A 228007-nucleotide genomic window follows, 5' to 3' on the forward strand; every position below is an offset into this window, starting at 1 on the left:
TGTCGGCAAGACCGTCGAGAACATCTGCCCGAGCGCGCCGGGCGCCAAGGATTGGCAACCGACGGCGTGGTCACCGCGCACAAAACTTCTCTACGTGCCCCATCAGCATCTCTGCATGAGCTTCAAGGCCTCTCAGGTCGGCTACATCGCCGGGACGCCCTATGTCGGCGCAGACGTCGATATGTATGCCGGCCCCGGCGGCTATCGCGGCGAGTTCATGGCGTGGGATCCAATCGCGCGCAGGAAGGTCTGGGAGATCCACGAGAAGCTGCCGGTCTGGAGCGGCGCGCTGGTCACAGCAGGTGATGTCGCATTCTACGGCACCATGGATCGGCTTTTCAAAGTCGTGGATGCCAAGGATGGACATGTGCTGTGGCAATTCCGCGCCGGATCCGGGTTCATCGGCCAACCGATCTCCTATCGCGGCTCCGACGGACAGCAATACGTCGCGATCCTGTCGGGCGTCGGCGGCTGGCCGGGTGTGGTGGCCAATGCCGAGGTCGATCCGCGGGGGCGCAACGGTGCGCTGGGGTTCACCGGCGCGACGCAGGATCTGCCGTTCTACACCGCCGGCGGGAGCGAACTGCTGGTCTTCAAGCTCGGCGGCGCAAACGGTGAGGATACCAGCCATGCGCCTTCGAAATAGTTGTCCTGGCATCACCCTTGGTTTTCTGGTCGGGCTCGCAACCACGGCGGCGGCAGCGTCGGATCGCGAGCTTCGCGTCTGTGCCGATCCCAACAATCTGCCGTTCTCGAACAAAGCCGAAGCAGGATTCGAGAACAGGCTCGCGACGATGGTGGCCGAGCATTTCGGCCAGCAGGTCACCTACACCTGGTGGGCGCAGCGCCGCGGCTTCATCCGCAACACACTGAAAGCCGGCAGATGCGACGTCGTGATGGGCGTACCGTCCGGCTATGATCTCGTCGAGACGACCAAGCCCTATTATCGCTCGAGCTATGTGTTCGTCACGCGGCAGGACCGGCACCTCGACCTTTCGTCCCTACTCGACCCGCGCTTGCATCACCTCGTGATCGGCGTGCATCTGATCGGCGACGACGGCAACAATCCACCGCCTGCGCAGGCGCTCGGCGACCAAGGCATCGTCGATAACGTCCGCGGCTACTCCATCTACGGCGATTATCGCCAGGCCGATCCGCCGGCACGCCTGATCGAAGCCGTCGAAAGCGGCAGCCTCGATGTCGCCGCAGCTTGGGGCCCCCTCGGCGGATATTTCGCCCAGCACTCTCCCGTCCCGCTGACGGTCACGCCGATCCGGGATTACGAACGCTTTGCACCTCAGCAGTTCCAGTTCGCCATCGCGATGGGCGTGCGCAAAGGCGACGACGCCTTGCGCGACCGGCTGAACGAGTTCATCGACGAGCATTGGTCCGAGATCACCTCGCTGCTGCGCAGTTACGGCGTTCCGCTGGTGGACCAACCCGTCACGGTATCGGGAGGACATGAGTGATGTCTGCTCCAGCAATGCGCGCGAGCGCCCTGTGGTTGCTGCTGGCGGTCTTGCCGAATGGTGCGGGGCTGGCCCAGCAGACCTTGCCGCAGTCGCAGGAGGCGCAGATGCCGACGCTGTCTCCGCGCCCGAATTTCGGTGGCAGCGTCGGCAATGGCAGCCCCGGCGTCTTCATGCAGGTCCCGGTCAGTCACCTCCATCCCGGCGCGCAGCCGGACCCGCCCCAAATCAAGAATCCCGTGCAAGGTGATCCCAACGCGCAGCAGCGCGGGATGACCTACTATGTCAACTTCAACTGCGTCGGCTGCCACGCGCCGAATGGCGGCGGCGGCATGGGGCCGGCGCTGAGCAACAACATCTTTACTTACGGAGCGCAGCCCGAGAACATCTTTCTCTCGATCTACCAGGGGCGGCCGAACGGAATGCCGGCTTGGGGCGGCGTGCTGCCCGACAGCGTGATCTGGGACCTCGTCACCTATATCGGCAGGATCAGCAACGAGCCCAGCCACCAATGGGGCCGCACCTTTTCGGCGAATCTGCCGTCGCCCGAGGTCGAGCAAGTCCCGAGCGAGCAGGTCTCCACGACCGATCCCTGGTCAGCCACCAAGTCCTTCAACTTCGGCCAGAAGCCCTGATCGGCCGAGCGGAGCAGCGATGGTAAATCCGATCGCGAAATTGCTAGTCACTGCACTCCTGGCTACCGCTACCGCCGCCTGCGAGGCTGCGGGCCCGGACAATTTCATCGGCGACGCGCGTCGTGGCGCCGACCTCGTCAAGCAGTACCAGTGCGGCGGCTGTCACGATATTCCCGGCATTGCCGGCGCCGAAGGCAATGTCGGCCCACCCTTGCATCGGATCGGTACGCGGACCTACATCGCTGGCTACATCCACAATTCGCCGGACAACATGGCTGACTGGATCGAGGATCCACAGCGGGCGTTGCCGGGCAATGCGATGCCGAGAATGGGTATCCCGCAGAAGGACGCGCGGGACATCGCGGCGTTTCTCTATACGCTCAAGTGACCATCATGACTCCGACACATCGTTCAACGAATTGGTTCCGTGACGCGCCATTGCTGGCCGTCACCGTCGTGGTTGTCGCCATCATGGGACTGGGCCTCCTGGCTGGCGGTGCCTGGCTCGCAGCCCTCGGTGGCTCCGTCTACTACCTGATCGCGGGGATCATGCTTCTGCTCACGAGCTGGCTGCTCGCGCGCCGTCGCGCCGAGGCGCTCTGGATTTATGCCACGCTGCTGGCCGGAACGATGGCTTGGGCGATCTGGGAGGCCGGCCTCGATTTCTGGTCGCTGGCGCCGCGCGGCGACGTGCTCGTTCCGCTTGGCCTATGGCTGATGCTGCCCTTCATTGCCTCTCGCCTCGCGCCTCGCTTGCGCGCGGCGCGATGGGCGCTCGGCCTTGTGTTGGTCGCCGCAGCCATCGTCGTCGGCATGTCCCTGACGAGCGATCGCCGCGATCTAGCCGGCACGATACCTGAGGGCGAAACAACGGGGGCCATTGCGTCTCCCGAACCGGACCAACCCGCTGCCGGCCAGAACTGGACGGCCTACGGCGGCAGCGGCTTTGGTACGCGCTTCTCGTCGCTGAGCCAGATCACCAAGGACAACGTCAAGGACCTCAAGCTCGCTTGGGAATTCCGCACCGGTGACCACAAGGGCCCTGATGACCCCGACGAGATCACCAACCAGGCAACGCCGCTCAAGGTGGGGGATCTCCTCTACACCTGCTCGCCGCACCAGATCGTGTTCGCGCTCGAAACTGCGACCGGACAACTGCGCTGGAAATTCGATCCGCAAGTCCAGCACAACAAGGCGTTCCAGCACATGACCTGCCGCGGCGTGTCCTATCACGCGACCAGGCCCGGCGCCGTGACTGCCGACGGCGCGCCGGCCCCGAACGATTGTGCGGGACGCATTTTCGTACCAACCAACGACGGGCGGATGTTCGCGCTCGATGCCCAGAGCGGTGTGCCTTGCCAGAGTTTTGGCAACCAGGGACAGATCGACCTCAAGCAAGGCAGCGAGATCCAGACACTCGGCTTCTACGAGGGCACCTCGCCGCCCGTCGTCACGGACAAGGTTCTGATCGTCGGCGGAGCGGTGATCGACAACTATTCCGATCGCGTCCCGTCGGGCGTGATCCGCGGCTTCGATATCTATTCGGGACGGTTGCTCTGGGCGTTCGATGCCGGCAATTCCGATCCGAACGAAATGCCTTCGGCCTCGCATCATTTTACAGCCGGCTCACCCAATTCGTGGAGCATTTCGGCGGTCGACGAGAAGCTCGGACTCATCTACGTGCCGCTCGGCTCGAGTTCTCCGGATATCTGGGGCGGCGGCCGTTCGCCCGAAAACGAGCGCTACGATTCGGCATTGATTGCGCTCGATGTCTTGACCGGAAAACTGCGTTGGTCGTTCCAGAACGTGCACCACGATCTCTGGGACATGGATATGCCGTCGCAGCCCAGTCTGGTCGATTTGCGCTCTAACGGCGGCGTGACGCCGGCGATCTACATCCCGGCAAAGACTGGCGACATCTTCGTGCTCGACCGGCGCGACGGGCGTCAGTTGGTGCCCGCACCGGAGAAGCCGGTGCCTCAGGGCGCCGCGAATGGAGACCGGCTGTCGCCAACCCAGCCATTTTCGGAATTGAGCTTCCGCCCCTCCGGCAAACTTACGGACGCCCAGATGTGGGGCAGCACGATGTTCGACCAGCTCGCTTGCCGGATCAAGTTCAAGCGCCTGCGCTATGAGGGACCGTTCACGCCGCCGTCTGAACAAGGCACGCTGGTGTTTCCCGGAGACTTCGGCATGTTCGAATGGGGCGGCATTGCCGTCGATCCGCAGCGCCAGATCGCGATCGCGAATCCCCAATCGATTCCCTTCATCTCTCGCCTGGTGCCGCGCGGAAAGGACAATCCGGCCGCGCCGAATGCGGCGCATCCACCAGGAACCGAGCTGGGCGTGCAGCCGATGTACGGCGCCCCCTACGGCGTTGATCTCGGCATTTTCCTCTCACCGCTCGGCATTCCCTGTCTTGCTCCGCCGTGGGGCAACATCGCAGCGATCGATCTTAGGACGCACAAGGTGGTCTGGCAGCATCGGATCGGCACGATACGCGATCAGGCCCCGCTGCCGCTGCCATTCAAGCTCGGCGTTCCCATGCTGGGCGGTCCGATCGTCACCGCGGGCGGCGTCATCTTCATCACGGGAACGATGGATGACTACATCCGCGCGTTTGACGTTCGCGATGGCAGACAGCTTTGGCAGGACCGCCTTCCTGCCGGCGGCCAGTCGACGCCGATGACCTATGAGGCTGGCGGCAAGCAATATGTCGTGACGGTCGACGGCGGCCACGGGTCATTCGGAACTAAACTCGGCGATTACGTGCGAGCCTACGCGCTGCCGTGATCTGCCTCGGCAGGACTTTCTTGTACTTGCCCACGCCTTGTCCCGATCTGCCGGCGCGACGCGCAACTGCTGACGCCAGGAGAGCTACGCCCGCAGCTATTCCCAGCGCCGCGAGCCCCTGACTGATCACCCCGGCAGGCGGAAGTTGCTTGCGTGACAGCCAACCGCCATCGATCGACGTGCCCTGCGGACCAGCTTCGATCATGGTGCCCTCGCTGCTCTTCGCCGGGCGCGCGCGCGACAGCAGATAGCGGAAGGCAGCTCCCACGATGTTCTCGGTAATCTGCGGAGCCATCGCGTAGGCAAATTGGCCTGCACGAGCCGGCCAGCCCACGGCGACTTCGTCTCGGGGCGCGCGGACGAGGCTCACGAACGTCTCGGCAACGTCCTCCGCCTGATACAGCAGCGGACCGGGATCAAGCGTCCGGCCGGACATGTTGGCGCCGTGGACGAAGCCCGGCGTGTCGACCATGGCCGGGAAGACGCCGCAGACATGGATGTTGCGGCGAGCACTGAGCTCTTGACGCAGGCTAGCGGTGAAGCCCCGAAGGCCGAATTTGCTCGCGGTATAGGCCGCAGCAAAAGGCGTCGGCGCCCAGCCGCCGAGCGAGATGTTGTTGATCAGGATGCCGCGGTTCTGGCGGAGGAAGATCGGAAGCACCGCGAAAGCGCCATGCATCGTGCCGAGGAGATTGACCTCGATCGTTCGGCGATGAAGCGCGATATCCGCGTCCTGATAGGCCCCGAAAACGCCGGTGCCGGCGTTGTTGATCCAGACGTCGATGCCACCGAACGCGTCTTCGGCCTCTCGGGCCAGCCGCTGCACCGCCTCGGCATCGGTGACATCGGTCGGGATCGCCAATGCGCGGCCTCCGAGCGCCTCGCATTCTGCGGCGAGGCTCGTCAGGACTTCAGCACGGCGTGCCGCCAAGACCACGCTTGCGCCCTTGCCCGCGAAGGCCAGCGCCGCAGCACGCCCGATTCCGCTCGAGGCACCGGTGATGACGACGCGCGTGCCGGTCATTTGCCGCGGCTCAGATCCGGAGCGGGCCGCCGGAAGCAGCCAGTACAGGGATCGCCGGAGGCGCTCAGTTCCCTCCGCTTCAAACCAGTCGCCATGCGCGAAGATCACCCGCTCCGGAGACAGCCGTATAAGCCGCTCGGCTGCGGACCGCACGGAACCGCCGCCGAGGCGCAGCAGAAGCCGTAGATAGACCGGCGCCATTCCGTTTGGCTTGGAAATGCCCAGGAGGTTTGCCGCCGCCTCATTTGGCGCACTGAGATCGTTGGGATCGAGATTTTGCACGAGATCCGTCAGGATCAGTGTCCGGCTGCGCTTGTCGAACAGCTCGATCTCGGAAAACATCGGAGCGTTCACCGAGACGGCTTCGAGGTCGGCCCTCCATTCCTCGGGCGTCGCCCCTCCAAGCTCGCGGTCGATGCGGATACGTGCCGCTCGAACTTGCCTGCGTGCCGCAAGGCCGCGCGCCGCGAAAGTCGTCGCCGGCGGCAGCTCTCTCTGCCAGTCGGACAGGAACATCCAGTGCGCGATATTCGGCGCGAGCAAGTACCTTATCATCCCAAGCCGCTCCAGCTCACCGCGGAGAGCCGGCGAATATCTTACCGGCGAATGCAGCACGAGATCGCCGTTCGAGAGCCGAATGACGGTCATACGCACCGGAAGTTTTAGACCGGCGGCGCTGATCGGGGCGTCGTCCACGACCCAGATATCGTCCGTCACGCGCGACAGACGGGCGGTCGACAAGGTGGCGTCGGAACTTTGCATGAGCATCTTCCATCACGGGGCGTTAGCTCAAGCTTTGGGAGTGACGCTCGTTCCTTGCTAGGACGCCCGAGCCTGCTGGCCAGCGTTGCGTCGGCGACGGCGCGCTGCAAGTCGGCCTCGCCCCCTCTCCGCCGGAAAGTGCCGCGTGATCGCCGGTACGCACTCCGGCTCTGAGGGAGGTTGTTCGCAGGCAATCGGCGCATGGTCCGGACGAGCTTCCATCAGATCAAGCACGGCGCGGCCCTTGGCCGTGATGCGCCACCCGCCATTTGTCCGGTCGATCAGCCTTTGCGAAAAGATGTCCAGCCCCGGCACCCGCCCGGCGAGCCGCCGGGTGCGCTCGGTCCAGTCGCGACCGCTGGTCGCCAGAATGGCCATATCCCGCTTGAGATCCTCCAGGGCAGCGAACCCATCCGGGTAGCTCACCAGGATCTTGAGGACCGTCACGTGGAAATTCACCCCCGCCCCCACATGGCCATCGTCACATCGTCGGGACTTCTGAGAGAGCATTGCGGGCCGCTTGTTTGAGGCGATCCGCAGAGACGTCGCCCCTGCTTGCAGTCTCCAGAAGCTTCGAGGCCACGTGGGTCCGGGCGCCGATCTCACAGCGTGGAACACCTTCGCACACCTCGTCGAGAACGGTGCGCAACAACGCCTTTGTCGCCGTATCGATCATGGAAAGCCCCAGCGGAAAGGTTCACGGTAGGGCAATCGCTCCGGTCTGTGATTCAACATTGTTAATGATCTGAAAATTTCGCTGGCGTCCATTGCCGGCCGCGCTCACCCAGCCCGAGGGCGGGCGCAATCGCCTTGGGCGCCACGACGTCAAACACCGGCATCTTGGAGGTAGGGGTCTGAGGAGTCCGGCATCACGTCGCGACACCACCGCGAGCCTGGAGAAGCTCGAATATCTATGTCGGAATGACAAGTTTCGAGGTGATTGCGGAGTATACAAGCGCCGTCGCCGGAGAGATAACCGGCCAACGCAGCGACGCAATGTCCGAGCCCGGCAATCCTTTGGTCTTCATCCTTTTTAAGAAGCCAAGGCCGGAGGACGTTCAGCTCTATCCCGAGTAGTTGCCAGACGCCCTCAAGGTTTGTGGCGCTGGAATCGCGCAATGAGGAGCGTGGCCGCCGGAATTTCTGCATCGCCTGCACATTCCTCTATTCCGAAAGTTCGATTGCAATGGGTTGGTGATCGGAGGCATCGGTCGCTTCGTTGACCTGGATGCTGCGAACGTAGCCGGTCAAATCTTCCGTCACGAAAATGAAGTCGCGGCAGTCGGGCCCGTCGGCCCACTGCGCGCGGTCGTAGATTCCGCAAGTCGGCGCACGCGCTCGGTCGCGGCCATCGGCGATCCATGCATCCCGATAGGCCAGACCGGGCCGGCCGGATCGAGCAATCAATGCGTGCTGGGGGTCGGCAACGTCAAAATTGAAATCGCCACACAGCAGGCTCGACGCAGCGACGGTCTGACTTCCATACGGCTCGTCGTGCCGGGAGCTGGCCTGCTTCGGGCTCATCGACGCCTCCTCCTGCAAATCCAGCAGACGGGCGATCTGTGCCTCGCGCTGGCCGGCCGAATGGAATTCGAGATGCGTGTTGACAATGCGGACCGCGCCAAACGAGGCCTGAACCGCCACCTCCAGGGCGTGACGGCGCATGCTGCGCACCGTGGCTGCGTCCGGCCATGGCAGCAGGTGGTTGGCGATCTGCAGCACCGGCAACCGCGACAGCGTCATGTTGCCGAAGCGATGGAGGTTGCCATCACGATCGACAGTTTCGATAGCAGGTCGGAATATTGCGGAGTAGCCGGGCAAGAGGGCTGCCAGCTGTTCGCTCTGATCCGCTCCATCACCAAATCTCGAGAAGTTCGCGCTCACCTCCTGGAAGCAGAACACGTCCGCGTCGAGCGTCTGCCGGGCGACGGCAATGATCCTCGCCAGATCGGTCACGCCGTTGCAGCCTTGGCCGCACTGTATGTTCCAGGTGAGAAGTCTCATTACCGGATGCCTGCACGCATGAACGACTGGACGAACTGACGCTGGAACAGCAGAAACGCGATCAGCAGCGGCGCCATCGTCATCACGGTTGCCGCCGTGATCACTGACCAATCCACACCGGTCTCAGGCGCGCCGAACACGGCAAGCCCCACCGTGAGCGGCCGCGCTTCCACCGAATTCGTGACGATCAACGGCCACAGGAAATTGTTCCAGTGATAGCTGACGGAGACGAGGCCAAAAGCGACGTAGGTCGGGCGAGCCAGCGGGACATAGACCCGCCACAGGATTCCGAGCGGACCCGCTCCCTCGACCCGGGCGGCTTCCACCAACTCCTGGGGCACACCCTTGAAAGTCTGCCGCAGCAGGAAGATGCCGAAGGCGCTCGCGAGATAGGGCAGCGCGATCGCAGGGATCGTATCGAGCAATCCCAGCTTGGCGATCGCGCGGTAGTTCTCGACGATCAGGATGTCGGGCATGATCATCAGCTGGAGCAGAACGAGGGCGAAAGCGATGCCGCTGCCCCTGAACTTGAAGCGCGCAAAGGCATAGGCGGCCAGCGTCGACAGGATGAGCTGGCCGACCAGGATCAGGGTCACCAGTACGACCGTGTTGAGATAGTACCGGGCGAACGGCGCCTGGTTCCAGGCCCGGGCAAAATTCTCCAGCGTCCAGGGCGCGGACAGGCTGAACGACGTGGCGTAAGCGGCCGGATGCAGCGCGCTCCAGAAGGCATAGGCCAATGGGGCGAGCCAGATCAAAGCCAGGAGCCATGCTGCGACGGCTTCAATGGGGCGTGTCCGGCCTTTCATTGATAGTGGATCCTGCGATCGAGATAACCGAACTTGATCAGCGCAACCGAGCTCAGCAGCATCAGAAGCACAACCGTCAGTGTTGCCGCGTAAGAGGAATCCTGGAAGGTGAAGGCAACCTCATAAATGTAGTAGAGCAGCAGCGTGCTGGCGTTGTTCGGACCGCCCTTGGTCATGATGACCAGATGGTCCACCAGCTTGAAGGAGTTGATGACTGCGTTGATCGCCACGAACAGCGTGGTCGGCATCAGCAGCGGGAACGTGATCCGGCGAAACGTGTACCACCGGCTCGCGCCTTCGATGGACGCGGCCTCTTCGAGATCTGGCGAGAGCTGCTGCAACGCCGCCAGGTAGAAGATCATGAAGAAGCCGGCCTCCTTCCAGATCACCATCACGACCAGACAGCTCATCACCGTCGAGGGATCGCCCAGCCAGTTCCAGCCGCCGAGACCGAAAAGGCCGCGCAACTGATCGAGCAGCCCATAGCCCGGCGTGTAGAAGAACAGCCAGATGTTGGCGACGGCGATCATCGGCAGCACGGTTGGCGTGAAGTAGGCCAGTCGCAGAAAGCCGCGGCCGCGCATGTTGCGATTGACCCAGATCGCCATCACCAGAGCCAGGGCGATCGAGGTAGGGATCGTGCCGAGCGCGAACCAGAAATTATTGACCAGCGCCTTCCAGAAGATCGGATCGGCTGCCATGGACCGATAACTGTCAAGCCCGACGAAGGCCTCGGTGCCGTTCCGGCGTGTGACGAATAGCGAATGCCGGATCGTCGCCAGAATCGGAAAGTGCGTGAATGCGATCAGCAGGACGGCCGCCGGCAACAGCAGCAGCCAGGCGTTCACGGTGTTCCACCACGCCTGCGATCGGGCGCGGCGCGGGGCGATTGGCGATGAGGCGACCTCGTCGGACATCTGTGAGCCGGCGGGATGGCGGCGGCGCGCCATCCCGCCTCGTCCCTATTTGTAAGCGCGCAAGACGCGGTCGGACTGCTGCTGCGCGGCAGCCAACGCCTCCTGCGGCTTCTGCGCGCCCGTGATCGCGGCCTGCACGGCATCGCCGACAAACTTGTAGATGCGGCCGTTCTCATGGACGGAGAGCTCCGGCACCGCATGCTCCAGCTGATCGCGCGCAACTGTGGCCTGCGGGAAGCCCTTTGCGTAGGCCTCCATCGTCGGCGTCTTGTAGGCGGCCGGCGACACCGCCACGTAGCCGGTCTTCATGCTCCATTCCGCCGCGCGTTCCGGAGCCGTCATCCATTGAATGAACTTGACGGCCGCCTTCTGCTGGTCGGGAGACGCACTCTTGAAGATGTAGAAATTGCCGCCGCCGGTCGGTGATCCGCGCCGCTCCCCGGCCGGCAGCATGGCCACACCGAACTGGAATTTCGCGGCGTCCTTGACCGCCGTCAGATTGCCGGTGGTGTGCCACATCATCGCCGTCTTGCCTTCGAGGAAATCGTTGCGCAGCGTCGCCCAATCGATGCTGCCGGCGGGGGCGACGTTGTGCTTGCGCGACAGGTCGACCCAGTACTCGAGGGCGGCGACCGTCTTCGGAGCGGTCAGATAGACCTCGTTGCCGGGCTCGTTCATCATCTTCTGGCCGTTCTCGATCGCCAGCGCCTGCAGCATCCAGTAGGCATAACCAGTCGAGGGAATTTCGATGCCCCAGCGTGTCGTGTTGCCGCCATCCTTCTTGACCAGCTTCTTCGACATCTCGACCATTTCGTCCCATGACGCCGGCGCCTTCTCGGGATCGAGGCCCGCCTCCTTGAAGGCGTCCTTGTTCCAGTACAGCACGATGGTCGAACGCTGGAACGGCACGCTCCAGGTCTTGCCGTCGATCTGCCCGTTCGCCATGAACGCCGGATAGAACTCCTTGAACCAGGCCTTGTCGCCGACGAGGCCGTCAAACGGCACGATCGCGTTCTCATCCATCAGCGTGAACACGTCGGTCGACAGCAACACCGACAGTTGCGGCGGCTGCCCGCCCTTCATGGCGGTCATCGCCTTGGTCATCGTATCGGTGTAGTTGCCGGCATAGACCGCCGTCACCTTGATGTCCGGATTGTCCTTCTCGAAGCGCGAGACCATGTCGTCGATGATCTTGGTGACGGGACCGCCGACCGCGACCGGATAGTACATGGTCAGATCCACGGCGGCGGCCGGGCGGGCAGCCATCGAGAGCACAGCGAGTGCCGCTGCTATCAACATCGTTCGTCGCGCAAACATGTGACAATCTCCTTCGTTACCACGTTTGAAACAGCCGCTGCTATCGACCGGTTATCGCCCGCTGGCCCTCTGTGACGATGGTCTCCAAGCGAGCTTCCGAATTCGAATCGAACCGATGCTCGAGCCCGGGTTCCCACGCGATCCGGACATCCTCGCCTGGCCGAACCTTGCTGAAACCTTCGAGCCGCACTGAGATCGGCTGACCATCGACCTAGCACAGAACGATGCTGTCGGCCCCAAGATGCTCGATCGCCTTGACGCGCGCAAAATGATCCCCGCCAGACACGATGCGGATATGCTCCGGCCGGATGCCGATGAGATGATCACCATGGCGCAAAAGATTCATCGGCGGCGTGCCGATGAACCGCGCCGTGAACGCCGTCGCGGGCCGGTTATATAACTCCTCCGGTGTGCCATTCTGCTCGATACGACCATCGCGCATCAGCACGACGCGATCCGCCATCGTCATGGCTTCGGTCTGATCGTGGGTCACGTAGACCATCGTCATTCCGAGCCGCTGTTGCAGAGCGCGGATCTCCGTCCGCATCTCATGCCGCAGCTTGGCGTCCAGATTTGAAAGCGGCTCGTCCATGAGGCAGACCCGCGCTTCCGCAATGATGGCTCGCCCCAGTGCAACCCGCTGGCGCTGGCCGCCGGACAGCTGCGACGGCTTGCGTTCAAGCAGCTGCGCAAGGCCAACGATCTCGGCCACACGCCGGAGCCGTTCGTCTCGTTCGGCGCGCGACACGCGACGCACACGCAGGCCGAAGACGATGTTCTCGGCTACACTCAAATGCGGAAACAGCGCGTACGACTGGAAGACCATGGAGATCTTCCGTTGCGCCGGAGTCAGATGGGTCACGTCGACGCCGCCGATGGCGATCGTGCCGGCGTCAGCATTCTCAAGGCCGGCGATCAGCCGCAGCGTGGTCGACTTGCCGCAGCCGGACGGTCCCAGCAGCACCAGCAGCGAGCCCTCGTCCGCCGTCAGACTGACGTCATCGACGGCGCGCATCGCGCCCCAGAACTTGGAGACATGACTCAGCGTAATCGCTGACATGGCCCGTTCGCTCTCAGCTGCAGGGCTCTGCGCCGCGCGCAGACATAGCTCGGCATGCTCGCAGCATCCTGCTCGCACGGAGCAGCCCAAAGCTGGTCGCCATGAGCAGACAGATCCATGCCGTCCCTCCCGATGGCCACGCAACGTTCACCGGCGCGGCAAGTCATTTTGTTCATATGAACATATTGGAGCGCCATATGAAACAGAAAATTGCGCCTTAGACGTTCGAATGATAGTTTGCTTCGAACGGACAGCCCCATGCTCAAGACAGTCTCGTCACGTCAGGCCTACATACTGGAGATCGTGCGCGACGAAGGCTTCGCCTCGATCGAGCAGCTTGCAACGCGCTTTGACGTCACGCAGCAGACCATTCGCCGCGTCGTGAATGCGCTCTGCGATCAAGGGCTGCTCCGGCGAATGCACGGCGGCGTCAGCCTGCCCGTTCAAAACCAGAATCTCGCTTATGGAAGCAGACAGGGATTGAATGCCGACGCCAAACGGCGCATCGCACACGCGACTGCGAGCTTCATTCCCGACGGGGCGTCGCTTATGATCGGGTTGGGTACAACACCTGAATATGTCGCGCAGGCGCTATCCCGCCGTCAGGATCTGCGCGTGATCACCAACAATCTGAATGTGGCCGCAGCGTTCGCACAAAATCCCGACGTGGAAATCACGATCGCGGGCGGCACGCTCCGTTCGCTCGACCGGGACATCGTGGGCGAAGCGGCGGCCCGCTTTTTCTCGGGCTATCGAGCCGATTACGGGATATTCGGCGTCGGAGGCGTCGATCAGGACGGTGCGCTGCTCGACTTTCACATCGACGAAGTCCTGGCGCGGCAATCCATCGTTGCCAATTCGCGCACCGCCGTCCTGGTCGCCGACACGACAAAATTCGGCCGCAACGCCACGGTGCGCGGCGGACATCTCGCCGATTGTAACCACCTATTCACCGACGGGCCGCTGCCACCGGCCTTTACACCGGTCGGCGCCAAATTTGCCGAGCGCATTCACGCATCCGATGCCGCGCGTGCCGGAGCCACGTAGCCTGCGCGAAATTAACCCGCGCCAGCAGTCGCCAAGGCCGCGGCCCCTACGCCCCCTCAATTATATCGGACGCCGTTTCGGCTGATTTGTAAGCACAATTCTCCACGTGTGACGGACAAATCCCGACGATATACCCACTGCGATTTTTCGGTCTTGAATTCACGGAAAATTCGAGCCGCTCGCAACGCTGGTGGCTCCGGTACCTATCGGGGTCAATCGACTGTCGGCACTGTGTGGGGGCGAAGATTGCCGTGCGCGCACTGGTGCGGTGTAAATTCAAATACCGTCAGAGATCGGAAGGCGCTCGGCCGCTCGCTCGGTCCGCACAGACAAAGGCGTGCTTGCCGAGAAGATCAATATTCTCTTGATGCCGCTGCTGTCGACCTCGCCGTCTATCGGGGTAGCCAGCCGGATCTATTTTCCGCGGAACACCGCCGGGCGACGCTCCACGAAAGACTGGATGCCTTCTTTCATGTCTTCGCTGCTGAAAACGCGGTCCTTGATTTTCAGGATATAGTCGATCGCCGCTCTTTCGCCGGCCTCAATGTACTTCAGCGCGGCCTCTTTGGTTACCTGAATGCCGATCGGAGCGTTCTTGGCGATCAGACCAGCAATTTCCATCGCGCGGGGAATCTGCTGACCAGGAGCGACGACTTCCTGAACAAACCCGATTTTATACGCCCGCGCCGCGCTGAACTCGTCGCACAAGAACAGATGATACATCGCATCCCCCCATCCTGCCCGCGCCACGTACCGGAAATGGGCGCCACCGAGCGGTGCGATCCCGCGCTTGGATTCCATTTGGCAGAACCGGGCGTCGTCGGCGGCCACAACGATGTCGCCGGCCAACATCATTTCGATGCCAATCGTGAAACAGATCCCCTGCACGGCCGTCACGATCGGCTTACGACACCGGCTTTTCAGCGCGAACGCATCGATGTTGCCGGGCTTGATCTCGGTATTTTCGGCCTTGGGTCCGAAGAACTTCGGCATATCAAGGCCTGCCGTGAAGTCCGGGCCGTCGGCGCAGAGCACACCGACCCAATAGTCGTCGGTGCGGTCGAGAAGCGTCATCGCATCCGACATCTGCGCCATCATCTGCGGGCTGAAAGAATTCTTCTTCGCCACGTTGTCGATGACGATCTTGAACACATGCCCATGCACCTCGGTACGGATCTGACCGACTTGCGTCGTCTCGGTCATTTGCTGGTCTCCGAATGCTCCTAGGCAACTGCGCGACGTTGCGCAGAATTAACCTGTCAATTTTGCTCAGCTCAGCGCCGCAAACGCAGTCCGTTCAAAAGCCATCAGTTCTTCTGTCCGTCCGTCGCGTATCTTCAGCAGCCACTGCGGATCCTGAAGCAGCGCCCGCCCCACCGCGACGAGATCGAACTCCTCGCGATCGAGGCGGCGGATCAACTCGTCGAGGTCAGTCACCGCCTCCCGTGCGCCCCGGCTGCACGGCCGATGTACTTGGCTGCGCTCCAACGCTGCTCACCTACCATTTTTCGACCCAAGGCCGCAGCACGACTTCGAACGCCCAGGTCGACCGATGCTGACGATGCAGTTGCAAATAGGCTTTTGCGATATGATCGGGGTCGGCCATATTGTCGTCGACAGTTGTCCCCGCCAGCCGATGCGCGCGAGTGCCGTCTTCCTGGGTCCAGCCGATCGCGGCGTCGATCGGCACATTCGCTATGTGGACGCCCTGCGGCATCAATTCTCTTGCCATGCTCTGCGCGAGTCCGGACTTGGCATGACATGCCATTGCAAATGCGCCACTTGATGGGAAGCCTTTGAGCGCCGCGCTGGCGTTCGTGAAGATGATTGTTCCTCTGGCGCCGTTGGCGTCGGGTTCGTTCCCAAGCATGAGCCGGGCTGCCTGTTGACCGACCAGAAACGCGCTGAACGCCGAGTTGCGAAGTGTTTCGAACGCCATGCCCGGGTCGGCTTCGATGATGCTTTTGCGGAAAATGCCGGGAACCCGGCCATCGATGTTATGCACGACAAGTCGTGGCGTGCCGACGTCCTGAACGACGTTGCCGAACAGCTGTGTCACCGCCGCCGGATCAGTTGCATCGCAGGCATATCGAAGCACACGATGCGTCTTCTCCAAGGCTTCGAGGACCGGCTTTTCGGGATTCCTGGCTGCGACGCAGACACGCATGCCGTTCTCCGCGAACAGCCGGGCGCAACTCGAGCTGATGCCCGGACCGCCCCCCACGATCACCGCAACCTCGTGCACGGAACTTTTGATATCAATCATCTTGACCTTTCCAGTCCTGCGTTGTCGCGCTCTCCATGAAGAGATGACACGGAAACCGCCGTGACCCTGCTTCCCGCTAGCCGGGCGTCACCAGTTTTCGCCGAATGGCCGCAGCTCTGTGAGGAACGACCAAGCCGATCGATTCTGCCCATAGAGATGATAGAGTTCGTCCGCGATGGCAGCAGGCTTGATAAAGAATTCATCTGGCTTGTCGCTCATCCGCGCGCGCATTCTGGGCGTATCAATCACGGCGTCGATGAGAACATAGGCGACGTGCACGCCCAGAGGTCCCACGTCACGTGCGATCGACTCGGCCAAAATGCGCTGCGCCGCCTTTGTCGGCGCGAAGCCGGCGAAGTTGGCCTTGCCCCGGATCGAAGACGTGTTTCCGGTCACCAGGATTGCGCCCTTGCCTCGGTCGATCATGTCAGGAGCCACTTCGCGCGCCAGGTATAACAAGCCCATCACGTTGACCTCGAAATTGCCCTTCAGCATCTTCGGATCGATCTCCCGAAAGCTCCCCCAGCCTCCGCCGACCGCGTTGTGGACGAGAACTTCAGCCGCGCCAAAACGCCGCTTTACATCCGCAACGACGGTCCGCACCTGATTTTCGTCTGAAACGTCGCAGGTCGCCGCGTGGACATCAGGAAGCTCTTGCGCCAGGCGATTGATGAGCTCGGCTGAGCGAGCCAGCGCTATGATACGGAACCCGCCGGCAGAGAAGCGCTTGACGATGGCAGCTCCGGTGCCCGGCCCGACCCCGGTCACGATCGCGACTGGTTTCTCACTCATTTGAACTTTCTCCACGTTATTGTCCGGCCGCTTTCAAATGAATTCGCTCGGACTGCGACTGATAGGCGGCTGCCTCCTGCGCGGACACCAAGGCCAAACGAACCGCAACATTCTTGTGGTAGGGCGTGCCGGCAATGGGATCGCGGTTGCCGCTCTCTGTGAGCAGATTGATACGTGGCCCATTGATCAGTCGCTCTCCGTCCGACGCGGGGTATGCCTGCCCATAGCCGTGCGGCAGCGCCAGCTGGCCGTTTCGCATGGCGTCATCGAGCTTGCAGCGGACGACGAGCCGGCCAATCACGGATTCCACCGCGACCCAGTCACCATCCTCCGCGCCCAGATTTCTCAGATCGCTCGAATTGATCAGCATGGCGCCATCCGGATCCTCGCGACGCCATGCGGGGTCACGGAAGATCTGGTTGGCGTTGAACATGCGGCGGCCGCCGGCTGCCAACATGAACGGAAACTCCTTTGGCGCGCCCGCGGCACGTGGATCGAGCCGCGCGAGCCATTCGAACATCTGCGGGACCACCAGTCGAACCCTGCGGTCCGAATGGCTGATCAATGACCAGACCTCGTCATAGTCGTGCTCGGTAATCGCCGTCCCCTGCCGCGCAGTCACGATCGTGTCGAACAGGAGATCGCCAAGTTGATGGTCCGCCACGTCGTCCGATGCACCAATTGCCCGTCGCACCGCTTGCGGCGACCGCTTCGCGCAAGCCAGTGCCGCGCTCCACATAGGCGCCGCGACCGCGGTACCATCCGGAAGCGTCTGCCCCAGCGTATGGTAGAGCACGAGGGCTGGCACTGCCCCTGGGTTTTCCGCGATGAAAGCACGAAGGGCCGCGGCGAATTCCGGTCGCGAGCGCCGTGCTATTTCGCGCAGCGGCGCCAGCACATTGTCACCTGGTAGAAGCCCCAAGGCGATCGCAAGCCGCGTGTAGATCTCGGGCTCCGGCAGGGTCCCGGCGAGCGGCGCCAAGACACCCGCACGAACGTGGAAATAGTTCGTCGGAAACTCGAAATTGAACAAGGTGAATTCTGTTTTCTCAAACTGCGAAGACGCCGGCAGAACGTAATGTGCGAGCCGTGCGGTTTCGGTCATCGCAACGTCGACCACGACGCATAGGTCGAGCGAGCGCAGCGCGCGTTCTACAGCTTCGGTGTTTGCCGCCGTGTTGGCTGGATTGGAGCTGTCGACCCAAGCGCAGCGCAACCGGTCGGGATGGTCGTTGAGCACCGCCTCGGGAAAGATGTTGGGCGGCAACAAGCCCCCGATAATTGCATCGCCAGTCGGTGCGAAGGTCTGGTTCGGCGAATTGCCCCACAGCGGTTGGAGCCAGCTATGCAGTTGGTTGGTGCCTTTCCGGCCGAAATTTCCGGAAAGCATGATCAGGAGCTTCTCGAGATAGGAGTTGAGCGTCGAGTTGATGCCCTGCTGGATGCCAAGCTCGACCCGCACCACCATGGCCTTCGCGGCTGCGATCATCGCGGCGCACCGCTCCAGGTCCGTGATCGAGATATCGGCGGCTGCAGCCCATTGTTCAATGGGGATATCCAGTAGCGCCTGCCTCACTTCCGAGAAGCCGACGGTGTGCTCCTGAATGAATGCGTCGTCGATCCGATCGGAGCGGACAAGCGTGGCCAGCAGCGCGCCAAGAAGGAACGTGTCGGCACCCGGACGCACTGCGAGATGTAGATCCGCCATTTCGGCGGTTTCGGTGCGCCGGGGATCAATGACGATCAGCTTGCGGGTCGGATCCTTGCGGATTTGGTTGAGATGATCGCGCGCATTGGGGAAGCCGTGCGCGATCCAGGGATTTGCCCCGATGACCAGCAAGAGATCGCAATGATGGACATCCTCGGCTGTGTGACACGTCTGGCTGCCGAACATGTGGCCATTGACCCAGAAGTCGCCGGTCTTCTCCTGCGAAAGAGCGTTGAACACGCTGCGCGAACCCAGCGCGCGCAATAATCCGCTGGCATAGGCGCCGCCGGCGTGGTTGCCCTGCCCGCCACCGCCGTAAAGGGCAATAGTCTTTCCGCCATGCTTGTCCACGATCTCGCGCAGCCGCGCCGCGATTTCCGCGATCGCCACGTCCCACTCGATTTCGTCAAAGCCTCCGTCCGCGCGCCGACGTAGCGGCTTGGTCAGCCGATCCTTGTGATGGGCATAATAGGGAATCCGGGTCGCCTTGTTGCAGAGATAGCCCTGTGATTTCGGGCTCGAACGGTCGCCTCGCACTTTCTCGAGGCGCTCGTTGTTCACAAACACCTCGATCCCGCAATTGATGTAACACAGGTTGCAGGCTGTTTTGAGCCACTTGCCGGCCGTCATGGTGACCTCCCTGGTATTGTTATTTGTCAGCGCATCGTCCTTGTCGCCCGACGCCGAGGCTTTTGAGTCCGGCCACTGGCAGTCATGCGTCCCGCAGCGAGAATTCCGTCGGAAAGCTTCCCAGCACCAACAGCGCGCGACAGCACGATTGATCCAACCAAGGTTGCGATAGCGCCGGTCGCGATTTGGCGGGCCTGTCGAGGTGGCTGATCGGGAAGCAGCTCGACAAAGACGTCGATCATCTTCTCCAGCTTGTCGGCGAACGCCTGCTGCTCGCTGGAGCCCGATCGAGCGATATCGACAGCCAGGGTTGGAAGGGCGCAACCATGTTTGGGATTGTCTCGATGCCGCGGACTCAGATAGTCGGCAATCAAGGTCTCGAAGCGTTCGCCGTTGGCCGTGTCGTCAGTCAGCTTTTTCCAGCGCTCGGTCGTTTGGTCCATTGCAAAGGCGATCGCCTCGCCAACAAGCGCCTCCCGCGACTCGAAATGATTGTAGAAGCCGCCATGCGTCAGACCCGCAAGTTTCATCAAATCGATGACGCTGAGCCCTTTGGCGCCCTTCTGGCGTAAACCGTAAGAGGCATTTTCAACGATCCGACGGTGCGTCCGACGCCTGTGGTTTTCTCCGTAACGCATCACCACCCCGTGCAAGCTCCCTGGAGGACCGGCCGTACAATCGTACTCGTCCCTCGGAACAATTCTCGAACCGCGCTTTCTTGACGGCTGCGGCAAGATTTCATTGCAATGCTTGCCATCTTATATGACTATCATCATATAACAACAGATATCAGCAGGAGAGTTCGCGATGGCCGCCGTTTCCGATCCCATCGTCATTGTTTCCGCCGCTCGCACGCCCCTTGGCCGGTTCATGGGCGAGTTGTCGCCGCTGAGCGCCCACAAGCTCGGCGCTCACATTATCGGTGCGGCACTGGAGCGGGCGAAGCTGGCGCCTGAAAAGATCGACGAGGTGTTCATGGGCAATGTGTTGCCGGCGGGACAGGGGCAGGCACCGGCCCGCCAGGCTGCGCGCGGCGCCAAACTGCCCGACGCGACCGGCGCCACGACCGTTAACAAGGTCTGCGGCTCCGGCATGAAGGCGACTATGCTTGGCCACGATATCATCAAGGCGGGGTCAGCGAAGATCGTGCTGTCCGGCGGAATGGAAAGCATGAGCAATGCACCCTATCTGCTGACGAAAGCGAGGAGTGGATATCGCGCCGGGCACGACCGGATCATTGATCACATGATGATGGACGGGTTGGAAGACGCATATGAAACCGGGCGTTCGATGGGCGATTTCGGCGAGGCCACAGCGGAGGCTTATCAATTCACTCGCAAGGACCAGGACGCCTACGCGATCGAGACGCTGACCCGCGCGCGCAACGCGGTCGAAGGGGGCGCGTTCAGGGCCGAGATCGCGCCGATCACGCTCACAGAAAAGGCCGGATAACGGATCATCGCGAACGACGAGCATCCGCTGAAAGTGGATCCAGCCAAGATTCCCGGATTGAAGGCAGCGTTCCGCGCCAACGGCACTATTACGCCGGCCGCCTCCTCCGCCAATGCCGACGGCGCCGCGGCTCTCATCCTTGCAAAACGCTCTCTCGCCGATCGCGATGGCCTACCCGTGCTGGCAGAGATCAAAGGTCATGCTACCCATAGCCAAGAGCCGCAATGGTTCACCACGGCGCCGATCCCGGCGATCCGCAAGCTGCTCGACAAGGTCGGCTGGAGTGTCGGCGATGTCGACCTGTTCGAGATCAACGAGGCCTTTGCCGTGGTCGCGATGGCGGCACAGAAAGACCTCGGCATTCCCAGGGAGAAGCTGAACGTCAACGGCGGCGCCTGCGCGCTCGGTCATCCCATCGGCGCTACCGGTGCGCGGCTGATCGTCACATTGTTGCATGCCCTCGAGGCCCAAAATCTCAAGCGGGGCGTGGCTGCGCTCTGCATTGGAGGCGGTGAAGCGACCGCAATCGCCATCGAGCGAGTGATACACCGCTAGCACGTCAATCTGCAACCGGACCGTTTTGGTTTCCGGGCGCACCGGCCATGCCGATTGCTGAATCCTGCGCGCCGGGCGCGGCAGATGCGCCCGGTTGAAGCGGTCGAATTGGACGAGGCGAGGATCTCAGCCGCGCGCCTTCAGATGCAGCATCGGGTGATGCTCGTAGTGGCCGGCGCCATTCTTCACGATGGGGTCTTCCGAGGTGATCACCTCGATGTCGAGATCATCCGCGATCTGGTAGAGCGACACGCCATAACCGCCACGCGGGTCCATGACGGGACCGTGCGCGACGATCTGCCCCTTTGCGAGCAGATCATCCAGGAACGCACCGTGCTGCTTCATCAACTATTTCTCATCGGCGTTCATGGTCACCAGGAAATCCGCCCGGGGCGGAAGGTACTTGCAGAGGTAGTACTTCATCGGTCGCTCCTCGGTGAACACGGCTTTCTACCTTGCATGTCGGCCTGGCTGGCGCCCCTCGATTTGAGAAATCAATCGGCGGCGCCCATCTGCTGCTGAATGCGATCGGCGAGTATTGATCCTTGCACTGAAGGTTCTCTCACAAGGTCTTGTCAAGCAACGGCTCGCGTGGCCGCATTGTCGACAGTACCGTCAAGGAAGCCGGTCAGCCGCTGCCGGATGATCTGTTCGGCTTCCGTCATGATGCGATCAATAAGCTCCTTCACCGTCGGGATATCGTGGATCAGTCCGACCACCATGCCGCAGCTCCAGGCGCCGGCGTCCATCTCGCCGTCAACCATCACCCTGGGGTAGACGCCCGCCACCTGCTCGTGGATGTCCTCGATCTTGAGGCTCGCCCCCTTCTCCCGCTCCACTTCGAGCAATTGATCGACGCCCTTGTTCTTCAGCACGCGCTCGGTGTTGCGCAGCGCACGCATCACCAGCACGGTGTCGAGTTCGGTGGCTTTGACCAGAGCCTGCTTGACGTTGGCATGGACGGGCGCTTCCTTGGTGGCGACGAAGCGGGTGCCCATGTTCATGCCAGCGGCGCCCATCGACAGCGCGGCAACAAGGCTGCGTGCGTCCGCCATGCCACCCGAGGCCACGAACGGAATCTTCAGTTCATCCGCCGCGCGCGGCAGCAGGATCATGTTCGGGATATCGTCCTCGCCGGGATGACCGCCGCATTCGAAGCCGTCGACGCTGACGGCGTCGCAACCGATCTTCTCGGCTTTCAGCGAATGCCGCACCGAGGTGCATTTGTGGATCACCTTAATGCCAGCCGCCTTCAGCGCGGGCATGTACGCTTCCGGGCTGCGGCCGGCGGTCTCCACGGCCTTGACGCCGCCCTCCTTGATGGCGGCGATATATTCGGGATACGGCGGCGCAGTGAAGCTCGGCAGGAAGGTCAGGTTTACACCGAACGGCTTGTCGGTCATGTCACGGCAGCGTGCGATTTCCTTCGCCAGCAGCTCCGGCGTCCGCTGTGTGAGGCCGGTGATGATGCCGAGACCGCCGGCGTTCGATACCGCGGCGGCAAGCTCGGCAAAGCCGACATAATGCATGCCGCCTTGGATGATCGGATGCTGGATACCGAACAGTTCGGTGATTGCTGTCTTCACGTGCGCTTCTCCGCTTTCCGATCAGTTGACAATTTCGAACAGGCCGGCTGCGCCCATGCCGCCGCCGATGCACATGGTCACCACGCCGTATTTCGCCTTGCGCCGGCGCCCCTCGATCAGGATGTGACCGACAAGCCGGCTGCCCGTCATGCCGTAGGGATGGCCGATCGCGATCGAACCGCCATTGACGTTCAGTTTGTCCGGATCGATGCCGAGCTTGTCGCGGCAGTAGATCACCTGGACCGCATAGGCTTCGTTCAGCTCCCAGAGATCAATGTCGTCGATCTTCAGGCCGTGCCGCTTGAGAAGGCGCGGGATCGCCGCGACCGGACCGATGCCCATTTCGTCCGGCTCGACACCGGCGGCGACGAAGCCACGGAAGATGCCGAGCGGCTTCAGGCCCTTCTTCGCAGCGATCTTGTCGCTCATGACCACGCACGCCGATGCGCCATCGGAGAGCTGGCTGGCGTTGCCGGCCGTGATGGTCTTGCCTTCGAACACCGGCTTGATCTTCGCCAGTCCTTCCGCCGTGGTCTCGGGGCGCGGACCTTCATCCTTCGACAGCGTCACCTGCTGATAGGTGACCTCCTTGGTGTCCTTGTTGACGACGGCCATCCTGGTCGTGATCGGGACGATCTCGTCATTGAAGCGGCCCGCCTGCACCGCCGCACCGATGCGGCGCTGACATTCGAGGCTGTATTCGTCCTGCCGGTCGCGGCCAATCTTGTAACGCTCGGCGACGATTTCTGCGGTGTCGAGCATCGACATGTACATCTCCGGCTTCATCGCCATCAGCTCGTCGTCGACCGCATGGAATCTGTTCATGTGCTCGTTTTGCACCAGGCTGATCGATTCGATGCCGCCTCCGATTGCGACCTCGACGCCATCAAGCATGATCGAGCGTGCCGCGACCGCGATCGCCTGCAGGCCGGAGGCACACTGCCGATCGATCGTGGTGCCGGCAACGGTGACTGGCAGGCCGGCCCGGATCGCCCCCTTGCGTGCGACGTTCATCACCATGGTGCCCTGCTGCATCGCGCAACCGATCACCACATCTTCGACCTCGCCCGGATCAATGCCCGCGCGCCTCACCGCTTCGGCCATCACATGGCCGGCCATGGTCGGACCTTCGGTGTTGTTCAGCGCACCGCGAAAGGCCTTGCCGACGCCGGTGCGTGCGGTGGAAACGATAACTGCCTCTGTCGTCATGCTTGCCTCTTTTGCTATGCAGCCGCGTCGAGCTGCACGTAACGCAGCAGGTGGTGAGCGGGATCGCCAAACTGGATGTTGATGGAGGAGATTCGCTTGAAGTAATGGCCGACGTTCAATTCGTCGGTCATGCCCATGCCGCCGTGCAGCTGAACCGCCTGGTCGGCGATGAACTTGCCGGCATAGCCGACCTTCGACTTGGCGCCGGAGGCGAGGCGCGAGATACCGCTCTCGCCGGCACCGAGGCTAAGATTGAGATGCTGCATCAGGGAAAGCGCCTCCTGATGGGCAATGAACATGTCGACCATCCGGTGTTGCAGCACCTGGAAGCTGCCAATGGTGACGCCGAACTGCTTTCTCGCCTTGGCGTACTCCAGCGTCGCTGAGTTCAACTCGGCCATGGCGCCGACCGCCTCGGCACAGAGCGCGCCAATGGCCCGGTCCCGGCAGGCTTCCAGCAGGGCGACGCCCTCCCCCTCGCTGCCGAGCAACTCGCCGCGAACATCCCGTAAGGTGATTTCCGCGGCGCGGCGGCCGTCGATGGTCTTGAAGCTGCGCAGATCCAGATTGGCCGTCCTGGCATCGACGACGAACAGGCTGACGCCGGAGCGATCGTCGTGCTTGCCCTTGGTGCGGGCGGAGACGATGAAATAGTCCGCCCATGGCGCGGCGACGACGGCGGTCTTCTCACCAGTGAGCATGTAATCGCTGCCGTTGAGCCGCGCCGTGGTCGCGACATTGGCGAGGTCGAAGCGCGAGGCTTTTTCGGTCCAGGCCAGCGCCCAGATCTTCTGTCCGGCGATGATATCGGGAATCAAAGCCTGCTTCTGCTCATCGGTGCCCGCATGTTCGATCAAGCCGCCGGCTAGCACGACCGTTTCGACGTACGGCTCCACGACGAGGTGACGGCCGAACTCCTGGGCAACGATCATGGTGGAGAGCGGGCCGCCACCAAGGCCGCCGCTCTCCTCGGAGAACGGCGCGGCGAGCAGGCCGAGCTCCGCAAAGGCATCCCACTGCCTGCGGCTCCAGCCGTCGTCGCTGGCGACGGCCTTGCGGCGCGCCTCAAAACTGTACTGGTCGCGCAGCATGCGCTGCACGCTGGAGCGCAGCAGTTCCTGCTCTTCCGTGAACTGGATGTCCATCCGATCCTCTTGTTGCGCTGTTGCTAGAGACCGAGCACCGCTTTGGCGATGATGTTGCGCTGGATTTCGTTCGATCCGCCGTAGATGCTGAGCTTGCGCGCGTTCAGGTACTTTTCCGTCGCGGTGTGGCCGTAATCGGGACCCGGCATGAACTGGTTTGCGCTTAAAGATCGCTCGCGAAGCGCCAGCCCGTAATTTCCGATGGCGCGATGCGTCAGCTCGGTAATGCCCTGAAATATCTCGGTGCCGCGGATCTTGAAGAGCGAAGCCGCAGGACCCGGATCGATGCCGCGCGCCATCTGCGCAACGACCCGCAGCTCGGTGGCCTCGAGCGCAAGCACGTCGAGCTCGATCCGCCCGATTTCCTTGCAAAATTCGAGATGCGCCGGATCATCCGCGGGGATCTCCGCCTTCACGATCTTCTTCAACCGGTCGAGATAGCGCGTCGACCGGCCAATTCCGGCCATGCTGGTGCGCTCATTGCCCAGCAGGAATTTTGCGTAGGTCCAGCCCTTGTTCTCCTCGCCGATCAGGTTCTCGACGGGGACGTGGACGTCCTCGAGAAAGACGTCATTGACCTCGTGCGATCCGTCGATTGTGATAATCGGACGCACGGTGACGCCGGGCGACTTCATGTCGATCAGGAGGAACGAGATTCCGGCCTGAGGCTTTGCGCCCGGATCGGTACGCACCAAGCAGAAGATCCAGTCGGCATGCTGCGCCAACGTCGTCCAGGTCTTGTGGCCGTTGACGATGTAGTGGTCGCCGTCGCGCACGGCCTTAGTCCGGACGGTGGCGAGGTCCGAGCCCGAGCCCGGCTCTGAATAGCCCTGGCACCACCAATCTTCACCCGAAAGAATCCGCGGCAAGAATTTCTGTTTTTGCGCGTCGTTGCCGAAGGTGTAGATGACCGGACCCACCATGGTCACGCTGAACGCCAGCGGCGGCAGCGTCCCGGCCCGGCTGGTTTCCTGCTCGAAGATGAAACGCCGGGTGATCGACCAGCCGGGTCCGCCATATTCTTTGGGCCAGAGCGGCGCGATCCAGCCCTTCTTGTAGAGAATGCAGTGCCAGAGCAACGATTGCTCTTTGGTCAGGTCGGTCTCCGGATTGGGGACCCGCATTTCCTTCGGATAGTTTTCGGAAATGAAAGCGCGCACCTCATCACGGAAGGACGCGTCTTCGGGGGACAGTGCGAGTTCCATCCTGAGCGTCCTACCACTTCTCACCGAAGGGGCGGATTTCCAGCTCGAAGGTCCAAGCGCTCTTCGGCTGCTGGTAGAGCTGCCAGTAGGACGTCGCGACCGAGGCCGGCGGCATCAGCAGATCCGGATCGTCGAGCGCACCGGGCCCGAGCGCTTCCAGGCGCCGCTGACGGACCCACTCGGTGTCGACGCCGGAATCGATAATCAGGTGGGCGACGTGGATATTCTTCGGGCCCAGCTCACGTGCCATCGCCTGCGCCACAGCGCGCAGTCCGAATTTGGCGCTGGCAAAGGCAGCATAGCCGCTGCCGCCGCGCAACGAAGCGGTCGCACCCGTGAAGAAGATGTTGCCCTGGCCGCGCGGCAGCATCAGCCGGGCCGCCTCGCGCCCCGCAAGGAAGCCGGAGTAGCAGGCCATCTCCCAGACCTTGCGGAAAACGCGCTCGGTCGTTTCGAGGATCGGGAAGTTGACGTTGGCGCCAATGTTGAAGATGCAGACTTCCAGGGGCGCGTGCTTGTCGGCGTCGTTCAGGAAGGAGATGATCTCCTCCTCCTTGCGCGCGTCGAGCGAACGTGCGTGAATCTCGCCGCCGGCGGCCTCGATCTCCTTGACCAGCGGCGCCAGCTTGTCGCCGTTGCGGCGGCCGGCGAAGACAGTAAAGCCCTCGGAAGCAAACTTCTTGGCAATCTCGCCGCCGATGAAATCGCCCGCGCCGATCACGGCGACGGTTGCATTTCTCTTTTTCAAGGAACTTCTCCCGGTTAAGTTAGGCGCGCTGTATGCGAAGCCGTTCTATCGGTTCTGGAACGTGGACCACGTTTTTGAGCCAGACCAGAACGATGGGGATTTCGCCGTCGCGCTGATCGAGGCTACCATGGCCGCGGCGCAGTCCTCGAGCGGCCCGATCTGGTCCAGCGCTTTGGCAAAATGGCGACCTGTCGATTGGTCGATGCGGCCAGCAAACCGAAAAGCAATTTGATCGAGACCGAGTGCTTGCGACAGCTTCGCCACGACTAACCGCCTCCCGACTGAAGAACATCGGCGCCTTTTTGAGCATTGCGCCTCGTGGTGAAACATGCGTTCTTTTTTAGAACTCGTCAATCGCTATTTTGTTGTCACAGTCGGATCAAGAAATGGCACGTTCGCTGTCCTATGCAGAGACTATCGAGAACCCCGTTTACAACGCGGCTTCCAGGCGATACCGATAGCGTATCAAATAAGAACTTATAGGAGAAGCGAGCATGGGAGAGAGTCGCGGAGTCGCGATGCTGGTCGGCGCAGGCGATGCCATCGGCGCTGCCGTTGCGCGGCGGTTTGCCAGCGGCGGCTACACCGTTTGCATCTGCAGGCGCGATGCAGCCAAGTCTCAGGCGCTTGTCGATGAACTCAGGGGGAAAGGCCACAGCATTCACGCCTTCAGCGTCGATGCCCGCCAGGAAGCGGAAGTGCAGAAGCTGTTCGCGGACGTCGAACGCGATATCGGCCCGATCGAGATCTGCCTGTTCAATGCCGGTTCGAACGTCAACAAGCCCCTGCTGGAGACTACCGAAAAGCTATTCTTCAAGGCCTGGGAGTTGGCCTGCTACGCCGGCTTCCTGGTGGGGCGCGAAGCTGCGCGCGTCATGCTGTCCCGCGGACGCGGCACCATCTTTTTCACCGGTGCGACCGCAAGCATCCGCGGCAGCAAGGGGTTTGCTGCGTTTGCATCGGCCAAATTCGGTCTCCGCGCGCTGGCCCAGGCCATGGCGCGCGAGCTCGGGCCTGAGAATATTCACGTCGTCCATCTCATCATCGACGCCGGTGTCGATAGCGAAGCCATCCATCAGCGCATGAAGGCGGCCAGGGGGATCGAGGCCAGCGAGATCCCGCCTGACAGCCTGACCAAGACCTCCTCAATTGCGGAAGCGTATTGGTTTGCCCATCAGCAAAGCCGCGATGGCTGGACCCATGAACTCGATCTTCGTCCCGCTGCAGAGAAATGGTGACATGAGCGACAATCCAGACCTCATTTTGTGGGGCGTCGGGACAAGCCGCACCGTTAGGCCGCACTGGGCGATGCACGAGCTCGCTCTGGCTTATACGATCAAACCGATCGGCCCACGGACCGGCGAGACCAAGACCGCCGAATATACCAAGCTCAATGCGCGCCAGAAGATTCCGCTGCTGCAGGACGGCGACTTCCGCATTGGCGAGAGCGCCGCGATCGTCGCTTACCTGTCGCGCATGTACTCTACGCCCGAGCGTGCATTGATCCCTGAATCCACCCGCGACTATGCAGCGTGGCTGGAATGGTGCTTTTTCATCGTCACCGAGCTCGACTCGACCAGCCTGTACGTGATGCGCCGTCACAGCGCCGATGCGCTCGGCCCGATCTACGGCGTCGCGCCGGAGGTCGTAGCTCAAGCCGCCCAATACTTTCGAGCGCAGCTGCGCCATGTCGAGGTCGCGCTGGCCGACGGCCGACATTTTATCATGGGCGAGCGATTCAGCAGCGCCGATATCCTGCTGACGACGTGCCTGGACTGGGCGGTCGCCTACGGTGTCGGCATTTGCGACAATGCGCGGCCCTATCTCGACCGTATGCGAAGCCGGGAGGCTTACCAGCGCGCGGCTGCGGCGAATGCTCCGCGCGCGCCAATTACACCGACGCCTGCCAAGGCCTGAGAACCGTTCGCCGGTCGCGCGAAGCGCTTCGGTCTACATGGCCACGCGCAACGTGCGTGCAGCAACCATATCGTCGATCGCGCCATCATCGTAGCCAAGTTCGCGCAGCACCTCGCGCGAATGCTCCCCGACGCGGGGGGCTGGTCCGCCGATGGCAGCCTGGTTGATCTCGAAGCGGGCCGCGGGCTTAGGCTGGCGCACAAGGCCGACCTTCGGCTGATCGAATTCCGCGATGATCCCGCGCGCCACCACCTGCTCATTGTGGATGATCTCGCCGCGCCGCAGGATCGGCGCGCAAGGGACATCCGCGGCATCCAGACGCTCCAGCCATTCGGCGGTCGTGTGCTGGCCGATATACTCTGCCATCTTGTTGATACGCGCCGTGGCGTTGACCGAACGCGCCGACGGGGTCGCGAACCTTGGATCGTTGGCAAGTTCGGGATCGCCGGACGCCCGGCAGAAGCCCTGCCATTCGGAATCGGAGATGGTGCCGGCTGTGATATAGCCGTCGCTGGTCTTGAACACGAGATCGGGCCGGTCATTCGGATCGGCAGCCGCGGCCTCGGCTCCGACCACCGTGTACTGCATCATGCCTTCCGGCCAGAGGTAGGAAATCATCGCGTCCAGCATTGCGACCTGGATATGATCCCCCTGCCCGGTCTTCTCACGCGCGTAGAGCGCGGCCGCCACCGCCTGCGCGGTGAACACGGCGGTGGTCTTGTCGCACACGATGGTGCGGATCATCTGCGGGCGATTGGTGACCGGCTGCGACTGGATATCGGCAAAGCCCGACAGGCCCTGAATGATTGGATCGTAGACGCGCTTCTTCACATAGGGTCCGGTCTCGCCGACGCCGCTGATCGAGACGTAGATCAGGCGCGGATGACGCCGGCGCAGCTCTTCGACGCCGAGGCCGAGGCGCTCCATGGTGCCGGGCCGGAAGTTCTGCACCAGGACATCGGCCTGCGCGACCAGTTTGGCCAGCACCTCACGCCCGGCCGCGCTCTTGACGTCGATCGAGAGCGAACGCTTGCCGCGGTTTGACGAAATGAACAGCGCGGAGAACTCGCCCTCCTTGTCGATGGTGGCCCGGCTGCGACGGGTGATATCGCCGCCGATCGGCTCGATCTTGAGCACGTCGGCACCCTGATCCGCCAGAAACATCGTCGCAAACGGGCCCGACACCACACCGGTCAGATCGAGGACACGAACGCCGTCAAGCGGACCAGCCATTGCACTCTCCCTGGATTTTTTTCTGCCAACCGGCTGAAGGTAAACTCTTGCTTGGTGTCAGCCCTTCGCCTCAACACGCACGGACCGCAAGTTGATAACTAGCCGGTCTTGGAAACGGGCTGCCGGGTCTGTTCGACGATCGATTCCTCGACGTCCCGGAGTTGATCCTTGCCAAAAAACATCTCCTTGCCGACGAAGAATGTCGGCGAGCCGAAGGCACCGCGGGCGACGGCGTCATTGGTCAAGTCGATCAGCCTCTTCTTGACGTCATCCTGCTGCGCGCGCGCAATCAGCCTGTCGATGTCGATCCCCGAGGAGGCAAATGCGGCCCGGAACACTTCGGGATCATCCATCTTCTTGGGCTCCTCCCACATGTGATGGTAGGCGGCGCGGAAATAGGGTTCGAACACGCCTTCGAACTGGGCCGCGACGGCGCCGCGCATCAACATCAAAGTGTTGACTGGAAAGAAGGAGTTCTGGCGAAACTGTGTGATGTTGTGGCGCCGGATGAACCGCTGGGTCTCGAGCGCCTGGTATTCCGGCTTGTTCTTGATCCCGCGAAGCGAATCGAACGGAGACATGTTGCCGGTCGCCTTGTAGATCCCGCCGAGCAGGACCGGGACGTACTCGAATTTTACGCCGGTCCGCCGCTCGATCCCGGGGATGGCAACCTCCGCCAAATACGCGTTCGGGCTGCCGAAATCGAACTGGAATTCAACCTTGAGGGTCATGACCGCTTTCTCCCGCAGAGCGTATTGGATGGTCAGGGACCGGCGATCCAATCGCATGGCTTGCTTGTTCTCACTTCTATAGTTCTAAAATCGAACTGTCAAATTTGGCGGGAGTTGTGCTGGTTTGACTGGTTCATCGGGTATTGTTTGGAATTCAGTACCTATCTAGAATGCTAGGGAGATGCGGCGGCCCTGGCGGCGAATCGAGCGGGTCTCGCCGGGATGACTGGAGAATACGGATGAAGTGGAAAGAACTGGAGGAAGAGCCGTGTTCGATGGCCCGAACCATCGGCGTGATCGGCGACCGCTGGACGCTTCTGATCCTGCGCGAATGCTTTCTGCGCACACGGCGCTTCGAAGGATTCCAGTCGGCGCTTGGAATTACCCGCCATCTCCTCGCCGAACGGCTGAAGAAGCTGGTTCGGCTGGGCATTCTGCGCCGCATTCCCTACCAGGAAGCGCCCAAGCGACACGAATATATCCTGACCCAGAAGGGCCTCGATCTCTATCCGATCATGATGGCGCTCGTGCATTGGGGCGATACTCACATGCTCGACGAGCGCGGCCGGCCGCTGTTGCACCAGCACCGCAAGTGCGGCAAGGACTTCGACCCGGTCATGGTGTGCTCTGAATGCGGCGAGCCGCTCCTGGCCAGGGAGGTTCATACCCATCCAGGGCCAGGCGCCCAAGGCCCGCGGACGATGGAGGCACCTGGCAAGACGAAGGCAAAGGCCCGCCGCAGCGCGGCTTGAGCCGGCCACCGGCGTCCGGCATTGAACGCATCCTCAGACTCGAATCACGGTTGCGTCAGGTTCGTTGCAGTGAAGACGGTCCGTTTGTTCAGCCCGGTGCTTGAGCACAGCACGTTGATTGACATAGGCCTTGTCGGTGATTTCTCCCGCGGCCAATGAGGGCGGATCCTTCAGCAGGGTGAACGAGCAGATTTTTTCGCTGCTTCCGACAGCCTCATTATATTCCTGCAACCGATGTTTCAGGAATTCGATTACCTTGGAGTCGCAAGTCAAATCCCCAGCCGGCGCGTTCGAAATCCGAGCCGCCTCGGTCGGATTCAGCCAGCACAGCAGCGCGCAGGCTTCACGGTTTTCTCCCGCAACGACGATGTCCAGCAGTACGCCGCGCGTGGCGGCCAGAATGGCGGCACGCATCGCTCCGATCGCAACCCAGGTGCCGTTCGCGAGCTTGAAGTTCTCGGAAATTCTGCCCGTGAAACGCAGACCGAGCTCCGGCTTCTCGGGATCGATAAACGACACGGTGTCGCCGATGCGATAGAACCCCTCCTCGTCGAAGGCCTTCTCGGTGAGATCGGCCCTGCCGAGGTAACCGGGGGTAACGTTGGGGCCTTTCACCCTGGCCTCGTACGTGTCGGAAACAGGGATCAGTTTCAGCTGCACACCCGGCGCCGGAAGACCAATCTCGCCCGGCCGATCCGTTGCCCAATGCGTCGTGCTGATTGTCGGCGCCGTTTCAGTCGTCCCATAGCCCGACATCACCGGAATCCGCCGGCCTGTGATCGATGAGGTCAGCCGATAGAGTTTTTCGAGCGTTCCTTGCGAAATGGCAGCCCCGGCGTAGCTCAATCGATCCAGCCGCTTGAAGATGCTCGCGCCGAGGGCGGCATCGTTCTCGATGGCATCACACAACAGGTTATAGCCGGCGGGCACATTGAACATCGCCGTCGGAGAGATCTCCTTGAGGTTCGCCACCGACTTGTGAAAGAGCTGAGGCAGCGGGCGGCCGTCATCGATGTAGAGCGTCCCGCCGTTCTTGAGAATGCCGTGAAGAATGACGTTGCTGCCCATCGTATGGTGCCACGGCAGCCACTCGACCTGGACCGGCGCCTCCGGAGGCGACACCAGCAGGCTTCCCATTTGCAGGGAGCTCGCCATCATGCGGTGCGTGTTCAGCACACCCTTTGGCAATCCGGTCGAACCGGACGTGAAGAGAATCTTCGCAACGGCGTCGCTGGAGATTGCACCCGACGCACGCGTGAATCCTTCGCAGCCCGTTCGATCCGTCAGTACGCGGAACGGGATCGTATCCGGCGCGCCATCGACGCTGATCCAGGTAGAGTCTGCCAGTTCGGGAACGGAACGGGCGGCGGAAAAGTCGCGTCCACTCTGAACGAAAACGAAGTTCGGACGCAGCACCTGCGCGATGTCCTTGAGGCGCGCAAGGCCGCCGGGCATCAGCGTGTAGTTCGGCGATATCGGCGCCAGAATGACGCCTATCGACATCGCAGCAAAGGAGATCACCGCGTTCTCGATGGAGTTGCCCGAAAGCACGGCCAGCCTGTCAGCCGGCTTTGCGCCCATGTCGATCAGACTCTGGCCGACCGCCTGCACCTGCGACCATGCTTCGCCATAGGTGATCTCGTCCCATCCCCCTTTGGCATTGCGCTGTGCGAGGAATATTCGCTGCGGAGCCGCGGCTGCCCAGCGCGGCAGAAAATCGGTGACGCGCCAGTCGCATGGCCCCAATTCGAGCGGCGACCTCAATATGAGCGTGCCGTCGATCCGGCGCTCGACGGAGAGCTCCCTTGGCGCAAACGTCAATGGCTTCGTCGACATCGAAAACGATCTCCTGAATTACCGCGGATGGATAGAACGGGCTGCGCCAGAGTCACTCGGACCTGGCGTCCAGGACTTCTCCGAAGGCTTGCCACGTTGTGCCGGTCCAGCGCTGCAGCCGCATCTGCGTCCAGATCATGTTCTCGGTCTCGCTGGTGTTGACCTTGATCCCCGGCAGCACGGTCGGAACGACGACGTCTTTCAGGTTCTTCGCCTGCGCCAGAATATTCTTCCGCGACAGATCATCACCGCATTGCTTGAGGATTTGCTCGAGCAGGACGCCTTGCTGATAACCGGTCAGATAGCTGCCGTTGGTGATATCGGCCCCCTGCAGATACTTGTCGAAAAATGCCCGGTAAGCCCGCATGCCCGGATCGTCCTTCCATGTCTCGTCCAGGACATCCTTGTTGGTCGTGCCGACCATCACGCCGACCGATTTGTCGAGCCCGGCCGGTGCAAGCGTGCCTCCGACCGATCCGGACGGGAAATTGATGATCACGGTCGCTTTCCAGCCGATCACTGAAGCCTGCCGGATGGCCTGTGCCGCGAACTTCGGCGTCCCGGCGATCACCAGGGCCTCGGCTCCCGAGCTCTTCAGATTGGTAATCTGCGAATCAATGGTCGGTTCGGTGACCTCGTAGGACGCACTGACGACCTTGCGATCGAAGTCCTTGCCGAGAAACGCCTTGAAGGCAGCGACGTAATCTTTGCCGAGATCGTCGTTCTGATAGAGGATGGCATACTTGGCGTTCGGCAGCGTCTTCGTCAGGTATTTGGCGTAGATTCTTCCCTCCGTGTCGTAGCTGACAAGGCCCGTGGTGATCAGGGGGTAATTGGCGACGTCCGTGAACTTGGATGAGCCACTGACGATCGCGACACTCGGTACCCCCTTGGCCCTCAGGTATTTTGCAGTGGCCGAGATGCCGGGCGTGCCGAGCTGGCCGAACATGAACGACACTTCGTCGCTCTCAACGAGCTTGCGGACGTGCTCCACCGCCTTGGGAGGACTATATCCGTCGTCATAGGCGATGTAGTTGATCTTGCGTCCGTTGACGCCGCCACGGTCGTTCAAGGCCTGGATGTAGGCCATGAGCCCCTTGCCCACGAGACCGATCGATGATGCCGGTCCGCTGAAGGGGAAAACTCCGCCGATCTTGATCTCGGTGGCAGTGATTCCCGGCTCGTCGGCGCCGAATGCGGGGCCGCTCAGGAATAGAGCCAGAGCCGCGACAATCTTCCATCTCACCAGCATTGCGTCCTCCCAAACTTGCACCCCTTTTCGGGTGTGCGGCTTTGTTTTGTTGCGCCTGTGGCGGCTCGTCGCGCCCTTTGCGAAGAGGCATCGCGCAGAACGGGTCCAGCCGTAAATCCGGCACGTCGCGGCCGTTGCGTTCGGCCATCTCGTGCGCAGCCTACAGTTCTTTTTTTGAACTCGTCAAGCGATTAGATGCTCACGTGCCGTGACTTGGACGACGGGCCCCGCTCTCGTACTTGGAAATAGTTTGGTCTAAATCCCGCTTACAAGGGCGCGTTTTCGGCTGTTCCAGGACAGGATCGCTGGCGCATTTCCATGCTGATGTACACATTCTTTTTTTGAACTATAAGGCCGGCGCGAGGCCACGCAGTGCCTGGCCTATCTAACCAGACACCCACGGCGCAGCAGGGATAGATCTCGCCGAGCCCTACTCGGCGGCGATTGCTGTTCGCAATTCTGCATCCTTCGCCGAACGCTCGTAGAGCTCGTCCGGGGCCGGCTTGATGCGAAACCAGGCGACATAAAGCGCAGGAAGGAACAGCAGGATCAGGACCGTGCCGACTGCCGTGCCGCCAATCAGCGTGTAGGCCATCGATCCCCAGAACACGGAATGCGTCAGAGGAATGAAGGCCAGCACGGCGGCAAGTGCGGTCAGGATCACCGGCCTGGTGCGTTGCACGGTGGCTTCGATGACGGCGTGATAGTCATCGAGGCCGGCAGCACGATTCTCCTTGATCTGTTCGGTCAGGATCAGGGTGTTACGCATCAGGATGCCTGCCAGTCCGATCAGGCCAAGAATGGCGTTGAACCCGAACGCAGGATGATGAAGAACAGGGTAACGGCCCGTTCGCGAATGGCGATCGCGGAAGGATTAAGGTTCATCTGCTAACTTACAATTGGCTGGGCGGCAGCTTCCTTGAGGCCAGCTGCCGCTTGCGCGGCAAGCCCGCGCGCGGCTTCCTGTGAATCTTGAAATTCCTCGAGTGCATGGACTCTGCCCCACCGCAGGGTGAACACGTGGAGACCGCGGTTGACGTACGAGCCGTCGCCGTCGAGCAGCGTTGCGGTGCCGTCCCACTCGACAAACACGGTGGTGTTCCAGGGCCAGCCCTTCACCCAGACGTTGTTGACCTTGATTTGGAGCGTGGGCAGGACGCGTCCGAGCCGCTCGAACCAGCGGCGCAGGGCCGCTTTGTCGTGGCGCTCCCCGCCCAACGCGTGATTGCCGGAAACACGGTGATGGATGTGCGGCGCGACCGCCTTCACCGCTTCATCCCAGCGATGGTTGTTGACATGGTCGAAGGTCTTTCGGATCTCCTGCTCGACGATGTAGCTGTACATGTGCTTCTCCAGCGGCTGGCGCGGAACGATTGAGACTCTTCAGTTGCTCCGGCTTTCAGCGGCGGTCCTGACACGAGCGCCCTCCTGCAGGAGGTGAGCGCCGAGCGAAACAATCGCATCACCAGAATTCAAGCCGGAGATCACGGCGGTTTCGTCGGTCACCCGAACAAGCTTGATCGGCCGAAAGCGTACGGTTGAGGTGGCGCTGTCGAGGATCCAAACTCCGGTCTTGCGGCCATCATCGAGCACTGCTCCGAGCGCCACCTGAACTTGCGGCTCGCTCGTCTGGCTCGGCAGCCGAATGGTCACCGTCGCGCCAAGTGGTGCGGCCGCGGCTTCACCGTCCAGGACAGATCGGGCTTCATAGGTTCGGGTCTGGGCATCGGCGGCGTCGGACAATTGCCGCAAACGCGCCGTATAGCGCCACTCTTCGGCTGCTCCGTACACGCTGGCCTCGGCCACGGAGCCGATTGCCGGCCGGATTGTTTCAGGGAGCGCGACCACCGCCTCGCGAGGACCGGCCTTGGCAATCCGAACAACCGTCTGGCCGGCCGAGACGACCTGCCCGGGCTCGCCAAGCGTTTCGACCACCGTTCCGTCCGCGTCCGCGACCAGGATCGAGTACGTCGCCTCGTTCTCGGCAACCCGTGCATCGGCTTCAGCCGCGGCCTTGGCTTGCTCGTAGCGCTGTCGGGAAGCCCAGCCGTTGCTCACCAACTTGGCGTATCGCTGTTCGTCCGCTTCGGTCTGCACGACGGACGCGCGCGCGGCAGCAACGGCGTTGCGCTTCGCCGTGACCGCGAGACGAAGGTCGGTTTCGTCGATCCGCATCAGCGGCTGACCGGCTTTGACCTGCTCACCGGTATTCACAAGCCGCTCCACGATATTGCCGGGAACGCGAAAACCGAGGCTGCTCTGCACCCGCGCCCCGATGATGCCGGTGAAGCCACGCTCCGATCCGGTCACCCGCGCCGCAGCCGCGATCCTGACGATCGGGGCTCCTTGCCTCGGATCGCTCACGGCCGAGGCTGCCGGCGGGCGAAGCGCACCGAATGCGGCCACCGCGCATCCCGCGATCAGGACGCTGCCCAGCACGATCATCGGTCGCTTTTTCATAACATCGCCTCATGCCAGATAGATTGCGTTCGAGCTCTATATCGGATAATAGATGTCGAACGCAATCTAAATGGGGAGACCAATGATGCGAGTGAGTCGCATTCAGGCTGAGGAAAACCGGCAAAACGTCATCAATGTCGCAAGCCGCCTGTTTCGGTCGCGGGGATTTGACGGCATCGGCCTCAAGGACCTGATGGAAGCTGCCGGGCTGACCCAAGGCGCATTCTACAAGCAGTTTGAGTCAAAGGAGGACCTGGCCGCACAGGCGTCGGCGCGCGCGCTGGAGAGCGCCACGCTTCGATGGTCGACCGCCATCGCCGCGAACCCTGAGGATCCCCTTGGGGCGGTGATGGGGTTCTATCTCAGGACGGGCCATCGCGACGAAAAGATGGACGGTTGCCCGATCGTGGCGCTCGGCTCGGATGTGGCCAGACAGAGCAGCGAGGTGAAAGCGTCGTTCGAAGGCGGGATCAAAGCGCATATCGAAATCCTCAGCCGCCTGATTGCCGAAACGAGCGACGAGGAATCCAGGAGCAAAGCCATGGCCATTCTTTCGACGATGGTCGGGGCGTTGACACTCTCACGCGTCGTCAACGATCCCGATCTCGCTCAGGCCTTTCTGGAAACGGCGTCGCGACAGATTCGCGACACTGTCGCCGCTTGAGGATCGGTGCTTGATAACTCACAGGGAGAACGCAAATGCGCAAAGCAGGGATACACAATTTTCCGGCAATCGATCGTGTCGTTTACGGCAAAGCTGCGTCTGACGCCTTGAACGATGAAGCGGTGCGGCTGGATGCCAAGCGCGTCTTCCTGATCGTCAGCCGCACCTTGAACACCAAGACCGACGAGATCGAGAAGATCCGGCGCGCGCTCGGCGAAAGACATGTCGCGACATTCGATGGAATTGCAGAGCACACCACGCGCAAGCAAGCTGCCGACGTTGCCCGTCAAGCCAAAGACGCCGGAGCCGACCTGGTCGCCGCCGTCGGCGGCGGCTCGGCGATCGACCTCGCCAAGATCGTCATCATGGCGATGGAACATGACATCACCGACGAAGCGGGCTTCGATCCCTTCCCGATGGGCCTTGGGGTCACCGTCTCTCCGTTCCGATCGCCAAAGGTCCGACAGATCGCGGTGCCATCCACGCTGAATGGCGGCGAATACAATGCAGCCGCGCTCGTCACCGATGAACGCAACAGGCTGAAGCAGATTTTCTTTCATCCCCGGATGATGCCGGTGGCTATCATTCTCGACCCCGCGCTCACCGTTCATACGCCTTCCAAGCTCTGGATGGGGTCGGGAACGCGCTCGATGGACCACGGCATCGAAGCCTTGTGCTCACCCGCTGGCACGCCGCTCGCCGACGAGGTCGTCCTGGCCGGCATTCGCACCCTGCGTGAGGGAATGCTGCGAACCTTGCAGCAACCTGATGATCTGGAGGCGCGCCGACTGTCTCAATACGGCGCGTGGCTCGCCGCTTTCGGCCTCCAGGCGCGGGTGCCGATGGGAGCCAGCCACGGCATCGGCCATGTGCTTGGCGGTACCTTCGGTGTTCCGCACTACTATTGCACACCAGTCATCATGCCGAGCCTGCTTCGTTACAACAAGCCGTTCACCGAGGATGCGCAACAGCGCCTGGCGACGGCCCTTGGCGAGCCGGGCATGGAAGCCGCCGCCGCCTTCGCGCAATTCACCAAGAAACTTGGATTGCCTGGCCGTCTTGCCGACGTCGGGATCGGCGAAGACAAGTTCGATCAGATCAGCAAGATTGCGATCAATCATCGCTTCGTCCAAGCCAATCCGCGGCCATTCAAGAGCGAAGCCGAGATCGTCGATCTGTTGCGAATGGCCGCCTAGCCGAATTCGCACAGGAAAATCCAGCCGCGACCATCAGCTCCGTTTGCCGAACTGTGGTCCGTAGGAAAGCGACTCGAACCCGACCCGAACAATCTCGTTTTCGTTCTGCAGCAAGCGATATCCTGCGGCGACGGGCAGAACGGATCGTCCGTTTTGCCCGCTCCAGTATCCTATACTACGATGAGCACGTCATCGATCTGTCCATTGGATCCGCGTGCCGAGTCGAATGGGTGACGGTATGGAAACAAGGGAAAGCCAACGGCAAGCTGGCCGCGTCCGCCCACACAAAGAACCTCGCACAAAGCGCACTTTGTTCTGGGCGTTGAAATGAAAAGAACCCGCATCAGCAGGATCTTGAATGGTGGGCGCACCAGGGCTCGAACCTGGGACCCGCTGATTAAGAGTCAGCTGCTCTACCAACTGAGCTATGCGCCCGAAAGGCGGTCAATGCCTTGCGAGGCCGGTCGTTTAGCAAAGCGATCCGGGTCTGGCAAGCGATGGTACGTAAGTTTTCCAAGGGTATGCCCACATCCCCCAAAAAAGCGAAAAGCCGCTGGATTCCAGCGGCTTCGCCAAGGTTGATCGCGGCAACCCTTGCAGCTCAGAGCCGGCCCTCGCGGTCCCGGTCCGGGCCGCCGTCGCGGTCGAAACGGTCACGGTGGAAGTGGTCCATACCGCGCTCCATCATGCGGTCCATGCCACGCTCCATGAAGTGGCGGCGCGGGCCGTCTTCGCCGCCGCCGAACGGGCCGCGGTGGCGGGTCAGCACGGCGAGGCGCCGCTTCTGGCCCTCGTCCAGGGTCTTGTAGAGCGGATCGGCGGCATCGGCGATCTTCTTCAGGACCGCCGACGTCGCCCCCATGTCCTCGGCGCGCTGACGCAGGCGGGCGACCGGATCCTCCGGCCTGTCGGCATCCTTGTTGGCGTCCTTATTCGCGTCCTTGCCGGCATCGCCGGGACCGGCATTCATCCGCGCATTGGCGCGGTCGATGCGCAGCTTGGCGAAGTCACGTACGGCAGCCTCGACCGGCGGCCACAGCTTTTCCTGGTCGGCGTTGAGCTTCAGCCCGGCATGGACGGCGGCGATCCGCGCGTCGACCATGGCGGCGCGGTCTTCCGGGTTCATGCGGATGTGGCGCATGTGCTCGTGCATCCACGGGCGATGATAGTGGGCATAGACCGCGCCCGAGCCGGCGATGCTGAGCACGGCGATGGCGGCGATGGTGAACTTCCTCATGCGAACTCTCCTCTGGAAGGATGTCGTGAGGATGGGCGCAGCGCGGCTTACGCGCAACTTACAACTTGGACAGGGAGCGGGTTCTTTCGAAGATGTAACGCTCCTGAACCTTTATTCAGTCGCAATCGGAAATCATTCGCAACAAAAAGGGGCTTCCGCGCCCGGCACGGAAGCCCCCATTCATCATCCGTTCAAATCAGTTCGTCGTGCTCTTCGCTTCCTTCTGGAATTCGTCGATCAACGGTTGCCCGATACGGCTTGCCGCGTCCTTGTAGACCGGCTCCATGGCCTTGCGCATCGCCTCATCCTGCTCCGGAGTGAGCTTGATGATCTCGCTCTTGCCGCTCTTCCTGATCTCGGCGAGCGCGTCCTCATTTTCTTTCTGCGACTGCGTATTGTTGAAGTCGGTCGCTTCCTTCATCGCTTTGGTCAGCTGGTCGCGAATGTCGGCCGGCAGATCGTCCCAGAACTTCTTGTTCACGATCACGACGTAGCCGATATAGCCGTGGTTGGTCTCGGTGATGTACTTCTGCACCTCATGCATCTTCTGGGTATAGATGTTCGACCATGTGTTCTCTTGCCCGTCGACCACGCCGGTCTGCAGCGCCTGGTAGACTTCCGAGAACGCCATCACCTGCGGCAGCGAGCTGAGCGACTTGAATTGCGCCTGGAGCACGCGCGAGGACTGGATGCGGAACTTGACGCCCTGATAGTCGGCCGGTGTCACCAGCTTCTTGTTGGCGCTCATCTCCTTGAAGCCGTTGTCCCAATAGGCAAGGCCGGTGATACCCTTCGGTTCGAGCAGCTTGAGCAGCCTGGCGCCGAGCGGACCTTCCGTCACCTTCCGCAGCGTCTTCAGATCGGGGAGGATGTAGGGCAGATCAAACACCTCGAACTCGCGGATGCCGAGCGGGCCGAACTTGGAGTTGGACGGCGCCAGCATCTGCACGCTGCCGAGCTGGAGCGCCTCAAGCTCTTCCTTGTCCTTGTAGAGCGTCGAGTTCGGATAGATCTCGACCTTGACCTTGCCGCCGGTGTACTTCTCGGCGAGCTCCTTGAATTTCTCCGACGCCTTGCCCTTCGGCGTGTCGGTGGCCACAACGTGGCTGAACTTGATGATGATGGGCGCTTGGGCCGATGCCGGCCCGGTCAAGCCAAGAGCCAAAACCGCGATGGACGCAGCGATCGCGAAGGTGCGCATAATCTCTCCCTGTTGTTATTTGGGCCACCCGGCGCACGGGTGGCCTATGCCGTTAGCATCAATACAGGTCGACATCACAAGCTGCTATTGGCCGTTAGCAGGGCAGCCATTCATGGTGAACGCCGCAATCACCGCCTCTCCGCTTCCGGAAGAGGCGGTGGTAGCAACCTCAGCTCGCGGCGGCGGTCGTCACGGTGTCGCGCTGGCGCTTCATGACGATTTTGTTGAGCGCGCCGAGATAGGCCTTTGCCGAGGCCACCAGCGTATCCGGATCCGCCGCGCGCGCGGTCATCGCACGTCCCTCATGCGACAGCCGCACCGAGACTTCGGCCTGCGCATCGGTGCCCTGAGTCACTGCGTGGACCTGGTACAGCTCGAGCTTGGCTTCGTGCGGCACCAGGCGCTTGATGCAGTTGAAAACCGCGTCGACCGGACCGTTGCCCTCGGCCTCCTCGATCTTGATCTGGCCGTCGACATCGAGCTTCATGGTCGCGCGCTGCGGGCCATGGGTGCCGGCGATCACGGTCAGCGAGGTCAGCTTGATGCGGTCGTGCGAAGCCGCCATCTCCTCGTCGACCAGCGCCTCGATGTCCTCGTCGTAGATGTCCTTCTTGCGGTCGGCCAGCGCCTTCATCCGCGTGAACGCATCTTCCAGCTGGTTCGGGCCGAGCTTGTAGCCCATCTCCTCCAGCTTGTGCACGAAGGCATGGCGTCCGGAATGCTTGCCCAGCACCAGCGAGGACTGCTTCAGGCCGACCATCTCGGGCCGCATGATCTCGTAGGTGGAAGCGTCCTTCAGCACGCCGTCCTGATGGATGCCGCTCTCATGCGCGAACGCGTTGCGGCCGACGATGGCCTTGTTGTACTGCACCGGGAACGAGGTCGCCGCCGACACCACCTTCGAGGCGCGGGTCAGCTGCGTGGTGTCGATCTTGTTCCAGTAGGGGAATTTGTCGTTGCGCACGTTGATCGCCATCACGATCTCTTCCAGCGCGGCGTTGCCCGCGCGCTCGCCGATGCCGTTGATGGTGCACTCGACCTGGCGCGCGCCGCCGACGACGCCGGCCAGCGAATTCGCCACCGCCATGCCGAGATCGTTATGGCAGTGCACGGAGAACACCGCCTTGTCCGAGTTCGGCACGCGCTCGATCAGCGTCTTCATGAAGTGGGTGTATTCGTCGGGCGTGGTGTAACCGACGGTATCAGGAATGTTCACCGTGGTGGCGCCGGCCTTGATGACGGCTTCGACGATGCGGCACAGATAGTCCATCTCGCTGCGGGTGCCGTCTTCGGCCGACCATTCGACGTCGTCGATCTGGTTGCGGGCGCGCGCGACCATGGCAACCGAGGTCTCGAGCACCTGTTCCGGGGTCTTGTTCAGCTTCACCCGCATATGCAGCGGCGACGTCGCGATCACGGTGTGGACGCGGCCGCGCTTGGCAAATTTCACCGCTTCGGCACAGCGGTCGATGTCGGCCGGATGGGCGCGCGACAGACCGGCGATGACGGCGTTCTTGGAGCGGCGAGCGATCTCGCTGACCGCCTGGAAGTCGCCTTCCGAGGTGATGGGGAAGCCGGCCTCGATGACGTCGACGCCCATATCGTCCAGCATCTCGGCGACCTCGAGCTTCTCCTCGAAGGTCATGGTGGCGCCGGGGCACTGCTCGCCGTCGCGCAGGGTGGTGTCGAAAATGATGACGCGGTCCTTATCGGACTTGTTCACGGGGGCCATTTGAATTTCCTTTTGAGCTTTTGCGCCGTCAGTCTTCTAGGCGCTTGAGGTGTCCGGTGATCTCGACCAACCCCTGAGCGCCCAGGCGCATGGCGCCCAGCCGGCCCTCAGGGGCAAGTAAGAAGAAGCCCGCCAATCAGGAGGGTGGGCAGCAGCGCGGCCGGGATCGTGGCGGCGGCCAGAGCCACCTCCCCCGAAATCCCATCGATTTGGCCGCGAATCAACATTGCCAGACCCTTTGAGCCCTCAATCCTCGGTCAAAACCGTTGACGGTTGGTTGCCGGGAGGCTCGATCTACCGTTTCTAGACGAGAAATGGCAGCAACCGCAACGCCAAAAGATGGACAGAAGGGCTGACATGATCGCAGCGCCGGATGGGTGGAAGGACCCGGTGCCGGGTGTGTGACCGACCGAGCGTCGGCAAGACCGTCGAGTTACGCCGTGCGGCGAGCGCGAGCCCTGCTCTCCCAGCGGTTCAGCATCTGACCGAGCTCGCCGGTGGCAACCGGCGCAGCCTTGCCGGCGATCGCGATCTCGTTGGTATTGGCCGGTGCGTTGGCACTCAGCCAATCCGGCTCGCTGTACTCACGCCAGCGGCGCGCTTCGGCCCGCCTTTTGCGGGACACGTAGTCGCGGGTGAAATAGCCGGCCGCAAATGCAATCCCGAGCAGCAAAACCAGTACGACGACAGCGACCACAGTAAACTCCGACTTACGCCCCCAATGACGTTCTGCCAGCCTCGCGCAGGAGGTCAAGGCTTGACATGCTCCACAGCTTGGCAATGTCCCGAACGCAGTTTCGGTAAACTCCGTCGCGCCGGACGAATTTGTCGTTTCCGTGTTCGATGTTGCAGCGCTTTTGCCGCCCCGATATCTCGCTGAGGATGCGTACCTCCCCCTCGCAACCGTCATCGGACCGGACTAACCTCGCCCTGCTCGGCCGGATCAACCGGCTAGCCGAACATGACCGGGAGGACGCGATGATACGCCAAAAGCAGCGTGACCATGATGCTGCGCTTTCACGACGAACCCTCGTTCAGGGGCTTGCGCTCGGCGCCGCCACTTTTGCTGGCGCCGGCTCCGCGCTGGCCCAGACCGGACCTGCCGCGCCGCCGACGACGATTACCACCCCACCACGCGATTTCGGTCCCAACGGCGCGCCGACCACTTATTTCTGGGACCCCGACGTCATCGCGGTCGATCCGTCCTTTAACGATCTCGCGCAGCCCAACACGGCGATCAAGCGTCTCTATACGGGCGTGCTGTGGGCTGAAGGCCCGGCGTGGAGTGCACAGGGCCGCTATCTGCTATGGAGCGACATTCCCAACAACAGGCAGATGCGCTGGAGCGAAGACGACGGTCGCGTCAGCGTGTTCCGCTCGCCGTCCAACAATTCCAACGGCAACTCGTTCGATTTCCAGGGCCGTCAACTCTCCTGCGAACATTTGACCCGGCGGGTGACGCGTTATGAACATGACGGCACCGCGACCGTGCTTTGCGACAATTACAACGGCAAGAAGCTGAACTCGCCGAACGACGTCGTCGCGCATCCTGACGGCAGCTACTGGTTCACCGATCCGCCCTATGGCGGCCAGCTCTACGAAGGTGAGCCCGACGCCGCGGGCGGTCCGAGCAATTCCAGCGGCAAGCTCAATCCACGGATTGGACAGCCGGCCGGCTTCGCACCGGGCAGGCGCGAGCTGCCGACCAATTGCTATCGCATCGATCCTAGCGGCCGTGTCGACCTCGTCGTCACCGAGGAGCAGGTGCCAGATCCAAACGGGTTGTGCTTCTCGCCGGACTTCAAGAAGCTCTACGTCGTCTCAACCGGCAAGGGACCCGGCGACACCGGGCCCGGCGGCAAGGGCGAGATTTTCGTGTTCGACGTCGGCGGCGACAACAAGCTCACCAACCAGAAGCGGTTCAGCGAGTGCGTGATCGACGGTGTGAAGTGCGGGCCGGACGGTGTGCGCTGCGACGTCAACGGCAATGTCTGGGCCTCCAGCAATGCGGGCCGCGCCGTCGGCTATAGCGGCGTGACGACGTGGTCGCCGGACGGCAAGCTCCTCGGCCGCATCCGGCTGCCCGAAGTGTGCGGCAACATCTGCTTCGGCGGCCCCAAGCGCAACCGCCTGTTCATGGCCGCGAGCCAGTCGCTCTATGCGGTGTACACGGCCACGCAAGGCGCAGGCCCGGGCTAAGCCCGCGCGAGAGACCACAAGCACGGGCGTCGGCATGGACCGCCGGCGCCCTCGGTTCCCTGATCGCAATCAAGCTACGCCCCGGGCAAATCTCCGCCATCAATCCAACGAAGATTGTATCGCGCGGCAGGGCCGCAGCGCGGTGCGAAGGCATGATGCCCTTCGTTCCCGCGCCCGACTTGAACGGGGAGTTGCGCGATGCGCCGTATGCCAAACGACACCATCATCGTCAGCGTTGGGTCCCAGCAATTCGTGACCGAGTTCGGGGACCCGGGCCTGCCGAACGACGGCCGCGGCGGCAGCGACAAGATGATCGCGACCGTCGACGGGGGCAACGCGGTCCTGATATTCGTTGGCGACGACCAGACCCTGCAAGAATATTCTCACGGCGGAAACGACCATCTCGCTGCGACCGTCACCGGCTTCGGCGATTACGTGTTCGTCGACGGCGATGCGCAGGCGATGTCCGGCCACGCCCGTGGCGGCAACGATGTGCTTCATGTCGATGCATCGACATCGATCTACGCGACCCTCGGTGTTTTTGGCGATGCCGAAACCGCCATGTCGGCCGACACGAGCGGCGGCAATGACGTCGTCATTGCATCGATGGGAAACAGATCGTCCGGCGCGTTCAGCGGAGACTCCGGCAGTTCCATGAGCGATCATGCACATGGCGGCAACGATATCCTCAGCGTGACCCAGGTCGGCAGTTACGGCGGCGCTTCGATATCGGGCGACGCCCTCGTGTCCATGAGCGGCGATGCGCGCGGCGGCAACGATATCCTCAGCTACACCGTCGGCGCCACCGCCCGATCGGGAGGCGCGTCTCTGGTTGGAGACGCCGGCTACATGAGCGACGATAGCCGCGGCGGCAACGATATCCTGATCGCGGCTGTCAACGGCAACCCGGACTCCACGTCCATCGTGCTCGTCGGAGATGCCTCGAACATGTCAGGCAACGCGCATGGCGGAGATGATATTCTTCTCGGCAGCAGCCGCGACGATTTGCTGTATGGCGACGCACAGTCCTACGCCCCGTTCACGGCCGGCTCGATCACGGGCGGCAAGGACATGCTGAACGGCGGTGGCGGAAATGACCAACTCTGGGGCGGACCGAACGACGACAGATTCGTCTTCGACAAGGGCTCGGGCCTGGATGTGATCAACGATTTCGACCAGGGCAACAAGGCTGTCGGCAGCACGGCGCGAGAGCATGATTTGATCAATTTGCACGATTACGGCTTCGCAGACTGGGCGGCGCTGAAAAGCCTGATCAGCGATGACAGCACAGGAAACGCGGTGATCCATCTGACGGCGACCGATACGATTACGCTGGAGGGGGTCCATACCGCGGATCTCCATGCAAAGGATTTCATTGTATGAGAGAGCATTCGTGCGCGTTGTGATCTGCGGCGGCGGCGTCATCGGCGCCTGCACCGCCTGGTTTCTCCGCCGGAACGGCATCGATGTCATCGTCGTGGAGCGGACGGACGTCGCGGCCGCAGCGTCAGGTAAGGCGGGCGGCTTCCTCGCGCGCGACTGGTGCGAGGGCTCGCCGCTCGACGCGCTGGCGCGACGGAGCTTTGCGATCCATGCGCAGCTGCCGGACGAGATCGCAGGCGATTGGGGTTATCGCCCGATGAGTGCTTATAGCGGCTCCGTTGCCGCCGACGGCCATCCACGCCGGGATACACCGTCCGCGCTTGGCTGGCTCAGCAACGGCGTCATCATCACGCAGCGCATCGGCACGACGGAGACCACCGCGATCGTTCACCCCAAAAAATTCACCTCGGCCGTGATGAACGCGGCGCTCGCGCAAGGCGCCGAGCTTCGCATCGGCCAGGTGACCGGTATCATGCGCGATGCGGACGGCACGACCGCGACGGGCGTCGAGGTCGACGGCCGCATCGTCGAGGCGGACGCCGTCGTAATCGCGATGGGACCATGGTCGCTGCTCGCCGCGCAATGGATGAGCCTGCCCGCCGTCTACGGCCAGCGCAGCCCAAGCATCGTGTACGACGCCGGCACGGATGCGCCGGCCGATGCGCTGTTTCTGGAGTCTGAAGAGAATGGCAGTGCCGTGTCGATCGAGGTCTTTCCTCGCGCCGACGGCAGCACGCATATCACCGCTCTCTCCGACATCGCGCCGCTTCCGCTCGATCCGGCCGCCGTGACGCCCGACCACGACGCGATCGCGCGCCTGCAAACCATGTCCGAGCGGCTGTCGCCGCAGTTCCGCTCCGAGAGGATCATCGCGCGGCAGGCTTGCTTCCGGCCGGTGACACAGGACGGCCTGCCGCTGATCGGCAAGGTGCCGCGAAGTGAAGGTCTTTATGTTGCGACGGGGCACAATGTGTGGGGCATCCTGAATGCGCCCGCTACAGGCGAGGCCATGGCGCAACTGATCGCGGAGGGTGCGACGCGCAGCGTCGACATCTCGCCATTTGATCCGGCCCGGCTCGCGCCGCTCGAACCATCGCTGCTGCGAGCGCGCTGAGCCGACGCGACGGCATCGCATTCATCGATCGCGTTGCTGTGCGCCCGCGATAGCTGCGCATGCCTACCAACGAAATCTGCATGCCTACGCGTGAAACGGGTCCGACAGCTTTCCTGCCCGCTATTTGCGCAGCGCTAGACTTTAGTCCGTGCCTCACGATCCGGGACGCGGTTTCACTTGCCGAGAATGTCTCCGCCGGTATAGTCGCGGCATAATGGCTCATAAGAGGCCTGTTAAGGGAGAGAACAAGATGAAGAAACCGCTCTCTGTTGCGTTGCGAATAGCACTCGGTACCGCCGCGGCCGCTGTGTTGATGACGTCAGGCGCGGCACTTGCAGCCGATCCGATCAAGATCGGTGTGATCGCGGAAGCGCAGGCGATTGCCGGCGCCTCCATCCCTCAGGCGGCACAGCTCGCCGCCGACGAGATCAACGCCAATGGCGGCGTCGACGGCCGCAAGATCGAGATCGTCTCTTACGACAATCACTCGTCCTCGGCAGATTCGGTGCGCGCATTTCAGCGCGCGGTAAACGAGGACAAGGTCAATGCGGTCATCGCCAGCTACATCAGCGAAGTCGTGCTGGCGCTGGAGCCCTGGGCCTCGCGGCTGAAGACGCCGTTCGTCACGCCCGGTGCCGCGTCCAACGAGATCAGCAAGAGCGTGCATGCCGACTACGAGAAGAACAAGTACACCTTCCACGGCTATCTGACCTCCGCCGCGCTGGCGCTTTCTGTCTGCGACGGCGCCAAGGACCTGCTGGTCGACAAGATGCACATGAAGACCGCCGTCATCATGAGCGAGGACGCCGCCTGGACCAAGCCGCTCGACATCGGCTACGAGGAATGCCTGCCCAAGATCGGGCTGAAGGTGCTCGACCACATCCGCTTCTCGCCTGATACCACCGACTTCACACCGATCTTCAACAAGATCGAGGGCTCCAAGCCCGACGTGATCATCACCGGCATCTCGCACGTCGGCGTGCAACCGACGGTGCAGTGGAAGAACCAGCAGGTGCCGATCCCGATGTTCGGCATCGCCTCGCAGGCCACCAACGAGACTTTTGGCAAGGACACCAATCAGGCGGCGGAAGGCGTGCTCTATCAGGGCGTCTCCGGGCCCGGCGTCGCGGTGACGCCGAAATCGGTGCCGTTCGCGGAAGCCTTCAAGAAGAAGTTCGGCAACTATCCGTCCTATGCCGGCTACACCGCCTATGACGAGGTCTACTACATCGCCGACGCCGTGAAGCGCGCGGGCTCGACCGACGCCGACAAGCTGGTCGCCGCGCTTGAGACGACGGACTGGGAAGGCACGATCGGCCGCGTCCAGTTCTACGGCAAGGACGATCCGTTCACGCACTCGATCAAATACGGCAAGGGCCTGATCACCGGGCTGATGCTGCAATGGCAGGCCGGCAAGCAGAGCGCGGTCTGGCCCAAGGAAGTCGCCAAGGTCGACATCAAGTTCCCGAGCTTCATCAAGCTCTCGAACTAGCAGGACACGCTCCCGGGACCAGCTCCCGGGAGCTTCCACATGCGGCCCCGCAGCACGTTGCTCCAGCAACATCGTCTCTCATAAATCAGATTGCCAACCCTAGATGCGTGCTTTCCAGATTCTGATCGATGGCTTTGCCATCAGCGCTCTCTATGCTCTCGGTGCCACCGGCTTCACGCTGATCTTCGGCGTGTCCGGCGTCCTCAACCTCTCCCACGGGGCCATCATGGTGGCTGCAGCGGTGGCGGCCTGGGCCGCCGCCAGCATCCTGAATGTCGGCACCTATGCCGGCGCGCTGATCGGGGTCGGTGTCGCCCTCCTGACATCCTTTGCGACCTATTTCGCGGTAGTGAAGCCGATCCAGGACTCCCGGCGCATCCCGAATGAAGAGAAGGAGATCTTCGTCCTCACCGGCACGCTGCTGTGGGGGATCATGATCCAGGAGGTGATCGCTTATTTCTTCACCAACAACGCCAAGACCGTGCTTCCGATCGTCGAGGGCGTGGTCGAGATCCTCGGCGTACGCACGCCCAGGAACGAGATCTTTACCGCGATCGTGTGCTGCTTCGTCATCGCGCTGTTGTGGCTCCTGGTGAACCGCACCCGCACCGGCAAGGCGGTGCTGGCCGCCTCGATGAACCCACGTGGCGTCACCCTGCTCGGCCTCGAGCTCACCAACATCTACGTCGTGGTGTGGGCGATCTACGGCATTCTCGCCGGCATCGCCGGCGTCCTGCTCGGAATGTTCCTCGGCGTCAGCTCCTACAGCGTCGGACCGCTGACCGCGAGCGCGTTCTCGATCGTCGTGCTCGGCGGCCTCGGCAGCGTCTCCGGCTCGCTGATCGCCGCCTTCGTGGTCGGCTATCTCGAAACGCTCACGGCCTATCTGGTCTCGCCGGCCTACCGCACCATTCCTGCGCTGCTGCTGCTCGTGTTCGTGATGTACATCCGGCCCCAGGGCCTTCTGGGGAGGCGCTGAGATGGCCAGCTTCTTTACGACCCGCCTGTTCTTCATCTCGCTCGCGCTGGTCGTCATCGCGGCGACGCTGCCGCTCTACGTCTCCGGCTACGTGCTCGGGCTTCTCACCGTCGCCTTCTATTTCGGCGTGTTCGCAATGGCCTGGGACCTGCTGTTCGGCTTCGCCGGCGAGGTCAATTTCGGGCCGACCTTCCTGATCGGCGTGGGCGCCTACACCGCCGGCATCCTCAATGCCCAATTCGGCTGGTCGGTTTACGCTTGCATCGTGCTCGGCGCGCTCGCCTCCGTCATCGCCGGCCTCGTGCTGGCGCTGCCGGCGCTCCGGGTGCGCGGACCGTATTTCGGCCTGACCACGCTGGTCGCGGTGCTGATGCTGCAGAATTTCATCGTGGTGTTTGCCGACCTCACCGGCGGCGAGATCGGCCTGACCATCCCCGACGTCATCACCATCAACGCCGGCGCCAATTACTGGATCGCGCTCGGCTTCATGACGATCTCGGCGGCTATTCTTTATGGCCTGTCGCAGTCGCCGATCGGGCTGGTGCTGCAAGCCAGCGGCCAGGATCCGGTGCAGGCCGGCGCGCTTGGCTTCAACATCGTCAAGCACAAGCTCGCCGCCTTCATCGTCAGCGCGTTCTTCTCGGGGTTATCAGGCGCGCTGCTGGTGTTCTATTTCGGCACCGCCTCGGTCGGCACCGTCGTCGACGTCGCGGTCGGCGTCAACGTGATCGTCTCAGCCGTGCTCGGCGGCCGGCGCACCGTGCTTGGCGCGGCGCTGGGCGCAATCTTCCTGATCGTCGCCGGCGAGTTCCTGCGCCCGACCGGCGAGCTAGCGACCTTCATCGTTTCGGCCGTCGCGCTGCTCGTCGTGCTGTTCTTCCCCGGCGGCTTCCTCGGAGCGGCCCTCTCGCGTGAGGCGCGCTCGTGATGGATATGCGAACTTCAAACAGGGCCGTGCTCGAAGTCCGTGGCCTGACCAAGCGCTTCGGCGGATTGACGGCGGTGAAGAACCTCGGCTTCGAGGTCAATAGCGGCGAGATCTTTGGCCTGATCGGGCCGAACGGCTCGGGCAAGTCGACCGCGATGAAGAGCGTGATGGGCATCGAGCGCCCGACCGCCGGCGAAGTGATCTTCGAGGGCGAGGACGTCGCCGGCCTTCCCGCGCACAAGATCGCGCGCAAAGGCTTTGGCATGGTGTTCCAGCATTCGCGGCCGCTGAACCGGCAGACCGTGCTGGAGAACATCATGGTCGCGCTGCTGCCGGACAGCCTGTTCATGCTGTTTCCCGACAAGGCGCTGGTCGAGCGCGCCAAATGGATTGCCGACCGCGTCGGCCTCGGCAACGTGATGAACCGCCGCCCGCCGACGCTGCCCTTCGCCGACCTGCGCCGGCTCGAGCTGGCCAAGGCGATCGCGCGCGACCCCAAAGTCGTGCTGGTGGACGAGCCCTTTGCCGGGCTGACGCGGGCGGAGGTCGAAATCTTCTCCGACCTGATCCGCAGTTTTCGCGACGAGGGCCGCGCGGTGATGCTGGTCGACCACAACGTCAAGAGCGTCGCGGCGCTGGTCGACCGCGTGCTCGCGATGTATCTCGGCGAGGAGATCGTCACCGGCAAAGCCGAGGACGTCATGAAGAACGAGACGGTGCGGCGGGTCTATCTCGGCGGCGCCATCGAGACCCATGCGCGGCCCGAGACCAGCTTCAAGGACAAGGTGCCGCTGCTCCAGGTCGAGAACGTCAGCGTGTTCTACGGCAAGGCGCAGGCGCTGGAGAACGTCTCGATCCACGTCCACGAGGGCGAGTTCGTCTCCATTGTCGGCCTCAACGGCGCCGGCAAGACCACACTGTTCAACACCATCTCCGGCTTCCTGCCTTATACCGGCGAGATCGTACGCAACGGCGAGAATCTGCGCGGCACGAGCCCAGCGAAAATCGCCCGCAGCGGCCTCGTGCAGTGCCCGGAATCGCGCGAGCTGTTCGGCGAGATGAGCGTGCGCGAAAACCTCGATCTCGGCGGGCAACACCTCGCCGACGACAAGCGCGCGGCACAGCTTGCCTGGCTGTTCGAGCTATTCCCGATCCTGAAAGAGCGCCAGGGCCAGATGGCGCAAACGCTCTCCGGTGGCGAGCAGCAGATGCTTGCGATCGGCCGCGCGCTGATGATGCAGCCGCAGATCCTGATCCTGGACGAGCCGACGCTGGGCCTCGCCCCCGTCATTCTCGAACTCCTGTCCAAGGCCCTAACGAGGCTGCGGCAGACGACGTCGATCACGGTGCTGCTCGGCGAGCAGAACGTGACCTTCGCGCTTCCGCATGCCGACCGCGTCTATGTGCTCGAACATGCAAGGATCGTCTGGGAGGGCGATCCTGGCCGCTTCGCCGCGGAGGCTGGCGCCGATTTTCTCTAGTTCGCGCATATCAACAACAAACAAGCAAAAGGGAAACGACCATGCGACCATCGACGAATTTGAGCGGCAGCTTTCTCCTCGCCTCCGCGCTGGCGCTGTGCCTCGCTGCTCCCGCCTACGCGCAGTCGAACGAGCCCATCAAGATCGGCGTCATCGCCGAAGTGCAGTCGATCGCGGGTGCCGCGACGCCTGGCGGCGCGCAGATCGCCGCCGACGAAATCAACGCCAAGGGCGGCATTCTCGGCCGCAAGATCGAGATCGTGACCTACGACAACAAAAGCTCCTCGGCGGACTCGGTGCGTGCGTTCCAGCGCGCGGTGAGCGAGGACAAGGTCTCCGCCGTGATCGCAAGCTATATCAGCGAGGTCGTCCTCGCGCTCGAACCCTGGGCGGCGCGGCTGAAGATGCCGCTGATCACCCCCGGCGCCGCCTCGAACGAGATCACCAAGGCGATCCATAACGACTACGAGAAGAACAAGTACACCTTCCACGGCTATCTGACTTCGGCCGCGCAAGCGCAGCTCGTCTGCGACGCCGCCAAGGATCTCCTGGTCGACAAGCTCAAGTTCAAGACGGTCGCGATCATGAGCGAGGACGCCGCCTGGACCAAGCCGCTCGACGTCGGCTACGAGGCCTGTCTTCCGAAAGCAGGCCTCAAGGTGGTCGAGCACGTGCGGTTCTCGCCTGACACCACCGACTTCACGCCGATCTTCAACAATATCGAGGGCAAGAAGCCGGACGTGATCGTCACCGGCATCTCGCATGTCGGCGTGCAGCCGACGGTGCAGTGGAAGAACCAGCAGGTACCAATCCCGATGTTCGGCATCAGCGCGCAGGCGCTGAGCCCGACCTTCTGGAAGGACACCAATGGCGCCGCCGACGGCGTCCCGTCGCTGGCGGTCGCAACGCCCGACGTTGCCGTGACCTCCAAGACGAAACCGTTCGCGGCCGCGTTCAAGGCCAAGTTCGGCTCGCCGCCGGCCTATACCGGCTACACCGCGTATGACGAGGTCTACTTCATCACGGAGGCGATCACGCGCGCGGGCTCGACCGATCCCGACAAGATGGTCGCCGAACTCGAAAAGACCGACTACGAGGGCACGATCGGCCGCATCCAATTCTACGGCAAGGACGACGAGTTCACCCACGGCATCAAGTCGGGTCCGACGACCGTATCCGGTCTGGTCTTCCAGTGGCAGGACTCCAAGCAGGTCGTGGTCTGGCCCGAGAAGATCGCGGAAGGCAAGCTGAAGTTTCCGAGCTTCGTGAAGCTGTCGCAGTAATACGCCGGACTGGGCACCAGGCTCGGTCCCGAGCGCCCCATCGCCTTTGCAAGGCCCGTCGCTCCAGCCGCGACGGGCCTTTGTTTTGTGCAGAACGCCACCGGTACGCTGTCATCGGTGGACCCATCCTGCGATCCTGCCGTTAACCTCCCATGCGTGGGCCGGAGCAGCCAAATGGACGACCGACCAAGACGACCCGATGGCCTGATGCAGGACGACGGCTTCGTTCGCGTGCGCGGCGCGCGTGAGCACAATCTCAGGAACGTCGACGTCAGTATTCCGCGCAACGCCCTCGTCGTGTTCACGGGCGTGTCGGGCTCCGGAAAATCCTCGCTCGCCTTCGGGACGATCTACGCCGAGGCGCAGCGGCGATATCTGGAATCGGTGTCGCCTTACGCGCGCCGTCTCTTCCACCAGATGCAGATCCCTGAGGTCGACGACATCGAAGGCCTGCCGCCCGCCGTCGCGCTCCAGCAGCAGCGCGGCGCGCCGACGACGAGGTCGTCCGTCGGCAGCGTGACCACCATCTCGAACCTGCTCAGGATGCTCTATTCCCGTGCCGGCGATTACCCGCGCGGACAGCCAATGCTCTATGCGGAATCGTTCTCGCCGAACACGCCGGAAGGCGCCTGCCCGACCTGCCACGGCATCGGCCGGATGCTCGACGTCACCGAAAAATCCATGGTGCCCGACGACACCCTCACCATTCGCGAGCGCGCCGTCGCGGCCTGGCCGAGTGCCTGGCAGGGACAGAACCTCCGGGACATCCTGACGACGCTAGGCTACGACGTTGACAAGCCCTGGCGTGAGCTGCCCAGGAAGGACCGCGACTGGATCCTGTTCACTGAGGAGCAGCCGACCGTTCCGGTCTATGCCGGTTACACTGCGGCAGAAGTCAAACGAGCCCTCCGCCGCAAGGAGGAGCCGAGCTATCAAGGCACGTTCACCGGCGCCAAGCGCTACGTGATGCAGACCTATGCCAAGTCCGAGAGTGCGATGATGAAGCGCCGCGTCGCGCAATTCATGATCACCCAGGACTGCCCGACCTGCCACGGCACGCGATTGAAGCCCGAGGCGCTCAAGGTCAAGTTCGCCGGTCTTGATATCGCCGAGATGTCTCATCTGCCGCTCAAGAAGCTGCAGGAGGTGATGAAGCCATTCGCGAAGGCTTCGACGGATGGAGCATCGGAGAAGACCATCGTCGCCAGGCGCATCTGCGAGGATCTGTCGGCGCGACTGGCGGTCCTGCTCGATCTCGGGCTTGGCTATCTCGCTTGCGAGCGCAGTACGCCGACGCTGTCGCCGGGCGAGTTGCAGCGGCTGCGGCTTGCGACACAGGTCCGCTCCAACCTGTTCGGCGTCGTCTACGTGCTCGACGAACCGTCGGCAGGTCTGCATCCCGCCGACACCGAGGCGCTGCTGCGGGCGCTGGACAGGCTGAAGCATGCGGGCAATTCGATCTTCGTGGTCGAACACGAGATCGAGGTAATCAGGCATGCCGACTGGCTGGTCGACGTCGGGCCGGACGCCGGCGAAGGCGGCGGGAAAATCCTCTATAGCGGGCCCCCCGCAGGGCTCGGGCAGGTCGCACAATCGCGAACCGCCCATTATCTCGCGCATCCACGAAAGCCACTGCCGACGGTCCGCCGCGAGTCGAAGGGCCACCTGAAGATCCGGGGGGTGACCCGCAACAATCTGCGCGGCCTCGACGTCGATATCCCGCTCGGGATTCTCGCCAGCGTGACCGGCGTGTCGGGCTCGGGCAAATCGAGCCTGATCAGTCAATTCCTCGTCGATGCCGTGGCGGAGCATCTCGGCCATACACGGGCCGCGGACGCGGACGACGACTGCCTGGCAGCACCCACGGTCGAGACATTGGGCGGCAAGATTGTCGCCGGCCTCGACCAGATCGATCGCCTCGTGGTGGTGGATCAGAGGCCGATCGGCCGCACGCCACGATCGAACCTTGCGACCTATACCGGCCTGTTTGACCACGTCCGGCGGCTGTTCGCCGCGACACCGCAGGCAAAATCCCGCCGCTACGATGCCGGGCGCTTCTCTTTCAATGTCGCGAAAGGCCGATGCAGCACCTGCGAAGGCGAGGGATTTGTCTGCGTCGAGCTTCTGTTCCTGCCTAGTGTCTATGCGCCCTGCCCGACCTGCAAGGGCGCGCGCTACAACGACAAGACGCTGGAGGTGAAGGTCCGCGGAAAATCCATCGCGGATGTGCTGATGATGCGCGTCGACGAGGCCTTCGAATTCTTCCGCGAAGATCCAACTCTCAACCGGTCGCTATCGGTCGTCCGCGAGGTCGGGCTCGGCTATATTCGTCTCGGTCAGTCCGCGACCGAACTGTCGGGTGGCGAAGCCCAGCGCATCAAGCTCGCGACCGAGCTCATGCGGCCGCAACGCGGTCACACGCTCTATGTCCTGGACGAGCCGACCACCGGTCTGCATCCCAAGGATGTCGAGCGGCTGATCGCCCAACTCGAGCGCATCGTGGACGCCGGCAACAGCGTGGTCGTGGTCGAACATGACATGGATGTCGTCTCTCACAGCGACTGGATCATCGATCTCGGTCCCGGCGCCGGCGATGAAGGCGGCCGCATTGTTGCGTCAGGGACACCGCGCGAGGTGGCCAAGGCCGGCGGGAAGACCGCCGGCTATCTCGCCCGTCGCTTGAAACAATAGCGCGGGTCTCGTCGCCGCCCCTTTCGCAATTGCGTTCTGCGCCGCGGAGGCGGGACCCCGACTTTCGCCATGTTGACTTTCCACCGCCCCCCTCCCCATACTTCGAAAAAGAATAACAAGACCAAATCATAAGACGATTTTGAGGGAGGATAGGATGCCGACTTCACGCAGGCAGCTGCTGAAGAGCTCGGCGGCTGCCGCCGCCGCACTCAGCCTCGATTGGACACGGGCCCAGGCGCAAGCCGAAAATTTACGCATCGGCCTGATCTACGACCTCACCGGTCCGTTCGCCGCTGGCGGCTCGGTCGCCTCCTCGGTCGGCGCGCAGATCGCCATCGACCTCGTCAACGAAAAGGGCGGCATCGGCGGCAAGACCAAGATCGTGCCGGTCGCGGCGGATTCGCAGAGCAAGGCGGACGTGGCGATCAACGAAGCCGAGCGGCTGATCAGCCAGGAAAAGATCGACATCATCAACGGGGTCTATTCCAGCGCGCATGCGGTGCCGATGGCCGCGAAGGTCGAGCAGCAGAAGAAGATCCTCTGGATCACGACAGCGGTCTCGACCGCCGTGTTCAAGGACAAGAACCTGCAATACGTGTTTCGCGCGCAGATCCATTCCGACCAGTACGGCCAGGCCTTCGCGGGCTTCGTCGCCGAGCACGCGCAAGGCAAGCTCGGCATGGACCCGAAGGACGTCAAGGTTGCGCTGATCCACGAGGACGGGCCTTACGGCGTCGGCGTCGCGGCGGCCGACGAGGCCTATGCCAAGCAGGCGGGCATCCAGGTGGTGATGCGCGAAGGCTATTCGGCGTCCGCGCCCGATCTCTCGGTGCTTGTGACCAAGCTCAAGCGCGCCAAGGTCGATGTGATCTCGCACGCCGGCTACAACCCCGACATCACCCTGTTCCTGCGTCAAGCCCGCGAGAGCGGCCTGCGCTTCAAGATGCTGTTCGGCGCGGGCGCCGGCTACAGCCAGCTCGACAAGCTGCGCGCGACCTTCGGCCCCGACATCGACAATTTCTGCAACATCGATCCGGTGCCGGCGCAACTGCTCGATTCCGCCAAGCTTGCGCCTGGAATCGGCGATCTGACCAAGACCATGGTCACGCGCTACCAGGCCAAGACCGGCGCGACCGACGTGCCGCCGCACTGCTCGATGGGTTTCAACCAGACCTGGATTCTGCTCAACAGCGTGCTGCCGGTCGCCAAGGAAAGGTACGGCAGCTTCGAGCCCGAGGCCATTCGCAAGGCCGCGCTCGACGTCGACATTCCCGCCGGCGGCACCATCCAGGGCTATGGCGTGAAATTCTTCCCGCCGGGCACGCCGCTCTCCGGCCAGAACGAGCGCTCGACCCCGGTCGTGATGCAGAATGCCGGCGAGCACATCTCGGTTGTGTGGCCGACGAACATCAGGACGCAAGACCCGGTGTTTCCGCTACCGAAGGGATCGACCTATGGGACGTGAGGCTACGCGCCGCGACGACGGTGCACCCTCTCCCCTTGCGGGAGAGGGTGGCTCGCCGCGAAGCGGTGAGACGGGTGAGTAGGTCGCACCTCCCCAATTAGGCAATCATTTTACTGTTTGATTGAGGTGACTGTGCCTGTACAGCCAGTCGATGCTCTGAACGTCCCGGTGCCTCGATTGCCCGAAGTAAAGCTGGTACCGGTGACGGTGACCCCATCGTAGATGCCGACCGAGTGGCCGACCCCGTTGGCGTTGATCGTTCCGGTGGCACCCCCGCCACTGACGCTTCCGCCGGAGACGACGACTGTCGACGTGGTGGTGGTACCGCAGCCCACTGCAGTAACGAGCCACACGCCGTCGAACTTGCTAACACCGCTACCACCACCACCGCTTTTCCGGGCGGCTTCGGGCTTGCTGCGTCGTGCGGGCTTCTCAGGCTCCACCGTGCGCGGTGCCTGCCGCAAGCCGGAAAGGGACTTCTCATCATTCGAGATACTCCCGCCTGCACTGCCAGATTGAGCCAACGCAGCGCTCGCCATGCAGGCCCAGATCAGGAGCGAGACGAGTGTATTTCCAAGCGTAGTTTGAGCTGAACTTTCCACAATGATTTAATCCATATCCAAACAGACCGTGCCAATAACGCGACAAAGATTTGCCAGTCATGTCCCCTCGTCAAGCGCTACGATGGGCTGGTGGGGTCCTTGGCACAACGGGGGCGGCTTCAGCCGCGACATCGGCGGCGGCTATCAGGCCCCGCAATCAGTGTCGGACAATGAATTTCGGGGCAAAAGCTTGGTTTTACTGCATCGCCCACTGGTGGCTGAACCGGGACAGGACGGCATCGTCGTCGCAAGCCCGGAGCAAGCCATGCGAAACCCGAAGCCCTTCACAGTCCTTCAGCCGATCCCCGGCCAGAGCCCGAAGCCGCTGTTCACAGTCTGCGCCTATTCGCTCGATGAGGCTCGCGCCCTTGTCGCGGCAAGGTCGCTGGCGAGACCAGGCGACGCACAGCGCTTCTCATTGACGACACTCGGGAGGCGTTGAATACGGACGCACCAGGTTCAGCTAGATCGGCGTTGTCACGCCCTACAACACCACCCGCCGTCCCTCCTCCGCCGCCCAGTATCCCGCATAGTTCACCTTGATCGTCTCATACGCCAGCGCGAGGTCCGACAGCGGCTGCCGTCCCGTCGCGGCGCATTCCATGAAGTCCTGGATCTCCTGGAGATAGCCGCGCGTCCACTCCTCTTCGAGGCAGACATATTGCCAGCCCGTTTTGCGGTCGACCTTCTCGGTGATGTAGACGGAGGCGAGCTTCTCCTCGGAGGTCTGGTAGCTCATCAAATGATTGTTCGGCGTGATGTTGGCGAACAGCGAGCCGCCTGACGTGTAGGTCTCGATCAGATTACGGACGCCGCCCATGATCATGTCGCCGGAGAACACGGTGGCCTTGGTGCCGTCCGAAAACGTCGCGGTCAGCGTACCCCAATCCTCAACGTCAACAGGATTTGCCTTGATGTAGGTACGCTCCTCCGGCTTCAGGACAGCCGTGACGTTGCCGACATCGCCGCTGACGCTGGCGACGCGGATGGTCTCGCCGCGCGCCTTGGCCTCGACCTGCTTGAGATACAGCACGGCGGAGAGCGGATGGCAGCCCATCCGGATCAGCGAGCCGCCGCCGGTCATCGCCCATTGCGCGGCGTGGGCCGCGTGCGAGCCGGAATGGCTCTCCTCGCCCTTCATGAACAGGATTTTGTCTTTCGTCGCCTTGATGATCTCCGCGGTCTTGGTCACCGCGGGCGCGTAGATCCAGTCCTCGGCATACATGAAGAGCTTTCCGGTGCGCTCGATCGCGGCGCGCGTGGCGTCCATCTCCTCCAGCACGCGCTCATACATCAGCGCCTTCGGCACATGCTTGCCGATCGGCTGCCGATCGCCGTCGCGGCCGAAATAGCCGGCGAACGGCTTTTCGCAGATCACGTGCTTGCCGGCCTGCATGGCGGCGACGATCATTTCGGCATGCAGATTGGGCGGCGTGCAGATGTCGATGACGTCAAGCTCGCGGTCCGCAATCAGCTCGGCAAAGCCACGATAGACCCGCGGGATCTGGTGGCGCCCGGCGAATTCGACGACATGGTCGCCGCGCGCAGCGACCGCCGCGACCTCGACATCCACGCCGTAGACGCGCCGGAACGCATACATATGCAGCTCCGACACGAAGCCGCAGCCGACGAGTCCCACCCTGATCCTGGCCATAGCGCCCCCTGACCCATGCTTTGGGCGGCACTATAGCGCGCCGGCGGACCTATTCCACCGAGACCCGCACCACGCCGGCGCTCATCATGCCCAGCGCCTTGGCGGCCGGCACCGAGAGATCGACGATCCGGCCGCGGATGAAGGGGCCGCGATCGTTGACCCGGCATTGAATCGAGCGGCTCCCGTACGACACCCTCAGCACGCTTCCGAAGGGGCGCGTCCGGTGCGCGCAGGTCAGCTCGCCTTTTCCGGCTTTTCCGTATCCGTAATAGGAGGCAAGCCCGCTTTCGGCCTGGGCAAAGGAAACTGCAGAAAGCGAAAAAGTGGCAAGGCAAGAAAATAGCGTGGTCTGCGCTCGCACGGCACCGCTCCCGGTTGGCCCTGCCCCGCGCAGCAACGTTTGTTGGTTCCCGTGGGTTCCTCAGGCGCCGCCGGGTCGCGCCCGGCGGTGCCATCACACATTGTTACTGTTTGTGAAACACGAGCGTCCGAACCTCGATACTTTCGCGCGGTGCCGCATCGGCCGGCGTAGTGGGATCGACGAACGCGGTGTGGGGCCCGAAGCGGGTGCGGCCGTCCGTCGCGGAATCGTAGCACTTGAGCAGCAGCGCTTCGTCCGCCGTCATCTCCGGGAAATAGAACCAGCGATGGTTCGGATTGTATTTCACCGAATAAGTCTCGCCGCGGCGGTTGGGATAGATCAGGTCGGACGCGACGAGATCGTCGGGCGCCACCGTCGTGCCGTCAGCCATCGCGAGCGGTGAGTCGCGCAATGGACCACGGATCGGCCGCCACAGATTGATCACCTGGACGCGGCCTTTCAGCAGCTCCTCGGCCTCATCGGGCAGATGCTCGCGCACGCGGTTGGCGCCCGAGACGCCGGTCTGGTCGACGTGGACGCGTGTTGCCGGCTGACGCGGGCCACCGTCGCGAATATCCGCGGCGCCCTCGACCCGCCTGCGCACGGTATGGTCGAAGATAACGACGCGGTCGGCTTTCAGCGTTGCCCGCAGGAAGGCCTCGACGGCGGGATAGTAGACCGCCCTCACCTCGTCGTCGTTGCTGAAGTCCTTGACCTGGGTTGGATGCCGCACCAGCGCAAAACCTTCGCGGTCGAGCGAGAAATTCTGCGCGATCAGTCGCGCATCGAAGATCGGGACCTGATGCGGCTCCGGCAACGACGTGCTCTTGGGCTCGCCAGGCGGCGGATCGAAGGCATAGGTACGCGGCTTGCCGGAAGCCGGCGCGAGATAGTTGAGTTCGGCGGTGACGAAGGGAAGCGATTCGATTTTTGTTTCTTGCAGGCCCATGGCCGGTCTCCCGATGTGATCGTCGTTATGATTTTTGCCGGGATGGAGCGCGGCGCAAGGGAGGTCGTGCAAATAGCAACGCGGGTGTTGTCATGAGCGCGGAATGCAGAAGGATCGTTTCGAGGAAAGACCAACGCTCGCCGCACTCCTTCTCCCTTGCGGGAGAAGGTGGCGCGAAGCGCCGGATGAGGGGTTCTATCGGCTCACTTCAATGTGAGAGACTACTCGCGGAGAGAACCCCTCACCCGTCTCGCCGCTACGCGGCGAGCCACCCTCTCCCGCAAGGGGAGAGGGGTAAGCGTCGCGTCCGGGACACCCGGGTGCCCTACAGCCCTGCCTTCGCAATCGCATCCGAGAACGAGCGATCTACGACCTCGGCCGCATCAAGCTTCTGCTTGATAAGGCCCCAGCGAAAATAGAGATCGATCGTGCTCTGCTCGTCCGCGACCACGCCGTCATCGATCGGCGCGATCCGGATTTTTGCGCGCGACAGCCAGTTCTGCGGCACGGCGGTCGGGATGTTCATCAGCCTGCCCCAGGTTGCCGCATAGCTGTCGATATCGTTCAGCGACCACGCCCGCGCCGCGGTGAGGCGTCGGATGAAGTCGGTCAGCTCCGCGCGCTTGTCGCGGATCGCATCGGGCCGCGCCACCTGAAAGCTCAGCCCCGGCGTCAGACCCTCCGAGGTGATGACACGGCGCGACTTGAACAACACCTCCTCCTGGCTGACATAAGGCTCCCAGGTCGACCACGCGTCGACGGAGCCTTGCGTGTAGGCGATCTTGGCATCGGACGGCGCCAGGAACGCAATCTGCACGTCAGCCGCAGCCCAACCGTTCTTCTCGAGCGCGGCAAGGATCAACTGGTGCCCGATCGAGCCACGGCCAGTCGCGATCTTCTTGCCGCGCAAATCCGCAAAGCTCTTGATCGGCGAATTCTCGGGCACGAGGATGGCAAGCCCCTCGCGCGTCTGCCGGATCGCGGCGATCGCCTTCACCGGCGCGCCTGAGGCGGCGGCGAAGGTGAAGGGTGCGTCGCCAACGAGCCCGGTCTCGATCGCGCCGGCGCTGAGCGCTTCGAGCAGCGGCGCAGCCGCGGGAAATTCCTTCCACTCGATCTTGTACGGCACGTCCTTGAGCACGCCCGCCGCTTCCATCACGGCCTGCGAATTGCCCTTCTGGTCGCCGACGCGCAAGGTGGTTTGCGCCGCTGCCAGGTCGAACGAGCCGAACAGCAGCGCGCCGGCCAGCATGAGGCGGATCATTCCGCCGCCTCGCCGCGAACGGCCTGCCGCTTGGCGATCACCTCGCGCGTCAGCGGGATCAGCTCGCGGCCGTATTCGATGGCGTCGATCAGGGGGTCGAAGCCGCGGATCAGGAAATGGCTGACGCCGAGGTCGTAATAGTCGCCGAAGACCTCGGCGACCTGCTCGGGCGTGCCGACCAGCGCGGTGGTGTTGCTGTTGGCGCCGGTGAGCTTTGCGATCTCGGTCCACAGCCGCTTGTCGATGCGGCTGCCCTGGTCGGCGAGCGAGAGCAGGCGCCGCGCGCCGGCGGTGGCATGGCCGTCAGCGGGCTTGCGATAGCCGGTCTTGTCCTGGAGCGCGGTGGCGCGCGCAAGAATCTCTTCCGCCTTGTCCCAGGCCTGCTTCTCGGTCGGGGCGATGATCGGCCGCACCGAGAGGCTGAATCGCGGCGTCGGACGGCCCTGCCTGACGGCCGCATTGTGAACGCGCGCGGTGACGTCGCGCACCTGCGCGTAGGATTCGCCCCACAGCGCAAAGGTGTCGGCATGCTTGCCCGCGACGTCGATCGCAGCGTCGGAGCCACCGCCGACGAAGGTGTAGATGCCGGCCTTCTGCAGCGGCTTCACCTGCGAAAAACCATTCTCGACATTGTAGTACTTGCCGCTGTAGTTGAACGGCTTCTCGCTGGTCCATTCCAGCTTCACCACGTCGAGAAACTCGCTGGTGCGGGCGTAACGCTCGTCCTTGTCGTCGAGCGTGTTGCCGTCCTGTCTGAGCTCGGCTGCATTGCCGCCCGTGATGACGTGCAGCGAGACGCGGCCTCCATAGAGCTGGTCAAGCGTCGCCAGCTGCCGCGCGAGCAGCGTCGGCGCGGTAAAGCCCGGCCGCTGCGCGATCATCACTTTTAACGACTTGGTGATGGTCAGCACATGCTGGGCGACCTGGAGCGCATCCGGCGTGGTCGAATGGAACGCCAGCAGCGCGCGGTCGAAACCCGCGAGCTCATGCGCCTTCGCCACGGTCTCGATATAAACCGGATCGAGCACCGGACCCTGACGCACGATGGCCTCGGACGCATTACTGTTGGCGATAAAGCCGATGAACTCGATCGACATGATGTTCTCCCTGAATGTTTGGCGGCAGGCTAGAGGCCCAATGCGGCACGGCCGAGGCCGGTGCGCGTGGAATCGTCCTGCGGCGTGTGCACGCGACCGCACAGGACGTCGCGATAGTGCCGCTCCAGCGGATTGGCGCGGGACAGGCCGTGATTGCCGGTCAGCGACAAGGCCTCCTCGACCGCGGCGACGGCGTTGTTGGTCACGGTCAGCTTGATGACGTTGGACTCGGCCGCCGAAAGCGCGACACCGTCGTCGAAATCACCGGCGAAGGATGCGATCAGCCGTGCATTGACGGCGAGCCGCGCCTCGATCGCGCCAAGAATCTCCTGCGCGCGCGGCAAGGTCGCAAGCGGCGCTCCCAGGCTGGCCGGCACGCGCTGCTTCAGGAACCCGACCAGCCAGTCGCGTGCAGCCCGCGCAACGCCGTCATAGATCGCGGCGACAAAGATCGTGTGGACGGTCGCCTGCGCGACATCAGGGGCGCGCCAGTCGGCCGGCTTGCGCACGTCGATCTCGGCATCGAGAGGAATCACGACGTCGTCGAAGATGACGTCGTGGCTGCCGCTGGCCCGCAGGCCGTGGTGATCCCAGGTCTCGACGATACGCGTGCCCGGCAGGCCCGCTGGCACCAGGAACTGTCCGACACGCGGCTCGGCTTCGTCCGTGCGCGCCCAGACCAGATACCATTTCAGGATCGGCGATCCCGTCGAATAGATCTTGTGCCCCGAGAGCCGCCAGCCGGTCTCGGTCCGGCGTGCAATGGTCGCGGGCAGGCCGCCGCGCGCAGGCGAACCCAGTTCGGGCTCGACGCGGAGTGCGTTGACGAGCGCAAGGTCTTCGACACTCTCGCGCGCGAGCTTGCGCGACAGCCGCGCCGGCCAGGTCGGGCTCCGTGCCATCACGAGATGGTTGATGTAGTGCATCGACAGCACCAGCGCGGTCGACGCATCGGCCTTGCCGATGATGCCGAGGACGCGTGCGGCGTATCGTGCGCCCGCCCCGGCGCCGCCATGGGCGGCAGGCACCGTCAGCGACAGCAGGCCTGCCTCGGACAGCTCGCGAAAATTCTCGAACGGGAAGCTTCCGGTGCGATCGTACTCGGCCGCACGGGCAGCGAAGGCCTCGGCCAGCGCTTCGGCACGTGCGATGTAGTCGGGCTCGTGATGCGCCGCGCGCCCCTTGGCGATCGGAGTTACCATGTGGCGTCCAATCCGAGCAGGCCAAGAATCTGGCGGCGCAAATCGGCCAGATATGGATCACCGCGATGGCGCGGATAGGGCCGGTCGACACGGATATCGGCCTTCACGCGCGCCGGGCGGTCGCTGAACACGATGACGCGGTTGGCGAGCACCAGCGCCTCCTCGGCGTCATGCGTCACCAGCAGCGTGGTAAAGCCCTTGCGCTGCCACAGCGAGACCAGCTCGGCTTGCATGGTGATGCGGGTCAACGAATCGAGCTTGCCCAGCGGCTCGTCGAGGATGAGGATTTTCGGATCGTTGACCAGCGCGCGGGCCAGTGCGACGCGTTGCGCCATGCCGCCCGAGAGCTGGTGCGGATAGGCATTGCGGAAGGACGATAGCCCCACGAGATCGAGGGCGGCATCGACGCGGTGACGCTGGCTCTTCAAGATGCCCTGCGCCTCCAGCCCGAGCGCGACATTGTCCCAGACTGTGCGCCAGGGAAACAAGGTCGGATCCTGGAACACGACAACGCGCGACGGGTGCGGTCTCGTGATGCGCGCCTCGTCCTCGCGCAGCGTTCCGGACCGGGGCTTGTCGAGGCCTGCGACGAGGCGCAGCAGCGTGGACTTGCCGCAGCCGGAGGGACCGAGCAGCGCAACGAACTCGCCCGGCTCGACGGAGATGCTGACGTCGCTGAGCACCGGCAGCTCGGCGCCGTCGATGTCGAAGGCGTGGCTGACCTGCTCGATGTCGAGCGCGGCGCCCGCGGCCGAGTGAGCGTCGATTTCAGCCAGTGCAGTTGCGGCTACCATTTCACGGTCCCCTTCTGCCAGACCAGCAGGCGATCGCGGATCGCAAACAGCAGCGTGATCGCGCCGGAGCAGAGCAATGACATCACGATCAGCGCCGCATACATATTGGCGTAGGCGGCCCAGCCCTGCGCCCATTGCAGGTACCAGCCGAGGCCGGCCTTGACACCGATCATCTCGGCGACGACGAGCACGGCAAAGGACGAGCCGAGCCCCATGAACAGGCCGACGAAAACGTGCGGCAAGGCCGCGGGGATTGCGACCTTCAACACCAGGAAGGACGGCTTTGCCCCCAGCGTCCGCGCGACGTCATAGTAGGCGTTGCTCACGCTCGCGACACCCGACCAGGTCAACACGGTGACCGGGAACCCCGTTGCCAGCGCGATCAGAAAGGTCGACGCGCTCCAGCTTGACGGGAACGTGAAGAAGGCGATCGGCAGCCACGCGGTCGCCGGCAGCGGGCCGATGAAGCGCAGCACCGGGTGCACCCAATAGCCGACCGCGCGCGACCAGCCGATCGAGACGCCGGTCAGGAAGCCGACCGTCGCGCCGATCAGATAACCGCCGAGCTGGAGCTTGACCGAGGCGAACACGCTGTCGAGCAGTTTCGGCAGATCGTCGGTGTAGACCTCGATGATCGACTGCGGCGGCGGGAAGAACGGCAATGGCAGCCAGGCGAATTTCGCCGTCGCGACTTCCCACAGGGTCAGGACGACGCCGAGCACGACGAGCCACGGCGCGCGCTGGCGCAAGGCCCGGCCCGTCGAACCGAGGTAATCGGCGCCGACCGTCCCGAACAGCGCGATCGCTGCGATGACAAGTGCGGCAATGCCGAGCGAATGGGTCCGCGACCAGTCGCCGACGTCCTCCCACCACAGGCAGGACAGCCCGAAGGCAATCCACGCCACGCTGGCGAGAATGCCGACACCGGAGTCCCGGACCCAGCTCGTCAGCCACGGTGCGCGCGAGAGGCGCGGCGCGCCGGAGGCAAGGCCGTCAGACAGCGAATACGTCGACATAGATGCGCTCCGCAAATCTGGCCGTATCCGTGCTCTGCTTGAACACCTGCACGCTCTTGAGATCGTCGGCATAGGCCTTGAGCTCGCGCTTCAGGACTTCGCCGACGGGGTGATGGTGATGGGTGTGGTAGCGCACCATACCCTCGATATCCGTGAGCGACGCCGTCTTCGGCGCGTAAGGCTGGAACGATTTCGCCGTCACCGACGGATTTTGCGCAGTGAACATCGCGGCATCGAGCAGCGCCTGCGTCAGGGCGCGCGCGACCAGCGGCTCCTCGCGTACCAGGCTGCCGCGCAGGCCGAGGATGCAGCAGCTCTTGTCGCGATATTCGCCATCGAGATTGGAGGCGACCTCCTTGTACTGGCTGTCCTTGAGCCAGAGATAACCCAGCGGGTCGGACGACAGGAATGCCTGCACCTCGCCCTTCTCGACGGCGACGTTGAGAAGGTTGCCGGGATATGCGCGCCAGTCGACATCCTTGTTCGGATCGATACCGAGCTTGGCGAGCTGAATGGAGAAGAAATTCTTGTCTGGGCCGCCAAGATCGCCGACCGCGACGATCTTGCCCTTGAGATCGGCGAGCTTGCCCACGCTGGAATCGGCACGGGTCAGGACCCGCATGCAGCCGCCATGGGTGCCGGCGGCGATCTTGACGTCAAAGCCCTGCTCCAGCGGCTTCAGCCAGCGCAACGCCATGCCGAGCCCGGCATCGCTCTTGCCGGTCGCGATGGCCTCGAGCAGCTGGTCGGTCGAACCGGAATAGTTGATGAACTCGACGTCGAGATTGTGCTTCTGGAAGAAACCGTGCTCGATGGCGACCGGCACCGGGGCGAGACAGACCGCGCCGGCGTTCCAGGACAGCTTGAGCTTGCGCGGCGCGCCGGTGAGCGCTGGCACATCCGACGCCGTCCGGCACAGCGGAAACTCCGAGAGATCGACGCCGGGCGCGATGGCCCGCGGCGCAAAGGCCTGTGCCGCACCGAAGGCACCGAGCGGCGCGGCGAAGGCCGCAGCTAACCCCGCCTGGAGCAAATGGCGCCGGTCGGGCCTCGCTTCACCATGCTTGTCGTCGTCGTTCATCCGTCTCCACTCCTGCGCTGGCACGGCTCCGCCATCGGCACAACGGCTTGCGTTGCGCCTGTTCCGTGCGGAGCTGCGTCGAGAGAAAATCTTTTCGCCGGCGCCTGCTCGGTGCCTTGATGCGATGCGCAAATCATGCGGCGCGTTCGCCGTATCGTCAATGAAATGGAATTTCGAATGTGGCGCGAAGCGAAGTCATTCTCTCCATCTGTGCGTGCGAGGACGATGAAAGGATTTCCGCCGCTGCATCGGTTGGCGGAGGCCGCCGCAACTCCTTCTACTGCATCATTTGCGCGCAGCATCAGCGGCGCATACCGCTCGTTCTCGAAATCAGCGCTTCGTTGAAACGTCCTTGCTGATCGCGCGCGCAATACGGTTAGCCATTTCATTGACCGCGCATCGCGCGATCATAGACTTGATCGTCTCGCTGCATCGTTCGCTCACGCGTCGTGGGCAAAGCAACAAGACAGGCCACATGAGCATCAACTCCCTCGATCATTCCATCACGCGCCGGCTTACGGCATCGCTGCTTGCCGCCGCCATCACCCTGTCGACGGCCGCCGCCTCGTTCGCGGCCGACGCAATCGTGCTGCGCGTCGGCGACCAGAAGGGCGGCAACCGTTCGCTGCTCGAGATCTCGGGCTACGCCAGGGATCTGCCCTACAAGATCGAGTGGTCGGAATTCCCCGCGGCAGCGCCGATCCTGGAGGCGCTCAACGCCGGCGCGCTCGACGTCGGCTACACCGGCGACCTTTCGTTCCTGTCGGTCTACGCGGCCGGTGCGCCGATCAAGGCGATCGGCGGCACCAAGTCGGATGCGAAGACGCAAGCCATTCTCGTACGTCAGGATTCGCCGATCAAATCGGCCGCCGACCTCAAGGGAAAACGCCTCGCCGGCACGCGCGGCGGCTGGGGCCAATTCCTGATCGACGCCACGCTGGAGAAGGCCGACATCAAGCTGGAGGACGCGACGTTCGCGCCGCTCGGCCCGGTCGACGCCAAGATCGCGCTGGTCGCGGGCTCGATCGACGCCTGGGCGGTGTGGGAGCCCTACGTCTCTTTCGCGACGCTCAAGGACAAAGCCCGCGTGATCGCCGATGGTGAGGGCCTGACGCCGACCATCACCTTCATCGTCGCCTCCGACAGCGCCATCGCCACCAAGCGTGCGGCGGTGCAGGACCTCGTGCAGCGGCTGAACAAGGCGCGGCTGTGGTCACTGGATCATCTCGGCGAATATGCCAAGAGCACGGCCGAGTTGACCAAGTTACCGGAGGACGTGCTGCTCTCGGCCTATGCCGCGCAGCGCACCAGCCCGATTCCGATCGATGAGAACGTCGTGAAGGAGGTGCAGGAAGCCTCCGACCGCTCGACGCGCTACGGCATCCTGCCGAAGAAGCTCGACGTGAGCAAAGCCGTCGACCGCAGCTTCACCGCTGCGGCCGCGGGATCGAACTAGAGCAGAGTCGGCGGGATGCGCGCGCTTCGTCTCAAGGCGGGCCCGCTGCATCTCGCCGCGATCGTGCTCGCGCATTTGGCCTGCATGGGCCTGATCGTGTGGCTATCGCTTTAGACGCCAGCCAGGGCCGCCGTTCGCCGGCCCGGCCTTAAGGAAAAGATCAGGACAACATAAGGAGCCCATAAGGACTTACGAGACGCCGCTGGCCTAGCATCGACCGTGTGATCGCGTCGGTAACAGGATGCCTCATCCCGCGGCTTGTCAGGCAATCACAACTCGCTCTCGGGTTGCCGATCCCGACTGGACGGGCTTACAGTGATCCGCCCTGCGGCCGTCGACGCTTGCAATGGGAAGGCGACCTTCGGGCTGGAGATCAGCGCCATGTCAGCCGATCAGTATCTTCGTTACGACCCGTCCGTCGAACACATCCGGCCGGAGGAAGCGGCGGCCGTCGAGGCGATCGTTGCTTCGATTTCGCGAACGAGCGATCGCACTTTTCACAAAGACAAGCACGGGACCCGACAGCAGCACGCCAAGGGCGCCGGCTATCTCCGGGGCGAGTTGATCGTCTACGACGATTTGCCGGATCATCTGCGTCAGGGCCTGTTCAGGCAGGCTGGCCACTTCCCGATCATCGTCCGCCTCTCCACCGCATTCAACAGGAGCGATCGCGTACGCTCGCCACGGGGATTTGCCATCAAGGTCCTGGGCGTGACTGGGGCTAAGGCGCTCGGCGACGACGATACGACGAACCAGGATCTCCTGCTCGTCAATCACCCCAGCTATTTTGCAGATGCGATGGCCTATATGCGCGCACAGCAAAAGGTCGAGCACACCCTGTTCCTGCCTGATCTGGCGTACGGACCCATAGGCTTTTTGGCGCGCGTCCTGGTCGCCGCATCGGACAGAACAGGCATTCCGATCCCGATCGTCTTGAAAGCGCTCGGTGATGCCGGCAGCAATATCCTCGGAGAAACCTTTCATACGGAGGGAGCATTGCGGTTTGGCGATTATATCGCAAGGCTTCGCCTGGTACCGATCTCGGCGTCGGTTCGCCAACTCACCGGCCAACCCTGCCACGATGCCGATGATGCCGTGCTGAACAGCGTCGTTGCGTTCTTCAAGGACAATGCGGCCGAGTACGAACTGTTTGCCCAGCTCTGCACCGACCTGGAGCGAACACCGATCGAAGATGCCTCGATCGACTGGCCCGAAGACGTCGCGCCGCCGCAAGCACTCGGCAAGATCACGCTTCCGCGCCAGACCGCCGACAGCCCCACGCGTCGCGTCTATTCCGACGAGGTGCTTTCGTTCGACCCATGGCGATGTCTCGCCGCGCATCAGCCGCTCGGCTCGATCATGCGGTTGCGCAGGGATGCCTACCGTGCCTCCCGCACGCGGCGGCAGCAGCAAAATCAATTCAAGGTCAAGCAACGGCCCGGCGAACCACGGGAGATCGCGGACCTGCCGGATTAAACTGGTCACCGTCCCTCATGATTGGACCCGTTGTCCCGGCCTGCGTCGAAAAATGACGCCGATCGCAGCGGATCGCCGGGATCAAGCGTCTCTGCCAGCGATGCGATCACCTGGCTGGAGCGGTCCCGCCACTTGGCAGCCCTTTGCGCTTGTCCGAGGCTCTCATAGAGCACCGCGGTCGTGCGACAAACCCGCCAGCTGGCATGCGGCAGCCTGGCATGGCGGAGGATCGAAATGGCCGTCGACAAATGCTCGCCGGCGACTTGCGTATCCTGCTTCAGGATCGCAATTCTCGCCATGGCCTCGTAGCACAGCGCGAGAAACGGCCGGTCGGGTGCCGCGCTCGTCACCTCTTGAAACTGGCTGGCCCATGTTTGCGCGCGGTCCAGATCGCCGGTCGCTATCCAATAGTCGCAGCAGGTAAGCAGATAATGCGGAATGACCAGCGACTCCATCGGCACCCGGTCGACCTCCATCCGCCGCTCCATCGCATCGAGATGCTGCCGCGCCCGAGGCAGGTCGCCCATCCGGACATAAGCTCGCGCCAGCAGGTTCCTGCCGACGAAGAAGGTGAACGGATTGGCCTCGATCATCGGGCCGAGCGCATCCTCCGCGCGCCGTGACGCGCTGCCATATTCCTCCGCCTCGGAATACAGCCATCCGATCGTGAGATGACACAGCGCGACGGCCTGCGGATTTGCATTCCGCTCCGAGATAGCCAACGCGGAGACGACGTTTCGTTGCGCCCGTCCCCATTCACCGAGATAAATCTGGGCAAAGGCCTCGACCGATTCATAGAGCACGAACAGATAGACGTCACCGACCAGGCGGGCGAGCTCCTTTCCCCTGGTCGTCGCATCGCAGCAGGCCGGATAATTCGCGCGCAGGAACTCCAGCACCATCTCCATCGAGCAGCGTCGCAGCCGCATGCTCAGATCCTGCTCCCCGGTGATCAGTGCTGACGCACGCTCGGCGAGCTCCGCATTCTCGCGATCCCAGCCGCGGAGCATCAGCTTCAAATTGGCAACGTTGCCCTGGACCAGAGCGCTGAACGCCGCGTCGTCGATCGCCCGGCTCTTGACAAGCGCCTGTTCCGCAACAGGCAGGCTCTGGCGGCGATCGACGTAGAGACAAAATCTGCTTAGATCGACCAGCGCGTTCACCTCTTCGCGCACGTGCCCGTTCTCCGCCGCGTGCGCGACGACTGCGCTGAGATCCTGCAGCGAATTCAGGAAATCTCCACTGGCCCGCCAGGCCCAGGCGCGCTGAAGCAGCAACTTCAGACGTGTCGTCACCCGAAACTCCGGCGGCAGATGCGGCACTAGGTCCAAAGCGCGGGACAGGTAATTGGCGGCCTCGCGCGTGCTGAACCTTCGCGCCGAGCCCTCGGCCGCCGCGCCCAGATAATGCATAGCTTTCGGGAAATCGCGGCCCAGTTCGAAATGGCGCGCGACAACGGCGGCGAGCTCCACAGCCTGCGGCCCGTATCCCTGCTCGATCCCCGCCCCAAGCAGCGCATGGGTTTTCGTGCGGCGCGCCGGCGCGAGCCGCTGGTAGAGGATCTCCTGGTAAAGCGCGTGCTGGAACGCATAGCGACCGGAGACGCCTCCGTTCGGCCACTCGGTCATGCCGGCAACGACGATGACGCGATCAGTCCGCGCCAGGTCCTCGCACATCTGCTCGACATCCAGCACGGGACGGTCCAGCGCACCGGCGATATGGAGCGCGGAAAACTCCGCTCCCGCCGCACTGGCGACCTCGAGCAGGCAGCGCTCGTCCGCGGTGAGGTGATCGATCTGCTGCTTGATCATTCCTTCCAGATCGCGCGGCATGCTGTCCTGCGAGGCCGCGTCTTCACTGACCAGCCGCCAGCCCAATTCGTGCTCGACCAGCGCGCCTTGGGCCACGAGATGATCGAGCAGAGACGACACGAACAGAGGATGCCCGCCGGTCCGCGCGAAGATGCGCTCGACCAGCTCTTTGGCAAAATCGGCCGAGCTGAAGCGCAGGGAAAGATAGCGTTCGACGTCGGTCCCGGTCAGTCGGTCGAGCGCGAGCTCGGTGGCGTGGCCGTGAATGCGCAAGTCCTGGTGAACGGCACGGATAGGATGTCCGCCGACGGCGACTTCCATCGGCCGATACGTGGCGAGCACGAGGATAGAAGCCCTCCGATCCCGGCGCGCAAGCCGGGAGAGCACATCCACGGTGGCAAAGTCGCTCCAATGCAGATCTTCCAGGATGATCACCCATGGTCGCGTGACGGCGAGATGTTCCATGAGATCGGCAAATTCGCGCAGCATGCGCTCCCGGGTTGCGCCGAAGACCTCGTGCTGGAATGCGGCCCGGTCTGCTTCGCCGAGGAAACCGGGCATTTGCGCGAGCCAGGTCGGGGCGTGCTCGCGGATCGAAGTCAGCAGCGATGCTCCATCGGTTCGACGGCAGCACTCGTTCAGCGCGCCGATCAGCGGAAGAAAGGCCTCATGGGTGCCGAACAATTCGTTGCAGCTACAATGCAGCGCGCCCAGTCCCTGCTGGTTCATCCTCTCGAGCGTCATTTGCAAGAGGGTGGTCTTGCCGATCCCGGCCTCGCCGGTGATGAAGACGACCTGACGCTGTCCGGTACGGGCGAGTTGCAACGCCTTGTCCAGCGTATCGAGTGCCCCAGTGCGCCCGACCCTCCAGTGCCGGCGTCGATCGACGGCCTGCTCCGTGGCGGACGCCGCCTCCTGTTCGCGCGCTCGCTCGATCGCAGGCAATTCGACGGTCGCGACCGCCGCAATGAAGCGATAGCCGCGCCGCGTGACTGTCTCGATGTAATTGGGGGACTGCCTGTCGTCGCCGAGCACCGAGCGTAGCGCGTTCACGGCAACGGCGAGGCTCGACTCGCTGACGTGCAGATCGGACCAGACCGCGTCGAGCAACTCTTCCTTGGTGACGAGCTCACCGGGCCGACCGACAAGATGGCAAAGAACCTCGAACGGCTTCGGCGCCAGCGCGATCCGCTCCCCGCCTCGCCACAATAGCGCGTTGGCACGGTCGAGGCGGAATTCACCAAAGGCAAGCGCGTCTGTACGCACGGCTCCGACCCCCGGATGCTCCCCCACCTTAAGGGAAAGCTCAGCCAAATGTAAGGACACGATAAAGACCTGCGCCCTGCGCCGGCACTAGCATTGGCCTGTCCATTTCAGAGACGCCGGCAAGGCGTCGGACGGCCTTTTCATCACGCTGTCATTTCAGTCGACAGGCAGTCGATGCCTGAATTTTGGCAAGGAGTTGGCCATGAGCATTTTAAGACATTTGGCGATCCCGCCTCTCGCTTTTGCCATTCGCCATTACGACCTCAGGGTCATATTGGGCATCACCGTCCTCAGCCGCGTCTTCCTCCTCGCAATCTACCTTGCGTGCGGCGGCCCGGGCCTGTCCGAGTTCGATCTCGCCAACACCATCGCGCTGCCATGAGCTCGGGACCGCTGGAATGGTGCATCGAGATCGCGATCATCGTCGCGATCTGCATCGGGATTGTCGCGGGCGGGCATGGCCGGCTCGTCGTGCCGCATCACCGGGTTCAACGCGCGCAAGCCGATCGGGCCGCTTGCCTGCAGCGGCCCACAAACCTCTTCGGCATCGTGGCGCTGCGGCGAGGCGGTCCGCCCGTTTGATCGATCACCAATATCCGCGGTGATAGGCCCGGTACGGCCGGTAGTAGCCGTAGCGCGGACCGTAATATGGACGATAGGCGCGATAGCCGTAATAGCGGGGACGCGCGTAGTAGCCGCCATAACCGTAACCCGGTCCATAGCCACCATAATAGGCAGGAGCATAGCCGTAAGCCGGCCCCGGGTATCCGTAGCCGCCATAATAAGGCCCGCCGCCATAGTAGCCGTAGCCGTAAGGCGAGCTGCTGGCGATGGCGCTACCGATGATCGCACCGGCTGCGAGGCCGCCAATGCCCCATCCAAAACCTCGGCCGCGCCAATACACCTGCGTGACATCATCGCCGGCCGCGGCCTTCATGGTCGCGACATTCGTGGGCATCGGGCCCGCAGCGGCCGGCTCGATTTGGCCGGCCATGACCGCGCCGGCCAGCGAACAGGCAATTGCCGTTTTCCAGATCCTCATCGTCTTACTCCCTGTCTGACGTTTCGCTTGGACATGGACGCAGCCCATGATCGGGCATCCTGGCGCAAGGTCAAAGCCAGAAATTCGGCCTCGAGTTTGCGTGCACCGCACAAGACGCATGCCTCCATTCTGATCAACCGGTACCCGACGGGCTCGACAACCTCGCCGCGTGTGACACCGGCAGGACGGTGCCTGGGGCCCGATCACCGCGGCAAAGCATTAAGCTTCCGGCGCATTCGCAACCAACAACCACCTTCCCGATTGACTATTCGTGCCGTTACTATCGGTTCCAATGTGCGCGGCCGGGAGGCTTCTCGCGAGCGCCAGAGTTGTGGGAGAATGACATGAGTGCCGCGAGACCCGAGCCGCTTGCCCGTCAGGCCCTGGCGTTCGTCCTGGCCGGCGGACGCGGCAGCCGGCTGCTGGAGCTGACCGACCGGCGCGCCAAGCCCGCGGTCTATTTCGGCGGAAAATCCCGTATCATCGATTTCGCGCTGTCGAACGCGGTGAACTCGGGCATCCGTCGCATCGCGGTCGCCACCCAGTACAAGGCGCACAGCCTGATCCGGCACCTTCAGATGGGCTGGAACTTCTTCCGTCCCGAGCGCAACGAGAGCTTCGACATCCTCCCGGCGAGCCAGCGCGTCTCCGAAAACATGTGGTATGTCGGCACGGCCGATGCAGTCTACCAGAACATCGACATCATCGAATCCCACGCCTGCCGCTTCATCGTGGTTCTCGCCGGCGACCATATCTATAAAATGGATTACGAGGTGATGCTGCGCCAGCATGTCGAGAGCGGCGCCGACGTCACCGTCGGCTGCCTGGAGATGCCGCGGCAGGAATCTTCCGGCTTCGGCATCATGCATATCGACGAGAACGGCTGGATCAAAGAGTTCCTGGAGAAGCCGAAAGATCCGCCGCCGATGCCGGGCAAGCCGGACGTCTCGCTCGCCAGCATGGGCATCTACGTGTTCGACGCGAAATTCCTGTTCGAGGAGCTCAAGCGCGACGCCGAGGATCCGAATTCCAACCACGATTTCGGCAAGGACATCATCCCCTACCTCGTCAAGAACGGCCGCGCCATGGCGCACCAGTACTCGACCTCCTGCGTCCGCTCCGGCAGCGACCCGCGCGCCTATTGGCGCGATGTCGGCACGGTCGACGCCTATTGGGCCGCCAATATCGACCTCACCGACGTGGTCCCCGAGCTCGATTTGTTCGACAGCGCCTGGCCGATCTGGTCCTATTCGGAAATCACGCCGCCGGCAAAATTCGTCCACGACGAGGAGAGCCGGCGCGGCCAGGCCGTGAGCTCGCTGGTCTCGGGCGGTTGCATCATTTCCGGCGCCTCGCTGCGGCGCTCGCTGCTGTTCACCGGCGTGCGCGTCAACTCCTATGCTCAGGTCGAGAACGCCGTGATCATGCCGTACGTGAACATCGGCCGCGGCGCGCGTTTGAAGAACGTCGTGATCGATCGCGGCGTCGAGATCCCGGAAGGGCTCGTCGTCGGCGAGGATCCCGAGTTGGACGCAAGACGCTTCCGCACCACCGAGCAGGGCATTTCGCTCATCACCCAGCCGATGCTCGACAGGCTCAATACATGACGCCTGTTCGCGTCCTCGCGGTCGCCTCTGAAGTCTATCCCATCGTCAAGACCGGCGGCCTCGCCGATGTCGCGGGCGCGCTGCCGATCGCGCTCAAGGCGCATGGCGTCGAGATGCGCACCTTGATGCCGGGTTATCCCGACGTGATGCGGGTGCTGGGGGGAGCCGACGAAATCCGGCACTGGCCGGATTATTTCGGCGGACCCGGTCGTCTGCTCGCCGCCTCGCATGACGGCCTCGATCTGTTCGTGCTCGACGTGCCGCATCTCTACGCACGGCCTGGCAACCCCTACGTGACGGCCGAAGGTGTCGACTGGGCGGACAATGGCATGCGGTTCGCCGCGCTCTCGCGCATCGCGGCCGACATCGGCCACGGCCTCGTTCCCGCCTTCGTGCCCGACGTGGTGCATGCCCATGACTGGCAGGCCGGGCTCGCGCCGGCCTATCTGCACTACGATAACCGGCCGCGGCCCGCCACCGTGATGACCATCCACAACATGGCCTATCAGGGCAAGTTCGCGCCCGAGCTGATCGGTTCGATCGGCCTGCCGTGGCGCGCTTACGGCGTCAACGACCTCGAATATTTCGGCGGCATCAGTTTTTTGAAGGCCGGCCTGCAATTCGCCGATCGCATCACCACGGTCTCGCCGACCTATGCGCAGGAGATCCAGAGCGACGAGGGCGGCATGGGGTTCGGCGGCTTGCTGCGCGCCCGCGCGCACGTGCTGAGCGGAATCCTCAACGGCATCGATGTCTCCGTTTGGAATCCGCAAGAAGATCCGCACATCGCCTACCGCTTCGGCGCGGAGGACCTCACGTTCCGGGCCGCGAACAAGGCGGTGCTGCAGCAACAGTTCAATCTGGATTCCTCGGACGAAGCGCCATTGCTCGGCGTCATCAGCCGCCTGTCCTGGCAGAAGGGGCTCGATCTCCTGCTCGAAGCCATTCCGACGATTTTGCGCGAAGGCATGCAGCTCGCGCTGCTCGGCAGCGGGGACCGCGATCTGCAGGATCGCTATCAGGCCGTTGCGCGCGCGAACCCCGGCCGCATCGGCGTCGTGATCGGCTATGACGAGATCATGGCGCATCTGATCCAGGCCGGCGCGGACGCGCTCATCGTACCATCACGGTTCGAGCCGTGCGGCCTGACCCAGCTCTGCGCGCTGCGCTACGGCGCCGTGCCCATCGTCTCGCGGGTCGGCGGCCTCGAGGATACCATCGTCGATATCGGCGAGGCCGATAAATCGGGTCACGATGCCACCGGCTTCAAGTTCGCACCCGTCACCGCGGATGCCCTCGCCGGCACGCTGCGCAAGGCCAACATCGCCTTTCACGACAAGCTGACCTGGCGCCGCCTGCAACTGAGCGGCCTTGCGACCGACGTGTCCTGGCGCGACCGCGCCGGCGACTATGCCGCGCTCTATCGCAGCCTCATCACCGCGCGCGCCTGAGGCCCGACATCGTCGAATCAATGCTATAGAGCCGCCATGGACCCGTTCTTGATCAAGCTGATCGGCTTTGCCGCCGCGACCTGCACCACCGTGGCCTACGCGCCGCAAGCCATCAAAGTGTGGAAGACCCGCTCCACCGGTGATATTTCGCTCGGCATGTTCCTGGTCATGGTGCTGGGCCTGGCGCTCTGGCTCGTCTACGGCCTGCTGTCGGGCGATGCGCCCCTCGTCGCCGCAAACGCCATCACCATCGTGCTCGCCGGCGGCATCCTGTTCATGAAGCTGAAATACGGGTGAGCCACTCTTCTTCACCTCTCCTCGCTTGCGAGAAGAGGAGAAGATCACCCCCCGAACACATACGAAGCCATCGCGACATTCGCGACCTCGTCGACGAATACGCGCTGGCCCGCGTCGCTGCCGGCGGCGCCGGCGGCCACCATCAGCGGCAGCAGATGATCTTCGCGCGGATGGGCCAGGCGCGCGCTCGGTGCGTTCTCCCAGTCAACCAGCATCGCGTTGCGGCGCGCTGCGTCCTTGTGGCTAATCGCCTCGTTCAGATACGCCTCGAAATCATACGAGACCGGCTTCGACTCCGCGCGGCCGAACCCGCGCATGTTGTGATAGGTGAGCCCGCTGCCGACGATCAGAATGCCTTCGTCCCGCAGCGAGGCAATCGCCTGCCCGACCTTGATGTGCTCGGCCGGATCGTAACTCGATCTCAGCGACAGCAGCACGATGGGCATGTCGGCGTGCGGATACATCAGCCCGAGCGGCACGAAGGTGCCGTGATCGAAGCCCTGGTTGGGATCCTCCCGGCAATCGACGCCCGCGCGAATGAGCAGCGCCTTCACCTCCGCGGCGAGCTCGGGCCGCCCCGGCGCCGGATATTTGAGGTGATAGGTGTGCTCGGGGAAACCGTGATAATCGTACACCATCGGCGGATGCGCCGAGGTCGACACGGTGAAGGCGTCAGCCTCCCAATGTCCTGTGATGACGAGCACGGCCTTGGGCTTCCCCGGCAAGAGCTGCGGCAGCCGGCCGAACGCCTCGGCGGTCTTCGCATATTGCACCCGCCTGTCTTCCATGAACGGCCAGGGACCGCCACCATGTGACAGGAAGAAAGTCGGAAGTCGCACCATGGGCGAAGGCTCGTTTCATTGCCAACATGCGCGTGCGAGCTGCCCGCGCGATCGGCCGCGAGCATAGGCAAACCCGTATGGTTAGCAAGACGTTAACGATTTTCCGCCCAGAATCCGGCGTAGCCGAAGGGGTCGGCCAGCAGCCAGGGACGTGAAATGAAGAAGTTTGCGTTGGGGGACGTCGTCAACAGTGACAAGGGCCGCCGCGGCGTCGTTCGCGCCGCCTACAAGTCGAAGGAAGGCCAGCAGTTCTACGCCGTCGAGAAAGACGGCGCGATGGATTATCTGGAGGAAGACCGGCTGAGCCCGGCGCCGCGTGTCGAGCTCGCGGCTTAAGTCCAACTCAACATGCCCTAACGCCCGAACCGGTCCAGGCGCTCCGACCAGGAGTCGTCTCCGCTCGCGATGCGATCGTTCGTGATCAGCAGCAGGCGATCGCTGCCTGCGGCCGCATCCCAACGCGGCAGGTCCGCACCGTTGGGATCGCCGCTCTTGGCAAAATTGATCCAGTAGGCGCGCATGCGGTGTGCGACCTCGCGATCGCCTCGTGACAGGATACCTGCACCGGGCATGCCTTCCACGCCGAAGATGAACTGCAATTCCCGCCCGTGACCGCCCTCGGGGTTTGCGCGCCGTGCCTCCGGCACATAGGCGAAGCGATAGCGAAAGGTCGGCGCACCGCTGGCGGCATGCAGGCGCGCCAGCAGTCTCACCGGCTCGGAGAAGACCTTGTCGGTGTAGAACCTTGCCGCGCGGCTGGAAGGTTTGGCGAGGTCGGGATAGAGCCTGCGCAGCTCATCGCTGGTGGCGCCTGACGACGCCAGCTCTTCCCGAATATCCAGCTCGCCGTCGAAACCGGTCTCGTCGTCGTTCGAGCCGATGATCAGGGGAATGCGGCTCTCATGTCTGGCCGCGAAGCCCGCGGCGACCTCCTCGCTCACCAGACGTCCATCGATCGTCGGTCCGAAGCTGCGCGGCGATTTTTCCAGCAGATGCTTTTCGACGGCAAGCAGGCGTCGCGGGTCGGCGGTGCGCAAATCGGCCTGTCGCCCCAGCGCCGCCATGAATTGCCGCCCCACAATCTCGGCCTCTTGTGCCGAACGCAGGCGCGCACGGCCGGGAATCGATTGCAGAATGGCTTTCTGAAAGAGATCACGCGATTGCTCAGACAGCATCAGCAGCGCGATCGAGGTCGCGCCTGCGCCACTGCCGAACAAGGTGACGTTGGTGGGATCGCCGCCGAAGGCCGCGATGTTATCATGCACCCAATGCAGCGCCGCGATCTGGTCCATCAGGCCGTATTTGCCGGAACCGTCTTCCGACAGCGCGGGATCGGTGAGCCAGCCGAGCACGCCGAGGCGAAAATTCACGGTCACCACGATGAGACCGGCTTGCGCGAGCCTGGCACCATCGAACAGCGGATCATTCGCAGTGCCGCTGACGAAAGCGCCGTCGTGGATGAACATCATCACCGGCAGCGGGCCATCGACCCCGAACGGACGGAACACGTTCAGCGTGAGGCAATCCTCGCTCGATCCCGGCAGCAACGGCTGAAGACACGGCGCGCCATACGCATAGGCGGTGCGCATCTCCGAACTCTCTGGTGCAGCCTGCGGCGGACGCCAGCGCAGCGGCCCGATCGGCGCGGCCGCATAGGCCAGCCCCTTGAACGAGGCTACCTCGCCTTCGACGGCGCCGAGCATCTGTCCTTCGCGCGTCAGCGCAAACGGAAACTGGCCAACCGGCTGGGCCGCGGCCGAGCCGGCGCAACAGAGGACGAGAGACGTCGCAAAAAGCGCGAACACGGACCGCATCTTCGGAGCATCTCGATGCGCGGAAGGATTTGAGCAGGTTATGTCCGTGGCCCGCTGCGAGGCAAGCGCCGCGGCCGCGCCTAGCTCCGCTTGGCGGCAAGCTCCGCCAGTGCGTGGCGTGCGATGATGCCGAGCTCACCGAGTGTGGTGTGACCGGACCGCGCCGCCTCGATCAGCCGCTCGGCGATGAACCTGCGGCTGTCGTGATCGCCGCCGTGCGGGAGTTGGCGGCACGTCTCCTCCAGGACAACGTCCATGTTCGCTTTGGTCCGCTCACTCAACTCTGTCATGACGCCCGTCGGCACGCGTGGCAAAACAAGAGCATACACAGGTGGATCGACCCTGATTAGCCCGGGAAATCACGGCCATTGTGCATCGCGATGCGTGTGCTGCCGCAACATTCACGCGGCCATGATGACGCCGCAAATGGCTACCGAAGATTGCACATGCCGTGATGACAAGCCGAACCTGCAGCGATAGCCTGCCGGCAAAACAAAACACACGGGAGGAAATGCCATGCCTGATGCAATGGTTGCTGCGCGTGCCTCTGACGCGGGGCGCGGAACCAGCCAGCAGGTCGATGTTGCCGTGGTCGGTGCCGGATTTGCCGGCCTCTATCTTCTCCATCGGCTGCGCAAAGCCGGCCTCACGGCGGTCGGCCTCGAAGAAGCCGGCGACGTCGGCGGCACCTGGTACTGGAACCGATATCCCGGTGCGCGCTGCGATATCCAGACCATCGATTACAGCTACACCTTCGATCCGGACCTCGAGACCGCCTGGACCTGGTCGGAGAAATACGCGACCCAGCCCGAGATCCTGCGCTATCTGGGCTTCGTCGCCGACCGTTACGATCTCAGGCGTGACATTCGCTTCAAGACCAAGGTCACGGAAGCGAAATGGGACGAGGCCACCGGACGCTGGCAGCTCACCACCGACAATGGCGCGCCGGTCTCCTGCCGCCATTACATCATGGCCACCGGCTGCCTCTCGGCGCCGAAGCCGCCGGAGATCGACGGCGTCAAGGACTTCAAGGGCGAGGTTTATTTCACCGGACGCTGGCCGCATGACGGCGTCAATCTCGCCGGAAAACGCGTCGCGGTGATCGGCACGGGATCGTCGGCCATTCAGTCGATCCCGCTGATCGCACAACAGGCCGCACATCTGACCGTGTTCCAGCGTACGCCGAACTTCGCGCTGCCGGCGCATAACGGCCCAGCGCCTTCCGATCGCATGAACCTGCTGCAAGGCGATCGCGCGGCCTATCGCGAGCAGGCGCGCCAGTCGATGGCCGGCGTACCCTATCCGCAGCAGACGGTCGTGAGCTGGCAATTAAGCGATGTCGAGCGTCGTGAGCGGTTCGAACGCGCGTGGGCGGCCGGCGACCTCGTCCACATCCTGACCCAGCTCTGGGCCGACCAGGCGGTGGACATCGACGGCAACAAGATCGTCCAGGACCTGATCCGCGAGAAGATCCGCGCTGCCGTCAAAGACCCCGAGACCGCCGCAGCGCTGATGCCGGACGATCATCCGTTCGGCGCCAAGCGGCCCTGCCTCGATACCAACTATTACGCGACCTACAACCGGCCGAACGTCACGCTGGTCAATCTGCGTCAGGAGCCGATCAAGGCGATCACCGCAAGCGGCATCACGACGGCAAGGCGCAGCGTTGATGTCGACGTGATCGTGTTCGCGACCGGCTTCGACGCCATGACCGGCGCGATCCGCGCCGTGCATCCGATCACCGGACGTGGCGGCAAGTCGCTCACCGATGTCTGGGCGCAGGGGCCGCAGACCTATCTCGGGCTCACCGTCGAAGGCTTTCCGAACTTCTTCATGATCACCGGGCCCGGCAGCCCGTCGGTGCTGTCGAACATGGCGGTGTCGATCGAGCAGCATGTCGACTGGGTCGTCGATCGTCTCGCGGCATTGCGCGACGCCGGCTTCACCACGATCGAGCCGACGGAGTCGGCGCAGGCCGGTTGGAACAGGCACATGGCGGACTGCTCGATGGTGACGCTGCACCGGCTCGCCAACACCTGGTACACGGGCGCCAACGTTCCCGGCAAGGTGCAGGGCCTGATGCCCTATACCGGCGGCGTCGGTCCCTATCGCAGCATCTGCGACGAGGTCGTCAGCCGCGGTATGCTCGGCTTCAAGCTGACCGGTCCCAACGTTGCCGCGCAATGCAATGACGGCGAGGTGGTGCGCCTCCAGCCCGATGTGCGGCTGGTGCTCAACCTGCTGGCGTCGCTCCACCTGCCGCCGATCGAGTCGATGGGCGCGCAAGGCGCCTGCGCCTTCGTCAATGAGTTCAACAAGGGCCGTCCCGCTGGACGGCCGATCGGCGAGATCGCCGACGGCACGCTGCCCGGCGCCGACGGTCCCTTGCCTTATCGGGTCTACAAGCCGGCAACATCAGGGCCGCATCCGGTCGTGGTCTATTTCCACGGCGGCGGCTGGGTGCTCGGCGACGAGCAGTCGGACGAGCCGTTCTGCCGCGACATGGTGCGGCGGACCGGCATGATGCTCGTCAGCGTCGGCTATCGTCATGCGCCCGAGCATCGTTTCCCGACTGCGGCCGAAGACGGCTATGCGGCGACGCGCTGGATCGCCGAGCACGCCGCCGAGCTCGGCGGCAGGCCGGGCCCGGTGCTGGTCGCGGGCTGGAGTGCCGGCGGCAACATCGCCGCCGTCACCTGCCAGCTTGCACGCGATCGCGGCGGGCCGGAGATCGCGGGCCAGCTCCTGATCTGCCCGGTCACCGACTGCACTTTCGACCGCCCCTCCTACAACGACAATGCGACCGGCTATTTCCTGACCCGTTCGCTGATGTACTGGTTCTGGGACCTCTATTGCTCGCCGGCCGACCGCACCGATCCGCGCGCCTCGCCGCTCCGCGGCAAGGTCGCAGGCCTGCCGCCGGCCTTCGTCGTCACCTGCGAATTCGATCCGCTGCGTGACGAAGGCATCGCCTATGCCGAGGCAATGGCGGCCGCCGGTGTCCCGGTCGAGCAACTCAAGGCGAGCGGTCATTTCCACTCGTCCTTCACGATGGTGGACGTGATCATCACCGGCGCGCCGGGCCGGGTGCAGATGGCCGAGGCCTTGCGGCGCTTCGCAGGGTTGCCACCGGAGGTCAGCCGCGGCGACGATCGCAGTCAGGTTCATACCAGCCCGGGGCATAAGATCGCGGCGGCCGCGAGCTGAAAGGAATATCGGCCGGGAACAATTTCTCGGTCATCGCGTTTGGTGCTGTGGCATTGAGATGCAGTAATGGGTGTAGGCCCCCGGTACGCACGATCGTGTGCCGGGGTTCTTTTTGCGTGAGGCGGAACGATGGGGGACGTGGCTGGGGATTCAAAGGTCGATTTTGGTGTCCTTGCGGTGCTGCATAAATGGCCATCGCTTGCGAACCAGCGACGGACGGACAGATCGTCCTACCAGGTGGTCGAGGGCACGCTCGACGAATGCATCTCGGCGTTCATGGCGAAGCCGGCGGCGACCAGGCATCTCTATGAGATCCGCACCATCGCGCAGCCGCCGCTGGTCACGGACATCCTCTCGCCTGAGCACATCACCGAGCTGGCGCGGCTGCGCGAATTTCTCTGATCCTCGCAGAAGCACCGGCTGAGCGCGGGAACCTTCTACCGGTTTTTCCCGTTGATGGTGATCGGAAGCGAAGGCGTGAGTGCCTCAGATGCTTGAAGCCGGCGTGCCAGCCCCTGTCGTGCCCTATGGCGCAGACCAGACCCTGTTCGTGGTGATCGATCGCCTCGACAAGGCGACCGAAATCCGTGTCGAGCGAAGCGATCTCGACGCCACGATTGGCGAGCTCGTCGCCGGCTGCTTCAACGACCCCGTCAAGGTCATCTCGTTCAACACGCTCGAGCACTGGATGAAGGACATCTCGACCGACGTCGCCGGTGAGATCCGGGCGCGCTGCGACATTGATGGCATGACGCTGCCCGACTATCTCAGCGACTTCGTCGAGAGCCACAGCTGAGCGCACGTGGGGTGATGAAAATCAGGCGCGCCGGTACTTGCCGGCGATGACCTCGATCTCGCGGCGGCGTTCGTCCGCGAAGGTCAGAAGCTTTTCGATCGTCAATGTATCCGTGATCCGTTTGGCCAGCCGCTCGGCGCGTGCGGCCTGATCTTCGAGATACTGGATCGTGGTCAAACGCCGCCTCCCAAGAGCTTCAATCTGGAGTCCCGAATGATTGGGTATCCATGGTGGCTGGAGGCGGCTAACAGCCGGTTAAGCACAGCGTTTCGGATCGATGTCACTGCAAATTATTGCACCACGTCGAGCCTGACATTGGTGACGCCCTTGTCGACCATGCCGAGCGCCTCCGCCGCGGAGGGCGAGATGTCAACCACGCGTCCGCGAACATACGGCCCGCGATCGTTGATCCTGACGGTCACGAAGCGACCGGATGAAACGTCAGTGACGCGCAGCTTTGTGCCGAACGGCAGGCTGGGATGGGCCGCGGTCAATTCGTTCTTGTCGAACCGCTCGCCGCTCGCCGTCTCCGTGTCCGAATAGAAGCTGGCGACGCCATGCGAGACGCTTTGCTTTGCGTCGCCGTCGGGGACGCGGGCCCGGCTGGTCGGACGTGGATGCAGCGCCGCCACCCTGTGCGGTCGTTCGACAGCGGCTTGGCGGTGGGTGCCGAGATCGGCCTTCTGGCGGCCGACGGGCGATTGCGCACACGCCGCAAGCGACGCCGCGCCGATGATGGCGAGCAGTATCCGGCACAGGGTTGCCGGCGAAATCCGGGCAGTTTCGGCACGTGCAAATCGAGACATGATGCGCCCTCCGAACGACCCCGAGTTTCGGTGGGCAATGAGGGCAGAACCTTGTCGGAACGAAAGCGCGCCTGCGGCCGCAGCCGTTTCAGGTTTAGCTGTGGCGATTCCACCACACTGGCTTGTCCTGAATCGAGACAGACTCCTGGGATAAGCCCGATACGACGCGCCAGATCGGGCGCGTCTCCGGAGGAACCTCGCCAGGCTCGACGTCGCCCTTCAAGAGCCGTGCGAGTTCGCGCCGATAGAGCCGCCGCCAGCCGGTCCTCAGGCTGGCGAGAAAGTCGAGCTCCCGTTGTGTCAGCGTGCACATCATGAACCCGATCCGGTTGCGAGAGCCCGTCGTCAGCCGACGAGGCCTCCCATCGGCTTGACGTCGGCGCTGCCGGGGAAGACGGCTTCTGCGAGCACCTTCTCCTCGACACGCAGATGATCCCTCAGCAGGCCCTTCAACACTGCGCGCAAATCCGTGGTCGGCTTGAGATCGCGATCCTCGAAGAGTTGCGCCGGCTTCAGACCCGGCCAGTCCGCGATGACGCGGCCACCGGTAAGCCCGCCACCGATCAGGAAGGCGACCGTGCCCGTGCCGTGGTCGGTGCCCTGCGTCCCGTTGATGCGCGCGGTTCGCCCGAACTCGGTGACAACCGCGACGACGGTCTCGCGCCACGCCTCGCCCATGTTGCTCTCGATCGCGGCAAAGGCGCCGTCGAGCGCGCCCAGCAGATTGTAGAGCTGGCCCGAGGCCGCGCCTTCGGCGATGTGCGTGTCCCAGCCGACAAAGCCCATCGCGCCGACGCGCGGACCGTCGAGCTTTGCGAGATAGCGCGCGGCGGTACCGGCGGCTTCGGCGAAATAGGCGCGGACGCGTGCGATGCCGGGCGGCGCCAAGGTTGGATCGTCGGACATCGGATCGCCCGCGCCCGATGCGCCGCCGAGCGACGCGAGCCTCATGCGGGCCTGGAGCACGGTCGCAAGCTTCGGATCGGTGTGCTGGTAGAGATCGAGCAGGCGGCTCTGCGTGTCCTCGCTCGCCGGCAACAATCTCTGCGGCACCCATGTCATCACAGGCGCCGAACCGCGCACCACCAGCGGCGTCACAGAGCCAATGCCGAGCGCGCGGCTGCCGCGCGGGTCGACACGCCCGCCGGATTCCAGCGCGAGCAGCGCGCGGTTGAGCCATCCCGAGCTTGTCATGCCTGGCTTGACGAGCCCGCTCTCCAGCACGTCCTGGCCGTCGAAATGCGAACGCTCGCGATAGGGCGTCGCGGTGGCATGGACGATCGCAGCCTTGCCGCTTTTGTAGAGCCGATGCAGGTTCGGCATCGCCGGATTGAGCGCGAAGAAGGCATCGAGCGGCAGCGCGGGCGGCTTGCCGTCCAGCGCCAGCGCGCGATCGCCGCGCAGGGAGATCCAGTCGGGATCGCCCACCGGCGCAACCGCGCCAAGGCCGTCGAGCGCGCCGCGCAGCACGATGACCAGCAGGCGCGGATCGCGCCCTTCGGCGCGCGCGATCCGCGGCATCTGGCTCCACGCGAATAGCGCGCCGGATCCGACCAGAAGCTCGCGCCGCGTGGGCAAATGATTGACGACGCCCATGCTCACCTCCTCTGAAAATCCGCCGACATGAACAAGAGCGCCAACGCTTGCTGCCGGCTCTCGGCACGGCCGACCGCCTGCTTCACCTCGGGTGATATCTCGGAGGCGAAGACGTCCTCGATGATCACTTGCGGATCGGCCGTGGTCGCGATGCGTTCGGCGAAATTGTTGGCGATGTCGAGCCGCCGGCCAATGCCGTCGATCCAGCTTGCCTCGTCCTCCGGATAACCCTTGGGCGCCGATGGCCGCCACAGCCCTTCACCGAGCAGCTCCTGGCCGCCGGTGAAGCGGACGGGATCGACGGTCGTGATGCCGGTCGCGCGCACCATGCCGACGCCCCACTCGCTCGGACGCTTGAGTTTCGACGGCGGCCCGCGCCACGCCTCGTCCGACGACACCATCGCGATCGCGACCTGCTTGAGATCGCCCTCGGCGTCGCGAAAAATCTTCGCCATCTGCTCGATCAGCACAGGCGGCGGCTCGTCGGCCACGAAATGTCGTGCGAGTTTGGTCGCGACATGGGTCGCGGTCGCCGGATGCGCGGCGAGATCGCGCAGCACCGCGCGGCCCTGCTCAACGTCCTCCTGCTCGTAGCGCTTGCCGAGCACGGTCTGTCCGCCGGGCTCGTGCAGCCGCGGATTGAAGGTGAATTCGCCGCCGTGCTCGGGATTGTCGCCGGGCGGCACCAGCGTCCATCCCGTCAACACATTGGCGAAGCTGATGACGTCGTCTTGCGTGTAGCCGGCGCGCACGCCGAGCGTATGCAGCTCCATGATCTCGCGCGCGATGTTCTCGTTGAGGCCGCGGCTGCGGTTGATGCCGGCGATCGAGTTCGCACCCATCGAGCCGAGATTGTCGAGATAGAACAGCATCGCCGGATGGCCCTCGACGGCCAACAGGAGATCGACGAAGCGGCCGAGCGTATTGGCGCGAACGGCTTCGCGCTCATAGGCGCCGGACATGCTCTGGATCTTGTTGGCTGAGATGCAGAAATGGTTCGACCAGAACCACACCAGCCGCTCGGCAAAGCCGATGTCGGCGGCAAGCGCAGCTTCCGTACGCAGCTTGGCTTCCTGCAAATAGATCGGACGTCCGGGATCCGGAACGGCCTCGGCCGCCTGCTTGGCCGCCATCTCGGCGGCATCCTTGTCCGCTCCTTGGCCTTGCGTCTGGTCTTCCGACATGGTCGGCGTCGCCGCCACCTGCTGCTTTTTAGCTTGCTGCTGGGCCTGCTTGGCGCGCGCGGCGCGCCGCGCATTGGCATCGGCCACGGTGCGATAGGCCTTTGCGCTGGAGGGAAGGCTCGCGGCGGCGTTCAGGACGAGCGGGCGGTCGAGCTCGGCTATCAGCGCGCCGCGCGGGTCGGTTCCGAGAGCCGCAATCGATCCCGGACGCGGCCCCATCCCGAAGCGATGAAGTGCCAGCACGGCCTCGGCCTTTGCAGAACTGCTCATGGCGAATGCCCAATTCTTGCGAGCCTGCCGACGGTGTCGGCGGGAAGTTACGAAGCGTAATGCTACGTAATGTAGCATTCACGACAAAGACCGGCAAGCGGAGATTGAGAGAGCGCCGTCAACAACTCGGGAGCCGCCGGTCCTGCAGATCAGCGGCGGCGATCCTTCTAGAAATTGGGCCCGAGCGCGATCTTCGTGATCGTGCCGTTTCTGACGCCGATGCGCCATTCCGCCGAACCGTTGGCGAACTGGGCGACATAGATGTCGCTGTCGAGCGCGGTGACGCCGCGGAAGGAGACCGCACGCAGCGCACCGAGCCGCGTCAGAATCGCCTGATCGAACGGAAGCTGCGCGCGTGTGATATCGGCGACCTCGGACGTCATGCGCTCGTAGTCCGGCTGCCCCCTGCCGACGCCCTCGATGTAGCGGCGCAGCATCTCCTCGCCATTGGCGATCGGAACGGCGCGCCGCGCTGCGCGAACCGGACGCGCGCCGAGGTTTGAGGCCTCGACATTGTGGAAGCGCGTTTGCCGACCCGGCACCAGGATCTCCATACACCGTCCCGACTTGTCGGCAATCACCCACGGATTGTTCACGGTGGTGGTGGAGGCCCAGGTCATGTTGGGCCTGACGACGCTCTGCGTCCTCCGATTGCCGTCGGCATCGAGATTGAAGACCTGGATGTCGTCGCCCATCTCGTTATAGACCATGATCCTGATCGGCGAGGTGCCGGCGCGACCGCGCACGTTCGCCTCCTCAGAGCAAGGCACGATGCCACCGAGCTCGTCGTTGCCGTCGGCTCTGAAGATGACATCGCCGGCCTTGCCGTCGGGCTCGAGCAGCAGGCGGAATTCGGCCGTACCGTTCTCGAACTTCGCGCCGTAGATGTCGTAGCCGCCGGGTCCGACGCCGCGGAAGAAGATCGATTCCAGCCCGCCGAGCGCAACGAACGTCGCGTGCATTTCATTGAGCTGGCGGTGGAGCTTGGCGGCGAGCGGCGCGCTCATGCGGTCGTAGTTCGGCGTGCCGGCGCGCAGATCCTCGATCCCGCGCACAATCATCTCCTTGCCGCCGACGGCCGGGACCTGCTCCCTGAAGCGATCGGGGACTTCGGCAAGGCGGCGCGCGAAATCCGCTTCGACCGTCTGAGCCACCGCCGCATCGACGCGGGCCGCAAGACGGGCGCCGAAAACCGCACCTTGTAGCAACACGCGCGAGACCCTCGACTGCTTGTCGCGCAGGAAGATGACGAGATGGTCGCCGCGGAAGGAGAAGGCATCAGTGCCCTCGGCAAGGATTTGCGTCGTGCCCTGCCCGGTTTCCTGCAACCAGAGACGGTCGCCATCGCGGCGCACGGTGAGCACGCGGTTCGGCGCAATCCTGTACCAGCCGACATACTGATCGAGCGAGGCAGGTTCAGTCGTCGGCGCCGGCATCTCGGCGACACGCACCGCGCGCACGTCGCGGCCGTTGATCCGCAGCATCAGTTCGGAGGAGCGACGTTCCGCATCGAGCGGGAACGTGATCTCGCTCGACGAAGCCATGTAGGACGCGGTGCCGTCGCTGTCGACCGTCAGGCGCAGCCGGCGCTGCCCGGTGAGCTGGCCGGAGAGATCGTCACCTTCGCGGAAGATGGCGAACACCGACGCCGGACCCATGGCGTAGAAATTGACGAAGGGGCGGTAATGCTGGGCCGGCACCTCGCCGCTATCCGCGGCGAGCGGCGCAGGCTCCGGGGTACGATAGGCGATCATGCCGGCGGACACGATCACGGCCGGGACGATCGCGGCCGCGATCCACGCCCGCTTGCGCCAGCCGACCGCGACCGGCATCGCGGCGGTCGCGATGATGCGCTCGACGCGGGCGCGCACGGTCGAGGCCCGCGCCATCGCGAGCTCGAGCGGCCGCGGGTTTACCGTGCTTGCGAAATCAAGCAGGATTTCCGCATAGGACAGCCGGTCGTCGATCACCTCGATGGCCTCGGCGTCGCTGATGATCTCGGCAAGTTCGGCAAGACGCGCGAGCTGCCACCAGGCGAACGGGCTGAACCAGAACACCGCGCGATTGAGAGAGGCGAGCAGGAGGATATAGAAATCGCGGTTGGCGACATGCGCGCCCTCATGCGCGAGCACCGCGAGCCGCTTCTTGGCGTCCCAGCCGGCAAATTGCGGCGGCACCAGAATGGTCGAGCCAAACGTGACGGGACCGCCGACGTCGCGACTGACGCGCACATCGGCGTCGACCAGGTGCGGACCATTGATCGGCCTTGCCGCGCGCGCGAGGCGCCAGGTCAGATAGAGGCCGATGGCCAGCCGCAGCAGCAACAGGCTGGCGACGGCGACATGGACGATTGTGGCGACAAGCCACCAATTGATCGAGACGCCGCTCTGCGCCGGGGAAGCAATCGCCGCGCCGGGCGCGATCGGCTGCATGGGCTGCGGCATCTCGAACATCGAGATGTCAGCCGGCAGGACATCATCCGGCACCGATACCGGCAATGGCAGCCGGGTGATCGTGACCGTCGGCCAATGCATCACCACGGGCATCGCCAGCGATGCCAGCAGCACGACGACCCACGCTGTCATGTGAGCGTGCGGATTGCGCACGCGAAACAGGTTGAGGCCGAACCAGACGACGCCTCCCAGCACAAGGGAGCGCAGCGCCGCCTCCGCCAGAGTTGCGATCATTCTTTCTTCACTCCCCTCGCCTTCTTCGCCTTGGCGACCTGGTCGGCCAGTGTGCGCAACTGCTGCTGGTCGAGCATTGCATTGTCGACCATGCCGACGAGGACCTCCTCCATCGAGCCGTTGCAGAACCAGTCGACGATGCGCTGCACCGCCTTGGCCGCAACCCGCGCGCGCGCTTCGGCTGCGTGGTAGACATAGGTGCGTCCGTCCACCGTGTGCCGAGCATAGCCCTTTTCTTCCAGCCGGCGCAGCACCGTGCGCACGGTGGATTCCTTCAGCCGACGCGACAGCTTTTCGCGCACAATTTCGGCCGTCACAGGACCATGGGCCCAAACCAGTTGCATGACCTCGTGCTCGAGGTCGCCCAGGTCGGGCAAACGATCGTCCATGGCGGCTTACCTTGGTTTTCGAATTTTCTTGTAGCGCTACAGAGCGTCGCATATACCGCCGCGCCGCGCAACGGGGTTTCTACCTGAAATGGTATCGGATGCTGACCGAACGGGGCTTGCTTTAGGCGGTCGTCATGCCCGGGCTTGTCCCGGGCATGACGATGCGGAGGCTTCAGTACTTCGGCTCGTACATCTGGGACTGAACCAATCCCTTCACGTCGTTGGGCGCGGGTCCGTCCGCGAGTCCGCGCTGATAGGCGACATCGGCGACGGCGGCAGCGATGCGGACCGAGACCTCGCGGATGCGCGGCAGCGCCGGGTAGAGGCTGCCTTGCGCAAGATCGTCCTTGCCGACGCAATCGGCCAGCGTATGGGCGGCCGCCATGAACATCTCGTCCGTCACCAGCCGCGAGCGGCTGGCGATGACGCCGAGGCCGACGCCCGGGAAGATGTAGGAGTTGTTGCCCTGGCGCGGCACGAAGGTGCGGCCGTTCAGCTTCACAGGATCATACGGGCTGCCGCAGGCAAACAGCGCGCGGCCCCCGGTGTAGCGGTAGGCGTCCTCCGCCGAACATTCGGCCTTCGAGGTCGGGTTGGAGAGCGCGAACACGATCGGCTGTTCGTTGAGCTCGGCCATCGCCTTGAGCACCTCGGGCGTGAAGGCGCCGCCGACCGCGGCAACGCCGATGATCGCCGTCGGCTTCAGCGTCCTGATCGCGGTGAGGAAGTCGGCGATCGGCGCCTGGTCGGCATGGGCATAACGGAGCTTGTGACCGGACAGGCCTTCACGGCCGCCAACGACCAGGCCGCGGGAATCCACCAGCCAGTTGCGGCGGAGCGCTTCGGCCTCGGAGGCGCCCTCCGCCATCATGGCGGACGTCACGAGATCGGCGATGCCGGTCGCGGCCTCGCCCGCGCCGAGGAACAGGATGCGCTGATCCTTCAGCTTGCCGCCGTTGACGCGCAAGGCCGAGAACAGGCCGGCGAGCGCAACCGCGGCTGTGCCCTGGATGTCGTCGTTGAAGACGCAGGCCTCATCGCGGTATTTGTGCAGCAGCTTGAACGCCGAGTGGTTGGCGAAATCCTCGAACTGGATCAGCACTCCCGGAAAGGTCTTGCGCGCGGCGACCATGAACTCGTCGACGAAGCTGTCATAGGCCTCGCCCGTGAGCCGCCGCTCGCGCAGGCCGAGATAATATGGGTCTTTCAGGAGCTCTTCGTTGTTGGTGCCGACGTCGAGCACGATCGGCAGACACGTTTCGGGATGCACGCCGGCGCAGGCCGAATAGAGCGAGAGTTTACCGACCGGAATGCCCATGCCGTTGGCGCCGAGATCGCCGAGGCCGAGGATGCGCTCGCCATCGGTGACGACGATCAGCTTGGCCGGATAGGGCCAGTTCTTCAGGATCTCGGCGATCTGGCCGCGATCGCGCGAGGAGATGAACATGCCGCGTGGCCGCTGGAAAATCAGGCCGTATTTCTGGCAGGCGAGCCCGACCGTCGGCGTGTAGATGATCGGCTGGATCTCGTCGATATTGTCGACGACGACGCGGAAGAACAGCGCCTCGTTGCGGTCATGCAACGCATTCAGCGCAACATATTTTTCGAGATCGGTCGGCAGCGTGCGCAGGTTGACGAGCACGCGCTCGACCTGGGTCTCCATCGTCAGCACGCACGGCGGCAGCAGTCCGCGCAGGCCGAGCGCATCGCGCTCCTGCGCGGTGAAGGCGGTGCCCTTGTTGAGCAGGGGATCGCGCAGCAGCGCCATGCCGTGCACGGAATCGGACGATGTCGAATGGGCGCTGACCCGAGCAGGTCTATTCACGAATTCCCCCAGGGAGTTTCTTATTGAAGGGCAGGCATTGTCGGCCAGCGCTCACCTGAGATCAAGGACGCAGAAAACCGCGGCAGGGATTGTGATCCCGCACCGCAGCGAGGTTTTGGTGACAGACCGGTCGTCGTGCGCACGAAAAAGGTTAACGCCGCGAGGCTCTCTCATGGTGAGGAGCGCGGAACGCGCGTCTCCGGACGATGCTTTGCATCGCCGGGCAAATCATGCAGGCCCTGCTCTCCGCGGCGCATCCTTCGAGACGCCCGCTCCGCGGGCTCCTCAGGATGAGTCAGTGGTATGGGCGACAGCGTTACTCAGCCTTGATGTCGGCGGCCTTCACGATCGGCCACCATTTCTCGGTTTCGGCCTTCTGGAAGACTCCAAGCGCTGCGGGTGTTTGCTGATCGGGCGGAGGAATCTCCTGTCCCAATTCGCTAAACCGCTGCTTGACGGAAGCGTCGGCAAGCACGGTGACGATGGTCGCGTTGAGCTTCGTGACGATCTCCTTCGGCGTATTTCTCGGCGCCCAGATGCCGTGCCAGTAGGAGATGTAGAGACCGGGCAGCCCCGCCTCGTCGACCGTCGGGATATCGGGCGCGGAGGCGAGCCGCGTCGGCGACGTCACCGCGAACGCCTTGATCGCACCGTTCTTGTAATGCGGCAGCGAGTTCGAGGCCTGATCGAACATGATGTCGATCTGCCCGGCCACGAGGTCGATCATGGCGGGCCCCGCGCCGCGATAGGGCACGAACTGAAAGTCGGTGCCGGTTCTCTCCTTGAAGAAGACACCGGCGACGTGGGCACCTGTGCCCGCACCGGCCGTGCCGGCAGTCACCTTGCCGGGGTTGGCCTTCAGCCACGCGATCATCTCTTTCAGAGTGTTGGCCTCGAGCGACTTCCGGCCGACGATGAGCTGCGTGCCCATCGCGATCGTCGCGACCGGCTCGAAATCGGCGATCACGTCATAGGGTAGCTTGAAGATCGCGCCGTTGAGCACATGCGTGCCCCAATGGCCGATCGTGATCGTGGTGCCATCAGGCGTTGCGCGCGCGACGCGGGCGCCGGCGATGCTGCCGGAGGCGCCCGCCACGTTTTCAACGACGATTGTCGTGTGCAATTCGGCGGCGATGCGTTCGGACAGGATGCGCGCCAGCGTATCGGTCGGACCGCCCGCCGCGAACGGCACCACGAGGGTGATCGGCCGCGACGGAAACGGCTGCGCGCTCGCAGGAGCGGTCCACGCCGCACTTCCGATCAAGGCGCACACGACCATCACGTGGCCACGCAGTCCAGCCCACCGCCCCTGCATTCCATCCACCCTTTTTTGCCGCCCGCATGTCGTCAGCGGGCTGGGGCGAAGTGAACGCTGCCGGTTCGACCAAGGCAAGCGGTAAGTTTACCGCGCCACTATCCTGCGGCTCGACGCGGCGTCAGATGAGCGGCGTTGTCAGCCGGCGGCGCGATGTGCATCAGGATGGTCTGGGTGGCCGATGCGACCTCGATGCCGTTGTGCTGGAAGCGCTGCTTCATGCGACGGTTGAATTCGCGCTGCACCGGCCAGCGGCCGGCCTCGGTGCAGCGGATCTGGCCGACGATCGACACCATGGCGCCGTCGACCTTGTCGATGCCCCAGAGCTCGAGATCGCCGCGGATCAGGCTGCGGAATTCGACCTCGCGGCGCATCTCGTCGACGATATCTTTGAGGATCTGGCCGGCGCGGTCGGTGTCTTCCTTGTAGGCGACGTTGACGCTGACGGACGCATTGCCGGCGCCACGGCTGGCATTGGTGATGGTGGTGACCGCGCTGAACGGCACGATGTGAACGGCACCGTCGCCGGCCCGCAGCCTGATCGTGCGGATCGAGACGTTCTCGACCACGCCCGATAGCCCGGACACGCTGACGCTGTCGCCGACCTGGACGGTGTTCTCCAGCAGCAGGAACAGCCCGGTGATGAGATCCTGCACCAGCTTCTGCGAGCCGAAGCCGATGGCGATGCCGACGATGCCGGCGCCCGCCAGCAGCGGCGCGACGTTGACGCCGATCTCGCTGAGCGCCGTGAGGCCGACGACGGTCGCGATCACGCACAGCAAGGCCGTGCGCAGCATCGGCCGAAAGGTCCGCAGCCGCGCGGCGCGGGCATAGTGCCCATCGCGCGACAGCGTATTGATCTGGCGGTCCAGCAGCGCGTTGCTGGCTTCCCAAATCGCAGCTGCGATGAACACGGCAAGTCCGATCGTCACCACCGCCGAGATCAGCCGGCTGCCGATCTGGCCGCCATAGAACCAGACGATGGCGTCGACGCCCCAGACTTCGAGCACGGCCACCAGGCCGATGAAGGCGATCACGCCAGATACGATCTTGCGCAGCAGCGGCAGGTAGCGGTTGGCGCGGATCTCGAGGCCCGGAAACCGCTGGAGGATTTCCGGCTTGATGCGGAAGCCGCGGTCGATCAGGCCCAGCGTCAGCATGATGGCAACGCGCGTGATCAGCGCCACCGCGATGGTGCCGACGAAATATTGCAGCAGCAACGAATAGCCATTGCGGATGTTCAGCGCCCACACCGCCCACAGCGCGAGGTCGAGCGCGATGGCGAGATAGTGCCAGCCGCCCGCGATGCGGTTGCGCAGTCGCGCCGCGAGCCCCTGCCGGTCGGCCGGCGCGCGGATGGCTTCGGCGACCTGGCGGCGGCATTGCAGGATGATGACGACGATGAAGAGATGCACGACCAGCATCACCATGCGCAAGAGCGCGGCATAGCCGGCGCGATGCAGGCCGAGCAGCAGCGCCACGTTGGCAAAGGCGATGCCGGAGACGCCGACACCGACGATGCGGCGCGCCCAGATCTCGATATAGGCGGCGGTTTCGGCCTTGACCGGAAACAAGCCGAACGGTCCCGCCAGCACACGGACCACACAGATGAGCCCGCGCGAGAACGCATAGGCGTTGACGACGGCGAGGATCACGAGGCGGACGGTGGTGGGCTCGCCGATCTCGGTGCCGAGCAGCGCCGTGGCGACTCCGACAAAGACCAACACGGGTAGCAGCTCGAGCAGGAAGCGTCCCAGCACGAGCGGCAGCCGCAGCATGATTTGCCAGGCCCGCGCCAGGCTGTGGCGGCGCATGTGCAGTTCGGGCGCCGGGGTGACATCGGCGACGGATGACGGCGGATCGGCAATGGGCAACACCTGCACCGGCAGGCACGCCGTTTGCGGCATGCGCCCTTCCAGGAACGCGACGGGGCGGCGGATCAGACGGAAGATCACCCATTCGGCGCAGAAGGCGCAGCCGAACACCAGCGCGAGCTTCCAACCAATCTCGATCAGGAGATTGTAGGCCGCGGGATCGTTCGCGGTCCGCACGATCCAGTAGTAGAACGCCGGGAAGTGCATGAACGTCCTGGCCATATCGGCGACGTCTCGCGAAATTTCGCCGATCTCCTCGGACACGGTGAGCATGAGCTGCGCACCAAGGCCGTCGGCCGCGAGCGGGATCGGCGATTTTGGCTCGGGCGCGGGCTGCTGTGGACCTGACGCATTCGCGATCACGCGCAGCGTGTCGATGATCTGCGCGCGCTTCTTGTCGTCCTGCAGCGTCTCCAGCGCGCGCCTGGCCTCGTCGGGCGACAACGCGGCAGCGCTAGTGGCCGCCGGTGCGGGCGGCGCGGCGCGGGTGCTGGAGAGAGATGAGATCGCGATCAAGAGCGCGGCGAGAAGCGCGGAGGCAAGCTTATGCGACACGAGGGATTCCCTGGGAAAAATAAATGCGACGGCGACGTCGGGACCGTCACCGCCGAAGCACATGCATCATGTCGGATCGACGCTATTCGCCCGGGCGCTGTGTCGGAAGTTGGCCAATGAGGCGACATTCTCTTGGCATTTGCCGCGGTGCAGGAAACGGGAACCGCGGTCTCAAGCTGGGACGTGCGCCACTGGAATGAGGACGCACAAAACCTCTACCGTCACTCCGGGAGTCGGACCGGAATGACGGCGATGAGGAGGAGAGAAGCAGGATGTCAAAAGCGCGACGGCCGCGTCACGGCCATCCGACATAATTCGGTGTGATGCAATCGATGTGCTGCAGAATACAGCGCCGGGCAGGTAGGGGCTATGCCACACTGATGCAGCCCTCTAAACCTTGGCCCGGCGTGCCGTTCGCGGTTTTCTGCCGCTATGCGATAGTCCGAACGAGCTCCATCGCACTTACCGCGGCTGGATCTGCGGAGGTGGTGTCATAGACCTCCCCTTGCTCTTGATGTGGACGTTGCGCGTCGCTTGTTTGCGACCATTACGATGGTCCTCCCGTGACACAGGACTGTCAAGCAAGATCAACGGCCGCGGTATCACATTTGAGGACGCGTTCCATCTCACTGCGACGGATTCGCTGCAGCGAAATACGGGAAGTAGATGAATTACGAGACTGCCCTTCCTGCAAACGTGAACCGCTTCTGCTACGGGTGGGGCGCCGGTCCCGAGGAATTTGGGATGATGACATCATGCCCCTGTTTTGCCCGACGGGTCAAACGATTTCGTTAAATCCGCAAGCGCTCGCGCAGACCTTCAAGTCATTGATTTCATTATCCCCGTCTACTGTGCATGGGGTTGTTTTCGCGTTTTTTGTTTCTTGTCCGCCTTCTCCTCTTTCTCCAGCGCCTTGCGCACCTCGTCGAACTCGCCCAGCGAGGCCTTGTCGGCGCGGGGGAAGCGCAGATCAAGCTTTTCGAGCGCCGCGACGATGGCCGACCCGATCACGACGCGCGCGAACCATTTGTGGTCGGCCGGCACGACATACCACGGCGCATGAGGCGTTGCCGTGTGCCGGACGATGTCCTGATAGACCGCCTGGTAGCGCGGCCACAGCGCGCGTTCCTTGATGTCGTCCATGGAGAACTTCCACTGCTTGGACGGATCCTCCAGCCGATCGAGGAAGCGCTCGCGCTGCTCGTCCTTGGACAGGTTGAGGAAGAATTTCAGCACCACGGTGCCGTTACGCGAGAGATAGCGCTCCCACGCAGAGATGTCCTCGAATCGCTCTTTCCAGATGTTCTTGGTGAGGAGCTTCTGCGGCAGCTTCTCCTTGGCGAGGATCTCCGGGTGCACGCGCGTCACCAGGCATTCCTCGTAGTGGGAGCGGTTGAAGATGCCGATATGGCCGCGCTCCGGCAGCGCGATCGCGTGGCGCCAGAGGAAATCGTGATCGAGCTCCTTGCTGCTCGGCGCCTTGAAGGCACTGACTGCGCAGCCCTGCGGATTGATGCCCTCGAAGATCGCCTTGATCGCAGAATCCTTGCCGCCGGCGTCCATCGCCTGGAACACGATCAGCACCGACCAGCGGTCCTGGGCGTAGAGCTTCTCCTGAAACGCGATCAGCCGCTTCATGTTGGCATCGAGAATCTCCTGGGCCTTCTCCTTGTCGAGGTCGCCCTTCTCGTTGGTCTTGTGATCCTTGAGATGAAACTTGCCCGAACCATCGTAGCGGAATGGCGTGATGTAGCGGTCAAGTTCCTGGGCGAGCGATTTGGACGACTTCTTGCTCATGAGCGCGGGACACCTTGCGTTGCGGCTTCAATCGATCGAGCAAGCTACCAAGGATGCCCTTCGGAAGGAATATGATGAAAAGCACGAGCAGCACGCCGTAGACGAGATTGTCCCAGCCGACCGCCTTGGTACCGAAGCCGATGCGCAGGGTCTCGGCCAGCATAATCGTGATGACGGCGCCGAAGGTCGGGCCGAGCGAGACGAACAGGCCGCCGACGATGGCCGCGAACACCATCTGGAGCGACACCGCGATGCCGCTGACGGTGTCGGGCGTGATGAACATCTGGTACTGGCAGTAGATCGCGCCGGCGAGCGCCGTCATCAACGCGCTGAGCAGCGTGATCTTCAGCTTCTCCGCGGTGACGTCGACGCCGGCGGCAGCCGCGGCGTCCTCGTCCTCCGAGATCGCCTCCAGCGCATAGCGGGCCATGCTGCGGTCGACCCAGTGCCAGACCACGATGCCGAACAGCCAGACCCCGAGCGCGATCAGGTACCAGGTGATCTTGTCGTCGAATTGCAGCGACCAGAGCTTGTTGCCTGCGGCCCGGTTCGGCGTGTAGCCGAGCGAGCCGCCGGTGTAGTCGCGCGTCGCCGTGATGACCTGGAGCACGATGCCGGAGAGCGCGAGCGTCACCAGCACGAAATAGTGCCCGGTGATGCGGAAGCGGAAACAGGGATAGCCGACGATCAGCGCCAGCGCGCCGGCCGCGACCATGCCGATGGGGATACCGATCCAGGGCGACCATCCCAGGTGATTCCAGAGTAGCGCGGTGACATAGGCGCCTATTCCCATGAACCCGCCATGGCCGAGCGAGACGAGGCCGAACCGCCCCATCATCGACCAGGACGTATAGGCGAACGACCAGATCAGGATCAGCACCAGGATGTGCAGATGATAGGGATCGCGATAGACGAAAGGCAGCGCGACCAGCGCCGCCAATCCCACCGCCCAGGCAGCAAGCCGTCCCCGCCCCATCATCGGCGCCTCGCGAGCAGGCCCGCGGGCCGGATGAACATCATGACGATGAAGAAGGCGAAGGCGAGCACATAGCCCCATTCGAGATCGGAGAACAGGCCGCCGAGCGAGATGATCTCGGCGAACACGAAGGCGGCGATGAAGCCGCCGATGAAATTGCCGAGGCCCCCGAGCACGCAGATCAGGAACGTGATCGGTCCGAACGACAGGCCGACGAAGGGATGCACGTCATATTGCAGCACAAGGAGGCAGGCGGCGAGCCCGGCCAGCCCCCCGCCGATCGCGGAGGTGATGAGATAGATCCGCTTGGTATCGACGCCCATCAGCGCCATGATCTGCCGGTCCTGCGAGATCGCGCGGATCGCGGTGCCGGTGAAGGTCCGCGTCATGAACAGATAGACCGCGACCATGCCGACCAGCGCGGCCAGGAAGGACAGAAGTCGTGCGTAGCTGAAATTCATGTCGCCGAAGGCGAGCACCGGCAGGCGAATACCGAGGTTGCGGAAGTCGATGCCGAAGGCGACGGTGGCAAAGCTCTGCAGCACGAACAGCACCCCGCCGGTCGCCAGCAACTGGTTGATCGGCGGCGCAGTGAGGAGCGGCGCGATCACGAGGTAATGCAGCGCCGCGCCGAGCACCGCGACCAGCAGGATGGTGAGCGGCGCGGCGAGGAAGTAACTGATGCCGTAATACTGCACCAGGAAGTACATGGCGTACATGCCGATCATCACCAGCTCGGCATAGCAGATCCAGGTCACGTCGATGACGCCGAAGATCAAATTGAGCCCGAGCGCGAGCAACGCCAGCACGCCGCCGAGCAGGATGCCGTTGATCACGGCCTCCAGCAGGTAGATGTCGAAAATGTCCAGAAATGCTTGCATGCCCGCATGAACCTCACACCCCGAGATAAGCTTCCTTGACCGTGTCGCTCGCCAGCATCTCGGCCGAGGTGCCTGAGGACCTGATCGTGCCCGCCTCGATCAGATAGGCGCGATCGACCACCTTCAGCACCTGCTGCACATTCTGCTCGACGATCAGCACGGTCAGCCCGCTGGCGCGGATCCGCTTCACCAGCTCGAACACCTGTTGCACCACGACCGGCGCGAGCCCCGCCGACGGCTCGTCGAGCAGCAGCAGCTTTGGATTCGACATCAGCGCGCGGCCGATCGCGCACATCTGCTGCTCGCCGCCGGACATGGTGCCGGCCATCTGGTGGCGGCGCTCCTTCAGGCGCGGAAACAGCTCGAACACCACGTCCAGCCGCTCGGCATAGTGGCCGCGCGCCTCCTGCATGAAGGCACCCATCTTGAGATTGTCGTCGACCGAGAGCTGCGGAAACAGCCGCCGGTTCTCCGGCACATGCGCGATCCCGAGGCTGACAATCTTGTGCGGCGGCGTGGCCACGACGTCGACGGCTTCCATTCTGATCGAGCCACGCGAGGGACGGATCAGCCCGGAGATGACGCGCATCAGCGTGGTCTTGCCGGCCCCATTCGGCCCGATGACGCCGACGGCCTCCCCCGCCTTCACGTCGAGATCGACGCCGAACAGTGCCTGGAAGGTGCCATAGCCGGCATTGACGCCGCGGAGCTCAAGCATCACTGCACCCCCGCGCGGCGGCGCGCTGCGGCGGCCGCGGCCTGCGTGGTCTCGGCATCGGTGCCGAGATAGACCTCGATGACACGGGGATCGCCGGCAACGGCACTTGGCAATCCTTCCGAGATCTTCTCGCCGTGATCGAGCACCATGACGCGATCGACGACGCGCATCAGCACGCCCATGATGTGCTCGACCCAGATGATGGTGATGCCGAGTTCGTCGCGGATGTTGCGCAGCATGTTGGCCGCCTGCCCCATCTCGGCCTCGTCGAGGCCGCCGAGGCTCTCGTCGGCCAGCAGGAGTTTTGGCGCGGTGGCGAGCGCTTTCGCCAGCTCGAGCTTCTTCAGGCCGGCTGCGCCGAGGCCATCGACGCTGGCATGGCGATCGGTCGGCAGGCCGACCATCGCCAGCGATCTTTCGGCCGCCTCCTCGGCCCTGGCACGGCTGTGGCGGCCCTGGCCGTAAAATCCGGCGAGCGCGACGTTCTCGAAGATCGTCAGGCGACGGAATGGCCGCGGGATCTGGAAGGTGCGGCCGATGCCGCTGTTGATGATCCGGTGCGGCGGAAGGCCTGCGATCTCGGAGCCGTCGAACAGGATCGAACCGGACGTCGGCGCCAGCGTGCCCGAGAGCATATTGAAGATCGTGCTCTTGCCCGAGCCGTTGGGGCCGATCAGGCCGAGGATCTCGCCCTGGCCGACCTTGAACGACACATTGTTGACGGCGGTGAAGCCGCCAAACCGCTTCACCAGCCCGCTGACTTCCAGCACCGTCCCGCTCTCCTCTCTGCGCGCATTTGCGCTACTGGTTGCTGTAGGTGGTGCCCTTCGGCAACGGCAGCACGGCCTCGCGCTGCGCCTGGCTCTTGGGCCACACCACCGAGGACTTGTCGTCGATGTACTGGATCACGACCGGAAACGAGCGCTCGTTCTGCCCGGCCATCGGCGTGCCCTCGCCGTAAAACTTGACGCCGAAGCCGAGCATGGTGCCGCCCTCGGGAATATCAGTGTCGAGCGCAGCTTTGCGCAGCGCATCTGGATCGACGCCACCGTACTTCTTGATCGCACGCGGCAGCACGTCATTCATGAACACATAAGTGTTGGACGCACCGATGCCGACATGCGCCGAGCGGATGGCGACGCCGGGCCGGATCTTGTCGAATTCCTCGCCGACCATCTTGATCACAGGCGGGAGCTTGGGATCCATGGTCTTCTGGTTGGCAAGCCAGATCGAGATCGGGTCGGTGTTGAAGATGTAGGTGGCATCGGCCCCCATGCCTTCCTTCAGTTTTTCATAGACCCCGTAACCCGCACCATGCCCCATCAGCGCGCCGAATTTCAGCCCCTGCTCGCGCGCCTGACGCAGCAACAGCGTGATATCGGGGTTGTAGCCGGTGTGGAAAATGACGTCGGGCTTGGCGCGCTTCAACTTGGTCACCAGCGCGGAGAGGTCAGGCGCGGTGGCCGAATAGCCTTCCTTCATCACGACGTTGAAGCCCGCCTTTTTCGCGCCGGCCTCGTTGCCCCTGGACACGTCGACGCCATAGGCGCCGTCCTCGTGAATGATCGCGACGCGCAGATCCTTCGGCTCCTTGTCGAACTTCGCCTTGGCGTTCTGCGCGATGAAATCCATCGTCATCATGCCGAACTGGTCGCCGCTCGCTTGCGGGCGGAAGACGTATTTGTAACCCTTCTCGTTGAACACGGCCGACGAGATGCAGGTCGTCATCCACATGAACTTCTTGAGCTGCTCGACACGGGCCGCGACCGGCACGCATTGCGCCGAGGAGAAGAAGCCGAGCACCATGTCGACCTTTTCCTGCTCGAGCAGGCGAACGGATTCGTTGATCGCGATGTCGGGCTTGCTCTGCGCATCGGCATAGACCGCTTCGATCTTGTAACCCTCGACGCCGGTCCTGGCGAAATGGTCGAGGACGATCTTTGCTCCAATATAGCCGAGTTCAGAGCCGCCGCCGGCGAGAGGCCCTGTCAAATCGAAAACGACGCCGATCTTGATCTTCTTATCTTTGCCTTGATCCTGGGCCTGGGCGGACAGCGCCAAGCCCGTCGCTGATATCGCGACCAACAGCCCACGTACCAAACGGGCAGCCATGCGCACGCGCATCAAAACCTCCCTGGCCGATTGTGCATTGCATTCTTTTTGCTTTTGTATTTTTGCCCATCACATGGGCTGGGCGCAGCGATGTCAAGCCTCGCGCGTCAGCGCAACGCGAACTGCTGCTCGACGAAGGCCGTGACAAATCGCGGCATGGACGGCGTGAGATCGCTCATTCCGCGCACGAGATGGATAGCCGACAGCTCCGGCTCGGCCTCGCGCGCCAGATTGGCTTCGATCCGCGCACGCGCCACATCACCCGGCATGTCCAGGTTGATAATTTGCAACATGGCAATCGTGGGGCCGGTGACGACGCAGTGCCAGTCCGGTTCGACCCGATAGTCGGCCGCGGTGAGGCCGGTCTCTTCCTCGAGTTCGCGGATCACGCTGCCGGGAATGTCCAGCGTGTCGCCCCTGACGTCGTCGAGATCGGGCGTGCCCGATGGGAAATAGATCCGGCCTGCATTGGCGGTATGCTGCGCCATCTCGCCCATCACGAATGCGCCGTCGGAGCTACGCAGCGCGCCCATGCCAAAACCGTTGAACACGGCCTTGTCGGGAAAGCCCAGTCGCGCCAGGCGAGGAAGCTCGCGAAATCGGTCTCGAAATAGGTCGCGGCGAGATGGCCGTCGGTAAACACGGCATCCCGCCCGATCAGGACGCGACCGTTCCAGATCTTTGGCCGCTCGCGCTGCTTCTCGGCGAAATGCGTGGCGATCTCGTCACGCCGCTCCTCCGCGAACGGCCAGACGATCGGCCGGACGGCAAGATCAAGCGTCGTGACCCGATGGATTGTCAGTGACGTCATGACGCTTGGTTACCGAGCCTTGGCGTCAGTTATTTGGCGCTCCCCGTGGTCTTCTTGGCCTGCTCGACATATTTGTTGGTGAAGGTCTTGCTGACGTCGATCTTGGCGTTCGCCACGTCGGGGGAGCCGACGCTGAAAACCGCGAGCACTGCGTCGGCGCCCTTCGGGTCCATCTTGCCGGTTTCGGAGAACATCGGGATCGTGTTCTTCAGCGCCGCGAGATAGAGGTCCTTGTTCTTGCCGACCGTCTCCTCCGGCATCTTCGCCATGATCTCCTCGGGCGAGTGCGAGTGGATCCAGGCGAGCGTGCCCAGGATCGCATTGGTCAGCGCCTGCGTCTCCTTCTCGTGGCCGGCAACCCAGGCAGCGGTCGAGTACAGCGCGCCGCCCGGATATTCGCCCCCGAACGTCTCGAGCGTATCCTTTTGCGTACGGGTGTCCGAGAGGATGCGCAGATCCTTGTGGCTGCCCTGGAGCACGGTCACGGAGGGATCGAGCATTACGGCCGCGTCGATCTGGCCCTGCTCCATGGCGGCGACCGCAGTGGCGCCGAGGCCGACGCCGATCACGGCGGTGCTGGCGGGATCGACGCCATTTTTCTTGAGCATATATTTGAGGAAGAAGTCCGTAGAAGAGCCGGGCGCGCTGACGCCGACCTTCTTGCCGGCGAGGTCCTTGATCGACTTGATCTCGTTGGTGTGCGAGGGCGAAACCACCAGCACGAGGCCGGGATAGCGGTCATAGACGACGAACGCCTGAAGCTCTTGCTTCTTGGCTGCGAGGTTGACGCAATGGTCGAAATAGCCGGAGACCACGTCGGCGCTGCCGCCGAGCACGGCCTTGAGCGCGTCCGAGCCGCCCTTGAGGTCCACGAGTTCGACATTGAGGCCGGCCTTGTCGTATTCGCCAAGCTGTTTTGCCAGCACCGTCGGCAAATAGCACAGGCAGGAGCCGCCGCCGATCGCGATGGTGACCTTGCTTTGCGCCGCGGCAAGACCGGTGGTGAGCGTCAGCGCGATCAACGCGCCCGCGAGCCTGGCTATCGTGTTCTTCATTGGTTTCCTCCGTTCGGCTGGCGGCACCATAGAGCAGCCGGACTGGCTTGAGAAGCAGGACCGAAGGCGCTGGCCATCGGCCTTTCGGCGCAATAGCATGCGCCCATAAGAACAATTCTTGATGGGGAGGATCATCCATGAATCGCCTTGCAATCGGACTGTCGATCGCCACCGCTTTTGCCGCCGGATGCGGCGCAACTCACCTGCTTCTGCCGGCGCTGGCCGCGGAGAACATCACGCCGCAGATCATCCACACCGGCGAGATGGAGGGTGACGCGCTCGGGAACGCGAACGCCGTCGGCTTCCGTTCCAAGATGTTCGCGAGCGCCGACGGCGCCACCATCTCGATCCAGGTCGGCAATGTGCCCAAGCACATGCATCCCAACACCAACGAGATCCAGTACATTTTAGAGGGCACCGGCACGATCTGGTTCGGCGACAAGGAAGTCACGGTGAAGCCGGGCGACCTCGTCATCATCCCGAAGGGGACGCCGCATGGCGGCACCAAGCCGATCAGCGGACAGGTCAAGGCGATCGCGATCAAGACGCCGCCGCAGGCCCCCGACGACACCAAACTGCTGGACTGATCGATCCGGGGCTCGCGCGGTGCGCGGGCCCCTCGCGGCCTAGCCGCGTCCGTCCACGGTCGGGCGCCACACCAGCAGTCTCCGCTCCACCAACGTCACGCCAAAGTCGATCAGGATGACGAAGGCCGACAGCACGAACATGCCGGCGAACACGCCGGCGACGTCGAAGATGCCTTCGGCCTGCTGGATGAGATAGCCGAGCCCCGCCGCCGATCCCAGATATTCGCCGACGACCGCACCGACCACGGCAAAGCCCACCGACGTGTGCAGCGAGGAGAACATCCACGACAGCGCGGAGGGCCAATAGACGTGCTGCATCAGCTGCCGCTCGCTCATACCGAGCATGCGGCCATTGTCGAGCACGGTGCGGCTGACCTCCTTGACGCCCTGATAGACGTTGAAGAACACGATGAAGAACACCAGCGTCACGCCGAGCGCGACCTTGGACCAGATGCCCAGCCCCAGCCACAGCGCGAAGATCGGCGCCAGCACCACACGCGGCAGTGCGTTGACCATCTTCACGTAGGGATCGAACACCGCGGCGACCAGCGGCTGGCGCGCGAACCAGAAGCCGATCAGCACGCCGCCGGCCGATCCGATCACGAAGGCCAGGATCGATTCCATCAGCGTGATGCCGAGATGCTTCCAGATCACGCCGGACGAGAACCATTTGACGATCTGGGCGAAGACATCGACCGGGTTGGAGAAGAAGAACGGCGGCAGCAGGATCTTGCCGAACACGGGTACGGTCGAGAGCAATTGCCACAGCGCGAGGCAGACCACCGCGACCAGCACTTGCAGCGAGAGCAGCGTCACGCGCGACATCACACCGCCTCCGCCGCTTGCGTGGATTGCGCGTAGCCCTTCATGACCTCGTCCTTGAGCACGCTCCAGATCTCGCGATGAAGCGCATGGAATTCCTTGTCCAGCCGCACTTCAAAAATGTCGCGCGGGCGCGGCAGGCTCACGCGCCAGTCGCCGATGATGCGCGAGGACGGCCCCGCCGACATGATCACGACGCGGTCGGCGAGCGCGATCGCCTCCTCCAGATCGTGGGTGACGAACAGCACGGCCTTGCGGTCGGCGTTCCAGAGGTCGAGCAGCAGGTTGCCCATGACCTGCCGGGTCTGTGCATCCAGCGGCCCGAACGGCTCGTCCATCAGCAGGATCTTTGGATCGCGGATCAGCACCTGCGCCAGCGCCACGCGCTTGCGCTGGCCGCCCGAGAGCATGTGCGGATAGCGGTTGGCGAAGGCACCCAGGCCGACCGAGGTCAGCCATGTCTGCGCCCGCGGCAGCGTCTCGCCGCGCGGCGTGCCGCTGACTTCGAGCCCGATCGCGACGTTGTCCAGCGCGGTCTTCCAGGGGAACAGCGCATCGGCCTGGAACAGATAGCCGGCATCCCGATTCAGCCCGGCGAGCGGCTGGTCGAATATCCTGACGCTCCCGGCAGCCGGCTTCAGCAGCCCGGCCGCGACGTTGAGCAGTGTTGATTTCCCGCAGCCGGTCGGGCCGACGATGGCGACGAACTCGCCCTGCGCCACCGTCAGATGCGCCTTCTCCACCGCCGTATAGACCCGCCCGTCCCCCAGCTGGAACGCGACCTTGGCATCTTCCAGCGCCACTGCCGTAGGCGTTATCATGTGTTCCCTCCGAACTTGGCCCGATGCCTTAGCCGCTCGCGCGGCCAAGTTCAATCAAGCCGCCAAGCGTGGTACGCATGGGCCTCGTCATCCCCTGCCCCACGGGCGGGTTAGCGTAGTGAGCCCCGCCCGATGCCATCCAGGCCGATGATTGGCTATGCCCACGTCACCAAGAGCTTCGGCGCGCTCAAGGCCGTGGACGATGTGTCACTCGACATCGCCGAAGGCGAGTTTGTGGCCGTCGTCGGCGGCTCGGGTTCGGGCAAGACGACGCTGCTGCGGCTCGCCAACCGCCTGATCGAGGCGGATGGCGGCACGATCACGGTCGAGGGCGACGACGTGCAGTCTGTCGATCCGGTCGCGCTGCGGCGCCGCATCGGCTACGTCTTCCAGAGCGGCGGGCTGTTCCCGCATCTGAGCGTCGCGGACAACATCGGGATCACGCCAAAACTGCTCGGCGTCCCGGCGGTGGATATCGCAACGCGGGTCGATGAGTTACTCGAGCTCGTGCAGCTCGACCGGGCCGCGCATCGCGAGCGGTTGCCGGATGCGCTCTCGGGCGGCCAGCGCCAGCGCGTCGGCGTGGCGCGGGCGCTTGCGGCACGGCCCCGCATCGTGCTGATGGACGAGCCCTTCGGCGCGCTCGATCCCCTCACCCGCGATGCGCTCGGCGACGATTTTCGCGAGCTGCACCGCAAGCTCGGCCTGACCACCGTGATGATCACCCACGACATGACGGAAGCGATTTTGCTCGCCGACCGCATCGCGGTGATGCGCAGCGGGAAGCTGCTGGCGCAGGGCACGCCAATGGAGCTCTCGAAAAGCAGCGACGCCTACGTGCTGGAGCTGCTACGGACGCCGCGACGCCAGGTCGAGCGATTGAACGCGCTACTGCCACAGAGCGGGGCGGCATGAGCCTTTTCACCGATCCGCGCTGGGGCGAGGCGCTGGGGCATTTGCCCGACTATCTCGGCAACCATGTACGGGTCAGTCTCGCCGCACTTGCGCTCGGCCTGATCGTCAGCCTGCCGCTGGCGATCCTGACGCGCAACCGCCCAACGCCGCGCGCCGTCCTGCTCGCGCTAGCCAGCATCGTGCAGACGGTGCCCGGGCTGGCGCTGCTCGCGCTGTTCTATCCGCTCCTGCTGCTCGCGGCCTCCGTGGCGCTGGCCTGGTTCGGCGTCTCCTTCTCCGCTTTCGGCTTCCTGCCGGCGATGCTGGCGCTGGCGCTCTATTCGATGCTGCCGGTGCTGCGCAATGGCATCACCGGCCTCAACGGCATCGATCCCGCGCTGATCGAGGCTGCCAAAGGCGTCGGAATGACCGCACGGCAGTCGCTGGTGATGGTGGAACTGCCGCTGGCTCTCCCGGTGATGATGGCTGGCATCCGTACCGCCGCCGTGTGGGTGATCGGCACCGCGACGCTGTCGACCCCGATCGGGCAGACCAGCCTCGGCAATTACATCTTTGCCGGGCTGCAGACCCAGAATTGGGTGTTCGTGCTGTTCGGCTGCTTTGCCTCGGCCCTGCTTGCGCTCGCGGTCGATCAACTGCTCGGCCTGATCGAGAGCGGCCTGCGCCGGCGCAGCCGCGCGCGTACAGCGCTTGGCGCGGCCGGGATCGCGGCACTGGTCGCCGCAACATTGGTGCCGACGATAGAGCGCTCACCGAACAGCTATGTCGTCGGCGCCAAGACGTTTGCCGAGCAGTATGTGCTGTCGGCGCTGATGCGCGACCGGCTGCAGGCCTCCGGCCTTTCCGCCGTCGCACGATCCGGTCTCGGCTCGAGCGTGATCTTCGAGGCATTGAAGGCCGGCGATATCGATCTCTATGTCGATTATTCCGGCACGCTCTGGGCCAATCAGCTTCACCGCACGGACATCCAACCGCGGGCGGAGCTGCTGGCGGAGCTGCAGACGACGCTTGCGAAGGAGAACATCACCCTGCTCGGCGAGCTCGGATTCGAGAACGCCTATGCGCTGGTGATCCCTAAGAAACGCGCCGAGGCGCTTGGCATCCGTACCATCGCCGATCTCGCCGCGCATGCTTCGACCCTGTCGATCGCCGGCGACTATGAGTTCTTCTCGCGACCCGAATGGGCGGCGCTGCAAAAGGCCTATGGGCTCTCGTTCCGCGCCGAGCGCCAGATGCAGCCGGACTTCATGTATGCGGCGGTCGCCAGCGGCGAGGTCGATGTCATCGCGGGCTACACCAGCGACGGGCTGATCGCAAAATACGATCTCGTTGCGCTCGACGATCCCAGGCAGGCGATCCCGCCCTACGACGCCATCCTGCTGCTGGCCCCGAAACGGGCCGGCGACGAGCGGCTGCAGGCCGCGCTGAAACCGCTGCTCGGCAAGATCGACATCGCGACCATGCGCGAAGCCAATTTACGCGCCGCCGGCAATGATGCGAATTCGTCGCCGGATGCCGTGGCGAAATGGCTGTGGGAGAAGGTGGGTGGGCGGTAGGCCGGCTACAGCCCCCGGATCAACCCCGCATCGATCAGCAGCCGATTCAGCCGGCGCGCCTCGGCGCCGTCCTTGCAGCCGTAGAAGATGCCCTTGCAGCGGAGCATGATCTCCTTCTGCTCGGCGAAGGACGGATCGAGCGGGATGCCGGCGGCTTCCTGGATGACCAGTGGCAGATACGGACCATCGACCGTGTCCATCACGGCCTCGCTCTTCACCGGCTCGAAATTGACGGCGTCGATCGCGTAATAAGTCGCGTAGAGACGTGGGTCGTAGGCGTCGAGCTTCTTGCCGATTGCACCCTCGTCGAGCCCGGGCTCGAGGATACCGGGCGCGAACTCGGGCTGATGGTCGCCATAGCGCACGATCAGGAAAGGCTCGCCGGGAAAATTCTTCTTCAAGCCCGCGAGGAAAGCCTTGTACTGCTCGGCGCTCATCGCCTGCCGACGCAGATATTCGTCGATGGACGGCACATTGCCCGGTGCGCGCCAGTTCGGCAGCAGATCCGGGCGGAAGCGCGTCTCCCAGGGGAAATGATTGGCGCCGAGATAGATGAAGGTGAACAGCGGCTTGTTCGGCGATCGCTCACCCATCAGCCGGAGCGCCTTGTCGTAGAAGAAGCTATCCGGCTCGACATCCTTGGCGCCGAGATCCTTGGAGTCGAGGAAGCGTTCGATGCCGGTCGTCATCTGAAAGCTGCGCGCGGCCATGAAGCCGCCATTGGCGGGGTAGAGCGACATCGTGTCGTAGCCGCAGCGGCGCAGCGCCAGCGGCAGGCCGCGCTCGACACGGCCTGTTGCAATGCGCGTCACGAAATAGGCGAAGCGGCCGAACGAGCGCGACGACAACCCCGCGAGCACATTGTATTCGGTGAACCAGCTCGGCCCGCCATTGCTCTCGGCCAGAAACGCGCGCTCCTTGCCGTCCCAGGATTTGAAATGGCTACCGTAGCCGGTCGGCACCTTGATGCCCTGCGCGGCGCGGATGTCGAAGCTCGATTCATCATGGACCATGATGATGTTCGGCCGCCGGCCGGCGGGATGGCAGGCATCGACCAGCGGCATGTTGAGCCGTTCGTTGGTCGAAGCGGCCGACTCCATGAAGCCGTATTGCGCGAAGTCGGAGACCGCGCTGACGCCGGAGCGGAAGAACTTCGAGAGATAGCCGTCGTCGTAATAGCCGCGCCAGGCCTCGTCCGGATGATAGAGCGAATAGCCGACCAGCGCGGCGAGGCAGGCGAGCTTGCAGGCGAGTGCCGGTAGCCTACGGATGCGGAACGGGTCGAGCCACCACAGCGCATACATCAGCGGCAGCGTGACGAGGCCGGCCCCGATCACCGACCAGCGCAAATTCGGGAAGATCGTGAACAGGAACGCGACCGTGTCGCGGTCGATCATCATCAGGTCGATGAAGTTGACCGTCATCTGCACGACGTCGTGCTTCAGCCGCGACAGCAGCACCAGCACCACGACCATGGTCAGCGACAGCGCACCCGAGAGCGCCGGCCGCCGCAGCAGCGTGATCCAGAAGAAGTTGAGGATGCCCCAGGCCAGCACGAAGGAGAGCCGTGCGCCGAAATCCGTCTCGGTCTCGTACATCAGCACGAGCGCCGCGAGATGCGGCGCCGCAACCGCGAGCAGCCGCCAGATACCGAGCGCGGCGACGCTCGCCAGCACGGCGGTCGTGGCAGAAGGACCTGGATTGGGCGCGGACGCCATCGACGACACGCAACTGCTGGTCCGGCACGGTGATGCCGAGCCGGCTGACCGGGCCTGCGGCGTTCGGCGCAGCCGGAAGGCCTGCACCGTGTCACAAAACTGTAATTGAACGGTCACGGACAAGCAACGCGTGGCGCGATCCGACCTTCGCTTAATGTTAGCGGAAGCCGATTGGTCTCCGCATCCAATCCGTCCCCAAGGCAAATCCCGCAGTGCAGAACCGACTTGCCGTCTAGTCGAGGCCCTCGACGCTGACCAGGCGGGCAGAACTGCAAGCGTCCCGGACCGCTTTGAGTCCCTGGTAGCTCGCGCCTGCGTAGAACGCCTCCCAGGCTGCGACGGATGGGAATTCCAGCAGAACGATCCTGCGGGGCTGCCAGTCTCCCTCGTGGACCTTGTGGGCGCCCCCTCGCGCCAGATATCTGGCTCCAGCGGCCTCCAGGGCGGGCTTCACGCCCAACATGAAGCTTTGGTACTGCTGCAAATCCCTGATCTCGACGTCGAAAATCACATAAGCCGGCATCTCAAGACGCTCCCACGATCGGAAATCGATCACCTGTCTGGCAATGGTCTCGCCTCGGAGGCTCAGCCCTGCGGCAGAAGCCCAAGCCGCTTGGCGATGATACGGTCGACCACACGCTTGGGCAGCGCGGCCGTCATCAAATGTCGCATCCGGTCCGGCGTGATCTGGTAGCGAACCTTGGGCCTCCCGGCGGTGAGCGCCTCGAAAACGACCTCGGCGATCCGCTCGGCCGGCAGCCCGGTCTCGCCGAGCTTCATCATGAACGCCATGACCTTGTTCAGCGCCGGCAGATAAGGCGAGTTCTGGTAGACCGAGAGATCGATCTGCTCGGCCTTGCTCCAGATCGGCGTCTTCACCGCGCCGGGGGCGACGATGATGACGTCGATGCCGAACAGCATCAACTCGCGGCGCAAGCTCTCCGACAGGCCTTCGATGGCGTGCTTGGAGGTGCTGTAAGGCGCCGACAAGGGATTGCCGTTCTTGCCCGCGACCGAGCTGATCATCACGATCCGGCCCTTCGGCCCCTTCAGTGACGGATCGGCGCCGAGTAGCGGCCCAAAGGCCTGCGTCGCGACGACCGGGCCAATGACGTTGATCTCCATCTGCCGGCGGAAGTCGTCGACCGGCAATTCGAGCACGGGACCGGCGACCGCGACGCCGGCGTTGTTGACGAGACCGGCCAGCGTCTCGCCGCCCAGCGCCTCGCGGACTTTTCGCGCAGCCGCGAGGACCGCCGCCTCGTCGGTGACGTCGAACAGCAGCGGCGTGAAGTTCGCACCGAACTCACCCGTGAGCCGGTCCGCATCGGTCTGCTTGCGGACACTACCGAAAACGCGATAGCCGCGCCCGACCAGAAATTTCGCAATGGCCCAGCCAATGCCGGTGGACGCGCCGGTGACGACGACGGATCGCATGGTCTTTCCCCCGAAGAGCTCCCGAGATCATGCAGTGGAAAGGTGCCGCGGCGCAATGCCGTCCACCGCTCAAGGAAACGCCGCCGATGTCAGTTCTTAAGTTCAAGCGAGGTGCGAACGTCGCGACGTGAGATCGATTGCAACGTGAAGATATGATGAAGAGCCGAATCTTTGACTCTGAAGACGCTCGGCTTTTGAGGATCGCGAGCTTCCGAAAAATTGCGAAAAACAACGCGAGACCAAGAATGTGGTTTAAGCGTCAGTTCTTCGTGCTCAGGGAGCACTTCAGCTCGCGAAGAATTTGAATGAAGCAGCATTGCTTCGCGCGATACGAAAAGAGCGAGACCGCTGGTTGCGATCTCGATCGAATATAGCCGCGAAAGATTTAAGAATTGGTTTGGCGAACGAAGCTTGTGTTTCGCTCGCGTGTCCGGATGCGGCGTAACCGATACGCCGCATCCGAACGGCCGCGACTTAGTTCTTCGACTTATCGACCAGCGCGCCCTTCTTGATCCAGGGCATCATGTCGCGCAGCTTGGCGCCGACTTCCTCGATCGGGTGCTCGGCGAGCTTGGCGCGGGTCGCCTTGAACGAGGTCTGGTTGACCTTGTTCTCGAGCATCCAGTCGCGGGCGAACTTGCCGGACTGGATGTCGTTCAGAACCCGCTTCATCTCCTTCTTGGTCTCGTCGGTGACGATGCGCGGACCGGTGACGTACTCGCCGTACTCGGCGGTGTTGGAGATCGAGTAATTCATGTTGGCGATGCCGCCTTCATAGATCAGGTCGACGATCAGCTTCACCTCGTGCAGGCACTCGAAATAGGCCATCTCCGGGGCGTAGCCGGCTTCGACCAGGGTCTCGTAGCCGCCCTTGATCAGCTCGACCAGGCCGCCGCAGAGCACCACCTGCTCGCCGAACAGGTCGGTCTCGCACTCTTCCTTGAAGGTGGTCTCGATGATGCCGGCACGGCCGCCGCCGACCGCGGAGGCATAGGACAGGCCGAGGTCGTGGGCGTTGCCCGAGACGTCCTTGGCGATCGCGATCAGGCAGGGCACGCCGCCGCCGCGCTGGTATTCCGAACGCACGGTGTGGCCGGGGCCCTTCGGCGCGATCATCAGCACGTCGAGGTCGGCGCGCGGATCGAGCAGGTTGAAGTGGACGTTGAGACCGTGCGCGAAGACGAGGGCGGCGCCCTTCTTCATATTGTCGTGCAGGTGCTCGCGGTAGATGTCGCCCTGGAGCTCGTCCGGGGTCAGCATCATGACGAGGTCGGCCCATTTGGCGGCCTCGGCGACTTCCATCACCTTGAAGCCGGCAGCTTCCGCCTTCTTGGCCGAGGCCGAACCCTTGCGAAGCGCAATCGCCACATCCTTGACGCCGGAATCCTTCAGGTTCAGCGCATGGGCGTGGCCCTGGCTGCCATAGCCGACGATGACGACCTTCTTCCCCTTGATCAGGTTCAGGTCGGCGTCGCGATCATAATAAACACGCATGGTCGTTTCCTCGTTCAGGGGCCGGAATCGGCCGTTGGTCAGGTCTTGTCAGTCAGGTCTCGGACGGTGAAATTTGCGGATTTCGGGGGCTGTCTAGAGCATTTTCGGCCCCCTGGGAAACCCGTTTCTGCATGGAAAACTGGGGCATCATGCATCCATGACGACGGGGTAGAGCGACGCCAGCAGCGGGATGGCCATCAGGATGTTGAAGGCGCGGACCAGCCGCACGGAGGTCAGGACCGGCCGCAGTGCGGTGCCGAAGAAGGCCCAGACGACCGTCGAGACCGTGCCCACGAGCAGGCTGATCAAGGTCTGGATCGCGATGTTAAGCGGGAATTGGGCGATCGCCGCATAGGCGGTGATGGTGCCGATCACGATCACCCAGCCTTTGGCGTTGATCCATTGGAACATGGCGGCGCCCAGGAAAGTCATCGGGCCGCGGCCATCCCCCTCGTCCAGCTTGGCCGGGCCCGAGAAAGCGATCACGGCGGCTAGGTAGAGCAAGTAGGCGGCGCCGGCATATTTCAAAATGGTCTGCAGGATCGGATAGGCCAGGAAGACGGTGCCAAGCCCAAGGCCGACCGCTGCAATCATGAAGGCGAAGCCGATGACCACGCCGGCGATGTGGGGAATCGTGCGCCGGAAGCCATAGGTCAGCCCTGAGGACAGCAACATGATGTTGTTCGGCCCAGGCGTGAAATACATCACGGCCATGAAGGCGAGGAAGGCATACAGCAGCGACTGGGACATGCTCACCTCACGCGGCCTTCGGCTGCGGTTTTCTGGGGTACCGCCTCGGGGCGCTTCGCCAGCACCATCACCGCGATACCGCCGATCACGGTGAGCATGCCGGCGAGGCGCAGCGGGCCGAACCGCTCCCCGAACACGATGCTGGACGCGGCGGAGCCGACGAACGGCACCAGCAGCGCGAACGGCACCACCTGCGCAGGGGGATAGTCACGCAGCAGCCGGCCCCACAGCCAATAGGCGATGCTGGTGGAGATGCCGCCGATCAACAGCAGGCAAATGAGGCCGGTGAGCGACATGTGGATCAGCGACTGCCAGGTCGGCGTCGGTCCGTTGACGATCAGCGTGAGCGCGAACAGCGGGACCGCGGTGGCCAGGCACAACCAGGCGAACAGATCGAACATCGGCACGCCGCGGGCGCCGCGCAGCAGGATATTGCCGACCGCAAAGCTGACCGGCGCGATCATCAGCACGGCGAAGGCACCGATGCTGAAATCATAGCCGACCGTGCCGCAGATCATCAAAAGACCGATTGCTGCGATGACGATGCCCAGCGTCTGCACTGGCGTCGGCCGCTCACCGAATGCGATGGCGGCAAAGCCGATCGTGAACAGCGCCTGGCTCTGCACGACGACGCTGGTCAGCCCCACCGGCACGCCATGGGCGATGCCATAGGCCTGGCTCAGAAACTGGCCGAGAAAGAGCGTGAAGCTGATCGCGATCAGGAGCGACCAAGCGACCTTCGGCTTGCGAATGAACAGGCACGGCACCGCGGCAATGGTGAAGCGCATCGCCGTCATCAGCTCCGGCGAAAATTCGTCGAGCGCGATCCGGCTCGCCACGAAGGCAAGCCCCCAGATGACCGCCACCAGGATGGCGATGAGGATGTCGGCCGGCTTCATTGTCGTTCCCGGTTCTGCCTTGTCGTGCAGCCCTGTTTGTTGTTCTGGTCGAGCCTTGCTCGCCGGCCTTTAAATGGAAGAATTGGGTTTCCGCAGCAGATAAGTGCCGTGCATCGGGGCGTGGTAATCGGCCGAGACCAGCGTGAAGCCGACGTCGGTCAGCATCCGTTCCATGACCCAGCCAAAAGTGGAATATTCGTCGCGCATGTGAGTGACGACGCTTTCACGCGGGACATCGTGGTTCTTGATCTCGAAGTCGGCCCATTGCTCGACGTCGCGCTCGAGCGCATCGGGCATGGACGCGTAGACGATGTCGCGCAAATAGAAAGTGGCACCGGGCTTGAGCGCGCGATAGATCCGCGACATCGCCACCGCTTTCCAGAAATCCGGCAGATGGTGCAGCGTGAACTCGCTGACGATCAGGTCATAGGATTCCGGCCGGTAGGCGAAGCTGAGCAGGCCGGCGGACTGCGTGCGCACGGGCGCCTTGCGGTCGCGCGCGTAGATCTCGGCGAGGGCCAGCATCGCGGGCGAGATGTCGATGGCGTCGACCTCGGCGCCCATCAGCGCGGCCTCGGTCGCGAGCACGCCGTTGCCGCAACCGATGTCGGCGATGCGCCAGCCGCGTTGGACCCCAAGCATTTTCAGCGCCGCGCGCGCCCGTAGATCGGCATCGTCGTGACTGTCGTAGATCGAGGCCACTGCAGGCCCGATCCCCATCCGGTTCCGCTCGTTGTAATACCAGTCGCGCGCCAGCATCGCTCACATTCCTTCAGGCCCGCGACCAATCGCGGCAACACCGGTGCGCGACACTTCGACGAGGCCAAGCGGACGCATCAGGTCAATAAACTGGTTGATCTTGTCGGTGTTGCCTGTGATCTCGAACACAAAGCTCTCGGTGGTGGCGTCGATCACGCGGGCGCGAAACGCGTCCGCCAGCCGCAACGCCTCGACGCGATGCTCGCCCTCTCCGCGAACCTTGACCATTGCAAGCTCGCGCTCGATCGAGCGTTTCGTCAGCGTCATGTCGACGACGCGATACACAGGGATCATGCGGTCGAGCTGATGCTTGATCTGCTCGATCACCATCGGCGTGCCCGTCGTGACGATGGTGATGCGCGAGAGATGCTTCTGGCTCTCGGTCTCCGAGACCGTGAGGCTCTCGATGTTGTAGCCGCGCCCCGAGAACAGGCCGATGACGCGCGCGAGCACGCCGGGCTCGTTCTGCACGAGCACCGAAAGCGTGTGCGTTTCGTTCGGGTCGTGGCGTTCCTCGATGAAATAGGCGGATGCGGGCTGGTTCATTGTCGTCCCCTTCATTCTCGTCGTTACGCCGTCGCCCGACGAGCGACCGGCGCTTCCGTGCCGACCCAACCGCGGAACAGATCGAAATCGATATTGCCGCCGGACAGCACGAGACCGACGCGCTTGCCCTGTAGCTTGGTCTTTTCCTGAAGCGCTGCGGCGAGCGCGGCGGCGCCGGCGCCTTCGGCGAGATTGTGCGTGTCGGTCCAGAGCGCACGGATCGCGAGCGCGATCTCATCGTCCGTCACCTGGACGATACGCGAGGCGCCCTTGAGGATGACCGCGAGCGCTTCAGGATCGGGAATCCGCGTCGCCATGCCGTCCGCGAGCGTATTGCTGGTCTCGGTCGTCACGACATGACCGGCCGCGAACGACAGCGCGTAGGACGGCGCCTCGGTCGATTGCACGCCGACGACCTCGGTCTTCAGGCCGAGCAGATCGCGCGCCATGATACAGCCGCAGATCCCCGAGCCCTGCCCGATCGGCACATAGAGGATGTCGAGATCGGGCGCGGCCCGGAGCAATTCAAGCGCATAGGTCGCCACGCCCAGCACCAGGTCCGTATGGAACGACGGCACCATGTGCAGCCCGGCGAACTGCGCGTGGCGCCCGGCTTCCTCGCGTGCGGCCTGAAAGTCCTCGCCATGCTCAACGAGCTCGGCGCCGAACGCCTTCATCGCGCGGTTCTTCTCGACCGAATTGCCGCGCGGCACATAGATCACGGCAGGCACACCATGGCGGCTCGCCGCAAAGGCGAGGCTCTGACCATGATTGCCGCGCGTCGCCGAGATGATGCCCGGAATGTTCGGCCGTTCGCGCTTCAACCGATCGAGATAGACCAACCCGCCGCGCACCTTGAAGGCGCCCGTCGGCGTATGATTCTCGTGCTTGACCACGATCTGCGTGCCGAGCCGCTGGCTGAGCAGCGGCCAGGCGTGCGCCGGCGTCGGCGGCACCGCCTGCCCCACGATCGCATGCGCGCGTTCGAGCTCGTTCAGGTCGAACATCACATCACACCAGCGCCTTGCCGCCGGCGAACGCCTTTGCGGTGGCTTCGTCGTTCGCCTGCTCCGGCAACAGCATCTCGTTGTGCGCCTTGCCGGAGGGGATCATCGGGAAGCAGTTTTCCAGCGACGCGACGCGGCAGTCGAACAGCACCGGACGCTTGACCGAGATCATCTCCTGGATGGCGCCGTCGAGATCGCCGGGCTTGTGCACCTGGATACCGACGCCGCCATAGGCTTCCGCGAGCTTGACGAAATCCGGCATCGCCTCCGAGTAGGAATGCGACAGGCGGTTGCCATGGAGCAGCTGCTGCCACTGCCGCACCATGCCCATGTACTGGTTGTTCAGGATGAAGATCTTGATCGGCAGCTCGTACTGCACCGCCGTCGACATCTCCTGCATCGTCATCTGCACCGAGGCATCGCCCGCGATGTCGATGACGAGGCTGTCGGGATGGGCAACCTGCACGCCGACCGCGGCCGGCAAGCCGTAGCCCATGGTGCCGAGACCGCCCGAGGTCATCCAGCGATGCGGCTCCTCGAAGCCGTAGAACTGCGCCGCCCACATCTGATGCTGGCCGACCTCGGTGGTGATGTAGGTGTCCCTGCCGCGCGTCGCCTCGAACAGGCTCTGGATCGCATGCTGCGGAAGAATGACGTCGTTGCTCTTCCTGTAGTAGAGCGAGTTGCGGGCGCGCCACTGCGCGATCTGCTGCCACCAGGCCTTGATGTCGGGCTTCTTCGCCTCCGCCTTGAACACTTGAAGAATGTCGCCGAGAATGTTGCCGCAGTCGCCGATGATCGGCACGTCGACGCGGATGTTCTTGTTGATCGAGGACGGGTCGATGTCGATGTGGATCTTCTTCGAGCCCGGCGAGAACGCATCAACGCGGCCGGTGATGCGGTCGTCGAAGCGCGCGCCGACGCACAGCATGACGTCGCAATCATGCATGGTCATGTTTGCTTCGTAGGTGCCGTGCATGCCAAGCATGCCGAGCCAGCTCTTGCCCGACGCGGGATATGCGCCGAGGCCCATCAGCGTGGAGGTGATCGGAAAGCCGGTGACCTCGACCAACTCGCGCAGCAGCCTGGTGGCTTCAGGGCCGGAATTGATCACGCCGCCGCCGCTGTAGATCACCGGGCGCTTGGCGCCTGCGAGCAGCGCCACGGCCTTGCGGATCTGCGTCGCATCGCCCTTCACCCGCGGCGCGTAGGAGCGATGCACGTCGGATTTGCGCGGCGGATGATAGGTGCCGGTCGCGAACTGCACGTCCTTGGGCACGTCGACGAGCACCGGGCCCGGTCGCCCCGTGGTCGCAACGTAGAAGGCCTCGTGCAGCACCTTTGCGAGATCGTTGACGTCGCGCACCAGCCAATTGTGTTTGGTGCAGGGGCGCGTGATGCCGACGGTGTCGCATTCCTGGAACGCGTCATTGCCGATCAGATGCGTCGGCACCTGGCCGGAGATGCAGACCAGCGGGATCGAGTCCATCAGCGCGTCGGTGAGCGGCGTCACCATGTTGGTGGCGCCGGGACCGGAGGTCACCAGTGCAACGCCGGGCCGGCCGGTCGAACGCGCATAACCCTCGGCGGCGTGACCCGCACCCTGCTCGTGGCGGACCAGGATGTGCTGGACTTCGCTCTGCTGGAAAATCTCGTCGTAGATCGGGAGCACCGCGCCGCCGGGGTAGCCGAAAATGTCGGTCACGCCATGATCGATGAGCGCGCGGACGATCATCGCGGCGCCGGTCATCTGGTTCGGATCGTGGCTCTTGTCGCTCATTGGCTTGCTCCGGATGCGCTGTTGTCAGCGGCTTCGTTCGTGTCGGGTTTTCGAAAATAAAAAAGGCCCCGAAGAGGGCCCATGCACACCGCCTGTCATGTGGATGGCAGCTAGCCACCCCCGGCGGTGTGCCTGGGTACGACGGCGATAAGGAGTTTGGTAATAATGTTACGCATGGCAGGTGTCCAGCTTCCCAAAGGTTGCGCGAAACATAGCGGCCGGAGCCCCGATGTCAAGGCAATGTGGCCGTTCCCGCGCGATTTTGGCAGTGTAGCGGTGTTCCCGGGGTTGGGCGAGAGGTAAATTCGGGAGCCGAGGCACAAAAGCGTGTCAGCCTTGGTCCCGTGCCGCGTTCACGATCGCGGGCCAGCCTCGAATCTCCTCCGGCTTCACCCACTCGAATTCGGGCAATTGGTGCCGGAACCAGGTGAACTGCCGCTTGGCGTAGTGGCGGGTGTCGGCGCGGCCGATGGTAGCCGCTTGCTCCAGGCTGAGCTCACCACGCAGATGCCGGACCAGGGCCGGCACGCCATGAGCTTTCATCGCCGGCAGCAGCGGATCGAGGTTTCGGGCGGCGAGACGCTCGACCTCCTCCAGCGCGCCAGCACCCAACATGGCATCGAAGCGGGCGTCGATGCGCGCATAGAGCTCGTCGCGTTCGGGCGCGAGGAACACGGCGCGAAAACTGTCCTTCGGCAGCAGCGGCGGCTGGCCCTCATGGTGCCAGTCCAGCAGCGAACGGCCGGTAGCTTTGACCACTTCGAGCGCGCGCGCAATGCGCGTGCGATCACGCAGGTTCAATCGCTCGGCGGCTCGCGGATCGGAGGCTGCGAGTTCCGCATGCAGCGCCTCGACGCCGTTCCGCTCCAGCCGCGCTCGAACGTCCTCGCGCACCTCGGCGGGGATCGGCGGCACCACGGAAAGGCCCGCCGTCAGCGCCTTGAAGTACAGCCCGGTGCCGCCGATGAAGATCGGCAGGCGGCCTTCGGCTTTCGCCACTTCGAGCGCCTTGGCCGCGTCGCCCACCCAGGCGCCAGCCGAAAAATTCACGGCCGCATCGACATGGCCGTACAGGCGATGAGGCGCCCGCGCCTCGTCGCCATCTGTGGGGCGCGCGGTGATGATGCGGAGGTCGCGATAGACCTGCATGGAATCGGCATTGATCACGACCCCGCCCGCAGCGAGCGCAAGCTCGAGCGCCAGCGCCGACTTGCCGCTGGCGGTCGGGCCTGCGATAAGCACCGCCTTGCCAACATGCCTTCTGCCGGCTTGCCCCTCGCTCACGAAAACCTCAAATGTCCCTCGTCGCCACGCTGATCTGTAACCCGAATAACCCCGCGCTCGACTCGACCATCGTCGACGGCGCCCGCGCCGTGCTGCCACAGGCGGCTCCCGCGCACTGGCTGTTCGAAGGGGTTGCAGTCGACATCCCCTTCGGCGCCGACAGTAACCTCGAAGGCGACCGTCACGCCATCGAGCAGCGGCTCCGCGAGCTTCGCGGCGACCTGCCCATCGACATCGTGGTGCAACCAGTCGGCTTCCGGCGCAAGAAGCTTTTTCTCGCCGACATGGATTCTACCATGATCGGCCAGGAATGCATCGACGAGCTCGCCGATTTCGTCGGGGTGAAGGCCCATGTGGCAGCCATTACCGAACGCGCGATGCGCGGCGAAGTCGAGTTCGAGCCGGCGCTGCGCGAGCGCGTTGCTCTGCTCAAGGACCTCCCCGCCAGTGCCGTCGACGAGGTGCTGGCCAAGCGCATTACGCTGACGCCGGGTGGCCGCGAACTGGTCGCCACCATGCGCGCCCACGGCGCTTACGCCTGTCTCGTCTCCGGCGGCTTCACGCTGTTCACCAGCGCGGTCGCCACCAGGATCGGTTTCCAGGAGAACCGGGCCAATGAGCTCGTCGTCCGCGACGGCAAGTTCACCGGCGAGGTGAAGGAGCCGATTTTGGGGCGCGCGGCAAAGCTCGCGACGCTGGTGGATCTGATGGAGTCGTTCGATCTCGACGACATCGACTCGCTGGCGGTCGGCGACGGCGCCAATGATCTCGCGATGATCCAGGCGGCGGGCCTGGGCGTGGCGTATCACGCCAAGCCGGCGGTGGCTGCTGCCGCAGCGGCGCGGATCGATCATGGCGATCTCACCGCGCTGCTGTACGCGCAGGGGTATCGACGCGAGGAGTTCGTGGAGGCGTAAGTCTTACCGCACGCCCAACTGCTGTAGGGTGGGCAAACGCGCATTTGCGCCGTGCCCACCACTCTTGCAGCAGTGGTGGAAAAGTGGTGGGCACGCTTCGCTTTGCCCACCCTACAGAACTGCGCCGTGCTTACTGCACGCTCAACGCCACGAAGCGCAGCTCACCGTCGGCGTTCGAGACCAGCAGCAGCACCGACTTCTTGCCGTCCTTCTTGAGCTGGTCGATCCGCTTCTGGATGTCGGCGCCGCTGGAGACGCTCTCCTGCGCCACCTCGACGATGACGTCGCCGGCGGAGAGGCGCTTCTCGGCGGCATCCGAATTAGCGTCGACATTGGTGACGACCACGCCCTTGACGCTGTCCTTGATCTTGTAGCGCGTACGCAGATCCTTGCTCAGCGCCGCGAGATCGAGGCCGAGCGCCTTCTGTGTCACGGTCTTTTCAGGTGCGGGCTCGTCGGTCTTCACTGCGGCCTGCACCTTGTCGGGATCCTGCAGCCGGCCGAGCATGACCTTCTTGGTCTCCTCCTGACCCTTGCGGATGATGACGACATCGACCTCCTTGCCGACCGCGGTGTCGGCGACCACGCGAGAGAGATCCTTGGGGTCCTTGACGTCCTTGCCGTCGAACTTGACGACGACGTCGCCGGGCTCGATGCCGGCCGGTTTGGCAGGGCCCTTGTCGTCGACGCCGGCAACCAGCGCGCCCCGCGGCGGCTTGATGTTGAGGCTCTCGGCGATCTCGTCGGTGACGCTCTGGATGCGCACGCCCAGCCAGCCGCGGCGCAATTCGCCGAACTGGCGGAGCTGGTCGACGACACCCGCCACCGTCTTCGACGGCACGGCGAAGCCGATGCCGATCGAGCCCCCGGAAGGCGAGATGATCAGCGTGTTGACGCCGATGACGTCGCCATCGAGGTTGAAAAGCGGACCGCCGGAATTGCCGCGGTTGATGGAGGCGTCGGTCTGAATGTAGCTGTCGTAGGGACCTGAGGAGATGTCACGGTTCTTCGCCGAGACGATACCGGCCGTCACGGTGCCGCCGAGGCTGAAAGGATTGCCGATCGCGACGACCCAATCGCCGAGGCGCAGCTTGTCGGAATCGCCGAACTTCACCGACACCAGCGGTTTCGACGGCTTGAACTTGAGCACGGCAAGATCGGTCTTCTTGTCGACTCCGACCAGCTCGGCCTTGATCTTGGTCCCGTCGTTGAGGATGACGTTGATCTCGTCGGCGTCCGCAATGACGTGGTTGTTGGTGACGACGACGCCTGATGTGTCGATGATGAAGCCACTTCCGAGCGAGTTGGTCTTGCGCGGCGCCGGGCTATTCTCGCCGCCCTTGCTGCCGCCGCCGGGACCCTTGCGATTCTTGAAGAAGTCGTCGAAGAACTCCTCGAAGGGCGAACCGGGCGGCAGTTGCGGCATGGCATTGCCGCCGCCCCCGCCCTTGGCTTCGACGGTCTGCGAGGTCGAGATGTTGACGACCGCGTCGATCACCTTTTCGGCGACGTCGGCGATGCCATCCGGTCCGCGCGCATAGGCCGGTGTGCCGAATGCGCTGAAAACGCCAACGGCGAGCGCGGCCAGCCCTAAGCGCAAACGGGTCGGGGCAATGGTGGCAGCGGTCATTGTGATCTCCAGGAAACAAGGATTCGGCGTCAAGACTGCGCTCGAACGGGGGGACGGCGCAAGCGCGGACCTTAACGGGCCTCAAGACCCGGACAATAAGGCGAAAACCGGTCCCTCGCCTTCACTTTGGCGTTGGTGCGACGGCTAAATTGGACGTCGCATAACCCAGATCAGGACCAAGCCGGCCACGGCCGAACCGATGCCGACCGCCCGCAGGACATTGTCCGGCGTGGCCATCGCGCTTTTCATGGCCTTGCGCATCCAGGCCGGGCTTGCCGCGAACATCAAGCCTTCCAGCACGAACAGGATGCCCAAACCGATGAGGAAGTCGGTGAACGCAATGGACCTCATCGGATTGGAACCTCCCGTTGTGCTGTTCTTGTCTGAACGAAGGGCGGCCAGACCTGCCGCCCTTGTCTCACTTACGGCTTCGCTGGCGTCGTGGTCGCCGTCTTGCCGGACGGGTTACCAAAGAACCGGAAGAAATCCGAGTCCGGGCGCAGTAGGAAGCGGGTGTCGTTCGCGCGCAGCCCGGTTTCATAGGCCGCCATCGAGCGGTAGAAGGCGAAGAAATCCGCGTCCTGGCCGTAGGCTTCGGCGAACAGACGGTTGCGCTCGGCATCGCCGACGCCGCGCGTCTGCTCGGCCAGCGACCTTGCATCCGCCTCGATCACGGTCGCCTCGCGGTCGGCCTTGGAGCGGATCTCCTGTGCTTTCTGGCCGCCCTGCGCGCGGAACTCGGCGGCTTCGCGCTCGCGTTCCGTCTTCATGCGCTGATAGACCGCCTGGCTGTTCTGCTCCGGCAAATCGGCGCGGCGGATCCGGACGTCGACGACCTGGATGCCGTAGCCGTCGGCCTCGTGGTCGAGCTGATCGCGGATGCGCTGCATCAGCTTCTCGCGGTCGTCGCGGACCACGTTGATGAAGGTGACCTCGCCGAGCACGCGGCGTAGCGCCGCGTTCAAGAGCGTGGTGAGCTGGATGTTGGCGGCCTGGATCGAGCCGATGCTCTGATAGAAGCGAAGCGCGTCCTTGATGCGGTAACGCGCGAAGGCGTCGACCACGAGCCGCTTTTGGTCGGACGCGATCGCTTCCTGCGACGGGTTCTCCAGATCGAGGATGCGCTTGTCGATGTTGATCACCGAATTCCACGGCGCCTTGAAGTGCAGGCCGGGAGCGGTGACGACGTCGACGGGCTTGCCGAACTGCAGCACGATGGTCTGCTCGGTCTGCGCCACCGTGAACAGGGACATGTAGCCCACGATCACGACGAGCAGGAGGCCGAGCAGCGTGACGATACCTGTGACCGGAGATCTCATCGGTTGCCTCCGGTCGTCTGCTGGCCGGTTGCAGGTGGCCGCTTGGTCGTCAGTTCGCTGAGCGGCAGATAAGGCACGACGCCCTGGCCCGACTGGCCGCCGTCATAGATGAGCTTTTCCGAGCCGCCGAGCACGCGCTCCATCGTCTCCAGATAAATCCGTTCACGTGTCACGTCGGGCGCCTTCTTGTATTCCTCGTAAACCTTCAGGAAGCGCGAGCTCTGGCCCTTGGCCTCGGCGACCGTCTGCTCCCTGTAGCCTTCGGCGGCCTGCATGATCTGCGCCGCGCGTCCGCGTGCCTGCGGCACGACCTGGTTGGCATAGGTCTGCGCCTCGTTCTGCAGCTGCTCGAGATTGGCGCGCGCCGCCTGGACGTCGCGGAAGGCGTCGATCACCTGCGCCGGCGGGTCGACCTTCTGCATCTGCACCTGGCTGATCTGAATGCCGGCGCCGTAGCTGTCCAGGGTCTTCTGGATCAGTTCCTGCACGCCCTGTTCGGTGACGTTGCGCGCGCCGGTCAGGATCGGTTGGATCTGCGAGCGGCCGATCACCTCGCGCATCGCGCTCTCGGCGACCGCCTTCACGGTGCCTTCGGGATTCTGGATGTTGAAGAGGAAATCGCCGACGCCGTTGGGCTTGATGCGCCAGAGCACGGTGAAGTCGACGTCGACGATGTTCTCGTCGCCGGTCAACATCAGGCTCTCTTCCGGCACGTCACGAATGGAGCGGCCGCGCCGCGCCGGATCGTCGATCAGCGTCATGCCGATCGAGATGGTGGAAACGCGCAAGGCCTTTGGCAGCAGCACGGTCTCGATCGGATAGGGCAGATGGTAGTTCAGGCCGGGCTCTACGGAGCGGACATGCTTGCCGAAGCGCAGCACGACGCCGAGCTCTTCGGACTGCACCCGGAAGAAGCCCGACAACAGCCAGAACGCGACGATGAGCAGCACGATCAGCGTGATGCCGATGCCGGAGAAATAGCCACCCGGCATGATCTGCTGGAGCCGATCCTGGCCGCGCCGCAGAAGGTCTTCCAGATCCGGCGGCCTTGGCCCGACCGGTTGCGGGCCGTTGCCCCATGGTCCCTTCGGACCCGAGCCCCATGGGCCACCGCCCTGATTCTTCCACGGCATTCGACGCTCTCCTCGGCAGGGTGAAATTGCCCCCGCCCGCTTTGTCCGGTCCGGCTTTATAGGGGACAGGCAGGTCCCTTACAACGCAGCCATCGCCGCCCTCCGAGCTAAGCTTGGGGGCAGAAAAGTCAATGTTAACATTGGCAAATGCGGTTAATGGCCCGCCCGCCGACGATATGTCACATAGGAGTAGTCGGCGCTGTCGTGGGGTCCGGCAGGATGACGGATGCGCTCCACCTCATCCCACTCGGCCCTGTCGATGCCGAAATGCGTGTCGCCCTCGGGGCGGGCATGCACTTCCGTGATTTCGAGGCGATCGGCGCGATCGAGCCATTGCCGGAAGATTTCGGCGCCGCCAATCACGGCGATCTCGGTGACCGAACGCCGCAGGGCATCGCCGCGCGCGATGGCGTCTGCCTCATCAGTCGAGGTCGTCACGATGGCGCCGGCGGCGCGATAATCCGCATCGCGCGTGACGACGATGTTGGTGCGGCCGGGAAGCGGCCGGGGCAGGGATTCGAAGGTCCTGCGGCCCATGATCACGGGCTTGCCGATCGTGAGCGCCTTGAAGCGCGCCATGTCGGATTTCATTCGCCACGGCATGGCGTTGCCGGCGCCGATGACGCCGTTCTCCGCGATCGCGACGACGAAGACGATCTCCATCAGGACGCGCTCCCGGTAAGCCGCGTCAACGCAGGCCCGGTGACGCGGCACAGCGTCCAGTCGTCCAGCATGACGGCACCGAGGGATTTATAGAAGGCGATCGACGGCGCGTTCCAGTCGAGCACCGCCCATTGCAGCCGGGACCAGCCGTTTTCGACGCATTCCCTGGCAAGGTGCACGAGCAGAGCCTTGCCGAGGCCCCTACCCCGATGCGACGGCCGCACATACAAATCCTCGAGATAGATGCCGTGGCGGCCGCTGAACGTCGAGAAATTCGCAAACCACACCGCGAAGCCGACCGGCTCGCCGTTCCACTCGGCGAGGGCGCAATGGAGTTGCGGTCGCTCGCCGAACAGGGCGTCGGCGATGTCAGCCTCGGTCGCCTCGACCTCGTGCGAAAGCTTTTCGTACTCGGCGAGCTCGCGGATGAAAGCGAGAACCAGCCCGGCTTCGCCGGGACGCACACGGCGGATATTGAGCGACATCGGCGTCAGACCGCGACCGCGGCCTTGATGTGCGGATGCGGGTCGTAGCCGACGAGCTCAAAGTCCTCGTAACGGAAGGAGAAGATGTCCTTCACGTCGGGGTTGATCCGCATCACCGGCAGCGCGCGCGGCGCGCGCGTGAGCTGGAGCTTCGCCTGCTCCAGATGGTTGGAATAGAGATGGGTGTCACCGAATGAATGCACGAAGTCGCCGGGCTTCAAGCCCGTGACCTGCGCCACCATCATGGTGAGCAGCGCGTAGGAGGCGATGTTGAAGGGCACGCCGAGGAACACGTCAGCCGAGCGCTGATAGAGCTGGCACGACAGCTTGCCGTTTGCGACGTAGAACTGGAACAGGCAGTGGCACGGCGGCAGCGCCATCTTGTCGACCTCGGCCGGATTCCAGGCCGAGACGATCAGGCGGCGCGAGTCCGGATTGCGCTTGATCATGTCGATGACGTTCGCGATCTGATCGATACTGCGTCCGTCCGGCGCGGGCCAGGAGCGCCACTGATGGCCGTAGACGGGGCCAAGATCGCCATTGGCGTCGGCCCACTCGTCCCAGATGGTGACGCCGTTGTCGCGCAGATATTTGATGTTGGTATCGCCCTTCAGGAACCATAACAGCTCATGCACGATCGCCTTCAGCGGCAGGCGCTTGGTGGTCAGCATCGGAAAGCCGGCAGACAGGTTGAAGCGCATCTGATGGCCGAACACCGACAGCGTGCCGGTGCCGGTCCGGTCGGTTTTTTCGGCGCCGTCTGAAAGAATCCGCTCGAGCAGGTCCTGATACTGGTGCATGTGCGTGAGCCTTTGGGGAGGCGGCGAATTTAGCGGCCGCCCCCACGCTGCGACAGCGGCGATTCGCCATCCCTGGGCATTATACCCGGAAAAGTGAGCGTTCCCGGTGCAAACGACAACGGGCGGAACTTAGCGTCCCGCCCCTCGTCTATCAGATTGATCCTGCTGGCCAACTTGCCGGCTTGGGTTCGAGCCACGGCGCGCCGGCAGGCGCGTCGCCCTCAGTTCTCGGATTCTGTGAACACCTCGTCGCGCTTGGCACGCAACGCGGGCAGCACCGTGAGCACCAGGAGGAAGGCCGCGATCGCCAGCAGCACGGCCGACAGCGGACGCGTCAGGAACACGCTCCAATCGCCGCGCGAGATCAGCAGCGCGCGGCGCAGGTTCTCTTCCATCAGCGGTCCGAGCACCATGCCGAGCAACAGCGGCGCCGGCTCGAAATCGTGCTTGATCAGCCAGTAGCCGACCAGACCGAACACGCCTGCGAGGATGACGTCGACCGGCGCGTTGTTCACCGAGTAGATGCCGATCGCGCAGAAGATCACGATCGAGGGGAACATCAGCCGGTAAGGGACGCGCAACAGCCGCACCCAAATTCCGACCAGCGGCAGGTTGATGATGATCAGCATCAGATTGCCGATCCACATCGAGGCAATCATGCCCCAGACCAGTTCCGGCTGCTTCTGCATCACCTGCGGACCCGGCACGATGCCGTGGATGGTCATCGCGCCCACCATCAGCGCCATCACGGCGTTGGGCGGGATGCCGAGTGTCAGCAGCGGGATGAAGGAGGTCTGCGCCGCGGCGTTGTTGGCGCTTTCCGGTGCCGCCACGCCCTCGATCGCGCCACGGCCGAACCGCGACGGGTTCTTGGCGATCTTCTTCTCGAGCGTATAGGACGCAAAGGACGCGATGACAGCGCCACCACCCGGCAGGATGCCGAGGATCGAGCCGAGCACGGTGCCGCGCAGGATCGCAGGCGCCGAGTCGATCAAATCCTTCCTGGTCGGCATCAGGCCGGTGATCTTCTGCTGCACCAGGTCGCGGTTCATCTCGGCGCCGGCATCGAGATTGCGGATGATCTCGGCGAAGCCAAACACGCCCATCGCCACCGTCGCAAAGCCGAGACCATCGGCGAGTTCCGGAATGTTGAACGCCATGCGCGAGGCGCCGGTCTCGATGTCGGAGCCGACCATCGACAGCATCAGGCCGAACACGATCATAGCGATCGCCTTCAGCACCGAGCCCTTGGCCAGCACCACCGCGAAGATCAGGCCGAGCACCATCAGCGAGAAATATTCGGCCGGACCGAACGCCAGCGCGAGCTTGGTCAGAGGCGCGCCGAGCACGGCGATGAGCACTGTCGCGACGCAGCCGGCGAAGAACGAGCCGATCGCCGCGATCGCCAGCGCCGGGCCGGCACGGCCCTGCTTCGCCATCTGATGGCCGTCGATGGCGGTGACGACCGACGTCGCCTCACCGGGAATATTGACCAGGATCGAGGTGGTGGAGCCGCCGTACTGGGCGCCGTAATAGATGCCGGCGAGCATGATCAGCGCGCCGACCGGCGGCAATCCGAACGTGATGGGCAGGAGCATCGCCACGGTTGCGACGGTGCCGATACCGGGCAGCACGCCGACCAGCGTGCCAACCAATGCGCCAATCAGGCACATGAGAATGTTGATCGAGATCGGCAGCGACAGACCGTAGAGCCACCAGGGTGACCACCAGGAGATCTGAAACACCACACCGAAACCGAGGCCCAGATTGTGGAAGAGATCGAACATCACACCCTCACTGAACCAGGAAGCGCGGGAACATCGGCATCGGCAGTCCGAGCACGTAGGGGAAGAGCAGCGCGCAGCCGAGCGTCAGGCAGGCGCCGACGATGACCGCTTCGACCCAGCGCGTCTCATGCGTGCCCATCGCCGCGATCAGGAAGCTCGAGAATGCCGTAACCACCACCCCAAGCGGACGAATCGCCAGCGCGAAGAGGACGATCGAGATCATCACGAAGAGCGGCCCGCGCCAGGCATAGTGCGCCATGCTCGGCCCGTCGGTCAGCAGTCCCGTCAACGCAATGCCCGCGCCAAGTGCGACGAGCAGTCCGCCAAACATCCGCGGCGCCGTGCCGGCGCCAAAGGAGAAGCCGCGCATCCCCTGCAAATCGCTGGAGGCCCACAGTGCGAATAGGGCGAGCGCCATGAGCACGATCCCGCCGACATAATCCTGCGCCGACCTGATCGTCATGAAGAACGTGAGAATAGCCACCGCAAAGATCGGATAGGAATAGATCAGCGCCAGCAGCACGTCGGATGACGCCTTCTTAGTGTCACCGCCGACCGCCCCGAGCAACGCGCCGGGCGCCCCCGCGAGCAGCGCCGTAGCGTGGCTGATCACGACAGCGGCCGGGCCGCGTCCGGCGCCCCAGCCAAAGATCGTCCCGAACGACCAGATGAATTCGAAAATCTGCGGCGCTATGGCCAGCAGACAAAAGCTGATCACCACCGAGGTGTTTCGGTTGGCTGTCGCCGAGTGGCCCATCGTATCGGCCATGCATGTCTCCTCCGCGACCCGTAAGCCACGAGCAATGTTGTTCTAATCGGCTGGAAATCGATGCCCCCGCCCGGATCCCTGCCTAGCCATTTTCATTACACAATGCCAGCAAAACCCAACAAGCCCCCGACCAGCAAAATCCATAGTGGATTGATGCGCGAGACGGATGCGACCACTGCAACCGTCGCGGTCAGGAGCAGCGCAGCAAGCGTGCGATCGGTCGACTCGGCGAGGATCAGGGCGCTCGCCGCCATCAGACCGATCGAGAGCGGAACCAGTGCAGCCTGGATCATCCCGGGCCAGCGCGATTGGCTCGGGCGATTGAGGAGCCGGCTGACATAATAGGCAAGCAGCGCGGTGGGCAGGCACATGGCCAAGGTCGCCGCCAGGGCACCGGGGATGCCGGCGACGGCATAGCCGATCAACGTGACGATAAGGACGTTAGGACCTGGTGAGAGCTGCGCGATCGCATAGGCGTCGGCGAACTGCTTGTCGGTCATCCAGTGATGCACGTCGACCGCGATGCGGTGCATCTCGGGCACCGCCGCCGCGGCGCCGCCGACCGCGAACAGCGACATCAGACCGAAGGTCGAGATCAGCGCCCAGATCGGGTTCTCCGCGTTCATGCTGCTACCTTCCGCCGCATCAGGGAGGTGGCGCCGATACTGACGGGGATTGCGACCAGGAGCACCGCCTGGAGCGGCAGGCGAAGAACGCCGATGGCGAGGAAGACGCCCAGCATCAGGATGAGCGCGACGGCGTCCAGCCGCTTGAGCAGCGGCGTCATCATCCGGAAGACCACCGCGACCAAGAGGCCGACGGCCGCACAGGAGATGCCCGCGAGAATGCGGCGCAGCACCTCCACATCGCCGAACCGGGCGTAGACGATCGCGAGCACCGTCATGATCAGCGTGGGCGGCAGCAACAGCCCCGCGAAGGCGGCAATGCCGCCGGCGATCCCGCGCAGCCGCGCGCCGAACACCATCGACAGATTGACGATGTTGGGCCCAGGCAGGAAATGGCAGAGCGCAAACGTCTCGTTGAACTCGTCCGCCGTCATCCAGCGGTGCTGCTCGACGATGGCCTGCCGGGCGAAGACCAAAACCCCGCCGAAGCCCGCCAGCGACATCCGGGCGAAAGCCAGGAACAGCGCGAGCAAGCCCGGCGGAACGGCGCTGGTGGCGGGACCGTCCAGCTCGCGATCTCGTTTTTGGGCAGCCGGTGCGGAATCCTCGGACATGTCAGGAGCTTAGAACGCCGGCCGGCACGCGGCCAAGCCTGCCGGGAACCTATCCCAAGGGAACCTCGGAATGGTCGCTCGAAACACCTGTTATTTGAAACATTTGCCCCCTATATTGGGAGTGCCGGTTCGCCGGCTATGGAAATAAACGGTCGTCGCAATAAACCATTCGGACCCGGGGGCGGTACCCGGCGCCTCCACCAAAGCCCACGAGCGGCTGGCCCTGAAGCGGGCTTTGGCGGGGGCGAAATAGGATCGACGAGGGCGTAAAGGGCGTTCTTTTTCTCGGTATTGTTCCGCCGTTATCGGGCTATGCAATAGTTGCCAACGACAACTTTGCTCCGGTTGCTCAGGCTGCGTAACGCAGTTTGAAAGACCATTCTGAAGTCCTAACGGGTTAAGCTCCGTTAGGCGGGGTTCGGAGGCACCTGGCAACAGAAGCCTCCACTTACCTCTTATTTCCTACCCCGCGGGGACTCCTGCTGACCCGTCAGGCGCGGTACTATTGCGGCTTGGCGAGTCGGGCCGGCAGGGCCCAGCTCCTGGAATGCAACAGGACCACCATGGCGACCGATCATATCCGATACGATGTGCTGGCCCGCGACGCGCTGCGCGGCGTGTTGCGCAAGGTGCTGACCGACGCCGCGTCCCAGGGACTGCCCGGCGAGCATCATTTCTTCATCACCTTCGTGTCGAAGGCCGAGGGCGTGAAATTGTCGTCGCGGCTGCTGGCCCAATATCCGGAAGAGATGACGATCATCCTGCAGCACCAGTTCTGGGATCTGACCGTGCTCGAGGACCGCTTCGAGGTCGGCCTGTCCTTTGGCGGCATTCCGGAGCGGCTGATCGTGCCGTTCAGCGCCATCAAGAGCTTCCTCGATCCGTCCGTGAAATTCGGCCTCCAGTTCGACACCTCCGATGTCGCCGACGTCTCGGCCGAGACATTGCCGGCCACTCCCGCCCCGTCCGCGGTCGCGGTGCCCCCCGCCACTGAACCTGCAGAAGGAACTGAGGAGCCGGCGGCTCCGAACCAGGGCGGCGCCGAAGTCGTGCGATTGGATCGTTTCCGCAAGAAATGATCTAGATTGGGCTGGAGCCCGTCGCAGGCGGCCAAACTCCCTATATAGAGGCACATGATGAGGCCGCGCGGCATTTCGTGCGGCGGAATGGATGTGCTCATGGCGAAAACCTCCAGCTCGAAGACCTCCCGCGCGAAGACCGACGGCTCCTCGCGCCCCGCGACCCGCACCGAGACCGACAGCTTCGGCCCGATCGAGGTCCTCGCCGATCGCTATTGGGGGGCGCAGACCGAACGCTCACGCCAGAATTTTCGCATCGGCATCGATCGCATGCCGATCTCGCTCGTGCATGCGCTCGGCATCGTCAAGCTCGCCGCGGCGCAATCCAACCAGGAGCTCGGCCTGCTCGACCAGCGCCGCGCCAATGCCATCATCCGCGCCGCGCGCGAGGTGATCGAGGGCAAGCTGGACGATCATTTCCCGCTGGTGGTGTGGCAGACCGGCTCGGGCACGCAGAGCAACATGAATCTCAACGAGGTCATCGCCAATCGCGCCAATGAGCTCCTGGGCGGCGAGCTCGGTGCCAAGAAGCCGGTGCATCCCAACGATCACGTCAACATGAGCCAGTCGTCGAACGACTCGTTCCCGACCGCGATGCATATCGCGGCGGCAAGCCGCATCACCGCCGATCTCGTCCCTGCCCTCGGCGAATTGCTGCGCGCGCTGCGCAAGAAGGAGAAGGAGTTCGCAAAGATCGTCAAGATCGGCCGCACCCACACCCAGGACGCGACGCCGCTGACGCTCGGCCAGGAATTTTCCGGCTATGCCGCACAGGTCGAAAGCGGCATCGCCCGGCTCAAGGTCGCGGTGAAGGAGCTCTATCCGCTGGCGCAGGGCGGCACCGCCGTCGGCACCGGCCTCAATTCGAAGCCGCGCTTTGCAAAACTGTTCGCAAAGCACGTTGCCGGGATTACCAAGCTGCCCTTCACCAGCGCCGCCAACAAATTCGAGGCGCTGGCCTCGAACGACGCCTATGTGCTGGCGCACGGCGCCATCAACTCGGTCGCGACAGGCCTGTTCAAGATCGCCAACGACATTCGCCTGCTCGGATCGGGCCCGCGTTCGGGCCTCGGCGAACTGATGCTGCCGGAGAACGAGCCGGGCTCCTCGATCATGCCGGGCAAGGTCAATCCGACGCAGTGCGAGGCGATGACCATGGTGTGCTGCCAGGTGTTCGGCAATCACACCGCGATCACGGTTGCCGGCAGCCAGGGCCATTTCGAGCTCAACGTTTACAAGCCCGTGCTGGCCTACAACATGCTGCACTCGATCCGGCTGATGGCGGACGCCGCGCGCTCCTTCACCGAGCATTGCGTCAGCGGCATCCGCGCCGACGAGAAGCGCATCAAGGAGCTGATGCAGCGTTCGCTGATGCTGGTGACGGCGCTCGCCCCCAAGATCGGCTACGACAACGCGGCCAAGGTGGCCAAGACGGCGCATGCCAACGGCACCACCCTGAAGGAAGAGGCGCTGCGGCTCGGCTTCGTCTCGGCGGAGGAGTTCGACCGCCTGGTGCGCCCCGAGAAGATGACCAGCCCGGGATAAATTCCGAATTCCGATAGCCATCCGTAATGATACGGAGCCCCAAGCTCCATTAAATGTAGGGCTTAAAGGACGGGATTTGATTACCGTCAATGTCGCGGCGGGATTGCGTGTTACGCAGCCCCTCCGCCCCCACGGGGCGGAATTCATCGTTTGATGGCCCAAGGGTCGATTGACGAGGACAAGCGAATGGCGATCAAGTCTCATTGGGCGCAGTGCGGCGCACAGTTTCTGAATGTTTCATCCTGCCCACGGAGGATCGGATGATGGAGACGCGACATGGGGAACGTCATCAACCTGAATCGTTTCCGGAAGCGCGCCGAGCGGCAAGCCACGGCGAAGCAGGCGGACGCCAACCGAACGAAGTTCGGCCGCACGAAGGCGGAGCGGTCGGCGGAGGAGACGCGCGCGGACCAGGCGAAGGCGCACCTGGACCAGCACCAGATCGATCGCGAGGAGCAGCCATGAAGTCGCCCGTCGTGAAACGGTCGATCGTCGTCGCCGGCCACAAGACCAGCGTCAGCCTGGAAGAGGCGTTCTGGAACGGCATGAAGGAGATCTCGGGCCTGCGCAACATGACGCTGTCCGAGCTGGTCGGCGAGATCGACGGCAACCGCCAGCAGGGCAATCTGTCCTCGGCGATCCGCCTGTTCGTGCTCGACTACTTCAAGAGCCGCGCCATGGCCGCCATCCAGGCGGAAAAGGTCCCGGCCCAGTAGCCGTCTTGACGCTGATCTTGGCGCCGATCCCGGCGCCAATCGCCTCCGTCACGAAGCTGGTACTTTAAAATCACTCTAAGGTGCAGTTTCAGCGACCGAGCGCGCTTGACCTCGATGCCCTGCGTTGAAAATACAGGGCATGACCGACATCCATGATACGCGTCCGCAGATGCCGCTGGGCCTGGCCCAGCGCGGCTATACCGGCGTCATCCAGCACCTTTCCCCCAAGGACGCAGGCTCGGCGCTCTCGGACATCGAGCTCGAGAGCCGGCTGATCGAGCTCGGCTTCGTCGAGGGCGCCCGGGTCGAGGTCTTGCACGAGGGGCTGGTCGGGCGCGACCCGATTGCCGTGCGGGTCGACAGCATCACCATCGCGGTCCGCCGTCGCGAAGCCATGGCCATCATCGTCGCCTGAAGCGACCGGACCCCAACTTCATGGAATTGCCCCTACTTCATCTCGCCCTGGTGGGCACACCAAACAGCGGCAAAACCTCGCTGTTCAATGCGCTGACCGGCAGCCGGCAGAAGGTCGCGAACTATCCCGGCGTCACCGTCGAGCGCAAGGAAGGCTTCTTCGTCACGCCCATGGGCCGCCAGGTCTCCGTGGTCGACCTGCCCGGCACCTATTCCCTGCGCGGTCGCAGCCCGGACGAGGAGATCACCCGCGACTTCGTGCTCGGCAAGGCCACCGGCGAGATCGTGCCCGACCTCGTGCTGTGCGTGGCCGATTCCACCAATCTGCGCCTGACCATCCGCCTGCTGCTGGAGCTCAAGCGCACCGGCCGTCCGACGATCCTTGTGCTCAACATGTTCGACATCGCGACCCGCCGCGGCATCACTGTCGACGTCGAGCGGCTCGCCAAGGAGCTCGGCGTGCCCGTGGTCACCTCGATCGCGGTGCGCAAGGGCGGCACGGCCGACCTGCTGTCCCTGACCGACGAGATTTCGGCGAAGCTCGCCGCCGAGCCGGGCGAGAACAATTGGCGGGCGCTCAGCGTGGCCGATCTGCGCGCCACCCAGCGCGAAGCCGACCGCATCATCGCCGATTGCGTCAGCCTTCCCAGCCGGCCCGACACCTGGACGGCGCGCATCGACGCGATCGTGCTGCATCCCGTCGGCGGGCTGATCGTGCTCGCGGCTATCCTGTTCGTGATGTTCCAGGCGGTGTTCGCCTGGGCGCAGCCGCTGATGGAGCTGCTCAACTCGGGCTTCGACTCCCTCGGCGAGTTCGTGCACGCCACCCTGCCCGCCGGCCTGCTGCAGAGCTTCCTTCAGAACGGCGTGATCTCAGGCGTCGGCAGCGTCATCGTGTTCCTGCCGCAGATCATCATCATCTTCCTGTTCATCCTGCTGCTGGAAGATTTCGGCTACATGGCGCGCGCCGCGTTCCTCATGGACCGCATCATGGGCGGCGCCGGCCTGCACGGCCGCGCCTTCATTCCGCTGCTGTCGAGCTTTGCCTGCGCCATCCCCGGAATCATGGCGACGCGCGTGATCGACAACAAGCGCGACCGGCTGACCACGATCCTGATCGCGCCGCTGATGACCTGCTCGGCGCGCATTCCCGTCTACACGCTGATCATCTCCGCCTTCATTCCGGCCAAGGACGTCTGGGGCTTCATCAACCTCCAAGGCCTCGTGATGTTCGGCCTCTACGCGGTCGGCATCGCCAGCGCGCTGGCCGTCTCGTTCCTCATCAAATTCTTCATGCTGCGCGACTATGCGCCGGCGCCGTTCATGCTGGAGCTGCCGGACTACAAGGTGCCGCGGCTGAAATCGATCGCGATCGGCGTCTATACGCGGGCCAAGATGTTTCTGCACCGCGCCGGCACCACGATCTTCTCGATGATGGTGCTGATCTGGTTTCTGGCCTCGTTCCCGCAGCCGCCCGCGGGCGCCACCGAACCGGCGATCGACTTCAGCCTGGCCGCGATCATCGGCAAGGCGCTCGAGCCGCTGCTCGCCCCCGTCGGCTTCAACTGGCAGATCGCGGTCGCGCTGATCCCTGGCATGGCGGCGCGCGAGGTCGCGGTCGCAGCACTCGGCACCGTGTATGCGATCGAAGGCGGCAAGGAAGCGGCCGAGCAGATCGGCCAGGTGCTGGCGACGAAATGGTCGCTCGCGACCGCGCTGTCGATGCTGGCGTGGTACATCTTCGCCCCGCAATGCGCATCCACGCTGGCCGTGATCCGGCGCGAGACCGGAAGCTGGACCTGGATGGCCGTCACCTTCTTCTACATGCTGGTGCTGGCCTATGCCGCGAGCCTCCTGACTTACAACGTCGCGGTCGCGTTCGGAGCGGGCTAGCCACGTCTCGAAACCAAAAAGCGCGAAAACAACCCCATGCACAGTAGAAGGGGGTTGTGAAATCAATGGCTTACGCGTGTGCTCAAATCAGCTGACCGCAGCTGGTCAGAACCAACGCCTGGCGCACAAGGCCGGTTGCACCGTCGGGCAAAACAGGCGCATGATGGCATTGTCGGAGAATTGGTGAGACGCGCGGTGACGGCAGGATACCGAAGCGTGGCGCGCCTCCTCAGCCGCTGGCCTGTGTTCCCGGGATCGACACCGTGAACACCGTTTCATCCCGCATCGACGACGCGACGATCAACCCGCCATGGGCGCGCGCAATCTCCTGGGCGATGTACAGTCCGAGTCCAAGCCCTTGTTGGTTCGGCTGAACGTCGCCGCGGTCGAACGCAGTGAAAAGGCGCGGCATCGCTTCCGCCGGAATTGGCGCACCTTTGTTGACAACGCTGATGTCGAAGCCAGCTCCGGTCGCCTGCGCCAGGACCCTGATCGGCTCGTTGGCGTCTCCATAGGAAATCGCGTTGCCGAGAAGATTGGACAGCATCTGGCCTATGCGGCCGGCGTCGATTCTGACAGTCCCGGAGACGTTGATGACCGTTTCGATGACCCGATCCGGATGCACGTTCTCGAACTCCGCGACGATCTGCTTGATGACAGGCTCGAGTGCCTGCTCTCTCAGCTTGAGCTGCATCCCAGCGCCGAGCCGCGTGCGGGCGAAGTCCATGACATTGTCGATCAGGCCCGCCATCCGGGCCACGCTTCCTTGCAGAAGGTTGATCCAGTTCTGCCCCTCCTCATCGACCTTCTTGTTCAGAAGCCGCAGGCCGCCTTGAATCGAGGCGAGAGGATTTCGGAGGTCGTGCCCGAGCACGGCGATGAACTGCTCGCGCAGCTTGGCATTCCGTTGTTCCAGCGCGAGCCTGTTCTCGATCAGTTCGACGCGTTCGGCCGCGTCGAGGTGAGACGCGATCAGCTCGGCAAACAGCTTGAACATGCCGATGACTTCCGGGGTCCGAAGCTTGCGCGGCTTCGGATCGATCGCGCAAAGAGTTCCGAAGAATGAACCGTCGGGAAGGATGATCGGCACGGAGATGTAGCTTTGGAAGCCATATTGCGTGGGCGTGTGATGCGTGCAGTACGCGGCATCTTCGCTGACGTTGTCGATGACAACAGCCTCACGGCTCTGCCGGATCTCGTGGCAGATCGTGGTTTCGACCTTGAGCTCGTCACCGGGTTTCAGCCCGAACGCAAGTTCGTCACGCGAGGCACAGGTGATCCACCTGTCCTCGGTGACGCGGGCAACGGCCGTAAACCCCATGCCGGTGGTCCGGCTGACCACGTCGAGGATGGTCGAGACCGCAGCGATTCCGCTGACCTTGGCTATGTCGCGCTCGAAATCCATTGCCACTCCGCGTCGGAACATTCGCTGGACGACCGTCACCCCCAACGAAAGCGCGTCCTTGCAATGGTAGGAAGCACTGCCCGTTATTCCGCGTCAATGTCATTCGATGCCGCTCGCCTGGAACGACGCGGTGAACATCGTTTCATGCCAATTGCAACGGCAAGGAAGTCGGCCGTTGCAGCTACCGTCCGCGCCGCCGGGAGCTGACCTCGGGTCTCCCCTCGGGGGCCGCCCACCCCAGGACACTCACATCCGCCAGCGCGTCGAATATAGCCGCTGTGCGTTGCAGACGGGCGATCGTACGTGCGCCTTCGACGGCAGCGACCAATGCGGAAGCGGTCGAAGATGCGCGCGCGGACGTGAAACCGCACCCTCTGAAATGCTCCGCGACGATCTCGGTTGAATCAGCAAATCCGCGCGCGACCCGTTTGGTCAGTTCAGCGTCGAGTGCAGGAAGCTCATTCGCCAGATTCTGCATGAGACATCCATACTGGAAATCAGAGGCGACCATCTCGGCCGCGAACGCGCCGAAAATCTGGCGAACAAAACTCAGGGCATCGCCGGTCGTATTCGCCGAGATAGCCCGCAACACAGCCATTCTAGTCGCAACGTAATGATCGATTGCTTCTTCTGCGAGCTGTGCCTTACCGCGCGGAAAATGAAAATAGAACGATCCTTTAGGCGAGCCGCTTTCTTCGATGATCTGGCTCAATCCCGTCGCAGTGTAGCCTTGGATGCGAAACAGTCGCTCGGCAGTGGCAATCGCGCGATCGCGGGCGTCGGTCTTACGGGGCATCCCGTCAGCATAACACGCCTGGCTTGACACCGCTATGGTGATCGCCATAGTATGGCGATCACCATAGTAAATTTGCCCGCCGTATCACCGCTATCAGATTCACTTCCAGAAGCTGCAGTCTCGGACATTTCACCCTCACAGATTGCTGCGCAGGACATACTCAAATGAGCTCAAGCAACTTCGATTTCGGCAATTGTTCTAGCGAACGGGACCACCGAGATGGCCTCTAGATCCTGCGCGATGATGCTTTTAGGAGCTGCCATGTTCACTGCGATGTCCAGCCGCGTCGTTTCCGGAGAAACTTCAAGCGATGCCATCTGGCACAATAAAATCCCTGTCGCTTTGAGCGAGCCTGCGGTTGATATCGATAAGGATCCGAACCTTCTGCACAGATATGCGGAAAATGCAGGAACGAATATCCACTACGTCACCATGGGCTCCAATCAAAAACCGCTGATGGTGTTCGTGCACGGATTTCCCGACTTTTGGTATTCCTGGCGAAATCAGATCCAGGCATTTTCAGCAGATTATCAGGTGGTCGCTCTCGATCTGCGCGGATACGATTTGAGCGATCGGCCGAAAGGCGTCGAGAACTATAAGTTTCCGGTTCTCCTTGATGACATTCGTACCGTGATCAATGCAGAGAGAAACGGTCGCAAGGCCATCCTGATCGGGCACGACTGGGGCGCCGCTTTGTCGTGGCTATTCGCCGGGCAAAATCCGGACCTGATCGAAAGACTTGTCGTCCTCAGCGTTCCTCATCCTGGCGCCATCACGAGGGAATTGCTCCCTTGGAACCATCCTATCGCGCAGGCCAAGGCCAGCGCCTACGCCACACGCTTCTTCGCTCGAGGCAAAGGCGACAATTTGACTGCGCAGGATTTGGCATACTGGGTTGTTGATCCACAGGTGAGGAGTCGATACGTCGAGGCTTTCGCGAAATCCTCCATCTCGTCCATGATGAATTATTACAAAGCCAACTACGCGTTTTCCCAGCTTGGGCTCAATCTTTTCGACCCAACCATGAAGAAGCTCACCGGTGCCGTGATCAAATGCCCGGTCTTGCATCTGCACGGAATCGAGGAGAGCCACGCTTTGCTAAGCACGATTGATCTGGAAAAGTCATGGATTGAAAATCCCGACAATCTCACGGTCAAGATCGTGCCTGACGTTGGCCACTTCATTCAGCATGAAGTGCCTGATTACCTTAATCAGACGATTGCCTCCTGGTTGAAAGATTCAGGAAGCTGAGCCCGGTCTTGCGAGGCTAAGCGCACCGAGGCTTCGCGAAGATCACCTCGCCGACCTCTACTGCATCTCGATGCGAGCATCCGGCTCAGTGGGCTCGCTCAGTGGGCTCGGTCGGTGGACCGGAGCCTGCGCTGACGCCGTCTTCGTCCGAATCATTCTCTGGCTCCCGGATCAGCACCGCCGGTTCGTCGTAACCCTTGCGGCTGCTGTAGAACACCAGCGCCATCAAGCCGATGCCCACGACCAGCGAGAACACGACACCGAGCACCAGTGCGACATAACCCGATGCCGGCACCTCGGTCGTCGTGCTGAACCAGCCGAGATAGCCGAGCGCGCCGGCACCGACGAGGAAAGCGCACAGCACCGCTATGACCGCCCATCTCGCGATCTTGCCGTCTCCGGGAGCGGGTGATTCCGGTTGCCCGTCTGTGCTGTTCATGGATCTCTCCTCCTGGAGCACGCGTCGCACGGCCGTCCCGTCAATTTAGGGGGCGGTGACCTTGGTCGCAATCGCATGCAGGGCCGCCGTCATGGCGACGATTGCAGCCTTGGCCGGCTCGCCGATGCCGTGACGCCCGGCGAGATACGCCGGATCGTTGTAGGACAGCCACGTCGCACCTTGCTCGTCCTGCCAGACCAAGGCCTTCAGCGGCAGATCGATGCCGCTGGTCTGCGACTGCTGCATCAATGGCGTACCACCCCTTGCGTTCCCGAAGAGGATGAGATTGGTCGGGCGCAACGGCAGGCCGGCAGCGGCGGCGCCCGCGGCATGATCGACATGGGCGAATATTGTGAGGCCCTTGACCATCACTTCCTCTTCCAGCCGCTTCATCGTCTCTTCAGGCCCGAAACTGCTCCTGATCGTGATCAGTCCGTCGACGGCCATGGCTTGGGTCTCCCATAAACATGTCACAGCAACCAAAGCGAGGATCTTGAGCAGCGCCGAAACCCTCATGATCACACGCTCATTTCTTGCGGAATAGTTTTGCCGGATCGAATTCCGGGTCCGGAATGAAGCCGTCGCGGTTGGGCATCTTGATCTTCGGCAAGCTGTCCTTATCAACCTTGCCGTCGGAGGGAACGATGCCATTCAGACTCAGGATGTAGGCGGTGACGGCATACGTGTCGTCGGTGCTGAGCGAACCCGGCGTGGGATATGGCATCGCGCGGTGGATGTAGTCGTACAAGGTCGTCGCATAGGGCCAGAAGCTGCCGACGGTCTTGATCGGCGCGCTGGAGGCGAGTGTGCCCTGCCCACCGGCAAGACGATCCTTGATCCCGCCCTGGCCGTTGTCGCCATGACAGGCCGCGCAATTGTCGGCGAAGACCTGCTTACCCTGCGCAGCCGTGCCGCTGCCGACAGGCAGCCCCTTGCCATCGGGTGTGACGTCGATGTCCCACAGCTTGATCTCCTCCGGAGTCGCGGGACGGCCTAAATCGAATGCAAATGCGGGCGCCGCGAGCAGGCCGAGCGCGAGAGCGGCTGCGACAAGCCCATTGTCATGCGAGGACATTGCGGACCCTCCCGGCCTCGTCGATGCTCCAGGTCTGCTGCGCGTTGTAGTGGAACAGCGCATTGCTCCCCATCGCGGCGATGAAGGATTGCCGGTCCGGCTGAACGTTGCCTTGCTCATCGGTCGCGCGGCTCACGATCCTTGTCGGCTTGCCGTCCCAGACCCAGTCCATCTGGAATCGAACCTGGGCCTTGGACAGCACCGGCTGATTCAGCTGCGCCTGTTTCCAACTTTTCGCGCCGTCGGTCGATATCTCGACCTTGGCGATCTTGCCATGTCCGCTCCAGGCCAGACCGGAGATAATGTTGTAGCCGGGCTGGATCTGCATGGTGCCCGAGGGTTGTGTGATGACGGAGTTGGTTTCCATCCTCAGCCGGAACTGGCGGGCCTTGCCGTTGGCGAGCAGCTGCGTGTAGCGCGCCGTCTCCCAGCGGGTCATCCAGGGCTCAGCGCCGAACTTGAGACGGCGCAGCCATTTGATGTTGAGGTTGCCCTCGAAACCCGGCATCACCAGTCGCATTGGAAACCCGTGCGCGGGGCGCAGTGGTTCGCCGTTCTGACCGTAGGCGACAAAGGCCTCGTTCACGATTTCGTCGGTCAACGGAATGCTGCGGTCGACGCCCGCGCCGTCGCCTCCCTCCGCGAGCATCCAGTTCGAGTTCTTCTCCTTGCCCGCGAGACCAATGAGGAACTTCAGCGGAACGCCAGTCCACTCATTGGTGCTGACGAGGCCGTGCGTGTTCTGCACCGTCAGGTCAGGGTCTGCCTTCTTCCAGTTTTCCCATCCGTTTCCGGTGCATTCGATGAAGACCACGCGCGTGACGGACGGCATCCGCTTGAGATCGTCGACGCTGAACACCAGCGGCTTCTGAACCAGGCCATGGATGAGCAGACGGTGCTGCGCGGGATCGATGTCCGGCACCCCGGAATGGCTGCGCTCGTAATGCAGATCGGTTGGCGTGATGTTGCCCACCAGCTTCTGATGCGGCGTCTTGGAGTTGATGGCATCACTGGGGTCGACGTTGCGCTTGCCTGGTGTTGCCTCGGGAATGCGATCGATCTTGACGAAGCGCGATCGTTCGCTGTGCGCACCGAGATCGGCGCCGGGCCCGCGATCAGGGATTTCGGCCAGGGTTTGCGCCGCCGCCGCTTCGGTCGCAACCGCCCCCAGAACGCCCGCCGACAGGCCTCCCACGAAACCGCGGCGCGAGACGCTTGCGGACCGTTGCAGTGATTCGATTTGCGTTTTGGACGTCATGCAATCTCCGTCGACCTTCGTGCTTGTTTGGAAATTCCGCCGCTTTTCCATGGAGACATTGACCGGATGCCGCCGAAATTGCCCGTTAGGATGTGTTAGAAATCATGAGGGGCGGCGAAGGCGCGTCATCCTGACCTGCTCCGAAAGCGGCTATCCGGGTCCATGGATCATTTCAGCACCGAGAACCTGACGGCCGAGAGGCTGAACGAAAATCATCTCGCCGACCTCGTCGCATTGCATCTCGATGCGGACGTTTCGCGCTATCTCGGCGGCGTCCGCCCGGCGGAGAGGACGAAGACCTATCTGGACGCAAATATCTCCCATTGGGACCAGTATGGCTTCGGGCTGTGGGTGCTGCGAACGAAAGACGGGGCATTCGCCGGGCGAGCGGGCATCCGGCACATCCTGGTGGACGATATCGACGAGATCGAGATTGCCTACGCGTTCAAGCGCGAATGCTGGGGCCGCGGCCTTGCAAGCGAGACCGCGACCGCGCTGACCGATATCGGACTGTTACACCACGAGCTGCCGTCCCTCATCGGCCTGGTCTATGTCGGCAATGGCGCATCGCGCCGCGTTCTGGAGAAGTCCAACTATCTCCTCGAGCGAAGCACGTTCCGTCACGGCGAGAACGGCGTTCTCTACCGGATTCGTCGCTGAGAGACGGCCTGACGATCATTCGGTGCGCAGGCGAACAACCGATTGCGGCAGCGAGGCCAGAAACAACACCGCGCAAACGCAGAGCAGGACGATGTCCTTGAACAGAAATTCGCCGGTCAGATTCCACGCCATCGGATCGGATGAAAGGCTCCATTTGACGACGCCGGGCGTCGTGAAGAAGAACGACCAGGTGATCGCAAAGGTCACCATGCCCATGAATGAACCGAGCGCGGACGAGACCGGGCTGAAGCTGCCTGCCGCGAGCAGCGCCGCAATCACGAATTCAGCGACGCCGAGGACATAGGCCTCTCCCCTCAGGCCGAACACCGACAGCCAGGAGATGAACGGGCTATTGCTGATGAACTGGGCGATCCCCTGGGCGGACTGCGGCGTGAATTTCTGCATGCCAAACGATACGAATATGATCACCATGACCCAGCGCAGAATGGCAAGAGGACGATAGGAACCACCCCCGACCTCAGCGACGTTGAACTCTTTCATCCGACCATGTCTCCCCGGTTTCACATCCATCAGCTCTGCGAGACTACGCTCGCTGAAGGCTGTACGAAGGGGAGCTTCGGTCGTTACCCGCGTCGGCAGGTTTCGGAGATCACGGATGCGTGCGATGCGTTCAGGCGGCCCGTCGTTCCTTCTCCCGATCTCGCACCGTGCTGACCCCAAAAGCTAGAAGTCCGGAGCCGCAGAGCAGGATGGCGGCGGCAATGAAGGCGCTCCGGTATCCACTGCTGTCGTACAAGAATCCTCCGAGGGAGGCGCCCGCCGTGATGGCGAGTTGGATCACCGCGACCATCAGCCCGCCGCCCGCCTCCGCATCCTCAGGCAGCGCCCTGCTCATCCAGGTCCACCAGGCGACCGGCGCGGCCGTGCCGATGAGGCCCCAACCGGCCAGCAGCACGGTGACAACGATGGTTGAACTTCCGAAGGCGATCAAGCCGAGGGCAAGGGCCGCCATCGCAAGCGGCATCCCGATCAGAAGTGCTTGCAGGCTCCGCCTCAGAAGGAAGCTGATGAGGTAGGTCCCCAGCAGGCCCGCGACTCCGAGCACGAGCAGGATGGCCGAGAGCGTGGAGACGTCTACGCGCGTCACGGTCTCCAGAAATGGCCGCAAATAGGTGAAAAGCGCGAACTGGCCCATGAACAGGAGAGCGACCGAGAGCATCCCAATGCCGACAGACCGCCGGCGGAGCAACCCGAATACGTTCCCTGCGGCGTCGCGCTCCGAAGGCATCGAGGGCAATGTCGCGTATTGCCAGACCAGGGTGATGATCGCGAGCGGGACGACGCAGAAGAAGGCGCCTCGCCAGCCGATGAACTGACCTAGAAAGCTCCCGACCGGCGCGGCGATCGTTGTCGCCAGCGCGTTGCCACCATTGAGGAGGCTAAGGGCGGCCGCGACCTGCTGCTCCGGCACAAGGCGCATCACGGTGGCCGCCGACATCGACCAGAACCCACCGATGACGACCCCGATCAGCGCGCGCCCTACCATGAACACCAGCGCGTTCGGCGCCAGCGCCACCATCAGCCCCGAAACGATCATCAGCGAGGTGAGGCCCAGCAGAAGACTGCGCCGATCAATGCCCCGCGTCACCGAGGAGATCGCAAGGCTGGCGAAGACGGCGAACAGTCCGGAGACTGCGATGGCCTGGCCCGCCTGCCCCTCGGTCATGTGGAGACCGGTCCCGATGGGGGTCAGCAGGCTGACTGGCATGAACTCGGACGCAATCAATGTCCCGACGCAGAGGGTCAGCGCAAAGACCGCGCTCCATGCCGGACCGGGCGACAGCGTCTCGTTTTTTGGGGCGAGTTGTACGCTCATGAAACCTCTTCCGATCGACTGGGCGCGCTCGCCCGGGTCAGATGATGCGCCCGATGAAGTGTCTTCACATTCGGTACTGCTCGTGGCCGACCTTCTCCATCCAGTCGACCGCTCGGCCGTCCTGCGATTCCTGGATGGCAATGTGCGTCATGGCTGTGGTGGCCGACGCGCCGTGCCAGTGCTTCAACCCTGGAGGAAACCAGATGACGTCGCCGGGCCTGATCTCCTGGACAGGACCGCCTTCCCGCTGCACCCAGCCGAGCCCTGCTGTCACGATCAGCGTCTGCCCAAGCGGATGCGTGTGCCAGGCCGTGCGTGCGCCAGGTTCGAAAGTGACCTGGGCGCCGCTCACGCGTGCAGGCTCGGGAGCCGCGAACAACGGGTCAATGCGCACCGTCCCGGTGAACCAGTCTTCAGGGCCCTTCTGGGAAGGGCGAGATCCGTTTCTCTTGATGTCGATGTCCATTGCAGTCTCCTTCAGTGCTTCGGACGCGCGCGCCGGGGCCAGTCGAATTCCGACGAGGGCGGAGGCGCTTCCGCCAACGAGTATGTCTCTGCGTGTCACCATGGCATGTCTCCGCTCGTGGAGGATCGCGAGCGGGATTGTCGACCGAGGCATTTTCGTTCTTTCAGCGGGGTCGCTTCTCGATGACGTCCTTGACGACAGGTGCCGCGGAGAAAGCATTGGGCCATCCGGCGTAGAAGGCGAGATGGCCGAGCACCTCGCCGGCTTCCTCCCGCGTCAGCCCGTTGTCCATTGCGCGGTTCAGATGATAGGTGATCTGCGCAACCTGACCCGTGGCAATCAGCGCGCTCACGGTCACCAGGCTGCGGTCGCGCGGAGCCAGCGCCGGCCTGAGCCAGAGATCGCGGAACAGCACGTCGGTCGTATACTGGACAAGGCTCGGCGTGATCTGCCCGAACTGCTCTCCGACGCGCGTTGCCCGCTGCTTCTCCGCCGCTTCGTCGAGCGGCAGCTGCGGTCCCATCGCGGGCGGGAGCTGATCGGCGCCGATGTTGCGGCTCTCGAACACTTGCTTCGCAGCCGGGATCGCATCAATCGCGTTGGCCCAGCCGGTGTAGAAGGCCAGATGCGTAATGATCTCCGATATTTCCGACGGCTTCACGCCATTCTCCAGCGAGAGACCCAGATAGTATGGCAGCTCCACCGTCTGACCACGTGCGATGAGAGCTGCGACGGTGACGATGCTGCGGTCCCGAGGCGAGAGACCCGGTCGCTTCCACAGATCGCCATCGACAAATTTTTGCGCGTAGCCTTCGAGGGCTGGCGCGACCGCACGGATGTCTTCCGGCTTTGATATGGTCTTTGCTCCGTCGCTGGATGCGTCTTTCGCCGCGACCGGGCCGTCAGCAAACAGGCAGAATGAAAACAAGGCCGCTGCGAGCATTCTCATCGCGTGGATCCTTCCAGATTTGCCGGTGCGCCATCAGCTACAAGGCGACGAGTGCTGGGCAGAGTTCGGACGCCGATCGCGCCCGGCTGCGACCAATCCGATCGCGGGCTGGTGAGCCCTTGGGCGATGACGAGATCAAGTGGCCCCTCATGTTGATGAGAAAGTAAGGCTTCCGCCCCGGTCCGATTAGGTGATAAAATTCGAATGCAGTCATAAGACAGGCTTATCAATGAACCGGGATGACGCCAGCGATATCCTGGCCTTCCTCGCCGTGGCGAGGGAGCGCAACTTCACGCGTGCCGCAGCCAAGCTTGGTATGACGCAATCGGCGCTGAGCCAGATCGTCCGAAAGTTGGAGGAGCGCCTGGGCGTCCGTCTTCTCAACCGAACGACCCGGAGTGTCACGCCAACCCAAGCCGGAGAACGGCTGTTCCTGAGCCTCGGGCCCAAATTCACGGAGATGGATGCTGATCTCGCCGCCTTGAGCGAACTCCGGGAAAAGCCCGCGGGAACCGTACGGCTGACCGCGACGGAGTACGCCGCCGCCGAGATCCTGCTGCCGGCGCTGGGGAAGATTCTTCCCCAGTATCCAGACATCCACGCCGAAGTGATCATCGACTACGGGCTCACCAACATCGTGGCGCAGCAGGTCGACGCGGGAATTCGTCCGGGCGAGCTCGTCGCCAAGGACATGATCGCTGTGCGAATAAGCCCCGATCTTCGAATGGCCGTCGTTGGATCGCCGTCCTACTTCGCTGAACGCAAGCGACCCAGGACGCCTCAGGATCTAACTGGGCACAATTGCCTGAATCTGCGCCTACCGACTCACGGCGGCAGCCTCTACGCCTGGGAGTTCGAGAAGAACGGTCGGGAGCTCAACGTGCGCGTGGAAGGACAGCTCGTGTTCAACAGCGCAGGGCTTCTGCTGGAGGGCGCGCTCAAAGGCTTCGGACTTGCCTACCTCACCGAAGGGCACGTGCAGCCATACATCTCGCAGGGCCGGCTGATCAGGGTGCTGTCGGATTGGTGTCCGCCGTTCTCGGGTTACCACCTTTATTATCCCAGTCGGCGCCAACCTTCACCGGCATTCTCGCTGCTCGTCGAGACCCTTCGATATCGCGGCAAGTAGAACTCACAGCCGCTCACGGTGCCCGACAATCCTCGGCCGGGCACGACTGCTACCTGAAATACCCCAGCACGAGATCGACATCCGCGCTGCCGGCGGCCGTGCCGTTCAGCTCGGCGTCGATGACGCGGCGGCAGGCTTCGATAGCGGCATGGTCGCCGAGGTCGTTGGCGGCTTCCAGCACGAGCCAGGCGGCATCGACCGCGGCCTGGTCGGCCGCTCCGCCGACATCGGCGGTGAGGCTTTTGGTCTTGCGAACGGCGGTGCCGAATTGAGGCAACATTGAAAATACTCCCTGTCAATTCCCGGATGATGCTCGGTGTACCTGTTCGGTGTACCGCTCAGTGCACCTGCAGCTCGGGCTGACGACCCGTGACGGGATCGGAGCCGGTCTTGCGCGACTGGTAGAACTTCAAGACGCTGCGCGAGGTCTCGATCTTGAGCTTGCCGAAATCGCGCTCGTTGTCGTGGAGCTCGCGCGCCGTGATCAGGTGATCCTTGGCGCCGAGGAACAGCAGCGACATGGTGGTGTCCCAGGAGAAATCGAGCGCCTTGCACAGCACCAGGATCATCTCGCGATTGCGGTCCATCATCGCACGCTCGATCACGTCGACCGGCAGCGACGACAACAGCGACAGGCCGATCTGCACCTCGTCGAAACGGTGCTGGCGCGCATAGTTCGAGATCGAGTCCTGGTTGAGATTGCCCTGCCGGTACTGCGTCGTCACCACGCGCTTGGCGACGAAATAGCTGCGCGAGGACGGGCCGAACTTGGAGTGCAGATCGCCGGTGACGTCGCTTACCGAGCTCTGGATCTGTGCCATCATTTCCGGGCGCTCGTGCTCGAGCCGGCGGCGGACGTCCTCCGATGCCTTCGAGATCAGCTGCTGGAAGATGTGACGCGGCACGTCCTTGCGCAGGCCAAGCTGCTCGGCAAGAATCGAGTCTCCCTCGGCGCGGCGGACCATGTGCAGAAGGCCCGAGCCGGAGAAGCGCGCGCCCTCGTTCCGGGCAACCGACGTCACGACCTCCTGGTCGCCGCGCTTGACCAGCACGTCGGTGACGGCCTCGCCGATCGACTTGCGCTGGGCGATCGCGAGCAGATGCGACTGGCTTTTGGTCATGGCGCTCTCGACCAGCAGCTTCTCGTCGATACGATTGGAGTCGCGCAGCACGGGACCGGCGACCTCGATTTCGTCGGCGGTCGCGAGTTGCGCAATGACATTGAGCGGTGCGTGATCGCAGGCTGCCATGACCTCGGAGAGCTGCACCCGTGCGGCGACCTCAATCTCGTCGGCGAGCCGGCCGATGACTTCGCCGAACGTGCTGATCTCGTCGTCGCTGTAGCGGCCGGTGATCAGAATGTCGGTCGCGTGCCACAACGCCTTGGTCCGGCTTTCGTCGGTGCCGCGTGCGATCGCGTCGTCCAGATCCTGCAGAAGTGTTGTCGCGCCGTTCATCCCGATGACCCCAGTTCTTGGCTAGCCATCCTGCTTGTGCGGGCAGGACGCCGAGTTCCTCTGGGAATAGAGACTAGGGAACAAACGCGAGAATCCGGTAAAGTCGGCAGATCAGTTTTGCCGAGCAAAATTCGTTAAAAAGCGAGGGAATGGGTTTACCGGTGCGTCGCGAGGAAGCTGCGCCCCTCTCCCGCTAGCTGAAAAGGCTTGGGGCACTGATGCCTCTGCGGCGTCATGGCCGGGACAAGCCCCGGGCATGACGGACTGTCGCCTACGGATTCTGTGGCGTCAGCACCAGCGGCGGCTTTGGCTTGGGCTTTGCGGGCGGTGGGCCGGGGGCCGGCCTCACGTCGATCGGCGGAGGCAGCGGCGCGATCTGGTGGCTCGCAAGCGGCGGGCTTGTGAGTTGAGGGCTTGTAAGTGGCGGGCTTGGCGCTGCGGGAGCGGCCTGCGGCGCCTTCGGGGTCGGCGCGACCCTGATGTCGGCCTTGGGCTTCGGCGGCGGCGCGCGGCGCGGATCGCGGCCGGGCATCGGCACATCCGGCAGCGACGGCTCCAGCGTCGGTTCGGGCGACACCAGGGTCGGCAGCGCGGCGGTCGCCGGCGGCGGCTCGCCGCGCTCGATGGCATCCAGCCGGCGCGTCTCGCGATCGATCGTGCGCACCGCGAGCCACGAGGACAGCGGCGCCAGATCGACGGTGCGATTGAGCCTGTCGGGGGGACCCGCCGCGAACAGCTGGATCTCCGGCGGTGCGCCGGAGAGCCCGGTCATGATCGGCGTCAGGCTGGCGCGGATGTCGGCCTGGTCGGCGGGAATGTCGTAGCCGCCGGAGACGATGGCGCGCGCGTTCTTCGCCTCCAACGACGTTGCGCCGACGCGCAGCCGCCCGTCGCGGATCGTGAACGGGATCTGCGCCGAGGCCACTGCAATCGGCCCCGCCGACAGCGCGGGCTCGACCAGCTGGCGCAGCCGGTTGTCGTCGGCGACCTGGCCGCCGTCGCTGGCGCGGATGGCGATCTCGAAGGCGCGCGGATTGAGGCCGGAGATTTCAGCGGAATCAAGCGTAACCGTACCGTTGCCGGCGAGCGCGCCGGTGAGGGCCGCGACGCTGCGGCCCTGGCTGGTCAGCGCCATCTGCGCCGAGGCACGTCCCTTCGGCAGCGCGAGGTCGCGATAGCGCAGCGCCGCCGCGTCGACATTGCCGAGCTCGATACGCGCGTTGAGCGTCAGACCATTGGCGCCATTGCGCGCATCGAGGCTTACCGACAGCTCGCCGCCGCCGAGGCCGCCCTTCATTGCGTCGAGCGCGAGCGACTGACCGTCGCTCCGGACCGTACCGCCGAAGGGGCGCAGCTCGATGCCGCCGGGCAACGTGCCGTGCAAGGCCTGGAAGGCGACGCGGCCGCGCCAGCCGCCGAGAAGCCCGGCACTCAACGGCGCATTGGCATCGTGTCCGGCCGCGCCGATGGCCATCGCGAGCGCCGGCACGAGGTCGAGCGAATCGAGGCCGACTTCGCCGTCGACGGTCTTCTCCTGATCGAGCGTCACCGCCAGATGACCGCGCAGATGCGAGCCCGCCAAGGTGCTGTCGAGATCGTTGAAGGTCAGGCGGTTGCCGGAAAGGCTGACGCGCGAGGACAGATTGACGCTCTGCACGGATTTATCGGCCGGGCTGGTCCCGAACAGCGGGGCCAGATTGGCGTTGCGCACGCGTAAATTCACGCTGCCTTTCGGCTCCGACAATTCGACGGTGCCTTGTGCGTCCGCATCCAGCCCGCCGCCGCTGAGCTTTGCATTCAATTGCAGCTGATGACGCCACGCGCCGCTCAAGCGGCCTTCGAACTGCGAAGCGCCCTCGCCTGCGGCGACCACGCGATCGAGCCCGAGCAACGCCAGCAGCGCACTTCCCTGTGGTGTCGAGACTTTCGAATCCAGCGTGAAGTCGCTGTCGCGCAAGCGCTCGATGTCGATGCCGTTGACGGCGGCTACCGGCGTCTGCGCGGCCAGCGTCGCGCTGGCCTTGAGCTGCGGCGAGTCGAGCTCGATTACCGCGCGCGCGTCGTTGCGATCGGCGTGCTCGGTGTTCTTGTCGAGGCTGAGGTCGAGCTTGAGGCGGGTCGCACCTGGCAGCGACGGGATGGCGTCGAAGCGCGCGCGCACCGACGGCGCAAACGGCTCGAGCAGCGCGGTGAGATCGCGCAGCGAATTGGCGGAGGATTTCAGCGCGAGCTTGCCCGTTGCCTTGGCGCGGTCGAAGCTGCCGCTCGCTTCCGTGGTCACGCCACTGGCCTGGCCGAACCGCAACTGCTCCAGCGAGAGCGATGCCGGGCCGTAGCCGAGTTTCGCGGTGAACGGCCGCAGCTCTTGGCCCGCCGATATCGCGCGGCCGATATCGAGCGACAGCTTCGCTTCCTCCGGCCATTCGCCCTGCGGCCCCGAAAGCGCCCGCACAAAACCTGCGGCGGCATCGAGGTCGAGGCGGTCGGCCTTGAGCTCCGCGTCGATCCGCGAGCCCTTGCTGGCGCCGGTCTGGACGAAAGCGACGCGGCCTTCGACCGCGCCGCCCTCGATTTCGGCCTTCAGCCTGTCGATGGCGAAATGGTTGGCGGCGATGGTCACGTCGCCGGCAAGGCGCAGCGGCCGCGTGCTGCGGCGGTTGACCTCGCTGCGGCCCTGGAGCCAGGCCACCAGCGTATCGGGATCGGAGGAATCGACGCTGAGACGGCCGCTGAAACTGTCGGCGCCGGGCGTCGCGCCGTTGAGCGAGAGCTGCGTCTGGCCCGGCGCGCGCAGATCCAGCCGCTGGAAGGTCCAGGATCGTCCGTCGGTCGCAAGCTCGGCCGTGATGTTCTGGAGCGGACGGCCGCCGAGCATGATCTGGTCGGAGTTGAACTCGATCTGTGCCGGGATCGGCGCCTGCGGGATTGCGGCGAGGCCAGCACGCAGCGCCGGCAGGATGCGCTGCGGCTCGGCATCGTTCTTGACCGTCAGCTTGTCGGCATCGACCTGGCGCGCCGACAGCACCGCGCGCAGCAGCGGCGACGCTCCGAACCTGATATCGCCGACGCCGCCGAGCTTCAGCGCGGAGTCTTCGGCCCCGAAGCTGGCATCGACCTGCTCGAACTTGGCGCCGGCCGGATCGGCCTTGAGTTTCGTCGTGAGCTTCCAGGGCATCGGCCCCGCTTCGGCCGGCTTCTTCGGCGCCGGCACGGCAAGCGTCAGCGCGCCCTCGAATTTCGGCAGGCGGTTGTCGAAGGCGAGCACGCCTTCGAGATCGGCCAGGATGGCGCGCTCGCCGGGATCGATGTTGAGGTGGAGGCGCGTGGCGTTGCCGTCGGCGCTCGGGCCGGAGGAGACGCGGAACGGATAGCGCACGCCGCTGGCCGTGAAACTGCCGTCGCCCCGGACCGAGCCGGCCAGCGAGCGCACGTCGCCGGAGAAGGCGATGTCGTTGAGCTCCAGTGTCGAACGGCTGGCGGCATCATGCAGGGCGATGCGGCCGGTGAGGTTCAGCCGCTCGATCGCCAGCGATGCCAGATTGAAACTGCCGCTCGCGGTGGACGGCAAATCGACCCGCCCGCGCGCGTCGAGGCCGAGATCGACCGCCATGCCGTTGACCGAAAGCTCGGTGGCACGCCATTCGCCGCGCATCAGCGAGCTCAGGCTGAACTCGACGTCGAGCTTGTCGGCGCGCAGGCGGCCGAGATCGTTGTTGCCGCCGAAGGTGACCCCGCGCAGCCGCAGCGTCGGCGCCGGCAACAGCCGCGCGTCGAGCTCGCCCGCCACCCGCACCGGCACGCCGATGATCCTGCTGGCCTCCGCTTCGAACTGGGGCCTGAACTGGTTCCAGTCGACGAAGTAAGGCCCGATCAGAGCGGCCAGCAGCGCTAAGATAAAGGCAATCGCCAATCCGAGCAGCGTCGTCTGCACGGGTCTCCCCTCGGCCAAACCGGATGCGGGCCTTGCCTGAGCCGCAGGGCCTCAGACGTACCGGAACAGCCCCTTATATAGGGGGAAGTGTGGCGAAGTCACAGCGACTGTTGCGCGCGGAGGTTAACGCGGGCGGCTATCACCAGCTCGCGGGCAGCCGCTTCAGGCCGCGCAGCACGAAGGTCGGCCGCCATTCCGGGTTTTCGACGTCGTCGATGCGCAGGTCGGGCAGCCGCCGCAACAGCGTGGCGATGGCGATCTCGGCCTCGAGGCGCGCCAATTGGGCCCCCAGGCAGAAATGGATGCCGCCGCCGAACGACAGCGGCCTCACATTCTGGCGGGTGACGTCGAGCCGGTCGGGGCGGTCAGGATAGACCGCCGGGTCACGGTTGGCCGAGCCCAGCAGGCAGAGCACGGTCTCGCCCTTGGGGATCTTCGCGCCGCCGAGATCGTCGATATCCTCCAGCGCGACCCGCCCGGTCATCTGGACCGAGGAATCGTAGCGCAAGAATTCCTCGATCGCACCCACCATCAGCTCGGGCCGCGCCTTCAACAGCGCGAGCTGGTCCGGATTGCGATGCAGCGCCAGCAGGCCATTGCCGATCAGATTGACCGTGGTCTCGTGGCCGGCGCCGAACAACAGGATGATGTTGGCGGTCAGCTCCTCGTTGCTGAGCTTGTTGCCGTCTTCCTCGGCCTGCACCAGCTGAGTGATGAGATCGTCGCCGGGATTTTTGCGACGTAGCTCGAACAGCTGCTGGAAATACATCTGCGCCATCATGTTGCCGGCGTTGCCCTTGGCGATCTCCTCCGGCGAGAGCGGCACGGGGTCGAGCAGCCGTCCGCCGTCGCGCGAGCTGTTATAGAAAGTCTCGCGATGGTCCTCGGGGATGCCGAGCATGTCGCAGATGATGGTGACAGGCAGGCGGAAGGCGAAATCCTCGATCAGGTCCATATGGCCGCGGTCGATCACGGCATCGATGGTCTGGTCGACGATCTCCTGGATCCGCGGCCGCATGTCCTCGACGCGGCGGGCGGTGAAGGCCTTCACGACGAGGCCGCGCAGGCGGCTGTGGTCGGGCGGATCGGCCTGCAGCATCCAGTGGCTCATGCTGCGAAAGACCGGCTCCTCCATGATCTTCTCGCTATAGCGACGCTTGGAGCGCTCGACGAAATCCTTGCCGAAACGCTTGTCGCGCATCACGAGGCCGACATCGGCATGGCGGCTCGTGACGAACTGGCCGAACGGCGTCACGTGAATCGGATAGATCGCGCGCAGCCGGTCATAATGCGGATAGGGATCGCGGATGAAGTCCGGCGACAGCGGATTGAACAGCGGACCACCGGCGCCCTGCACGTGCTCGTTCATGGTGACCTCATGTCGGTTGCCGCATGAATCGCATACGCCGGGCAGCCCCTCTTGCGCAGCGTAACCATCCCTGAATTATCAACTCGATACATTGTTGTATCGAGTTGCATTCTGCCCTAACCTGCTCCGATGTCAAGGGTGAGAACCAGGCCGACCAGGGACGACACGCGCGACAGGCTGTTCGAGGCGGCCGCGCGCGTGTTCGAAGAGGACGGCATCGGCGGCGCCAGCATCGAGGCGATCGCGGCGGCGGCCGGATTCAGCCGGGGAGCGTTCTATTCCAACTTCAAGAGCAAGGACGAGCTGATCATCGCCATGCTCGAGGACCATGTCGCGCAGTCGATCCGGCGCAACATGGACATCCTCGCGCAGCACGACAACCTCGACGACTTCATCGCGGCGCTGAAGGCCATGGATCGCACAAGGCAGGATCCACTCGGCCGCTCGCCGCTGCTCCACATGGAGATGATCCTGTTTGTCGCGCGCGCCGAGAAGCGCCGACCGGAGCTTGCAAAACGCTTGCGCGCACGGCGCAAGCTGGTCGCCGACATCGTCGAGGCCACGCTGAAGAGCAGCGCGAAGGGCCACACGCTGAACCCGCCATGGATGGCCTCCGTCGTGCTGGCGCTGGAAGACGGCTTTCGCCTGCACCGCCTGATCGATCCGGAGACGACGCCGGCCGACAGCTTTCTGCGCGCGATCACGGACCTGCGGCGCAGGACGGGATTGTCGTCGGACTAGCGTTTGTTGTCTTCAGATCGTCGAGCTTCGCTGTTCCCGCTCGACATCGGCGCGCCGCGCTGCGCCGCTGGAACCTGGAAGCGATTATACGCGCGCATTTTCCACGTCACCGTACCCCATCCAAGGAACGTTTCCTCACCTTGCCACTTTATCCCGAGCCTGTTTTGGCAATTTGATCATTGGAGGAGACAGCGATGAGGATTCTGAAATTGTCTGTGGCCGCAGCCGCGCTGCTGGCCGGTACGGCGCTCGCGATGGCGCAGTCCAGCTCGACGGTCGGCACGGGTGGCTCGTCAGCCGGCGGCGGCACCAGCAACTCGACCGTCGGCACCGGCGGTTCATCGGCGGGTTCGGGCAGCGGCTCGGGTTCGGCTTCGACGCTTGGCACCGGCGGCTCGTCGGCGGGCGGCGGCACCAGCAGTTCGTCGATCGGCACTGGCGGCTCTGCCGCGGGTTCGGGCAGCGGCTCAGGCTCGGCCTCGACGCTCGGCACCGGCGGTTCGTCGGCCGGCGGCGGCAAGAGCTCGTCCAGCGTCGGCACCGGCGGCTCTGCGGCAGGCTCCGGATCCAACTCGGCATCGACAGTCGACACCGGCGGCTCCTCGGCCGGCGGCGGCAAGAGCGGCTCGACCGTGGGAGCGGCCGGCTCCTCCGCGGGACATTCCAGCGACATGGGCATGGAAAAGGGCAAAGGCCACCACAAGGACGAGATGAAGAAGGACAAGGACTGACATCCCGGCCGGCGGAGCGGCAGCAATGCCGCTCCTTCGTCCTTCCTGAGGAGGACTGGCATGAACAGACCAATCGTTGCGATCGCAGTTTTGACTTTGATAAGCAGCGCCGCTGTGGGGGAAACCATGCAGAAAACCGGCAAGACCGCATCCGGCGAGACCTGCCGGGTCACGGTGGAAAAACATCCCGACGGCAGCATCACCGCGCTGGGGTCATCGGGTTCGGGCACAACCGGCTCGACCTCATCGAGCGGCTCGCTCTCGAGCTCGAGCTCGGCCGGCGGATCGTCGGTGCACGTCCAGGCCGGTGGCGGCAACGTGTCGAGTTCGTCCTCGACGGCCGGCGGCCCCGGTTCGACCAGCGCGAGCACCGTCACAGTCAACGGCTGCACCATCTCGACATCGTCGCCATAGCAAAAGGATTTGACAGATGAGAATGTTGATCGCGACCTCGTCGGTCGCACTCCTGCTCGCCGCCGCCGCGCCGTTGTCGGCGCAAACCAGCATGACCGGTGGCACCGGCGGCTCGGCTGCGGCCGGCGGCACCTCGGCCAGCACGCTCGGCACCGGCGGCACGTCGACCTCGGGCTCCGGACAGACCGGCTCGTCGATCGCAGCGGGCGGCAGCGCCGCGTCTGCCAACGGCAAGGCGCAGTCGGGCACCAGCATGAACAAGGGCAACGGTCCGGTGCTCAATTCCAATGCGCGCGCGCAGGCGCATGAGGGTGGCACGTTCAGCCGCTCCCACACCCGCACCAAAGTGAAGGCGGGCGAGGAGGTCGGGTCCACCACCAAGACCATGTCGCACGTGCCAGGCTCCAAGCCGACCATGTCGACAACATCGACGAACGTGCGCTGAACCATCCTCACGAGACTGCTGCCCGCGACTTGCGGGCAGTTTTTTCTTTGTGAGCAGGTTTTTTCTTTGTGAGCGGATCAACCGCCGCTCAGCGTACGGCTGACGCGGGTCACGAGCGCATCCCACTGCCGCTTCTCGGAAGCGGGGTAGTTGATCAACACGCAATGCACGTAGCGGCGGCCAAAGTTGCAGCGGTCGTACCAGATCTTGCCGCCCCGGGTGCTGGACACCACGAAGAAGCGCGGCGTGATGCGCTTGTAGGTGATGCCGGGCGGCGGATTCTTTCGCGCCAGGAAAGCGGCCGGTGAGCTGCCGTCGTTCGGAACGGCCTGCACCGTCAAATCCGCGCGGCCGTCGCTGGTCCGGTACTGCATGCCATACCCGTCGGGTCGACCGGCTTGCTCGGTGAAGATCGACGAAGGGATGTCGACGTTGGTCCCGGTCTCGGGAATGCGATAGCCACTCCAGCTCTCCGCACCGGCGGCAACCGGCAAGCTACAGAGCATGACAAGGATGGTGGCGATCTTCTTCATCGTGTGGCCCGGTTTGCGCTCGACGGCCGATAACGTGGAGAAGCGCCGGACGTTCCTTTCCGCGACGTGAACGCGCGTTGGGCCCAAGCCGGATGATTGTGTCGAGCCCGCCCGCTAGCGAGCGCGTTTGCCCTTGTCCGTGGGCAAGGGGCAATTCGTGCAAACGCTGTCGTCGCACATGCGGCAGATCGTGAAGCGATCCATCTCGGACGTATCCTGCCGAGACAACAACTCATGGAGCAGCGTTTCGAGTCGTTTCGTTTCAGCCGGCGACAGCACATCCAGAAGCGACGCGACCGCCGATATTCGCGAGGTCATCAAGTCGTTGCGGGTTGCGGCGCCCTTCGCGGTCAGGTGCAGAGCAACCTCGCGGCCGTCCTGTCCGGGCCGACGTTCGACCAGCCGATCCGACACCAGACGGTCCACCAGCCGGACCGTTCCCGAATGCGACAGGGCAAGAATCCGCCGCAGCTTGTCGTTGGTCATGCCCTGGCCATAGCCGATGACGACCAGTGCCGCAGGCGTCTCGCCTCCGCGGCCGATGACCTCGCGCGCGCCCTGCTCGATCCGATCCATGACGGCGAGCGAAAGCGCCCCCAGCAAATTTGCGATTCCGTTTTCCATGAGCCGGACAATATGTGCGGAGCGCACAAAAAACAACTTGACGAATATGTGCGCTACGCACATATTTTGATCGTGAGGCACGATGACATGGAGAATGACGATGAATACTGGGAGCGCGGCACGACAAGCGAATGCCCAAGCGAATACCAGAGGCATTGAACCCGCCTTGAAATACGTGCAGGCCAACGGCGTGCGCTTCGCCTATCTCGAGCAGGGCGACGGCCCCCTTGTCATGTTCCTGCACGGCTTTCCCGATAATGCCTGGTCGTATCGAAAGCAGCTGCAGGTCTTCGCGGATGCAGGGTATCGTGCGGTCGCGCCGTTCCTGCGCGGCTATGCACCGACCGAAATTCCGGCGGACGGAGTTTTCGATCCGATCGCACTGGGCAAGGATCTTGAAGCCCTCATCGCGGCGCTGAGCGACGACGGACAGGCACGCGTCGTCGGCATGGATTGGGGCGGCACCTCGACCTTTCAGGCGCTGGCCACGGCGCCATCGGCGTTCAAGGCCGCCGTGGTCATGAACACCGCACATCCAATTACAATTTCGAGCATCAGACGGGATCCGGAGCTCGTTCGAGCCGTCTTCCATGTCTATTTCTTCCAGCTTCCCGGCGCCGAATCCGCGGTCAGTACCGAGGGACTTCCCTTCGTCGACTATCTCTGGAAGCTGTGGTCGCCGACATTCAACAATGCCGAGCACATCCGTTCAATCAAGGAGACGCTCAGCTCGCCCGGCACGATGGCCGCAGCGCTTAAATATTACGGAGGCCTGACCGATGCGGGACTCGCGCGCCGGCTGCCGATCAATGACATGCACACTCCGACGCTGACGATCTATGGCAGCAACGATCCGACAGCGAGGTACTCGGTCAAGGAGGAGCCGCTGTTCAAGGGGCCGCACAAGCGGATTGTCCTGCCCGATGTCGGGCACTTCCCGCACCTCGAGCGTGAGGAAGAAGTCACCGGCCTGATCATGGACTGGTTCAAGACGCACGCGCCTGACTGAACGCAGAGGGCGGTCGCCCACAACATCCTTTGAGTTCTCTAATCCGGAGTACGCGCAATGGACGCCAAGACACAACAGCAATATGCCGAGACCTTTCATGCCCTTCACAGGAAGGGCGATCCGCTCATCCTGTTCAACGCCTGGGACGCCGCCACCGCCAAAGCCATCGCGAAGACCTCTCCGGCCATCGCGACCAGCAGCGGGGCGGTCGCCTCCGCACTTGGATACGCCGACGGAGAAAATGTCCCGCTCGACATGGTGACCGGCCTGGTGTCGCGGATGACTGCGGCCGTATCTGTTCCAGTCTCAATCGATCTGGAGGCCGGATATGGCGACACCCCGGAGGCTGCCGCCAGATCGGCGACCGAGATTTTGAAAGCCGGCGCCGTCGGCATCAATATCGAGGACGGGCTATCAGGGGGAAGGCGGCAACTGGTCAATCCCGAGCTCCATGCCGCCAAGATCAAGGCCGTGCGGCACGCTGCAAAAGATCTGGGAGTTCAGCTTTTCATCAATGCGAGAACGGATCCGTTCTTGCTGAAATTCGGATCGCCGGACGAGTGCATGAACGAAGCGGCGGGGCGAGCGAAGGTCTATGCCGAGGCCGGCGCCGACGGAATTTTCGTCCCCGGCCTCACCGACCTCGCGCTCATTGAAAGGTTCGTTCAGCTCACGCCTCTGCCGGTCAACATCATGGTGACACAAGGCGTTCCCGCACTTCCGGATCTGGCTCGCGTCGGCGTTCGGCGGGTGAGTCTTGGACCGTGGCCTATGATGGCAGCAATGCGGATGATCGGACAGGCCGCAGCCGCGGTCGTCGCGACCAAGCAATACGGCACGTTCCTGCAACCGGATGCCTGAGCCCGGACATCACCCGCCGAAAGTCGCTTCTACGCTGACCGCTTCACTGCGGTCGCGCCGGCCGGTGCAATGTCGAGACGAGCCAACATCGCCTGCGCCTGCTCGGCGCAGTGCTCGATCAGCCAGCGCTCGAAGGCAACAGGCGCGAGCGCGGGTGCGTAGAGGAAGCCTTGCACGACGTCGCAGCCGAGTTCGGCCAGCACCTTGCGCTGCGCCTCAGTCTCGACCCCTTCGCCGACGACGGTCATGCCGAGGCCCTGGCCGACGCGCACCACGGCGGTGGCGATCGCGAGCGCGCCAGCGTCACGCTCGATGTCGCGCATGAAGCTGCGGTCGATCTTCAGCTCGCGGATCGGCAGATGGGCGAGCCGGCTCAGGCTGGAATAGCCGGTGCCGAAATCGTCCACGGAAAGCCCGACGCCGAGCTCTCGGATCGCGTTCATCGTCTCGAGCGCGGCGACGCTGTCCTGCATGAACGCGCCCTCCGTGATCTCGAGCATCAGCGCATCCGCCGGCAGATCGTATTCGGCGAGGATGTCCTTGAGCCGCGCGGCCAGCGTGACGTTGCGAAAATTGATCGGCGACAGGTTCACGGACACGGATGGAATCTCGAGCCCGGCGCGGCGCCAGCTCGCCATTTGCCGGCAGGCCTCGCGCACCGACCACAGACCGATCTGCTCGATCAGGCCGCACTCTTCGGCGAGCGGGATGAATTTTGCCGGCGAGACGTCGCCGAGCTCGGCATCATGCCAGCGCGCCAGCGCTTCGACGCCATGGATGGAGCCGTCGCAGCTGCGAATCTGCGGCTGATAGCTGAGGGTCAGCTCGCCCTCGGCTATGGCGCGGCGCAGTGCCGCAATCAATGCCAGCCGCTGCTCGGTGAGCCCGTTCATCTCGGCGCTGAACAGGCGATGGGTCGAGCGGCCGGCCTGCTTGGCCATGTACATGGCCGCGTCCGCCTGCTGCATCAAGGTGTCGATGTCGGTGGCGTGATCGGGATAGAGGCTGACGCCGATGCTCGCCGACATCTGCAGCTGCCTGGAGCCGAGCCGCAGCGGCGCCGCCAGCGCTTCGGTGATTCCAGCCGCGACGCGCTCGGCACCCTCGGCGTTACGACGCGGCAGCAGGATCACGAACTCGTCGCCGCCTAATCGCCCCAGCATGTCCTCGGGTCCGATCTGCTCGCGCAGGCGCTGCGCCAGCTGGATCAGGAGCTCATCGCCGGCGGCGTGACCGAGCGTGTCGTTGACGTCCTTGAAATGATCGACGTCGAGGAAGGCCAGCGCGACGTGGCTGCCGGTCGGGCAGGCATCGATGGCGGTGGTGATCAGGCGCCGCAATTGCGCGCGGTTCGGCAGGCCGGTGAGGATGTCGTGATAGGCGAGCCGTGCGATCTCGGCGCGCGCTTCCTTGCGCTCGATCGCGAAGGCGCCGAGATTGACGCAGGCCTCGACGATGCGCCGATGCCAATTGCTCGGCGCGCGCGGCTCCCGGTAGTAGAAGGCGAAGGTGGCGATGACCCGTCCGTCCTTGGCCTTGACCGGCGTCGACCAGCATGCGCGCAGGCCAATCGCGAGCGGCATCGCCTTGTACGGCTGCCAGCGCGGGTCGGTCTCCAGATCGGTCGCCAGCACTGGCTCGCCGTAGAAGGCCGCGGTTCCACACGAGCCGACATTGGGGCCGATGGCCACGCCGTCCAGCGCGCGGGAATAGTCCTCGGGCAGGCTTGGGCCGCCGAGCGGATGGATCAGGCCCGCGGCATCGATGTGCAGCAGCGAACAGACGACGTCGGGCGCCATCTGCTCGACACGGCGGCACAGCCGGTCGGCGATCTCGCCGATCGGAACCTCGTCGGCGAGCGCGCCCATGATGAGCTGCTGCAGCGAGCGCAGCTGCTTGGTCTCGGTGATGTCCTCGAGCAGCGCGAAGAAGTGCTTGACCTGGCCCTTCTTGTCGCGGAAGGCATCGATGCGGGCGCAGACCCAGATCTCCTCGCCGTCCTTGTCATAGGCGAGCATCTCGACCTCGCCGCGGTGGCCGCCATCCATCAGGCGCTTGACGAGCTTCGCAACGGCCTTGCGATCGGTGTGGCGGCCCGCGAGCAGGCCCCTGGCGCGGCGGCCCTCGGCTTCCTCGCTGGTGTAGCCGAACAGCGTCGTGAAGGCGGCATTGACGTAGACAATGTTCTGGTCGGTATCGGTGATGAGCACCGCACGGTTGGTCTGGTCGGAGACGGCGTGGAGAAGCCCGATCCTGATGCGGCGCTCGGCGTCCGCTGTGACGTCGCGCGCGAACACGATGCGATAGGCAATGCCGCCACTTGCAATGGATGAAAGCGAGATGGCCGCGCGGATCCGGCTGCCGTCACGGCGCACCAGGCTGATCTCGTCCCGGAACTCCGCAAACGGTTCGGCCTGAAGGCATTTGAGGGTGAGAATTTCGGCGTCGCGGCCGAGCACATCAGCGCGTGCGAGATTCCAGATCCGCTCTGCACCGGCATTGAAATGCGTGATGCGACGCGCGCTGTCGACGACGACGATGCCCTCGTCGGCGCGTTCGAGCGCGGCCAACAGCACTTCCGGAGTTTCTGTCATGGCACAATCGGAGGCGGACATCGCTAGACCCGGAGGCATCGGGAAGATACAGCAACCGAGGCTAGTGCCGCGATGGTGTCCAAGACGTTTTTGCAGCCCGGTCGCGCCGCGCCAAGACGCGACATGCTTAATGTTCCGCAAAAGAAGCGAGGGTAATCCGCTGCGTACGGAACCTATTCGGCGCCGGCGCCCACCTGAAGCTTCCCGGCGACGGCACGCACCTTGCGCGGCGCAGCTTGCCAGATCGAAAGCGCCGACAGCCCGCTTACGATGATGGCAACGCCAAAAGCGAGCGTGTAGTCGCCGACCCGATCGTAAAGCAAGCCGGTGACCCAGGGACCGGCGGCGCCGCCGGCCAATGCCGCCAGCATGATCGTGCCGAAAATGCTGCCCTGGTGCTTGCCCTGAAAAATCTCGAACACGACTGCGCCCATGATCGAGGTCAGGCCGTAGCCGAGCGCGCCTTGCGTGAACACCATGAGATAGACCAGCCACAATGACGGCTGGAATTTCAGGGCCATCAGCGCCGCGAAAGAGATCGCAAAACCCGCGCAGCTGATCGCCCACACCCATTCCCGCCCGATCCGGTCGGAGACATGGCCGAGCAGGATCTGGCCGGGAATGCCGAGCAGGCTGACGATGCCGAGCGCCCACACCGCGACACCCGGGCTGAAGCCGATGTCGAGCAGGAATTTGGTCTGGTGCACCTGCACCGCGTACCAGATGTAGAGGCCGCAGAAATAGCCGAGCGCGATCCACCAGAACCGCGTCGTGGCGACCGCTTTCCGGAGTGTCCATTCGGTCCCGGCCCAGACGGGATCGACGATGTTGGAGACGGGTTTTGCGGCACCCGCGACCGGCGCGGCATCGCCGTCAGGCCGCAGGCCAATATCCTCGGGGCGCCTGTGCAGGGACAGATTGATCGGCGCCAGCACGATCAGGATCATCAGGCCCATCGCCGTGCAGGCGGTGCGCCAGCCGGTCCCTTCGATCATGTGCTGCACCCACGGCAGCAGCGTCACCGAGCCGATGCCGACCCCGGCGAAGGCGATGCCGATGGCGAGGCCGCGGGTGCGGATGAACCAGTTCGGCAGGAACAGCGACTGCCCGGAATAACCGAGACACACCGAGCCGGCGCCAACCATGACGCCGATGGTGACGTAGAGATGCCATGGCTGACTCGTGAGCGGCGCGAGCAGCAGCCCGCCACCCATCAGAACCACGCCGAGCTCCATCACCGCGCGCGGGCCGGCGCGATCCATCAGCCGGCCGATCAGCGGGCTGACCATGCCCGACACCACGAAGCCGAAGGAAAATGCGCCCGCGGTGACGCCGCGCTCCCAGCCGAATTCAGAGATGATGGGAGGAAAGAACAGCGAGAAGGCGGTGCGAGCGTTGACGCCGATGGCCATGGTGACGAAGGTCACCGCGACCACGACCCAGCCGTAGAAGAACGGAAGCCGCATTGTGTGTTTCATCCCTGGACGGTCCTTCCGACCATCCGGGGCTGCCCGGGTCAAGCGCTTTTCGCGCATGCCCCATTGAGCGATCCTTGGGCGGCCGCCCTCAGGCGGCGTCGCGTTGGGGCGGTTTGGCGGCCGCGTCGAACAGAATCCGTTCGATTGGGTGCGGGCGGCCGAACAGATAGCCTTGCGCGAAATTGACGCCGAGCGCCTTCAGCCGTTCGTATTCCTCGCGGGTCTCGACGCCTTCGGCGGTGACCGACATGTCCAGCCCGCGCGCCAGCGTCACGATCGAGGAGATGATGGCGGAGCTGCGCGGCTGATGCGTGAGGTTGCGGATGAACGACTTGTCGATCTTGATCTTGTCGAACGGGAACGCGGTCAGATAGCTGAGCGACGAATAGCCGGTGCCGAAATCGTCGAGTGCGAGCGCGATGCCGATGCTCTTCAGCCGTTCCATGAAGGCGTGGTTCTCGACGCCGCGTTCCAGCAGAACGGATTCCGTGATCTCGATCTCCAGCCGCTGCGGCGGCAGCCCGGAATCTGCGAGCGCCGCGCTGATCATCTCGAACAGCTCGGCCTCCTTGAACTGGATCGGCGACAGGTTGACGGCGACCGCGAGCTCGGACGGCCAGCCGACAGCGTCCGCGCAGGCCCGTCGCAGCACGAACTCGCCGAGCGGCACGATCAGCCCGGTCTCCTCCGCAAGCGGGATGAACTGGTCCGGCGGAATCAAGCCGCGCGTCGGATGCCGCCAGCGCACCAACGCCTCGAAGCCGCGCCGCGCGCCACTGAGGGCGTCGACGAAGGGCTGGTAGTGCACCTCGAGCTGGCACCGCGCGATGGCGTCGCGCAAATCGCCTTCCAGCGTGCTGCGCGCCTCGAGCTCGGCCGACATCGCCTTGTCGTAGATGGTGAAGCAGTTGCGGCCCGATGATTTCGAGCGGTACAGCGCAAGGTCGGCCTTCTTCAGCAGCTGCTCCTGATCGGTGCCGTGATCGGGCGCGATCGCAATGCCGATGCTGGTGCCGATCTCGACGCGATGTCCGGGAAGAAGGAACGGCTCGGCGACGAGCTTGGCGATCCGCCCCGCCAGTTCGGTCGAGCAGACGCGCTGATCCTCGCACGCTTCCTGAATGATGGCGAATTCGTCACCGCCGAGCCGGGCCAGCACGTCGCTGGCGCGCAGCGCGGATTTCAGCCGCTGTGCGACCTGACGCAGCAGCGCATCGCCCGCACCGTGACCGAGCGAGTCGTTGACGTTCTTGAAGCGGTCGAGGTCGAGCATCAGGATAGAGAAGGTCGGACCGGCGTCCATCAAACGGCCATTGAGCTCGTCGAGCCGGGCGAGGAAGAAGGCGCGGTTCGGCAATCCGGTCAGGGTGTCGGTCTGGGCGAGTTCGAGCACCCGCCGGTTCGCCAGCGACAGCCGCTGCGAATTGCGGCTCGCGAGCATGAGATAGGTCGAAAGCGACAGCGTCAGCAGCATGCCGACGATCAGCACCGCGCCCGCGCGATCGTAAGTCGTCTCCAGCGGACCGCCGGCAGCCGGAACCGCCCGCACCTGCCAATCCATGCCGCCGATCTTGAGATTGCCCGACCAGTGCAGGGTCTGCGCGACGTCCCGCATCGACTGCGGCGCCGTCGCGGCCGACGAATAATCCGGCAGCATGGCCTCCAGGCCGACGATCTGCGCCGTAAACGGCGGATAGACGTTCACGCTGACCGCGGGGCTTGCCCCGGTGGTCGCGCGAATGGACTGGATCAGCAGCGGCAGGTCGAAGACGCCGACGACGAAGCCGGCGAGATTGCGGCGCCGGTCCACGACGGTGTCGCGCGATGTTCCCTTGGCGTAGACGGGAATGGCGACGAGTACGTCGGGCAAGCGGCCGCCCGCCTTCGGCTCGTAGAGGCGGGTGCGAATGGCCGAGACGCGGTCGGTGTCGCGTGCGCGCTCGAGGATCGCGCGGCGCTCCGGAATGGTCGCGTAGTCCATGCCGTAGACCGGAGACGTCTTGGGCTGGGTCGAGTAGAGCACCGGAAAATATTCGTCGCTCTGCGGCGCGGTCGCGAACGCATCGCCCTGGAGCGACTTGATGCGATAGCCGGACACTCCGTCAGTGATCGCCGCGGCCTCGTATTCGGCGCGCTCCTTGCGGTTCACGCGCGGCACCCAGGAGATGCGCAGCATGCCGGGATGGCGCTCGAACAGGCGGGCGCTGAAGGTCTCGAATTCGCTGCGGGTGATCTCCTGGTTGGTCGATTCGAACAGCGTGCGCAACGCGACGAGCCTAGAGATGTACTCGCCCATGCCGTTCTGCATGACGATCACTTCGGTCTCGGCCGCGTTTTCGAACTCGATCTTGTTGACGCGGCCTTCCCATCGCGCCACAGCGGCCGCACCCGCGACCGAGAACAGAAGACCAACGCCGACTGCGACGAGTGCAGGGCGATAGAGCCCGAGCAGCGGCGCGGCACGCCACCATCCGGTCATACGTCCCCGATCCTGATCGTTCTGATCCCGACCGCCCATTCCAGAAACCGCCGTCCCCTCTCCCGGCCAACCGAACCTCTGGTTGAGCCGCCGGAGCCACTATCGGAACAGGACCCCGGTTAAGAACTGCACAATTTCGGAACGCGGCTTTTCTGCATCAGCCGGCTTAGTTAATGAAGTGCAGGATGGTGCGGGCTTTGTCGAAATAAGTTGCCGGTTTTCCCCGGAGTAGTACGGAGCCGCCGATACATCGGCGATTCATCCTGCGGCGATAGCTTTACCCGAAACCACTCCCCGCACCCGTAGACTTTTTGATGTATCGATCTCCATCTGCGACATTCATCGTGATCACCGTCGCGCTCCTGGCAGCAACCATGCTGCCGGCAAAAGCCGACGAGATCGGCGTCAGCGGGGATGCGATCCTGTTCGGCCAGGCTGCAGCCCTCGAGGGTCCCTCCTCCACACTCGGACAGCGGATGCGGCAGGGCATCGTCGCAGCTTTCACCGAGATCAACGCCAAAGGCGGCGTCCATGGCCGCAAGCTCCAGCTCATCAGCCGCGACGACGGCTACGATCCCGACCGCTCGGTGGCGCAGACGCTGCGGCTGATCGAGGACGACAAGGTGTTCGCGCTGATCGGCGCGGTGGGCACGCCGACCGCGATGGCGACGATACCGATCACCAGCGCCAGGAACGTGCCCTTCATCGGTCCGTTCAGCGGCGCCGAATTCTTGCGCGACCTCGAGCTTGCGAACGTGGTCAACATCCGTGCGAGCTATGCCGCCGAGGCCGAGGCGTGGGTCAAGCACCTCACGGAGGATCGCCATTTCACCCGCATCGCCATTTTCTACCAGGACGATTCCTTCGGGCGCGACGGTCTTTCCGGCGTGAAGCGCGCGCTTGCCAAACGCGGTCTCGAGCTCGCCGCCGAAGGCACCTTCGAGCGCAACACCCGCGCCGTCGCGTCGGCCTGGCGCACGATCAAGCGCGTCGAACCCGAGGCGATCGTCATGGTCGGGACCTACGGTCCCTGCGCGGAGTTCATCAAGCTCGCGCACCGCAGCGGCGCTCGTCCGACCTTCGTCAACATCTCCTTCGTCGGCGCCGTGGCGCTCGCCCGGGAGCTCGGCCCCGAGGGCGAAGGCGTCGTCGTCACCCAGGTCGTGCCGTTTCCCTGGGACCGCTCGCTCAAGCTGGTCGCCGACTACCAGGCGGCGCAGACGGCGTTCGACCCGGCGCTGACACCGGACTTCGTGTCGCTCGAAGGCTACCTCACCGGCCGCCTCGCCGCCGCGGCGCTGGAACAAGCCGGGCCGCAACCGACGCGCGCGAACCTGCTGCGCGCCATCAACGATGTCGGCCGCTTCGACATCAGCGGCAGCACCGTCACCGTCGGCATGCGCATGCTCGACGCGCCGCCGAAGGTGTTTTTGACGGTGATCCAGAAGGACGGGACGTTCAAAGCAGTGGACCGGCTGTAGAGCCGGATCAGGGCCGACGCGTCCAGCGGTCGGCGTTGACGGCGCCTTGCGGGATCTCGCCTTTGACGATCGCCTCGACCTGACGCACGGTTTCCAGCGACTGGTATTCGATCGCCTGCGGCGTCAGGCCGCCGACATGCGGTGTCGCGATGACGTTGGGAAGCTTCGCAAGCTCCGGGCTTGGCATCTGGTCGGGCGCGCGGCCGACATCCATCGCGGCACCCGCGATACGATTCTCGAGCAGCGCCTTCGCCAGCGCCGCCTCGTCGACGAGATTGCCGCGCGAGAGATTGATGAAAACGGCATGTTTCTGCATCCGCGCCAGTGCCGCCCCCCCGATCAAGTTCTCGGTCTGCTCATTGGCGATGGCAAGGCAGACGACATAGTCGGACGCGGCGAGGAGCTCATCGAGGCTGACCTGCCGGATGGCGCTGTCGCTCACGGTCGCAAAGGGATCTGCGACCAGCACCTCCATGCGCATCACCTTGGCAATGTCGGCGAGATAGCGCCCGATGCTGCCATAGCCGATGATGCCGATCTTGCTGCCGGCGAGCTGCCGTCCCATCCGCGCTTCCGGCTTGCGGCCTGCCTGGTAGTCGGCCGTCGCCGGGGATACGCCGCGGGAGAGATCGACCATGAAGCCGAGCGCGAGCTCGGCAACGGCTTGCACGAAGCCAGGCCCGGCGCGGGTCACGAGCACGCCGGCGTTCGAGGCGGCCTCGACATCGACGTTGCGGATGTCGACGGCGCAGCGGACGAAGGCGCGCAGGCGCGGCAGTTGCGCAAAGATCTCGCCGCGTCCCTCGGTCATGCGATCGGCCACGATGATGTCGACATCTTGCGCAGCGCGCACGAGGCTGGTTGAGACCAGCGTCTCATCGCTCTCGTGCAGGACCACCTCGGCGGTCGCGCGCAAACCGTCCAGGCTGCGATCGCCATAGTAATTGCGGCGCATCTCCGGCGTGTGGGCCAGCAGGACTTTCACGGCAAGACTCCTTCAGTAGCCGAACGCGCGCGGCAATGCCGTGCTGAGCCATGGCACGAACGCGATCACAAGCAGGCAAAGGAATAACAGGCCAAGATAGCCCATGATCGGCTTCACCGTCTGCTCGATCGGCACGTTGCCGATCAGGCAGGCGCCGTAGAGCCCGAGCCCGAGCGGCGGCGCGAACAGGCCGATGCCCATCGCGATCACGAGCACGACCCCGAAATGCAGGGGATCGATGCCGAGCTGCACGGCCACCGGCAGCAGCAACGGCCCGAAGATGATCAGCGCGGCCGCGCCCTCCAGCACCGAGCCCATCACGATCAGCACGCCGATTGCGAGCAGGATGAACAGCCAGGTACCGCTGGTCTTGGACAATCCCAGCATGAAATCGCCGACCGCATGCGGCACCTGCTGGAGGGTCAGCGTGAACGCCAGCGATTGTGCTGCGGCAACGATGAACAGCACGAGCCCCGCGCGCGTCGCCCCTTGGACGAAGCTGTGCGCGGCCGATGTGAAGCTGAGCTCGCGGAACACCACGCTGCCGACAACGAGTGCATAAGCCACGGCAAAGGCCGAGATCTCCGTGGCGGTGGCAAAGCCGCTCTTGAAGCCGAAGAAGATCATGAAGATCAGACCGAACGAGGCGATCGCGCCGCTCCACAGGCCGGACACCGGCATCTGCGGCGCGATGTCCTCGGCATCAGCTGGCGTCTCAGTTGGAGTCTTGCCGAAGATGATGGAGACGGCGATCAAGGCCAGCGCCATCAACGCCGCCGGCAGCAGCCCTGCGACGAACAGGCCGCCGATCGACAAATTCGCGACGAAGCCCAGGATGATCAGGTTGATGCAGGGCGGAATGGTCTCCGCCATCACCGCGGAGGCCGCGAGCAGCGCCACGGCGCCGCCCGGATTCTGCTTGGAGCGGCGCGCGGCCGGAATCAGCACGGAGCCGACCGCCGCGACGTCGGCCATCTTCGAGCCCGAGATGCCGGAGAACAGCACCATCGAGGCCACCATCACAACGTTGAGGCCGCCGCGCATGCGGCCGACCCCGCGCTGCAACAGCTCGATCAGCCGCACCGACATGCCGTTGGCTTCCATGAGGTAGCCGACGAGGATGAAGAAGGGAATCGCGAGCAGCACGAAATTGTCGATGCCACGCGCCATCTGCTGGGCGAAGATCACGCCGGGCAGCGCGCCCTCGACCCAGATGAAGATCAGCGCGGCCAGCGCCAGCGCGAAGCCGATCGGCAAGCCGCCGACCAGCGTCGCGAAGAAACCGATCAGCATCAGCGTTCCCGCCGACGGCACCGTGGCGGGCGACAGATAATCCCATACGAGATAGAGGCCGGTCACGACGGCAATCGCGACGAGGCCTCTGGCGATATCAGGGAGCGGCCTGGCGCAGAGCTGGTCGATCGCGAACACCGTCATGAACAGCGCGCCGGCGCCCATCGGGTAGAAGGTCAGCTCCAGCGGCAAGCCGGATCCGGTGGTCTGGCCCGCCGTCAGCGAACCGAGCTTGATGGCGTTGTAGGCGACGTAGCCCGAGATCAGCACCACCAGCAGCGCACTCGCGGCATCGACCAGCGCGCGCAGCCGTACCGGAGCCAGGTCGCGGAAGAAGGAGACGCCGACATTCTCGCCGCGCGCGAGCGCACTCGCCGCGCCGAAGAAGGCCGAGCCGACCATCAGGCCGCGCGCGACGTCGTCGGACCACTCCACCGGCGCGTTGAAGCAGAAGCGCAGCAGCACGGAACCGCAGACGACGACGAGATCCGCGGCCAGCAGAATGGCCGCGATCGCGTCGCTGAGGCGAAGCAGCAGGGCGATGCTCCCGTGGCGGCCGCCCGAGAGAGGTACGGCAGCTGTCATGGCCACGTCAGGCCTGCGTGGCGCGGATGATGTCGATGACGGCCTTGGAATCCGGCCGCGCCTTGATGAAGTTCTCGATTTGCGGCGCGACGCGCTTCTTGAACGCCTCGCGGTCGCATTCGGCCACCGTCACGCCCTTCTCGGTCAAAGCCGACAGCGCCTCCTTCTCGACCGCGAGCCCGTGGGTCCGCGTGTCGGCTGCAGCCTTCTTCGCGGCGTCGAGGAAACCCTCGCGCAGCTTCGGATCCATGCGATTGTAGGTCGCGTCGCTGAAATAGATCGCGAGCGGCGAGAAATTGTGCTGCGTCAGTGAATAGAATTTCGCCGTTTCGAAGAACTTGCTCGCCAAGATGGTCGGCGGATCGTGCTCGAGCCCGTCGAGCACGCCGGCCTGCAACGCCGTGTAGATTTCGCCAAAGGCCAGCGGCGTCGCGGCGGCGCCCATTAGGCGCAGGCATTCCGTGATGACGGGATTCGGCAGGGTGCGGATCTTGAGACCGGCGAGATCTTCTGGCGTCTTCACCGGCTTCCGCGCCAGCACGCTGCGCGAGCCGAAATTATACGCCCAGGCGATGATGCGGATGTTGCTGCCCTTGAGCAGCGCCTCCTCGATCGGCTTGGCGGCGCCCGAATCGAACGCTTTGGTCTGCTGCGGGAAGCTCGAGAACAGGAAGCCGAGATCGAAGGTCCCGACCAGCGGCACCAGATTGGCCGAGATCGACGAGCCCGAGACCATGAGATCGATGACGCCGAGCTTCACCGAGTTGATGACGTCGATTTCCTGACCCAATTGGTTGTCGGGAAAGAACGCGACCTCGACCTGTTCACCGAGGCCGTTCGCCTTCAGGTTTTTCATGAGATTGTCGTAATAGACGCGGCCGTTGGCGAATTTGGGATCGTTCGGCAGCGAGGAGGAGCATTTCAGCTTCAAGGTCGCGGCTTCGGCGCGGCCGATGAGTGCGGGGGAGAACACGAGGCCGGCGGCAAGTCCCGTCGACGACTTGATGAACGCGCGACGGTTCACGGGCACGATGGACATAATGCGGTTTCTCCCCAATTATTATTTTTCGAGCGACGGTCGTTGCCGCAGCCCGTTGCGCGGACTGTATGGCGAAAGCGACGGCGCAGGCAAGGCTTGCGGCCGGTGGTCGCAAAGCGGCGCGTCGCGAAGATCGACGGCATCCGCGCGCGGCGAAACAACCGGATTTCTTGCAGGATTCTGGATTAGAGCGGCACGGGGACCGATGTGCGAGAGGATGCTTTCGCGCGGCATCGGCAATCAATCTAATTGGCGCATGGATCAATGCGCAATTCACATGGATGGTGCCAGAACGATGCCGCACTGGCTCTGGCAGACCTCCTGCCCCATTTTGCCGCAGCTCAACGTGATCCACTGCACAGACAGACGCATGGCGGCCACCTAGAAAAGGTGACATCATCGCGCGCATTGCCGATGGAGGTGACACCATGCGCCGTCCAGTTCTTCGCAATTTGATTCTTGCATCCGCTCTTCTCGCGCTCACGCAATTGACGACGCCCACGGATGCGGCGGCCGAAGCGCGGCTCGCACTCGTGATCGGTCAATCGGCCTATCGCACCGTGCCGGAACTGCCCAACGCAGCCAACGACGCCAAGGGCATGACGGAGCTGCTCGGCAATGCCGGCTTCACCGTCACCACGGCATCCAATCTGGCGCAGAACGACATGCGTCAGGCGATCTCGGATTTCGCCGGCAAGGTCAGCGCCAGCGGCGCCGACACCGTCGCGCTGGTGTTCTATGCCGGCCACGGCCTCCAGATCGACGGCGAGAACTATCTCGTTCCCGTCGATCTCGACCCGAAGCGCGAAGCCGACATTCCGCTGCAGGGTGTGCGGCTCAACGATTTGCTCAACACGCTCGGCGCGCTGCCGACACGAGCCCGCATCTTCATGCTCGATGCCTGCCGCAACAACCCGTTCCCGGCGCTCAGCGGCGCCGGCCACGGGCTTGCGATCGTCGACACCAAGGCCGGCGCGCCGGGCTCCTTCATTTCCTATTCGACCTCGCCGGGCTCCGAAGCCGAGGATGGCTCCGGCATCGACAGCCCCTACACCACCGCGGCGCTGACCGTCGCCAAGCAGCCCAATCTGCCGATCGAGGAAGTGTTCAAGCGCATTCGCGTCGCCGTGGCGCAATCGACCGACGGACGCCAGATCCCCTGGGAAAGCTCGTCGCTGACGACCGACTTCAAGTTCTTCGGCGGCGACGGCAGCGGCAGTCAGGCTGCGCTTCCTGGCGCATCCTCCATGGCACTTGCGAGCGGCACGCGCAGCCTCGAGGACTGGCGCAAGGACTTGCAGGGCAAGCCGGCCATGGTCGCCTATGAGATGGTGATCACCGACGACACCGTGCCGGCGTATCAGGCGTATATCGAGTTGTACGCCCAGGATACCCGTACCCCGCGCCTGCGCACGATCGTGGAGCGCCGGCGCCAGATGCTGGCGTGGGAGCGCGCCACCGCGATCAACACCCGCGCCTCGTTCGAGGCTTATCTGACGAACTGGGACAACAGCGATCTGGCTGCGACCGCACGCCGGCTGCTGCTCCGCGTGCAGAACCGCAACTACGTCTTGCCTGCTGTGGTCGCGGCCGCTCCTGCCCCGGTCGCCGTCGCAATGGCGCCGACCTGCCCGTGCTCGACGCCCACACCGCCGGCTTCGCCGGTCAACCCGGCGGTCGCGCCCGTGATCAAGAAGCGCGTCGACGACACCCCGCCAAAGCGCAAGGTGGTCGACACGCCGCCCAGGCAACGCCGGCCGCCGCCTGATGAGGTGATCTACGAGCGCGCGCCGCCACCGGATCGCGGCCCGCCGCCCGGCGCCATCATGCAGGGCATTGGCATCGGTGTCGGGATCGGCATGGGTATGGGCGGCGGACGCGGCGGCGACTATCACAACGACCGCGGCCGGTACTGAGACCCCACTCGCGAGATACGGAGGACAGATCTGTCCTCCGTCGACGGATGGAGATAAACTGCGTCTGCTGCTTCCCGATACGGAAATGCTGTAGTCTAACCGACTGACGCCAGGCTTTCCGGGGACTCCACATCGATGCCGCACGACGCTCGCGCCAAGCCAGCTTGGCCGCTGTTTCGCTCACTCGCGTCCTATTCCCTCCCGGGCGATTTGATGGCGGGGCTGACGCTTGCGGCGATCGCGATTCCCGAGCAGATGGCCACGGCGCGGCTCGGCGGCTTCGCGCCGCAGATCGGCTTCTTCGCCTTCATGGCGGGATCGCTCGGCTTTGCGATGCTCGGCCGCAACCGCTTCCTGTCCTGCGGCGCCGATTCCACGATCACGCCGATCTTCGCCGGCGGACTGGCGGCGCTGGCTGCTGCCGGCTCGCCTGAGTATCAGGGCCTCGCAATCGCGCTGGCGTTGATGGTCGGTGCGATGATGCTGGCGGGCGGCGCCTTCCGCCTTGGCGGCATCGCCAATCTCTTGTCCGTGCCCGTCATGGTCGGCTTCCTCGCCGGCATCTCCGTCCACATCATCGTGTCGCAATTGCCGGGCGTGCTGGGCCTGGACTCGCCGGGCGGACCGACGCTCGATCGCATCGGTGTGCTCGCAAGCGAGCTCGGCCGCAGCAATCCCTTCACGTTGTGCATCGGCTTCGGCGTGCTTGCCGTGGTCTTCGTCGCTGAGAAGATCAGCGCAAAAATTCCGGGCGCACTGATCGGGCTCGTCGCCGCGACCCTGGCCACGATCGCGCTCGGCCTCGAGAACAAGGGCGTCAATGTCGTAGGCCTCGTGCCGGGCACGCTGCCGCGGCCGACCTTCCCCGAGCTTGCACCGGAGCAATGGGTCCGCCTCGTGCCGCTCGCGTTTGTCATCACGGTCGTGGTGATGGTGCAGACCGCGGCGACGACGCGCTCGTTCCCGTCCGATCCCGACAAGCCGGCCGATGTCGATCGCGATTTTCTCGGCGTGGGTGCCGGCAGCGCGCTGTCGGGCCTGTTCGGCGCGTTTCCGGTCAATGCCAGCCCGCCGCGGACGGGCATTGTCGCCGAGACCGGCGGACAATCGCAGCTCGCGGGTCTCGCCGCGGCGACAATCGTACTGGCGCTGCTCGCGTTTGGAACGGGATTGCTGCAGCACGTTCCGGACGCAGCCCTCGGCGGCATCCTGCTGTTCGTCGCGCTGCGCATCATCCGCGTGAAGCAGATCGTCACGATCTATCGCCAATCCCCGAGCGAATTCCTGCTGATCGCCGCCACCGCCGCGCTGATCATCGTGCTGCCGATCCAGCAGGGTGCGTTCCTCGGCATCGTGCTGTCGCTGCTGCACGGCATCTGGAGCACGACGCGCGCGCGGCTCGTCGAGTTCGAGCGCGTGCCGGGCACCACGATCTGGTGGCCGGCGCATCCGCACATCGCCGGCGAGCGCATCGCCGGAGTCGCCGTGATCGGGCTGCAGGCGCCGCTGTCGTTCCTCAACGCGCCCGGCTTTCGCAGCGACGTGACCAAGGTGCTCGGCGCGACGCCTCCGCAGCTGCTGGTGCTGGAGGCGAGCGGCATGGTCGAGATCGACTTCACCGCCGCGCAGATCCTGCTCGATGTGTTCAGGGCGTGCAGCGAACAGGGTGTCACGGTCGCGCTGGCCCGGCTGGAATCGGTGCGCGCGCAGGACGCATTCGAGCGGTTCAAACTGTTCGAGGCCCTGCCCCGGGAAAACGTCTTCCACAGTGTCGACGAGGCCGTGCGCAGGCTGGCGAAATAACTGCGCTCACTGCGCCAATGTCGGATGATCCCGCTGGATCGTTTCGCGGATCCAGCTGGCATGGATCGCGCGAAACAGGATTTGCGCCGTCTTGAGGTCGTTCGCTGTCATGCAGAGATCGACGATGCGACGGACTGCGTCGTCGCGCATCAGCCCGTCCGCGATCTTCATCGCGATTTCCATCGCGACTTTCGCCGCGCGCTCGTAGCGCTCGCTGTCGCGCTTGTCGCTGCGGGCGGCCCCTGCCGCGCTCGCCGCGGCGGCGTCACAGATCGCACGGATGCGCTCGGCGGCCTCGATATCGCCGAGCGGCCGTTCGACCGCTTCGTCCCAGATATCCCGTTGCGTCTTGCGCGCGAACCACTGCATTGTCTGCTCCGCGGTGACGGAGCGAGCATAAACGGCGGTGAGCCTGCGCGCTACGCCTCCGGTACGATCTTGCCGGGATTGAAGATGTTCTGCGGATCGAGCGCCTTTTTCAGTGCCCGCATCGCATCGATCGCCTCGGGGCCGAGCTCCGCCTTGAGATATTTCTGCTTGCCCTGGCCTATGCCGTGCTCGCCGGTGCAGGTGCCGTCCATCGCCTGCGCGCGCTCGACCAGCCGATGCATGAACTCCTCGCCGCGGGCCATCTCGTCGGCATCGTTGGTGTCGCAGACCAGCGAGCAGTGGAAATTGCCGTCGCCGACATGGCCCACGATCGGCGACAACAGGTTGAGTCGCTTGAGATCTTCCTCGGTTTCGCCGACACATTCGGCAAGGCGCGAGATCGGCACGCAGACGTCGGTCGCGACCACGCCGATGCTGTCACCGGGCCGCAGCGCCTTCACCGACCAGTAGGCGTCGTGCCGCGCCTGCCACAGTTTTGTGCGATCCTCCGGTTTGGTGGTCCAGGAGAAATCGCCGCCGCCGCAGTCCTTTGCGATCTCGCCGAAGGCCTTGGACTGTTCGGCGACCTCGATCTCGCTGCCGTGGAATTCCATCAGTAGCAGCGGCGTTTCCGGCAGCGTCAGCTTCGAATAGGCGTTGCAGGCCCGTACCTGCGCGGCGTTGAGCAACTCGATGCGCGCTACGGGAATGCCGGTCTGGATCGCCAGGATCACGGCCTGACACGCCCCGTGCACGGTCTCGAACGACACCGCGCCGGCCGCGATCGTATCGGGGATGCCACGCAGGCGGATGGTCAGTTCCGAGATGATGCCGAGCGTGCCCTCGGCGCCGACGAACAGATGCGTCAGGTCATAGCCGGCGGATGATTTCTTCGCGCGCGTGCCGGTCGTGATGATCTCGCCGTCGCCGCGGACCACTTTCAGCGCCAGCACACTGTCGCGCATGGTGCCGTAGCGCACCGCGTTGGTGCCGGAGGCGCGGGTCGAGGCCATGCCGCCGAGGGAGGCGTCCGCGCCGGGGTCGATCGGGAAGAACAAGCCCTGGTCGCGCAGATGCTCGTTCAGCGCCTTGCGGGTGACGCCGGGCTGGATCACGCAGTCGAGGTCCTCGGCATGCACCGCGAGCACCTTGTTCATGTCGCGTAGGTCGATGCAGATTCCGCCGGCGGGTGCGTTGACCTGGCCCTCGAGCGAGGTGCCGGTGCCGAAGGCGATGACGGGCACGCCGTTTTTCGCGCAGATCCGCACCACGTCCTGGATGTCGGCGGTCTCCTGCGCCATCACCACGCCGTCCGGCGGCTGGTTCACGATCCATGTGGTGGTATGGCCGTGCTGCTCGCGGACGGCCTGCGAGGTGATGAGGCGGTTGCCGAACCGCGCGGCAAGCTGCTCCAGCGCGCTCGCAAGGGCTTTCGGCGCCGGCCGCGGCGGATTATTGGTGATGGTCGTACCCACGGACGTTCCTCCCGACGAGACGAACCGTGGCAAAGGACATCTCACCGGTCAAGTCAAGCGACCGGATGCATAGCTGGGGAAGGACACATGCCGGAGACTGCTGCCACAACGATCGAGGGCGCGCCGTTCCGCGCCTCGATCATGCAGGTCGAGCCGCAATGGATCGACTACAACGGCCACCTCAACATGGCCTATTATAACGTGATGTTCGACCGCGCGATCGATCAGATGTGGCTGACGCTCGGGATCGGGCCGGGCTACATGAAGGAGCGCGGCGGCTCGACCTTCACTGCCGAATGCCACGTGCGCTATTTGCGCGAAATCCACCTCGGCGATCCCGTGCAGGTCTCGGTCTGGCTGCTGGAAGCCGACGACAAGCGGCTTCACACCTTCCAGGAGCTGCGACACGCCACCGAAGGCTGGCTATCTGCCACGTCGGAGAACATGTCGCTCCACATCGACATGGGCTCACGAAAGGTGGCGGCCTTTCCGCCAGACATAAGCGAGCGCATCGCAGCGGTGGTCGAGACCCACAGCGCGGTGCCACGGCCCGAGGGCATCGGCCGGAACGTGGCGATGCCCTCGAAGCGGTAAGCGCGCTAGACCCTGGTACGGCCGCGGGCCAGACCGACAACGGCCGAGACCAGGAACAACACGACGGCAATGAAGAAGATGATCTTGGCGATTTCGATCGACGCGCCGGCGAGGCCGCCAAAGCCCAGGATACCGGCGATCAGGGCGATAACCAGAAACGTCACTACCCAGCTAAGCATGATCCGAACCTCTGTTTCGATGTCTGTCTGCGATCGGCGCGCCTGACGCGCCTCACTTGCAGAACCAATCGCCAACTCGGAACAATGGTTCCGAGCCGCTAGGGCCGGAAATTCGCCTGACCCGCAGGAACAAATTGGCTTTCCGCGCACGTGGAAAACCTCCGCCCGCGGCCCCATATAGGGACCAATCCCTGTTAAGAAGGCTCCCCTTTCACCACCCCGCGGTGCCAACGTGGGGCAAATGATTCGCATGACCGAGCCGAGCAAGATCACGTCCCAGAGCGTCCCCGACCACCAGCCCGCAGCCGGCGGCATCGCAGCGCGTGCGCGGGCCTCGGTGGGCCCGCAATACCTGTCCGGGCTCAATCCGGAGCAGCGCGAGGCTGTGGAAACGCTGGACGGCCCGGTTCTGGTGCTGGCCGGCGCCGGCACCGGCAAGACCCGCGTGCTGACCACGCGCATCGCCCATATCCTGAGCCAGGGCCGCGCCCGCCCATCCGAAATCCTGTCGGTGACCTTCACCAACAAGGCCGCGCGCGAGATGAAGCACCGGCTGGGTCAGATGCTCGGTCATGCGGTGGAAGGGATGCCGTGGCTCGGCACTTTCCACTCCATCGGCGGGCGCATCCTGCGGACCCACGCCGAGCTGGCGCAGCTCAAGTCGAACTTCACCGTGCTCGACGTCGACGATCAGGTCCGACTGCTCAAGCAGCTTCTGCAAGCCGACAATATCGACGACAAGCGCTGGCCCGCGCGCATGCTCGCCGGCCTCATCGACGGCTGGAAGAATCGCGGCCTGACGCCGTCGCAGGTGCCGTCGGGCGAAGCCGCCGTGTTCGCCAACGGCAAGGGCGGCAAGCTCTATGCGAGCTACCAGGAGCGGCTGAAGATTTTGAACGCCGCCGATTTCGGCGATCTGCTGCTCGAGGACATCCGCATCTTCCGCGAGCACCCGGATATCCTGCGGCAGTACCAGCAGCGCTTCAAATTCATCCTGGTCGATGAGTATCAAGACACCAACGTCGCGCAGTATCTGTGGCTGCGGCTGCTGTCGCAGGCGCCGTCGGCCAATCCGTCATTGCCGGGCTTGCCCCGGCAAGCCATCGATTCTTCGCCGAGCGATGGCGCGGAGGCGCCGCCTCCGGCGCAAGAAAAAACACACGTCAAGAACATCTGCTGCGTCGGCGATGACGACCAGTCGATCTATGGCTGGCGCGGCGCGGAGGTCGACAACATCCTGCGCTTCGACCATGATTTCCCCGGCGCCAAGGTCATCCGCCTCGAGCGCAACTACCGCTCGACCGGCCACATCCTCGCCGCCGCCTCGCACCTGATCGCCCACAACGAGGGCCGGCTCGGCAAGACGCTGCGCACCGAAGACCATGACGGCGAGAAGGTCACGGTGACAGGCTCGTGGGATTCGGAAGAGGAAGCCCGCGGCATCGGCGAGGAGATCGAGCAGATCCAGCGCCAGGGCGACAAGCTCAACGAGATCGCCATCCTGGTGCGCGCGTCCTACCAGATGCGCGAGTTCGAGGACCGCTTCGTCACGCTCGGCCTGCCCTATCGCGTCATCGGCGGCCCGCGCTTCTACGAGCGCGCCGAAATCCGCGACGCGCTGGCCTATCTGCGCGTCATCAATTCGCCGGCCGACGATCTCGCCTTCGAGCGCATCGTCAACACGCCCAAGCGCGGCCTGGGCGATGCCACCGTGCAGATGCTGCACGATCACGCCCGCAAGCGCCGCATTCCGCTGTTCGAGGCGGCGCGCGCGGTGGTCGAGACCGACGAGCTGAAGCCGAAGGCGCGCGGCTCGTTACGCGACGTCGTCGCCCAGTTCGACCGCTGGCGCGCCCAGCGCGAGGTCACCTCGCACACGGAGCTCGCCGAGATCGTGCTCGACGAGAGCGGCTACACCGAGATGTGGCAGAAGGACCGTTCGGCGGACGCCGCGGGCCGGCTCGAAAACCTCAAGGAGCTGGTGCGCTCGATGGAGGAGTTCGAGAATTTGCAAGGGTTTTTGGAGCACATCTCGCTGGTGATGGACCGCGACAGCGGTGCCGATGAGGACGCAGTGTCGCTGATGACCTTGCATTCGGCCAAGGGGCTGGAATTCGACAACGTGTTCCTGCCGGGCTGGGAGGAAGGCCTGTTTCCGAGCCAGCGCACGCTGGACGAACAGGGCCGCGCCGGCCTCGAGGAAGAGCGCCGGCTCGGCCATGTCGGCCTGACCCGGGCCCGCCGCCGCGCCAAAATCTACTTTGCGACCAACCGCCGGATCCACGGCACCTGGTCGACCACGATCCCGTCGCGCTTCCTCGACGAATTGCCGGCCGCCAATGTCGAGATCACAGAATCCAAGGGCGGCTCGGCCTGGGGCGGCACCGGCGGCTACGGCGCCTCCCGCTTCGACGACATGGAAGCGTTCGGCTCCACCTATTCGACCCCCGGCTGGCAGCGCGCCCAGGCCAATCGCAATCGTGGCGGCGGCGGGGGCGGCAATGGCGGCCGCGGCAGCTTCGAGGAACAAGCCTCGTCGTTTTCGTCCCAGTCGTCCTCGCCCGATTTCGGCAGCTTCTCCTCGCGTCGCCGCGGACCGCTGACGATCGAGGGCGAGCTGGTGGCCAAATCCACCGGCACGACCTCGGAATTCTCCCTCTCCGACCGCGTCTTCCACCAGAAATTCGGCTATGGCCGCGTCACCAAGATCGACGGCAACAAGCTCACCATCGCCTTCGACAAGGCGGGGGAAAAGAAGGTCGTGGACAGTTTTGTGCAGCGGGCGTGAGGCCTGCATGCCGCACTACATCGCCATCATCGAGGACGCCGGCCCGGACGAAGCCGTCGGCCTGTGGTTTCCCGACCTGCCCGGCTGCATTTCCGGCGGCGACGACGTCGATGAGGCCCTGGAGAATGCGCCCGAGGCACTCGCGTTCTATGCACAGGAACTGATCGCGGACGGCCGCCAGCTTCCCCCGCCGCGGACATTGGACGAGCTCAAGGCCGACACTGATGTGGCCGACGAGCTCGGGAAGCACACGGTCGCCCTGATCGAATGGCCACCCCTCACTGAGGCCACGGAGTGAGGACTGTTCGCCGCACTGGTCGGACTCTCGACACTTCTCGCCCGAACAGCCCTTGACCACCGCGAACTTCCCCGTATCAGATGCGGCCATGGTCCGGGGCTCCATCACACTGATCTTGCTGGCATTGGTTATGCCGTCGCTTGCGGCGGCGGAGACCATGAGCTTTGGCGATGCGATCGGGATGCTTGCGAAAAGTTGCGGTGCGGAAATCGTTGCCAATTGCCGCGGCGTCAACCCGGATTCGACCCGCCTGAAGGAGTGCCTCTCGCGCAACCGCGACGTGCTCTCGCAACAGTGCCAGAGCGACTATCTCGGTGCCTTCGACGCCATCCAGAAGCGCGTCGCAGCCCGTGTCACCGTGGCGAACGTCTGCCAGCGCGAGATCGTCAAGGTCTGCGGCGGCTCGACCAAGGAGACCAGCAAGGCGGTCCCCTGCCTGGTCTCGACGCCCAAGGGCATCAGCAACAACTGCCTGAAGGCCGTCGACGACGCGGGGTATCGGTGATGCCAGCGAACCGGCTTTCCATCGTCGGAATAACCATCGCGCTCGGCCTCACCTTGCTTGCGGGCGCGGCAGAAGCGCAGACGGCGCCGCCGACCCGCGACGACATCGTCGGCAAGCTCAACCATTTCGAACAAGCCGCCGAGATCGATCTTCCCGCGCTGAAGCTGCAGGTGATGGAGCGGGCCAAGGCCAGGATCAAGAACGATCCCGGTCCGGTGAACCGGCCGCTGATCGCGCCGGATCTGGTCAATTTGCCGACCTTCACCGCGCAGATCCAGTTCGACGCCGACACGCCGATCATCCAGCCGGCGTCCTACCAGACCGTCGGGCGCCTCGCTGACGCGCTGGTCCATGCCTCGCTGCTGCCCTACACGTTCCTGATCGTCGGCCACGTGGAATCCAACGCGAAGACGCGCGAGGCCAACGCGATCCTGAGCCAGCGCCGGGCGGACGCGATTCGCGACGTGCTGGTGAACACGTTCAAGATCTCGACCAAGCGGCTGCATCCGATCGGCCTCGGCGAGGAGCAGTTTCTCGACCGGGCCAGGCCAACCGCGGCCGCCAACGCCCAGTTGCAAATCCTGACCTACGCCAAGGTACCCGAGGAAGCGCCTGCGCATCCGGCTGCGACACCTGCGCCTGCGGCGAAAAAGCCCGCCAAGAAACACTGAACAGACGCGCCACGGCGGCTGGCGGAACCCTTTGAAGTCCTGATCGTTTTGTGACCTGTCTCACAGCGCGACAGCGTGGCCTTGCGCGACAATAGCGCCGGTTTGTGCACCGCCCTATCAGGTGCTATAGGCTTTTTTCGTCCTTCCCGACCCCATGCTGCACGAGACCGAGATGGCCAGTTCTTTTCGACACCAGCTGGCCGACTACGTCGAATATCATCGCGATCCCTGGAACTGCGCGATGCACGTGGTCGGCATCCTCCTGCTCTTCACCGGCGCCGTGCTGCCGCTGACGCTGGTGCATTTCCCGGTGTTCGGGATCGAGGTCAGTCTGGCCGTGATTCTGGCCCTGCCGGTGCTGGTCTACTGGCTGGTGCTGGACGCCGGGATCGGGCTCGGCATCCTCGCCGCGATGATCGTGCTGCTTTCGGTCGCAACCGCGATCGGCAATCAGGTCTCGATCGTCATGATGTGGTCGATTTTTACGGTGCTGATCGGGCTCGGCGTCGCGTCGCAAATCGTCGGCCACAAGGTTTTCGAGGAGCGGCAGCCGTCGATGGTCGACCACCCCACGCATTTTCTGCTTGGACCGATGTTTGTCATGGCAAAATTATTCATCGCATTGGGCTTCCGTCGCGACCTTGCCGCGATTCTGGCGCCTGTTCCGACCAATTCCCTTTCAACCCGATAGTTCTAGACGCGAAACAGCAAACCTTCTGCATGGCTCTCGTACTGGTTACCGGTGGCAGCGGCTTCATCGGACATCATCTCGTAGAAGCGCTCCGCGCCCGTGGGCAGCGGGTGCGTGTCCTCGATGTTCGTGCGCCGGCCACGCCGTATGCCGACGTTGAATATGCCCGTGGCTCGGTGCTGGACGGCGCCGCGGTCGATGCCGCAATTGCGGGTGTCGATCAGGTCTATCATCTCGCCGGCCTGCCCGGCATGTGGGTCGCCGACAAGCAGGCCTTTCACGACGTCAATTGCCGCGGCACCGAGATCGTGCTCGCGGCCGCGATGAAGCGCGGCGTCTCGCGCTTCCTGCACTGCTCGACGGAATCGATCCTGTTCCCCTATTCCGACCTCAACGGTGTTCCCGCCGAAGAGGCGCTGCAGCCGGCCGATGCGATGCCGGGCGCCTACACGCGGTCAAAATCGCTGGCCGAGCATTGCGCCGCGAAGGCCGCAGCTGAAGGTTTTCCGCTGGTGATCGGCACCCCGACCATGCCGATCGGTGCCGCCGACCATAATCTGACGCCGCCGACCGCGATGCTGTGGTACTTCCTGCAGAAGAAAGTGCAGCCGCATCTCGACTTCCCGGTCAATCTCGTCGACGTCCGCGACGTCGCCATGGGCCTCGTGCTGACCATGGAACGCGGACGTAACGGCCAGCGCTACATCCTCGGCGGCGACTGCGTCAGGCTCGGCCAGATTCTGCGGATGATGTCCGCGATGAGCGGCCGCCGGCAATTCCCGGTCGTCGTTCCCGGCAAGATGGCCGAACTGTCGGGCATCATGCTCGAATATCTCTCCGATCGTATCACGCGCCGGCCGCCCAACGGCACCGCCGAGGGCGTGCGCATCGCGCTCGCCGCGAGCGACCTCTCGATCGACAAGGCGCGCACCGAACTCGGCTACGCGCCGCGCCCGATCGAGCCGGTCTTGCGCGAAACCATCACCCATCTTCTCGCCCGCGGCGGCGCGCTTGCCTCCGGCGCCATCGAGCATCACGCGCTCTCCTCGCGCGCCAGCTGAGCTGCCGCCCAACCCAAAGAACCTTTCCGCATGTCCTTCGATTTCAGCAAGCTTCTCTCTGTCGCCTGGGGTGGTTGGACCACGACCTGGCCGACGCAACTGCTCGCCCTGATTTGGCTCGCCTGGCTCGCAAGCTGGGTCGGCGCCTCGTTCTGGCAAGGCCGTACCCAGAAGCAGGTGATGACGCTGGAGTCCGGCCGCTATCGCATTCCGATCCTGGTCGGCGGCATCCTGTTCACGCCCTGGACCGCCGAGGTGCTCGGCGAGAAGCCGCTCTGGGTGTTCAGCAATAATGCTGTCTACGTCGTGGCGCTGATCGTGCTGGCCGGCATCTCCTTCACCTGGTGGGGACGGCTGCATCTTGGACAGTTCTGGTCCAACACCATCACTCACAAGCAAGACCACCGCGTCATCGACACCGGCCCGTACGGCATCGTGCGCCATCCGATCTACACCGGGCTGATCCTCGGCATGCTGGTGACCGGCATCGCGGTCGGCACGGTAACTGCGATGCTCGGCGCCATCCTGATCTCGCTGGGCATGTGGCAGAAGGGCCGGATGGAAGAGGTGTTCCTGTCCAAGGAGCTCGGCGAAGACGCCTACGGCGCCTATTGCCGCCGCGTGCCGATGATCATCCCGTTCCTGTCGCCGCGGTGAGAGCGGGTATCGCTTCAACTCTGTCGTCGCAAGCGTAGCGCGGCTGCACCTCCGGAGTCGTCCTGGCGAAAGCCAGGACCCATTACCCCAGGGAGCGGCTTGGCGGGGATTGCCCGGAACTGAGGCCGCACACAGTCGATGGATTCCGCGGTATGGGTCCTGCTTTCGCCAGGACGACGCCGAGGAAGCTGTGTGCGCAACACACCTGCTGCCAGGAACCCCTGCTGCCTGCGGCCGTTAGCCCCTCGACACCTGCAATGACCGCAGAGCATCGAGCCATGTCCGACGCCTACGATTATTTTCGCGAGCACGCGATCGCCGCCGTCCGCAAGGCGCGGGCGCTGCCGCCCGGGCGGCCGAAGCAGAAGCAGCGCACGGTGGCGCGCGTTTATCATCTCCTCTCCAGGGAGGCGGCGCTCGCGCCGAACATCCATCATCTGGATGATTTTCGCACGGCGCGCCGGGCGGAACGGCAGATCGGCCGCTGATCTCAGGGCATAGCCGGCCGGCGTTCGTCCCATGCAAATTCGAGCGGCTGCCATTCCACGGGAATAGAGCCCCGCGCCCCGTCGCACAGGTTGACGTCTGCCCCGCCAGCCCGTTGGATGCGCGCGCAAACAGGGGCCTCTCATGACTTTTTCCAGCATCTTTGCGCAGTTCGTTGCGCTTCTCGGTGGCATCGCGCTGCAATGGCGAAAGCTGTCGGGCACCGTGCCTGCGCCGGCCTGGGGCCAGTCGCCCGCCATTCCCGAAGCAAAGCCGCAAGGCGCCATCCCGACACTGAAGATGCCGACGGCGCGGGGCTGGAGCGAGGGACAGAAGCCGACGGTCGCACCTGGGCTCAAGGTCAATGCGTTCGCGACCGGTCTCGACCATCCGCGCTGGATCGAGGTGCTGCCCAATGGCGACGTGCTGATTGCGGAGGCGACGCAGATCGCGGGGGCGCCGAGGTCCGTGTTTCACTACGCAATGCAGGCCACGATGCGACGCGCCGCCGCGCTCGGCGTCAGCGCCAACCGCATAACGCTGCTGCGCGACAAGGACGGCGACGGCGTCGCGGAGTATCGCGGCGCGTTCATGGAAAATCTCAGCCAGCCGTTCGGCATGGCGCTGGTCGGCGACACCTTCTATGTCGGCAACACCGACGGCGTGATGGCCTTCCCGTACGTGGCGAATGCCGATCGCATCACCGCGCCGGGCAAGCGCCTCACCAATTTCAAGCCGAACGGCCACTGGACCCGCAGCCTGCTCGCGAGCCCCGACGGCAAAAAACTCTATGCCGGCGTCGGCTCGCTCAGCAACATCGCCGAGATGGGCATGGAGGTCGAGGAAGGCCGCGCCGCGGTCTACGAGCTCGACCTCGTCGCCGGCACGCACCGCATCTTCGGCGCAGGCCTGCGCAACCCCGTTGGTCTCGCCTGGGAGCCAACGACCGGTGTGCTCTGGACCGTCGTCAACGAGCGCGACGGCCTCGGCGACGAAACGCCGCCGGACTATTTGACCTCGGTGCACGATGGCGGCTTTTACGGCTGGCCTTATTGCTACTGGGGCAAGACGGTGGACGATCGCGTGCCGCAGGATCCGACGATGGTCGCCAAGGCGCTCACGCCGGACTACGCGCTCGGCGGCCATACCGCTTCGCTCGGCCTGTGCTGGATGCCGGCGGGCACGCTGCCCGGCTTCCCGAACGGCATGGCGATCGGCCAGCACGGTTCGTGGAATCGCAGCAAGCTGTCAGGCTACAAGTTGGTCTTCATCCCGTTCGAGAACGGCAAGCCTTCGGGTCCCGCACGCGACATCCTGTCCGGCTTCCTCGCGCCCGACGAGAAAGAATCCTACGGCCGCCCGGTCGGCGTCGTGATCGGTCCCGACAAGAAGTCGCTGCTGATGGCCGACGACGTCGGCAACGTGATCTGGCGCGTGACGGGCGCTTGAAGGTTATGTTCCAACACTGAGCGTGGCGCGCTGCTTGCGGAGCAGCGCGATCACGGACAGCGCCGTGATCAACCCGGTCTTGGGATTCTCGGACGGGACGTTCTCGATTGACATCGAGAAGCGCGCGGAATCCGCCTCGACCTCGATGCGGTGAACGTTGCGGGTCACGGTGGGGTCGGCCCAGATCTGCACTTGGGTGCGATCCGGCCCGACGCCCGCGAGCGACAGCGCGACCGCGACGTTGAGATTGGCCGGAAAGCCTTTCGCGGCCTCGCGCGCCGTGCCCTCGAACAGCTTCAACGGCTCGCGCAGATTGTCGATATCGATATTGTTCTGGACGATGAACGGCGCGCCCTTCAAGCCGTCGATCGGCTTGCGCGTGACCATCTTCACCGAATGAATGGTGCCGATCGCAGCCGCGTTGACGGCGTCGAGCCCGATCAGCGCGCCGGTCGGCACCAGGATGCGGCCGCCATTGGCGCGGGCGAGATCGACAAGATCGAAATTGTCGAGTAGCCCACCGACGCTGACCACGACCGCGGCCCTGCCGCGTTTCACTGCGGGCTCGACGATCGCACGGAGTTGGCTGCTCGGCGCGCATTCGACGACGATGTCGGCGGCGTCGCCGAGCTGGTCGAGCGGCAATACGGATGGCGGACGACGCAGGCCGCCGAGCAATTTCTGATGCTTTGTGGGATCGCGCACCGCCACGGCGGAGAGCGTCAATCCCTCGATGCCCTGATCGAGCGCGGTCGCGATCTTGGTGCCGATCGAGCCGAGCCCTGCAATGGCAACCCGCAATTCGTTCGAAGCTTGCCGTTCAGTCATCGCATTACACCTCTCGCACAGCCGATGTCATAGCGCCTCAGGCGTCGCGCGCATAGCTGCGCAGACGCGTCTCGAGCACGGACAGCATCGCGTCGCGGGTCGGGTCACGCGAGCCGCGCAGCCATGCGGCAGCGAGCGGTAGCCGGCCGACGGGTCCGATCTGCTTTGGCCGCAGCGGCACGAAGCGCACGCCTGACACCGCCATCCGCGTGCTCCAGCGCGGCACGATCGCGACCCCGAGCCGGGTTGCGACGAGATTGATGATGGTCTGCTTCTCGTCGGCGACCTGCACGATGCGTGGCGTGAGGCCTGCCTGCTCGAACAGTCTTATCGTGAGATCGTGGCTGTGCGGCCGCGAGCGGCGGTCCGGCACCAGCATCGCTTCGTCGGCGATCTCCACCAGCGTGATCGACTTACGTTTGGCCAACGCGTGGCGCTGCGGGAAGGCCACGATGGCTGTCTCCTGCAGCAGATCGCGGAATTCGAGCCGCTTGTCCGGCTGAGCCGGCGGACGCACGAAGGCGAGATCGAGCGCGCCGGTCAGGATCTTCGGCAGCAGCCGGACGGTCTTCTCCTCCAGAAGCTGCACCCCGACCTCCGGGTGCTTTGCGCGGAAGTCGCGGAGCAATGCCGGTAACAGCCCCGCCGCGGCACTGTCGATCGCGCCGACCCGGAGTTTTCGAGCAGCCCCCGCGCGCGCGCGATTGCGCAGATTGCTCTCGACCGCCTCGACGCGGGCAAGAATGGCACGGGCATCGCGCAGCAGCGTCGCGCCATCTTCCGTCAGCGACACCGCCCGCGTCGTCCGCGCGAACAGCCGCGTATCCAGATCATGCTCCAGCAGCTTGATCTGGCGGCCCAGCGCGGAGGGCAGCATCTGGAGATGCTGTGCTGCGCGGCCGAAATGCAACTGCTCGGCCGCGGCCACGAAGCATCGCAACTGATGCAATTCCATTCGCAGTCCTCTTGGCCTTCCCGGCGAGGATTATATCATTTTTTTGTATAAACCAGCGCCAATTGAGTCCCCCAGCCACTCCCGCCTAGCTTGGCTCCGAAGTGGACCTTCAGGGTCCGCCGTCACAACGGAATCAGGGAGGCTGAGATGGCGACCGAGATTCAGACGCGCGTGCTGCGCAAGATCACATGGCGCATCGTTCCCTTCATCATGCTGCTCTACTTCGTGGCCTTCATCGACCGCGTCAATATCGGCTTCGCCTCGCTGACGATGAACAAGGACATCGGCCTGTCGCCGACCGTCTACGGCTTCGGCGCCGGCATCTTCTTCTGGGGCTACTTCCTGTTCGAGGTACCCTCCAACATCATCCTGCACAAGGTCGGCGCACGGATCTGGATCGCGCGGGTGATGATCACCTGGGGCATTGTGTCGGCCGCGATGGCCTTCGTGCAGGGCCCGACCAGCTTCTACGCGCTGCGCTTCCTGCTCGGCGTCGCCGAGGCCGGGTTCTTTCCCGGTATCATCCTCTATCTCTCCTACTGGTTCCCGGCACGCCAGCGTGCGGCCGTGACTGCGCTGTTCATGGCGGCGGCGCCGCTCTCGACCGTGCTGGGATCGCCCGTTTCGGGCGCGCTGCTGGAGATGGATGGAATGCTCGGCTTCAAGGGCTGGCAATGGCTGTTCGTGCTGGAGGCGCTGCCGGCGGTGCTGCTGGGGTTCGTGGTGCTGGCATTCCTCACAGACCGCCCGGAGAAAGCAAAATGGCTCGCGGATGACGAGCGGCGCTGGCTGGTCGAGACCATGAACGTAGAGACCACCAGCAAAGCTGCGACCGCGAAGCATAGCATCTGGCGAGGGCTCGCCGATCCGCGGGTGCTGGCGCTGGCACTGATCTATTTCGGCACCTCGGCCGGCCTCTACACGCTCGGCGTCTGGGCGCCGCAGATCATCAAGCAGTTCGGCTTGTCCTCGCTCCAGGTCGGATTCCTCAACGCGCTGCCGGCGAGCGCCGCCGTCGTCGCCATGGTGCTGTGGGCGCGCCATTCGGATCGCACCGGCGAGCGCACCTGGCACGTCGTTCTGGCCTGCCTGCTCGCGGCGGCGGGGCTCGCCTTTGCCGGACTTGCGACCGGCGTCGTGACCGTGCTGATCGCGCTGGCGCTCGTCAACATCGGCATCTCCTCGGCGAAGCCACCGCTGTGGAGCATGCCGACGTTATTCCTCTCCGGCCCCGCGGCCGCGGCGGGCATCGCCACCATCAACTCGATCGGCAACCTCGGCGGCTTCGTGGGGCCCGCCATGATCGGCTGGATCAAGGACCAGACCGGCAGCTTTGTCGGCGGGCTCTACTGCGTTGCAGGCCTGCTGGTTCTCTCCGCGGTCCTGACCCTGCTATTGTCGCGGGCGCAGACCGCCCGCGTCGAACCCGTCACGCAATCCCACTGACACCCAACGGAGCATCCTCATGCGTACCCATTCGATTGCAGCGATCCCCGCCGACGGCATCGGCCCCGAGGTCATCTCCGCCGGCGTTCGCGTGCTGGAGGCGCTGGCCAAACGCAGCGGCGACCTCGCCTTCAACATCAAGACGTTCGACTGGGGCTCGGACTATTACAAGAAGCACGGCGTCATGATGCCGGCCGACGGCCTCGACGAGTTGAAGAAGTTCGACGCGATCTATTTCGGCGCGGTCGGTGCGCCCGACGTGCCCGATCACATCACGCTGTGGGGGCTGCGGCTGCCGATCTGCCAGGGCTTTGACCAATACGCCAATGTGCGGCCGACCAAGATCTTGCCGGGCGTCGCCTCGCCGCTGCGCAATGTCGGCGTCGGCGACCTCGACTGGGTGATCGTGCGCGAGAATTCGGAGGGCGAGTATGCCGGCATGGGCGGCCGCGCCCACAGGGGTCTCCCGGAAGAGGTCGGCACCGAGGTCGCGGTGTTCACCCGCGTCGGCGTCACGCGGATCATGCGCTATGCGTTCGAGCTCGCGCGGTCGCGCCCACGCAAGTTCCTGACCGTTGTGACCAAGTCGAACGCGCAGCGCCATGGCATGGTGATGTGGGACGAGATCGCGGCCGAGGTCGCGGGAGAATTCCCTGATGTGACCTGGGACAAGATGCTGGTCGACGCCATGACGGTGCGCATGACGCTGCATCCGAAGAGCCTCGACACCATCGTCGCGACCAATTTGCACGCCGACATCCTCTCCGACCTCGCCGGCGCGCTGGCAGGAAGCCTCGGCGTCGCGCCGACCGGCAATATCGATCCGCAGCGCCGCTTCCCCTCGATGTTCGAGCCGATCCACGGCTCGGCCTTCGACATCACCGGCAAGGGCATCGCCAACCCGGTTGCGACATTCTGGACCGGCGCGCAGATGCTGGAGCATCTCGGCGAAAAAGACGCGGCGGTGCGGTTGATGGCGGCGGTGGAGAAAGTATGCGCAGCCGGCGTGCTGACACCGGATGTCGGTGGCACGGCGACGACGAAGGACGTGACTGATGCCGTGATCGAGGCGATCCAGGGATCGAACGTGTAGTCCGAACTACGTCTCTCCCTCCCCGTTCTTGCGGAGAGAGTGTAGGAGCGGGAGCCGCCAGGGATTCCAAAAAATTTTGGACCCCCTCTTGAAACCAAAACGGGCTTTTTTTATTTTTCCGCTGCCGCCGAGAGGTGGCGTTCCCGACGCCTGGTGGGTCGGGAAACTGAGACGGGCACCGGTCGTGTCCGGTGTCGTTCGTATCCATTTTGCTCCTTGGAGGATCTGGCTATGCGCACTTGCGACTTTTCTCCCTTGTGGCGTTCGACGGTTGGCTTCGACCGCCTTTTCGACCTCGTTGAAACGGCACAGCGTGCCGGCGAGGACAACTATCCCCCCTACAACATTGAACGCCTCAGCGAGGATCGCTACCAGATTTCGCTTGCGATTGCGGGCTTCTCACCCAACGAAGTCACGGTGACGGCCGAGCAGAACGCGGTGACCGTCGAGGGAAACAAGCCGGACAGAACCGAACGCGAATATCTCTACCGGGGCATTTCCGCGCGGCCGTTCAAGCGGCAGTTTAACCTGGCCGATTATGTTCAGGTGCACAGCGCCTCGTTCGAGAACGGCCTGCTCAAGATCGAACTGGTCCGGGAAATCCCTGAAGCCATGAAGCCGCGGCGAATTGCCATCAATGCCGCGCCGTCCGGCAACGTGCATCAACTCGAAGGCAAAGCCGCCTGAATTCGGTCTGTCGGAGACCCGGTGATCCCGCCCGATGGTCGGGCGGGATCGGCCATGGCTTTCGACCGCGTACCCGAATGCAAGTCAGAGGTTTAGAGAAAGGAGGAGGACCTCTCATGCTCGATCATGTCGACAACATCATCGATCTGAACGCGATATTGCACCCTGGCTCTGTCTATGATCATCCCCGCGACGTCATAGCCGATCCAACGCTGTCGATCGGCGAGAAGCGCGCGATCCTTGCGTCCTGGGCGTCGGACGCAGCCAGTGTCGCCTCGTGTCCGACATTGCGGGAGCTGCCCGGCTCGGGCAAAGCCGTCACCATCGACGAAATTCTGGAAGCGCTCGCGAGCCTCGACCACCATCCGAAGGGGCCTCCGGGCGGCAAGCCGGTCCGCACGCGATCGGTCGAGCGAACCGGCCTCGCAGCCTAGGCAACGACAGCTCTACGGAGATTGCGATGAGGGTCGATGAAGAGCTGGCCTTTGTTGCGCGGCCACCGCAGCAACATCAGCCGCTATCAGCGGTGCTCAAGACCGAGCTGACCGAGTTCGAACGGCGGTTCATCGAACGACGCGTGTCCGAGGAGCGCTCGGCGATCGAGAAGGTCGCCGTCTCCGCCTTTCCGCTCACCTTTCAGGCTCCGAACCGGGCGATGGGGAACGCAACCACGCGCCTGACGGCGAGCAGCCACGGGTAATCGACATGCCCGAACAGCTCCCGACATTCGAAGTGTTCCTGAAGAAATGCGGTCGAAGGACATGGCGGTGGCGTGTCTGCACGACGGAAGGACGCCTGGTCATGCACGGCTGCGAAAACGGCCGACCCGCCGCCAAATATGCGGCTGAAAGGACGTTGTTTCTGATGCTTCTCGCCGCGCCTTATCGCCCGGCGGGCCGGGCTTCCGCCACGGCTCGCTCCTCCTTGGCGACACCCGCCTCAAGATGGCTGCCACGGCACAAGATGCGTGAATGACAGGTGCCGCGGGGATGGTGCCTGGCATCAGCCAAGCCCATCTCCGCCATCTCCGTTGCTGACCGCTTACCGCCGTGCGGGCGGCGGGGTCGCCATGGCGGCTGTCGGCTCCGGCGGCGTCAGGTGGCGCGGGACGATGATGGACTGGCCCGGGGTGAGCGTGGCGTTCTCCGGCAGCGAATTGCTCTGCGCCAGCGACCACAGCGGCACGCGATTGGCTGCCGCGATGCTCTCCATGGTGTCGCCGCGGCGTACCGGTAGCCGTACGCCACTGTCCCACAATTCGACCAGCGTATTCGCCGGCACGAGATAGCGCAGCGGCACGGCATCGACCTGCGTCTGGGGCGGGATGCGCGGCAACTGCGTGACCATGTCGACGATCTGACGGTGGATGTCGTCGGACTTCTCGATGTTGATGTGGCTGACCCGCGCGTTCTCCTTCAGGTCATAGCTCGCATAGTGACCGCGATAACCCGGCACCGCGACCACGTTGCCGCCGCCAAGCACACTGTCGGATAGGTAGATGTTGATGAAGCGCTCGACATTGAGCGGCACGTCGCCGGTCGCATGCGCGGGATCGATGGTAATGACGAGGCTGATCGGGACGTTCTCCTTGGCCGCCATCTCGGAGATGACGATCGAGCAAAGCCCGCCCATCGAATGCCCGATCAGCACGATCGGCGCCGGCGTTTCCTTGTAGCTCGAGATGGCGCGGTCACCGATCCATCGGCAGATGGTGAATTCATAGACGTTGGCCGAAAAGCCGGCCTGCGTCAGCTTCTCTTCGAGCCGGTCCATGCCGGTGGAGAAGAACGGTCCCATGGCGCCACGAAACAGGTAGATTTTCGGCGGCGGCAATGGCTCGAACGGTGGGGGCGGCGGCGCGGCCGGTGCGGCCGCGGCGGGCTTCGTCTTGGCAGGTGAGGCAACGGCCGTCCCGGTGCTGAAGGCGAGCAGCGCAACGGCTGCCAGCGCGAGGAGTCGCCTCAAATCGATCATCAGTCCAGCAGTCCCACTCCGGGAGGCTGCAGCCTCCCCCAAAGGCGCTTAGTGACGGTCGATTGGGTGGAATTTGGGGCACGGAACCGGGGCTCGATCCACGCTCATTCCAGCATCTCGACACCCAATCACTGCATGCTCTTGAGCCTGCTGCGGTGGGCGGCCTGTTTCGCGCGGTTGCCGCAGACCGCCATGATGCACCATCGCCGCGCGCGCCGGCGCGTGTGGTCGGCGAACAGCATGGTGCAGTTATGCCCCTCGCACGCCTTGACGTTCGAAAAGTCCTCGTCGCAGACGAACTTCGCCATGGCTTCGCCAACCGGCAGCAATAGCGCTTCCGGCGATCGCCAGCGCCGCTTGATTCGCAATGCCAGAGCGCCGCCATCGTGAGGCCCGGGCTCGATCCGGCTGAAGGCTTCGTCGCGCTCCAGCAGGCTGTTCAATGGACCGAGCTCGCGCAAGGCATCTGTCGTGAGCGGCCGGCCCGCATGCTTGCGCACGAACCCCCTGAACCATTCGCGCAAGGCGCGCGCCTGATCCGCGACCTTGTCCAGCTCGTCCGGCGTGGCACGTGCTGTCAGCGCGTGCAGATCATCCGCCGGCACCAGCTTCGCTTGTGCCAGCCAGTCGATCAGGCCATCGCCGTCGTCGATCCAGTCCACGGGCGTATCGACCGGCGTCGCCACCGAGTTGAGGAAGTCGAGGCCGAGCGAGTCGGCGATGAACATGGCAGGCGCGCGGTCCATGAGCGGTCCTTGGCCGGTCGGGATAAGATGGACATAGATAACCAGTTAAAACGTCATTGACAAGTTACGGGGCCTGACAGTAACCTCTTAAAAAGCTTTTATAAGGTTACTGCAAATGGAGAATGTCATGGCCTCAATCACGTACCGCAGCGCGGATGTCGACGGATTCAAGGTGGCCTATCGCGAAGCCGGCCTTATCGGAGCGCCAAAAATCCTGCTGCTGCACGGCTTCCCCAGCGCAGGTCACATGTTTCGTGACCTCATTCCGCTGCTTGCTGACAGGTTTCATATTGTGGCGCCCGACCTTCCCGGCTTCGGCCAGTCCGACATGCCTTCGCGCGAAAGCTTCCGTTACACGTTCGATAACGTCGCACGCGTGATCGAACGCTTCGCCGAAATGATCGGTTTCGACCGCTTCGCGGTCTACGTCTTCGACTACGGCGCGCCGACTGGTTTCCGGCTTGCGCTCAGCCACCCCGAGCGGATCACGGCGATCATCTCGCAGAACGGCAACGCCTATGAGGATGGCCTTAGCGACAACTGGACTCCGCTCAAGACCTATTGGCAGGATCCCTCGCCGGCCAATCGCGAGGCGCTCCGCGCGCTCCTCACGCCGGAAGCCACGCGCTGGCAGTACACGCATGGTGTTGCCGATCCGACGACCGTGTCACCGGACGGCCAGAACCTCGACAATTTCTACCTCGCGCGCCCGGGCTCGGATGACGTGCAGCTCGACCTGTTCGGCGACTACAAGAGCAACGTCGCGCTTTATCCCGTCTTCCAGGAGTATTTCCGCACGCACCAGCCGCCGTTCCTCGCGGTCTGGGGCAAGAACGATCCGTTCTTCATTCCGCCCGGCGCCGAAGCGTTCAAACGCGACAATCCGAACGCCGTGGTGCAGTTCTTTGACACCGGCCATTTCGCGCTGGAGACGCACGCGAAGGAGATCGCGGACAGCATTCGCGCGTTCTTGACCTAGCAGGAGCAACGGCCATGGCCCTTGTCGGGCGGCACGCCCGCCGATGCGGGCCACCTAGAGCGGCAGGATCCGATTTAATAGTTCGAGCAGGGTGCGCTGCTCGGCTTCGCTGAGCGGCACGAGCATCTTCTTGTTGTACGGCTCCGTCAGGCTCGTCGCCTCGTGGATGAGCTTGGCGCCCTTTGGCGTCAGCACGAGCTCGACGGCGCGGCGATCCGCCTTGGAGCGGTTGCGCTTGATGAAGCCCGACGACTCCAGCTCATTCAGGATCTTGATCAGATTGGGCAGGCGCAGCCGCAGCAGGCTTGCGAGGCTGCTTGGCGGAACGCCGGGATTGTCGCGAATGACGACGAAGATCGCATAGGTCGCGGGGGTCACGCCCAATGCGGCGAACGCTTCGTAGAAGCCCTCGAAGAATTTCAGCTGTGCGAGCCGAAGCATGAAGCCCGGCGTGCGCTGGAGCGCCTGCAAATTCAACGATTTCTCCGGCTGCTGGCCGGACTTCCCTGCGGGTTTCACGAACTCATGATCCTCGAACCGCGGCGGCCCAAGAATCCGCCGAATTGACTCTCCCGAAAATAGATATAAAATATAACTATTATTTAGCGGCACCAAGACCGCCCACGGGAGGGAGACAATGAACAGCAAATTTCTGCATAAATTGTGCATTTCGGCCTTGATGCTGGCTGCGGCGGGGCCGGCCCTCGCTCAGGACGTGGTGAAGATCGGCATCCTGAACGACCAGTCGGGGCCGTTCGCGAGCTATCAAGGCATAGGCTCCGTCGTCGCCGCCAAGATGGCGGTGGAGGATTTTGGCGGAAAGGCCGGCGGCAAGCCGGTCGAGGTCGTCGCCGCGGACCACCAGAACAAGACGGACATCGGGATCGGCATCGCGCGGCGCTGGTACGAGAACGACGGCGTCGACGCGATCTTCGACATTCCGAACTCGTCGATCGCGCTCGCCGTCGCCGGCATGAGCGCCGAAAAGAACAAGGTCTTCGTCGGATCGGGCGCCGGTACGGTGCTGCTGACCGGCGAAAAATGCACGCCGAACACCGTGCACTGGACCTACGACACCTATGCCTACGGGCGCGGCCTCGGCAAGGCGATCGTCCAGCAGGGTGGCAAGAAATGGTTCTTCATCACCGCTGACTACGCCTTCGGTCACGATCTGGAAAAACAGGCGGCGGAGGCCGTCAAGGCGTCCGGCGGCGAGGTGCTCGGCAGCGTCCGGCATCCGTTGGGAACGGCCGACTACGCCTCTTTCCTGCTCCAGGCCCAGGCGTCGGGCGCGAACGTCGTCGGCTTCGCCAATGCCGGTGACGACACCATCACGTCGATGAAGCAGGCCGCCGAGTTCGGTCTGACCAAGGACCATAAGCTGGTCGGGTTGATCCTGGGCATGAACGGCCTCCCCGCGCTCGGGTTGAAGTTTGCGCAAGGCGCGCAGATCATGAACCCGTTCTACTGGGATCTGAACGACGGCACGCGGGCTTTCGCCAAGCGGTTCGCCGAACGCATTCCGTCGAAAGCCTATCCGAACGACATGCAGGCCGGCGTCTACGCCTCGGTGATTCACTACCTCAAAGCGGTCGACAAGGTCGGCAGTGCCAAGGACGGCAAGGCGGTGCTGGCGGCGATGAAGGAGATGCCGACCGACGATCCGCTGTTCGGCAAGGGTTACATCCGCAAGGACGGCCGCAAGATCCACCCGCTCTATCTGCTCCAGGTCAAGGCGCCGGAAGAGTCGACATCGACTTGGGACCTGCTGAAGGTGGTCGCCACGATCAAGGGTGAGGACGCGTTCCGCCCCGAGAGCGAAGGCCAGTGTCCGCTAACCAGGCAATAGTGGACGGGAGCTGACCATGAACGGCATTGCATCCAGTCCGGCCGACCCGTTTGCGCCAGATTTCCTGATGGACCCCTATCCCGCCTATGAGGCGTTGCGCGCGCTCGGTCCCGCGTTCGCGTTGGAGCGCTACGGCGTGTGGGCCATGGCAGGCTATGCCGAAGTCGAGCCGGCCCTGAAGGACTGGAAGACGTTCATCAGCGGCGAGGGTGTCGGGCTGCACGGGATGAACCCGGCCCTGCCAAAGCCGCTGACGCTCCAGATCGATCCTCCCGACCACGACAAGGGCCGCCGCGTGCTCGGCCGCACCCTGTCCCCGGGTGTCGCGCGGCGACTGCGCGAGACGTTTCAGAAGGAAGCGGAGAAGAAGGTTTCGGAGCTGATCGACAAGGGCACGTTCGATGCCGTCACCGATCTCGCCGAGGCCTACCCGATGAAGGTATTTCCGGATGCGATTGGCATCCGGCCGGACGGCCGCGACAGGCTGCTGGCCTGGAGCACGTTCGTGTTCGACAGCTTTGGCCCGGAGAACGAAACGTTGGCGGCGTCACGACAAGCCGGCCTCGCGGCGCAGAGCTGGATCATGGAATGCTGTGCGCGAGATGCGTTGCAACCGGACGGGCTCGGCATGATGATCTACCAGGCGGCTGACGACGGCGAGATCAGCGAGCATGAAGCAACCCATCTGGTGCGACCGTTCCTCACCGCCGGGATCGACACCACCGTCAACGGTATCGGCAATACGCTGCTCGCGCTCGCCGCTCACCCGGATGAATATCGCAAGCTGCACCACAAGCCGGAGCTGGCGCGCAATGCCTTCGAGGAAGGGCTGCGTTATGATTCACCGGTACAGACGTTCTTCCGCACCACCTCGCGCGATGTCGAGATCGGCGGCGGCGTGATCCCCGCACACGGCAAGGTCCTGCTGTTCATGGCCTCCGCCAACCGCGATCCCGCGCGCTGGGACCGAGCCGACCGTTTCGACGTCGAACGGCTCGCGACCGGGCATGTCGGTTTCGGCGCCGGCATCCACGCCTGCGTCGGCCAGATGATCGCACGCCTGGAAGGCGAATTGATCTTCGGCGAGCTCGCAAGGCGCGTGAAGACCATCGAGCTCACGGCAGAGCCGAGGCGCAGGCTCAACAATTCCCTGCGTGGGCTGAAGAGCATGCCCGTGCGGGTGACGGCTGCCTAGAGCATGATTGGTTCTGATCGAATCAGAACCAAAGCCCTAGATTCTTGCTTCAAACGGGGCTGTCCCCCGCGAAATTTACGCCGCCAGGCTCTGCTGATCGCGGAATGCGCTGATCGCCATGTGGACGAGATGCAGCTTGCCTTTGACCGCCGGCGATATGTCGAACGGATATGCGTCGCTCATGCCGAGCGAGCGGTTGAGTTCGTTGATGCTGCGAGCAAGCGGCATCCACAGGGCCAAAAGTGCCTCGAAGTCGCTCTCGAGATAGGGATCCGTCAGGGTCTGACGGGCGCGCTCGTCCAGCGACAACGGCAAACCTGCCAGCGAGTCGAGCGTCGCCACGATATGCAGGAAATGCGCGAACGTTTCCGCCCAATCCTCCCAGGGGTGGGACGTGGCGTACTCGCTGATGAAGCCGCTTCGGTCGTATGAACGATCGGCGCGGCTGTAATAGGAGTTGATCGCGGCCTGATAGTCCTGCGCCTGGTCACCGAAGATCAGCTTGAACGGGGCCTGGAACGTCGTGCCGTCAACGAGCAGGTCCCAATAGAAGTGACCGATCTCGTGCCGGAAATGCCCGAGCAGCGTGCGATACGGCTCCCGGAACGCCACGCGGCGAGCTTCTCGCTCGACATCATCGGCCTCCGCAAGGTTGAGCGTGATCAGACCCGAGAGATGCCCCGTCAGGATCGGACTGACCTCGTCCGAGAGAATGTCGAACGCCAATGGTGCGCCGGTGCGCGATGCAAGCGGAAGCCTGAGGCGACTGAGATCATAGAGAAGACGGCGCTTGGCTTCCTCCATCCGGCGCCAGAGCATGATGTTTCTGGTGCTGCCGAGATTCGGAATCGTGCGCGTGAGGCGGCACGAGTCGCAATACCAGTCCGCGCCCTCGACACACCAGTTGCAACCGATGATTTCGCGGTTACGGCAAGATTGATGGGATGCAAGTTTCGTCATCTCGATGCGCGAGGAATCGAACGCCAGCTCGGTGCTGCAATTCGCGCACGCGACGTGCTCGAACGAGACAGGATGGCGGCATGACGGGCACTGATAAATCTTCACGTGGACTGGCCCCAGACAGACGGCACACCGGAAAAACGGCCTGTCGATTCGAGGAACTCTTAACTCTTGCGACCGTCGCGGTTGCCGGCGAGCAACGCCCGCTGCGTTCGCAGCGCGTGCTGCCTCAACAGGCCGGCTCGCTTCGCGCTCAACTGGCTCAATTGAGGCTGCGGCTTTTTCTCAAGGACGTTTTCGGAAACAGGCCGACCGGCCCACGCCCGCTCGGGCTGAACCGCCATGGGACCGACGTTTCGTTTCCTTGTCATGGTGTGACAACACCAGATCGTGTGCAGAGTTCCCTTCACTCGACCGGCGGGTGATCGAGCTTGGCTTGTGCAGATACGACAATGCCGCCGTCGGCATGACGGCGGCATTGTCAATTCAGCGGCTTGCGGCGAAAGGCTTAATTCCGGGGAGCCGTTGCCGCCGCCGAGCGCGCCGGCCTGGGGGCGCCGGGTTCGGCAACCGGAGCAGGTGCGCGCGAGCGCATGATTGCAGCGTCGATCTCGGCAATCACGCGGCGCTGGATCGCCTCGTTCTTGTCGATCGAGATGTGGCCGACGCCGGACCCGCGGACGTCGACATTGTCGAGCTTGCCGCGAAAACCGTCCGCGCGCTTTACCGGCTCGCCGGGGCCGTCACCGATATAGATGTTGATGTAGCGCTCCGCGCCGGTCGACAGCTTGGTCTTGAACACGGAGTCGAGCCCGATCGCGAGTTTCACGGGCACGCCGAGACGGTTGAGCTTGGCGATCATGTCCGGCAGCGCCGTCGCGCCGGAGGAATGCCCGACCAGCACGATGGTCCTGAGCCGGCCGGCCTTGTAGGCGGTGGCGGCCTCATCGGCGAGCGAGGACCAGGACACGAAATTCGAGACGGTCACCGGGATGCCCTGCGCCTGGAGCCGGGCGCCGATGGTGTCGAGCCCGAGCGAGAAGATGTTGAGCACGCCGCGGAGCAGGTAGACATGCGTGGTCGCGACCGCAGCCTGGCTCGGCGCCGCCTTGGCGGTGGTCGGGCTCATGGCAACAGCTGACAGCAGGAGCAGGCCCATCGCCCAGGCACGGAGGGCGGACAACTGGCTGGCGCCAGCGGTGTGACGGCCGTTCGGTCTCATCGATCTTTTCCTTGGGAATATGCTTCGGCCGGAATCGTAGCCATGGCCTGCTCGCAGACGCAACAAAGAGCCGCGTGAACGACGATCTTAGCAGCAAGTCGTGACCATCGCGCAACACTTGCCTGAAACCTGCCTCGGAAGGGCCTGTTTCGAGGCCATTTTTCTCCGGCTAATTGCAGCCGCGCAAGGGCATTCCTATCTCAGGGCTCCGCTGACCCGCCCCTCCCGGCAGGTTCCAGCCTCCCCTCCCCAGCCTTCGCCCCCTCAGACTTGCGGCCATCATGTCCTCCATCATTTCCGTCGCCAATTTGTCGAAGACCTATGGGTCCGGCTTCAAGGCGCTCAAGAACGTCAATCTCGACATCAAGCGCGGAGAGATCTTCGCGTTGCTCGGCCCCAACGGCGCCGGCAAGACCACGCTGATCTCGATCATCTGCGGCATCGCCAATCCGAGCGAAGGCAAGGTCCTCGTGGGCGGCGAGAACATCCAGACCTCCTATCGCAAGGCGCGCTCGCTGATCGGGCTGGTGCCGCAGGAATTGCACACCGATGCCTTCGAGAGCGTGTGGGCGACCGTGAGCTTCTCCCGCGGGCTGTTCGGCAAGCCGAAGAACCCCGATCATATCGAGAAGGTGCTGAAGGACCTCTCGCTGTGGGACAAGAAGGACAGCAAGATCATCACGCTCTCCGGCGGCATGAAGCGTCGCGTGATGATCGCGAAGGCGCTGTCGCACGAGCCGCAGATCCTGTTCCTCGACGAGCCGACCGCCGGCGTCGACGTCGAGCTGCGCAAGGGCATGTGGGAGGTGGTGCGCACGCTCCAACAATCCGGCGTCACCATCATCCTGACCACGCATTACATCGAGGAAGCCGAGGAGATGGCCGACCGCATCGGCGTCATCAACAAGGGCGAGATCGTGCTGGTCGAGGACAAGGCTACCTTGATGCAGAAGCTCGGCAAGAAGCGGCTGACGCTGCATCTGCAAGGCAAGCTCGATGCGCTGCCGGAGAGCCTCAGGCATTACGAGCTCGACCTCTGCGACGGCGGCGCGACGCTGGTCTACGACTACGACACCAAGGGCGAGCGCACCGGCATCACCAGCCTGCTCGGCGACCTCCGCACCGCCGGTATCCGTTTCAACGATCTCGACACGACGCAATCGTCGCTCGAGGACATCTTCGTCGATCTCGTGAGGGCGTCATGAACTACCGCGCTGTCCGCGCCATCTATCTGTTCGAAATGGCGCGCACCTGGCGCACGCTGCTGCAAAGCATCGTGTCGCCGGTGGTCTCGACCTCGCTGTATTTCGTGGTGTTCGGCGCCGCGATCGGCTCGCGCATCAGCCAGGTCGAGGGCGTCAGCTACGGCACCTTCATCGTGCCGGGCCTGATCATGCTCTCGGTGCTGACGCAGAGCATCGCCAACGCCTCGTTCGGCATCTACTTCCCGAAATTCACCGGCACGATCTACGAGATCCTGTCGGCGCCGATCTCCTATTTCGAGATCGTGCTCGGCTATGTCGGCGCGGCCGCGACCAAATCGATCATCCTCGGCCTGATCATCCTCGCCACGGCTGGCCTGTTCGTGCCGCTGCACATCCACCATCCGGTCTGGATGCTGGCCTTCCTGGTGCTGACGGCGGTGACGTTCAGCCTGTTCGGCTTCATCATCGGCATCTGGGCCGACGGGTTCGAAAAGCTGCAGATGATCCCGATGCTTGTGGTGACGCCGCTGACCTTCCTCGGCGGCAGCTTCTATTCCATCGACATGCTGCCACCCGCCTGGCGCACGGTGGCGCTGCTCAATCCGGTCGTCTATCTGATCTCCGGCTTCCGCTGGAGCTTCTACGAGATCGCGGACGTCAGCATGGCCGTCAGCATCGGCATGACGACCGCCTTCCTGGTGATCTGTCTGGTCGTGATCTGGTGGATTTTCCGCACGGGGTATCGGTTGAAGAACTGATCGAGAGGCGTAGCCCGGATTGCGCTTCGCTCCATCCGGGCTACGGTGACATCACCGATAGCAGTGGAAGCGGTTGTATCCGTCGTAGTAGCCGCGGCAGCGACGGTGGCCGCGATGAGGAATGCCGAACACCCCCTCGACCGCGCCGACGGCACCGCCGACACCCGCGCCGACCGCGCCTCCAACCACGCCACCCACGGGGCCGGCTATCCGGTTGCCTTCATAAGAACCTTCCTGGGCGCCCCGAACGATGCCTTGGGCATGGCCAGGCTGTGGGATGCAGGACAGCGCGGCCAGAACGGCGGCGGCAGCAACGAGCAGACGGAAAGGCAGACCGGCCGGCCGAGAAGCGGCGGCGACGCAAACTTTGTTCATCTTCATTCCCAAAGGTAAAACCGGCGGCGGAAGCCGCCGGTCGAGGCAGCGATCATCAACGCCGATGCGGCCAAATGGTTGCGCCCCGGATGGTTGCGCCATTCTGATGAATTGTCGGCATTATGAACGCATCTCCCGCTCGCGAAAATGTCAGCGCCGCCGCTGGCTTTGCGGCACAAAGCGGCCTTGCTTACGCCGGGCGTCCCGTTAACGATGGGTGGGCAGGCCGCTGGAACGAAAGCCGGATTGCAGGCATAGTGCACGCCGGGGGACGGAGAGCCGCGGCGCCTAGTGTGAACAGGCCGGAGGCCACAAGTCAGATGCGTTCGTTTTTTATTGCTTTCACCTCCCTGATGCTTTTGAGCGCGGGCACCGCGCAGGCCAAGGTCGAGATCACCGTCGACAAGGACAATCAGCAAATGACCGTCGCTGTCGACGGCGTCGCGCGCTACCACTGGCCGGTGTCGACAGGCATCCCCTCGCGGGAGACGCCGAACGGCGCGTTCCGCACCTTCCGCATGGAAGAGGATCACTACTCCAAGGAATTCGACGACGCGCCGATGCCGCACGCGATCTTCTTCACCAAGGTCGGGCACGCCATCCACGGCACCGACTCGGTCGGTCGGCTCGGCACGCCCGCCTCGCATGGCTGCGTGCGGCTGTCGCGCCAGAATGCCACGACGCTCTACGCGCTGGTGCAGCAGCAGGGCGTGCTCAACACCACGGTGACGCTGACCGGCTCGGCGCAGGTGGCCCTGGCGCGCAATCCGCGTGGCCGCAACCCCACGGCAGTGGCCCGCGCGCCGCAGCCCGCCGAAGAGCAGTACGCCACATCAGGCGATCCCGTGAACCTGACGCCTCAGGCCGCACCTGCCCGCCGCTACATGCCGCAGGATGACAACTACATCTATCCGGCCGACGGCACCGACACCGGCGCGCGCTACCCGGCGCCGCGTGGCAGCCGCCCGCTCTATGACGCACAGGTCTATCAGCAGCAGCCGCAGCAATATTACAATCAGGGCAACGGCACCTACTATCAGCCGCAGCCCCGGCAGGTTTACCAACCCCGTGGCTATTACTACCAGAACTGACCCTATCTGAACGCGGCGTTGCCGCGCCAGCGAATCAGAAAGCCGCTGCTGGGACGGGCGCTTGCCGCAGTCGACCGCAGGAAACAGCGCCAGCCTGTGCACGGATTGGGCACCGGCCGACGCAGGGAAGCAACAGTCCACAACCTTCAACGCAGCGGCGTTCCGGCCAAATTGACAACCAGGGGGTCACCCGTATTGTCGTCCCATTGTTTTTGGGACATGACATGACACGCGAGCAGATTTCGGATTTCTGCGTTGCCGCCCTGGCAAATATCCTGCGAATTTCGAAGGACCGGGTCGATATCGGCACGAAATTCAGCCGCCTTGGGCTCGATTCGGCGATGCTGGTCTACCTGATGATGGAACTCGAGGAGAAGCTCGACCTCGAACTGTCGACGGACGACTTCTACGACCATCCGACCGTTGAGGCGCTGTCGCGATTTCTCGCCGACAAGGGCGCAATCCGTCCCGCCGCCTGAGGGCGGCAGAAGCCGGCGCAACCCATGGAAACCTTCCGCTCGCTCGTGGCACTGCTGGCCCGACGTGCGGCGGAGCAGGCCGACGATAGGGCCTACATCTTCGTATCCGATCGCGGGACGGAGGAAGCTGTCCTCACCTTCCGCCAACTGCATCACTCCGCATCCGCCCTCGCTCGGCGATTGACCGTGGCCGCGCGTCCCGGCGACCGCGCCATCCTGGTGTTTCCGCCCGGCATCGAATTCATGGTGGCGTTCTTCGGCTGTCTGATCGCCGGCATCATCGCCGTGCCGATGATGATGCCGCGGCGAAACAGCGCGCGCGATGCCAGCGCCGCGATACTCGCCAATTGCACGCCGACGGTGGCGCTGACCAATTCGGCCGTCGCGCTCCGTGGTGATCTGCGGGCACGCTTCGCGCACGAGCACATTCGCTGGATCGAGGTCGATCTCGCCGCGGCCGATGGCGAGACAATCGAACTGCCCGAGCCGGCGCCGGACGACATCGCCTTCCTGCAATACACCTCCGGCTCGACGTCCGCGCCCAAAGGCGTGATGGTGAGCCACGCCAATCTGCTCGCAAATCTCGAGATGATCCGGCTCGCGCTCGGCAACACCTGGCAATCGACTTACGTCAATTGGGTGCCGCTCTATCACGACATGGGGCTGATCCTGAACGCACTGCAGGCGCTCTATATCGGGGCGACCTGCGTGCTGATGGCGCCGAACGCGTTCATGCAGCGGCCGCTCGGCTGGCTGCGCGCGATCTCTCACTACCGCGCGGAAGTGGCGTGCAGCCCGAATTTCGGCTTCGACCTCTGCGTCAGCCGCTATCGCGCCGACCAGATGGAGGGCGTCGACCTGTCCTCGCTCAGGATCGCGCTGAACGGCGCAGAGCCGGTGCATGCGGAAACCATCGAACGGTTCATCCAGACATTTGCGCCGCACGGCTTCGATCCGCGCGCAATGTATCCCGCCTACGGAATGGCGGAAGCGACGCTCCTGATTTCCGGCGGACGCTGCGACGGCGGTCATGTCACACGCAGCCTGAGCCGCACGGCGCTTCAGGCGCACGCAGCGGAAGCGCCTTCCGGCGCCGAAGACACGCAGATCGTCGTCGGCTGCGGCCGCGCGCTCACCGGCGAGCGGATCGCCATCGTGGACGCAAACAACCGCACGCGCCTGCCCGCGGACCGCGTCGGCGAGATATGGGTGAACGGGGCCAATATCGCCCGCGCCTATTGGCGCAACGACGAGGCGACGCGCGAGGGGCTCAATGCGCAGATTGCCGGCGAAAACGGGGCGTGGCTGCGCACGGGCGACCTCGGCTTCCTCGACGTCACCGGCGAACTGTTCGTCACCGGGCGGATCAAGGACCTCATCATCATCCGCGGCATCAACCATTATCCCCAAGACGTCGAGCGCACGGTGCAATCGCTCGATGGAGCTTTGCGCGAAAATTGCGGCGCGGCGTTCTCGGTGCCGGACGAGACCGGCGAAGAATCGCTCGTCATCGTCCAGGAAATCGAGCGCACCGCGCGCCACTCGATCGACACCGAAGCGATCAGGGGCCGGATTCGGGAGGCCGTCGCCGACAACCACGAACTCTCCGCGCGCCACATCGCGCTGATCCGGCCCGGCACCCTGCCGAAGACCACCAGCGGCAAGATCCAGCGCAAGCTGGCGCGCAAACTCTGGCTCGATGGCGGTTTCGAGCAGCTCGGCTGAGGACCGCTCAGAAATCGATCTTCGCGTTCTCCCCATCGCGCAGGCTCGCAACGATCCCCTGCTCGATCTTGCGCGCCAGGATGGCGCGATAGTGGATGAAGTCGGCAAAATTGGCGCGGTCGCGCGTGAGAGCGTTGTCAACGCGATAGTTGATGAAATTGCTGCGCGGTCGGCCCGCGACCACTTTCTTCAGCGCGGCATCGCACGCGCTGCGCTCCAGGGCGGCTTCCGTGCCGGGTTTCGGCACGGTGGTCGCGAAGGTCGGCGGCACGATGATGACGACGGGCACACCGGCCGGCAATGTCCTGACGATATCTGCCAGCGCAGCGATCTCGGGAAATGTCGCCCGCATCTCGGCGGACAAGGACGGCGCCGGATCCCTGGGCCAGCCGACCTCCTTGAATTGGCCCGGCGGCCAGATGTCCTCGTAGCTGACAAAGCCGTCAGGGTTCATCCGTGGTCGCCGGCCAAGGCCGATGCTGATGCGTTGAAAAGCGTGCTCGATGGCCTGCCATGAGATCAGACGCGCAGCGTAGGTGACGACGCTTCTGTCATAGAGCCAGTCGGGAAACGGGACGCCGCCCTCCTCCTTGAGCCGTGCATGCACGCACCAGCCGGGATCAGTCACGACCACCAGGGCACCGACCTCGCGGTGATTCCGCAGGAAGAAGTCCAGCACCGCGAGCTCCTGGCGGGGAAACGCACCGGTCATGTAGAGCTGCACGAATCGCAGGCCGGTCGCGCGCGACAGTTCCATCGGCTCGATCATCTGCGCCGTCGAATTGCCCAGGATCGCGGCATTGAAATCCGGATTTCGCGCGCGGCTCGCCGCCGTGATCTGAGTCAGACGATTATCGACGCCGTCGATGCCAAGCAGGCCGGGCTTGCCGCTGTCATAGGGATCGACCACCACCATCAGTGCGAGCACCAGCAGCGCAGCCCCGATCAGCGTGCCCAGACACGCGAGCAAGCTCCGACCCCAGCCGGGGTCGGTCTCAGAACTTGAAGTAGACGAAGTCATGGAGATCCCGACCACCCATGTGAAGCAGCAATGCGAATAGCCCAAGACCGAGCAGACCCGCGAGCCACGGATTGGGGCGACGCGTGAGCACCGCCACGATGTCCTGGCTCGCCGGCAGCAGGAAGGCGAACAGCGGCGCTACAATCAGCGGCCACAAATGCTTTCCGCGCTCGAGCGGCAGCGGCGAAACCAGCCCACAGAAGACATGCCATGCCGCCTCCACGGAGCCCGCGCGAAAAATCACGCCGGTCGCGAGCACGAAGAGCACGGTGAGCGTCCAGCCGAGCCATGACGGGAACTCCGGGCCATAGCGACGCCACAGCGTGCAGGCAACCAGCGCAAGCCCGTGCAGCACGCCCCACAACACGAAGGTCCAGCTCGCGCCGTGCCACAGGCCGCACAGCGCCATCGTGATCATCATCGCGCCGAAGAACTGGATCGGTAGCCAGTGCCGCGGCAAAAGACGCAGGTTGACCAGCGGATAAAACACGTAGTCGCGCAGGAACAGCATCAAGGTGATGTGCCAGCGCTGCCAGAAATCCTGGATATTGGTCGAGCGCAGCGGCGCATTGAAATTGTACGGCAGCTGCACGCCGAACAGCAGACCAAGGCCGATCGCGATGTCGGAATAGCCGGAGAAATCGAATAGGATCTGGAAGGAGAAGCAGAAAGCAAGCCAGGCATCGCCGCTGGGCAAGGGCCCGTTCGCTGCCTGCGCGTAGATGGGATCGAGCAGATGCGCGAGGCCGTCGGCGATCACGATTTTTTCGAACAGGCCGATCGCAATGAAGCAGGTCGCCACACAGAACTGGCGCTGCCAGCCCGGAACGTAGATCTGCCTGCCGAACTGATGCATCACCTCCGACCAGCGCGCCAGGGGGCCGGCGATCGCCTGCGGGAAGAAGGCGATGTAGAGCGCGTAGCGGTCGAGCGCATAGAGCGGCGCCCTGCCGCGCTTCAGATCGACCAGATACATGATGTGGTGGAAGGTGAAGAAGGAGATGCCGAGCGGCAGCCCGACGTCGAGCACCGGCAACGTCGTACCCAGCGCGAGACCGAGATTGGCGAGAAGAAAGTTGGCGTATTTGAACAACGCCAGCACCGCGAGATCGAGCCCGATCACCAGCGTCAGCACCGCCGGCCACTTCACGCGCCCATAGGCGACCGAGGCGAGCCAGTTGATCGCGATCGAGCCGATCAGGAGCAGGATGAAGGACGGGCTGCCCCAGGCATAGAAGGCGAGCGACAGCGCGACCTGCACGCCGATGCGCAGATGCGGATAGGGATCGGCCAAGCGATAGATCAGCAGCGCCGCGGGCAGGAAGACCAGGAGAAAGGGATAGTCGTTGAACAGCATCGGTTCAAAGCCGCGCCATCGCCGGCGTGAGCCGGCGGATGATGCTCAGCCCGTTTCGAGGTCGGGCGCAGCGTCGCCCGGCTGCCGCAGCATGCGTCGCGCAATCTTCTCCTCGCTCGGCACCTTGACGTCCCAGGCCAGTCCCAGCGCTTCCAGCGCCCGGATAAAGATGAAGCCGGGATCGAACTCGAACCAGCGCAGGCCGAAGGCCGCGGAATAGGGAAAGGCGTGGTGGTTGTTGTGCCAGCCCTCGCCCCAGGCGAGCCAGGCCATCACGCCGAGATTGCGGCTGTTGTCGTCGCGAGTGACGAAAGGCCGCGCGCCAAAGCTGTGCATCACGGAGTTGATGGCGGACATGGTCTGCTCGACCACGAACATGCGCACCACGCCGCCCCAGAGCAAGCCGGTGAGTGCGCCCCACAGGCTCATGGTGGCGAGGCCGCCGATCGCGGCCGGCAGCACCAGGCCGAGACCGACCCAACTGTGATAGTAGCTGTTGACGGCAACCAGCCTGCGATCCGCCATCAGATCCGGGACATAGTGCGCAACGTTGGGATAGTCGTGCTCAATCATCCAGGTCAAATGCGCGTGCAGGAAGCCGCGCAGGCGGCCGAACGCGCCCTCGCCGTGCAGCCGCGGCGAATGCAGATCGCCGTCGTGATCGGACAATTCGTGGTGCCGGCGGTGCATTGCCGCCCAGGACAGCATGGGGCCGCGGCCGGCCATCGATCCCATCACGACCAGGATCGCACTCATCGCTGTGGAGGTCGCGAAGGCGCGGTGGGTGAAGAGCCGGTGATAGCCAACGGTAAGGCCGAGGCCGGTAACAAGCCAGAAGCCGACGAACAAGCCAAGCTCCATCGCGCCGATCGGGCGGTAGTACAGAAGGACCAGCGCCAGCAGCGTGCCGACGAAGGGCAAAACGTCGAAGATGATGAAATGCCGGCGCTGCATCCGGCGAAAATGCCGGCTGCGGATAATTCGATGATCGCGTTGCTGCTGCACGGGCGGGATTCCAGGGCACCGACTATGAGTACATACCCCCGCGCTGGCCGCAACCCAAGCCACCGCCCAAGGTTTCAACAGCCACGAAAACCTATACAATCGTCCGGACGCGCCAAAACGCGTTGAAATATCGCCCCTTTCCCCTTGCCCCACGAGCCGCCATGCCGTCACGTGCTGCGACGATCTTGACCGTACTGACACTTCTCATTGCGGGACCGGCCATGGCATTTGATTCGGCTTTCGACCTCGAGGCCCATCGCGGCGGGCGGGCGCTGCTGCCGGAAAACACGCTTCCGGCCTTCGCCAATGCGCTGTCGATGGGCGTGGACACGCTGGAGCTCGACGTCGGCATCACCGCCGACGGAGAAGTCGTCGTGTCGCATGAGCGCGGGCTCAACCCTGATATCACGCGGGATGCGAGCGGCGCCTATGTCGCGGCCCCCGGCACGCCCTTCGTGAAACTGCGGCTCGCCGATATCAGGACCTATGACGTCGGCGAGATCCGGCCAGACAGCCCTTACGCGAAGCAATTCCCCGACCAGCGCGCCATGCCCGGGACCCGCATTCCGACCTTGAACGAGCTGTTCGCGCTGGTGCGCAAATCCGGCAATACGCGCGTGCGCTTCAACATCGAGACCAAGATCGATCCGAACCATCCGGAAGAGACGCTCGATCCGCAAGCTTTCGTCACCAGGCTGCTCGCCCTGATCGAAGCCGAAAAGTTCTCCGACCGCGTCATGATCCAGTCGTTCGACTGGCGGACTCTGTTGCTCGTCCAGCAGCGGGCACCGAAGATGCCGACGGTGTACCTGACGCTCCAGCGCGGCTCGAGCCAGACGGTGGCGCTGGACAAGGCGACCATCTGGACGGCAGGATTCAGCCCGGCCGATCATGGCGGGTCGCTGCCCCGGACCATCAAGGCTGCGGGCGGCACGGTCTGGTCGCCCTATTTCGGCGATGTGACCGCGGCGCTGATCGCCGAGGCCCATGCGCTCGGGCTGCGTGTCGTGGTCTGGACGGTCAACAAGCCCGAGGACATGACGCGCATGATCGAGATCGGCGTCGACGGGATCATCTCCGACAGGCCCGATTTGTTGCGACAGGTCGCGGGCGAGAAAGCAATTGCGTTGCCCGCGGCGACGCCGGTGGAGCCGTAGAAGCGGGCCTTACTCCCCGTCCCGCAAGCGCCGGTACAGCGCGCCCAAAATGTTGGAGTAATCGTCGGTCCAGACCCGCACCCTGTCGTCGGCCTCGGTCTGCTCCCATGATTTCGACGATGCGAGCCTGCCGACGTCGGCATCCTCGCGGGCGGAGATGACGACGTCGGTCGAGAAGATGTAGTCACCATCGCGCCCCGAATCCTCGTTGTAGACCCAGCTCTTGAGATCGTTGGCATCGGCGATGCCGACCACGACGGTCTCGAGATCGAGGTGGCGGTTGGAGACGTGCATCACCACGGCGCCGTGCGGAGCGAGCTTGTCCTTGTAGATCTTCATCGCCTCTTCGGTCGCAAGATGGATCGGGATCGCATCGGACGAATAGGCGTCGACGATGATGAGATCATAGGCGCCGTCCGGCTCCTTCGCGAAGGTGAGGCGGGCATCGCCGATCACCGGCTTCAGGCCCGGCATGCAGCTCGAGATGTAGCGGAAATTCTTCGGATCGCTTGCCGCGTCGACCATGGACTGATCGATCTCGAAGAAGGTCCAGCTTTCGCCCGGCTCCGCGGCGCAGGCGAGCGTGCCCGATCCGACGCCGATCGCCGCGACCTTCAACGGAGCGCCCTTGCGTTCCCGGATCGCGCTGACGGCCTGACCGATGCCGCCATCCCTGTGATAGTAGGTGATCGGCTCGGGCCGGCCGGTGACCGGCGTGCCGTCATTGTTGAGGAAACGCTCGGCGCCGTGGATCGTGGTGCCGTGCATCAGCACATGGAAATAGCCGCCGGGCGTCACCACGATCTTGTGCACGCCGAAGAAGCTGCGCACCGTGGTGACGCGGCCTTCGTCCGCCGGATAAACCCGGATCAACGCCAGCGCCAGCGCGAAGGTGGCGAATATCTTCCAGCGGCCGGCGTTGACCGCCAGCGCCAGCAGCGCGGCGAGCACGCCGACGCCGCTGGCCAGCCAGACGCGGTGATCCTCGAACCAGCTCGACAGGGCGCCCGTCGTGGCAAAGGGCGCAACGAGCACGACGACCAGCGCGGCAAGCGCCAGCCAATACCATTTGACGATGCCCGCCAGCCGCTCGTTCGCCGGCGGCCGGCACAGCGCGGCAAGCGCAACCAGGATCGGATATTCCGCGATCCAGGAGAATGTGAACGGCGCGACGAGCCCTGCGAACAGGCCGCCGACCATGCCGCCGAACGACAGCGCGACATAGAATCCGGTGAGATATTTCGCGGCCGGCCGGGTCCGCGCCAATTCGCCGTGGCAGGCCATGGCGATGACGAAGAAGCACAATTGATGGCCGCCGAGCGTCAGCAGCAGGTTCTGTTCGCCGCCGAAGGCCAGCAGGAAGACGACGCCCGCGATCGCGACCGGCTGCAGCATCAGCATCCATTTGTGCGGCAGCAGCGGCCGCGACTGGAACACCACCACCCAGGTCAAGAGGTACAGCGACAACGGCAGCACCCACAGCAGCGGCGCGGCCGCGACGTCGGTCGAGATGTGCGCGGTGACGGCGATGAGCAGGCCGGACGGCACTCCGGCGAGGAATATCCAGCGCAGCCGCGTCATGAAACCGGGCGCCGGCGCATTCAAATCCTCGGTTCGTGCATCGACCAGGGCCAGCTTCGGCGAGCGCAACAGCAGCACGCCGCATGCTGCGATTAGGAGGATCAGAATGCCGTAACCGCCGGTCCAGAGCCGGTTCTGCGTGTGCAGCGTGAACATCGGCTCCAGCAGGAACGGATAGGACAGCAGGGCGAGGAAGCTGCCGATGTTGGAGGACGCATAGAGGAAATAGGGATCATGTCCGGCAGGATGCCCGGTGCGGACGAACCAGGCCTGCAGCAACGGATTGTTGGCGGCGAGGGCGAAGAACGGCAGCCCGATCGAGATCACGAACAGGCCGAGCAGCCAGACCGCGTAGCCCGAAGCGGGCGGATCGCCATAGGCGGAGGCGATGCCGAGCGGCAGCGTGGCAAAGGCCGCGATCAGCAGCAGGAGATGCACCACCACGGGAACGATGCGGTTCCTCACCTGCATCAACAAATGCGCATAGGCGTAGCCCGCCAGCAGCAGCGACTGGAAGAACACCATCGCCACCGACCACACCGCCGGCGAGCCGCCGAGCCGCGGCAGGACCATCTTGGTGAACAGCGGCTGCACCGAGAACAGCAATAGCGCGCTGACGAAGATCGCGGCGGTGTAGACCGTCAGCAGCAGCCGGTTGCGTGACGAGGACGGCTGCTCCGTGGCGGCGGGTTGCACGATCGAATCCATGGAAGCTCCAGCATATCCCGGCGGGCGCCGGGCGCGCGCAATGGAGCACAAGGCGCCTGAACGAGCAATAAAGGCTCTCGTGATGTTGCAGCGGGGAATGCTTCATATACAGATGTCATTCCGAACCGGGGCGCTCAGACCGTCCCGGAATGACCGTGGAACAGCTTGCACCTTCATGATCGAAACCGACGTCATCATCATCGGCGCTGGCCATAACGGCCTCACCTGCGCGGCCTATCTCGCGATGGCCGGCTTGCGCGTGCGCGTGGTCGAGCGCCGCAAGGTGGTCGGCGGGGCCGCGGTCACGGAGGAGTTTCATCCGGGCTTCCGCAATTCGGTCGCGGCCTACACCGTGAGCCTGCTTAATCCGCAAGTGGTCCGCGACTTGAAGCTGGCCGAACAGGGCCTGCGCATCGTTGAACGACGCGCGCAGAATTTTCTGCCTGCTCCCGACGGCAGCTATCTCCTCACTGGCGAGGGGCGGACGCAGGCATCCGTCGCACGGCTGAGCGCGCGCGACGCAAACGCGCTCGACGGGTTTTCGCGCGAGCTGGAAGATATCGCCGACGTGCTCCGGCAATTCGTGCTGCGCGCGCCGCCAAACCTGCTCGATGGCTTCGGCACGGCCTCGATCCGCGAGGCCGTGAACGCATTCCAGAGCGCCAACATCCTGCGCGGGTTGTCTCTGGAGCAGAGCCGCAGCCTGCTCGATCTCTTCACCCGCTCGGCCGGCGAGATGCTGGACGAACGTTTCGAGCATGATCTGGTCAAGGCGCTGTTCGGCTTCGATGCCATCGTCGGCAATTATGCCAGCCCTTACGCCGCGGGCTCGGCCTATGTGATGCTGCACCACGCCTTCGGCGAGGTGAACGGCAAGAAGGGCGTCTGGGGTCACGCTATCGGCGGCATGGGCGCGATCACGCAAGCCATGGCGCGCGCCGCACGCGACCGCGGCGTCGTGATCGACACCGATGCGGGCGTGCGCGAGGTCATCGTCGAGCGCGACCGCGCGGTCGGCGTGGCGCTGGAGAACGGCACGACCATCCGCGCGAAATATGTCGCAGCCAACGTCAATCCGAAGCTGCTCTATACGCGGCTGGTCTCCGCCGATGCGCTTCCCCAAACTTTCCTCGACCGCATCCGGCACTGGAAGAACGGCTCCGGCACCTTCCGCATGAACGTGGCGCTGGACCGCCTGCCCTCCTTTACGGCGCTGCCGGGCGACGGCGATCATCTCACCTCGGGCATCATCCTGGCCCCTGATCTCGGCTACATGGACCGCGCCTTTCTCGATGCCCGGGCGCACGGCTGGAGCCGAGAGCCCGTCGTGGAAATGCTGATCCCCTCGACGCTCGATGATACGCTCGCGCCCGCAGGACAGCATGTCGCAAGCCTGTTCTGCCAGCACGTGGCGCCGGAGCTTCCCGATGGAAAGTCGTGGGACGACCATCGTGAAGAAGTTGCCGACCTCATGATCGCGACGGTGGACAAATACGCGCCGGGTTTTGCGACAAGCGTGCTCGGCCGCCAGATCCTGTCACCGCTCGACCTCGAACGGCAGTTCGGCCTGCTCGGCGGCGACATCTTCCACGGCGCGCTGACGCTGAACCAGCTGTTCTCGGCCCGGCCGATGCTGGGCCATGCCGATTATCGCGGACCCGTGAGGGGCCTCTATCATTGCGGCTCCGGCGCCCATCCCGGCGGCGGCGTCACCGGCGCCCCCGGCCACAACGCCGCGCAGGCGATTTTGAGGGATCACCGGTCGTTGTTCGGAAGCCGTGGATAAGCCTGTGGATGGGCTGTGGACAGACTGTTGGCAAAGCTGTGAAGGCGCGGTGGGTTACGCTCCTCCAAAGCCAGTGCAAGTCGGTGGAAAATCCGGGGATGAACGGCGGGATAATCCGTGGACAAAGCCCGGAAAAACCAGCGGGTAAGCCTGTGGGCATTCTGTGCAAGCCAATCCCCAAACACGACTTCGCCCGTCAAGGGGCAATTCCCCCGACGGGCGCGGCTCGAAAGCAGTCGTATGGAGAATTGGCCCCGCCGGCAACTGGGAGGCGGAAATTACTTCAAGGAGCTGCTAATCGAAGTGAACTTGTCGTTCATGGTGGTGCCCAGGCCGTTCACCACGGTAATGATCGCCAGCGCAATGCCGGCTGCGATCAGGCCGTACTCGATTGCGGTTGCACCTGAATCGTCGGTCCAGAACTTCAAAATCATGCGCTTCAAGTCTCGCCTCCTATTCCATTTCAAGCTGTGTGGGTTGCCCAACACCCGCAAATCTACGTGGTACAACCTGCGGTCGGGTTAACCTCGTGAATGCAAGTTATCGGAAAAAATGGGAACAAAAGTTCCAAAAATTGAACCGGACGGAACCCTGAGGATGCAGCCTGCCCCCACCCATCGCGCCAGTTTTTCGATCGGCAGCGAGATCGCCGCCAGGCGCATTGTCGACGTCCTCACCGAAATGTTCTTCGAGGACGATGCGGCGGTCGCCGCCTTCGAGCAGCCGAACGGACAGTGGGACGTCGCGCTGCATTTCGCGAACGCGCCGGACCGGGCGTGGCTGCGCGAACTCGTTGCAACCTCAGCAGGAAATGAGATCGCGGACACGCTGGCCTTCGACACCGTCGAAGCCAGGGACTGGGTCAAATCGAGCCTGGAAGATCTCGTCCCGGTGCCGGCCGGGCGCTTCGTCGTCCACGGCAGCCATGACCGCGACCGCGTGGCGCCAAACAAGCTCGCCATCGAGATCGAGGCGGCTCTCGCCTTCGGCACCGGCCATCACGGCACCACACGCGGCTGTTTACTCCTGCTTGACCATGTCCTGAAAAGCACCCGGCTCGGCCGCGTGCTCGACCTCGGCACCGGGACCGGCGTGCTGGGGATAGCGGCGGCGAAGGCGCTGCATCGCGCGGTGCTGGCCTCCGACATCGACCCGGCCTCGGTCAAGGTGGCAGCCGAGAACGCCTTGTTGAACGAAGTCGGTCACCATGTGCGAGTGATCCGCGCCACCGGATTCGCGGCGGCCGATTTTGGCAGATGCGGCCCGTTCGACCTGGTGCTGGCCAACATCCTGGCCAATCCGTTACGGCAATTGGCGGGCCCGTTGACGCGGCACCTCGCGACCGGAGGGCGCGTCATCCTCTCGGGCCTGTTGACGCCCCAAGTCCCCGCCGTGATCGCCGCCTACCGCGCGCGCGGCCTAGTGCCTCTGAAGCACTTGCGGATCGAGGGGTGGAGCAGCCTGTTGCTGCGGAAGATGTGGTGAGTACGGGTGCTGCTGTAGATGCCGCTACTTTGCCGCCTTCTCGTCCGGGCGCATCGCGCGCTCGGCCCGCGAGGCGCGCCTCGCGCGGCGTTCGGCGAAACGGTCGATCATCTGGTTGATGAGGCCGCGCGGTTTCTTCGGTGTTGCCGCAGCCGGGGCGCGGCGCACCGGCGGCGTAATCTTCTCAAACGTGAACGCTGGCATCGAGTGTCCCCTCGTCATTGAGATGAACAACTTGCTCGAATTTCCCTGTTATCCGGACGAAGCGCAACTGCCGCATCCTGTACTCCACTCAATTCGAATGGAACTTGTTCAAGCACAGTCCATGCCAGATACGACCTCAAATGCGTCTACATTGCGGACTGATCCGCATGATCCTAAAGTGATCCACCATGTTCGAAGCGCACTTCCAGACATTCGAGGAGCCCGAGGCGGGCGTCGCATTGACGGCCCGGTTGGCCGCGCTCCGTGAAGAACTCGCCCGCCGCAAGCTGACCGGTTTCGTGATTCCACGCGCCGACCAGCAGCAGAATGAGTATGTGCCGCCGTCGGAAGAGCGTCTGGCCTGGCTGACCGGTTTTACCGGCTCGGCGGGACTGGCGGTGGTGCTGACGCACGAGGCCGCGGTGTTCGTCGATGGCCGCTACACGATCCAGGCGGCCAAGCAGGTCGATTCAAGGGCTTGGGCCGTGGAATCTCTGATCGATCCCCCGCCGGAAAGCTGGATGTCGGCACACCTGAAGGCCGGCGACCGCCTAGGATTTGATCCGTGGCTGCACACTTTTGCGGCAGCCGAGCGTTTGTCCGCCGCCTGCACCAAGGCCGGTGCCGAGTTGGTCGCCGTCGACAGCAATCCGGTCGATGCGATCTGGCAGGACCGCCCACAGCCGCCGATTGCGCCGGTCACGGTGCACGGGATGCAACATGCTGGCGTGACTGAAGCCGAGAAGCTGACGCAGATCAGGAGCGAGATCGGCAAGCTCGGCGTCGATGCGTTGGTGCTGTCCGACAGCCATGCCGTGGCCTGGACCTTCAACATCCGCGGCGCCGACGTCGCGCATACGCCGCTGCCGCTGTCCTACGCGCTGGTGCCGAAGGACGGCCGTCCCACCATCTTCATCGATCACCGCAAGCTCTCCAATCTGACCCGCGACCATCTCGAGCAGTCCGCCGACGTGCGCGAGCCCGATGCGATGGCGCCGACGCTGATGGCGCTCGCCAAGAGCGGTGGATCGATCGCGCTCGACAATGCGACCGCGGCCGATGCCCTCAGCCGGCTGATCACGGGTGCCGGTGGCAAGCCGGTGCGCGGCAGCGATCCGATCGCGCTGCTCAAGGCGGTCAAGAACACGACCGAGATCAAGGGCACGCAAACCGCGCACCGGCGCGACGCCGTGGCGTTGGCGCGCTTCCTCGCCTTCATCGACCGCGAGGCGGCAAGCGGCAAGCTCACCGAGATCGACGCGGTCGAGGCGCTGGAGACGTTCCGCCGCGATACCGGCGCGCTCAAGGATGTGTCGTTCCCGACCATATCGGGCACCGGCCCGAATGGCGCCATCGTGCACTACCGCGTCACCCGCAAGAGCAACCGCCGGATCGTGCCCGGCGATCTGCTGCTGATCGATTCAGGTGCACAATACGAAGACGGCACCACCGACGTCACCCGCACCATGGCCGTGGGCGAGCCGACCGATGAGATGCGCGACCGTTTCACGCGCGTGCTGCGCGGCCACATCGCGATCGCGCGGGCGATCTTTCCCGACGGCGCCACCGGCGCGCAACTCGACACACTGGCACGGCAATATCTCTGGGCCGCCGGCGTCGATTTCGAGCATGGCACCGGCCACGGCGTCGGCAGCTATCTCTCGGTGCACGAAGGACCGGCACGGATATCGAAGCTCGGCACCACGCCGCTGAAGCGAGGCATGATCCTGTCCAACGAGCCCGGCTACTACAAGACCGACGGCTTCGGCATCCGCATCGAGAACCTCGAACTGGTGGTCGCAGCCGACATCAAGGGCGCTGAGAAATCGATGAACGCGTTCGAGACGCTGACCCTGGCACCGATCGACCGCCGGCTGATCGATGTCGGCATGCTCAGCAAGGACGAGCTCGACTGGCTCAACGCCTATCACGCGCGCGTCAGGGCCGAGGTGCGGCCGGCCCTGGATGAGACGACGAAGGCGTGGCTGGACCAGGCCACGGCGGAGCTGAAGGCGTAAGCGCGTCGTCGCGACGTCGCATGGCACTACGTGTTTTGTGCAAGGCTGTCTCTCCACCACAGCTGTCATGCTCCGCGAAGGCGGGGCATCCAGTACGCCGCGGCCTCTCGATTCAATCACTGCTGCCTCTGGAATACTGGATTCCCCGCCTCCGCGGGGAATGACACCTGTCACGCGGCACGAGCAACGCGCCCAATTCATCATCATCGCGCCGCCATTATCACCGTCCCGGAATCCGTATAGCCGCATTCCAAAACGCCGATATGCGTCTTGTGCGAGCGCGCTACAGTCCGATTCGAATTTCTGCGAGACGGACACGCATGCACGGCATGACCAGCACGCCGCCGCCAGCGGCGCAACACAACCTCGCGACCTCGCGCGTGGTGTTGCTGCTGCTCGTCGTCATGACTGGCATCGCGCCGATCTCGCTTTACATGCTGGTTCCGGCGCTGCCGGTGCTGGCGACGACCTTTGGCAGCGACATCTCGGTCGCGCAGATGACGGTGTCGCTGTACATGGTCGGCATCGCGCTATCGCAACTCATCATGGGCCCGCTCTCGGACCGTTTCGGGCGGCGCCCGGTGCTGCTTGGAGGCCTGGCGCTGATGATCGTCGCCAGCGTCGCCTGTATCTTCGCGGAAACCCTGCCGCAGCTGATCGCCGCGCGCTTCTTCCAGGCGCTGGGCGGCGCCGCCGGCATGGTGGTGAGCCGCGCCATCATCCGCGACATCTACCAGCGCGATCGCGTCGCCTCGATGATCAGCCTCGTGGTCGCGGCGCTCATGATCGGGCAGATGGTCTCCCCGCTCACCGGCGGCCTGATCGAGACCGCATTCGGCTGGCGCGCGATCTTCTACGCCATCACCGTCGCCGCGATCATTGTCGCCGTCGGCATCGCTTTCGCGCTGCCCGAGACGCGCCGAGACCGCGCCGCCGGCAGCGGCTTTCGCGGCGATGTCGGCATCCTGATCCGCAACCGCGCCTTCGTCGGCTACGTGATGTGCCAGGTGCTGGCCTCGCAGATCATCTTCACCTTCGCCGGCGGCGGCCCCTATATCGTGGTGACGCAGATGGGCAGGACCAGCGCCGAATACGGCGCGTGGTTCGCGACGACGGGTTTTGCCTATCTCGTCGGCAATCTGCTCTGCGTGCGCTTCGCGCCGCGGCACTCGCTGGAGAAGTTGATCTGGTTCGGCCTCGCGCTCCAGCTTTGCGGCAGCCTGTTGAACCTGCTGTGGAGTTTCAACGGCTGGAACGAAGCACCCGCCTGGCTGTTCGGCACGCAGATGATCGTGATGGTCGGCAATGCCTTCGTGATGGCGAACTCGGCCGCCGGCGCGATCAGCGTCCGTCCCGAGGCCGCCGGCACCGCATCAGGTGCGATGGGCTTTCTCCAGCAGGGCATTGGCGCGTTGATGTCGCAATTCGGCGCCTATCTCGGCGGCCATTCCGCGACCACGCTGCCGCTCACCGCCGCAGTGCTGGCGATCTCCCTGCTGTGCGCCTGCACGATGATCTTCGTCGTCCCCCGCCGCGAGGTCATGGTGAGCGAGACGCTGATCGAGCAGGCGGAAGAGGAAGAGAGCGGGATGATGTGAGGGATGGCACGCCGCGTCCTCCGTCATTGCGAGCGAAGCGAAGCAATCCAGACTGCGACCCGCGGGAAGATTCTGGATTGCTTCGCTTCGCTCGCAATGACGAAAGAAGCCCTCACTCCCCGATCAGCGTCAGCCACTCGTCCTCGGTCAGCACCTTGACGCCATGCTTGTTGGCTTCCGCGAGCTTCGAACCCGCGCCGGGGCCGGCGACGACGAGATCGGTTTTCTTGGACACCGATCCGGACACTTTTGCACCTAATCGCTCAGCGGTGGCCTTGGCCTCGTCGCGCGTCATCTTCTCCAGCGAGCCCGTGAACACCACGGTCTTGCCGGCGACGGCGGAGTTGCTCTTCGGCTTCTCGGCGTCGATGATCTCGACCTCCTTCGTCAGCCGCTCGACGATGCCGCGATTGTGGCTCTCGCCGAAATAATCGCCGATGCTCTTGATCACGGTCTCGCCGATCTGGTCGAGCGCATCCATCTCGGCCATTGCCTCCTCGTCGCCCTTGGCAACCTTGAGGCTGGCGTCGTGGAAGGCGTCCCAGGAGCCGTAGCCGCGGGCCAGCGCCAGCGCCGTGGTCTCGCCGATATGGCGCATGCCGAGCGCGTAGATGAAGCGCTCCAGTGCAATCTTGCGACGGCTCTCGATCGCGCCGAACAAATTGCGCACCGAGGTTGCGCCGTAACCCTCGATGTCCTCCAATTTGAGTTTTGCGTTGCGCTTTTCCAGCGTGAAGATGTCGGCTGGCTCCTTCACAAAACCCTCGTCGAAGAAGTACTGGAGCTGCTTCTCGCCAAGGCCGTCGATGTCGAAGGCGCGCCGCGACACGAACAGCTTCAAATGCTCGATCTTCTGGTAGGGGCAGGCGAACTCACCGGTGCAGCGAGCGCGTGAGCCCTCTTCGCCCGCCGCCGTCTCCTCGCGCGTGACATCGGTGTGCAACGGGCACGGGCACTTCTTCGGAAACTGGAATTCCCTGGCAGCCTTCGGCCGCTTGTCGAGGACGACGTCGACCACCTGCGGGATGACATCGCCGGCACGCTGGATCACGACGGTGTCGCCGATCCTGATGTCGCGGCCCTCGCGCAACACCTCGCCCTTGTTGCCGATACCCTTGATGTAATCCTCGTTGTGCAGCGTGACGTTCTGCACGATCACGCCGCCGACGCCGACCGGTTCGAGCTTGCCCACCGGCGTGAACGAGCCGGTGCGGCCGACCTGGATCTCGATGTCGCGCAACACCGTCGTGGCGCGCTCGGCGGGGAATTTATGGGCGATGCCCCAGCGCGGCGTGCGCGAGACGAAGCCGAGCCGTTCCTGCCAGTCGACGCGGTCGACCTTGTAGACGACACCGTCGATGTCGTAGTCGAGTTTTGCGCGCTGTTCCTCGATCGCACGATGAAACGCCAGCAGTTCCTCGACGGAGTGACAGAGCTTGGTCAGCGGGTTGGTCTTGAAGCCGCAGCGCTCGAACCAGCCGATCATGCCGCTCTGCGTGGCCTCCGGCATCGCGCTCATCTCGCCCCAGGCATAGGCGAAGAAGCCGAGGGGACGCGAGGCGGTGATGGTCGGGTCCTTCTGCCGGAGCGAACCCGCGGCCGAGTTGCGCGGATTGGCGAAGATGGTGCTGCCTTCGGCCTTCTGCCGCTCGTTGAGCGCGAGGAAGGCCTTCTTGGTCATGTAGACCTCGCCGCGCACCTCGCAGATATCGGGGACGTTGCGGCCCTTCAGCTTTTGCGGCACGTCTTCGAGGGTGCGGATATTGGCGGTGACGTCCTCGCCGACCGCGCCGTCGCCGCGCGTCGCGGCGGTGGCGAGCTCACCACCCTCATAGCGCAGCGACATCGAGAGGCCGTCGATCTTCGGCTCGGCCGAGAAATCGATTCTGTCGTCGTCGAGCTTCAGGAACCGCACGATGCGGCCGACGAAGTCGCGCAGATCCTCTTCCGCAAAGGCGTTGTCGAGCGATAGCATGGGGACGGCATGCCGCACCTTCTTGAAGCGGCCTGATGGTGCAGCACCGACTTTCTGCGACGGCGAGTCCGCGCTGACGAATTCCGGAAAGCGCTTCTCGATCGCGTTGAAGCGCTGGCGCAACGCGTCATACGCGGCATCGGTGACGGTGGGCGCGTCGTCCTGGTAGTAGCGCTCGTTGTGCCCCTCGATCTCGAGCGCGAGCCGCATGTGCTCGACCTTGGCCTGCGCCTTGGTGAGGTCGGCGACGTCGCGAAGCGGTGCTGGTTTCGATTTTGCTGCTCTGGCCATGGTGCTTGGATACGATGGAGCGGGCGGGAGGGTAAAGGCGGTTACAGTTTCGTACCCCGGACATAACGTTTAGGGCCCGGCGCTTGCGCGCGTCCGGGACACGAAATCAAGCCGTCGCCGCCTTGAGCAAACGGTCCGCGGCAGCCCTCGCCTCGGCGGTGATCTCGGCGCCGGCGAGCATCCGCGCGATCTCCTCGCGGCGGTGGTCGGCAGCGAGTGCATTGACGCGGGTGGCGACGCGCTTGCCCTTGTCCAGCGCGTCCTTGGAGATCAGCAAATGCTGGTCGGCACGGGCGGCGACCTGCGGGGCGTGGGTTACGGCCATCACCTGAACCTTGCCGGCGAGCCGCGCCAGCCGTCCGCCGATCGCGTCCGCGACCGCGCCGCCGACACCGGTGTCGATCTCGTCGAACACCAAGGTCGGCGCCGAGCCGCGGTCGGACAGCACCACCTTCAGCGCCAGCAGGAAACGCGACAGCTCGCCGCCGGAGGCGACCTTCATCATCGGCCCCGGCTTGGTGCCCGGGTTGGTCTGCACCCAGAACTCGACGCGGTCGAACCCTTGCGGGCCTGGAGCTGCCTCGTCGGTCTGGACCTGGGTCATGAACTTGGCGCGTTCGAGCTTGAGCGGCGCGAGCTCGGCATTGACCGCCTTGTTGAGCTTCTCCGCCGATTTCTGCCGCGCCATCGACAGCTTCTTGGCGGCCGCCGCATAGCGCGCATCGGCCTCGATCGCAGCCTGCTCCAGCTTTTTCAGCCGGGAGGCGCCGGCATCGATCAGGACGACGTCGGCGGCGTATCTTGCGGCAAGCGCGGCGAGCCCGTCGACCGGCGTCGAATATTTGCGCGACGCGGCGCGTAACGCGAACAAGCGCTCCTCGATGCGTTCGAGCTCCGAGGGATCGAAATCGGTCGCGGCAAGCGCCGCCTGGAGATGCTGGTCGGCTTCCTCCAGCGCGTTGATCGCGATGTCGATTGCCCTCACCGCGGGTTCGACCAGCGCCGGCGAGTTGACGCCGCGACGCTCCAGCCGGCGCACGGCCGCCGACAGCGAGGCGACCGGCGAATGGTGGCCGCCGACCGCCTCCTGCGCCTCGCGCAAATCGGAGGCGATCTTCTCGCCCTGCATCATGGTGGTCCGACGGGACGCCAGCGAGGTCTCCTCGCCGTCCTTGGGCGCGAGCTGCTTCAATTCGTCGGAGGCGTGGCGGAGGTAATCGGCTTCGCGCGCAGCGCGCTCCATGCCGGCGCGATGCTCCTCCAGCGCAGTGTTGGCGGTGCGGCGGGCGTCCCAGAGCGCTTCGACCGCCGAAACGTCCTTTTCGAGACCGGCGAAGGCGTCGAGCAGGCGGCGGTGGGTGGCGGCATCGACCAGCGCGCGCTCGTCGTGCTGGCCGTGGATCTCGACCAGGGCAGCCCCGACCGCCTTCAGCGTCTGCACGCTGATCGCCTGGTCGTTGATGAAGGCGCGGGTGCGGCCGTCGGCGAGCTGGACCCGGCGGAGAATCATCTCGCCGGTATCGTCCAGCCCGTTCTCCGCGAGGATTTTGGCCGCGGGATGGCTTTTTGGGATATCGAATACGGCAGTGACCTGCCCCTGCTCCGCCCCATGCCGCACGAGGCCGGCATCGCCGCGGCCGCCGAGCGCCAACGCAAAGGCATCGAGCAGGATGGATTTGCCCGCACCGGTCTCGCCGGTCAAAACCGCGAGGCCCGGTGCGAATTCGATATCGAGCCGTTCGATCAGGACGATGTCACGGATCGACAGACGCGCCAGCATGGAACTCTATTTCCTAGCCGAGACCCATTTTCTTGAAGGTCTTGCTAATCCAGGACCCCTGATTCTCGCTCGGTTCGAGACCGCCCGATTTTACAAGATTATAGGCGTCCTTGTACCAGCGACTGTCAGGAAAATTATGCCCGAGCACGGCGGCGGCCGTCTGAGCCTCGCCGACGATCCCGATCGCCATATAGGCCTCGGTCAGGCGGTACAGCGCCTCTTCGACATGGCGGGTGGTCTGGTACTGCGTCACCACGGCCTTGTAGCGGTTGATCGCCGCCGTGTAGTCGCGCTTCTGCGCGTAATAGCGGCCGACGTTCATTTCCTTGCCGGCGAGCTGGTCGCGCGCACCTTCGATCTTGGCCTTGGCTGAGGTCGCATATTCGGAGGTCGGATATTTGCGAACCACCTCCTCCAGCGAGGCGATCGCCTTCTCGGTGCGGGTCTGGTCGCGGCTGATGTCCGGAATCTGGTCGTAATGTGAGGCGGCAATCAGATATTGCGCGTAGGCCGCATCCGGGCTGCCGGGATGCAGCGTGACGTAGCGGGTGGCCGCGCCGATGCAATTGTCATAGTCGCCGCCCTGGTAGGACGCGTAGGCCGACATCAGCAATGATTTGCGGGCCCAGTCGGAATAAGGATGCTGGCGGTCGACCTCTTCGAACTTCTTGTTCGCCGCCTTCATGTCCTTCTTCTCGTTCATGAGGTACAGGCCCTCATTGTAGATCTTGTCGGCGGGCTCCTCGACGAAGGTGTCGTCCTTGGCGGTGAACTTGTCCCACAGCGCGCCGGTGCCGCAGCCGGCCAGCGGCAGCGCGAGCACGAAGAGGGCGACAACCTGAATCAGCCCACGGGCACGAGACGAGACTTCTCGGGACGAGACTTCTCGAGACGGGACTTGGAGATATCCGCGCGTCATACGCTGTGCCGACATGAATATTGCCCTGACGCCCTGTGGTGCGGTGTCCGCCAGCCCATGAACCCCGTCCTGGGCGCGAAATATAGCTGTGGTGCCTGCCGTGCGACCACGCCGGTGTAACCGAAAAACGATCTTCAACCAACCGGATAGGCAGGCATTCCGCCCGGATTAAGGCGAACGCGCCGCAATCCTAGCCGATCATCGTTACCAAGACTTTCCCGGGGAAAGCCGCCGCCAAA

The 228007-nt window shown here is 64.0% G+C and carries 210 protein-coding genes, 1 tRNA gene, 1 other RNA gene and 5 pseudogenes (1 of these 217 only partly in view); 85 read left to right on the top strand and 132 right to left on the bottom strand.

Going from position 1 to position 228007, the window contains the following annotated elements; genetic code table 11:
* The 5 genes in view from IVB45_RS27330 to IVB45_RS27350 are tightly spaced (at most 19 nt apart) and all read left to right on the top strand, a layout consistent with a single transcriptional unit that may run on beyond the window.
* On the top strand, positions 1–646 hold the 3' end of the coding sequence (locus IVB45_RS27330; protein WP_256469444.1) for a methanol/ethanol family PQQ-dependent dehydrogenase. The gene continues 1136 nt to the left of window position 1, outside the view; the window shows 646 of its 1782 coding nt (coding positions 1137–1782); its start codon lies off the left edge, out of view; the stop codon is at positions 644–646.
* On the top strand, positions 630–1469 hold the full coding sequence (locus tag IVB45_RS27335; RefSeq protein WP_247358947.1) for a substrate-binding domain-containing protein: 840 nt from the start codon (positions 630–632) through the stop codon (positions 1467–1469). Before IVB45_RS27330 ends, IVB45_RS27335 begins: the two co-directional genes overlap by 17 nt.
* The gene (locus IVB45_RS27340; RefSeq protein WP_247358945.1) at positions 1469–2104 is read left to right on the top strand and encodes a cytochrome c; all 636 of its coding nucleotides are present in this window, start codon (positions 1469–1471) and stop codon (positions 2102–2104) included. The genes IVB45_RS27335 and IVB45_RS27340 overlap by 1 nt, the downstream gene beginning before the upstream one ends.
* 19 nt (positions 2105–2123) lie before the next feature.
* A complete protein-coding gene (locus tag IVB45_RS27345) occupies positions 2124–2492 on the top strand; it encodes a c-type cytochrome (RefSeq protein ID WP_247358943.1) in 369 nt (122 codons plus the stop codon).
* A gap of 5 nt (positions 2493–2497) precedes the next feature.
* On the top strand, positions 2498–4897 hold the full coding sequence (locus IVB45_RS27350; protein WP_247358942.1) for a glucose/quinate/shikimate family membrane-bound PQQ-dependent dehydrogenase: 2400 nt from the start codon (positions 2498–2500) through the stop codon (positions 4895–4897).
* Here IVB45_RS27350 and IVB45_RS27355 read toward each other — a convergent pair.
* The 3 genes from IVB45_RS27355 to IVB45_RS27365 are packed head-to-tail and all read right to left on the bottom strand — an operon-like array spanning position 4857 to position 7359.
* The gene (locus IVB45_RS27355) at positions 4857–6683 is read right to left on the bottom strand and encodes an SDR family oxidoreductase (protein WP_247358939.1); all 1827 of its coding nucleotides are present in this window, start codon (positions 6681–6683) and stop codon (positions 4857–4859) included. The two genes, IVB45_RS27350 and IVB45_RS27355, sit on opposite strands and share 41 nt — an antisense overlap.
* 57 nt (positions 6684–6740) lie before the next feature.
* A complete protein-coding gene (locus tag IVB45_RS27360; RefSeq protein ID WP_051462984.1) occupies positions 6741–7193 on the bottom strand; it encodes a hypothetical protein in 453 nt (150 codons plus the stop codon).
* The gene (locus IVB45_RS27365; RefSeq protein ID WP_247289201.1) at positions 7165–7359 is read right to left on the bottom strand and encodes a hypothetical protein; all 195 of its coding nucleotides are present in this window, start codon (positions 7357–7359) and stop codon (positions 7165–7167) included. Before IVB45_RS27365 ends, IVB45_RS27360 begins: the two co-directional genes overlap by 29 nt.
* Positions 7360–7610: 251 nt before the next feature.
* Here IVB45_RS27365 and IVB45_RS27370 point away from each other — a divergent pair.
* Positions 7611–7760: pseudogene (locus IVB45_RS27370) on the top strand (peptidase M14); the annotation flags it as partial.
* Between the two features lie 87 nt (positions 7761–7847).
* Here IVB45_RS27370 and IVB45_RS27375 read toward each other — a convergent pair.
* From IVB45_RS27375 to IVB45_RS27395, 5 genes and pseudogenes are all read right to left on the bottom strand, one after another.
* A complete protein-coding gene (locus IVB45_RS27375) occupies positions 7848–8687 on the bottom strand; it encodes an endonuclease/exonuclease/phosphatase family protein (protein ID WP_249800183.1) in 840 nt (279 codons plus the stop codon).
* Positions 8687–9496 carry a carbohydrate ABC transporter permease gene (locus tag IVB45_RS27380; RefSeq protein WP_247358936.1) on the bottom strand — a complete coding sequence of 270 codons (810 nt, stop codon included), beginning with the start codon at positions 9494–9496 and terminating at the stop codon, positions 8687–8689. Before IVB45_RS27380 ends, IVB45_RS27375 begins: the two co-directional genes overlap by 1 nt.
* Positions 9493–10413, bottom strand: a complete 921-nt coding sequence (locus tag IVB45_RS27385) for a sugar ABC transporter permease (RefSeq protein WP_247359201.1) — start codon at positions 10411–10413, stop codon at positions 9493–9495. The genes IVB45_RS27380 and IVB45_RS27385 overlap by 4 nt, the downstream gene beginning before the upstream one ends.
* 45 nt (positions 10414–10458) lie before the next feature.
* The gene (locus IVB45_RS27390) at positions 10459–11712 is read right to left on the bottom strand and encodes an ABC transporter substrate-binding protein (RefSeq protein ID WP_247359199.1); all 1254 of its coding nucleotides are present in this window, start codon (positions 11710–11712) and stop codon (positions 10459–10461) included.
* Between the two features lie 58 nt (positions 11713–11770).
* A pseudogene (locus IVB45_RS27395) lies at positions 11771–12790 on the bottom strand (ABC transporter ATP-binding protein).
* Between the two features lie 258 nt (positions 12791–13048).
* Between IVB45_RS27395 and IVB45_RS27400 the strand changes: the two are divergent.
* Positions 13049–13837, top strand: a complete 789-nt coding sequence (locus IVB45_RS27400) for a DeoR/GlpR family DNA-binding transcription regulator (protein WP_249800214.1) — start codon at positions 13049–13051, stop codon at positions 13835–13837.
* A 414-nt stretch (positions 13838–14251) separates the two neighbouring features.
* Here IVB45_RS27400 and IVB45_RS27405 read toward each other — a convergent pair whose 3' ends face one another.
* The 6 genes from IVB45_RS27405 to IVB45_RS27430 form a co-directional block, all read right to left on the bottom strand.
* Entirely contained in the window at positions 14252–15040 is a 789-nt protein-coding gene (locus tag IVB45_RS27405; protein WP_027570885.1) for a crotonase/enoyl-CoA hydratase family protein, read from the bottom strand.
* 66 nt (positions 15041–15106) lie between these two features.
* On the bottom strand, positions 15107–15274 hold the full coding sequence (locus tag IVB45_RS27410) for a hypothetical protein (RefSeq protein ID WP_197031219.1): 168 nt from the start codon (positions 15272–15274) through the stop codon (positions 15107–15109).
* Positions 15275–15335: 61 nt separating this feature from the next.
* Positions 15336–16103 carry an SDR family oxidoreductase gene (locus IVB45_RS27415; RefSeq protein WP_035963434.1) on the bottom strand — a complete coding sequence of 256 codons (768 nt, stop codon included), beginning with the start codon at positions 16101–16103 and terminating at the stop codon, positions 15336–15338.
* Between the two features lie 87 nt (positions 16104–16190).
* Entirely contained in the window at positions 16191–16910 is a 720-nt protein-coding gene (locus IVB45_RS27420; RefSeq protein ID WP_247289192.1) for an SDR family NAD(P)-dependent oxidoreductase, read from the bottom strand.
* Between the two features lies 1 nt (position 16911).
* On the bottom strand, positions 16912–19233 hold the full coding sequence (locus IVB45_RS27425) for a molybdopterin-dependent oxidoreductase (RefSeq protein WP_027570882.1): 2322 nt from the start codon (positions 19231–19233) through the stop codon (positions 16912–16914).
* Between the two features lie 26 nt (positions 19234–19259).
* Positions 19260–19871, bottom strand: a complete 612-nt coding sequence (locus tag IVB45_RS27430; RefSeq protein ID WP_247359197.1) for a TetR/AcrR family transcriptional regulator — start codon at positions 19869–19871, stop codon at positions 19260–19262.
* Positions 19872–20040: 169 nt separating this feature from the next.
* On the opposite strand from IVB45_RS27430, the pseudogene IVB45_RS27435 reads away from it, so the two are divergent.
* Positions 20041–21240: pseudogene (locus tag IVB45_RS27435) on the top strand (acetyl-CoA C-acyltransferase).
* A gap of 126 nt (positions 21241–21366) precedes the next feature.
* On the opposite strand, the gene IVB45_RS27440 reads toward IVB45_RS27435, so the two are convergent.
* The 7 genes from IVB45_RS27440 to IVB45_RS27470 all read right to left on the bottom strand — a co-directional run bounded on the left by IVB45_RS27440 (position 21367) and on the right by IVB45_RS27470 (position 27397).
* Entirely contained in the window at positions 21367–21585 is a 219-nt protein-coding gene (locus IVB45_RS27440) for a YciI family protein (protein WP_247358932.1), read from the bottom strand.
* Positions 21586–21815: 230 nt separating this feature from the next.
* Positions 21816–22826: a nitronate monooxygenase family protein gene (locus IVB45_RS27445; protein WP_027570879.1), complete on the bottom strand. Its 1011-nt coding sequence runs from the start codon at positions 22824–22826 to the stop codon at positions 21816–21818.
* A gap of 21 nt (positions 22827–22847) precedes the next feature.
* Positions 22848–24035 (bottom strand): acetyl-CoA C-acyltransferase, encoded by a 1188-nt coding sequence (locus IVB45_RS27450; protein WP_247459995.1) that lies wholly within the window; start codon positions 24033–24035, stop codon positions 22848–22850.
* Positions 24036–24049: 14 nt separating this feature from the next.
* Positions 24050–25180, bottom strand: a complete 1131-nt coding sequence (locus tag IVB45_RS27455; protein ID WP_247358929.1) for an acyl-CoA dehydrogenase family protein — start codon at positions 25178–25180, stop codon at positions 24050–24052.
* 23 nt (positions 25181–25203) lie between these two features.
* Complete coding sequence (locus IVB45_RS27460; protein WP_247358927.1) at positions 25204–26385, bottom strand: acyl-CoA dehydrogenase family protein; 1182 nt, start codon at positions 26383–26385, stop codon at positions 25204–25206.
* A gap of 10 nt (positions 26386–26395) precedes the next feature.
* Positions 26396–27133 (bottom strand): SDR family oxidoreductase, encoded by a 738-nt coding sequence (locus tag IVB45_RS27465; protein WP_247358925.1) that lies wholly within the window; start codon positions 27131–27133, stop codon positions 26396–26398.
* 45 nt (positions 27134–27178) lie between these two features.
* Entirely contained in the window at positions 27179–27397 is a 219-nt protein-coding gene (locus tag IVB45_RS27470; RefSeq protein ID WP_027570874.1) for a hypothetical protein, read from the bottom strand.
* A gap of 230 nt (positions 27398–27627) precedes the next feature.
* On the opposite strand from IVB45_RS27470, the gene IVB45_RS27475 reads away from it, so the two are divergent.
* Positions 27628–28371 carry an SDR family NAD(P)-dependent oxidoreductase gene (locus IVB45_RS27475; protein WP_247358924.1) on the top strand — a complete coding sequence of 248 codons (744 nt, stop codon included), beginning with the start codon at positions 27628–27630 and terminating at the stop codon, positions 28369–28371.
* Between the two features lies 1 nt (position 28372).
* On the top strand, positions 28373–29050 hold the full coding sequence (locus IVB45_RS27480) for a glutathione S-transferase family protein (protein WP_247358922.1): 678 nt from the start codon (positions 28373–28375) through the stop codon (positions 29048–29050).
* Positions 29051–29083: 33 nt separating this feature from the next.
* Here the strand turns inward: IVB45_RS27480 and IVB45_RS27485 are convergent, their stop codons facing one another.
* Together IVB45_RS27485 and IVB45_RS27490 are read right to left on the bottom strand one after the other, a co-directional pair.
* Positions 29084–30283, bottom strand: coding sequence for a CaiB/BaiF CoA-transferase family protein (locus IVB45_RS27485; protein WP_247358920.1), 1200 nt, complete (start codon positions 30281–30283; stop codon positions 29084–29086).
* Positions 30284–30381: 98 nt separating this feature from the next.
* The gene (locus IVB45_RS27490; protein WP_247358917.1) at positions 30382–31014 is read right to left on the bottom strand and encodes a 2-hydroxychromene-2-carboxylate isomerase; all 633 of its coding nucleotides are present in this window, start codon (positions 31012–31014) and stop codon (positions 30382–30384) included.
* A gap of 239 nt (positions 31015–31253) precedes the next feature.
* On the opposite strand from IVB45_RS27490, the gene IVB45_RS27495 reads away from it, so the two are divergent.
* A complete protein-coding gene (locus IVB45_RS27495) occupies positions 31254–31766 on the top strand; it encodes a helix-turn-helix domain-containing protein (protein WP_247358914.1) in 513 nt (170 codons plus the stop codon).
* A 33-nt stretch (positions 31767–31799) separates the two neighbouring features.
* On the opposite strand, the gene IVB45_RS27500 is transcribed toward IVB45_RS27495, so the two are convergent.
* From IVB45_RS27500 to IVB45_RS27520, 5 genes and pseudogenes are all read right to left on the bottom strand, one after another.
* Positions 31800–33602, bottom strand: coding sequence for an AMP-binding protein (locus tag IVB45_RS27500; protein ID WP_247358912.1), 1803 nt, complete (start codon positions 33600–33602; stop codon positions 31800–31802).
* Positions 33603–33654: 52 nt separating this feature from the next.
* The gene (locus IVB45_RS27505; RefSeq protein WP_247358909.1) at positions 33655–34854 is read right to left on the bottom strand and encodes an ABC transporter substrate-binding protein; all 1200 of its coding nucleotides are present in this window, start codon (positions 34852–34854) and stop codon (positions 33655–33657) included.
* Between the two features lie 430 nt (positions 34855–35284).
* A pseudogene (locus tag IVB45_RS27510) lies at positions 35285–35671 on the bottom strand (efflux RND transporter permease subunit); the annotation flags it as partial.
* Between the two features lie 71 nt (positions 35672–35742).
* A complete protein-coding gene (locus tag IVB45_RS27515; RefSeq protein ID WP_247358907.1) occupies positions 35743–36198 on the bottom strand; it encodes a nuclear transport factor 2 family protein in 456 nt (151 codons plus the stop codon).
* A 39-nt stretch (positions 36199–36237) separates the two neighbouring features.
* The gene (locus IVB45_RS27520) at positions 36238–37314 is read right to left on the bottom strand and encodes an efflux RND transporter periplasmic adaptor subunit (protein WP_247358906.1); all 1077 of its coding nucleotides are present in this window, start codon (positions 37312–37314) and stop codon (positions 36238–36240) included.
* A gap of 85 nt (positions 37315–37399) precedes the next feature.
* On the opposite strand from IVB45_RS27520, the gene IVB45_RS27525 reads away from it, so the two are divergent.
* A complete protein-coding gene (locus IVB45_RS27525) occupies positions 37400–37978 on the top strand; it encodes a TetR/AcrR family transcriptional regulator (RefSeq protein ID WP_247359196.1) in 579 nt (192 codons plus the stop codon).
* Positions 37979–38013: 35 nt separating this feature from the next.
* Positions 38014–39174: an iron-containing alcohol dehydrogenase gene (locus IVB45_RS27530; protein WP_247358904.1), complete on the top strand. Its 1161-nt coding sequence runs from the start codon at positions 38014–38016 to the stop codon at positions 39172–39174.
* A 359-nt stretch (positions 39175–39533) separates the two neighbouring features.
* Here the strand turns inward: IVB45_RS27530 and IVB45_RS27535 are convergent.
* The 5 genes from IVB45_RS27535 to IVB45_RS27555 form a co-directional block, all read right to left on the bottom strand.
* Positions 39534–39609 (bottom strand) — tRNA-Lys (locus IVB45_RS27535).
* 166 nt (positions 39610–39775) lie between these two features.
* Complete coding sequence (locus tag IVB45_RS27540) at positions 39776–40411, bottom strand: Spy/CpxP family protein refolding chaperone (protein WP_247358902.1); 636 nt, start codon at positions 40409–40411, stop codon at positions 39776–39778.
* A 196-nt stretch (positions 40412–40607) separates the two neighbouring features.
* Positions 40608–41612: a TRAP transporter substrate-binding protein gene (locus IVB45_RS27545; protein WP_247288142.1), complete on the bottom strand. Its 1005-nt coding sequence runs from the start codon at positions 41610–41612 to the stop codon at positions 40608–40610.
* A gap of 169 nt (positions 41613–41781) precedes the next feature.
* Positions 41782–43344, bottom strand: a complete 1563-nt coding sequence (locus IVB45_RS27550; protein ID WP_027519477.1) for a 2-isopropylmalate synthase — start codon at positions 43342–43344, stop codon at positions 41782–41784.
* 433 nt (positions 43345–43777) lie between these two features.
* Positions 43778–44041, bottom strand: a complete 264-nt coding sequence (locus tag IVB45_RS27555; protein WP_247288140.1) for a hypothetical protein — start codon at positions 44039–44041, stop codon at positions 43778–43780.
* 281 nt (positions 44042–44322) lie between these two features.
* On the opposite strand from IVB45_RS27555, the gene IVB45_RS27560 reads away from it, so the two are divergent.
* From IVB45_RS27560 to IVB45_RS27605, 10 genes are all read left to right on the top strand, one after another.
* Positions 44323–45543 carry an SMP-30/gluconolactonase/LRE family protein gene (locus IVB45_RS27560; protein WP_027570858.1) on the top strand — a complete coding sequence of 407 codons (1221 nt, stop codon included), beginning with the start codon at positions 44323–44325 and terminating at the stop codon, positions 45541–45543.
* A 198-nt stretch (positions 45544–45741) separates the two neighbouring features.
* Positions 45742–46926 carry a hypothetical protein gene (locus tag IVB45_RS27565; protein WP_247288139.1) on the top strand — a complete coding sequence of 395 codons (1185 nt, stop codon included), beginning with the start codon at positions 45742–45744 and terminating at the stop codon, positions 46924–46926.
* 10 nt (positions 46927–46936) lie between these two features.
* Positions 46937–48040, top strand: coding sequence for an FAD-dependent oxidoreductase (locus IVB45_RS27570; RefSeq protein ID WP_247358900.1), 1104 nt, complete (start codon positions 46937–46939; stop codon positions 48038–48040).
* Between the two features lie 250 nt (positions 48041–48290).
* Positions 48291–49532: an ABC transporter substrate-binding protein gene (locus IVB45_RS27575; protein WP_247358898.1), complete on the top strand. Its 1242-nt coding sequence runs from the start codon at positions 48291–48293 to the stop codon at positions 49530–49532.
* 103 nt (positions 49533–49635) lie between these two features.
* Positions 49636–50511 (top strand): branched-chain amino acid ABC transporter permease, encoded by an 876-nt coding sequence (locus IVB45_RS27580; RefSeq protein ID WP_247358895.1) that lies wholly within the window; start codon positions 49636–49638, stop codon positions 50509–50511.
* A 1-nt stretch (position 50512) separates the two neighbouring features.
* Entirely contained in the window at positions 50513–51439 is a 927-nt protein-coding gene (locus IVB45_RS27585; protein ID WP_247288136.1) for a branched-chain amino acid ABC transporter permease, read from the top strand.
* The gene (locus IVB45_RS27590) at positions 51439–52920 is read left to right on the top strand and encodes an ATP-binding cassette domain-containing protein (protein WP_247288135.1); all 1482 of its coding nucleotides are present in this window, start codon (positions 51439–51441) and stop codon (positions 52918–52920) included. Before IVB45_RS27585 ends, IVB45_RS27590 begins: the two co-directional genes overlap by 1 nt.
* A 41-nt stretch (positions 52921–52961) precedes the next feature.
* A complete protein-coding gene (locus IVB45_RS27595) occupies positions 52962–54203 on the top strand; it encodes an ABC transporter substrate-binding protein (protein WP_027570851.1) in 1242 nt (413 codons plus the stop codon).
* Positions 54204–54377: 174 nt separating this feature from the next.
* Entirely contained in the window at positions 54378–56894 is a 2517-nt protein-coding gene (uvrA, locus tag IVB45_RS27600; RefSeq protein WP_247358893.1) for an excinuclease ABC subunit UvrA, read from the top strand.
* Between the two features lie 154 nt (positions 56895–57048).
* Positions 57049–58359 (top strand): ABC transporter substrate-binding protein, encoded by a 1311-nt coding sequence (locus IVB45_RS27605; protein ID WP_247358891.1) that lies wholly within the window; start codon positions 57049–57051, stop codon positions 58357–58359.
* Positions 58360–58469: 110 nt separating this feature from the next.
* On the opposite strand, the gene IVB45_RS27610 is transcribed toward IVB45_RS27605, so the two are convergent.
* The 10 genes from IVB45_RS27610 to IVB45_RS27655 all read right to left on the bottom strand — a co-directional run bounded on the left by IVB45_RS27610 (position 58470) and on the right by IVB45_RS27655 (position 68379).
* Positions 58470–58961: a hypothetical protein gene (locus IVB45_RS27610; protein WP_245287893.1), complete on the bottom strand. Its 492-nt coding sequence runs from the start codon at positions 58959–58961 to the stop codon at positions 58470–58472.
* A 484-nt stretch (positions 58962–59445) separates the two neighbouring features.
* The gene (locus IVB45_RS27615; protein ID WP_247358889.1) at positions 59446–60615 is read right to left on the bottom strand and encodes a Gfo/Idh/MocA family oxidoreductase; all 1170 of its coding nucleotides are present in this window, start codon (positions 60613–60615) and stop codon (positions 59446–59448) included.
* A gap of 49 nt (positions 60616–60664) precedes the next feature.
* The gene (locus tag IVB45_RS27620) at positions 60665–60976 is read right to left on the bottom strand and encodes a septal ring lytic transglycosylase RlpA family protein (protein ID WP_007601095.1); all 312 of its coding nucleotides are present in this window, start codon (positions 60974–60976) and stop codon (positions 60665–60667) included.
* Between the two features lie 103 nt (positions 60977–61079).
* On the bottom strand, positions 61080–61925 hold the full coding sequence (locus IVB45_RS27625; protein ID WP_247358887.1) for a CmcJ/NvfI family oxidoreductase: 846 nt from the start codon (positions 61923–61925) through the stop codon (positions 61080–61082).
* 325 nt (positions 61926–62250) lie between these two features.
* A complete protein-coding gene (locus IVB45_RS27630) occupies positions 62251–63189 on the bottom strand; it encodes an ABC transporter substrate-binding protein (RefSeq protein ID WP_247358885.1) in 939 nt (312 codons plus the stop codon).
* Positions 63186–64286, bottom strand: coding sequence for an LLM class flavin-dependent oxidoreductase (locus IVB45_RS27635; protein WP_247358882.1), 1101 nt, complete (start codon positions 64284–64286; stop codon positions 63186–63188). The genes IVB45_RS27630 and IVB45_RS27635 overlap by 4 nt, the downstream gene beginning before the upstream one ends.
* Positions 64287–64315: 29 nt before the next feature.
* Complete coding sequence (locus IVB45_RS27640) at positions 64316–65488, bottom strand: acyl-CoA dehydrogenase family protein (protein ID WP_247358880.1); 1173 nt, start codon at positions 65486–65488, stop codon at positions 64316–64318.
* Complete coding sequence (locus IVB45_RS27645) at positions 65482–66282, bottom strand: ABC transporter ATP-binding protein (protein ID WP_027570842.1); 801 nt, start codon at positions 66280–66282, stop codon at positions 65482–65484. Before IVB45_RS27645 ends, IVB45_RS27640 begins: the two co-directional genes overlap by 7 nt.
* Positions 66276–67298, bottom strand: coding sequence for an ABC transporter permease subunit (locus IVB45_RS27650; RefSeq protein ID WP_247288122.1), 1023 nt, complete (start codon positions 67296–67298; stop codon positions 66276–66278). Before IVB45_RS27650 ends, IVB45_RS27645 begins: the two co-directional genes overlap by 7 nt.
* On the bottom strand, positions 67276–68379 hold the full coding sequence (locus IVB45_RS27655) for an ABC transporter substrate-binding protein (protein ID WP_247358878.1): 1104 nt from the start codon (positions 68377–68379) through the stop codon (positions 67276–67278). The genes IVB45_RS27650 and IVB45_RS27655 overlap by 23 nt, the downstream gene beginning before the upstream one ends.
* A 475-nt stretch (positions 68380–68854) precedes the next feature.
* Between IVB45_RS27655 and IVB45_RS27660 the strand changes: the two genes are divergently transcribed.
* Positions 68855–69835: an ABC transporter substrate-binding protein gene (locus IVB45_RS27660; protein WP_247358874.1), complete on the top strand. Its 981-nt coding sequence runs from the start codon at positions 68855–68857 to the stop codon at positions 69833–69835.
* Positions 69836–70216: 381 nt separating this feature from the next.
* Positions 70217–71311: a catalase family protein gene (locus IVB45_RS27665; protein WP_247358873.1), complete on the top strand. Its 1095-nt coding sequence runs from the start codon at positions 70217–70219 to the stop codon at positions 71309–71311.
* 5 nt (positions 71312–71316) lie between these two features.
* Here the strand turns inward: IVB45_RS27665 and IVB45_RS27670 are convergent, their stop codons facing one another.
* Positions 71317–74388, bottom strand: a complete 3072-nt coding sequence (locus IVB45_RS27670; RefSeq protein WP_247358871.1) for an AAA family ATPase — start codon at positions 74386–74388, stop codon at positions 71317–71319.
* Between the two features lie 202 nt (positions 74389–74590).
* On the opposite strand from IVB45_RS27670, the gene IVB45_RS27675 reads away from it, so the two are divergent.
* Both IVB45_RS27675 and IVB45_RS27680 read left to right on the top strand, forming a co-directional pair.
* Positions 74591–74770, top strand: coding sequence for a hypothetical protein (locus tag IVB45_RS27675; RefSeq protein ID WP_247358869.1), 180 nt, complete (start codon positions 74591–74593; stop codon positions 74768–74770).
* On the top strand, positions 74767–74970 hold the full coding sequence (locus IVB45_RS27680) for a hypothetical protein (protein WP_027570835.1): 204 nt from the start codon (positions 74767–74769) through the stop codon (positions 74968–74970). The genes IVB45_RS27675 and IVB45_RS27680 overlap by 4 nt, the downstream gene beginning before the upstream one ends.
* Positions 74971–74974: 4 nt before the next feature.
* Here IVB45_RS27680 and IVB45_RS27685 read toward each other — a convergent pair whose 3' ends face one another.
* Entirely contained in the window at positions 74975–75430 is a 456-nt protein-coding gene (locus tag IVB45_RS27685; protein ID WP_027570834.1) for a hypothetical protein, read from the bottom strand.
* Between the two features lie 344 nt (positions 75431–75774).
* On the opposite strand from IVB45_RS27685, the gene glgC reads away from it, so the two are divergent.
* The 3 genes from glgC to IVB45_RS27700 are packed head-to-tail and all read left to right on the top strand — an operon-like array spanning position 75775 to position 78785.
* Positions 75775–77037, top strand: coding sequence for a glucose-1-phosphate adenylyltransferase (glgC, locus tag IVB45_RS27690; protein ID WP_247358867.1), 1263 nt, complete (start codon positions 75775–75777; stop codon positions 77035–77037).
* On the top strand, positions 77034–78488 hold the full coding sequence (gene glgA, locus IVB45_RS27695; protein WP_247358866.1) for a glycogen synthase GlgA: 1455 nt from the start codon (positions 77034–77036) through the stop codon (positions 78486–78488). The genes glgC and glgA overlap by 4 nt, the downstream gene beginning before the upstream one ends.
* Before the next feature lie 36 nt (positions 78489–78524).
* Positions 78525–78785 carry a SemiSWEET transporter gene (locus IVB45_RS27700; RefSeq protein WP_007601071.1) on the top strand — a complete coding sequence of 87 codons (261 nt, stop codon included), beginning with the start codon at positions 78525–78527 and terminating at the stop codon, positions 78783–78785.
* A gap of 44 nt (positions 78786–78829) precedes the next feature.
* Here the strand turns inward: IVB45_RS27700 and IVB45_RS27705 are convergent, their stop codons facing one another.
* The gene (locus IVB45_RS27705; RefSeq protein WP_247358864.1) at positions 78830–79627 is read right to left on the bottom strand and encodes a class III extradiol ring-cleavage dioxygenase; all 798 of its coding nucleotides are present in this window, start codon (positions 79625–79627) and stop codon (positions 78830–78832) included.
* Between the two features lie 156 nt (positions 79628–79783).
* Here IVB45_RS27705 and IVB45_RS27710 point away from each other — a divergent pair, with 156 nt between their 5' ends.
* A complete protein-coding gene (locus tag IVB45_RS27710) occupies positions 79784–79963 on the top strand; it encodes a hypothetical protein (RefSeq protein ID WP_007601069.1) in 180 nt (59 codons plus the stop codon).
* Between the two features lie 17 nt (positions 79964–79980).
* Here the strand turns inward: IVB45_RS27710 and IVB45_RS27715 are convergent, their stop codons facing one another.
* Both IVB45_RS27715 and IVB45_RS27720 read right to left on the bottom strand, forming a co-directional pair.
* Positions 79981–81441: a carboxylesterase family protein gene (locus IVB45_RS27715; protein ID WP_247358862.1), complete on the bottom strand. Its 1461-nt coding sequence runs from the start codon at positions 81439–81441 to the stop codon at positions 79981–79983.
* Between the two features lie 80 nt (positions 81442–81521).
* A complete protein-coding gene (locus IVB45_RS27720) occupies positions 81522–81731 on the bottom strand; it encodes a hypothetical protein (RefSeq protein WP_027519501.1) in 210 nt (69 codons plus the stop codon).
* Positions 81732–81957: 226 nt separating this feature from the next.
* Between IVB45_RS27720 and IVB45_RS27725 the strand changes: the two genes are divergently transcribed.
* The 3 genes from IVB45_RS27725 (at position 81958) to IVB45_RS27735 (ending at position 85444) form a co-directional block, all read left to right on the top strand.
* Positions 81958–84648 (top strand): alpha/beta hydrolase fold domain-containing protein, encoded by a 2691-nt coding sequence (locus tag IVB45_RS27725; protein ID WP_247358860.1) that lies wholly within the window; start codon positions 81958–81960, stop codon positions 84646–84648.
* Positions 84649–84777: 129 nt separating this feature from the next.
* Entirely contained in the window at positions 84778–85050 is a 273-nt protein-coding gene (locus IVB45_RS27730) for a hypothetical protein (protein ID WP_247358858.1), read from the top strand.
* Positions 85051–85138: 88 nt separating this feature from the next.
* The gene (locus IVB45_RS27735) at positions 85139–85444 is read left to right on the top strand and encodes a hypothetical protein (RefSeq protein WP_247358856.1); all 306 of its coding nucleotides are present in this window, start codon (positions 85139–85141) and stop codon (positions 85442–85444) included.
* Between the two features lie 21 nt (positions 85445–85465).
* Here IVB45_RS27735 and IVB45_RS27740 read toward each other — a convergent pair whose 3' ends face one another.
* The 18 genes and pseudogenes from IVB45_RS27740 to IVB45_RS27825 all read right to left on the bottom strand — a co-directional run bounded on the left by IVB45_RS27740 (position 85466) and on the right by IVB45_RS27825 (position 106295).
* Positions 85466–85621, bottom strand: a complete 156-nt coding sequence (locus tag IVB45_RS27740) for a hypothetical protein (protein WP_247288109.1) — start codon at positions 85619–85621, stop codon at positions 85466–85468.
* A gap of 113 nt (positions 85622–85734) precedes the next feature.
* Entirely contained in the window at positions 85735–86250 is a 516-nt protein-coding gene (locus IVB45_RS27745; protein WP_247358854.1) for a septal ring lytic transglycosylase RlpA family protein, read from the bottom strand.
* 94 nt (positions 86251–86344) lie between these two features.
* Positions 86345–86566, bottom strand: coding sequence for a hypothetical protein (locus IVB45_RS27750; RefSeq protein WP_247358852.1), 222 nt, complete (start codon positions 86564–86566; stop codon positions 86345–86347).
* 29 nt (positions 86567–86595) lie between these two features.
* A complete protein-coding gene (locus IVB45_RS27755) occupies positions 86596–87846 on the bottom strand; it encodes a DUF1501 domain-containing protein (protein WP_247358849.1) in 1251 nt (416 codons plus the stop codon).
* Between the two features lie 2 nt (positions 87847–87848).
* Positions 87849–89300, bottom strand: coding sequence for a DUF1800 family protein (locus IVB45_RS27760; protein WP_247358847.1), 1452 nt, complete (start codon positions 89298–89300; stop codon positions 87849–87851).
* A gap of 167 nt (positions 89301–89467) precedes the next feature.
* On the bottom strand, positions 89468–91987 hold the full coding sequence (locus IVB45_RS27765; RefSeq protein ID WP_247358845.1) for a M56 family metallopeptidase: 2520 nt from the start codon (positions 91985–91987) through the stop codon (positions 89468–89470).
* A complete protein-coding gene (locus IVB45_RS27770) occupies positions 91984–92376 on the bottom strand; it encodes a BlaI/MecI/CopY family transcriptional regulator (protein ID WP_027570822.1) in 393 nt (130 codons plus the stop codon). Before IVB45_RS27770 ends, IVB45_RS27765 begins: the two co-directional genes overlap by 4 nt.
* Before the next feature lie 172 nt (positions 92377–92548).
* Positions 92549–94201 carry an NAD-dependent malic enzyme gene (locus tag IVB45_RS27775; protein ID WP_256469496.1) on the bottom strand — a complete coding sequence of 551 codons (1653 nt, stop codon included), beginning with the start codon at positions 94199–94201 and terminating at the stop codon, positions 92549–92551.
* 316 nt (positions 94202–94517) lie between these two features.
* Complete coding sequence (locus tag IVB45_RS27780; protein WP_247358843.1) at positions 94518–95516, bottom strand: tripartite tricarboxylate transporter substrate-binding protein; 999 nt, start codon at positions 95514–95516, stop codon at positions 94518–94520.
* 98 nt (positions 95517–95614) lie between these two features.
* Positions 95615–97945, bottom strand: coding sequence for a mechanosensitive ion channel domain-containing protein (locus IVB45_RS27785; protein ID WP_247358841.1), 2331 nt, complete (start codon positions 97943–97945; stop codon positions 95615–95617).
* Positions 97946–98791: 846 nt separating this feature from the next.
* Positions 98792–99742 carry a polyphosphate kinase 2 family protein gene (locus tag IVB45_RS27790; RefSeq protein ID WP_247358839.1) on the bottom strand — a complete coding sequence of 317 codons (951 nt, stop codon included), beginning with the start codon at positions 99740–99742 and terminating at the stop codon, positions 98792–98794.
* Entirely contained in the window at positions 99702–100721 is a 1020-nt protein-coding gene (locus IVB45_RS27795; protein WP_247358837.1) for a branched-chain amino acid ABC transporter permease, read from the bottom strand. The genes IVB45_RS27790 and IVB45_RS27795 overlap by 41 nt, the downstream gene beginning before the upstream one ends.
* Positions 100718–101599, bottom strand: a complete 882-nt coding sequence (locus IVB45_RS27800; protein ID WP_007613294.1) for a branched-chain amino acid ABC transporter permease — start codon at positions 101597–101599, stop codon at positions 100718–100720. The genes IVB45_RS27795 and IVB45_RS27800 overlap by 4 nt, the downstream gene beginning before the upstream one ends.
* A 13-nt stretch (positions 101600–101612) precedes the next feature.
* Positions 101613–102317, bottom strand: coding sequence for an ABC transporter ATP-binding protein (locus tag IVB45_RS27805; RefSeq protein WP_247358835.1), 705 nt, complete (start codon positions 102315–102317; stop codon positions 101613–101615).
* A complete protein-coding gene (locus IVB45_RS27810; protein WP_247358833.1) occupies positions 102317–103087 on the bottom strand; it encodes an ABC transporter ATP-binding protein in 771 nt (256 codons plus the stop codon). Before IVB45_RS27810 ends, IVB45_RS27805 begins: the two co-directional genes overlap by 1 nt.
* A gap of 31 nt (positions 103088–103118) precedes the next feature.
* Complete coding sequence (locus IVB45_RS27815; RefSeq protein ID WP_247358831.1) at positions 103119–104441, bottom strand: ABC transporter substrate-binding protein; 1323 nt, start codon at positions 104439–104441, stop codon at positions 103119–103121.
* A 95-nt stretch (positions 104442–104536) separates the two neighbouring features.
* A pseudogene (locus IVB45_RS27820) lies at positions 104537–105240 on the bottom strand (NUDIX hydrolase).
* 29 nt (positions 105241–105269) lie between these two features.
* Positions 105270–106295 (bottom strand): ABC transporter substrate-binding protein, encoded by a 1026-nt coding sequence (locus tag IVB45_RS27825; RefSeq protein ID WP_027570813.1) that lies wholly within the window; start codon positions 106293–106295, stop codon positions 105270–105272.
* A 137-nt stretch (positions 106296–106432) separates the two neighbouring features.
* Between IVB45_RS27825 and IVB45_RS27830 the strand changes: the two genes are divergently transcribed.
* A complete protein-coding gene (locus IVB45_RS27830; RefSeq protein ID WP_247358830.1) occupies positions 106433–106882 on the top strand; it encodes a cupin domain-containing protein in 450 nt (149 codons plus the stop codon).
* A gap of 39 nt (positions 106883–106921) precedes the next feature.
* Here IVB45_RS27830 and IVB45_RS27835 read toward each other — a convergent pair whose 3' ends face one another.
* Both IVB45_RS27835 and IVB45_RS27840 read right to left on the bottom strand, forming a co-directional pair.
* Positions 106922–107707, bottom strand: coding sequence for an ABC transporter permease (locus IVB45_RS27835; RefSeq protein WP_247358828.1), 786 nt, complete (start codon positions 107705–107707; stop codon positions 106922–106924).
* Positions 107707–108525, bottom strand: a complete 819-nt coding sequence (locus IVB45_RS27840) for an ABC transporter ATP-binding protein (protein WP_247358826.1) — start codon at positions 108523–108525, stop codon at positions 107707–107709. The genes IVB45_RS27835 and IVB45_RS27840 overlap by 1 nt, the downstream gene beginning before the upstream one ends.
* Before the next feature lie 132 nt (positions 108526–108657).
* Between IVB45_RS27840 and IVB45_RS27845 the strand changes: the two genes are divergently transcribed.
* Together IVB45_RS27845 and IVB45_RS27850 are read left to right on the top strand one after the other, a co-directional pair.
* Positions 108658–109440 carry an ABC transporter ATP-binding protein gene (locus IVB45_RS27845; protein WP_247358825.1) on the top strand — a complete coding sequence of 261 codons (783 nt, stop codon included), beginning with the start codon at positions 108658–108660 and terminating at the stop codon, positions 109438–109440.
* Positions 109437–110996, top strand: a complete 1560-nt coding sequence (locus IVB45_RS27850; RefSeq protein ID WP_247358820.1) for a glycine betaine ABC transporter substrate-binding protein — start codon at positions 109437–109439, stop codon at positions 110994–110996. The genes IVB45_RS27845 and IVB45_RS27850 overlap by 4 nt, the downstream gene beginning before the upstream one ends.
* Before the next feature lie 5 nt (positions 110997–111001).
* Here the strand turns inward: IVB45_RS27850 and IVB45_RS27855 are convergent, their stop codons facing one another.
* The 11 genes from IVB45_RS27855 to miaA all read right to left on the bottom strand — a co-directional run bounded on the left by IVB45_RS27855 (position 111002) and on the right by miaA (position 122670).
* Positions 111002–112714 carry a sulfatase-like hydrolase/transferase gene (locus IVB45_RS27855; RefSeq protein ID WP_247358817.1) on the bottom strand — a complete coding sequence of 571 codons (1713 nt, stop codon included), beginning with the start codon at positions 112712–112714 and terminating at the stop codon, positions 111002–111004.
* Positions 112715–112946: 232 nt separating this feature from the next.
* Positions 112947–113237 carry a DUF1330 domain-containing protein gene (locus IVB45_RS27860; protein ID WP_247358816.1) on the bottom strand — a complete coding sequence of 97 codons (291 nt, stop codon included), beginning with the start codon at positions 113235–113237 and terminating at the stop codon, positions 112947–112949.
* Between the two features lie 62 nt (positions 113238–113299).
* Complete coding sequence (locus IVB45_RS27865) at positions 113300–114151, bottom strand: SDR family oxidoreductase (RefSeq protein ID WP_247358815.1); 852 nt, start codon at positions 114149–114151, stop codon at positions 113300–113302.
* 474 nt (positions 114152–114625) lie between these two features.
* A complete protein-coding gene (ilvC, locus tag IVB45_RS27870) occupies positions 114626–115645 on the bottom strand; it encodes a ketol-acid reductoisomerase (RefSeq protein ID WP_007600992.1) in 1020 nt (339 codons plus the stop codon).
* Between the two features lie 147 nt (positions 115646–115792).
* Positions 115793–116395 (bottom strand): LysE family translocator, encoded by a 603-nt coding sequence (locus IVB45_RS27875; RefSeq protein WP_247358813.1) that lies wholly within the window; start codon positions 116393–116395, stop codon positions 115793–115795.
* A gap of 2 nt (positions 116396–116397) precedes the next feature.
* A complete protein-coding gene (locus IVB45_RS27880) occupies positions 116398–117294 on the bottom strand; it encodes an EamA family transporter (protein ID WP_247358811.1) in 897 nt (298 codons plus the stop codon).
* Between the two features lie 69 nt (positions 117295–117363).
* Positions 117364–118053 carry a class I SAM-dependent methyltransferase gene (locus tag IVB45_RS27885; protein ID WP_346015298.1) on the bottom strand — a complete coding sequence of 230 codons (690 nt, stop codon included), beginning with the start codon at positions 118051–118053 and terminating at the stop codon, positions 117364–117366.
* 3 nt (positions 118054–118056) lie between these two features.
* Positions 118057–118599, bottom strand: a complete 543-nt coding sequence (ilvN, locus tag IVB45_RS27890) for an acetolactate synthase small subunit (RefSeq protein WP_027519532.1) — start codon at positions 118597–118599, stop codon at positions 118057–118059.
* A 23-nt stretch (positions 118600–118622) separates the two neighbouring features.
* Complete coding sequence (locus tag IVB45_RS27895) at positions 118623–119606, bottom strand: threonine dehydratase (protein WP_247358809.1); 984 nt, start codon at positions 119604–119606, stop codon at positions 118623–118625.
* A 4-nt stretch (positions 119607–119610) separates the two neighbouring features.
* On the bottom strand, positions 119611–121386 hold the full coding sequence (locus IVB45_RS27900) for an acetolactate synthase 3 large subunit (protein WP_007600983.1): 1776 nt from the start codon (positions 121384–121386) through the stop codon (positions 119611–119613).
* Positions 121387–121716: 330 nt separating this feature from the next.
* Complete coding sequence (gene miaA / locus IVB45_RS27905; RefSeq protein WP_247358807.1) at positions 121717–122670, bottom strand: tRNA (adenosine(37)-N6)-dimethylallyltransferase MiaA; 954 nt, start codon at positions 122668–122670, stop codon at positions 121717–121719.
* 11 nt (positions 122671–122681) lie between these two features.
* Here miaA and serB point away from each other — a divergent pair, with 11 nt between their 5' ends.
* Positions 122682–123587, top strand: coding sequence for a phosphoserine phosphatase SerB (gene serB, locus IVB45_RS27910; RefSeq protein WP_247358805.1), 906 nt, complete (start codon positions 122682–122684; stop codon positions 123585–123587).
* Between the two features lie 130 nt (positions 123588–123717).
* Here serB and IVB45_RS27915 read toward each other — a convergent pair whose 3' ends face one another.
* The 11 genes from IVB45_RS27915 to IVB45_RS27965 all read right to left on the bottom strand — a co-directional run bounded on the left by IVB45_RS27915 (position 123718) and on the right by IVB45_RS27965 (position 133413).
* Positions 123718–125217, bottom strand: a complete 1500-nt coding sequence (locus IVB45_RS27915) for a Do family serine endopeptidase (protein WP_027570797.1) — start codon at positions 125215–125217, stop codon at positions 123718–123720.
* A 144-nt stretch (positions 125218–125361) separates the two neighbouring features.
* Complete coding sequence (locus IVB45_RS27920; protein WP_007600979.1) at positions 125362–125568, bottom strand: DUF2065 domain-containing protein; 207 nt, start codon at positions 125566–125568, stop codon at positions 125362–125364.
* 71 nt (positions 125569–125639) lie between these two features.
* A complete protein-coding gene (locus tag IVB45_RS27925; protein WP_018454336.1) occupies positions 125640–126536 on the bottom strand; it encodes a protease modulator HflC in 897 nt (298 codons plus the stop codon).
* Positions 126533–127669 (bottom strand): FtsH protease activity modulator HflK, encoded by a 1137-nt coding sequence (gene hflK, locus IVB45_RS27930; protein WP_247358804.1) that lies wholly within the window; start codon positions 127667–127669, stop codon positions 126533–126535. The genes IVB45_RS27925 and hflK overlap by 4 nt, the downstream gene beginning before the upstream one ends.
* 153 nt (positions 127670–127822) lie before the next feature.
* Entirely contained in the window at positions 127823–128332 is a 510-nt protein-coding gene (locus tag IVB45_RS27935) for a dihydrofolate reductase (RefSeq protein WP_247358802.1), read from the bottom strand.
* Positions 128332–128817 carry a GNAT family N-acetyltransferase gene (locus IVB45_RS27940; RefSeq protein ID WP_247358800.1) on the bottom strand — a complete coding sequence of 162 codons (486 nt, stop codon included), beginning with the start codon at positions 128815–128817 and terminating at the stop codon, positions 128332–128334. The genes IVB45_RS27935 and IVB45_RS27940 overlap by 1 nt, the downstream gene beginning before the upstream one ends.
* A gap of 5 nt (positions 128818–128822) precedes the next feature.
* Positions 128823–129617, bottom strand: a complete 795-nt coding sequence (locus tag IVB45_RS27945) for a thymidylate synthase (protein WP_007613362.1) — start codon at positions 129615–129617, stop codon at positions 128823–128825.
* Between the two features lie 221 nt (positions 129618–129838).
* The gene (locus IVB45_RS27950; protein WP_007600973.1) at positions 129839–131404 is read right to left on the bottom strand and encodes a tripartite tricarboxylate transporter permease; all 1566 of its coding nucleotides are present in this window, start codon (positions 131402–131404) and stop codon (positions 129839–129841) included.
* Between the two features lie 7 nt (positions 131405–131411).
* Positions 131412–132173: a tripartite tricarboxylate transporter TctB family protein gene (locus IVB45_RS27955; RefSeq protein ID WP_247358798.1), complete on the bottom strand. Its 762-nt coding sequence runs from the start codon at positions 132171–132173 to the stop codon at positions 131412–131414.
* A 95-nt stretch (positions 132174–132268) separates the two neighbouring features.
* Positions 132269–132799, bottom strand: a complete 531-nt coding sequence (locus IVB45_RS27960) for a chromate transporter (RefSeq protein ID WP_247358796.1) — start codon at positions 132797–132799, stop codon at positions 132269–132271.
* The gene (locus tag IVB45_RS27965; protein ID WP_247358795.1) at positions 132796–133413 is read right to left on the bottom strand and encodes a chromate transporter; all 618 of its coding nucleotides are present in this window, start codon (positions 133411–133413) and stop codon (positions 132796–132798) included. Before IVB45_RS27965 ends, IVB45_RS27960 begins: the two co-directional genes overlap by 4 nt.
* A gap of 84 nt (positions 133414–133497) precedes the next feature.
* Between IVB45_RS27965 and ssrA the strand changes: the two genes are divergently transcribed.
* The 7 genes from ssrA to IVB45_RS28000 all read left to right on the top strand — a co-directional run bounded on the left by ssrA (position 133498) and on the right by IVB45_RS28000 (position 139060).
* Positions 133498–133862: a transfer-messenger RNA gene (gene ssrA, locus IVB45_RS27970) on the top strand.
* A gap of 114 nt (positions 133863–133976) precedes the next feature.
* Positions 133977–134492 carry a ClpXP protease specificity-enhancing factor SspB gene (locus tag IVB45_RS27975; RefSeq protein WP_247358793.1) on the top strand — a complete coding sequence of 172 codons (516 nt, stop codon included), beginning with the start codon at positions 133977–133979 and terminating at the stop codon, positions 134490–134492.
* Between the two features lie 99 nt (positions 134493–134591).
* Positions 134592–136037, top strand: coding sequence for a class II fumarate hydratase (fumC, locus tag IVB45_RS27980; protein ID WP_247358791.1), 1446 nt, complete (start codon positions 134592–134594; stop codon positions 136035–136037).
* Between the two features lie 276 nt (positions 136038–136313).
* Positions 136314–136502 carry a DUF4169 family protein gene (locus tag IVB45_RS27985; RefSeq protein WP_027570789.1) on the top strand — a complete coding sequence of 63 codons (189 nt, stop codon included), beginning with the start codon at positions 136314–136316 and terminating at the stop codon, positions 136500–136502.
* Complete coding sequence (locus IVB45_RS27990) at positions 136499–136753, top strand: ribbon-helix-helix domain-containing protein (RefSeq protein ID WP_007600962.1); 255 nt, start codon at positions 136499–136501, stop codon at positions 136751–136753. The genes IVB45_RS27985 and IVB45_RS27990 overlap by 4 nt, the downstream gene beginning before the upstream one ends.
* A 139-nt stretch (positions 136754–136892) precedes the next feature.
* Positions 136893–137168, top strand: coding sequence for a FeoA family protein (locus IVB45_RS27995; protein ID WP_007600961.1), 276 nt, complete (start codon positions 136893–136895; stop codon positions 137166–137168).
* 20 nt (positions 137169–137188) lie between these two features.
* Positions 137189–139060 (top strand): ferrous iron transporter B, encoded by a 1872-nt coding sequence (locus IVB45_RS28000; protein WP_247358788.1) that lies wholly within the window; start codon positions 137189–137191, stop codon positions 139058–139060.
* Positions 139061–139289: 229 nt separating this feature from the next.
* Here IVB45_RS28000 and IVB45_RS28005 read toward each other — a convergent pair whose 3' ends face one another.
* Together IVB45_RS28005 and IVB45_RS28010 are read right to left on the bottom strand one after the other, a co-directional pair.
* The gene (locus IVB45_RS28005; protein WP_247288072.1) at positions 139290–140465 is read right to left on the bottom strand and encodes a GAF domain-containing sensor histidine kinase; all 1176 of its coding nucleotides are present in this window, start codon (positions 140463–140465) and stop codon (positions 139290–139292) included.
* A gap of 181 nt (positions 140466–140646) precedes the next feature.
* Entirely contained in the window at positions 140647–141261 is a 615-nt protein-coding gene (locus IVB45_RS28010; RefSeq protein ID WP_247359194.1) for a TetR/AcrR family transcriptional regulator, read from the bottom strand.
* Between the two features lie 261 nt (positions 141262–141522).
* Between IVB45_RS28010 and IVB45_RS28015 the strand changes: the two genes are divergently transcribed.
* Complete coding sequence (locus IVB45_RS28015; protein ID WP_247358786.1) at positions 141523–142512, top strand: alpha/beta hydrolase; 990 nt, start codon at positions 141523–141525, stop codon at positions 142510–142512.
* An 85-nt stretch (positions 142513–142597) separates the two neighbouring features.
* Here the strand turns inward: IVB45_RS28015 and IVB45_RS28020 are convergent, their stop codons facing one another.
* From IVB45_RS28020 to soxC, 4 genes are read right to left on the bottom strand one after another with little or no spacing between them, the layout of a single operon-like run.
* On the bottom strand, positions 142598–142951 hold the full coding sequence (locus IVB45_RS28020; RefSeq protein WP_247288069.1) for a hypothetical protein: 354 nt from the start codon (positions 142949–142951) through the stop codon (positions 142598–142600).
* Between the two features lie 45 nt (positions 142952–142996).
* Positions 142997–143467 (bottom strand): DUF302 domain-containing protein, encoded by a 471-nt coding sequence (locus tag IVB45_RS28025; RefSeq protein ID WP_247358784.1) that lies wholly within the window; start codon positions 143465–143467, stop codon positions 142997–142999.
* A 10-nt stretch (positions 143468–143477) separates the two neighbouring features.
* Positions 143478–144026, bottom strand: a complete 549-nt coding sequence (locus IVB45_RS28030; RefSeq protein WP_247358783.1) for a cytochrome c — start codon at positions 144024–144026, stop codon at positions 143478–143480.
* Positions 144013–145284 carry a sulfite dehydrogenase gene (soxC, locus tag IVB45_RS28035; RefSeq protein WP_247359192.1) on the bottom strand — a complete coding sequence of 424 codons (1272 nt, stop codon included), beginning with the start codon at positions 145282–145284 and terminating at the stop codon, positions 144013–144015. The genes IVB45_RS28030 and soxC overlap by 14 nt, the downstream gene beginning before the upstream one ends.
* A 162-nt stretch (positions 145285–145446) precedes the next feature.
* Between soxC and IVB45_RS28040 the strand changes: the two genes are divergently transcribed.
* Positions 145447–145944, top strand: coding sequence for a GNAT family N-acetyltransferase (locus tag IVB45_RS28040; protein ID WP_247358781.1), 498 nt, complete (start codon positions 145447–145449; stop codon positions 145942–145944).
* 15 nt (positions 145945–145959) lie between these two features.
* On the opposite strand, the gene IVB45_RS28045 is transcribed toward IVB45_RS28040, so the two are convergent.
* From IVB45_RS28045 to IVB45_RS28060, 4 genes are all read right to left on the bottom strand, one after another.
* A complete protein-coding gene (locus IVB45_RS28045; protein WP_247358779.1) occupies positions 145960–146445 on the bottom strand; it encodes a DUF417 family protein in 486 nt (161 codons plus the stop codon).
* A gap of 130 nt (positions 146446–146575) precedes the next feature.
* Positions 146576–147781, bottom strand: a complete 1206-nt coding sequence (locus IVB45_RS28050; protein WP_027570778.1) for an MFS transporter — start codon at positions 147779–147781, stop codon at positions 146576–146578.
* Between the two features lie 64 nt (positions 147782–147845).
* Positions 147846–148241 (bottom strand): cupin domain-containing protein, encoded by a 396-nt coding sequence (locus tag IVB45_RS28055; protein WP_247359190.1) that lies wholly within the window; start codon positions 148239–148241, stop codon positions 147846–147848.
* A 169-nt stretch (positions 148242–148410) separates the two neighbouring features.
* Positions 148411–149196 (bottom strand): carboxymuconolactone decarboxylase family protein, encoded by a 786-nt coding sequence (locus IVB45_RS28060; protein ID WP_247358777.1) that lies wholly within the window; start codon positions 149194–149196, stop codon positions 148411–148413.
* A gap of 229 nt (positions 149197–149425) precedes the next feature.
* Here IVB45_RS28060 and IVB45_RS28065 point away from each other — a divergent pair, with 229 nt between their 5' ends.
* The gene (locus IVB45_RS28065; protein ID WP_027570775.1) at positions 149426–150325 is read left to right on the top strand and encodes a LysR substrate-binding domain-containing protein; all 900 of its coding nucleotides are present in this window, start codon (positions 149426–149428) and stop codon (positions 150323–150325) included.
* Between the two features lie 49 nt (positions 150326–150374).
* Here IVB45_RS28065 and IVB45_RS28070 read toward each other — a convergent pair whose 3' ends face one another.
* From IVB45_RS28070 to IVB45_RS28085, 4 genes are all read right to left on the bottom strand, one after another.
* Positions 150375–150605 (bottom strand): hypothetical protein, encoded by a 231-nt coding sequence (locus tag IVB45_RS28070; protein ID WP_247358775.1) that lies wholly within the window; start codon positions 150603–150605, stop codon positions 150375–150377.
* 58 nt (positions 150606–150663) lie between these two features.
* Positions 150664–151782 carry a DUF2336 domain-containing protein gene (locus tag IVB45_RS28075; protein WP_027570773.1) on the bottom strand — a complete coding sequence of 373 codons (1119 nt, stop codon included), beginning with the start codon at positions 151780–151782 and terminating at the stop codon, positions 150664–150666.
* 271 nt (positions 151783–152053) lie between these two features.
* Positions 152054–155713 (bottom strand): AsmA-like C-terminal region-containing protein, encoded by a 3660-nt coding sequence (locus IVB45_RS28080; protein ID WP_247358774.1) that lies wholly within the window; start codon positions 155711–155713, stop codon positions 152054–152056.
* A gap of 139 nt (positions 155714–155852) precedes the next feature.
* Entirely contained in the window at positions 155853–157082 is a 1230-nt protein-coding gene (locus tag IVB45_RS28085) for a cytochrome P450 (RefSeq protein ID WP_247358772.1), read from the bottom strand.
* Positions 157083–157211: 129 nt separating this feature from the next.
* Between IVB45_RS28085 and IVB45_RS28090 the strand changes: the two genes are divergently transcribed.
* From IVB45_RS28090 to IVB45_RS28105, 4 genes are all read left to right on the top strand, one after another.
* Positions 157212–157823 (top strand): TetR/AcrR family transcriptional regulator, encoded by a 612-nt coding sequence (locus IVB45_RS28090; protein WP_247358770.1) that lies wholly within the window; start codon positions 157212–157214, stop codon positions 157821–157823.
* A gap of 194 nt (positions 157824–158017) precedes the next feature.
* On the top strand, positions 158018–158554 hold the full coding sequence (locus tag IVB45_RS28095) for a hypothetical protein (protein ID WP_247358768.1): 537 nt from the start codon (positions 158018–158020) through the stop codon (positions 158552–158554).
* Positions 158555–158614: 60 nt separating this feature from the next.
* The gene (locus IVB45_RS28100) at positions 158615–158968 is read left to right on the top strand and encodes a hypothetical protein (RefSeq protein ID WP_081747982.1); all 354 of its coding nucleotides are present in this window, start codon (positions 158615–158617) and stop codon (positions 158966–158968) included.
* Between the two features lie 16 nt (positions 158969–158984).
* Positions 158985–159413 carry a hypothetical protein gene (locus IVB45_RS28105; protein ID WP_247288053.1) on the top strand — a complete coding sequence of 143 codons (429 nt, stop codon included), beginning with the start codon at positions 158985–158987 and terminating at the stop codon, positions 159411–159413.
* Positions 159414–159490: 77 nt separating this feature from the next.
* Here the strand turns inward: IVB45_RS28105 and IVB45_RS28110 are convergent, their stop codons facing one another.
* Together IVB45_RS28110 and IVB45_RS28115 are read right to left on the bottom strand one after the other, a co-directional pair.
* Positions 159491–159946, bottom strand: coding sequence for a hypothetical protein (locus IVB45_RS28110; protein ID WP_247288052.1), 456 nt, complete (start codon positions 159944–159946; stop codon positions 159491–159493).
* A gap of 114 nt (positions 159947–160060) precedes the next feature.
* Positions 160061–160726, bottom strand: coding sequence for a MarR family winged helix-turn-helix transcriptional regulator (locus IVB45_RS28115; protein ID WP_247358766.1), 666 nt, complete (start codon positions 160724–160726; stop codon positions 160061–160063).
* A gap of 19 nt (positions 160727–160745) precedes the next feature.
* Here IVB45_RS28115 and IVB45_RS28120 point away from each other — a divergent pair, with 19 nt between their 5' ends.
* Positions 160746–161579, top strand: coding sequence for an alpha/beta hydrolase (locus IVB45_RS28120; protein ID WP_247359188.1), 834 nt, complete (start codon positions 160746–160748; stop codon positions 161577–161579).
* A gap of 57 nt (positions 161580–161636) precedes the next feature.
* A complete protein-coding gene (locus tag IVB45_RS28125; protein WP_247358764.1) occupies positions 161637–162440 on the top strand; it encodes an isocitrate lyase/phosphoenolpyruvate mutase family protein in 804 nt (267 codons plus the stop codon).
* Positions 162441–162469: 29 nt separating this feature from the next.
* On the opposite strand, the gene IVB45_RS28130 is transcribed toward IVB45_RS28125, so the two are convergent.
* The 3 genes from IVB45_RS28130 to IVB45_RS28140 all read right to left on the bottom strand — a co-directional run bounded on the left by IVB45_RS28130 (position 162470) and on the right by IVB45_RS28140 (position 168991).
* The gene (locus tag IVB45_RS28130; RefSeq protein WP_247358762.1) at positions 162470–165055 is read right to left on the bottom strand and encodes an EAL domain-containing protein; all 2586 of its coding nucleotides are present in this window, start codon (positions 165053–165055) and stop codon (positions 162470–162472) included.
* A gap of 152 nt (positions 165056–165207) precedes the next feature.
* Complete coding sequence (locus IVB45_RS28135) at positions 165208–166500, bottom strand: MFS transporter (RefSeq protein WP_247359186.1); 1293 nt, start codon at positions 166498–166500, stop codon at positions 165208–165210.
* Between the two features lie 100 nt (positions 166501–166600).
* Positions 166601–168991 carry an EAL domain-containing protein gene (locus tag IVB45_RS28140; RefSeq protein ID WP_247358759.1) on the bottom strand — a complete coding sequence of 797 codons (2391 nt, stop codon included), beginning with the start codon at positions 168989–168991 and terminating at the stop codon, positions 166601–166603.
* Between the two features lie 314 nt (positions 168992–169305).
* Here IVB45_RS28140 and IVB45_RS28145 point away from each other — a divergent pair, with 314 nt between their 5' ends.
* On the top strand, positions 169306–170472 hold the full coding sequence (locus IVB45_RS28145) for an ABC transporter substrate-binding protein (protein ID WP_247358758.1): 1167 nt from the start codon (positions 169306–169308) through the stop codon (positions 170470–170472).
* Between the two features lie 7 nt (positions 170473–170479).
* Here IVB45_RS28145 and IVB45_RS28150 read toward each other — a convergent pair whose 3' ends face one another.
* The 3 genes from IVB45_RS28150 to IVB45_RS28160 are packed head-to-tail and all read right to left on the bottom strand — an operon-like array spanning position 170480 to position 174374.
* Entirely contained in the window at positions 170480–171457 is a 978-nt protein-coding gene (locus IVB45_RS28150; RefSeq protein WP_247358756.1) for a hydroxyacid dehydrogenase, read from the bottom strand.
* A 12-nt stretch (positions 171458–171469) separates the two neighbouring features.
* The gene (locus IVB45_RS28155; protein ID WP_247358753.1) at positions 171470–173335 is read right to left on the bottom strand and encodes a TRAP transporter large permease subunit; all 1866 of its coding nucleotides are present in this window, start codon (positions 173333–173335) and stop codon (positions 171470–171472) included.
* Positions 173336–173342: 7 nt separating this feature from the next.
* Positions 173343–174374, bottom strand: coding sequence for a TRAP transporter substrate-binding protein (locus IVB45_RS28160; RefSeq protein WP_247358751.1), 1032 nt, complete (start codon positions 174372–174374; stop codon positions 173343–173345).
* 428 nt (positions 174375–174802) lie between these two features.
* Here IVB45_RS28160 and IVB45_RS28165 point away from each other — a divergent pair, with 428 nt between their 5' ends.
* Both IVB45_RS28165 and IVB45_RS28170 read left to right on the top strand, forming a co-directional pair.
* Positions 174803–176290, top strand: coding sequence for a caspase family protein (locus IVB45_RS28165; RefSeq protein ID WP_247358749.1), 1488 nt, complete (start codon positions 174803–174805; stop codon positions 176288–176290).
* 135 nt (positions 176291–176425) lie between these two features.
* The gene (locus IVB45_RS28170; RefSeq protein ID WP_247358748.1) at positions 176426–178093 is read left to right on the top strand and encodes a SulP family inorganic anion transporter; all 1668 of its coding nucleotides are present in this window, start codon (positions 176426–176428) and stop codon (positions 178091–178093) included.
* A 6-nt stretch (positions 178094–178099) separates the two neighbouring features.
* Here IVB45_RS28170 and IVB45_RS28175 read toward each other — a convergent pair whose 3' ends face one another.
* Complete coding sequence (locus tag IVB45_RS28175; protein WP_247358746.1) at positions 178100–178462, bottom strand: hypothetical protein; 363 nt, start codon at positions 178460–178462, stop codon at positions 178100–178102.
* Positions 178463–178512: 50 nt separating this feature from the next.
* Entirely contained in the window at positions 178513–179937 is a 1425-nt protein-coding gene (locus IVB45_RS28180; RefSeq protein ID WP_247358743.1) for an FAD-linked oxidase C-terminal domain-containing protein, read from the bottom strand.
* Between the two features lie 87 nt (positions 179938–180024).
* Here IVB45_RS28180 and IVB45_RS28185 point away from each other — a divergent pair, with 87 nt between their 5' ends.
* Complete coding sequence (locus IVB45_RS28185) at positions 180025–180531, top strand: thioesterase family protein (RefSeq protein ID WP_247358742.1); 507 nt, start codon at positions 180025–180027, stop codon at positions 180529–180531.
* A gap of 5 nt (positions 180532–180536) precedes the next feature.
* Here IVB45_RS28185 and IVB45_RS28190 read toward each other — a convergent pair whose 3' ends face one another.
* A complete protein-coding gene (locus IVB45_RS28190) occupies positions 180537–180710 on the bottom strand; it encodes a DUF1328 domain-containing protein (protein WP_007613448.1) in 174 nt (57 codons plus the stop codon).
* A 241-nt stretch (positions 180711–180951) separates the two neighbouring features.
* Between IVB45_RS28190 and IVB45_RS28195 the strand changes: the two genes are divergently transcribed.
* The 9 genes from IVB45_RS28195 to IVB45_RS28235 all read left to right on the top strand — a co-directional run bounded on the left by IVB45_RS28195 (position 180952) and on the right by IVB45_RS28235 (position 189316).
* Positions 180952–183498, top strand: coding sequence for a UvrD-helicase domain-containing protein (locus tag IVB45_RS28195; RefSeq protein ID WP_247358740.1), 2547 nt, complete (start codon positions 180952–180954; stop codon positions 183496–183498).
* A 7-nt stretch (positions 183499–183505) separates the two neighbouring features.
* On the top strand, positions 183506–183796 hold the full coding sequence (locus tag IVB45_RS28200) for a type II toxin-antitoxin system HicB family antitoxin (protein ID WP_247358738.1): 291 nt from the start codon (positions 183506–183508) through the stop codon (positions 183794–183796).
* A gap of 88 nt (positions 183797–183884) precedes the next feature.
* Entirely contained in the window at positions 183885–184301 is a 417-nt protein-coding gene (locus IVB45_RS28205) for a hypothetical protein (protein WP_027570749.1), read from the top strand.
* The gene (locus IVB45_RS28210; RefSeq protein ID WP_027570748.1) at positions 184301–184972 is read left to right on the top strand and encodes an OmpA family protein; all 672 of its coding nucleotides are present in this window, start codon (positions 184301–184303) and stop codon (positions 184970–184972) included. The genes IVB45_RS28205 and IVB45_RS28210 overlap by 1 nt, the downstream gene beginning before the upstream one ends.
* 154 nt (positions 184973–185126) lie before the next feature.
* Positions 185127–185663, top strand: coding sequence for an Mpo1-like protein (locus tag IVB45_RS28215; protein WP_346015297.1), 537 nt, complete (start codon positions 185127–185129; stop codon positions 185661–185663).
* A 29-nt stretch (positions 185664–185692) separates the two neighbouring features.
* The gene (locus IVB45_RS28220; RefSeq protein WP_027570746.1) at positions 185693–186724 is read left to right on the top strand and encodes an NAD-dependent epimerase/dehydratase family protein; all 1032 of its coding nucleotides are present in this window, start codon (positions 185693–185695) and stop codon (positions 186722–186724) included.
* 30 nt (positions 186725–186754) lie between these two features.
* Positions 186755–187381, top strand: a complete 627-nt coding sequence (locus tag IVB45_RS28225; RefSeq protein WP_027570745.1) for an isoprenylcysteine carboxylmethyltransferase family protein — start codon at positions 186755–186757, stop codon at positions 187379–187381.
* 278 nt (positions 187382–187659) lie between these two features.
* Complete coding sequence (locus IVB45_RS28230) at positions 187660–187869, top strand: hypothetical protein (protein ID WP_247358734.1); 210 nt, start codon at positions 187660–187662, stop codon at positions 187867–187869.
* 142 nt (positions 187870–188011) lie between these two features.
* Positions 188012–189316, top strand: coding sequence for a sorbosone dehydrogenase family protein (locus IVB45_RS28235; protein WP_247358733.1), 1305 nt, complete (start codon positions 188012–188014; stop codon positions 189314–189316).
* Positions 189317–189319: 3 nt separating this feature from the next.
* Here IVB45_RS28235 and IVB45_RS28240 read toward each other — a convergent pair whose 3' ends face one another.
* Both IVB45_RS28240 and IVB45_RS28245 read right to left on the bottom strand, forming a co-directional pair.
* Entirely contained in the window at positions 189320–190144 is an 825-nt protein-coding gene (locus IVB45_RS28240) for an aspartate dehydrogenase (protein WP_247358731.1), read from the bottom strand.
* A gap of 37 nt (positions 190145–190181) precedes the next feature.
* On the bottom strand, positions 190182–191099 hold the full coding sequence (locus IVB45_RS28245) for a LysR family transcriptional regulator (RefSeq protein WP_247358728.1): 918 nt from the start codon (positions 191097–191099) through the stop codon (positions 190182–190184).
* 147 nt (positions 191100–191246) lie between these two features.
* Here IVB45_RS28245 and IVB45_RS28250 point away from each other — a divergent pair, with 147 nt between their 5' ends.
* The 5 genes from IVB45_RS28250 (at position 191247) to IVB45_RS28270 (ending at position 195025) form a co-directional block, all read left to right on the top strand.
* Positions 191247–192545 carry an MFS transporter gene (locus tag IVB45_RS28250; RefSeq protein ID WP_027570741.1) on the top strand — a complete coding sequence of 433 codons (1299 nt, stop codon included), beginning with the start codon at positions 191247–191249 and terminating at the stop codon, positions 192543–192545.
* Positions 192546–192564: 19 nt separating this feature from the next.
* Positions 192565–193638, top strand: coding sequence for a tartrate dehydrogenase (locus tag IVB45_RS28255; RefSeq protein ID WP_247358726.1), 1074 nt, complete (start codon positions 192565–192567; stop codon positions 193636–193638).
* Between the two features lie 231 nt (positions 193639–193869).
* Positions 193870–194325: an Hsp20 family protein gene (locus IVB45_RS28260; protein WP_027570739.1), complete on the top strand. Its 456-nt coding sequence runs from the start codon at positions 193870–193872 to the stop codon at positions 194323–194325.
* Between the two features lie 116 nt (positions 194326–194441).
* Positions 194442–194759 carry a hypothetical protein gene (locus IVB45_RS28265; protein ID WP_247358723.1) on the top strand — a complete coding sequence of 106 codons (318 nt, stop codon included), beginning with the start codon at positions 194442–194444 and terminating at the stop codon, positions 194757–194759.
* Positions 194760–194785: 26 nt separating this feature from the next.
* Positions 194786–195025, top strand: a complete 240-nt coding sequence (locus tag IVB45_RS28270) for a hypothetical protein (protein ID WP_346015296.1) — start codon at positions 194786–194788, stop codon at positions 195023–195025.
* 341 nt (positions 195026–195366) lie between these two features.
* Here the strand turns inward: IVB45_RS28270 and IVB45_RS28275 are convergent, their stop codons facing one another.
* The gene (locus tag IVB45_RS28275) at positions 195367–196299 is read right to left on the bottom strand and encodes a LysM peptidoglycan-binding domain-containing protein (protein ID WP_247358722.1); all 933 of its coding nucleotides are present in this window, start codon (positions 196297–196299) and stop codon (positions 195367–195369) included.
* A 128-nt stretch (positions 196300–196427) separates the two neighbouring features.
* Positions 196428–197045: an ABATE domain-containing protein gene (locus tag IVB45_RS28280; RefSeq protein WP_247358720.1), complete on the bottom strand. Its 618-nt coding sequence runs from the start codon at positions 197043–197045 to the stop codon at positions 196428–196430.
* Positions 197046–197172: 127 nt separating this feature from the next.
* Here IVB45_RS28280 and IVB45_RS28285 point away from each other — a divergent pair, with 127 nt between their 5' ends.
* A complete protein-coding gene (locus tag IVB45_RS28285; protein WP_247358697.1) occupies positions 197173–198024 on the top strand; it encodes an alpha/beta hydrolase in 852 nt (283 codons plus the stop codon).
* Between the two features lie 54 nt (positions 198025–198078).
* Here the strand turns inward: IVB45_RS28285 and IVB45_RS28290 are convergent, their stop codons facing one another.
* A complete protein-coding gene (locus tag IVB45_RS28290) occupies positions 198079–198672 on the bottom strand; it encodes a MarR family winged helix-turn-helix transcriptional regulator (protein WP_245287888.1) in 594 nt (197 codons plus the stop codon).
* Here IVB45_RS28290 and IVB45_RS28295 point away from each other — a divergent pair.
* Together IVB45_RS28295 and IVB45_RS28300 are read left to right on the top strand one after the other, a co-directional pair.
* Complete coding sequence (locus IVB45_RS28295; protein WP_247358696.1) at positions 198662–199873, top strand: ABC transporter substrate-binding protein; 1212 nt, start codon at positions 198662–198664, stop codon at positions 199871–199873. The genes IVB45_RS28290 and IVB45_RS28295 overlap by 11 nt on opposite strands.
* Before the next feature lie 16 nt (positions 199874–199889).
* Entirely contained in the window at positions 199890–201068 is a 1179-nt protein-coding gene (locus IVB45_RS28300) for a cytochrome P450 (protein WP_247358694.1), read from the top strand.
* 75 nt (positions 201069–201143) lie between these two features.
* Here IVB45_RS28300 and IVB45_RS28305 read toward each other — a convergent pair whose 3' ends face one another.
* A complete protein-coding gene (locus IVB45_RS28305; protein WP_247358693.1) occupies positions 201144–202133 on the bottom strand; it encodes a putative zinc-binding metallopeptidase in 990 nt (329 codons plus the stop codon).
* Between the two features lie 403 nt (positions 202134–202536).
* Positions 202537–203250 carry a hypothetical protein gene (locus IVB45_RS28310; protein ID WP_247358691.1) on the bottom strand — a complete coding sequence of 238 codons (714 nt, stop codon included), beginning with the start codon at positions 203248–203250 and terminating at the stop codon, positions 202537–202539.
* Positions 203251–203531: 281 nt separating this feature from the next.
* Between IVB45_RS28310 and IVB45_RS28315 the strand changes: the two genes are divergently transcribed.
* The gene (locus tag IVB45_RS28315) at positions 203532–204455 is read left to right on the top strand and encodes an ABC transporter ATP-binding protein (RefSeq protein ID WP_027570727.1); all 924 of its coding nucleotides are present in this window, start codon (positions 203532–203534) and stop codon (positions 204453–204455) included.
* Positions 204452–205213 (top strand): ABC transporter permease, encoded by a 762-nt coding sequence (locus IVB45_RS28320; protein ID WP_018454266.1) that lies wholly within the window; start codon positions 204452–204454, stop codon positions 205211–205213. The genes IVB45_RS28315 and IVB45_RS28320 overlap by 4 nt, the downstream gene beginning before the upstream one ends.
* A 51-nt stretch (positions 205214–205264) precedes the next feature.
* Here IVB45_RS28320 and IVB45_RS28325 read toward each other — a convergent pair whose 3' ends face one another.
* Positions 205265–205588 (bottom strand): hypothetical protein, encoded by a 324-nt coding sequence (locus IVB45_RS28325; protein WP_247359184.1) that lies wholly within the window; start codon positions 205586–205588, stop codon positions 205265–205267.
* A gap of 320 nt (positions 205589–205908) precedes the next feature.
* Here IVB45_RS28325 and IVB45_RS28330 point away from each other — a divergent pair, with 320 nt between their 5' ends.
* The 3 genes from IVB45_RS28330 to IVB45_RS28340 all read left to right on the top strand — a co-directional run bounded on the left by IVB45_RS28330 (position 205909) and on the right by IVB45_RS28340 (position 208883).
* The gene (locus IVB45_RS28330) at positions 205909–206679 is read left to right on the top strand and encodes a L,D-transpeptidase (protein WP_247288022.1); all 771 of its coding nucleotides are present in this window, start codon (positions 205909–205911) and stop codon (positions 206677–206679) included.
* 224 nt (positions 206680–206903) lie between these two features.
* Complete coding sequence (locus tag IVB45_RS28335; protein ID WP_027570724.1) at positions 206904–207158, top strand: acyl carrier protein; 255 nt, start codon at positions 206904–206906, stop codon at positions 207156–207158.
* Between the two features lie 24 nt (positions 207159–207182).
* Positions 207183–208883: a fatty acyl-AMP ligase gene (locus IVB45_RS28340; protein WP_247358689.1), complete on the top strand. Its 1701-nt coding sequence runs from the start codon at positions 207183–207185 to the stop codon at positions 208881–208883.
* Between the two features lie 7 nt (positions 208884–208890).
* Here IVB45_RS28340 and IVB45_RS28345 read toward each other — a convergent pair whose 3' ends face one another.
* Genes IVB45_RS28345 through IVB45_RS28355 form a run of 3 tightly spaced genes read right to left on the bottom strand, consistent with a single transcriptional unit; the run spans position 208891 to position 212266 of the window.
* Positions 208891–209853 carry a hypothetical protein gene (locus tag IVB45_RS28345; RefSeq protein WP_247358687.1) on the bottom strand — a complete coding sequence of 321 codons (963 nt, stop codon included), beginning with the start codon at positions 209851–209853 and terminating at the stop codon, positions 208891–208893.
* A 25-nt stretch (positions 209854–209878) separates the two neighbouring features.
* On the bottom strand, positions 209879–211261 hold the full coding sequence (locus IVB45_RS28350) for an MBOAT family O-acyltransferase (RefSeq protein ID WP_247358685.1): 1383 nt from the start codon (positions 211259–211261) through the stop codon (positions 209879–209881).
* 45 nt (positions 211262–211306) lie between these two features.
* A complete protein-coding gene (locus tag IVB45_RS28355; RefSeq protein ID WP_247358684.1) occupies positions 211307–212266 on the bottom strand; it encodes a fatty acid desaturase in 960 nt (319 codons plus the stop codon).
* Positions 212267–212487: 221 nt separating this feature from the next.
* Between IVB45_RS28355 and IVB45_RS28360 the strand changes: the two genes are divergently transcribed.
* On the top strand, positions 212488–213423 hold the full coding sequence (locus tag IVB45_RS28360) for a glycerophosphodiester phosphodiesterase (protein WP_245287885.1): 936 nt from the start codon (positions 212488–212490) through the stop codon (positions 213421–213423).
* Between the two features lie 9 nt (positions 213424–213432).
* Here IVB45_RS28360 and IVB45_RS28365 read toward each other — a convergent pair whose 3' ends face one another.
* Positions 213433–215712: a fused MFS/spermidine synthase gene (locus tag IVB45_RS28365; RefSeq protein ID WP_247358682.1), complete on the bottom strand. Its 2280-nt coding sequence runs from the start codon at positions 215710–215712 to the stop codon at positions 213433–213435.
* Between the two features lie 175 nt (positions 215713–215887).
* Between IVB45_RS28365 and IVB45_RS28370 the strand changes: the two genes are divergently transcribed.
* Positions 215888–217498 (top strand): NAD(P)/FAD-dependent oxidoreductase, encoded by a 1611-nt coding sequence (locus tag IVB45_RS28370; protein WP_247358680.1) that lies wholly within the window; start codon positions 215888–215890, stop codon positions 217496–217498.
* A 278-nt stretch (positions 217499–217776) separates the two neighbouring features.
* Here IVB45_RS28370 and IVB45_RS28375 read toward each other — a convergent pair whose 3' ends face one another.
* Entirely contained in the window at positions 217777–217941 is a 165-nt protein-coding gene (locus tag IVB45_RS28375; protein ID WP_018454254.1) for a Flp family type IVb pilin, read from the bottom strand.
* 154 nt (positions 217942–218095) lie between these two features.
* Between IVB45_RS28375 and IVB45_RS28380 the strand changes: the two genes are divergently transcribed.
* Complete coding sequence (locus IVB45_RS28380; protein ID WP_247358678.1) at positions 218096–218983, top strand: 50S ribosomal protein L11 methyltransferase; 888 nt, start codon at positions 218096–218098, stop codon at positions 218981–218983.
* A gap of 24 nt (positions 218984–219007) precedes the next feature.
* Here IVB45_RS28380 and IVB45_RS28385 read toward each other — a convergent pair whose 3' ends face one another.
* On the bottom strand, positions 219008–219187 hold the full coding sequence (locus IVB45_RS28385) for a hypothetical protein (RefSeq protein WP_027570714.1): 180 nt from the start codon (positions 219185–219187) through the stop codon (positions 219008–219010).
* A gap of 188 nt (positions 219188–219375) precedes the next feature.
* Here IVB45_RS28385 and IVB45_RS28390 point away from each other — a divergent pair, with 188 nt between their 5' ends.
* Positions 219376–221205 carry an aminopeptidase P family protein gene (locus IVB45_RS28390; protein WP_247358677.1) on the top strand — a complete coding sequence of 610 codons (1830 nt, stop codon included), beginning with the start codon at positions 219376–219378 and terminating at the stop codon, positions 221203–221205.
* Positions 221206–221525: 320 nt separating this feature from the next.
* The gene (locus IVB45_RS28395) at positions 221526–222803 is read left to right on the top strand and encodes a multidrug effflux MFS transporter (protein WP_247358675.1); all 1278 of its coding nucleotides are present in this window, start codon (positions 221526–221528) and stop codon (positions 222801–222803) included.
* A gap of 112 nt (positions 222804–222915) precedes the next feature.
* Here the strand turns inward: IVB45_RS28395 and ligA are convergent, their stop codons facing one another.
* From ligA to IVB45_RS28410, 3 genes are all read right to left on the bottom strand, one after another.
* A complete protein-coding gene (gene ligA, locus IVB45_RS28400) occupies positions 222916–225069 on the bottom strand; it encodes an NAD-dependent DNA ligase LigA (RefSeq protein ID WP_247358673.1) in 2154 nt (717 codons plus the stop codon).
* 106 nt (positions 225070–225175) lie between these two features.
* Positions 225176–226849 (bottom strand): DNA repair protein RecN, encoded by a 1674-nt coding sequence (recN, locus tag IVB45_RS28405; protein WP_247358671.1) that lies wholly within the window; start codon positions 226847–226849, stop codon positions 225176–225178.
* Positions 226850–226862: 13 nt separating this feature from the next.
* Positions 226863–227783 (bottom strand): outer membrane protein assembly factor BamD, encoded by a 921-nt coding sequence (locus IVB45_RS28410; RefSeq protein ID WP_027570709.1) that lies wholly within the window; start codon positions 227781–227783, stop codon positions 226863–226865.
* Positions 227784–228007 lie beyond the last annotated feature (224 nt).

It is taken from the genome of Bradyrhizobium sp. 4 (assembly GCF_023100905.1).
Taxonomy (GTDB): Bacteria; Pseudomonadota; Alphaproteobacteria; order Rhizobiales; family Xanthobacteraceae; genus Bradyrhizobium.

Bases quoted from the DNA above. Each gene is read 5' to 3' on its own strand.
- IVB45_RS28125 (WP_247358764.1), top strand. From the start codon at position 161,637: ATGGACGCCAAGACACAACAGCAATATGCCGAGACCTTTCATGCCCTT.
- IVB45_RS27550 (WP_027519477.1), bottom strand. From the start codon at position 43,344: ATGGCCCCCGTGAACAAGTCCGATAAGGACCGCGTCATCATTTTCGAC.
- IVB45_RS27665 (WP_247358873.1), top strand. From the start codon at position 70,217: ATGTCAGCCGATCAGTATCTTCGTTACGACCCGTCCGTCGAACACATC.
- IVB45_RS27540 (WP_247358902.1), bottom strand. From the start codon at position 40,411: ATGAGGAAGTTCACCATCGCCGCCATCGCCGTGCTCAGCATCGCCGGC.
- IVB45_RS28335 (WP_027570724.1), top strand. From the start codon at position 206,904: ATGACACGCGAGCAGATTTCGGATTTCTGCGTTGCCGCCCTGGCAAAT.
- IVB45_RS27650 (WP_247288122.1), bottom strand. From the start codon at position 67,298: ATGTCGACGTATTCGCTGTCTGACGGCCTTGCCTCCGGCGCGCCGCGC.
- IVB45_RS28140 (WP_247358759.1), bottom strand. From the start codon at position 168,991: ATGACCGGATGGTGGCGTGCCGCGCCGCTGCTCGGGCTCTATCGCCCT.
- IVB45_RS28220 (WP_027570746.1), top strand. From the start codon at position 185,693: ATGGCTCTCGTACTGGTTACCGGTGGCAGCGGCTTCATCGGACATCAT.
- IVB45_RS27985 (WP_027570789.1), top strand. From the start codon at position 136,314: ATGGGGAACGTCATCAACCTGAATCGTTTCCGGAAGCGCGCCGAGCGG.
- IVB45_RS28155 (WP_247358753.1), bottom strand. From the start codon at position 173,335: ATGACAGCTGCCGTACCTCTCTCGGGCGGCCGCCACGGGAGCATCGCC.
- IVB45_RS27425 (WP_027570882.1), bottom strand. From the start codon at position 19,233: ATGACGGCCGGCAAGTGGCTCAAAACAGCCTGCAACCTGTGTTACATC.
- IVB45_RS28025 (WP_247358784.1), bottom strand. From the start codon at position 143,467: ATGAGGGTTTCGGCGCTGCTCAAGATCCTCGCTTTGGTTGCTGTGACA.
- IVB45_RS27495 (WP_247358914.1), top strand. From the start codon at position 31,254: ATGAAGTGGAAAGAACTGGAGGAAGAGCCGTGTTCGATGGCCCGAACC.
- IVB45_RS28265 (WP_247358723.1), top strand. From the start codon at position 194,442: ATGCTCGATCATGTCGACAACATCATCGATCTGAACGCGATATTGCAC.
- ilvC (WP_007600992.1), bottom strand. From the start codon at position 115,645: ATGCGTGTTTATTATGATCGCGACGCCGACCTGAACCTGATCAAGGGG.
- IVB45_RS28100 (WP_081747982.1), top strand. From the start codon at position 158,615: ATGAACAGACCAATCGTTGCGATCGCAGTTTTGACTTTGATAAGCAGC.
- IVB45_RS28090 (WP_247358770.1), top strand. From the start codon at position 157,212: ATGTCAAGGGTGAGAACCAGGCCGACCAGGGACGACACGCGCGACAGG.
- IVB45_RS27525 (WP_247359196.1), top strand. From the start codon at position 37,400: ATGCGAGTGAGTCGCATTCAGGCTGAGGAAAACCGGCAAAACGTCATC.
- IVB45_RS27595 (WP_027570851.1), top strand. From the start codon at position 52,962: ATGCGACCATCGACGAATTTGAGCGGCAGCTTTCTCCTCGCCTCCGCG.
- IVB45_RS28045 (WP_247358779.1), bottom strand. From the start codon at position 146,445: ATGAAAGAGTTCAACGTCGCTGAGGTCGGGGGTGGTTCCTATCGTCCT.
- IVB45_RS27505 (WP_247358909.1), bottom strand. From the start codon at position 34,854: ATGCTGGTGAGATGGAAGATTGTCGCGGCTCTGGCTCTATTCCTGAGC.
- IVB45_RS27580 (WP_247358895.1), top strand. From the start codon at position 49,636: ATGCGTGCTTTCCAGATTCTGATCGATGGCTTTGCCATCAGCGCTCTC.
- IVB45_RS28145 (WP_247358758.1), top strand. From the start codon at position 169,306: ATGTATCGATCTCCATCTGCGACATTCATCGTGATCACCGTCGCGCTC.
- IVB45_RS28130 (WP_247358762.1), bottom strand. From the start codon at position 165,055: ATGTCCGCCTCCGATTGTGCCATGACAGAAACTCCGGAAGTGCTGTTG.
- IVB45_RS27475 (WP_247358924.1), top strand. From the start codon at position 27,628: ATGGGAGAGAGTCGCGGAGTCGCGATGCTGGTCGGCGCAGGCGATGCC.
- IVB45_RS28005 (WP_247288072.1), bottom strand. From the start codon at position 140,465: ATGGATTTCGAGCGCGACATAGCCAAGGTCAGCGGAATCGCTGCGGTC.
- IVB45_RS28210 (WP_027570748.1), top strand. From the start codon at position 184,301: ATGCCAGCGAACCGGCTTTCCATCGTCGGAATAACCATCGCGCTCGGC.
- IVB45_RS27700 (WP_007601071.1), top strand. From the start codon at position 78,525: ATGGACCCGTTCTTGATCAAGCTGATCGGCTTTGCCGCCGCGACCTGC.
- IVB45_RS28000 (WP_247358788.1), top strand. From the start codon at position 137,189: ATGGAATTGCCCCTACTTCATCTCGCCCTGGTGGGCACACCAAACAGC.
- IVB45_RS28070 (WP_247358775.1), bottom strand. From the start codon at position 150,605: ATGTTGCCTCAATTCGGCACCGCCGTTCGCAAGACCAAAAGCCTCACC.
- IVB45_RS28075 (WP_027570773.1), bottom strand. From the start codon at position 151,782: ATGAACGGCGCGACAACACTTCTGCAGGATCTGGACGACGCGATCGCA.
- IVB45_RS28385 (WP_027570714.1), bottom strand. From the start codon at position 219,187: ATGCCAGCGTTCACGTTTGAGAAGATTACGCCGCCGGTGCGCCGCGCC.
- IVB45_RS28360 (WP_245287885.1), top strand. From the start codon at position 212,488: ATGGCATTTGATTCGGCTTTCGACCTCGAGGCCCATCGCGGCGGGCGG.
- hflK (WP_247358804.1), bottom strand. From the start codon at position 127,669: ATGCCGTGGAAGAATCAGGGCGGTGGCCCATGGGGCTCGGGTCCGAAG.
- IVB45_RS28260 (WP_027570739.1), top strand. From the start codon at position 193,870: ATGCGCACTTGCGACTTTTCTCCCTTGTGGCGTTCGACGGTTGGCTTC.
- IVB45_RS27865 (WP_247358815.1), bottom strand. From the start codon at position 114,151: ATGCGATCCGTCGTCGTCACCGGCGCGTCCACCGGCATTGGCTGGGCC.
- IVB45_RS27480 (WP_247358922.1), top strand. From the start codon at position 28,373: ATGAGCGACAATCCAGACCTCATTTTGTGGGGCGTCGGGACAAGCCGC.
- IVB45_RS27345 (WP_247358943.1), top strand. From the start codon at position 2,124: ATGGTAAATCCGATCGCGAAATTGCTAGTCACTGCACTCCTGGCTACC.
- IVB45_RS27350 (WP_247358942.1), top strand. From the start codon at position 2,498: ATGACTCCGACACATCGTTCAACGAATTGGTTCCGTGACGCGCCATTG.
- IVB45_RS27335 (WP_247358947.1), top strand. From the start codon at position 630: ATGCGCCTTCGAAATAGTTGTCCTGGCATCACCCTTGGTTTTCTGGTC.
- IVB45_RS27710 (WP_007601069.1), top strand. From the start codon at position 79,784: ATGAAGAAGTTTGCGTTGGGGGACGTCGTCAACAGTGACAAGGGCCGC.
- IVB45_RS27520 (WP_247358906.1), bottom strand. From the start codon at position 37,314: ATGAAAAAGCGACCGATGATCGTGCTGGGCAGCGTCCTGATCGCGGGA.
- IVB45_RS27760 (WP_247358847.1), bottom strand. From the start codon at position 89,300: ATGAGCAGTTCTGCAAAGGCCGAGGCCGTGCTGGCACTTCATCGCTTC.
- IVB45_RS28245 (WP_247358728.1), bottom strand. From the start codon at position 191,099: ATGGAATTGCATCAGTTGCGATGCTTCGTGGCCGCGGCCGAGCAGTTG.
- IVB45_RS27360 (WP_051462984.1), bottom strand. From the start codon at position 7,193: ATGCTCTCTCAGAAGTCCCGACGATGTGACGATGGCCATGTGGGGGCG.
- IVB45_RS27675 (WP_247358869.1), top strand. From the start codon at position 74,591: ATGAGCATTTTAAGACATTTGGCGATCCCGCCTCTCGCTTTTGCCATT.
- IVB45_RS28170 (WP_247358748.1), top strand. From the start codon at position 176,426: ATGCCGCACGACGCTCGCGCCAAGCCAGCTTGGCCGCTGTTTCGCTCA.
- IVB45_RS28230 (WP_247358734.1), top strand. From the start codon at position 187,660: ATGTCCGACGCCTACGATTATTTTCGCGAGCACGCGATCGCCGCCGTC.
- IVB45_RS27575 (WP_247358898.1), top strand. From the start codon at position 48,291: ATGAAGAAACCGCTCTCTGTTGCGTTGCGAATAGCACTCGGTACCGCC.
- IVB45_RS27850 (WP_247358820.1), top strand. From the start codon at position 109,437: ATGAGCCTTTTCACCGATCCGCGCTGGGGCGAGGCGCTGGGGCATTTG.
- IVB45_RS27355 (WP_247358939.1), bottom strand. From the start codon at position 6,683: ATGCAAAGTTCCGACGCCACCTTGTCGACCGCCCGTCTGTCGCGCGTG.
- IVB45_RS27455 (WP_247358929.1), bottom strand. From the start codon at position 25,180: ATGGACATCCAGTTCACGGAAGAGCAGGAACTGCTGCGCTCCAGCGTG.
- IVB45_RS27965 (WP_247358795.1), bottom strand. From the start codon at position 133,413: ATGTCCGAGGATTCCGCACCGGCTGCCCAAAAACGAGATCGCGAGCTG.
- IVB45_RS27975 (WP_247358793.1), top strand. From the start codon at position 133,977: ATGGCGACCGATCATATCCGATACGATGTGCTGGCCCGCGACGCGCTG.
- IVB45_RS28115 (WP_247358766.1), bottom strand. From the start codon at position 160,726: ATGCCTCTGGTATTCGCTTGGGCATTCGCTTGTCGTGCCGCGCTCCCA.
- IVB45_RS28200 (WP_247358738.1), top strand. From the start codon at position 183,506: ATGCCGCACTACATCGCCATCATCGAGGACGCCGGCCCGGACGAAGCC.
- IVB45_RS27405 (WP_027570885.1), bottom strand. From the start codon at position 15,040: ATGACCGAGACGACGCAAGTCGGTCAGATCCGTACCGAGGTGCATGGG.
- IVB45_RS27900 (WP_007600983.1), bottom strand. From the start codon at position 121,386: ATGAGCGACAAGAGCCACGATCCGAACCAGATGACCGGCGCCGCGATG.
- IVB45_RS27415 (WP_035963434.1), bottom strand. From the start codon at position 16,103: ATGATTGATATCAAAAGTTCCGTGCACGAGGTTGCGGTGATCGTGGGG.
- IVB45_RS28300 (WP_247358694.1), top strand. From the start codon at position 199,890: ATGAACGGCATTGCATCCAGTCCGGCCGACCCGTTTGCGCCAGATTTC.
- IVB45_RS28225 (WP_027570745.1), top strand. From the start codon at position 186,755: ATGTCCTTCGATTTCAGCAAGCTTCTCTCTGTCGCCTGGGGTGGTTGG.
- IVB45_RS27715 (WP_247358862.1), bottom strand. From the start codon at position 81,441: ATGCGGTCCGTGTTCGCGCTTTTTGCGACGTCTCTCGTCCTCTGTTGC.
- IVB45_RS27860 (WP_247358816.1), bottom strand. From the start codon at position 113,237: ATGCCGGCTTATGTGATTTTCGACGTCGAGATCAGGGATTTGCAGCAG.
- IVB45_RS27590 (WP_247288135.1), top strand. From the start codon at position 51,439: ATGGATATGCGAACTTCAAACAGGGCCGTGCTCGAAGTCCGTGGCCTG.
- IVB45_RS28010 (WP_247359194.1), bottom strand. From the start codon at position 141,261: ATGCCCCGTAAGACCGACGCCCGCGATCGCGCGATTGCCACTGCCGAG.
- IVB45_RS27400 (WP_249800214.1), top strand. From the start codon at position 13,049: ATGCTCAAGACAGTCTCGTCACGTCAGGCCTACATACTGGAGATCGTG.
- IVB45_RS28215 (WP_346015297.1), top strand. From the start codon at position 185,127: ATGCTGCACGAGACCGAGATGGCCAGTTCTTTTCGACACCAGCTGGCC.
- IVB45_RS28340 (WP_247358689.1), top strand. From the start codon at position 207,183: ATGGAAACCTTCCGCTCGCTCGTGGCACTGCTGGCCCGACGTGCGGCG.
- IVB45_RS28280 (WP_247358720.1), bottom strand. From the start codon at position 197,045: ATGGACCGCGCGCCTGCCATGTTCATCGCCGACTCGCTCGGCCTCGAC.
- uvrA (WP_247358893.1), top strand. From the start codon at position 54,378: ATGGACGACCGACCAAGACGACCCGATGGCCTGATGCAGGACGACGGC.
- IVB45_RS28380 (WP_247358678.1), top strand. From the start codon at position 218,096: ATGCAGCCTGCCCCCACCCATCGCGCCAGTTTTTCGATCGGCAGCGAG.
- IVB45_RS27790 (WP_247358839.1), bottom strand. From the start codon at position 99,742: ATGAGCAAGAAGTCGTCCAAATCGCTCGCCCAGGAACTTGACCGCTAC.
- IVB45_RS27460 (WP_247358927.1), bottom strand. From the start codon at position 26,385: ATGGAACTCGCACTGTCCCCCGAAGACGCGTCCTTCCGTGATGAGGTG.
- IVB45_RS28015 (WP_247358786.1), top strand. From the start codon at position 141,523: ATGTTCACTGCGATGTCCAGCCGCGTCGTTTCCGGAGAAACTTCAAGC.
- IVB45_RS28310 (WP_247358691.1), bottom strand. From the start codon at position 203,250: ATGAGACCGAACGGCCGTCACACCGCTGGCGCCAGCCAGTTGTCCGCC.
- IVB45_RS27855 (WP_247358817.1), bottom strand. From the start codon at position 112,714: ATGGCGTCCGCGCCCAATCCAGGTCCTTCTGCCACGACCGCCGTGCTG.
- soxC (WP_247359192.1), bottom strand. From the start codon at position 145,284: ATGACGTCCAAAACGCAAATCGAATCACTGCAACGGTCCGCAAGCGTC.
- IVB45_RS27500 (WP_247358912.1), bottom strand. From the start codon at position 33,602: ATGTCGACGAAGCCATTGACGTTTGCGCCAAGGGAGCTCTCCGTCGAG.
- IVB45_RS27380 (WP_247358936.1), bottom strand. From the start codon at position 9,496: ATGAAAGGCCGGACACGCCCCATTGAAGCCGTCGCAGCATGGCTCCTG.
- IVB45_RS28195 (WP_247358740.1), top strand. From the start codon at position 180,952: ATGATTCGCATGACCGAGCCGAGCAAGATCACGTCCCAGAGCGTCCCC.
- IVB45_RS27830 (WP_247358830.1), top strand. From the start codon at position 106,433: ATGAATCGCCTTGCAATCGGACTGTCGATCGCCACCGCTTTTGCCGCC.
- fumC (WP_247358791.1), top strand. From the start codon at position 134,592: ATGGCGAAAACCTCCAGCTCGAAGACCTCCCGCGCGAAGACCGACGGC.
- IVB45_RS28190 (WP_007613448.1), bottom strand. From the start codon at position 180,710: ATGCTTAGCTGGGTAGTGACGTTTCTGGTTATCGCCCTGATCGCCGGT.
- IVB45_RS28085 (WP_247358772.1), bottom strand. From the start codon at position 157,082: ATGAACGAGCACGTGCAGGGCGCCGGTGGTCCGCTGTTCAATCCGCTG.
- IVB45_RS27685 (WP_027570834.1), bottom strand. From the start codon at position 75,430: ATGAGGATCTGGAAAACGGCAATTGCCTGTTCGCTGGCCGGCGCGGTC.
- IVB45_RS28315 (WP_027570727.1), top strand. From the start codon at position 203,532: ATGTCCTCCATCATTTCCGTCGCCAATTTGTCGAAGACCTATGGGTCC.
- IVB45_RS27660 (WP_247358874.1), top strand. From the start codon at position 68,855: ATGAGCATCAACTCCCTCGATCATTCCATCACGCGCCGGCTTACGGCA.
- IVB45_RS27745 (WP_247358854.1), bottom strand. From the start codon at position 86,250: ATGTCTCGATTTGCACGTGCCGAAACTGCCCGGATTTCGCCGGCAACC.
- IVB45_RS27440 (WP_247358932.1), bottom strand. From the start codon at position 21,585: ATGAAGCAGCACGGTGCGTTCCTGGATGATCTGCTCGCAAAGGGGCAG.
- IVB45_RS27655 (WP_247358878.1), bottom strand. From the start codon at position 68,379: ATGAACGACGACGACAAGCATGGTGAAGCGAGGCCCGACCGGCGCCAT.
- IVB45_RS28065 (WP_027570775.1), top strand. From the start codon at position 149,426: ATGAACCGGGATGACGCCAGCGATATCCTGGCCTTCCTCGCCGTGGCG.
- IVB45_RS27825 (WP_027570813.1), bottom strand. From the start codon at position 106,295: ATGAAGAACACGATAGCCAGGCTCGCGGGCGCGTTGATCGCGCTGACG.
- IVB45_RS27635 (WP_247358882.1), bottom strand. From the start codon at position 64,286: ATGTCGATCGAGTTCATCGGCTTTATCGCCAACAGTAATGCGTCCGAG.
- IVB45_RS27450 (WP_247459995.1), bottom strand. From the start codon at position 24,035: ATGACGACAGAGGCAGTTATCGTTTCCACCGCACGCACCGGCGTCGGC.
- IVB45_RS27920 (WP_007600979.1), bottom strand. From the start codon at position 125,568: ATGAGGTCCATTGCGTTCACCGACTTCCTCATCGGTTTGGGCATCCTG.
- IVB45_RS28235 (WP_247358733.1), top strand. From the start codon at position 188,012: ATGACTTTTTCCAGCATCTTTGCGCAGTTCGTTGCGCTTCTCGGTGGC.
- IVB45_RS27515 (WP_247358907.1), bottom strand. From the start codon at position 36,198: ATGTACAGCTACATCGTCGAGCAGGAGATCCGAAAGACCTTCGACCAT.
- IVB45_RS27765 (WP_247358845.1), bottom strand. From the start codon at position 91,987: ATGATCGCAACTCTGGCGGAGGCGGCGCTGCGCTCCCTTGTGCTGGGA.
- IVB45_RS27945 (WP_007613362.1), bottom strand. From the start codon at position 129,617: ATGCACCAGTATCAGGACCTGCTCGAGCGGATTCTTTCAGACGGCGCC.
- IVB45_RS27645 (WP_027570842.1), bottom strand. From the start codon at position 66,282: ATGGTAGCCGCAACTGCACTGGCTGAAATCGACGCTCACTCGGCCGCG.
- ligA (WP_247358673.1), bottom strand. From the start codon at position 225,069: ATGGCCAGAGCAGCAAAATCGAAACCAGCACCGCTTCGCGACGTCGCC.
- IVB45_RS28285 (WP_247358697.1), top strand. From the start codon at position 197,173: ATGGCCTCAATCACGTACCGCAGCGCGGATGTCGACGGATTCAAGGTG.
- IVB45_RS28330 (WP_247288022.1), top strand. From the start codon at position 205,909: ATGCGTTCGTTTTTTATTGCTTTCACCTCCCTGATGCTTTTGAGCGCG.
- IVB45_RS27565 (WP_247288139.1), top strand. From the start codon at position 45,742: ATGCGCCGTATGCCAAACGACACCATCATCGTCAGCGTTGGGTCCCAG.
- IVB45_RS27800 (WP_007613294.1), bottom strand. From the start codon at position 101,599: ATGCAAGCATTTCTGGACATTTTCGACATCTACCTGCTGGAGGCCGTG.
- IVB45_RS28370 (WP_247358680.1), top strand. From the start codon at position 215,888: ATGATCGAAACCGACGTCATCATCATCGGCGCTGGCCATAACGGCCTC.
- IVB45_RS27630 (WP_247358885.1), bottom strand. From the start codon at position 63,189: ATGATCCGCCTCATGCTGGCCGGCGCGCTGCTGTTCGGCTCGTTCGAC.
- IVB45_RS28030 (WP_247358783.1), bottom strand. From the start codon at position 144,026: ATGTCCTCGCATGACAATGGGCTTGTCGCAGCCGCTCTCGCGCTCGGC.
- IVB45_RS27940 (WP_247358800.1), bottom strand. From the start codon at position 128,817: ATGTCGCTCAATATCCGCCGTGTGCGTCCCGGCGAAGCCGGGCTGGTT.
- IVB45_RS28240 (WP_247358731.1), bottom strand. From the start codon at position 190,144: ATGACTGAACGGCAAGCTTCGAACGAATTGCGGGTTGCCATTGCAGGG.
- IVB45_RS28160 (WP_247358751.1), bottom strand. From the start codon at position 174,374: ATGTCCATCGTGCCCGTGAACCGTCGCGCGTTCATCAAGTCGTCGACG.
- IVB45_RS28275 (WP_247358722.1), bottom strand. From the start codon at position 196,299: ATGATCGATTTGAGGCGACTCCTCGCGCTGGCAGCCGTTGCGCTGCTC.
- IVB45_RS27990 (WP_007600962.1), top strand. From the start codon at position 136,499: ATGAAGTCGCCCGTCGTGAAACGGTCGATCGTCGTCGCCGGCCACAAG.
- IVB45_RS28390 (WP_247358677.1), top strand. From the start codon at position 219,376: ATGTTCGAAGCGCACTTCCAGACATTCGAGGAGCCCGAGGCGGGCGTC.
- IVB45_RS27720 (WP_027519501.1), bottom strand. From the start codon at position 81,731: ATGACAGAGTTGAGTGAGCGGACCAAAGCGAACATGGACGTTGTCCTG.
- IVB45_RS27895 (WP_247358809.1), bottom strand. From the start codon at position 119,606: ATGTTCGACCTGAACGAGCTCGAACGCGCGCATGCGATCGTGGGGCAG.
- IVB45_RS27960 (WP_247358796.1), bottom strand. From the start codon at position 132,799: ATGAACGCGGAGAACCCGATCTGGGCGCTGATCTCGACCTTCGGTCTG.
- IVB45_RS27935 (WP_247358802.1), bottom strand. From the start codon at position 128,332: ATGGAGATCGTCTTCGTCGTCGCGATCGCGGAGAACGGCGTCATCGGC.
- IVB45_RS27730 (WP_247358858.1), top strand. From the start codon at position 84,778: ATGGGGGACGTGGCTGGGGATTCAAAGGTCGATTTTGGTGTCCTTGCG.
- IVB45_RS27925 (WP_018454336.1), bottom strand. From the start codon at position 126,536: ATGAGATCTCCGGTCACAGGTATCGTCACGCTGCTCGGCCTCCTGCTC.
- IVB45_RS27545 (WP_247288142.1), bottom strand. From the start codon at position 41,612: ATGCGCACCTTCGCGATCGCTGCGTCCATCGCGGTTTTGGCTCTTGGC.
- IVB45_RS27875 (WP_247358813.1), bottom strand. From the start codon at position 116,395: ATGTCCCAGTCGCTGCTGTATGCCTTCCTCGCCTTCATGGCCGTGATG.
- IVB45_RS28175 (WP_247358746.1), bottom strand. From the start codon at position 178,462: ATGCAGTGGTTCGCGCGCAAGACGCAACGGGATATCTGGGACGAAGCG.
- IVB45_RS28185 (WP_247358742.1), top strand. From the start codon at position 180,025: ATGCCGGAGACTGCTGCCACAACGATCGAGGGCGCGCCGTTCCGCGCC.
- glgA (WP_247358866.1), top strand. From the start codon at position 77,034: ATGACGCCTGTTCGCGTCCTCGCGGTCGCCTCTGAAGTCTATCCCATC.
- IVB45_RS27585 (WP_247288136.1), top strand. From the start codon at position 50,513: ATGGCCAGCTTCTTTACGACCCGCCTGTTCTTCATCTCGCTCGCGCTG.
- IVB45_RS28020 (WP_247288069.1), bottom strand. From the start codon at position 142,951: ATGAACAGCACAGACGGGCAACCGGAATCACCCGCTCCCGGAGACGGC.
- IVB45_RS27430 (WP_247359197.1), bottom strand. From the start codon at position 19,871: ATGCGTTACGGAGAAAACCACAGGCGTCGGACGCACCGTCGGATCGTT.
- IVB45_RS27530 (WP_247358904.1), top strand. From the start codon at position 38,014: ATGCGCAAAGCAGGGATACACAATTTTCCGGCAATCGATCGTGTCGTT.
- IVB45_RS28320 (WP_018454266.1), top strand. From the start codon at position 204,452: ATGAACTACCGCGCTGTCCGCGCCATCTATCTGTTCGAAATGGCGCGC.
- recN (WP_247358671.1), bottom strand. From the start codon at position 226,849: ATGCTGGCGCGTCTGTCGATCCGTGACATCGTCCTGATCGAACGGCTC.
- IVB45_RS27735 (WP_247358856.1), top strand. From the start codon at position 85,139: ATGCTTGAAGCCGGCGTGCCAGCCCCTGTCGTGCCCTATGGCGCAGAC.
- IVB45_RS27365 (WP_247289201.1), bottom strand. From the start codon at position 7,359: ATGATCGATACGGCGACAAAGGCGTTGTTGCGCACCGTTCTCGACGAG.
- IVB45_RS27375 (WP_249800183.1), bottom strand. From the start codon at position 8,687: ATGAGACTTCTCACCTGGAACATACAGTGCGGCCAAGGCTGCAACGGC.
- IVB45_RS28105 (WP_247288053.1), top strand. From the start codon at position 158,985: ATGAGAATGTTGATCGCGACCTCGTCGGTCGCACTCCTGCTCGCCGCC.
- IVB45_RS27795 (WP_247358837.1), bottom strand. From the start codon at position 100,721: ATGATGGGGCGGGGACGGCTTGCTGCCTGGGCGGTGGGATTGGCGGCG.
- IVB45_RS27615 (WP_247358889.1), bottom strand. From the start codon at position 60,615: ATGGCCAGGATCAGGGTGGGACTCGTCGGCTGCGGCTTCGTGTCGGAG.
- IVB45_RS28395 (WP_247358675.1), top strand. From the start codon at position 221,526: ATGCACGGCATGACCAGCACGCCGCCGCCAGCGGCGCAACACAACCTC.
- IVB45_RS27340 (WP_247358945.1), top strand. From the start codon at position 1,469: ATGTCTGCTCCAGCAATGCGCGCGAGCGCCCTGTGGTTGCTGCTGGCG.
- IVB45_RS27680 (WP_027570835.1), top strand. From the start codon at position 74,767: ATGAGCTCGGGACCGCTGGAATGGTGCATCGAGATCGCGATCATCGTC.
- IVB45_RS28325 (WP_247359184.1), bottom strand. From the start codon at position 205,588: ATGAACAAAGTTTGCGTCGCCGCCGCTTCTCGGCCGGCCGGTCTGCCT.
- IVB45_RS27560 (WP_027570858.1), top strand. From the start codon at position 44,323: ATGATACGCCAAAAGCAGCGTGACCATGATGCTGCGCTTTCACGACGA.
- IVB45_RS27605 (WP_247358891.1), top strand. From the start codon at position 57,049: ATGCCGACTTCACGCAGGCAGCTGCTGAAGAGCTCGGCGGCTGCCGCC.
- IVB45_RS28255 (WP_247358726.1), top strand. From the start codon at position 192,565: ATGCGTACCCATTCGATTGCAGCGATCCCCGCCGACGGCATCGGCCCC.
- IVB45_RS27705 (WP_247358864.1), bottom strand. From the start codon at position 79,627: ATGGTGCGACTTCCGACTTTCTTCCTGTCACATGGTGGCGGTCCCTGG.
- IVB45_RS27915 (WP_027570797.1), bottom strand. From the start codon at position 125,217: ATGACCGCTGCCACCATTGCCCCGACCCGTTTGCGCTTAGGGCTGGCC.
- IVB45_RS28205 (WP_027570749.1), top strand. From the start codon at position 183,885: ATGGTCCGGGGCTCCATCACACTGATCTTGCTGGCATTGGTTATGCCG.
- IVB45_RS27625 (WP_247358887.1), bottom strand. From the start codon at position 61,925: ATGGGCCTGCAAGAAACAAAAATCGAATCGCTTCCCTTCGTCACCGCC.
- serB (WP_247358805.1), top strand. From the start codon at position 122,682: ATGTCCCTCGTCGCCACGCTGATCTGTAACCCGAATAACCCCGCGCTC.
- IVB45_RS28135 (WP_247359186.1), bottom strand. From the start codon at position 166,500: ATGCGGCTTCCGTTCTTCTACGGCTGGGTCGTGGTCGCGGTGACCTTC.
- IVB45_RS27725 (WP_247358860.1), top strand. From the start codon at position 81,958: ATGCCTGATGCAATGGTTGCTGCGCGTGCCTCTGACGCGGGGCGCGGA.
- IVB45_RS27950 (WP_007600973.1), bottom strand. From the start codon at position 131,404: ATGTTCGATCTCTTCCACAATCTGGGCCTCGGTTTCGGTGTGGTGTTT.
- IVB45_RS27390 (WP_247359199.1), bottom strand. From the start codon at position 11,712: ATGTTGATAGCAGCGGCACTCGCTGTGCTCTCGATGGCTGCCCGCCCG.
- IVB45_RS28095 (WP_247358768.1), top strand. From the start codon at position 158,018: ATGAGGATTCTGAAATTGTCTGTGGCCGCAGCCGCGCTGCTGGCCGGT.
- IVB45_RS27815 (WP_247358831.1), bottom strand. From the start codon at position 104,441: ATGCGCGTGCGCATGGCTGCCCGTTTGGTACGTGGGCTGTTGGTCGCG.
- IVB45_RS28040 (WP_247358781.1), top strand. From the start codon at position 145,447: ATGGATCATTTCAGCACCGAGAACCTGACGGCCGAGAGGCTGAACGAA.
- IVB45_RS27780 (WP_247358843.1), bottom strand. From the start codon at position 95,516: ATGCAGGGGCGGTGGGCTGGACTGCGTGGCCACGTGATGGTCGTGTGC.
- IVB45_RS27955 (WP_247358798.1), bottom strand. From the start codon at position 132,173: ATGGCCGATACGATGGGCCACTCGGCGACAGCCAACCGAAACACCTCG.
- IVB45_RS28110 (WP_247288052.1), bottom strand. From the start codon at position 159,946: ATGAAGAAGATCGCCACCATCCTTGTCATGCTCTGTAGCTTGCCGGTT.
- glgC (WP_247358867.1), top strand. From the start codon at position 75,775: ATGAGTGCCGCGAGACCCGAGCCGCTTGCCCGTCAGGCCCTGGCGTTC.
- IVB45_RS27840 (WP_247358826.1), bottom strand. From the start codon at position 108,525: ATGATAACGCCTACGGCAGTGGCGCTGGAAGATGCCAAGGTCGCGTTC.
- IVB45_RS28295 (WP_247358696.1), top strand. From the start codon at position 198,662: ATGAACAGCAAATTTCTGCATAAATTGTGCATTTCGGCCTTGATGCTG.
- IVB45_RS28060 (WP_247358777.1), bottom strand. From the start codon at position 149,196: ATGAGAATGCTCGCAGCGGCCTTGTTTTCATTCTGCCTGTTTGCTGAC.
- IVB45_RS27835 (WP_247358828.1), bottom strand. From the start codon at position 107,707: ATGTCGCGCGTGACGCTGCTCTCGCTGCAAGTGCTGGTCGCGGTGGTC.
- IVB45_RS28050 (WP_027570778.1), bottom strand. From the start codon at position 147,781: ATGAGCGTACAACTCGCCCCAAAAAACGAGACGCTGTCGCCCGGTCCG.
- IVB45_RS27805 (WP_247358835.1), bottom strand. From the start codon at position 102,317: ATGCTTGAGCTCCGCGGCGTCAATGCCGGCTATGGCACCTTCCAGGCA.
- IVB45_RS28365 (WP_247358682.1), bottom strand. From the start codon at position 215,712: ATGGATTCGATCGTGCAACCCGCCGCCACGGAGCAGCCGTCCTCGTCA.
- IVB45_RS28410 (WP_027570709.1), bottom strand. From the start codon at position 227,783: ATGTCGGCACAGCGTATGACGCGCGGATATCTCCAAGTCCCGTCTCGA.
- IVB45_RS28165 (WP_247358749.1), top strand. From the start codon at position 174,803: ATGCGCCGTCCAGTTCTTCGCAATTTGATTCTTGCATCCGCTCTTCTC.
- IVB45_RS28250 (WP_027570741.1), top strand. From the start codon at position 191,247: ATGGCGACCGAGATTCAGACGCGCGTGCTGCGCAAGATCACATGGCGC.
- IVB45_RS27385 (WP_247359201.1), bottom strand. From the start codon at position 10,413: ATGTCCGACGAGGTCGCCTCATCGCCAATCGCCCCGCGCCGCGCCCGA.
- IVB45_RS28270 (WP_346015296.1), top strand. From the start codon at position 194,786: ATGAGGGTCGATGAAGAGCTGGCCTTTGTTGCGCGGCCACCGCAGCAA.
- IVB45_RS27880 (WP_247358811.1), bottom strand. From the start codon at position 117,294: ATGAAGCCGGCCGACATCCTCATCGCCATCCTGGTGGCGGTCATCTGG.
- IVB45_RS27750 (WP_247358852.1), bottom strand. From the start codon at position 86,566: ATGATGTGCACGCTGACACAACGGGAGCTCGACTTTCTCGCCAGCCTG.
- IVB45_RS28350 (WP_247358685.1), bottom strand. From the start codon at position 211,261: ATGCTGTTCAACGACTATCCCTTTCTCCTGGTCTTCCTGCCCGCGGCG.
- ilvN (WP_027519532.1), bottom strand. From the start codon at position 118,599: ATGAACCAGCCCGCATCCGCCTATTTCATCGAGGAACGCCACGACCCG.
- IVB45_RS27755 (WP_247358849.1), bottom strand. From the start codon at position 87,846: ATGGGCGTCGTCAATCATTTGCCCACGCGGCGCGAGCTTCTGGTCGGA.
- IVB45_RS27845 (WP_247358825.1), top strand. From the start codon at position 108,658: ATGCCATCCAGGCCGATGATTGGCTATGCCCACGTCACCAAGAGCTTC.
- IVB45_RS27490 (WP_247358917.1), bottom strand. From the start codon at position 31,014: ATGACCCTCAAGGTTGAATTCCAGTTCGATTTCGGCAGCCCGAACGCG.
- IVB45_RS27885 (WP_346015298.1), bottom strand. From the start codon at position 118,053: ATGCTGGCGCGCGACTGGTATTACAACGAGCGGAACCGGATGGGGATC.
- IVB45_RS27770 (WP_027570822.1), bottom strand. From the start codon at position 92,376: ATGGACGATCGTTTGCCCGACCTGGGCGACCTCGAGCACGAGGTCATG.
- IVB45_RS27995 (WP_007600961.1), top strand. From the start codon at position 136,893: ATGACCGACATCCATGATACGCGTCCGCAGATGCCGCTGGGCCTGGCC.
- IVB45_RS27640 (WP_247358880.1), bottom strand. From the start codon at position 65,488: ATGGTAACTCCGATCGCCAAGGGGCGCGCGGCGCATCACGAGCCCGAC.
- IVB45_RS27485 (WP_247358920.1), bottom strand. From the start codon at position 30,283: ATGGCTGGTCCGCTTGACGGCGTTCGTGTCCTCGATCTGACCGGTGTG.